Genomic DNA, 221,385 nt, shown 5'->3' on the forward strand with positions numbered 1-221,385 from the left:
GCAGACCGGCACCTTCGGCCAGGGCGACGCCGTCCTCGCGCCCGGCGAGATCCGGGTTTCGCAGGTCGCCGCGCAGCTCGGCGGCCCCGGCGGCGGTGACCTGCTGAAGTACACCGGCACCGAACGTCAGGTCGAGGTCAAACTCGACGCCGCCAAGCAGGCCATCGCCAAGACGGGGGACAAGGTCGGGATCGACATCACCGGCGGCAAGACCGCGACCGGCGTGATCACCGAGGTCGGCAAGGTCGCGGAAACCGGCAAGGACGCCGCAGGGCAGGACGACGGCAAACCGAAGATCAAGGTGAAGATCAAGCTGGACGATCCGGCCGCGGCGGGATCGCTCGATTCGACGCCGGTCTCGGTGCGGTTCACCAAGGAAGTCCACAGTGGAGTGCTGGCGGTCCCGGTCGGAGCGCTGCTCGCGCTAGCCGAGGGCGGGTACGCCGTCGAGGTCGACGAAGGCGGCAAGCGGCGGCTCATCGCGGTGAAGACCGGCCTGTTCTCCGGCGGCCGCGTCGAAGTCACCGGAACCGGCCTCACCGCCGGGATGCGGGTGGTGACGACGTCATGACCCCGGTGCTGGCCGTGCGCAACGCCTCGCGCACCTATCCCGGCGGCGTGCGCGCCCTGCACGAAGTCACCCTGTCCATTGAGGACAGGGAGATGGTCGCCATCCTCGGGCCGTCCGGTTCGGGAAAGTCGACACTGCTGCAGCTGATGGGCACGCTCGACCGGCCGACCAACGGCGTCATCGAACTGCGCGGACACGACGTCGCGAAGTTGCCGGACCGCAAGCTTTCCGCGTTGCGGTCGCGGTGGATCGGCTTCGTGTTCCAGCAGTTCTTCCTCAGCGAGGGGGTGAGCGCGGTCGACAACGTCGCGACGGGGCTGCTGTACGCGGGGGTGCCGCGGCGGAAACGGCACGAGCGGGCGCTGGCCGCGCTCGACAGGGTCGGCCTCGCGCACCGGGCCACCCATTTCCCGAACGAGCTCTCCGGCGGGGAACGGCAGCGGGTGGCGATCGCGCGGGCGGTCGTCAACTCGCCGTCGATCCTGCTGGCCGACGAGCCGACCGGGAACCTCGACACGGGCAACGGGGCGGCGATCCTCAACCTGCTCGCCACGTTGAGTTCGCAGGGGACGACGGTCGTGATCATCACGCACGACCGGGAGATCGCGGCGGGGATCCCGCGGCGGATCGAGCTGCGGGACGGCCGGATCCGGCTCGACACCGGGACGGGGGTGCTGGTGTGAGCGCACCCGTCCTCGACAAGGTGCCGACGCCGAATCCGGCCCGGCTCGGCCCGCGTGACGTGCTGACCCTCGGCGCGCACGGGATGCGGACGCGGCCGATGCGCGCGGTGCTGTCCGCGCTCGGCATCGGGATCGGGATCGCCGCGATGGTGGCGGTGCTCGCGATCCCGGCGTCGGGCGCGAAGGCGTTGCAAGATCAGCTGTCCGCGCTCGGCACCAACCTGCTCTCGGCGGGGCCTGGCAAGACGATGTTCGGCGGCGACGCGACCCTGCCGGACAGCGCGGTGCCGATGGCGAAGCGGATCGCCCCGGTCACGGCGGCGTCCGCGACCGGGAGCACCGGCGGGTCCGTGCGGCGCACGGACAAGATCCCCAAGGACGAGACGTCCGGCCTCGGCGTCTACGCGGCGACGCCGGACCTTCTCGACGTCATCGGGGGGGCCGTCCGCACCGGGCAGTTCCTCCGTGACGCGACTCGTGACTACCCGGTCGCCGTGCTGGGTTCGGTCGCGGCCGCGCGGCTCGGGATCGACCGCATCGACCCGGCCAAACCGCCGCAGGTGTTCATCGGCGGGCAGTGGTTCACCGTGGGCGGGATTCTCGGGCCGACGCCGCTGGCGCCCGAGATCGAGCGCTCGGTGCTGGTCGGCTGGGATGTCGCGAAGCGGCTTCTCGGCTTCAAGGGGCATCCGAGCACGGTGTACGTCCGGGCGAAGGACTCGCAGGTAGAGAACGTCCGATCGGTGCTCGCGCAGACGATGAACCCGGAGGCGCCGAACGAGGTCGAGGTGCGACGTCCGTCGGAGGCGTTGGAGGCGCAGAAGCTGACCGAGAACACCTACAGCGCCCTGTTCCTCGGGCTCGGCGGGGTGGCGTTGCTGGTCGGTGGCGTCGGGGTGGCCAACACGATGGTGATCTCGGTGCTGGAGCGGCGCCGGGAGATCGGCCTCCGCCGCGCGCTCGGCGCGACGAAACGGCAGGTGAGAGGCCAGTTCTTGGCCGAGTCGGTGCTGTTGTCCGGGCTCGGCGGGATCGCCGGGGTGCTGGTCGGCGTGCTCGTGACGTCCGGGTACGCGCTGAGCCAGGGCTGGCCGGCGGTGCTGCCCGTCGGCGCGCTGCTCGGCGGGGTCGGGGTCTCGGCACTGGTCGGTGCCGTCGCCGGTGCCTATCCGGCGATGCGCGCGGCCAGGCTCCCGCCGACCCAGGCCCTCGCCTGACCCGCGTTTCGTCCTCTGGTTGCGGTAGTCGGTACTCCCCACTACCGCAACCAGAGGACTACTTGCGTGGTGGCGGTGGGTAACCTCGCCGGGTGCTGGTGGGATTGTCGGGGCGGAAACTCGCGGGGGCGCTGATCGCGCTCGAAGTCGTCGTGGTCGCCGTGCTGTTCACCCTGAAGGTGTTCGACGGCCAGGACCTCGAGGTCTACATCGGCGGCGCGCGCCTGCTCGTCGACTCGGGCGACCCGTACGGCACCTGGGTGCAGACGCACGGGGGCTGGCTGCCCTTCACCTACACACCGTTCGCCGCGGCGGTGTTCCTGCCCGGCACCCTGGTTTCCGCCGCGCTCGCCACGAGACTGGTCGGGCTCGCGTCGATCATCGCGGGCGGGATCGTCGTCTACCTCTTCGTCGCGACGCTCAACGGCTCGCTCACCGACCGATCCGCGGTGCGGGGCCGCGCCATCGCCGTGTTGGCGGCGATCGGTGCGCAGGCGGCGGGCGGCGTCATGGAGCCTGTCCGCTCGACGCTGGGTTTCGGCCAGATCAACACCCTGCTGATGCTGATGGTCGTCCTCGACGCCCTGCTCCCGGGACGCGCCCGCACGAAGGGGCTGCTGATCGGCGTCGCCGCGGCGATCAAGCTCACCCCGGCCTTCTTCATCCTGTTCTTCTTGTTCCGCAAGGATTTCCGCTCCGCGGCCCGGGTCGTGGCCGGTTTCCTCGGCGCGGGCGCGCTGATGTGGCTGGCCGCGCCAGGCGCGTCGGCGAAGTTCTGGACGAACATCCTCTTCGACACCAGCCGCATCGGCGACAGCGGTTACGTCGGGAACCAGTCGTTGCGCGGGATGCTCGCGCGGTTCGGGCTCGGATCGGCGGAGTCCGTCGTCTGGGTGGCGGCCGCGATCGTGGTGGTCGCGCTGACCGGGTTCGTGATCGTGCGCCTCGCGGAACCGGTGTTCGCGCTGACCGCCTGCGCGATCGGCGGGCTGCTGGTCTCGCCGGTGTCCTGGACGCATCACTGGATCTGGTGCGTCCCGATCCTCGCGCTGCTCGTCTGGATGCGATCGATCGTTTCGTACGCGCTCGCGGTGGTGACGGTGGCGCTGTTCGTCGTCGCGCCGATGTGGCTGGCGCCGCGGCCCGCCGGGAGCTTCGGCTGGTGGCTGGCGACGGAATCCTTTGTGCTGTACGGCCTTCTGCTGCTGGTGCTGGCCGCGATCTTCCCCAAATACGTGAAGGCCTCCTTCCCTACGCTCAAGGTAGGGAAGGAGGCCTTCACGGAAAGCTAGCTCAGCCCAGGCGCTCGACGACGTACTCGATGCTCTGGGTCAGCTTCGTGATGTCGTCCGGGTCGATGGCCGGGAACAGGCCGACGCGCAGCTGGTTGCGGCCCAGCTTCCGGTACGGCTCGGTGTCGACGATCCCGTTGGCGCGCAGCACCTTCGCCACCGCGGCGGCGTCCACCTCGTCGGCGAAGTCGATGGTGCCGACGACCTGCGAGCGCAGCGACGGGTCGCTGACGAACGGCGTCGTGTACGAGGTCTTCTCGGCCCATTCGTACAGCCGGGTCGACGAGTCGAGGGTGCGCGCGGTGGTCCACTCGAGACCACCGTTGGAGTTCATCCACTCGATCTGGTCGGCCAGCAGGAACAGCGTCGACACCGCCGGGGTGTTGTACGTCTGGTCCTTGCGGGAGTTGTCGAGCGCCGTGGTCAGCGACAGGAACTCGGGGATCCAGCGGTCGCTCGCGCCGATCTCGCCGATGCGCTCGACCGCGGCGGGCGAGGCCAGCGCGATCCAGAGGCCACCGTCGGCGGCGAAGGACTTCTGGGGCGCGAAGTAGTAGACGTCGAAGTCCTCGGCCTTGACCGGCAGGCCGCCCGCGCCGGAGGTGGCGTCGATGGCGACGAGTGCGCCTTCACTGCCTTCTGGGCGGCGGACCGGCACGGCGACACCGGTCGAGGTCTCGTTGTGCGCCCAGCCGACCAGGTCGGCACCGGCCTGGTAGGCGATCTCGGGCGCGGTGCCCGGGTCGGACTTGACGACGATCGGGTCGGCGAGGAACGGGGCGCCCTTGGTCACCGTGGCGAACTTCGAGGAGAACTCGCCGTAGGTGAAGTGCTGCGAACGTTCCCGCACGAGGCCGAACGCGGCGGCGTCCCAGAATGCGGTCGTGCCGCCGTTGCCGAGGACCACTTCGTAGCCTTCGGGCAGGGAGAACAATTCGGACAGACCCGCACGCACGCGGCCGACGAGGGACTTCACCGGCTTCTGGCGGTGCGAGGTGCCGAGGTAGGTGGCACCGGATTTCGCCAGGTTGGCGAGCTGCTCGTCACGGACCTTGGACGGTCCGCAGCCGAAGCGGCCATCGGCAGGCTTCAGGTCCGCGGGGAGGGTCAACTCAGGTGCGTCGGTCATGTGCCCAGTCTCTCAGGTCGGGATGGGCCTGCTGACAGTTGGTGCCGCGTGTCCGGCATGTGAGATCGGTGAACTGGCTCCCGTCACGGCCGACCGCCGGGTAGCTTCTCGCCTCATGGCGACAGTGCACGAGCGATTCCCCCTGCCCCCCGAGGCGTTGTGGCAGGCCCTCCCGAACGGGGTCACCGCGGTCAAGGGACAGAACCCGTTCTACGACGCGGCCGCCGGCTACGTCACCTTCTCGACCAAGCTCGGCTTCTTCAGCTACGGGCAGACTGTCACCGTGAAGGTCGAGCGGACGTCGGAGGGTTCGGGCCTGGCGATCCAGACGAGCCTGAAGTTCGGCTTCGTCGACTGGGGCGAGGGAAAGCGCATCGCCCGCAAGTTCATCGCGGCCGTCGGCGACACCGTCGGGCACACTCCGGCCGCTTGACACTGTCGTGAGTGGCGATTCGGGTTAGTGCCGAAGGGGTCTTAGGTACCTGCTGATTGTGGCTGGAGGCCTTCACCCCTTTCCCGAGTACATGAAGGCCCCCTTCCTGTACCTAGGCGCAAGGAAGGGGGCCTTCATGTACTGCGGGGGCGAGCCAGGGCTGCGGTCGCCACTCACGACCCGCTGGACCGGTCAGCGCCAGCCGTCGGGGTCGACACCGCCCGGGATGGGCGCGGCCGGGTCGAACGGCGTCCGCGAGAAGATGAACGTCGCGAGGTCGAGGTGGTTCGGCTTGCCCGCCGCGTCCCGGCCGACCCGCAGCGTCTCGCCCGCGTAGTACGCGTCGAGGCCGATCCAGGTGTCGTCACCGAGCGGCGCGAACCGCGACGCGCGGCCGGGGCCGTCGGTCGGCGCGAGGGAGAACAGGCCGTCCGGGAGCAGTCGCAGGTGGTACGGCGTCGGGCCCCAGTGCCACAACCCGGTCAGCTCCAGCAGCTTCGGGTCCACAGTGGACGGCTGCCATTCCGTGGGCAGCGACGGCTCGTGGGTCTCGGTCAGCGTGATCAGGTCGAGGCACAGCTGCGTGATGCCGACGCCCGCCGTCGAGTTCGTCAGCACCAGCGCGCCGATGCCGGCGTTCGCGTCGATCAGGGAGCAGGCGAGGAAGCCCGGCATCGACCCGGTGTGCCCGGCCAGCCGCCTGCCCTGCGTGCGGACCAGCATGATCCCGAGGCCGAAGCCGGTGGTCCAGGTGTCGCCGTCGTCCACGGTGACCATTTCGCGCATCTCGGCGACGGTCTCCTCGCTCAGCACACCGCCGGTGTTGCCACCGAGGAACGCCGTCCAGCGGGCGAGGTCGGTGACCGTCGACCACAGCTGCCCGGCGGGCGCCATCGCGCCCGCGTCCGGCGACGGCTCCGGCATGAGGACGTCGGCGAAGGGGTGTACGGCGAAGCCGCTCGCGTGCGCGCCTTCCGGATGCGGCGAGGTCCGGGTCATGCCGAGCGGGCCGAGGATCTCGGCGCGGACGACGTCCAGCCACGACTGCCCGCGGTGCCGGGCGACCAGCTCGCCGAGCACGCCGTAACCGACGTTGCTGTAGTGGAACCGGCTGCCCGGCCGCAGCCGCGTCGCGCCGTCCTTGAGGCTTTCGACGAGCGCGGCCCAGTCGGCGCCCACCGTGCGCTCCCACCAGGAACCGGGCGATTCCGCGGTCAGGCCGGAGGTGTGCGAGAGCAGCTGAGCGATGGTGGCCGAGCCGAACGCGGTGCCCGGCAGGTGCTTTTCGAGCGGGTCGTTGAGGTCGAGCTTGCCTTCGTCGCGCAGGCGCAGGACGGCGGTCGCGACGAGGGTCTTGGTGATCGAGCCGAGCCGGTACTGCGTGTCGTCGTCCGGTGTCTCGCCATTGACGCGGCCACGCGCCCCTGACCAGGCGATTTCACCATCGCGGACGACAGCGGCGACGAGGGACGGGGCGCGGCACGAGGATTGCTCGTGCGCGAGGCGGCGAAGCAGCGCCAATTCGGTCGTGGCAAGCATGAGATGCATTGTGCCTACCCGAGCAGGCCCAGCCGCATAGCGGTGGTCACGGCGGCCGTCCGGTCCGAAACGTCCAGTTTGCCGAACACGCGCAGCAGGTGGGTCTTGACGGTCGCCTCGCTGATGTGGAGTGCCCGCCCGATGTCGGCGTTCGTGTTTCCCTGCGCCACCAGCCGCAGCACCTCGATCTCTCGCGCCGACAGCGGCGACGCCGTCGGGTTGCGTACCCGGTTCACCAGCTTCCCGGCGACCGAAGGCGCCAAGACCGTCTCGCCGCGTGACGCCGCTCGGATCGCTCCGGCCAGCTCTGTGCGTGAAGCGTCTTTCAGCAGGTAGCCGGAGGCGCCCGCCTCGACGGCGCGCAGGATGTCCGCGTCCGTCTCGTAGGTGGTGAGCACGACGACTCGCTGCCCCGGCCGGTCGGCGAGGATCTTGCGGGTCGCGCCGACGCCGTCGAGACCGGGCATCCGCAGATCCATCAGGATCACGTCCGGCTGCTTGACCCGGCTCAGCGCGACGGCCTCGTCGCCGGAACCAGCCTCCCCGATGACACTCAGATCCGGCTCGGCCTCCAGCATGCCGCGCAGGCCTTCCCGTACCACGGGGTGATCGTCGACCAGCATGATCGTGATCACGCGGGCACCTCCAGTTCCAGCGTCGTCCCCGCACCGGGTTCGCTCTTCAATGCCACGATGCCACCGACCTGATCGGCCCGTGCCCGCATCCCCGCCAGGCCGAAGCCGCCGGTGGGTTCGGCGGGGTCGAACCCCGCGCCGTCGTCGGTCACGCCGAGCCGGACCCTTCCCTCCACAACGGACAGCCGGAGGGAAACCCTGGTGGCGCGGGAGTGTTTGCGGATGTTGCTGAGTGCCTCCTGCGCCCCTCGCAGCAGGACGACCTCGGTGGCCATCGGCAGCGCGGGCAGCGGGCCGTCGATCTCGATCGCCGCCTCGATGCCCGCTTCTTCGGTCAGCCGTTCGACCTGCCGCCGCAGGGCCTCCTCCAGGGAGTCGGAGGCGAGCGCGGACGGCCCCTGCGCCGCGACCATCGCCCGCGCCTCGGTCAGGTTCTCCCGCGCCGTCCGCGCCGCCAGTTCCAGGTGGCGCCGGGCCGCTTTCGGATCGGTGTCCATTTCGGACTCGATGGCCTGGGTGAGCGTGACGATGCTGGTGAAGCCCTGCGCGAGCGTGTCGTGGATCTCGCGGGCCATCCGCTCGCGTTCGGCGGCCGTGCCCGCCTCTCGGGAGAGCCGGGAAACCTCCGCCTGACTGGCTTCCAGTTTTTCGATCAGCACGGCCCGGGCCTTGCTCTGTTCGATGATCTGCGTGGTGTAGCGGCCGGCCAGGAGGCTGAAGATGACCAGGATCGCCGTCATCGGCAGCAGGACCGGCTGTTCGTCGATCCCGCCCCGGACGAGCAAGGACAAGGGGGTCAGCAGCACCGCCGCCGTGGTGAGGATCGACGCGGTCTTCGTCGGCAACGTCATGTAGAGCAGCGGGCAGACCAGGAACAGGATGAAACTCGAATTGCCTGCGGCGAAGACGGCGCCCACCAGCAGGACCATCATGATCGTGACGAACAACCAAGGCGTGTACTCGTAGTCCGGCCCGGTGACGAGGCGGCGTCCGCGGACGAGGTAGACCACGCCGATGCCGCCGAGGCACAGTACGGCGATGACCTTGTTGACGGTTTCGCCGTCTTCGAAGAGCACCAGGCCCGTCGTCGCGACGTAGGTGATCGAGAAGAGGACTTCCCAGAGCCAGAAGGACCGCTCCCAGGCGTTCACTTGCCTTCGTTCGACCAGCGGAACGTCAGCTTCGCCAGCAGCAGCCCCGCGACGCACCACGCCGTCAGCACCAGTGCCACCATCGGAAGTTCCCATGTCCCCGCCATTTCCTGTGTCGCGGCTTCGGCCGGCAGGAACACCGAGCGGAAGCCCTGGCAGATCCACTTCACCGGGAAGAACGAAGCGATGTCGACCATAACCTTCGGCAGGTTGGTGATCGGCGTGACGAACACCCCGGAGACGAACTGCAGCGCGATGTAGATCAGGTTGGTCACCGCGACCGCGCCACTGACCGTCTTGGTCACCGAACTGAGCGCGATGCCCAGCAGTGTGCAGCTGGTGATGCCGAGCAGGAAGACCCAGACCGCGGTCAGCAGCTTCATCGGGTCGGTGGGCATTTCCAGGTCGAACAGCAGGCTGCCGACGATCGACATCAGCACCACCTGGGCGATGCTGGTGAAACCGACCAGGATGATCTTGCCGATGAAGTAGGACGCGGCGGGCATCGGCGTTCCGCGCAGCCGTTTCAGCGCCCCGAGCTCGCGATCGGACGCGAGGTTGATCCCGATGCTGTTGAACGACGTCGAGACGATGCCGGAGCCGATCATGCCCGCCGCCAGCACCTGGCCGGTGGTGATCGCCATGCCGGGCATCGAGGAGTTCAGCATCGAGCCGAGCAGGATCATCAGCAGGGACGGGAAGGCGAAGGTGAAGATCACCTGTTCCCGGATGCGGAAGAACTGACGGAGTTCGGCGGCGCCCCGGAGGAGGCCGAGGGACCAGGTGCCGGGGAGTTTGCCCTGGTGGGTCAGCGTCGTCATCGGGCTTCTCCGATCAGATCGAGGTAGGTCTCTTCGAGGGTGGGCCGGTGCACGGTCAGCTCCGACGGCTCGCGGCCGTTCGCGGACAGCTCGCGGACGAGCTTGGCCGGGTAGTGCGTGCGCTCCTGGTGGCTGCCGTTCTCGTCGGCCCAGCGGACTGTGGCCTCCGCGTTCGCGCGGCCGCCCAGCGTCTGCGGCGTCCCCTCGGCGACGATCGCGCCGCGCGTGATGACCGCGACGCGGTCGGCCAGCGCCTCGGCCTCGTCGAGATAGTGGGTGGTGAGCAGGATCGTGGTGCCTTCTTGGGCGAGACTCCTGATCAGCTCCCAGAACTGACGCCGGGCCGCCGGGTCGAAACCGGTGGTGGGCTCGTCCAGGAACACCAGCTCGGGCCGCCCGATGATCCCGAGCGCGACGTCGACACGGCGCCGTTGCCCGCCCGAAAGGCTCTTCACACGGGCGCCCGCCTTCTCGGTCAGGCCGACCTTCTCGATCACTTCGCCGGCGTCACGGGGATTCGGGTAGTAGCGGGCGTAGTGCCGGACGGTCTCGGCGACGGTGAGCTCGGCGGCGTCGTTGGCCGTCTGCAGCACGATCCCCAGCCGCGCCCGCCATGCCCGGCCCGCGGTGCCGGGATCCTCGCCGAGGACGTCGACCTCGCCGTCCGTCCGCTTGCGGTGCCCCTCCAGGATCTCGACCGTCGTCGTCTTGCCCGCGCCGTTGGGTCCCAGCAGGGCGAAGACCTCACCCTGCTCGATGTCGAGGTCGATACCCCCGACGGCCGTGTGGCCCGGATACTCCTTGCGCAGGCCGCGCACTTTCACTGCCGTTTTCATACGTCGATCGTGCTGTGCGGGACGGGTTGTACGGGACGTCCGCAGGACTGAACCCGGCTGTCAACCGTTCGGTGGACACCGGTGTCACCGCCCCCGCGTTTAGTCCTCTGGATGCGGTAGTTGCACACGCAAGTACCGCATCCAGAGGACTAAACGCGGGGGGGGGTCAGCAAGGTGCGCACTGCGGTTTCGAGGGAGGGGAGCAGGGCGGCCGGGTCGGCGGAGGTGAGCATCCGGTTCGCGAAGCCGTCCGAGAGGGCGAGCACGGCATCGGCCAGGTCTCGCGCCGCGAGGTCGTCTCGGACGTCGCCCGCGGTCTGGGCCTCCTCGAGATACCGCGTCGTGATCTCCTGTAGTTCGTCGTAGCCGGTGCGGATGAATTCGGCCCAGGACGGCAGGACGGCCGCGCGCGCGGTGAAGGCGTTGATGACGATCACTTCCGCTCGGCGTTGTTCGTCGAGCGGCATCGCCTCGATCAGCAGTCGTATCAGCAGGTCCAGCAGGTTTCCGGACTGATCGAGGGTCTTCCAGCGCTGCTCCAGGAATTCGCTCGTCATGTCGAGGGCGAAGCGGAACAGGTCCTCCTTGGTGGAGAAGTACTTCTGCACCGCGCCTGCGGAAACCCCGGCCTCTGTGGCGACAGAGCGCACGCTGACGGCTTCGACGCCTTCGCGCGCGACGATGCGCAAGAGGGCTCCGGCGATCTCTCGGCGGCGCTCGGTCCGGTCCACGATCTTCGGCACGGCCGTATCTTCCTCTTCGCTGACTCGATCGGCAGCCTTGCCCGTCCGTACTTTTTAGAATACATTCGTATCCGAAACGGGGGTACTGGGGTGGACGAAGTCACGCAGAAGAGGCGCGCGGAAGAGAATCAGTTCGCCGCCGCGCTGACCAAGGGGCCGGCGGAGGTCCTCGACTTCCTCCTGCCGTTGTGGGTGGGGAGCCAGCTCGGCGCGTCGGCCGCCGAGGTCGGGGCGCTGACCGCGTTGGAGACGCTGGTGTCGTTCGTGGTCCGGCCGATCGCGGGCTCGCTCGCGGACAGGTTCGACCGCGGCCGTGTCGCCGCCGTCGGAGCAGTCCTCTATGGACTGTCCTTTGTGGTCTACGCCGTGACGCCGGGCATCGGGGTCGCCTATCTGGCCGCGGTTCTCGGCGGCGCGGGCGGCGCGCTGTTCTGGGTCGCGCTACGGGCGCGCGTGGGGGAAGGGCTCGCGAGGGACGACGCTGCGTTCAGCAAGCTGTTCGCAGCCGAAGGTGGCGGCACGTGGATCGCGTTCGTCGTCGCGCTGACCGCGATCGCCTGGATCGACTACCGGGGCGTGTTCTGGCTCGGCGCGGCGGCCTGCGTGGTGGCCGCGGTGGTCCTGCTGAACGCGAGATCCGCGCCGGTCCAGGCGGAAGGTGCGCCACGGCTTCTGCAACTGGGCAAACGGATGCGCCCGATGCTGGCGCTCGTCGCGTTGACCGCGATGGCCGAGGCCGGGGTCGCTCTCCTGCTCCTGATGCATCTGCAACGCGGGCATCAGCTGCAGCTCGGGGAGATCGCGGCCGTCTTCATCCCCGGGTTCATCGTGTACAGCATCCTGCCGGACTACCTGCACGGCTTCGTCCGCAAGATCGGCCGGACGAGGGTGCTCGCGCTGGCGATGGTCGCGAGTGCGCTCTTCGCCGCCGGGCTGTCCTTCGCGCCGAGCCCGGCGGTGCTCACGGTCATGTGGATCCTGTCCGCGGCGGCGTTCGCGGCGGCCATCCCGGTGGAGCAGGCGGTGGTCGCCGAGGCAGCCGGGCTGAGCCTCGGCCGGGCGATGGGAATCTACGAGAGTGCGACGCTACTCGGAGCGACGATCGGGACGTTCCTGGCGGGTCAGCTCTACGGCTCGGACGCGGGCTGGCGCGTCGCCTGCTTCGGCGCGGCTGTGCTTCTGCTCTTCGGATCGTTCGTGGTTCGTGGCGCCGTCCGGCGTGTCGGAGTTGCAGAGTTTCCCGTGGAACCAGCGAAAACGGTGTCACAGAAGGAAGAACCGGCGCTCCGCATGATCGAGGAGGCATCGCAAGAGTCCGAACCGGTGAAGGCCGAGGCGAACAAGCGCGCGAATCCGATCCGGAACTGGGCGATCCACGCCGCCGTCTACGTCCTCGCGCAGGCGGCGCTGGCGATGGCCGGACACAGCTGGCCCGTCGAAGCGTTGTTCGGCGGTCCGCACGACGCCGGCTGGTTCTGGAACTCGAGTGGTCACTGGCTGTTGAACCTCGGCCGGATCTGGACCTTCGTCTTCGTGATCGACACCGTATGGACGGCGGGTCGCGCGCTCCTGAAAAAGCGGCCTTATTGACATGTTGTCTAACATGACACTATGTCTTACAAGCGGGTGTCTGATACGTGGGTGACGGCCAGCGACGGTGTCCGCCTCTCGGTCCGGGTGACCGGTGTCGACGACGCGCCCACGGTGGTGCTCGTTCACGGCTACCCGGACAACGGCTCCATGTGGGACGGCGTCGCCGCCCTGCTGGAACGCCGTTTCCGGGTCGTCGTCTACGACGTCCGCGGCGCGGGCCGCTCGGACAAGCCTTCGGGACGCAAGTCCTACAAGCTGGACCAGCTGTCCGATGACCTCGCCGCGGTCGTCGACGAGGTCCAGCCCGAGGGCAAGGTTCACCTGCTCGCCCACGACTGGGGCTCCATCCAGACCTGGCATTCCGTCACCGGCGACAGGCTGCGCGGACGGCTCGCGTCGTTCACGTCGATCTCCGGGCCGAGCCTCGACCACGCCGGCGCGTGGTTCCGCGCGCAGATGCGCCCGAATCCGAGGCGGCTCAAGAACGCGCTCGCGCAGGGCACGCACTCGACGTACATCCTCGGCTTCCAGCTCCCCTTGATCCCGCAGCTGCTGTGGCGCTCCGGCGCGATGGGCGCGCTCATCGGCCGCATGGACCCGGCGGCGGCCGCACCCTCCACTTCGGACGGTCTCTACGGGCTCAACCTGTACCGCGCCAACATGTTCACGCGTCTCTCCCGGCCGAAGCCGCGTAACGCCGAGATCCCGGTGCAGGTGCTAGCGCCCACCGGCGACAAGTTCGTCACCACGCCGCTGCAGACCGAGATCGAGCGCTGGGCGCCGGATCTGCGCGTCCGCCGGATCGTCGGCACGCACTGGGTGGTCCGCGAAAAGCCGCAGGTGATCGCGACCGCCACCGCCGAGCTGATCGACCACGTCGAAGGCGGCGAGGAAAGCCGCGCGCTCAAGCAAGCCCGAGAAGGCGGTTTCGCGCACAAGCTCGTCGTGGTCACCGGCGCGGGCAGTGGGATCGGCCGCGCGACGGCGCTCGCGTTCGCGGACAAGGGCGCCGACCTCGTCATCACCGACATCAACGGCTCGGCGGTCGCGGACACCGCGAAACTCCTGCGGGACAAGGGTGCCACCGTCGGCGAGTACACAGTGGACTCCTCCGACGCCGAAGCGGTCGAGAAGTTCGCCCAGCAGGTCAAGGAGGAGTTCGGCGTCCCGGACATCGTCGTGAACAACGCGGGGATCGGCCTGTCCGGCCCGTTCCTCGACACGACAGTCAAGGACTGGGAACGCCTCATCGACGTGAACCTGTGGGGCGTCATCCACGGTTGCCGCGTCTTCGCCGAGCAGATGCGGGACCGGGCCGAAGGCGGCCAGATCGTCAACGTCGCCTCGGCCGCCGCGTACCTGCCGTCGAAGATCCTTTCCGCCTACGCCACCACGAAATCCGCCGTGCTGACGCTGAGCGTGTGCCTGCGTGCCGAGCTCGCCGCCGAGAACATCGGCGTCACCGCGATCTGCCCCGGCATCGTGAACACCAACATCACCAGCACCACGCGGTTCGTCGGCGTCGACGACGTCGAACAGAAGCGGCGCCAGAAGTCGAGCAGCAAGCTGTACGCGAAACGCGGCTTCGGCCCGGAGAAGGTCGCGCGGGACATCCTGCGCGCCGTCGAGAAGGACAAGGCGATCCAGCCGTCGACCCCGGAGGCCAAGGCCGCGCTCGTCCTCTCCCGGCTCACCCCCGGACTGCTGCGGGCCGCGGCGAAGCTGGACATCACCCCGTGACATCCGCCAGACGGCCTCGCCGGATGTCGCCGCAGGCGCGCCGCGAGGACCTGATCCGCGCCGCGCTGGACCTGTTCGGCTCGCGCGCGCCCGAACTCGTCACGGTCGACGACATCATCGCCCGCGCCGAGGTCTCGAGGCCGTTGTTCTACCGGTACTTCTCGAGCCTGAGGGAACTGCAGGTCGAGGCGCTGAAGACGGTCACCGAAGGGCTCATCGACGGCCTGGCCGGACTCGAGGAAGGCCCGCCCGAAACGCGGCTGCGGGCCGCCGTCCGCGGGCTGATCGACGTCGCCGACCACTACCGGGCGGGCTACGTCGCCCTGTTGCGCAGCGGTTCGGTGATCGCGACCTCGGAGACGGACGCGGCGATCGACGAGGTCCGCAACCGTGCTGTCGAGCTCATCCTCGACGCGCTGGTGGTGCCGGAGCCTTCGCCCATGCTCATGCTGACTTTGCGGTGCTGGACCGCTGTCGTCGAGGGCGCCCTGCTGAGCTGGCTGCAGGAGCGCTCCGTGCCGCGCGAGGTGCTCGACGGCTGGCTGGTCGATCAGCTGACGGCCATGCTCGCCACTACCGCTCGGCACGATTCTTCGGTCCCGCAGACGCTATGAAAGGCCCGTTACTTGCAAAATTTGCAAGTAACGGGCCTTTCATTGCACGCGCTAGGCCTGCTTCGCGACCAGGTCCCAGCCTTCGACGTCTTCCGGCTTCCGCGGCTCCGGCCCGACGTACTTGGCCGACGGGCGCACGAGGCGGCCGGTCTTCTTCTGCTCCAGGATGTGCGCGGCCCAGCCGGCGGTGCGGGCCGAGCTGAACATCGCGGGCATCATGTGCGGCGGCACCTGGGCGAAGTCCAGGATCACGGCCGCCCAGAACTCGACGTTGGTCTCGATCGGGTGATCCGGGCGCCGCTCGCGCAGCTCCTTCAGCGCCACCTGCTCCAGTTCGGCGGCCGCCTCGTAGCGTGACGCGCCCAGTTCCTGGCAGGTGCGGCGCAGCACGCGCGCCCGCGGGTCCTCCGCGCGGTACACGCGGTGCCCGAAGCCCATCATCCGTTCCTTGCGGTCCAGGATGCCCTTGACCAGGCCGGAGGCGTCACCGGTCTTCTCGACCTCTTCGATCATCGGCAGCACCCGCGCCGGCGCGCCGCCGTGCAGCGGGCCGGACATGGCGCCGATCGCGCCGGACAGGGCCGCGGCGACGTCGGCGCCGGTCGAGGCGATGACGCGGGCGGTGAAGGTCGAGGCGTTGAGACCGTGCTCGGCGGCCGAGACCCAGTAGGCGTCGATGGCCTTGACGTGGGCCGGGTCGGGCTCACCGCGCCAGCGGACCATGAACCGCTCGGTGATCGACTTCGCCTCGTCGACCCGGGTCTGCGGGACGGCGGGCTGCCCGATGCCGCGAGCGGACTGGGCGACGTAGGAAAGCGCCATCACCGAAGCGCGGGCCAGCTGGTCGCGGGCCTCTTCGTCGGTGATGTCGAGCAGCGGCCGGTAGCCCCAGATGGGGGCGAGCATGGCCAGCGCGGCCTGGACGTCGACCCGGACGTCACCGGTGTGCACCGGCAGCGGGAACGGTTCGGCGGGCGGTAGCCCGTGGCCGAACCGGCTGTCGACGAGAAGACCCCAGACGTCACCGAAGGTCACCTTGCCGGCGAGATCCTCGATGTCGACACCGCGATAGCGCAGGGCGCCACCGTCACGGTCGGGCTCGGCGATTTCGGTCCGGAAGGCGACAACGCCTTCGAGGCCCGGTCGGAAACCGTCGTCGACCTGGTCGGACGGCTGATTGGTGCTGATCGTGGAGGCACTCACTGTGGTGAAACCTTTCGATGCGCATTCCCCGGCTTTGTGTTTCACGCGTGGACGGGATACACGCAGCGAAGGCGCGCCTCATCGCACGGATGGACAAACCTTGCTCCACGTCGGGGCCAGGGGCAATCGAAAGATGTGGTGGTTTCGGTCACGATTACGAGAACGATTCAGTGAAAACGGCCCCCGTACGCGAAGAGTTACGGCGACGTTCACTTTGCGTGTACCGGGCACCGAGGTAAATCCTGTGTTTCGAGAACCGGCGCAGGACGGTTTCCGGTGATAGACCTTTCTCATGCACCTGAGCCCCCAGGAGCGGGACAAACTGCTCATCCACGTCGCGGCGGACGTAGCGCGCAAACGCCTGGAGCGCGGGGTCATCCTGAACTACCCCGAGGCGGTGGCACTGATCACCGACCACGTTCTCGAAGGCGCCAGGGACGGCCGGACGGTGAGCGAACTCGTCGCCAGCGGCCGGTCGGTGCTCTCCCGGGCACAAGTGCTGGACGGCGTGCCGGAAATGGTCGATTCCGTCCAGGTCGAAGCCACTTTCCCGGACGGGACGAAGCTCGTCACCGTGCACGACCCGATCGTCTAGAAGGGGGACGGGTGCGCCCAGGAGAGATCATCGCCGGCGCGGAGCCGGTCGAACTGAATCCCGGCAGGCCGCGGGTCCGGCTGCTCGTGCGGAACCTCGGCGACCGGCCCGTCCAGGTCGGTTCGCACTACCATTTCGCGGCGGTCAATCCTGGACTCGAATTCGATCGCGAAGCCGCGCGCGGGCACCGTCTCGACGTGCCCGCGGGAACTTCGGTTCGTTTCGAACCGGGCGTCGAACGGGAAGTCGACCTCGTTCCGCTGGCCGGGAACCGGCGCGTGCCCGGCTTGCGGAAGGAATCCTGATGCCGTCGATCGACCGTGAGCGTTACGCCGAACTCTTCGGCCCGACGACCGGGGACCGGATCCGCCTCGCGGACACGGACCTGCTGATCGAGGTCACCGAAGACCGCAGCATGGGGCCGTCCGGCAGCGGGGACGAGGTGCTGTTCGGCGGCGGCAAGGTGATCCGCGAATCCATGGGCCAGGGGATGGCGACCAGGGCCGAAGGAGCGCCGGACCTGATCATCACCGGCGCGGTGATCCTGGACCACTGGGGGATCATCAAGGCCGACGTCGGGGTCCGCGACGGCCGGATCGTCGGCATCGGCAAGGCGGGCAACCCGGACACGATGGACGGTGTGGATCCCGCGCTGGTCGTCGGACCGTCGACGGAGGTGTTGTCCGGCAACGGGAAGATCCTCACCGCGGGCGGGATCGACTGCCACGTCCACTTCATCTGCCCCCAGCTGACCGATACCGCGCTGGCGTCCGGGCTGACGACCCTGGTCGGCGGCGGGACCGGGCCGGTCGAAGGCAGCAAGGCGACCACGGTCACGCCCGGCGCGTGGAACCTCGGCCGGATGCTGCAGGCGATGGACGGCCAGCCGGTCAACGTCCTGTTGCTGGGCAAGGGGAACACCGTCCGGCACGAGGCGCTGCGCGAGCAGCTCGCCGCCGGCGCGGGCGGGTTCAAACTGCACGAGGACTGGGGGAGCACCCCGGCCGCGATCGACGCCTGCCTCACCGTGGCCGACGAATCCGGCGTCCAGGTGGCGATCCACACCGACACCCTGAACGAGGCGGGTTTCCTGGAGTCCACTGTGGACGCCATCCGGGGCCGTTCGATCAACGCGTACCACACCGAAGGCGCGGGCGGCGGGCACGCGCCGGACATCATCCAGGTCGCCGGTCTGCCCAACATCCTGCCGTCGTCGACGAACCCGACGCGCCCGCACACCGCGAACACCCTCGACGAGCATCTCGACATGCTCGTCGTCTGCCACCACCTGAACCCGTCCGTGCCCGAGGATCTGGCGTTCGCCGAAAGCCGCATCCGGCCGACGACGATCGCGGCCGAGGACGTCCTGCACGACCTCGGCGCGATCTCCATGATGAGCTCGGATTCCCAGGCGATGGGCCGGATCGGCGAGGTGATCATCCGGACCTGGCAGACCGCGCACGTGATGAAGCGGCGGCGCGGCGCGCTGCCCGGAGACGGCGCCGCCGACAATCTGCGGGCTCGTCGCTATGTCGCCAAATACACGATCAACCCCGCGATCGCGCACGGGATGGAGCGCGAGATCGGTTCGGTGGAGATCGGGAAACTCGCGGATCTCGTGCTGTGGGAACCGAAGTTCTTCGGCGTCCGGCCGCATGTCGTGCTGAAAGGCGGATTCCCGGCATGGGCGGCGATGGGTGACGCGAACGCGTCCATCCCGACACCGCAGCCGGTGCTAGCCCGGCCGATGTTCGGCGCGGCCCCGAGGGTCGCGTCCGCGAGCAGTTTCCATTTCGTGGCGCAGGAAGCGATCGACAACGAAGTGGCCGAACGGTTCGGCATCTCGCGGACACTGGTGCCGGTCTCGAACACCCGCTCCCGAGGCAAGGCCGACATGGTGCTCAACGACGCCACGCCGGACATCCGGGTGGAGCCGGACAGTTTCGCCGTGCACGTCGACGGCGAGCTGATCGAGCCGCAGCCGGTGACGGAACTGCCCATGGCGCAAAGGTACTTCTTGTTTTGATGGACCTCGCCGCGCTCATTTTGGCCGACTCCCGGTTTCCCGGGGGTGGGCACGTCCATTCCGGCGGTCTCGAAGAGGCCGTCGCCCGGAAGCTGATCACGCACGAACGCGATTTGCCGGGCTTCCTCTCCGGGCGCTTGCGGACCGCGGGGTCGCTGGCAGCCGTGTTCGCCGCGGCCTCTGCGCACGCCGCCGCCCGGAATGTCCAGAGTGGGCATTGGCGGCGGCTCGACCTCGAACTCGACGCCCGGACGCCGTCGCTCGCGCAGCGGGAGGCGTCCCGGGCGCAAGGGCGAGGAACGGCGAGGGCGGGCAAGGCGGCGTGGCCGTCTCCGGTGCTTTCCCGGCTGCTGAAGGAACTCCGCGGCCGCATCATCCGGTGGTCGTCGGCGCGCTGGTCGGGGTGCCCTTCGACGCGGCGATGACGGTCGCGTACCTGGCGATCAGCGGTCCGGCGAGCGCGGCCGTCCGGCTGCTCGGGCTGGACCCGTTCGCCGTCAACGCCGTCGTGGCACTGCTCTCCGCCGAGGTCCGGGAGGTTTCCCTGCGTGCGGCCGAGGTCGCGGGGGACGATCCGGCCGAGCTTCCGGCGCCGGGGTCTCCGGCGCTCGATCTGTTCGCCGAGGCACACGCCCGGCATCACAAGGAAGAGGTGCGTCTCTTTGCCAGTTGAGCACGGTCATGGACACGGTCACGTCCACCCGGTCAACTTCGACCCGACGGCCGCCGAACCCGATCACTACGACCAGGCGCCGACCGCGGGCCGCGCCTACCGGATCGGCATCGGCGGGCCGGTGGGCAGCGGGAAGACCGCGCTCACCGCGGCGCTGTGCCGGGCGCTCGGCGACGAGGTGAACCTCGCCGTCGTCACCAACGACATCTACACCACCGAGGACGCCGACTTCCTGCGCAAGGCCGGAGTGCTCGACCCGGAACGGATCGAGGCCGTGCAGACCGGCGCCTGCCCGCATACTGCGATCCGCGACGACATCACCGCCAACCTCGACGCCGTCGAACTGCTGGAGGAGCGCTTCCCGGGGCTGGACCTGGTGATCATCGAAAGCGGCGGCGACAACCTCACCGCGGTGTTCAGCCGGGGGCTCGCGGACAGCCAGGTCTTCGTGGTCGACGTCGCGGGCGGCGACAAGGTGCCGCGCAAGGGTGGCCCTGGCGTCACCACCGCGGATCTGCTGGTGATCAACAAGATCGACATCGCGCATCTGGTCGGCGCGGACATGGACGTGATGACGTCGGACGCGCACCGGATGCGGGGTGAGCTGCCGGTCATCACGCAGTCCCTTGTGGACACTCCGAACGCGCCGGACGTCGCGGCCTGGGTCCGCTCGCTGCTCCCGGTCCGCGCGGGGTGAAGGCGCACGCGCGGCTGACCGCCTGCTTCGAGGGCGGCCGGACCGTACTGCGTGAGCTGCGCTCGATGGCGCCGCTCACACTCCTTCCCAAGCGGGGCACCGGCGCGACGGCGATCGTGCACCTGGTCAACTCGGCGACGTCGCCGCTCGGCGGCGATGAGCTGAAGCTGACCATCCGCGTCGGCCCCGGTGCCTCGCTGCGGCTCTCCGGAGTCGCGGCGACCATCGCGCTCCCCGGCCTGCACGGCGAGGGAAGCGTGTCCGAAGTGGACATCGAGGTGGATGACGGCGGGTCACTGGAGTACCTGCCGGAACCGACCGTGGTGACCGCCCGTGCCCGGCACCGCGCGGTGTTCAAGGCGTCTCTGGCGGCCGATGCCTACCTGCATACGCGGGAGGTGCTCGTGCTCGGTCGGGCAGGTGAGCGGCCTGGGTCTTTGGTGACCACTCAGCACGTGACGCGCGGGGAAGTCCCGGTGTTGCGGCAGACGCTGGAGATCGGGGACTCCACTTTGGACTCCAGTCTCGCGCATCTGGCCGGACGCAGGGTGCTGGCGACCGACCTGGTCGTCGGTGGCCCGGAGCTGCCCGAGGAGTCCGGCGAGTGGTGGTCGCGGACGCCGCTCGCAGCGGGTGGGACACTCACGACGTCACTGGCGCACGATGCCGTGACCGCGCTCAAAGCGCTGAGCTGAAGGGGACTTTCCCCGCGTCTAACGCGACGAAAGGGCCCTTCGCCGCATCGCATGCGGCGAAGGGCCCCTTCAGCCCGACTCCCCGTCAGAACTTGGTGCCCAGCCAGGTCATCGCGACCGGCCCGCCCACCGAGACGCCGCCGATGTGTTCCAGCAGCGGGAACTCCTGCCAGGTGACGTCGGCGCCGAGGGCGCGGTAGCGGTCGCGCAGGCCCTTGCCGATCGAAAGCGGGATCAGCTCGTCCAGCGACGCGTGGTACAGGTAGACCGGCGCGCCCGGCTTGGTCTTGCCTGCCAGGTTCTCACCGAGCCGGGCCTGCCAGCGCGGGTCGGACGAAACGTTCGGCACGGTCGTGAAGTCGTTGAGCCGCGCGAAGGGCGCCGCCGCGCCGAGTTCGACGGTGCACGCTTCCTTGACCTTCGCGACGGTCCTCTCGCCCTTCGCGTTGAGCACGTCGTTGAAGGGCAGCTCCGGGTACGCCGTCGAGTAGCCGACAGCGGCGCCGAGGACCAGCCCGAACGCCGGGCCGCCGTCGTTGAACTTCAGGACCGCGTTCAGATCCGCCGGGACACCGCCTTCCGCGACGCCGACCAGGTTGACGTCGGGCGCGTAGGACGGCTGCAGTTCGCCGGCGAACGCTGCGGCCTGACCTCCTTGCGAGTAACCGAAAACGCCGACCGGTCCGGTCTTGGACAGGCCCGCTTCGGGGACGCGGGAGGCGGCGCGGGCGGCGTCGAGGACGGCCCGGCCTTCGGACTGGCCGACGGCGTACGTGTGCGTCCCCGGGGTGCCGAGGCCCTCGTAGTCGGTCACGACGACCGCCCAGCCGCGCGAAAGCGCTTGGCTCATCAGGAGGACTTCGTTCTCGGACCCGTTCGTCAGCCGGGTCGACGGCGCGCAGCGGTCGCCGAGGCCGTGGGTGCCGACGGCGTAGCTGACCAGCGGGCGCGGCCCCTTCGTCCACGGCGTGTGCGGGACCAGCAGGATGCCCGACACCGTGTTGGGCTGTCCGGTCGCCGAGGTGGAGCGGTAGTTGAGTTTCCAGGCCTTCGCCGGGGCGGTGGCGATCACCGGCCGGTAGTCGACCAGGTCCCCGGGCGCGTTCGGCGCGGCTTGCGCGGCGGGCGCGCCGATCAGGGCGGCTGCGAGGGCTGAGACCAGAACTGTCCGAAGCACCGTTGCCTCCAGTTTGGTAATTAAGATTTTCGCAATGTAGGCGGTGTTGGTAGCATCTGGCAATCCCTATTACCGAATCGGGGGAGGTCGAGTGGCCCGCACGTACGGCGGGGTCGCACCCGAGCAACGGCGCGCCGAACGGCGTGAACGCCTGCTCACCGCGGCCCTGGACCTGTTCACTTCGACGGGCTACCAGCAGGCGAAGATCACCGAGTTGTGCACGCGCGCCGGCGTCTCGACGCGGAACTTCTACGAGGAGTTCGAAAGCAAGGAGAAGGTGCTGCTGACCCTGCACGAGCGCATCAACGCCCTCGCGCTGGAGCACGTCACCGGGATTCTGGAACGGCTGGAGGACGCGGACGCGGTCACCAGGATCGGGACGCTGCTGGACGTCTTCGTCAGCACGGTGACCTCGGATCCCCGGATGCCGCGGCTGAACTACGTCGAAGCGGTCGGCGTCAGCGCCGCTTTGGAGGCCCAGCACCAGGAATGGGTCGACCGGTGGGCCGCGTTCATCGAGTCGGAGGCCCGGCACGCCGCCGTGGCCGGTGTCGCACCGGACCGCGACTATCACCTGACCGCGATCGCGCTCGTCGGCGCGGCGACCGGACTGCTGCGCGAGTGGCAGGCGCACACGCCGCCGTTACCGGTCGCCGACGTCGCCGCCGAACTCCGGGCCCTGATGCTCGCCGCCATCACCCGGCCCGTCTGACACCCCGGCGTTTCGTCCTCTAGTTGCGGTCTATGCCGTATGCAAGGACAGCAACTAGAGGACTAAACGCGTCAGGAGGCGGCGGACGCCCGGCGGAAGGTGTTGTGCAGGACGGCGAGCAGCGCGTCCCGGACCGACAGCCGTTGCCGTGCGTCGAAGGTGATCAGCGGGACGTCCTCGCTCACCGCGAGCGCCCAGCGCACGTCTTCGAGGTCGTGCTTGAGGGAGCCGTCGAAGACGTTCACCCCGACCACGAAAGGCAATCCGGCCTTCTCGAAGTAGTCGACCGCCGGATAGCAGTCGTCGAGCCGCCGGGTGTCGACGATGACGAGCGCGCCCAGCGCGCCCAGCACGAGGTCGTGCCACATGAAGCCGAACCGGTCCTGCCCCGGCGTGCCGAAGAGGTACAGCTTCACCTCGTCGTCGATGGTGAGGCAGCCGAAGTCCAGCGCCACCGTGGTGGTGGTCTTCGACGGCACCTCCCCGCTCGTGCCGTCGACGGCCGCGCCTGCCGAGGTCATGGCGGCCTCGGTGGTCAGCGGTTTGATCTCCGAGATCGCCCCGACGGTGGTCGTCTTGCCGACGCCGAACCCGCCCGCGATGACGATCTTGACCGGTGTCGGCGGCTTGACCGCCGCCGGTTCAGCGAATTGCTTCGAGTCCACGAATGACCCTTTCGATCATGCCGAGGTCCTGGGTGAGGGCTCCGGCCGGGCGCCGGAGCACCACGTAGCCGAGCGCGGCGAGATCCGCCACGAGCACCCTGGCCACGCCGATGTGCAGGCCGAGCATCGCCGCCACTTCGGCGACGGATTTCGTTTCCCGGCAAAGGGAAACGATCTCCCGTCGTTCGAAGGTCAGCCTCGACTGCGACGCCGCGCCGAGCCTGCTGGTGAGCACCTGCGCTTCGATTTCGAGCGTGCCGTCCACCGGCTGCGCACGGCCGGCGGTGAGCAGATACGGGCGCAGCGGCGAGATGCCCTGATCGCCGCCGCGGGGCCGAGGTACCTGATCGTCGCTCATTCCCTTATCCCCTCGTCATTTCAGCTGCCGACACTCTTCTTGAGTTCCTCGATCAGCGCGGGGGTGAGCACCTCGGTGGCCCGGTTGGCGAACATCGCCATCTCGTAGGCGATCGTGCCGAGACTGGCCTGCTTGGTGGCGAGCACGCCGAGCGAGCAGCCGATGCTGATCGTGCAGACCAGCAGGTAGCCCTGCTCCAGCTCGATGATGATCTTGTCGGGCGAACCGAGCGGGTGGCTCTCCGAGACACCGTGGGCCAAACCGAGCATCGCCGAGCAGATCGCGGCCAGCCGGTCGGCGTTGGCGCGTTCCAGCTCGGACGACATCGCGATCAGCAGGCCGTCGGCCGACACGGCGATCGCGCCCATCGCGCTCGCCGTGTTCTGTGCGAAGCGCGTCACCAACCAGTTGAAATTCCGGGCTTCGACGCTGACTCCGGTCGTCATCTCTTGCTCTTCTCTCTCTGTTCCATCTCCGGGTTGACGGCTTTCTCCAACCCGTCACTGAAGGCGTCGAACGCGGCACGTTCGGCCTCGGGGTCACGCATGCCCTTGGGCTTGGCGGTGTTCAGGGCGGCCCGCGCGGTCTGGTGCCGTGCGGCCGGTCCTTTCGACAGGCCCGGCGCCAGCTGGGCACCGGGGACCCGGCGGGTGAGACCGCCGCGGGAGGCGGCGGGAACGGGCGTCGGGGTCGGCATGGGCATGGGCATCGGGTTGCCCGCCGGTGGGCTCACCGGGGGCGGCGGGGCTTGCGGCGGTACCGATTCTGCTGGCCCCCCGGTGGCCTTCGCGAGTCCTGCCTCGAAACCGTCGAAGGCCGCTTTCGCCGCTTCTGGATCATGCCTTGACTTCTGCCGCGACGGTGCTTCGGGGGCACCGGGAAGCTGCGCGCCCTTGACCCGCCGCCGCAGCCCGCCGCGGGTCTCCCCGGAATCGGCGGTCAGCGTGGGTGCGGGAGCTTCGTAGGCGGGCAGGGGTTCGGGCAACGAGACGGGAACCGGCGCGGGTACTGGTTCCGGCATCGGCATCGGCTCCGGGGTTTCCCGGTCGGTCTTGCGGAACCACCGGAAGTCCTTGGGGGGCTGGCCGTCGCGCGGGATCATCCCGGCGATCGCCAGTGTGGGCAGTTCGCGCCCGGACGCCTTCTCCCGCGGCTGGGACTTGGGCTGGGACCGCGGCGGGGCGGGCTCGTCGCCCGGTTCCGTCGTCGGCCACGCCGGCGGCGGCACGGCCTTCTGCACGGGCTGCCGGTAGGTCAGCAGATTCGGCGGGACGGCGATGCGCGCGGTGATGCCCGCTCCCGGCTCGGTCTCGGTCAGCTCGACCTTGAGCCCGTGCCGCCGCGCGAGCCGTCCGACCACGAACAGCCCGAGCACACTGGTCGGCGCCAGTTCGAGCCGCTCGCGTTCGACCAGCCGCCGGTTCTCCTCGGCGAGCCGTTCGGCGGTCATGCCGATGCCCTGGTCCACGATCACGATCAGGCAGGAGCCGTCGGGCAGGATCTTCGTGCCGACGTCCACAAAGGACTCCGGCGGGGAGAACGAGGTCGCGTTCTCCAGCAGCTCGGCGAAGATCAGCACCAGATCCGAACCGAACGGCGACGACAGCAGGACGTCGCCCATCGAGCCCAGCCGGACCCGCTGGTAGTCCTCGATCTCCGCGAGCGCCGAACGCAACGCGGTCGACAGCTCGATCGGCCCGGAAATCCGTGCCTCGTCGCGGTTTCCCGAAACGACGAGGAGGTTGTCCGCGTTCCGGCGCAGACGGGTGGAGAGGTGGTCGAGCCGGTAGAGACTCGCCAGCAGCGCGACGTCCTGCTCGTTGCGCTCCAGTTCGTCGACCAGTGCCAGCTGCCTGCCCACCAGGTTCTGCGTCCGCTTCGCGACGTTGGCGAACATCAGGCCGACGTTGCGCCGCGTGACGGCCTGCCGTTCCACCAGTTCGGCCGCGGTGGCCTGCACCCGGTTGAACGCCTCGGCCAGTTTGCCGAGTTCGTCCTGCGAGGACACGTCGATGGTGGCGAGCCGCGGCGCGAGTTCTTCGGCCTGCTCGGTGTCGGTCACGCGGACCAGTTCGGTACTCGCGAGGTCCGCGACCGACGTCGCCGCCGTGGTCAGCTTCCGCAGCGGATCCGCGATCGACCGGCTGACCGCGATCGCGAGACCACCGACCAGCAGGAACAGCACACCGGCGCCGACACCGATCGTCCACGCCAGGTTCTGCGCGGCGTCCGCTCGCGCGGTCGCCGTGTCGGTGATGCCGGTGGTGACCGCGTCCTGGGCGAGCCGTCGCTGGTTCGACTGGGCTTCGACGGCGCCGAGGATGTCCGGCAGCAAGGCCTGCACGGCCTGTTGCCCGCGGGTGTCCGGAAGCCTGGCCTCCAGCGCGTCGACCCGGCGGCCCGTCTCGCCCTGCTCCACCGAGACGACCTGCGTCGCCTGGGTGACGTCGGCCTGCTGCACGAACCGTTCGAGGAACAGCGACGCCTGCTGCTTCGCGTCGTCCAGCACCGGCTCACCCGAATCCGGGGTGATCAGCACGATGATCAGCGCCATCCCGCGCAGCGAGTTCTCCTCGTTCGCGCGCAGCAGCGCGTCGAGCGCGGTCAGCTGCCGGGTGCCCTCCGCGTCACTGGTCTGCTGCGGGACGAGGCGGAGCGAGTTGATGACCGAGTCGATCACCGCGTGATACGTCCGCGCCACGCTGTCCAGCGAGGCACCGCGCCGGAGCGCGTTCTCCCTGATCTCGTTCAGCGACCCGATCCGCACGAGGGCGGCCGCGAGTTCTTCCGGCGCGTCGGCGCTCAGCTGCGAACGCACCCGGTTCACGGTGTCCGCGACGACGCCCTGCTGCTTCTGCATGGCCCCGCTGCCGGCCGTCGACGACGCGATGTAGTGCGCCGTCAGCAGCCGTTCCCGCTGCAGTTCCCACGCCAGCGTGCCGAGGGCGCGTGCCTGCGACGCGACGTCGGCGGTGGTGCGGGCGGACCGGGCGTCGTCGATCTCCCCGGCGACGTAAGGCACCGACACCAGGACCACGGCGGTCAGCGGCAACATCAGGAGCAGGTTGAGCTTGCCCCGGATGCCGAGTCTGCCGAGCAACCCGGAACGCGGGGTGCGTTCCGGCCGGGTCTTCCCGTGCCTCATGATCACCTTTCTTCTCAGCTTCGTCCGAGGTGCCCGCGGTGCTGCTCCCGGACGAGATCTTCGATGGACGCGCGCAACGCGAGGAACTCCGGCGCGCGTTTGACCGCGAGGTCGCGTTCACCGGGCAGGTCGACCACGATGTCCGCGGCCACCCGGCCCGGGTCCGAGGCGAGCACCACGACGCGTCTTCCGAGGAACACTGCCTCTTCGACATCGTGGGTCACCATCAGCACGGTGGTGCCGGTGTCGGTCCAGATCCGGCGGATCAGGACCTGCATGTCTTCTTTGGTCTGGACGTCCAGCGCGCCGAAAGGTTCGTCCAGCAGCAGGACGTCGGGTTCGCACGCCAGCGCCCGCGCGATCGCGACCCGCTGCTTCTGCCCGCCGGAAAGCTGTTTGGGCAACGACTTCCGCAACCCGTCGAGCCCGGTCTCCTCGAGATACCAGTCGACGCGGCGCGCTCGCTCGGCCTTGTCGAGGTTCAGCAGTTCGAGTCCGAACGCGACGTTGCTTTCCACCGAACGCCACGGATACAGCGCCCCGTGCTGGAACACCAGTCCGCGATCCGGGCCGGGCCCGGTCACCGCGTCGCCGTCGAGGGTGATCAGGCCCTCGGACGGTTCGGCCAGCCCGGCGATCAGCGAGAGCAGCGTCGACTTGCCGGACCCGCTCGCGCCGACCACGCACACGAAGTCGCCGCGCGCGATGTCGAGATCGATCCCGTCGAGAGCCCGGGTGGTCTTGCCGCGGACGGTGTAGTCCTTGGCCACGGCCTTCAGCTGGAGCGTCATACCGCCCACTTCCCGACGCGCGTCCGCAGCTGCCGCAACGCGATGTCGATGACCAGTCCGAGCAGGCCGATCACGATCAGCAGCGCGAAGATCCGGTCGGTCTGGGTGAACCGCTGCGCCCGCATGATCCGCAGGCCGAGACCGGCGGTGGCGTTGATCAGTTCGGCGACCACCACGAAGTTCCACGCGGCCGCGGCGTTGACGCGGGTCGCGTCGATCATGCCGGGCAGCGCGTGCGGGACGATCACCTTGCGCAGGACCTCGCCGCGGCGCGCGCCGAGCGTGTAGGACACGTCGATCAGCGAACGCGGCACCCCGCGGACGGCGTCGGCCGTCATCAGCGTGTTGAAGAAGACCGTGCCGAGGAACAGGACCGCGACCTTCGACGGCTCGCCGAGGCCGAGCCAGATCATCAGCAGCGGGATGAACGCGCTCGCCGGCAGATAGCGCAGCATCGCGATGACCGGCTCGAACAGCGCCAGTCCCGCGTTGAACGTCCCCATCACGATGCCGAGCGGGATCGAGACGAGCACCGCGAGCCCGAAGCCGAGCAGGACCCGCTGGGTGGTGGCCCAGAGGTCGCTGAACAGTTCGCCGGACTCGATCATCTTGAGCAGCGCGTCGAACACCGCGACCGGGGTCGGCAGGAACGTGGGCTTGATGGTGCCCAGCGCGTTCAGCGTCACCCAGATCAGCAGCGGGATCGCGAACGAGGCCACCGCCAGCGTCCACCGCCAGCGCGCGGGGATCGGTGTCCGGAGCGAGAACAGCGGTGAGGCGTTCGGCTTGAGGCCCGCCCGGCGGGGCAGCGGCGACCAGTCCGGTCGCTTGCCACCCCGGAGACGGCCTTCCTGCGCTTCGGCGAGCCGCTGCTCGTCGTCGAGACGGCGCGCCTCGGCCTCGTCAGCGGCGTCCGTCCGCTGAGCGGCCCGGCGGGCCGAATCCGTGGTGCTCACTTCACCGCCTTGACGTACTGGTCGTCGAACAGCCCGTCGAAGTTGGGCCGGTTCTGGGCGAGCCCGTTGGAGATGATGAAGTCGGCGATCTTGCCCGCCTGGAAGTTCAGGTGGGCGGGGGTGACGCCCGGGGTGAACGCGTCGAGGTTCTGCTGCTTGGTGAAGATCGTGGTGCCCGCGTCGTAGGTCTTGTACTCGTCGATCGACACCGCGCCGCGTTTGGCCATGATCTGCACGGCCTCGTCCCGGTTCTGCTTGATCCAGTCGATCGTCTGGAACCAGGTGGTCACCAGCGCCTGGACCTCCTTCTTGCGCTCCTTGGACATCTGCTCGGAGACGACGAGGTGGTCAGGGATGGCACCGGGGAACTCGGCGGACGTCGCGATCGCGCGGCTGCCGGGACGCTCGAGCGCCTTCGAGGTGAACGGGGCGAAGGCGGCGACCGCGTCGACCTGCTCGCCGACGAACGCGGCCGCGGCGGCGTCGGTCAGCAGCGGGACCAGCTGGACGTCCTTTTCGGTCAGTTTCGCTTCCTGCAGCGCGAGCAGCAGGAGGTAGTGGTCGACGGTGCCCTGCTCGACGGCGATCTTCTTGCCCTTGAGGTCGGCGACGCCGGTGATCCCCTGGCGGGCGATGATCTTGTCGTTGCCGGTCGAGTTGTCGTTGACCAGGACCACCGACAGCTTCGCGCCACCACTGACGGAGGCGAGGGTGTCGTTGAGGGTCTGGCTGTTCGCGTCGATCGCGCCCGAGGAGAGTGCGTTGATGCTTTCGGTGTAGCTGTCGAACCACTTCAGGTCGACGCTCACGCCGTTCTTCTCGAAGAGGCCCTTCTCCTGGGCGACCGCCCAAGGGAACCAGCCCGGCCAAGCGCTGTAGCCGATGGTGACCTTGGTGCCGGAAGCGGCCGTGCTGTCGGAACAGGCCGAAAGGGCCGTCACACCAGCCAGCGAAAGGGCACACAACAACGCCGTCATGACACGGCGGGAACGGGAAATCACAACGCACTCCTGGGGAAGGGGAGTAACAAGGTCGTAGAAAGTTCCGGCGGCTCGAGGGCAGGGGTGATCGACCGACGTCGAACTCCCTCGCGGAAGCCCGGCCGGCAATAGCGGACGGAGCGGCCGCACACCCGGCCGTCCCATCCAAACCTCTGAACACACTGGATAGAGGTGATCACCCCGTTGCTCTCGGCGGCGATCCTATCGAGTGGCGCAAGGTCTACCTAGTGTGATCATCAGCTCTTGCACGATTTGCTGTCACATTCTGCTAAATCAGGAGCGTTCGCCCCAACGGGCGGTGTCCCGGCCGGTGGGCAACCCGGTGCCGCCGGAGGCGCGTCCATCGGGTGACGGGTGAAATCTTCGCCCGTCTCCTGGAGGGAGCAGAAGATGAAATTTCGTTCGGCCGCGTTGTGCGTCGCGGGGGCGGCGATCGTGTCCACGATGGTCGGAGCGGGACAGGCGAACGCGACCAGACCGTCCAGTCTTGTCTTGAGTCCCAACGCCATCGTCGCAGGTGGGACGGTGACCGCGGACATCTATTGCCTGCGCCCGTCCGGGGCCGGCGAGCTCGCGAAGACCCTCGTCGCGGACGGGCTCGCCGCGCCGATTCCCTTGCGGGTGGTGGGGGACGGCGGCACCGGCGGCATCGGTGTCGCGTTGCGGGGCGACGGTCCGGTGGGGACGGTGCCGGGCCGGTACACGGCGTCGTACGACTGTTGGGGATGGATTGTTCGCGCGGAGTTCACTGTCACGAACTGACAGGGCGGGACAGAAGAAGCGAAGGCCGGTTTCGGGATTTCGACCCTCCCGAGGGCGGCCTTCGCCGCGTCTCGCGATCGAGAGGCTTGGCACAACTCGTGAGTATGTGTCGCGAGGGTAATTTCTATCGTTTGACAGAATTAGACGCGCCCTAGGGGCGATGAGGCGGGCGATGGGCCGAATGTCGTAATCAATTGTTCGAAATCAGGGAAAAGGGCGGCGGGAGAATTGTCGAAGGGTCGCCGATTTTCGAATAATAAGTTTTCGTGAATTCAAGGGCTCGTGAGTGGCAAGGACGGTTCTAACCGTCCTTGCCACTCACGAGCCCTTGATCGATCAGGGACCGGCAGGTAACCGGGAGGTAACGGCTTGCGGTCCGGCGGTTACGCACAGATGATCAACCGGGGGTGGCGGGTGTCACCGTTCAGTGGGTTTCGCCGCCGCCTTCTAGGCAATACCGTCGGCGGCAAAGCCGAAGTCACAGATGCCCTGACCGGGTGCGGAGGTTTGGCGGATGATGCCGGAGATCAAGGATGGCGTGGACGGTGACGCCGTCGTGCGCCTGCCCGGAATGCGCGTGGCCTACGAAGGGGCCGCGTTCGACGAGTCCGCGCTGGCGGAGACCTGGACCGCTCAGCTGCAGGACTGGCTGAACCAGGCCGTCTCCGCCGGGGTCGCCGAACCGAACGCGATGGTGCTCGCCACGGCCGATCCGGAGGGCAGGCCGTCCTCGCGGACCGTCCTGTGCAAGGGCCTCGACGAACGCGGCGTCGTGTTCTACACGAACTACACGTCGACGAAGAGCCACGACCTCACCGCGACGCGCTACGCGTCGATCACCTTCCCGTGGTACGCCCTGCAACGTCAGGTCCACGTGCGCGGCGAGGTCGAGAAGGTCAACGTCGCCGAGACCGCCGAGTACTGGGCTTCCCGCCCGCGAGGCTCGCAGCTCGGGGCCTGGGCTTCGCCCCAGTCCCGCGTCGTCGACGGCCGCCGCGCCCTCGAGACCGCGCTTCACGGCATCGAGCGCCGCTTCGCCGACGTCGAGAAGATCCCGTTCCCGCCGCACTGGGGCGGCTGGCGCATCCGGCCCGACGTCGTCGAGTTCTGGCAGGGCCGCGAGGACCGCATGCACGACCGGCTCCGCTACGTCCGCACCGACGACGGCTGGCAGATCGAGCGCGTCGCGCCGTGATGTTGGCCAGCGCGCTGACGAAAAGCGCGCCGAAGGGGCGCCGAGCCGCTTGCAACTCGCGTTGGGAGCGGAGGGCGCCCCTTCATCGCGTTTTCGTGGGCCTGCGGCCCAAAAGAGGGCGCGCGGCGGTGAAGTCTCCCCGTCGCGCTGGCGCGCTCCCGGGAGACGCGTGGGGTCACCGGGCCTCGGTCGCCTGAGCCTGGGCTGAAGGGGACTTTCCCCGCATCTCACGTGGTGAAAGCGCCCTTCGCCGCGTCTGACGTGGTGAAGGGGGCCTTCGGGTGCGGGTGACATAAATCGCGCGCATTTGGTTAGTTAGCGCGGCTAAGCTGTCGGGTTGTGAGTGACGACGTGGGGGTTGAACAACGCAAGGGTGTCCGCAAGCTGTTCGGCTCGATCGTCGTGGACACCCGGCCGCTCAAGATCCCCGCGTTCCGCCGCCTCTGGCTGTCCACCGCGGTCACGGCCGTCGGCAGCCAGCTCACTGCCGTCGCGGTCCCCAAACAGGTCTTCGACCTCACCGGTTCGTCGGCCTACGTCGGCCTGACCGGCCTGGTCGCCCTGGTCCCGCTGCTCGTCTTCGGTCTCTGGGGCGGCGCCATCGCGGACGCCGTCGACCGCCGCAAACTCCTGCTCGTCACCAACGTCGGGGTCACCGTCACTTCGGCGGTCTTGTGGCTCCAGGCGTTCCTGAACCTCGGCTCCGTCTGGCTCGTCCTCGCGCTGCTGGCGGTCAACCAGGCGTTCTTCGCGATCAACATGCCGACCCGCGGCGCCGTCGTCGCCCGGCTGGTGCCGGACAACCTGATCGCGCCCGCGACCGCGCTGAGCAGCACGATGTCCACCTTCGGCGCGGTCTTCGGACCGCTGCTCGCCGGTTCGCTGATCCCGATCCTCGGTCTCTCGACGCTCTACCTGATCGACGTCGTCGCGCTGACCCTGACCCTCATCGCGGTCTGGAAACTGCCCCCGATCCCGCCGCTCGGCGAGATCGCGCGCCGCGCCGGGATCCGCGACATCATCGACGGCTTCAAGTATCTGGCGACGCAGAAGATCCTGCTGGCCTCCTTCCTCGTCGACATCATCGCGATGGTCGCCGGCATGCCGCGCGCGCTGATCCCGGAGATGGCCGAGCGCACCTTCGGCGACCCGCCCGGCGGCGGCCCGGCACTGGGCTGGCTCTACGCCGCGCTCCCGGCGGGCGCGATGCTGATCGGTCTCTTCTCCGGCTGGCTGACGAGGATCCAGAAGCAGGGTGTCGGCGTGATCGTCTCGATCTGCGTCTGGGGCGGCGCGATCGTCGGCTTCGGTCTCGCGAATTCGCTGTGGCTCGCGGTCTTCTTCATGGCACTCGCCGGCGCCGCCGACATGGTCAGTGCGATCTACCGGATGTCGATCCTCCAGGTCGCCACCACCGACGAGATGCGCGGACGGCTGCAGGGCGTGTTCACAGTCGTCGTCGCGGGCGGCCCGCGCATCGCCGACCTCACCCACGGCTGGGCCGCCGCCGGTGTCGGCACCGCGGCCGCGGCCTCCGGCGGCGGCGTCCTGGTCATCGTGCTGGTCATCGCGGCGGCGTTCCTGATCCCGTCCTTCTGGCGGTACCGGGCCCCGGTGGACTGATTCGCCGGGGCTATCGTCGGATCCATGCGTATTTCACGGGCGATCGTCCTGTTCGCCGCTGTCATCGCGACCCTTTCCGCCTGTTCTTCCGGGGACGGGAAGCCGGACAACGCGGCCAAGCCGTCGAGTCAGGCTCCCGCTCCGTCCACCGCCCCGAGTTCCTCGGCCGCTCCCACCGGTGGCGCCGGTGCGAAGGAACCGTGCGCGCTGCTGCCCGCCGAAGCCGTCGGGAAGGCGACCTCCCTCCAGGGCGTGACGTCGGCGCCGGGCCCGGTTCAGGACAACGCCGCGAACGGCGGCAAGGCCAAGAGCTGTGTCTACTCGGCCGCCGGCAAACAGATCGGCGCGCTCGCGGTGACCCGCTTCGAGAAGAACCCGATCAAGCCCGCCGAGATGGTCGCCGCGCTGAAGAAGGCGAAGCCGGGCGCGAAGGACGTCGCCGGTGTCGGCGAGGGCGCCGTCTACTACACCGACGAGAACAAGACCGCGACGCTGGCGGCCGCCGAACTCGTGAACGACGTTCCGGTGCTGGTCAACTACACCGGGCCGACGAAGATGACGCAGGAGATGATGGCCCCGCTGGTGAAGACCGCGGTCGACGCCAACTGACCGGATTACCCAAAACCCCGGTTCGCCAACCCGTGACGAAGAACTGACCAAACCGGACTGTCGGCCACAGAGGTGATACGGCACACTCTTGCCGCATGGCGGACACGACGACGACAGAACAGACCGGGCCGACCGGTCAGCCGAGCCTCAAACGGGTCATGGGTTCCAAGCTCCTGCTGTTCTTCGTGGTGGGGGACATCATCGGGACGGGCGTCTACGCGCTCACCGGACAGGTCGCGGGCCGGGTCGGCGGCGCGCTGTGGCTGCCGTTCCTGATCGCGTTCGTGGTCGCGATCATGACCGCGTTCAGCTACCTGGAACTGGTCGGCAAGTATCCGCAGGCGGCGGGTGCGGCGCTCTACACGCACAAGGCGTTCAAGATCCGCTTCCTCACCTTCATGGTGGCGTTCGCGGTGATGTGTTCGGGGATCACGTCGGCTTCGTCCGCCGCGAAGGCGTTCGGGGACACCTATCTCGCCGAGTTCATCACCGCGCCGATGCCGCTGGTGGCGATCCTGTTCGTGATCGGGCTCGCGCTGATCAACTTCCGCGGGGTCTCCGAATCGGTGAAGACCAACGTGGTGCTGACCTGCATCGAGATCGGCGGTCTGCTGATCATCATCGGCGTCGGCGTGTGGGCGGTGCTGAACGGCAACGGGGACGCTTCGCGGCTGGTCGAGTTCGACACCGAGAACCAGACGATGCTGGTGGCGATCACCTCGGCGACGTCGCTGGCGTTCTTCGCGATGGTCGGCTTCGAGGACTCGGTGAACATGGCCGAGGAGTGCAAGGACCCGATCCGGATCTTCCCGAAGGCGATGCTGTGGGGCATGGTCATCGCCGCGACCATCTACATCCTGGTCTCCGTCACTTCTTCGCTGCTGGTGCCCGCCGACGAGCTGGAGGCCGCCAAGAGCAGTGCGCTGCTGAAGGTGCTCGACGTCGGCGCCCCGGGATTCCCGCGTGAGGTCTTCTCCGCGATCGGCCTGTTCGCGGTCATCAACTCGGCGCTGATCAACATGCTGATGGCCAGCCGTCTGCTCTACGGCATGGCGAACCAGCGGATCATCCCGAAGCAGCTGGGCACGGTGCACCCGTTCCGCCGCAGCCCGTGGGTGGCGATCGTGTTCACCAGCGTCATCGCCATCGGCCTGGTGTCCTTTGTGGACATCAGCGTGCTCGGTGGTACGACGGCCTTGCTGCTGCTGGCGGTGTTCGCCATCGTCAACGTCGCGGTCCTGGTGCTGCGCAAGGAGAAGTCGGCGCACAAGCATTTCCGCGCGCCGACCGTCATCCCGGTGCTGGCCGCGATCTTCTGTCTCTACCTGGTGACCCCGCTGTCCGGGCGGCCCGCCCGTGACTACAAGGTCGCCGCGATCCTGCTCGGCGTCGGCATCGTGCTGTGGGGGATCAACTGGCTGGTCATGCGGGCGACGCACAGCGAGGAAGACCGGCGGCCCATCGAGCCGCCGGTCGGCTGACCTCGTTACCCGCGGCTGAGCGACTGGTATTCGACCGGGCTGTGGGCCGAGAACACGGTGATCTCGTCGGCGTGTTCTCGGCCCAGCTCGCGCAGTCGTTCGACGTTCTCCAGTCGCGGTTTGCGCAGGGTCTGCACCATGTTCTGGAAGACGGTCATCCCCGGCGTGCAGTGCGGCTTCACCGGATCCATCTGACCGTGGAAGAAGTACGCGTCGCCCGCGTGCAGCAGCCAGCCGTCGCCGGTGTCGACCGCCACCCCGGTGTGGCCCTTGGTGTGCCCCGCGAGCGGTACCAGCAGGATCTCCGGCGGCAGGCCCTTGAGTTCGCGGACGGCCTGGAAACCGAACCATTCGTCCCCGGCCTCGTCGTACTTGCTCCACAGTGGACGGTGGGCGAACTGGTTGGCGCGGAACCGGAGCTTCTCGCTCTGGTTGGACGGTGACGTCGCCGCGTCGTGCTCCGCCGTGCGGACGTGCACGACGGCGTTCGGGAAGTCCGCGAGCCCGCCCGCGTGGTCGACGTCGAGGTGCGTGCAGACGATGTGCCGCACGTCCTCCAGCTTGTGGCCGAGCGCTTCGACGTGGTGGGCCGCCGTCTCCGTCTCGACCGGCTTCGCGCCGACCATCACCGTGAACGGCGTGCCGAGCCAGGCGCCCGGCCGGGCCACCCCCTGACGGCCGAAGCCCGTGTCCACCAGCACGAGCCCGTCGCCGGTCTCGATGAGCAGGCAGTGCGCCACCAGTTCGGCGCGGCGCAGCAGCCCGGGCTGGCCGTCGAGGAACTTGCCTCCCGCCGGGCGCATCGTGCCGCAGTTCAGGTGGTGGACCTTCATAGCCTGCTCCTCTGGCTGAGCCGTGCGAATGCGGTGGCGTCGTGCGCGGCGAAGACCGTCACCTCGTCACCGTTGTTACTGACAAGTTCGCGCAGCCGGCGCTGGTTGTCCAGTCGTGCCGTTTTCTCCGTCTGCATGTACGACTCGAAGAAGCCCAGCGCGAAGGGGAGGTGAGGCTTTCGCTCCAGCTCGCCGCCGTGGAAGACGGCGTCGCCCGCGTTGAGGAGCCAGCCGTCCCCGGTGTCGACCGCGATCCCGGCGTGCCCGCGGGTGTGCCCGGCGAGAGGGATGATCAGGACGTCCGGGACCCCTTCGAGCTCGCGGACGGCGTCGAAACCGAACCACGGCTCGCCGTCGGCGCGGTACGAGCGCCAGATCGGGCCGTGGTCGAACTGGACCTTCCGGTAGCGGCTCGCTTCCTTGCGGTCGATCGGCTTCTCCAGCGCCTGGAGCTCGCGAGCGTGGACGTGGACCCGCGCCCGCGGGAAGTCGACGAGCCCGCCCGCGTGATCGAGGTCGAGGTGGGTCAGCACGATGTCGCGTACGTCGGCGGGGTCGAAGCCGAGCTTGCGGATCTGCGTGGTGGCGCTGAGGTCGTCGTCGCTGTCGGGGTGTACCAGCCGGACGAACCCGGCGCCGAGCCATTCGACGGGCCGGGTGACGGTCGGGGTGCCGACGCCGGTCTCGATGAGCACGAGCCCGGTTTCGGTCTCCAGCAGAAGGCAATGGCAGATCAGTTCCGCTCGGCGGAACAGCCCCGGCCTGCCGTCGACGAGTTTGCCGCCGACCGGCCGCATGGTCCCGCAGTTGAGGTGGTGGACGCGCATCAGGACAGCTCCCGTTCGAGTGTGGTGCGAAGGTGAGGGGCGATCGCGCGCAGCGGCGCGGTGTCGTGCAACGTCTTGGCCAGCAGCAACCCGCCCTCGACGGCGGCGAGGACGACCGTCGCCAGCTGGTCCGCCTTGCCGGTGTCCAGCGTGTTCGGCCGGTTCAGCGCTTCGGCGATGAGGGTGTGCCAGGAGGTGTAGCCGTCGGCGCAGGCCTGGCGGATCGCCTCGCTGTCACCCGACGCGTCGAGCGCGACCGTCGCGAGTGGACACCCGCGCTGGAAGTCCGACTCCTCCAACGAGGTCGCCAGCGCCTCGACGACGTTCTCGACGCCGGTGATGATGTCGGGCGAGCTCGCGACGATCGCGCGCAACATGTCGCAGAGGCGCTCGGCGGACTGGCGGATGGCCTCGGCGGCCAGCTGCTCCTTGCCGCCGGGGAAGTGGAAGTAGAGCGATCCCTTGGGCGCGCCGACGGCGGCGACGAGCTGGTTGAGACCGGTGGCGTGGTAACCCTGCTGGTGGAAGAGCTCGGCGGCGGAATCGAGCATGCGCTGCCGGGTGTCGGTGCGGCGGACCATGCGGCCGACTGTAGCCAAAGTATGACGACCGGTCTAGTAAGTACTCTGAGGCTCGTGAGTGGTAAGGACGGTTCTAACCGTCCTTACCACTCACGAGGACGTAGCGTTGGCCATCGTGCACACGCCTTACGTGGAACTCGACGAAGTCCTCACCGGCCTCGTCGCCTCAGCCCGCGAGATCCTCGGCGACACTTACGTCGGCGCGTACGTTCAGGGCTCCTTCGCCCTCGGCGCCGGCGACCTCCACAGCGATTGCGACTTCATCATCGCGACCACCGAGCCCCCGAGTGGCAAGGCCGAAGCCGACCTCCGCGTGCTCCACGACGAACTCCCCACGCGCGAAGGCTTCTGGTGCAAGGAAATCGAGGGCTCGTACGCGGACGTGGGGTCCTTGAAAAGCGGCCAAGGGCTCGGCACACCGTGGCTGTACTGCGATCACGGCCATCGCGTCCTGATCTGGGACACCCACTGCAACAGCCTCCACACTCGCTGGATCCTGCGCCATCGCGGCATCGTGCTCGACGGCCCGCCGATCGCGAGCCTGGTCGACGACCCGGCACCGGAAGCGCTGCGCGCGGCGATGCGTGAGGAGTTGCACGGGCTCATCGACGGCGTCCGGACGTGGGCGCCCTTCGAGCTCGCTTGGACCCAGCGCTATATCGTGTCGACTTATTGCCGCGTGCTCTACACCCTGCGCACGGCCGAGGTCGAGTCGAAGCGCGGCGCGCTCGAATGGGCTCGCGAGAACCTCGATCCGCGGTGGCGGCCGCTGCTCACGCAGGTGTTGCGAGACCGCGAACTCGGCTGGGATCCGGAGGATCCGCCGCGTCCGGGCAGTCTCGAAGCGGCTCGCGAGTTCGCCGCGTACGCCGAGTCGCTAGACGCCGATCGCGGACGCTGACCCGCCGAACCGCTGCCGCAACTCGCGTTTCAGCAGTTTCCCGGACGCGTTCTTCGGCAACTCGTCGACGAAATGCACCGATTTCGGCACCTTGTGCGCCGCCAGCGACTTCTTGGCGAACTCGATCAGTTCCGCTTCGCCGACGGACTCCTTCACCACGACCACCGCGGCGATCGCCTCGATCCAGCGTTCGTGCGGCAGGCCGACGACGGCGGCCTCGGCGACGGCGGGATGCGCGTACAGCGCGTCTTCCACCTCGCGCGACGCGACGAGCACGCCGCCGGTGTTGACGACGTCCTTGATCCGGTCGACGACGAACAGATAGCCCTCTTCGTCCTGGCGCACCAGATCGCCGGAATGGAACCAGCCGCCCGCGAACGCTTCCACGGACTCTTCGGGTTTGCCCCAGTAGCCGGTGCACAGCTGCGGAGAGCGGTACACGACCTCGCCGAGTTCGCCCGGCGGGAGGTCGTTCATCTCCGCGTCCACCACGCGCGTCTCGACGAACAGGACCGGGCGGCCGACGGAATCCGGCCGCTCGTCGTGCTCTTCGGGCTGCAGCACTGTCGCGAGTGGACCGATCTCCGACTGGCCGAAGCAGTTGTAGAACCCGACTCCCGGCAGTCGCGCCCGCAACTTCTCCAGCACCGGGACGGGCATGATCGACGCGCCGTAGTAAGCCTTGGTGAGTCCGCTCAGATCCGCGTCGCCGAGGCCGGGATGGTTCGCGAGTCCCACCCAGACGGTCGGCGGGAAGAACAGGGAAGTGACGCCCTGACGCGGGATCCGCGCGAGGACGTCGCCGAGATCGGGTGCCTCGACGAGGTGGTTCGTCGCGCCGACGGCGAGGCCGGGCATGAGGAACACGTGCATCTGCGCCGAGTGGTACAGCGGCAGCGCGTGCAGCGGCACGTCGCGGTCGCTCAGGTCGAGCGCGGCGATGCAGGACGAGTACTCGTGCACCAGCGCGCGGTGGGTGAGCATCGCGCCCTTCGGCCGGGAGGTCGTCCCGGACGTGTAGAGCAGCTGGACGAGGTCATCGTCCGCGACACCGGATTCCTCGTGCGGGGCGACGGTTTCGTCCAGTGCCCAGTCGAGAATGTCCGAAGTGGACGCATGAGCGGACGTCACGTGCCCGGCCAGCGCGGGATCGACGAACGCGACAGCGGGTTCGGACTGCGTGAGCAGGTACTCGAGTTCTTCGCCGCGCGCGTTGAAGTTCACCGGTACGTGCACCAGCCCGGCCCGCGCGCAACCGAGGTACAGCAACAGGTACGCGTCGGAGTTCTTGCCGAAGGCCGCGACGCGGTCACCGTGGACGAGACCGCGGCCGAGCAGTTTCGCCGCGACCCGGCCCGCAGCGCGGTCGAGTTCCGCGTAGGTCCACACGCGATCGGCGAACGTGAGCGCGACCCGGGCCGGGACGCGCCGCGCGCTCCGCTCCAGGACACGGCCGACGGTGCTGGGATAGCCGGGAACGGTCATCGCGGCGGTCTCCTTCGTCCGGGCGTGGCATTCCCACAGTACTTTCCCGGCTGTGCTTCCCCGCACTTTTCCCGGTGACGCGTCCCCCTCGGCCGCCGGTAACCTCGTCCGCATGGCCAATCCCACCGGAGAGCAGTTCGAGATCACCCGCGGCAACGCGCGCGCCGTCATCACCGAGATCGGCGCCGGGTTGCGCGCGTTCGAGGTCGGCGGGGTGCCGTACGTCGAGGCTTTCGCCGAGGACGAGAAGCCGCCGAAGGGTGCCGGGCAGGTCCTGTTGCCCTGGCCGAACCGCACCAAGGGCGGCCAGTGGGTCCACCAGGGTGAAAAGCAGCAGCTCCCGATCACCGAGGAGGCGCGCGGCAACGCGATCCACGGTCTCACCCGGCACGAAGAGTGGGAACTGCTCGAACACGCGGAGTCGTCGATCACCCTGGCCGTCGACGTCCCGGCGCAGGAGGGCTGGCCGGTACCGCTGCGCGCGACGATCACCTACGAGATCTCGCCGCGCGAGCTGGTCGTGACGCACGAGATCCGCAACGAGGGCGAGAGCCCCATCGGCGTCGGGCTCGGCACGCACCCCTACTTCCGGATCGGTGACGTGCCCACCGACGAGCTGACCCTGACGCTGCCCGCGAGCCGCGTCCGGCCGTACCTCGGTGACGAGCAGATGCCGTACGCCGACGAGCAGGACGTCGAGGGGACCGAGTACGACTTCCGGCACGGCAAGGTGCTCGAAGGCGTCGACCTGGACACGGCGTTCGGCGGGCTGAGCGTCGCCGAGGACGGCAACCACCACCACGTCCTCTCGCACGGCGAGCAGGAGCTGGTGGTCTGGGCGGGGCCGGACTTCCACTGGGCGCAGGTGTTCACGCCGGACGACCTGGTCGGCCGCGGCCGGGCGGTGGCGATCGAGCCGATGACCTGCCCCGCCGACGCGCTCAACACCGGTACCGACCTGATCGACCTGGAGCCCGCCTCCTCGTGGACCGGGAGCTGGGGAATCCGGGTCCGCTGATGACGTCGCCGCTCCGGCTGGGCCCCGTGGACGCGGGCGAAACGCTCACACTGCAGCGCGCGGCCTACGTGCCGGAGGCGAGGACGCACCGGAACCTGGACCTCCCGCCGCTGCTGGAGACCTTCGAGCAAGCCGAGGAGGCCCTGGGCGATCCCGCGTGTTTCGCCTGGGGCACCAGGGAATCCGGACGGCTGGTGGCGAGCGTCCGGATCGTCGTGGACGGCGAGGCCGGTCTCGTCGGCAGGCTCATCGTGGCCCCGGACAGGCAGGGACACGGGCTCGGCAGCTCGTTGCTGCTCGCCGCCGAAGCGGCCATGCCGGAGTCGGTGACCGTGTTCCGCCTGTTCACGGGAGAGCGGAGCATCGGTCCGCTGCGGATGTACTCGAAGCTCGGCTACGTCGAAACGCACCGGACGCCCGAGGCGGACTACGAGCTGGTCCACTTTGAAAAGCCCCGTGTGGTTCCCGGCGGCCCAGTTCGTTAGCGTGTCAAAGTATGTCGAACAAAGCACTGGTCAAGGCCATCGTCGGTGGTTACGTCGTCCCGGTCGACGGTGATCCCCTCGACGGCGGCACGGTCCTCATCGAGAACGGGAAGATCGCCGCTGTCGGCACCGCCGCCGACGTCGAGGTCCCCGAAGACGCCGAACTGATCGACGCCGCGGGCACCTGGGTGCTGCCCGGGTTCATCGACGCGCACGCCCACCTCGGCGTCCACGAGGACGGCGAAGGCTGGTCGGGCAACGACACCAACGAGATGACCGACCCCAACGGCGCGCGGTTCCGGGCGATCGACGGGATCGACCCGTACGAGCCCGGTTTCGACGACGCGCTGGCAGGCGGCGTCACCAGCGTCGTGATCAAGCCCGGCTCCGGAAACCCCATCGGCGGGCAGACGATCGGCGTCAAGACCTGGGGCCGGACCGTGCTCGACATGATCTTCGCCGAGAGCGTCAGCGTGAAGAGCGCGCTCGGCGAGAACCCGAAGCGGGTCTACGGCGAGAAGAAGCAGACGCCGTCGACCAGGCTCGGCGTCGCGTCGACCATCCGCGACGCCTTCACCGCCGCGCGCAACTACGCCGCCAAGCGCGACCACGCCGCCGGTGAGGGCAAGCCGTTCGACGTCGACCTGACCAAGGAGACCTTGGCCAAGGTCCTGGACGGCGAGCTGTACTGGGACCAGCACGTCCACCGCGCCGACGACATGGTCACCGCGATCCGGCTGGCGGAAGAGTTCGGCTACAAACTGGTGATCAACCACGGCACCGAAGGGCATCTGATCGCGGACCTGCTCGCCGAGCGCGACGTGCCGGTGATCCTCGGCCCGCTGTTCACCACCAAGTCCAAAGTGGAGCTGCGCAACCGCACCCTGCGCGCGCCCGGCATCCTCGCCAGGGCGGGCGTGCGGATCGCGATCACCACGGACCACCCGGTCGTGCCGATCAACTTCCTGGTGTACCAGGCGGCGCTGTCGGTCAAGGACGGCCTCGACCCGGAGACCGCGCTGAAGGCGCTGACCGTCAACCCGGCCGCGATGCTGGACCTCGACGACCAGGTCGGTTCGCTGAAGCCGGGGCTCGACGCCGACGTGGTCCTCTGGTCGGGTGACCCGCTGGACGTGATGAACCGCGCCATGCGGGTGTTCGTGCGCGGACGCGAGGTCTACCACTTCGACGAGGAGGCCGGGGTCGGCGTCACCGAGGAGCGCCGGTACCGCGAAAGCTGACTTCGCCCTTGTCAGGGGTGAGTGACCTGTGCTCTCATGTGTTACATATGGGGAGGGCTTGTAACACATGAAGCGCTGGGTTTTCGTCCTGATCGTCGGTATCGGGTTCTTGGTCGTCACTTTGCTGTTCTCGCGCGAGAACCCGGATCTCATCAAATGCGGCGGCAAGATCATGTCGCCCGGTGACGTCTGCGAGACCACGAAGAACGGCCGCAGCACCGGCGAGGACACCTACGCCGAGATGAAGGCCGCGGCCGAATCCCGTGCGGAGACGTTCCGGAACCACGGGGTCTGGATGGCCGGGGTCGGGGTCGTGCTGACCGGCTTGGGCGCGACGATGGTCATCCGCGGGAAGCGGCGCAAGGCGCGCGACCTTGTCGCAGCCGCGGCTCAGCAGGGATTCCCGCAGCAGCAGGCATTCCAGCAGCCGCACGGCGCTCAGGCTGCCCCGGGATACCCGCCGGGGCAGCCCGGGCCTCAGTGGCAGCCGGGGCCGGGGCAGCAGCCATATCCGCCGCAGGCGGGGTGGCCACAGCAACCGCCGCAGGGCGGCCCGCCACAGCAGTTCGGCCCACCGCCACAGCAGTTCGGTCCGCGAGGGTACTGAAACTGGTCCGGCCTCGTGAGTGGTAAGGACGGTTCTAACCGTCCTTACCACTCACGAGGCTGTCAGGCCTTCCGCAGTTCCCGCGCGATCACCATGCGCTGGATCTGGTTCGTGCCCTCGAAGATCTGCGGCACCTTCGCCTCCCGCATGTACCGCTCCACCGGGAAGTCCTTCGTGTAGCCGGCGCCGCCGAGGACCTGCACCGCGTCGGTGGTCACCTTCATCGCGCCGTCGGTCGCGACGAGCTTCGCGATCGACGCCTGCCGCTGGAACGGCAGCCCGCAGTCGCGGCGGCGGGCCGCGTCGAGGTACATCGCGCGCGACGTCTCGACGGTCGCGGCCATGTCGGCCAGCAGGAACTCCAGGCCCTGGAACTCGATGATCGGCCGCCCGAACTGCGTGCGGCCCTTCGCGTACTCGAGGGCCTCGTCCAGCGCGGCCTGCGCGAGCCCGACGGCGCACGCGGCGATGCCCAGCCGTCCGGAGCTGAGCGACGACAGCGCGATCTTCAGCCCTTGGCCTTCCTCGCCGATCCGCCGCTCGGCGTCGACGACGGCGTCCTCGAACATCAGCTGCGCGGTGGTCGACCCGGTGAGGCCCATCTTCCGCTCGGGCGGCGCGGCCGAGAGACCCGGAGTCGACGCGTCGACGAGCAGGCAAGTGATGCCCTGACCGCCGTCGTCGCTCGTGCGCACCATGGTCGTGTAGAAGTCGGCCTCGCCCGCATGGGTGATCCACGCCTTCGTGCCGTTCACGACGTACTGATCGCCCTCGAGCCGAGCGCGGGTCGAAAGGGCCGCTGCGTCGGAGCCGGCGTGGGTCTCCGAAAGGGCGTACGCGCCGAGCAGATCACCCTCCAGCATGTCGGGCAGCCAGCGGTCGCGCTGCGCGTCGGTGCCTTCGTGCGCCAGCGCGAAGCAGGACATCGTGTGCACGGAGAGCCCGACGCCGACGGACATCCACGCGGCCGCGATCTCCTCGAGAACCTGCAGGTAGACCTCGTACGGCAGGTCGCCGCCGCCCCAGCGTTCCGCGTACGGGAGGCCGAGCAGGCCCGCCTGTCCGAGCAACCGGAACTGTTCACGCGGGAAGTGCGCGGTCTCTTCGTACTTGCTCGCGATCGGAGCGAGTTCCTCGCGTGCGATCTCCTTGGCCAGGTCGATCAGATCCTGGGCCTCGGTGCTGGGCAGCAGACGGTCCGCCGGCATGGCTCCTCCGAGCTGAGCTGTACTAAAAACAGTACTGTGGGCTGATTCAGCGTACAGTAGAAGGCGCTGAGGGGATACCGTCCGCGTAAGGGATAGTGATCCGATGACCGAGAGCAAGACCCGGCGCCGCCAGCCCACCGCGCGTCAGCGAGCGTTGCTTTCGGAACTCGAAGCCCTCTTCCTCGCCGAGGGGTTCTCCCAGTTCACGCTGGACGACCTCGCCGCCAGGCTCCACTGCTCGAAGTCGACCCTCTACGCGCTCGCCCCGAGCAAGGAGCAGCTCGCGGTCAAGGTCGTCGCCCACTTCTTCAAGGGCGCCGCCGAGCTGCTGGAGGAGCGGATCGCCGGTATCGACGACGCCCGCAAGATCCTCGGGGAGTACCTCGCCGGGATCTCCGAATACCTGAATCGCGCCTCGGCCGCTTTCATGACCGACATCGCCGAATTCGCCCCGGCGCGGGACGCGTATCAGCTCAACAGCCGCGCCGCGGCCCAGCGGATCCGGTCGTTCATCGATCGCGGCGTCACCGATGGTGTTTTCCGCGAGGTGCACGCGCGGCTGATCGCGGAAATGGCGGGGTTGATCATCGAGGGAATCCAGACCGGCGTGGTCGGCCAGCGCGCCGGGGTGACCGACGCGGAAGCCTTCACCGCGCTGTCGGAACTCTTGCTCGGCGGGCTCGCCCCGAAAATGTCTTGAAATGACAATTCTGGTGGGATTACCACCGCCTCGGCTAGCATCGCGCCCGTGATCGTCGTGGGTGGAGAGGCGCTGGTCGACCTCGTTCCTGGTGAACCGTTGGATTCCACTGTGGACGGTGGGTTGCGCGCGCTGCTGCCCCGGATGGGTGGTGGTCCGTACAACGTCGCGCTCGCCGCCGGGCGCCTCGGCGTCCCGACGGGCTTCTTCTCGCGTGTCTCCAATGACCGTTTCGGTGTCGCGCTGGTGGACCGGCTGTACGCCTCCGGGGTCGACACCGCCTTGCTGCAGCGGGGAAACGAGCCGACGACGCTCGCCGTCGTCGCGCTCGACGAGAAGGGCTCGGCGCAGTACACCTTCTACACCGAGGGCACCGCGGACAGGCTGGTCGGCGATCCCGGCGCGCTGCCGGAAAATGTGACGGCGCTCTCGCTCGGCACGCTCGGCATGGTCCTGGAACCGGGTGCGAGCACGTACGAAACCATGTTGCGCCGTGAAGCCGCCCGGGGTGTCCTGACCGTCCTCGACCCGAACATCAGGGCGGCGCTGATCACCGATCCGGCGGCGTACCGGGCGAGGTTCGAGTCCTGGCTGCCGCATGTCCGGCTGCTCAAGATCTCCGACGACGACACGGAATGGCTCGCCGAAGGCGCCGATCCGGTCGACGCCGCAAAGGTCTGGACCTCTGCCGGGGTCGACGCCGTGGTGCTCACCCGCGGCGCGCAAGGGTTGTCCGTCATCACACGGGCGGGCGAAATCGCTCGGGTCCCGTCACGCCGTGTCGCCGTTGTCGACACGATCGGCGCCGGTGACACCGTGCAAGGCGCGCTGCTGGCATGGCTGTACTCGAACGGGGTGCGCGACGTGTCCACTCTCGACGCCGACGGCTGGCGTTCGGCGCTCGAATTCGCGGCGAAAGCGGCGTCGATCACCGTCTCGCGGAGTGGGGCGGAACCGCCGACGGCCGAAGATATGGCATCCGCCGTGTGAACCTGGTCCCAAAGGGGCTGTTGTGAGCAACTCACCCGCTGCGCGTTGACCCCATTCTCGACTAGCGTGGTGGGGAATTCATACCCCAGCGGGGCGGTGTGCAGCGAGGCCATGGGTCACGCGCGTGAAAGAGGGCGTACCTGTGGAACCTACAGGCGCCGCCGGCCCGTGCTGAACGTGAGAGGGACTTACATGTCCGACGCGACGACGGCTGCGGGGCAGTCCGGCGAGACCGCGACGCTGCGCCTGCCCAATGGCGAGCACGAGTTCAAGGTGATCCACCCGGTCGAGGGCGCACCTGGGATCGAGCTGGGGAAGCTGCTGGCGACGACCGGGTACATCACCCACGACCCGGGGTTCGTGAACACCGGTGCCGCGTCTTCGGCCATCACCTACATCGACGGTGACGCCGGCATCCTGCGCTATCGCGGCTACCCGATCGAGCAGCTGGCCGGGAAGTCGACCTTCATCGAGGTCTCCTACCTGCTCATCTACGGCGAGCTGCCGACCCAGACGCAGCTGGCGGAGTTCACCGAGAAGATCCAGCGCCACACCCTGCTGCACGAAGACCTCAAGGCCTTCTTCAGCGGCTTCCCGCGCGACGCGCACCCGATGCCGGTGCTCTCCAGCGCGGTATCGGCGCTGTCGACCTTCTACCAGGACTCGCTCAACCCGTTCGACGAACCGAACGTGGAGCTGTCCACCATCCGCCTGCTGGCCAAGGTCCCGACCCTGGCCGCGTACGCGTACAAGAAGTCCGTCGGGCAGCCGCTGCTGTACCCGGACAACTCGCTCGGCCTGGTCGAGAACTTCCTGCGGATGACCTTCGGCTTCCCGGCCGAGCCCTACGAGGTCGACCCGGACGTCGCCAAGGCGCTCGACCTGCTGTTCATCCTGCACGCCGACCACGAGCAGAACTGCTCCACCTCGACCGTGCGCCTCGTCGGCTCCTCCGAGGCGAACCTGTTCGCCTCGATCTCGGCGGGCATCAACGCGCTCTTCGGCCCGCTGCACGGTGGCGCCAACAGCGCGGTGCTGGACATGCTCGAGGGCATCCAGGCCGAGGGCGGCGACGTCGCGAACTTCGTCACCCGCGTGAAGAACAAGGAAAAGGGTGTCCGCCTGATGGGCTTCGGGCACCGGGTCTACAAGAACTACGACCCGCGCGCGAAGATCATCAAGAACACCGCGGACGAGATCCTCTCCAAGCTCAAGGGCGGCGACGAGCTGCTCGACATCGCGAAGAAGCTGGAAGAGACCGCGCTCTCGGACGACTACTTCATCGAGCGGAAGCTGTACCCGAACGTCGACTTCTACACCGGCCTGATCTACCGGGCGCTCGGCTTCCCGACGAAGTACTTCACCGTGCTGTTCGCGCTCGGCCGCCTGCCGGGCTGGATCGCGCACTGGCGCGAGATGATCCAGGACCCGGCCACCAAGATCGGTCGCCCGCGGCAGATCTACACCGGCTCCGCGGAGCGTGACTACACGCCGATCTCGGAGCGCTGATCCCGGCTCCGTCAAGCGCTATGAAAGGCCCGTTACTTGCAAAATTTGCAAGTAACGGGCCTTTCATAGCATCCGGGACTGCACACACCGACGGCACCGCTTAGGGTTTCCCGGGTGACCAGAGAAGCCCCCGTAGTGCTGTGGTTCCGCCGCGACCTCCGCCTAGGCGACCACGCCGCCCTGCTGGAAGCCTCGAAGCACAGCAAGCACGTTCTCGCGCTGTACGTCCTCGACGACGCGCTCCTCAAACCTTCCGGCGCCCCGCGCGTCGCGTTCCTGCACGGCTGTCTCGAGGCGCTGGACGACCAGCTCGGCGGGCGGCTCATGCTCGTCAAGGGCGATCCGGTCAAGGAGGTCGTCAAGGCGGCCCGCGAGATCGGCGCCTCGGCCGTGCACGTCAGCGCGGACACCGGGCCGTACGGCCGCCGCCGCGACGACGAGGTCAAGAAAGTCTTGGCGGAGCACGACATCGCGTGGACCGAGACGGGATCCTCGTACGCGATCACACCCGGCCGGGTCACCAAGCCGGACGGCGACCCCTATCGCGTGTTCACCCCGTTCTACCGCGCGTGGGTGCGCCACGGCTGGCCGCGCCCCGCGGACACCGGGAAGGACATGGTGGACTGGGTGGAGCCGCCGTGTTCGGTCAAGCTCCCGAAATCCCCTTCGCTCAAGGGAATGGAGCTGCCGGAGCCCGGCGAGAAGGCGGCGCTGGAGCGCTGGCACGAGTTCCTGGACGACGGCCTCGAGACCTACGACGAAGACCGCGACCGTCCGGATCGCCCCGGGACGACCAAAATTTCGCCTTATCTGCGATGGGGTTGTGTTCACCCTCGTACCTTGCTGGCGGACCTCGCCGGGAACGAGGGGTCCGGCGCGCAGTCTTTGCGCGGCGAGTTCGCGTGGCGCGAGTTCCACGCCGACGTCCTGTTCCATCGCCCCGAAACGGCGCGGAAGAATTACGATTCCCGCTTCGACGCCATGGAACATGAGAGCGACGACGAGGCTTTCAAACGGTGGTGCGAAGGGCGCACCGGATTCCCGATCGTCGACGCCGGGATGCGGCAGCTGCTCGCCGAGGGCTGGATGCACAACCGCGTCCGGATGATCGTGGCGAGCTTCCTGGTCAAGGACCTGCATCTGCCGTGGTGGCTCGGCGCGCGGTATTTCATGCGGCATCTGGTCGACGGCGATCTCGCGTCGAACCAGCTGAACTGGCAGTGGGTCGCGGGCAGCGGCACCGACGCCGCGCCGTACTTCCGGATCTTCAACCCGACCACGCAGGGCGAGAAGTTCGACCCGTCCGGCGAGTACGTCCGCCGCTACGTCCCCGAACTCCGTTCCGTGCAAGGGAAAGCCGTGCACAAACCGAAGGACGTCAAGGGCTACCCCGCGCCCATGGTCGACCACGCCCACGAACGCCAAGTCGCCCTGGAGCGCTACGGCGCCATCAAAGGCACCTGAACGCAGTGAAGGCCCCCTTCCCTCGGTCAGCCGAGGGAAGGGGGCCTTCACGCGCGAAGCGGTTCAGCCCTTCAGGGCGTCGGTCAGCTTGATCCGGCTGCCGACCCGCAGGACGCTGTTCTGGTAGATCCGCGCGCCCAGCCAGGTGAACAGGGCGATCGCGCCCACGGTCAACCCGAGCGACAGCGCGATCTCCCACCCCTCGACGGTCCCGGCCGCGATCCGGGCGGGCATCAGCACCGGCGACAGCAGTGGCACCAGGGAAAGGATCTTCGTGCCCGTGCCTTCCGGCGACTGCGCCAGCAGGTTGAACCCGACGACGAAGCCCAGGATCAGCACGATGTTGACCGGGCCGATCACCGACTGGGTGTCCTCCTGCCGGGAGACCAGCGAACCCATCGCGCCGTAAAGGATGGCGTACAACAGGAACCCGAGCAGGTACCACACCACGCCCCACAGCAGCGCGCTCGTCGCGACCCCGGACAGCGTCAGCACGTTGGTCGCCGACGCGACTATCAACCCGGCGCCGCCGATGATCACCAGCTGCGTCAGGCCGACCAGGCCGAGCCCGATCACCTTGCCCAGCAACAGATGCCATGGCCGGACGGTGGACAGCAGGATCTCCACGACCCGGCTGGACTTCTCTTCGACCACGCCCTGGGCGACCAGCGTCCCGTAGGTCACGATGCTCATGTACAGCAGCACCGCCACGATCAGCCCGATCACCATCCGCTGGGCCTTCTCCGGATCCGGCGGTTTGATCGAGTCGACCTCGACCTGGGTGTCGGTGACCGTGCGCATCACCTGCTCCGGGTTCTCCACGGCTTCGGAAAGCTTGCCGTTGAGCACTTCCTGCTGTGAGACGCCGGTCAGCAGGGCACGCAGCTTGTTGTCCAATTCGGACTTGACGAGCACCTTCAGCTCGGTGGCGTTGCCGGAAAGCAGCGCGTCGAGGTCGCCGTTCTCGACCTGCGACCGGCCATCCGCCGGATCGGCGACGGTGACGGTCTCGATCTTCTCGCCGACCGCCGTGCCCGCGGTCTGGAGCTGCTGCGCGATCCCGGCGGTCTGGCCGGTGAGCCCGATCTTGCTCTTGTCCTCGTTGCTGATCAGCGTCGACTGCAGCAGGACGTAGCCCATCAGCATGACCAGCAGCACGGCGGTGCCGATCACGAAGGACCGGGTGCGCAGCCGCGTGTTCAGCTCACGTTTGGCGATGAGCCAGACAGCGCGCCAGGGTGAGACGGTGTTCATGCGGAAACTCCTTGTGCGGCCGGCTTCTCGGCGACGGCGTCGCGGAACAGCTCGGTCAGCGAACGCCTGCGTTTGCTGAATTCGGTGACCGGACCGGTGGCCAGTGCCGCGGCGAGCACGGCCTGATCGTCGGCGTGGGCTTCGAGTTCGAGGATCGTCGTCGGGCCGTTCTGCTCGGCCGACCGGACACCGGGAACGGCCGAAGCCCAGCCGGGCGAGGAGTGGGGCGCGGTGACGACGAGGCCGTTGCCCGCGTCGGCGGTCAGTTCGCCGACGGTGCCGGAGGCGACCATCCGTCCACTTCGGATGATGCCGACCCGGTCGCAGAGCCGCTCGACCAGATCGAGCTGGTGGCTGGAGAACACCACCGGCACCCCGGTCGCGGCCTTCTCGCGCAGCACCCCGCTCATCACGTCCACGGCCAGCGGGTCGAGGCCGGAGAACGGCTCGTCCAGCACCAGCACCGTCGGATCGTGCACCAGCGCGGCCGCGAGCTGCACCCGCTGCTGGTTGCCGAGGCTCAGTTTCTGGACCTCGTCCTTGCGGCGTTCGGTCAGCCCCAGCCGGGAGATCCAGTTCTCGGCGCTGCGGTGGGCGTCGTTGGCCGACATCCCGTGCAGCTCCGCGAGGTAGACCAGCTGCTCCAGCACCTTCATCTTCGGGTACAGCCCGCGTTCCTCCGGCATGTACCCGATATGCGTGCGGGTCTCGTGCGTGATCGGCGCGCCGCCGAGCCGCACCTCGCCGCCGTCGGCCGCCAGCACGCCGAGGACGATCCGCATCGTGGTGGTCTTGCCCGCCCCGTTGCTGCCGACGAACCCGAACAGCTCACCGGGCTGGACCTCGAAGCTCACCTCGTCCAGCGCGACCTTCGCGCCGTAACTCTTGGAGATCCGGTCGATCTCCAGCTTCCCCTCGCTCATTTCCACTTCCCCTCCTCGAAATACCGCACCAGCGCCGTGAAACCCCGGTGGACGCCGGAGACCGTGCGGTTTCGCTGGACCAGTCCGTCCAGCTTGACGTTGCTCACCACCGAAGTGGCCCGGTACACCAGGATCGCCCGCCCCGCCCCGGCGAGGACCCCACCGGCCACCAGCACGACGGCGACCATCCCGATGGACACCTTGTAGCGCTTCTTGTCCCCGGTCATGCCGGAGTCACCCCCTCGTAGTCTTCGGGGTCGTCGTCCGGCAGTTTCCACGCGAGCCAAAGTGCCGGCAGCGACGTCCCGAAGACGAGTAACGCCGCTGTCATCGCGGCCAGCAGGGAACCGGAATCCGGTCGGCCGGCCGCGTAAAGCCCATATCCGAGATCCACCACCATCAGCAGGCAGATCCCCTGGAAGGCGCTGTAGTGCGCCCTTCCGCGCAAGTGCAGTTCACGTTCGTCGAGATCGCTCGCCGCGGACCCGGGTCTGCCGACGGCCTTGCGCAGCACCGCCGCGGTGCCGACGCAGAGACACAGTCCGGGCCCCATCAGGCCGACGGCGAACCACAGCGTCGGCTCACGGAGCAGGGCCGCTCCGACGATCACGACGAGATGGCCGATCACGGCCGCGACGGCGAGGCGACGGCGGTCCGACCTGGTCCGGGTGACGGTCACGTGGGGCTCACCTCTTCGAAGTCCTGGAAATCCTCGGGATCGTCGTCCGGCAGCGACCAGCCGAGGATGACGGCGGCCAGCGTGGTGCCGGTGACCAGCAGCGCGGCGCCCATCATCGCGCCGCGTCCGCCGCCGTCTTCGGTGCCGGAGACGATCAGGGCGTAGAACACGGCGACGACCATGAGCGCGACCAGCACCTGATAGCTGACGAAGGTGGCGCGATGGCGCCATTCCCGCTCACGCTCGTCGAGCCGGGTCGAGAACCCGCCGCTCATCTTGCCGGTGAGGATCCGCAGCAGGTAGTGGGCGCCGCCGGCGAGTAAGGAACCGCCGAACCAGCCCACGAGGAAGACCAGGTCGGGCGCTGTCTTGAAGAAGACGGCGCCGGAGATCAGGAGCAGGTCACCCGCCACCACGAGCACGCTCAACGTCCTCCGCCGCTTCCGCGTGCGCCAGCCCGGCAGTCGCAGTGCCCGCTTGCGCTCCACTTCCTCCAGCCGTTCGAGCTGGCGTTCCCAGTACGCCGCCAGGCGTCCCCGCTTCTCGCTCATGTTCCCCCCTCCCGGTAGACCTGAGTGGACAGTGGCGTGAACGGTTCGCGGCTGAACACGGCCTCGACCGGCAGGTCGAACACCGCGCAGATGCGAAACGCCAGGTCCAGGCTCGGGTAGTGGTCCCCCCGTTCGAGCGCGCCGATGGTCTGCGGATTGACCTCGACCGCCGTCGCGAGGGCGGCCCTGCTCAGTCCGCGCTCCGCCCGGAGCACCGGAAGCCGGTTGTAGATCGGCAGCTCTTTGCCGCGTCTGACCGGGCTCATGGAACATACTGTTGCAAAAACCCAACGACTCGTCAAGTTTGGGGAGCTTCTCGCCGCATTTAGCGGACTAAATGCGGTGTCAGGCGGCGACGCACGCCGGTGCGCCGAGCGTCGGACAGGTAGAGAAGGTCCCCTTCGTTACCTTCAGGGTAGGCAAGGAGGCATTCACGGACCTTGGGAGATGCCGAGAGCCGAGCGTGTCGCGAAAGCCACTTTCGCGACGTCTGGTGTCCCGAAAGTGGCTTTCGCGACATCCGGGGACGGGTTCCGGCGGGCGCTTCTCGCCGCATTTAGCGGACTAAACGCGGTGTCAGACGAGTCCGGCGAGCGACTTGTCGACAAGCTCCTGGACGCGGGGACGGGCCGCTTCGGCCTCCGAAGCGACCAGGCCGAGCCGCGTGCGGCGCTCCAGGACGTCCTCGACGTCGAGCGCGCCTTCGTGCCGCACGGCCCACACGACCTCGGCCGCGCTGATCTCGGTGCCCGCGAACAGGGGAAGGCCCAGTTCCGGATCGACCTCGCCGAGCGCCGCGATCCGGGGCGCTTCGGTGCCGTACTTCGCGACCAGCCGGGCGGGCGCGTCCACAGTGGACAGCCGATGCCGCGGGGTCGCGCCGAGCAGGGGAAGCCGGGACGTGGTCGACGGCCCGGCGCGGAGCCCGGACCGCTTCAAAGCGGCGTCGACGGCGTCCTCGGCCATCTTCCGGTACGTCGTCAGCTTGCCGCCGACGACGGTGAGCACGCCGTCGGCGCCGGTCACCACCGCGTGCTTGCGCGAGAGATCCGCGCTGCGCCCGCCGCCGCCTTCGACCAGGGGCCGCAGCCCGGCGAACGAGCCGTCGACGTCGGCGCGGGTCAGCGGCCGGGTGAACGCCGTCGACGCCACCTCCAACAGGAAGTCCACATCGGACTCCGGCACGGACGGCACGCGCGGGACCGGGCCGTCGGTCGGCTCGTCGGTGACCCCGACGAACACGCGGCCGTCGGGTTGCGGCAGCAGGAAGACGAACCGGTTGTTCTCGCCGGGAACGGGCACGTTGACCGACGTCGCGCCGATCGGCGCCGACCCCGGAGCCAGGATCAGGTGTGAGCCGCGGGACGGCCGCAGCCGCACCGACTCCGCCAGTTCGCCCGCCCAGACGCCCGTCGCGTTGATCACCTGACCGGCGCGGATCTCCACTTCCTGCCCGGTGAGCCGGTCCCTGGCCAGTACCGAATCCGCGGCGAGCCGGAGCGCTTCGACCCTCGTCAGGATCTTCGCGCCGCGTGACGCCGCCGTGCGCGCGAGGTTCACCACGAGCCGGGCGTCGTCGGTCAGCGCGCCGTCGTAGGCCAGCAGCGCGCCGCGCAGACCTTGGGGAGACAGGCCGGGGGCGAGCGCGAGCGCTTCCGCGGCCGGGATCGACCTCGGCCGCGGCAGTACCGACGCCGGGGTGCCCGCCGCGCGCCGGAGGCCGTCACCGGCGACGAGGCCGGTCATGATGAACGCCTGCTGGCCGCGGGAGGTCTTGCGGTACATGGGGAACAGCTGCGGGATCGCCCTGGTGAGATGCGGCGCGGTGCGCGTCATGAGGATCCCGCGTTCGACGGCGCTCTCGTGCGCCAGCGCCAGATCGCCCTTGGCGAGGTAGCGGAGCCCGCCGTGGACCAGCTTGCTGGACCAGCGCGAAGTCCCGTATGCCAGGTCGTACGCCTCGATCAGGGCCACCGAGAGCCCGCGCGCGGCCGCGTCCAGCGCGATCCCGGCGCCGGTGACCCCGCCGCCGACGACCGCCAGATCGACCCGCTCACCGCCGTCGAGCGCCGCGAGTTCCCGCTCGCGCCGCAAAGCGTTGAGCGAGCCCGGCGTCACGGCCGCAGCGCCGCGTCGAGCACCTGGGCGAATTCCGCCATCAGGTCGTCTTCGTTCACGTCCGCCGTCGCGGGACGGAAGGAGAACGCGAAGGACTGGATGAGCATCAACAGGGTGCGCGCCTGCGAAGGCAGGTCGCCCTTGCGGATCGAGCCGTCCTCCTGGCCCGACCGCAGCAGGTGCAGGATCACGCCTTCGGCGAACCGCTGGGTCTTCCCGAGCCGCTCGACGATGTAGGGCAGGACGAGTTCGGGGTCGAGGTCCAGCAGGGTGCGGAAAAGCGGGTCACCCGACAGCGCGGTGACGGCGGTGGTCGAGCTCCGCACGAGCCGCTCGCGGAAGTGGGCCGGTTCGTTCTCCGGTTCCGCGGCGCCTTGCAGCAGGCCGCCGAACTCGCGCGTCATGAGGGTCGCGAGCACGCTGCGCACGTCCGGGAAGCGGCGGTAGACGGTCATCCGGCTGACCTTCGCGGTGCGCGCGATCTCCGCGAGCGTGGTCCGCCTCACGCCGACGGCGAGCACGCACTTCTTCGCCGCGTCGAGCAGAACGTCGTCGGACACGCGTGTCGAGGCCTGGCGGGATCGGGTGTCCGCCAGCGCCGAGACGCCTGTTTCCGCAGGTGAGTGACGTTGTACGTCCATATGTAACACTGTAGTCGTGACGGAGCTTATTGACCACCGGTTAAGACGGTCCTGGACGCCGGAATCCGGTGACGCGGCCCACCTTCCGGCGAAGGCGTTGCGGTGGCTCGTCCAGCGTATCGGTCCGCTGGGTTCGGCGGCGCCTTTCGCGCCCGATTCGGCGCTTCCCGTTCCCGATTCGGCGCTCGGCGAACAGCCGAAACGTGACCTCGAGGAACTCGTCGGCGCGGAGAACGTCCTGGTGGCACCGGGGGAGCGGCTCGCGCGGGCGAGCGGTTTGTCCTATCTGGACCTGCTGCGGCGCCGGGGGTTCGGTGATTTTCCGGTGCCGGACGCCGTCGTCCTGCCGGAGAATCCCGGCGAAGTCCAGGCGGTACTGGAAATCTGCGCACGGCACGACGTCGGCGTCGTCCCGTTCGGCGGCGGGACGTCAGTGGTCGGCGGGGTTTCGGCGCTGCGCGGGGACAAGAGCGCGGTGATCGCGCTCGACCTCACCAGGCTCGGCGAACTGGTCTCCGTCGACCCGGTGTCCCGGATCGCGGTCCTCCAGGCCGGGGTCACTGGCCCGGAGGCCGATCGGCTGCTCGCCGCGCACGGCTTCACCCTCGGGCACGTGCCCCAGTCCTACGAACGGGCCACCATCGGCGGCTACGCAGCGACCCGGTCCGCCGGGCAGGCCTCGTCGGGTTACGGCCGGTTCGAGGACATGGTTTCGGGTGTCCGGCTCGCGACCCCGCGCGGCGAATGGAAACTCGGTGTCGCGCCGGCGTCGGCGGCGGGACCCGATCTGCGGCACCTCGCCGTCGGCAGCGAAGGCGCGCTCGGCGTGATCACCGAGGTCGCCCTCCGCGTCCGTCCCGTGCCGGAAGTGCGCCGCTACGAGGGCTACGTCCTCGACGGCTGGGAGAACGGCACCGCGGCGGTCCGCGAACTCGCCCAGCGGCACGTGCTGGCGGACGTCACCCGGCTGTCCGATGTGGACGAAAGCGAAGTTTCGCTGGCACTCAACGACAGCTGGAAGACCAATGCGCTGCGCCGGTATCTCAAGGCGCGGGGGATCGCCCATCCCTGTCTGCTGATCGTCGGCTGGGAAGGCGCGTCGAAACGCGAGGTGGCCCGGCGCCGTCAGGACACCACCCGCGTGCTGGAGCCGTTCGGCGCCGTCCGCATCGGCGCGGCCCTCGGCGAATCCTGGCGCCGCGGCCGGTTTTCCGGGCCCCGGCAGCGGGACGCCCTGATGGACAAGGGTGTCTGCGTCGAAACCCTGGAGACGGCCGCGTACTGGGCGGAATTGAGCGACCTGCGCGACGCCGTCCGTGCCGCGCTCACCGCCACGCTCGGCCGGGCGATCATCATGTGCCACGTCTCGCACGCCTACGAAACGGGCGCGTCGCTGTACTTCACCGTGCTCACCGCCCGCGACGAGGCCGATCCGATCGGCCAGTGGCAGCGGGCGAAGGCCGCGGCTTCGGAGGCGATCACCGGGATCGGCACCATCTCGCACCACCACGCCGTCGGCGTCGACCACGCGCGCTATCTGGCGCCGGAAATCGGCGACATCGGCGTCGAGGTGCTGCGGGCGGCGAAGAAGGCCGTCGACCCGGCGGGGATCCTCAATCCCGGGAAGCTTCTTTGACCAGCGCCCCGGTGTCGATCAGCGTGCAGTCCAGGCCGTGCGTCTCGGCGGGGATCCCTTCCAGCGCCGCGGCCCGGCGCTGTTCGAGGTCGGCGACGCGGATGTGCCTGCCGTCCACGAGGATCGGCAAGCGGATGTCGGCGGCGCCGACATAGGCGACCACGTCGTCGAGCACGGTGCCGTCGTCGAGGGTGATGGCCGGGGCGGTCAGCCGCACCAGCCGGTAGCGCTGGCCGTTGCCCTCACATCGGTCGAGTACGGCGAGCTGATCGGGGGAGGCGAACCAGACGGAGTGCTCCTCGACGACGCCCGGGGCGGCGGCGAGCGTGGCCGGCCGCTGCCCGTCCCGGAACCGCAGGCCGGACGCCCACACCGCGGCGAGGTCGGTGCAGCGCGCGTGGCAGACGACGACAGGGCCCTCCAGGCCCATGTTCTTCCGCAGCCAGGTGATCTTGGACGGGCACGCGTTCGACCCGTAGGCGAGGACGGCCTGGCGTTCGCGCCAGCCCTCCGGCGCGGTGTCGAGGCTGTGCCCGGCGCCGTCGAAGTGGACGAACGAGTGACCCGGCCGCGCCCCCGGATACGGGTCGGCGGGGAAATCGCTGTCGGCGAAGAGTTTCACCACGTCACCACACTACGGAGGACGTCCCCGTGGTGCATGCGCTCGAAGGCCTGCTCGACCCCGTCGAGGGCGATCCGCTCGGTGACGAACTTGTCGAGCGGGAGCCTGCCCTGCAGGTAGAGGTCGATCAGCATAGGGAAATCGCGTGAGGGCAGGCAATCGCCGTACCAAGACGACTTCAATGAGCCGCCGCGCGAGAAGAAGTCGATCAGCGGCAGGTCCAGCCGCATGTCCGGGGTCGGGACGCCGACGAGCACGACGGTGCCCGCCAGATCGCGGCCGTAGAACGCCTGACGCCAGGTTTCCGGCCTGCCGACCGCGTCGATCACGACGTCCGCGCCGAACGAATCGGTGAACTCCTGGATGGCTTCGACGACCTGGTCTTCGCTCAATCCCTTGCTGTTCAGCGTGTGCGTGGCGCCGAATCCCTTGGCCCAGTCCAGTTTCCGGTCGTCGGTGTCGACGGCGATGATGGTCTTCGCGCCGGCCAGGTTCGCCCCGGCGATGGCCGCGTCGCCGACGCCGCCGCAGCCGATGACCGCGACGGAATCGCCGCGGCTCACCGCTCCGGTGTTCAGCGCCGCGCCGAGACCGGCCATCACCCCGCAGCCGAGGAGCCCGGCGACCGCGGGCTCGGCGGCGGGGTCGACCTTCGTGCACTGTCCACTGTGGACGAGTGTCTTCTCGAGGAACGCCCCGACGCCGAGTGCGGGCGACAGGGCGGTGCCGTCGGCCAGTGTCATCGGCTGGGCGGCGTTGAACGTGGAGAAGCAGTACCAGGGCTTGCCCCGGCGGCAGGCGCGGCAGGTGCCGCAGACCGCGCGCCAGTTCAGGATCACGTAGTCACCCGGTTCGAGATCCGTGACGCCGTCGCCGACGGCCTCCACGAATCCCGCGGCCTCGTGGCCGAGCAGGAACGGGAACTCGTCGTTGATGCCGCCCTCGCGGTAGTGCAGGTCGGTGTGGCAGACGCCGCACGCCTTGACCGCGACGACGGCCTCACCGGGCCCGGGATCGGGCACCGTCACGGACTCCAGTGAGACCGGTTCACCTTTGGCTCGGGAAACGACGCCCTGGACCTCGTACGGCATGCTTACCTCCGAGTGAGTTCTCTAGGCAGCTTGCCACGGAACCAACTCGGATCGCGACATCCGCACGGGTGCGGTATCGTCCGTCCATGCCCCCGCCGCCACCCTCAAGGGATGCGCTGCGCGCGCGGAATCGTTTCAGTGCGCGCTAGCGCGGCGTGATGATGTAGGCGACGCCTCCCGGAGCGCCCGAGACCCCGCCCGTGGTGTTGTACCGCTTGGTGCGCTGCCAGATCGTCTCGAATTGGTGTCGCTTGTAGACATTTCGGACCCGGTCGTTGCTGTTGGCGGCCGGATCGTTCGCGATCACGTCACCGTCCTTCGTGAAACCGACGACGACCATGATGTGCCCGGCGGTGCCGTAGCCCGCGCCGTCGAGTTCCTCGGCCTTGAACGATTGTGAAGTGATCACCGGAATGCCGCGCGCGATGTAGCTTTCGAGTTCGGTCAAGGAGTGCAAACGGGTGATGTGCCCGCGCAGTCCGAGTGAAGCGGCGTACGCGGTGTTGAACGGCCAGTTGCCGGTTCCGTCGTAAGCGTGATCGAAGGTGTAGCGGGCGGCGTACGCGACGGTCGGATCCACGTAACCCTTCGGGATCCACGTCATGTCCTCGCGCTTGGGCCGTTTGCCCCAGTACTCGGCGACCATTTCGGTGGACGTCGGGCTGCACCAGCTTTCGCCGCCACCGCCGTACTCGGGGAACTGTCCTTTGTGGAGATTCTGGGCGTAGGCGGGGACCTTGAGTTCGATGCCAGTGGCGCGGCCCGGTTTCGTCGCCCGGACCTCGAACCGGTCCGGGACCAGCGACGTCATCGCGCCGAGCGAGGTCACCGACGGCGTGGCGCGGGAACCGGCCTCGCGGTAGAGGCTGATCCGCAGTTGATACGACCGGAGCGCGACGCCCGCCTTCATGACCAGCGTGTCGACGTCGACAGCGGCGTTGGCGTCGCTCTGGCCGTCGACGCTGGTGCGCTTGATGTCGGCGTCCCCGCTGGCCCACCGGCCCATGACGTACCAGGCCGTCTCGGTGCCCGACGAGGTGCGGCCCTTCGCCTCGATCTTGATCCAGGTCTTGGCCGGTGTCTTCGCGTTCCATGAGGCGACCAGCTGGGAGGCGTCGAAGCCGTGCTTGTGGCTCTTCGACGTCCACTGGCCGTATTCGTAGGTCTTCGTGGTGCCGAGCGCGGGTTCGGTGTGCTCGATGGTGCCGATCGGGCGATCGATGCGCAGTTCGCCGTGGTGGAGGTCGAGCCCCTCCAGCCTGCCGTCACGGAAACCGCGCTGACCGGACCATTCGTGGTAATCGATCGACTCGTCGTCCGGCTTGCCGGGGCTCGCCTCCACCGTCTGTGCCGTCACCGCGGACATCGTCGCGATCGTCAGCAGCGTGACCAGCCCTCGTATCCGCATCGCGGCTCCATCCCTCGGGTCCACCCAGTAGGGAAGGGATTTTCGCCGGTCGCGCGAGGTATGTAAACAGTTGTCTGCAAGACGGCCCGAGTCTGTGTCGCTTTCGCGACCAGCCCCCCGCGTTTGGTCCTCTAGTTGCGGTACTTGCACGCGCAAGTACCGCAACTAGAGGACGAAACGCGGGGGATCCAGACCGAGTGGGTCAGGCGAGGGGGTTCGGCAGCAGGAGTTCGGTGTTCTGGTCCTGAGCCGTCCCGACGGCGCCCAGCGAAGCGTGGATGTCGTTGTACGAGAACTCCCGGTACAGCGACGCAAGCGCTTGCGTCGAGGTGTCCGAGTACTCCGCCTCGTACGGTGCTTCGGCTTCGATCAGCGTCGTGAACAGCGACAGCGTGCCGTCGGCGTTGTCGGCGACCTCGATGATCCGCGCGTGCTGCGGGAAGTCGATGTGCGAAGCGGTGTTGATCTCCCAGAAGCCCTGCTTCGCCGTTTTGCCGGGGTGCGGGGTGATCTTGTTGTGGTGCGTGTGGCCGTTGACCCACGCCAGCACGTTCGGGAACCGGTTCAGCAGCGAGACGAACGTGTCGCCGTTGAGCCGCAACTCCAGCGGATGCCGCGCGTCGGGGAGCACGTTGCCCATGGTGTCGCTGGTGTGGTGGCTGAACAGGATGAACAGTTCGTCCGTCACGTTCTGCGTGACCTTGCGGCCGAAGAAGTCGTAGTACACCGAGCTGTTGCGCTTGAGCGTGTTCTCCACCCAGGTGAACTGCCCGAGCCCGATCGACCCGTCCGCGAGCCCGGCCATCGTCGTGGTGTCGAGGCTGATGCCGACGACGCCCGGCGCGATGCGGAAGGTGTAGTACACGTTGCGCCCGTCGGCGTTGTTGCCGCTGAACCCGTGGCCGACCGGGCCGGGGCCGGTGTTGGCGGTGTCGAGGTGGTGCCGCACGAACTCCGCGGTGCTGAACGGCCGCCGCCGCGCGTCCGGGGTGATCTCGCGGATCGTGCCCGAACCGCCGAACAGCTCCGTGATCGGGACGCCCGAGCCGGAGCCGATCGCCTTGGCGAGTTTCCGCGACGTCGTCTCGTCCTTGCCGATCACCTTGAAGCGGCCGGTGTACCAGGCGTCCATCCCCGGCAGATCCGGCAGCGTGCCGACGATGCTGTCGTCGTGGTTGCCGAAGGTGCAGAACCACGGGATGTCGAGACCGGGTGAGGTGAAGGTGTTCGAAGCCGCGCCGAGCAGACCGGGCAGCTGCGGGAAGCCCTTCTTCGTGTAGGCGTCGTCCAGCGCCTTGCCGGGGTTCCAGTAGTGCGAGGACCCGGACGTCTGGACGCCTTCGTGCGCGTTCGGGTCACCGGACGTCGGGTTCACCGTGCCGCCGTTGAGCACCTTGAGGAACCACTCGAGCTCGACCAGCTCGTGGTTGTCGGTGTTGTCGCCGGTGGTGACCATGAAATCGATCGCCCGCCCGGTGAACGGGCCCGTCTTCAGGCTGTTCACCCGCTCCACCAGCGCCGTCGTCGCGACCGGGCCGAGCGTCTCCTGCGGCCGGTGCGCCGAGCCGATGAACGGGTGCAGGTATTCGAACCGCGCCGGGCTCTCGGCGTCGGTGAAGTGCAGATCGGTGAACTGCGCGAACGACGCCACCGCGCGGCGCCGGTCGTCGCGGCCGGACTTCGGCGCGGCGAGATCGCCCCGGACGACGAGCGGCCAGCCGGGACCCGCCGTCAGCCGCGTGTAGCCCGGACCGCTCTTCAGCGGAGCCGCGGCGGATTCCAGCGTGGTACCCGCGGTGCGCACCGCGCGGGACGTCGTGCGTGCGAGCGCCCGGTCAAGCGCGTTGGCGGTCGGGGTGCACAGCAGCAGGCCGACGCCGGCGGCGCCCGCCGCGGTGAAGGTTCGCCTGGAGATGTCGGACATGGCGGTGCCCCTACTCGTCGCGGGTGGGTGTCGCGGAAGGACGATGCCGGACGACGTTAGCCGTGGGGTGAACGCCAGAAAAGGGTAATGCGAAGATTTGTCACGTTCGGCCGAATGCTTTCGTCGCCATGGTGGTTAAGCTGGTCGCTCGGGTGGTGAGGAGGTGGCCCCGGTGGGTGCTTCGGCATGGTCTGTCCGCGGCCGGTTCGAGGGAGATCCGGAAGCGGCGCTGGACGCGATGAAGACGCGCGTCTTCGCGGAGGGCGACTACCTCTGGGAAGAGGACGAACTCGGCCGCCCGGATTCGGTCGAGGAGCTGTACGAGATCGAGAGTGTCCAGGAGTCCGGGACCCATTCGGTGCTCGACGTGCACGAGTTCATCAGCGCCACGGGCGAGGACGACTTCGGCACGATCCGGCCCTTGACCGACGCCGAACTCCTCACCGCCTTCGGGACCGAGGAGCCGTCTGTCGCCGGCTTCGACGAACTCGACAAGGCGGGGCAGCTGCCGTACGAACGCCGCCCGCGCTGGAGCGCGAACTGCGCGCTGCTCTACGAAGACGACGTCGCCGTCGAGCTCGCGATCTGGGGCGTCTCCGGCGACTAGAGCCGGGCTTTCGCGACACCCGGGATGGCGACCAGGGTGCCGGTGCCGAGCGGGTCGGGTTGGTCGTGAGTGGGGATTCGGGTCAGGGTCACGGGTGTCCTGGTTACCTGTCGGCCTCTGGCTGCGGTCGTTCGACCCGGCCCCTCACGCCTTGAACCTCCGGCGACTAGAGCCGGGCTTCGAGCCCGTCGAGAATGACCTCGACGCCCAAATCGAAGACGTCCTCCCCGCTCTGGCGGGCGAAAGCCGGGCCGAGCCTGCTCACGTGGGGATAATCCGCGAGCCGTTCGAGGAACCCTTCGTCCGGCTTCCGCGCGGAGAGGGTTTCCACCGAGGCCAGCACGTGTGCCGTGAGCAGCCGCGAAATCCCCGCCGTGTCCTCCTCGGAGAAACCCGCCTCCAGCAGGATCCGCGCGGTCGTCTCGACATGGCCCAGCCGGTGCGGCCCGGTCGGCGGCCGTTCCCGCAGCAGCGCGGCCGCGTCCCGGTGGCGCATCAGCAAAGCCCTGAACTGACGGAGTCCGCTCGCGAGCTGTTCGCGCCACGGCAGGTCCTGGTCGATCTCGAAGGCGTCGGCGCAGATCGCTTCGGCGACCAGGTCCAGCAGTTCGGCCTTGTCCTTCACGTGCCAGTAGAGCGTCGGTGAGCTGACACCGAGCTTCGCCGCCAGGCGCCGGGTGCTCAGCTCCGCGAGACCCGTTTCGTCGAGCAGGTCGACGGCCGCGTCGGTGATCTTGGCGAGGTCCAGCGAGCCTTTGCGTGCCACCCGCGAACTCTATCAGTGATAGATTTGTCCCTATCACTGATAGAGAACGGGGGAAGTGATGCTCTGGACACCGAAGATCCGCCTGGTCACGGTGCTGTGCTCGATCGTTTTCGCGGCCGGGACGGCGCTGCAGAACTACGTGATCATCGATCTGGACCTGATCGAGGCGAGCATGCGGCTCAAAGGGGTGGAAACCGGCGACGCGCCCGCCTACCTCGGCGCGTTGCGGCTGGTGGGGAACGTCTTCATCGTGGGCAACCTGCTCGGCGTGCTCGTCTGGTTCCGGTGGCGTTGGCTGCTCTGGCCGGTGCTCGCGGTCAACGTCGGCCAGGCGTTGGGCGTGTACGTCGTGCCGTTCGAGGTGCACCGGGCCGCGATCGACGAACACGGCTGGCCGGGCGTGCTGCCGTCCCTGGTCACCGACGGCGGCGCGGTGATCCTGTCGATCCTGCTGATAGTCGCTTATGTCCGCTCGCGCCGCCTCACGCGGACAGGCGACCCAGTTCGGCTTTGACCGCTTCGACCGCGGCCTTCGTCTCGGCGACCGGATCGGCGCCGTCACGGGCGATCTTGCCCAGCGCGTCGACGAGCGCGGTGTTCGCCGTCGGCGTCCACAGTGGACCGGCGGCGCGGCCGTTCTCCCGGATCAGCTTCGCGGCGTCGGTCCCCGGGGTGGCCTTGTCGAGCACGCTCAGCCGTGCGGGCAGGTGGAAGCCGAACCTGGTGGCGAACTCCTGCTGGAAGTCGGTGCGCTCCAGCCACAGCCATTTGACGAAGTCCTTGGCGGCGTTGGGATTCAGGCTCTTGGAATGCACCATCGCGCTCAGCCCGCTGACCGGGACGGACGGGGCGCCCGCCGCGTCGAGCCGGGGGAAGGCCAGGACACCGAAGTCGTCCTTCATGGTGTCCTGGATCTTCGGCAGGTTCCACAGCCAGGTCCACTGCATGGCGGCGAGCCCGTCGATGAACGGGATCGGATCTGCCCAGTCCGTCGAAGCGCCCAGCAGCAGCGAACCGTTGAGGTCATGGAGTTTCGCGAACGCGGTCGCGGCGCGGGGATCGTCGAAGCCGACGGTCTTGCCGTCCTTGAGGTAGTCGAGTCCGGCGGCCCACAGCAGGGGTCCGGCGAGTGCCGCCGCGCCCGCGTCGTTGCCGGCGAACAGCCCTTTGACGCCGTCCTTGGAGAGTTTCCTCGCCGCGTCGACGAGCTCATCGAGCGTCTGCGGCGGCTGGACCCCGGCTTCTTGAAGAAAACTCTTGCGATAGAAGAGAACCTGGGTGTCGAGTGACTGCGGGATGCCGTAGAGCTTGCCGTCGACGGTCTGCGCCGCGAGCACGGACTGGTTGAAGTCGTTGCGCACGGGCCCGATGACGTCGTCGAGCGGGACTAGGAGGTTCTGCCGGACGCGGTCGACGGTGACCCGGCCTTCGAAAACGTCCGGAACCGGCCCCGCCTGCAGTGCGGCGTTCAGCTTCGTTTCGTAGTCATCGGGATTCCACTGCACCGCGACCTTGGACTTCTGGTACGCGGCCGCGTAGCGCGTGACGGCTTCCTGGACACCGGCTTCGGGGTACGGGTGGTACCACTGCGCGAGGTCGACCGGCTTCGGCTTCGGCCGGGTGACCCCGGCGGAATAGGCCGTCGAAGGAGGGGGGCTTCCTGATTGGACGGTGTTCGACCCGCAGGCGGACAGCACTGTCGTCCCCGCCAGTGCCAGGAACGCGCGCCTGCTTGTCTTACGCACCAACAAAACCCTTCGTCGAACGCCGTGAAGGCCATCTTGTGGGAACTAGCGTCCCTCAAGATGGCCTTCACGGAAGGGCAGGCGCGCGGGAGATTAACCCGTTAGAGCTGGCTGATGTCGAGCTTTCCCTCGGAGTGGAACGCCCGCAGCCGCTTCTTGTCGAACTTGCCGACACTCGTCTTGGGGACTTCGTCCACAAAGGTCCAATTCTCCGGAAGCTGCCACTTCGCGACCTTGTCGGACAGGAACTCGCGCAGTTCCTCGGCCGTCACGGTCTGGCCCTCCTTGACCACGACGGCGACCAGCGGGCGCTCGTCCCACTTCTCGTCGGGGATGCCGACCACGGCCGCCTCGGCCACCGCGGGGTGGGCCATCACCTGGTTCTCCAGGTCCACCGAGGAGATCCACTCGCCGCCGGACTTGATGACGTCCTTCGCGCGGTCGGTCAGCGTGAGGTAGCCGTCCGGGCTGATCTTGCCGACGTCGCCGGTGCGCAGCCAGCCGTCGTGGAACTTCTCCGGGTCGGGCTCGTCACCGGTCGTGCCGCTGTAGTACGACGCCGCGATCCACGGGCCCTGCACTTCGAGCTCGCCGACGCTTTCGTTGTCCCACGGCAGTTCCTCGCCGTTGTCGCCGATCAGCCGGGCGCTGACGGAGGCGGGGAACCGGCCCTGGGTGTAGCGGTACTCCCAGGCCTTCTCGCCGGTCGCGGCGGCGGGCGGACGCGCGACGCTGCCCAGCGGCGACGTCTCGGTCATGCCCCAGGCGTGCAGGATCGGCACGTTGTAGCGGTCTTCGAACGCGTGCATCAGCGACGGCGGCGCGGCCGAGCCGCCGACGACGACCTCGCGCAGATGCGAGATGTCCTGCGGGTTCGCGTCGAGGTGCGAGAGCAGGCCCTGCCAGATCGTCGGGACGGCGCCGGCGAAGGTCGGCTTCTCGGCGTCGAGCATCTGGGCGATGGGCGCGGGCTGGAGGAAGCGGTCCGGCATCAGCAGCGAGGCGCCGACCATCAGCGCGGCGTACGGCATGCCCCAGGCCATCGCGTGGAACATCGGGACGATCGCGAGCGCCTTGTCGTGCTGGGCCAGCCGCATGCTGTCGGTCATGGTGACCTGCATCGAGTGCAGCCAGATCGACCGGTGGGAGTACGCGACGCCCTTGGGGTCACCCGTGGTGCCCGAGGTGTAACACATCGCGGCGGCCGAGCGCTCGTCCACGTCGGGCCAGTCGAAGGTGTCCGGCTGGTCCGCCAGCAGCTCGCTGTACGAGTGCACCTGGACGCCGTCGGGCGCCGGGAGGGTGGAGGCGTCGCCGTTGGCCACGATGACGTGCCGCACGGTCTTCAGCTCGGGCAGCTGCTTGGCCAGCAGCGGGACCAGCGTGCCGTCGACGATGACGACCTGGTCCTCGGCGTGGTTGGCGACGAAGACCAGCTGCTCGGGGAAGAGCCGGATGTTCAGCGTGTGCAGCACCGCGCCCATGGCGGGAATCGCCAGGTAGGCGGCCATGTGCTCGGCGTTGTTCCACATGAAGGTGCCGACGCGCTGGTCGCCGGTGATGCCCAGGCTCCGGAGGGCGTTCGCCAGGCGCGCGGCGTGTTTGCCGAGCTCACCGTAGGTCTCACGACGGGCCTCTGAACCGGTCCAGGTGATGACTTCGCTCTCGGAGTGCACCGTGGTGCCGTGGCGGAGCAGCCTGCCCAGTGACAGCTGTCCGTCCTGCATCGTGCTCAACATCGTGTACTCCCGTGGTGCTCGTTCTCCGGTGAACTGGGGTGGGGCCGACTCTAATCCGGGTCGGGTGAACTGGTCAGTAACCTCGCAGGCAACCGTTCGGTCACAGTGTCGCGCTAACGGGTGTTCGCCGGTTCGGGTCAAGATCATCAATAATTCGTATTTTTCCTACCATGAAACGAAAAATGGCTAACAGTGCGAAGTGGTGGCATCGCTCATAAGGGTGATGAACGCCATCGAATCGCCGCCCGAATGGCGTGTTTCCGCAGGCTGGGGCGGGTTGCCCAGGTCGTGGTCGAGGGGTAATAAGTGCGTGTCGGTTTCACGGCCGAGGAACGGGTGGCGTTTACTGGAGCCGTGGTACAGAGACGGCTGGCCAGCGCTTGCTCTCGCAAGCATGGTTAAAGGCCGTCGGCCGCGAAAGCGGAGACCTGAGATGAAAGGACTACTACGTTGGCTCTGCCCACGTTGACTCCGGAGCAGCGCGCCGATGCCCTCGCCAAGGCGGCTGAGGCTCGCAAGGCGCGCTCCGAGCTGCTTGCGTCGATCAAGTCCGGCAAGGAGAGCATCGACAAGGTGCTCAAGCAGGCCAAGGAGAACAAGACCATCGGCAAGACGAAGGTCACGCAGCTGCTGAAGGCCGTGCCCGGCCTGGGCGCGGTCAAGGTCGCCGCTCTGCTGGAGCAGGCCGGGATCGACCCTGACCGGCGTGCAGCCGGTCTGGGTGAGCGGCAGCGCGAGGCCCTCCTCGAGGCGCTGAAGTAACGCTTCCGCCCAGGTCACGGGCTGTCCAGGGGAAGGTGCTGCCTGAGAGGCTGTTGCCCGGGCAACACTTTCCCCTGGTCTCAGCCGGAGCCTGGGACGCTGGTGGGGTGACGACCAGTACCGCACCGGCGACCCCGGCAGACCTGGCCGCCCGCTACGAGCGGGGCGACTTTCTCCTGGCCACGGCTCGGCACGCGCTCCTCGCGAGCGGGGCCGCGGCCACCGCGACCGACACCGATCCGGTGCGGCTGTCCCGGGCACTTCCGGGGTTGTTCGCCGGCACCGGCGCTCCGATCGCGGTCGGCGTGCTGCCCTTCGACACCAGCGAGGGCACGTCGACGCCTGGTCACCTGGTCTTGCCCCGCGCCGTGCACCGCGCGTCGTCCGATCGCGGGGCTGTACCGCCGCGCACCGCGCTCCCGCAGCCGGTCAAGGTCACCTCCGTGCCCGAACCGGAGGCGCATCTGGCCGCCGTCCGCGCGGCCGTCTCGGCGCTGAGCGACCGGGACCTGCGCAAGGTCGTCCTGGCCCGCGCGCTCGATCTCGACTTCTCCGAAGCCGTTCCGGTCGCCGACGTCGTCCGGAACCTGGCGAACGGCAACCCCCGGCACACCACCTACGCCGCGCAGCTGCCCGGCGGGCGCACACTCGTCGGCGCCACCCCCGAACTCCTGCTGTCCCGCACCGGCGGCGCCGTGCTGTCCCGGCCGCATGCCGGGTCGATGCCCCGGTCGGCGGACCCGGCGATCGACAAGGCCAATGGTGAGGCGCTGCAGGCGTCCGAAAAGGACCACCTCGAACACGCCGTGGTGGTGGAGTCCGTCGTCGAGATCCTGCGGCCCTTCTGCCGGTCCCTCGACGTCCGCGGCCCCGAGCTGGTCTCGACGCCGGCGATCTGGCACCTCTCGACGACCGTCACCGGTGAGCTGATCGACCAGGACGTCACCGCGCTGGACCTCGCCGCCGCGCTGCATCCGACGCCCGCGGTCTGCGGCACGCCGACCGGCGCCGCGCGCACGCTGGTCGGGGAACTCGAGCCGTTCGACCGCGCGTACTACGCGGGTGCCGTCGGCTGGGTCGACGCGGCCGGGGACGGCGAGTGGGCCGTCGGGATCCGGTGCGCGGAGATCGCCGACACCTCCATGCGGCTGTACGCCGGTGGCGGCATCGTCCCCGCTTCCGACCCTCAGACCGAACTGGACGAGACCTCGGCGAAGTTCCGCACCCTGCTGGCCGCCATGGGCCTGGAGATCTGACCCCCCTCGCGTTTCGTCCTCTAGTTGCGGTCCTTGCGCGTGCAAGGACCGCAACTAGAGGACGAAACGCGGGGTCAGAGGGTCACGAAGTCTTCGGTCACCGAGATCTCGTCGGACGTCAGCAGCGCGACGGCGGCCCGGTAGCCCTCGGTCGCCTTCAGGTCCGCGAGCCGCGTCCGTTCCGGGTCGAGGGCCGGGTGGCTCGAGCGAGTCAGCCGCGCCTGCTCGTCGTACCCGGAGAACGTGATGCTCTGCAGCGGGATCTTGAGGCCCTTCCCGGTGGCCTTCATGACGGCTTCCTTGCGCGTCCAGTACGTGAAGAACGCCGTCGCGCGCTGCTCGTCGGGCAGACCGGAGATCGCGGCCTGCTCGGTCGGGGTCAGCGCGTACTCCATGAGCGAGTCTTCGGCCCGCCGGGTGGCCGTCTCGACGTCGAGGCCGACCGGCGTCCCCTCGGTGGCCGCGACGCCGATGAGGTCGCCGGAATGCGAGATCGACAGCATCAGCGGCGCCCCGGGCACCCGGGGGCGGCCGTGCGGTTTGCCGCAGTCATCGCAGGTCGCGTCGAACTTCACGTCCTCCACGGCGAGGCCGAGGCGTTCGGCGGTGACGGTTTTCGCCAGCACCCGGCCGGTCAGGAACCGGCGTTTGTCGATGTCCTGACGGTAGCTGTCGTACCGGCCTTGCTCGAGTTCGTCGAGCAGGGCCAGGAACCGGGGTTCAGCGGGCAGGGGCGGGGACCAGCGGACCGCACATTCGATCACGTCTCCCTTTTTACCCGATCCGCACTGGCATTACTCGAATGTTCGTCGAGCAACGTCGCTTCGTCGAAGGGCGACCGGCCGTCCAGGGTCCGGTCCAGCTGCTCGCGGTCGATCTCCTTGGTCCAGGTGCCGATCAGCACGGTCGCGACGGCGTTGCCCGCGAAGTTCGTCAGCGCGCGGGCCTCGGACATGAACCGGTCGATGCCGACGATGAACCCGACGCCGTCCACCAGTTCCGGACGGTGCGACGACAGCCCGCCCGCCAGCGTCGCGAGCCCCGCGCCGGTCACCCCGGCGGCGCCCTTCGACGCGATGATCATGAACACCAGCAACGAGATCTGCTCGCCGATGGTCAGCGGTTTGTCGAGCGCGTCCGCGATGAAGATGGACGCCATCGTCAGGTAGATCGCGGTGCCGTCGAGGTTGAACGAGTACCCGGTCGGCACGGTGATGCCGACCACGGATTTGGAGACCCCGGCGTGCTCCATCTTCGCGATCAGCCGCGGCAGCGCCGATTCGGACGACGACGTCGACAGGATCAGCAGGAACTCGCGGCCGAGGTACTTCAGCAGCTTGAAGATGTTGACCTTGGCCAGCAGGCCGATGATCAGCCCGAGCACCACGAACACGAACAGCGCGCAGGTGATGTAGAAGCCGAGCATGATCACCGCGAGGCTCTGCAGCGCCTTCCAGCCGGTCTCGCCGACGACGGCGGCGATCGCGCCGAACGCGCCGACCGGGGCCGCCCACATGATCATCGCGAGGATCCGGAACACGAGCCGCTGGATGTGCTCGATGCCGCGGCGGATCGGCTCGCCCTTCGTGCCGAGCTTCTGCAGCGCGAACCCGGCGAGCAGCGCGACCAGCAGCGTCTGCAGCACCTCGCCCTCGGTGAACGCCGAGACCAGCGTCTTCGGGATGATCCCGAGCAGGAACTCGACGGTCCCCTCGCTCTTGGCGATCTGGTCCTGGCCCTTTTCGGCGATCTCGGGGGTCAGGTGCAGACCGGTGCCCGGCTGGAGGATGTTGCCCACGACCAGGCCGATGACCAGCGCGACCGTCGACATCACGAGGAAGTAGCCGATCGCGAGCCCGCCGACGCGGCCGACCTTCGCCGCCTTCGCCACGGAGCCGACGCCGAGCACGATCGTGCAGAAGATGATCGGCGAGATCATCATCTTGATCAGGTTCACGAACCCGGTCCCGAGCGGCTTCAGTTCCTTGCCCAGCGCCGGGAAGAGGATGCCGACCGCGATGCCGAGGACCACCGCGGCGATCACCGCCAGATAGAGGTAATGGGTCCGGTCCCGCTTCGCCGCGGGTGCTTCCGTGCTCATGGGTGCCCTTCGACGAGACGAGAACAGGTTGCGAAAACTTATGACAACTTCTCGGCGAACGACAACCGAAGCGGTACGCTGAGCTAAGCGAGCGCTTAGTCAATGCCGAACAGGAGCAGGCTGACCATGGATTTCTCTCTGAGCGTCGAGGAACGCGAGGTGCGCGACTGGGTCCGCACGTTCGTCCAGCGCGACCTGATGCCACGTGAGCAGGAGGTGCTGCGCCGTGAACGCGCCGGTCAGCCCGGCCTGACCTCCGATGAGCTGCGCGAACTGCAGCTGAAGGCCAAGGAGTCCGGCTTCTGGGGTGTGCAGACGCCCGAGGAGTACGGCGGCATGGGCCTGTCCGCGGTGATGACCGCGTTGCTGGAGGCCGAGCTCGGCCGCACGTTCGTGCCGTTCCGCTTCGGCGGCGCCGCGGACAACATCCTTTACTACGCCAACGACGAGCAGAAGGAGCGCTACCTGCTCCCGACGATCTCGGGCGAACGCAAGTCGTGCTTCGCGATCACCGAACCCGGCGCGGGCTCGGACGCCAAGGCCATCCGGACGTCCGCCCGCAAGGACGGCACCGACTGGGTCATCAACGGCGAGAAGACCTTCATCACCGGCGGCAACGAGGCCGACTTCGTGATGGTGTTCGCGATCACCGATCCCGAGAAGGGCGCGAACGGCGGCGTCACCTGCTTCCTCGTCGACCGCGACGCAGGCTGGAAGTCCGAATACATCGACACCATGGGCGAATGGGGCCCGGCGGCGCTCGTCTTCGAGGACGTCCGCGTGCCGGAAACCCAGATCCTCGGCGAACTCGGCCACGGCTTCGACCTGGCCATGCAGTGGATCGGCGCCGGGCGCTACCTGCTGCCCGCCCGCGCGATCGGCTCCTGCGAACGGCTGATCTCGATGGCCATCGAGCACGCCAACACCCGGGAGACGTTCGGGCAGAAGATCGCCGAGCGCCAGGCCATCCAGTGGATGATCGCGGACTCCGGCACCGAGCTGGAGGCGCTGCGCTGGCTGGTGCTGCACGCCGCCTGGCAGGTCGACCAGAAGCTGGACTCGCGGCACGCGCAGTCGATGGCGAAGCTGTACGGCGGGGTGAAGGCGAACGAGATCGTCGACCGCGTCCTGCAGATCCACGGCGGAATGGGCTACACGCGGGAACTGCCGGTCGAGCGGTGGTACCGCGAACTGCGGCTGCTGCGGATCTACGAGGGCACCGACGAGATCCAGCGCCGGACCATCGCGCGGAACCTGCTGAAGGGGCACGTCAAGGTCGGGGGCACCCTCGGCTGAGGCGTGCGGCACATGTAATGAACGGGACTTTCCTTGCAAAATTTGCAAGGAAAGTCCCGTTCATTACGTCAGCGGTCCTAGTCGTCGTCCTTCTGACCCCGCATCGCGATCGGGACCCCGGCCAGGTCCTCCTCGTTGCAGAGAAGCTTCACGTCGTAATACGGCGAACCCTTGCGGTCGTCATAGTCGAGATGGACGGCCAGCACATCGACCGGTTCCCCGAGCCACTCCTGAGCCTGGCGTAGCCATGTCGCGCACCGTTCGAGGGCCGTGGGCAGGTCGTCGTCGCGGAATCCCACCGGGCGGTAGGGGACGTCCTGCACCTGATCACGGGGGTTCGAAGGCACCGGCAACGCCGGCGAGAGACCCGAGTCGTCCAGTTCGAGTTGGATCGTTTGCTCAGTCACCCTTCGAGCGTCCCCCAGAGAAGCCGTCTGAGCAAGGCGTACCGTCCTAAAGTCGCCGCTAAACGGGCACTCGCCACACTCCCGAGACCACTTCACGGCAGTTTTGCAGTGCCGTGACATCCAGATGACGTTCACAGGCGAGCGCCCGCAGGGCCAGTTCCGCGTAATGCGAGGCCAGCTGGTCCAGGGTGAGCGGCCCGCGCGGCGAATACCAGCGAGCGACCCCGCTGCACATCTCCACCAGTGCGAGCCGGGTGACCGAAGGCTGATCCGTGTGGAAGACACCCGCCGCGACACCGTCTTCGATGGCGTCCGCCCACAGCCTTTCGTAGGCGTCGCGCAGCTCCACCACTTCGGCCCTGGCGCCGGGGGTGAGCGCGTGCACCTCGTTGTCCACCACGCGGGTGTCGTCCGGCTGGATGGCGTGCGCGAGGACGTGCAGCGCCACCAGGGATCCGAGCCGCGACACGGGATCGGCCAGCCCGGCGGTCGCCTGCTCGGCCGCGTCGAGCAGCCGCCGCAGCGACTCGTTCATGATGGCCACCAGCAGGTCTTCCTTGGTGCCCATGTAGTGGTACAGGCTGGCCGACGACAGCTCCGCCTCCTGGGCGAGGTCCCGGATGCCGGTACCGTGGAAACCCTTGGTGGCGAACAGTTTCACCGCAGCCTGGCGGACCCTCTCGCGGGTGTTGACGACCCGAGGTTCTTTTTCCCGCCGAGGGTCCATGTTCAGAGCCATGTCTCCGTGGTCCTGTCCCACGAACCGGCGCGGAGGTCTTCCGCCTTCTTCAGCTCGCCCTTGGCGACCCGCTCCGACGGCGTCATCGGCAGTTCCTCCGCGAAGGCCCAGAACCGGGGAACCTTGAAGTAGGCCAGTTTCGCCGAGCAGAACTCCGCCAGTTCGGCCGGTTCGCACTGGTGGCCCTCGTTTTCGTCGAGGACGAGGTACGCCTTGACCTCCTCGCCGCGGAGCTCGTCCGGCACCGCGATGACAGCGGCGAGCTTGACCGCCGGATGCAGCTGCAGTGCCCGTTCGACCTCGTCGGCGGAGATGTTCTCGCCGCTGCGGCGGATCATGTCCTTGGTGCGGCCCACGTAGTACACGCGGCCTTCTTCGTCCATTGTGGCCAGATCGCCGGTGTGGAACCAGCCGCCGTCGAACGCGCGCCTGGTCGCTTCGAGGTCGTCGTGGTAGCCGTGCATCAGGCCGACCCCGCGGATCAGCAGCTCCCCGGTTTCCCCGCGCGGCAGGGGTTTGCCGTCGGTGTCCGCGATCATCACCTCGCGCGTCGGCGCGGGCCTGCCGAGGCAGCCGGTGCCGATCGTCTCTTCGTGATCCGCCGGGTACATCCGGATGTCGCCGCCGGTTTCGGTCATGCCGAAGGCCTCGTACCAAGGCGTGTCCCAGCGCGCTTCGAGCGCCGCGTGCAGGTCTCGCGGGATGGCCGACGCGCAGATCGCGCGGACCTGGTGCGCCTTGTCCAGCTCGCTTTCCGGCTGGCGCAGCAGCAGCGTGGGCATCAGGCCGAGGCAATAGAACCAGGTGACGCCGTGTTCGCGGACCTTCTCCCAGAACGTGGACGGGTGGAAGCGGTCGAGCACCACCAGGGTCGCGCCGCCCGCGAGCCCCAGCGCGACGTTCCACTGTGGATCGATGTAGTGGAACGGTTGCGCGGTCAGGATGACGTCTTCCGCGCCGACCATGGGGAACTCCGTGGCCAGGCTGATCGCCAGGGTCGTCCAGTACCGGTTCGGCAGGACGCAGCCCTTGGGGGCGCCCGTGGTGCCGGAGGTGTACTGGATGTTGACCGGGCGTTCGCCCTCGCTGCTGAAGGTCCGGTCGCTGCCGGAACCGGTGAGTTCCCCGGGTGTCAGCACTCGCTTCAGCGAGGTTTCCGGTGCGATCTTGTGCAGCAATTCCAGGAATTCTTCGGCGGCGACGGCGAATTTGGCCCCCGAATGCCGGAGCACGTGGGCGCCGTCGAATTCGCGGTAGCCGGTGTTGACCGGCACGAGCACGCCGCCGATCTTGGCCAAGGCCAGCCACAACAACGGGAACTCGGGCTGGTTCCGCAGCATCACCGCGACCCTGTCACCCGGCTCCACGCCGAGGTCCAGCAGCGCGTGGGCGAACTCCGTGCTGCGCGCGTCGACGTCGGCGAAGGTGAAGCGCTCGCCGGTGGAGTCGAAGATCCACGCCGTTTTGCCCGGCCAGAGCGCGGCGGCCCGGCTGGTCAGCCCGAGGAGGGTGTCGATCCCGGCGAGCGAGGTCATGTCCGGCTCCGGAACGCTTCGGCCGACGCGAGGACGGCGGCGGAGTGCTCGGTGATCAGCGCGTGGCTGACTTCGAGTTCGAGCGCGGCGTCGAGCGAGCTGTCGATGCCGGAATCGAGGGCGCGTTTGGCCATCGTGGCCGCGGCGGCCGGATGGGCGGCGATCCGGGCCGCCCAGTCGAGCGCGGTGTCCATCAGGTCGTCGGCGGGCAGGACGGCGTTGACCAGGCCGAGTTCGTGCGCCTTGGCGCCGCTCACGCGTACGCCGAGCAGCAGGAGCTCCTTGGCCTTGAGCGGGCCGACCAGCAGCGGCAGCAGCCGCGACGCCGCACCCGTGACGCTCAGCCCGAGCGAGACCTCGGGGAAAGCGAACACCGCGTCTTCGGCGGCGAGGATCAGGTCGCAGCCCATCGCGAACTCGGCCCCCGCGCCGATCGCGTACCCGTGGACCGCGGCGATGACGGGCTGGCGGAGCCCGCGAAGGCGGCGTGTCACGTCCTGTAGCCGGTCGAGTCGCGCCCTGGAATCAACTGTATCCCCGGACGGGGTGGGCTCCTTGAGGTCATGACCGGCGCAGAACGCGCGACCCCGGCCGGCGAGCACGACCGCCCGCGCGTCTGAGTTCGCGGCCGCGTCGAGTGCTTCCAGCAGGTCGTCGACCAGTTCGGCGACGACCGCGTTGAGCCGTTCGGGGCGGTTCAGCCAGATCACGCAGATGCCGTCGTCGAGTGCGTAGTCCACGGTGCTCATGACACGGAGCCTAGACGACCGATCGATCGATCGATAGGGTCGGATTCATGCGGGTCGACACGGTCTACGAGAACGCCCGGTTCCTCATCGGTGTTGCGGAATCCGATGCTTTGGCGGTGCTGAACGGGCGAATTGTCGCTATCGGCGAGGATGCTTCTGCGCTTTCCGCAAAGCGCCGGGTCGACCTCGGCGGGTCGGTGGTGGTGCCCGGCTTCCACGACGCGCACAACCACATGGCGTGGTTCGGCATGGCGCTCGACGACGTCGCGCTCTCGGATTGCCGCAGCGTGGACGAGGTGTACGACGCCGTCGCGCGGCGTGCGGCCGAGACACCGCCGGGTGGCTGGATCATCGGCAGCGGCTACGACCAGAACAAGCTCGCGGGCGGTCATCCGACCAGGCAGGGGCTCGATCGGGCCGCCCCCGGGCATCTCGTGCGGCTCAAGCACACGTCCGGGCATATGACCGTGGTCAATTCGGCGGTGCTGGAGCAGCTGGACCTGGGGAACGTGCCGGTGGGCGGCGACGTCGTCCGCGACGGGGACGGTTCGCCGACCGGGCTGCTACGGGAACAGGCCCAGCTGATGCTGCGGCCGCTGACCTATCCGACGCCGATCGAAAGGGTCGTACGCGGCCTGGACCGGGCGAGCGCGCGATACCTCTCCGAGGGGATCACGAGTGTCCAGGAGGCCGGCATCGGCGGGGGCCTCGTGGGGGAGACCCCAGCCGAACTCGCCGCCTATCAGCTGGCGCGCGACCGCGGGGTGCTGCGGGTGCGGAGCACGGTGATGGTCGCGGCCAGTGTGCTGCACGACCTCGACGCGGGTGCCGGCTCCGAGGCACGCTTTCCCGCCGAGGAGCCATCAGCGCTGTACGGGCTCGACCTGGGGATGCGTACCGGCTTCGGCGACGAGTGGCTGCGGCTCGGCGCGATGAAGCTGTTCGCCGACGGTTCGCTGATCGGGCGGACCTGCGCGATGCACGAGCCGTTCGCCGGGGAACCGGACAACGTCGGCTACTTCCAGGTGCCCGAAGACGAGATCGCGCGGACGATCGCCGCCGCGCACCGGGCGGGCTGGCAGATCGCGACGCACGCCATCGGCGACCGCGCGATCACCGTCGTCCTCGACGCCTACGAAGCCGCGCTCAAGGCGGATCCACGTCCCGATCACCGGCACCGCATCGAGCACTGCGCGGTACTGCGGCCCGAGGAGCTGACGAGGCTGGCGTCGCTGGGGCTGATCGCCTCGCCGCAGGGCCGGTTCGTCAACGAGATCGGCGACGGGATGCGAGCCGCGCTCGGCCCCGAGCGCGAGGCCTGGTGCTACCGGCTCAAGAGCCTGCTCGACGCGGGATGCGTGCTCCCCGCCAGCTCGGACCGCCCGGTCGTCGAAGGCGCGCCGCTGCTCGCGCTGGCCGACATGGTGCGGCGGAAGACCGCCTCCGGCGTCCTTCTCGGTCCCGAAGAGCGGCTGACCCCGGCCGAGGCGCTGCACGCCTACACCTACGGCTCCGCGTACGCCGCTTTCGCCGAGAAGGACCTGGGCACGCTGCTGCCCGGCAAGCTCGCGGACTTCGCCGTCCTCTCGGCCGACCCGACCGACGAGTCCACTTTGGATTCGATCCAGGTCGTCGCCACCGCCGTCGGCGGCGACCTCGTCTACGAACGGAGCTGACACTGATGCCGGTACGGGACGCCGTCGCGGACGACATCGAGGAGATCTGCGCGCTCATCGAGGAGCACGCGGTCTACGAGGACAAACACGATCTGAAGCTCGACCGCCGGGAGATGGCCGGGTTCCTCTTCGGCCCCGAGCCGAAGGCGTGGGTGCTCCTCGCCACCCCGCCGGGTGAGCCGGACGAGGTCGCGGGCTTCGCCTTCTGCAGCTGGAACTTCTCCACGTGGGAGGCCAGGCCGGGGATCTGGCTCGACGACCTCTTCGTGCGTCCCGAGCACCGGCGGTTCGGCCTCGGGCGGGAGCTGCTCGACGAGCTGGCCGCCCGGACGCCGGGCCGGGTCGAGTGGGACATGCAGGAGGGCAACGAGAAGGGCGAGGCGTTCTACGCCCAGCTCGGCGCCGAAACCGTCCCCGGCTGGGTCCGCTATCGCTGGCGGCCGCACGCTGGGTGAGCCGCGACCAAGCGGCAAGCCGTAAACTCGCATGCATGGGTGAAGGGGCAAATCGCAGGTCGTCGTCCGTTGAGGACTACGTCCGGGTGATCTACGGGCTGGTGGAGCGCGGCGAGGCCGTCACCAACACGTCACTGGCCGGGCGGCTGGAGGTCAGCCCGTCGTCGGCGTCCGGCATGGTCACCAAGTTGTCCCAGCTCGGGCTGGTCGCGCACGTCCCGTACCGCGGGATCGAGCTGACCACCGAGGGCAGGCTGCTGGCCCGTTCGGTGCTCCGCCGCCACCGGCTGATCGAGACCTATCTGGTGTCCGAACTCGGCTACACCTGGGACGAGGTGCACGCCGAGGCCGACGCGCTGGAGCACGCGGTGTCGGACAGGCTCGTCGAACGGATCGCGGCGAAGCTCGGCAACCCCATGCGCGACCCGCACGGCGACCCCATCCCGGCCCCCGACGGCAGTGTCGAGGAGATGCCGATGCGCATCCTCGACGACCTCCCGCCCGGCGCGGTCGGCGAGATCGTGCGTGTCTGGGACACCGACCCGGAACTCCTGCGCTACCTCACCGAGCACTCCATCGGCCTCGGCGAGCGGATCGAGGTCGTCGAGCGCCAGCCGTTCGGCGGCCCGATGGTGGTCAAGGTCGGCTCGCCGCCGGACGCGGCGACGCACGCGATCGGCAAGGAGATCGCCCAGGCGCTGTCGGTCGCGCTCCGCTGACCCCGTGTCCACTGTGGACGCGTTTCGGCCGGGGCGCGCGGTGGGAATTTTCCCTACGTCCCTGCATAATTCGGCTCTTCGGCACGTCACCCACATGCCGGTCGGATAGGTGATCTAAGGCCCTTCCGATCATGTGTTCGCGCGCCTAGGCTGCGCTATTCCGGGTGGCTAGCGAGCGTGCGAAGGCGATGACAATGACCGGTCAGCGGACACACACCATCGACCGGGGGGTTGCGGAAGGACGGGAACTCAGGCGGCTGCTGGAGACCGGGCCGTTCGCGGACGCCCTCAGGGCGGCGATCAGGGCGAGGGGTCTCGGTCTCGACCGGATCCGGTACCGGCTGCGAGGGCGGGGGTGCTCGATCAGCCTCGCGACCCTGAGCCATTGGCAGTCCGGGCGCTGTCGTCCGGAACGGCCGGAATCCCTGCTGGTGCTCAAGAATCTCGAGGAGATCCTCGGGGTGCCGTCGGAGTCCCTGTCACGGCTTCTGGGACCACCGCGCGGGCGGGCGGCCCGGTGTACGGTGCCCGGCGAGGGCCTGGTGATGCAACGAGGCCGGGAGACGGGAACGTAGGGAGTACGGGTGCGGGCGGTCGTCTTCGAGGAGTTCGGGGTGCTGCCCGAGGTACGCGAGGTGCCGGATCCGGTCGTGCCGCCGGGCGGGGTGGTGATCGCCGTCGAGGCGACCGGGGTGTGCCGCAGCGACTGGCACTCCTGGCAAGGTCACGACGCTTCGGTGAACCTGCCGCACGTCGCCGGGCACGAGCTCGCCGGCCGGATCGCGTCGCTCGGCGAGGGCGTCCGCGGCTGGTCGGAGGGGGACCGGGTGACGGTGCCGTTCGTCTGCGCCTGCGGCACCTGCGCCCAGTGCGCGGCCGGTGACCAGCAGATCTGCGACCGCGAGTTCCAGCCGGGCGCGACCCACTGGGGCTCGTTCGCGGAGTACGTCGCCCTCGAAAACGCCGAGGTCAACCTCGTGGCGCTGCCGGACTCGCTGTCCTCGGCCGAGGCCGCGGCACTGGGCTGCCGCTTCGGGACGGCGTTCCGGGCGGTGCTGCGGCAGGGCGGCGTCCGGCCCGGCCAGTGGGTCGCGGTCTACGGCTGCGGAGGCGTCGGGATCTCGGCGATCCTGCTGGCCGTCGCGGCCGGTGCGTCGGTCGTCGCCGTCGATCCTTCCCCGCAGGCCAGGGCGCTGGCCACACGGATGGGGGCTGTCTCGGTCGTCGACCCCTCCGGCTACGAGGGCCACGAAGCCGTCGCTCTCCAGGTCCGCGAGCTGACCGGCGGCGGCGCGCACGTCTCCCTCGACTGCCTCGGCTCGCCGACCACCTGTGCGGCCTCGATCGCCAGCCTCCGGAAGCGGGGACGCCACGTCCAGGCCGGATTGATGCCGCCCGCGCAGGGCATCGCGCCGATCCCGATGCACCGCGTGATCGGCGGGGAACTGGAGATCGTCGGCATCCACGGACTGCAAGCGCACGAGTACCCCGAGATGCTGCGGGTGGTGGAGACCGCGGGAATCGACCTCGAAGCGATGATCGGCAAGCGGGTCGGCCTCGACGACGTCCCCGCGGTCCTGGCGGCGATGAACGACCCGGTGCCCGCCCAAGCCGGGGTGACGGTCGTCGAACTCGCGCTGTAATCGGGTGTTCGCACTGCGGTCAACCGGCCGATCGGAGTAGTCCGAAAGGTGGCTTCTCGCGGTTCGTTGTGGCACCTTCTCCGCCGTGACAGTCAAGGCCGCTCCGTCTCAGCCGCGTTTCGCCCACCGCGTGCTGCGCTGGTTCACCGCGGCCTGCGTCATGGTGCGGGGCCACCGGATCATCGGCGCGCGCCCTGGCAAACTCGAGGTGTGGACGCGCTGATCCCCCGACCCCGGGCCGAAGTCGCACCCGGTGCGGTGCACGTCCCGGACTGGCTCGATCTGGACGAACAACGCAAACTGGTCGAAGCCTGCCGCGGCTGGCGTGGCTACCGGCAGACACGGCTGCCGAACGGCGGCGTGATGTCCGTGCGGACCGTCTGTCTCGGCTGGCACTGGTACCCGTACCGGTACTCGAAGGTGACCGACGACGGTTCCCCGGTGCTCCCGTTTCCCTCGTGGCTGGGTGATCTCGGCCGGCGGGCGGTGACCGATGCCTACGGGGCCTCGGATTACGACCCGGACATCGCACTGGTGAACTTCTACGACGCCGCCGCGAAGATGGGGATGCACCAGGACAAGGACGAGACCTCGCTGGAGCCGGTCGTTTCGCTGAGTCTGGGGGACGCTTGCGTCTTCCGGTTCGGGAACACGTCGGATCGCGGGCGGCCCTATACGGATGTGGACCTGCGGTCGGGGGATCTGTTCGTGTCCGGCGGGGAGTCGCGGCTGGCTTTCCACGGGGTGCCGAAGGTGCTGCCGGGGACCGCCGATCCGGGGTTGGGGCTGGTGGGGCGGCTGAATCTCACTTTGCGGGTTTCGGGACTCTCGTGAGTGGCGGTTCACGGACACCGGAATCGCACGCGCTGCCCCGGCCGCACCTGAGCGGCCAGGTCCAAGTCGGCCTCGTCCACCACCGCGATCACCGGATAGCCCCCGGTCACCGGATGGTCGGCGAGGAACAGGATCGGTTGCCCCGAAGGAGGAATCTGCAACGCGCCGGGCACCGCCGCCTCGGGCGGCAACTCGTCGTCGCGCGCCCGCGAGAGCACCGCACCCGACAGCCGCACGCCCACCCGGTCGACGTCGGAGGTGGCGACGTAACCAGAAGAGACCAAAGTGGACAGTGCGCCGGGAACGAACCACGGGGCCCTGGGTCCCGGAGTGACCCGCAGAACCGGCTCGTCCGGTAATGGAGACTGAGGGGCGAGATCCACGCCAGGGTGGGCCAGCACCCGCTGTCCCACTGGCAGCGTCATCCCGGCCGAAAGTACCGGTGGGCCGAGTTTGCCGAGGGTGTCGGTCGCCCGGGCGCCCAGCACCGGCGGGACGTCGATGCCGCCGCGCACGGCGACATAGCACCGCAAACCCTGGGAGGCCGTGCCGAGCACGAGGTCTTCACCGGCACGCACAAGGATCGGTGAGCCGGGTCCGACAGCACGCCCTCCGGCGGTGATCGAGCAGGGCGCGCCGGTGACGGCGACGGTCGCCGGCGCCGAGAACCTCAGGACGAGGCCGCCCAGGACACTTTCCAGCGCCGCGTGACCTTCGGGGTTGCCGACCAGCCGGTTCGCCAGCCGCAGCGAACCGCGGTCGGCGGCACCGGACCGGCCGACGCCGATCGCGGCCAGGCCCGGGCGCCCGAGATCCTGCACGGTGGCGAAAACCCCGGGACGGACCACTTCGATCTTCGCGGTCATGAAGAGAACCGGATCCGCGTACCGGGCGCGAGCAGGTTCGGCGGCTCCCGTTCGACATCCCACACCGGCAGGGTGGTCCGTCCGATCAGCTGCCAGCCGCCGGGTGAGGCGTTCGGGTACACCGCCGTGTACTCGCCCGCGATCGCGACCGATCCGGCGGGCACCCGGGTGCGCGGGCTCGTCCGGCGCGGCAGGTGCAGGGCGGGGTCGAGTCCGGTCAGGTAGGCGAAACCCGGTGCGAAACCGCAGAAGGCCGAGACGTAGGTCCCGTCCTCGTGCCGCCGGACGACGGCTTCCGGCGACAGGCCCGCGGCCGCCGCGACGTCGGCGAGGTCCGGGCCGTCGTAGCGCACCGGCACGACGATCTCGGCGGCTTCGCGAGGTGCGACGTCCACTGTGGACCGATCGAGGACGTCGCCCGCGAGCCGGTCGTGATGGGTCCGGCCCGGGTCGAACCGGATGAGCAGGGACCGTGCGGCCGGGACCAGTTCGACGACGCCGTCCGGCGGGTCCTGCTCCAGTGACGCGTGCAGCCCGAGCACCTCCGACGGATCGTCGAAGTCGACCATGGCCGCACGCGCCCCATAAGGCAGAACTCGCATCACGCGGCCTCGAGGAACGATCCAATGTGGACACCAGACGCGTCGAGCCCGGCGCGGATCCGGCGCGCCAGGTCGACGGCGCCGGGAGTGTCGCCGTGCACGCAGAGCGAATGCGGCTGGAGCGTCAGCTCGGTCCCGTCGGCGGCGACGACCTTGCCGGTGGTCGCCATCGCGACCGCCCGGTCGGCCACCTCGTCGGCGTCGTGGAGCACGGCGCCCGGCAGTTTCCGGGAGACCAGAAGGCCTTCGGACGTGTACGCGCGGTCCGCGAACGCCTCGGCGTACGAGGGGAACCCGGCTTTTTCCGCTTGCACGGCCATTTCCGACCCCGGCGGGCACAACAGCGCGAGCGTGGGGTGGAACCGCCGGATCGCCTCGACCACCGCGGCCGCCTGCTCCGGATCCACGGAAGCGGTGTTGTACAAGGCCCCGTGCGGTTTGACGTACCGCACCCGGGTCCCCGCGGCCCTGGCGAACGCGTCGAGGGCGCCGATCTGGTAGAGCACGTCGTCAGTCAGGTCGTCCGGGGCGACGTCCATCGCCCGCCGCCCGAACCCGGCCAGATCGCGGTAGGCGACGTGCGCGCCGATGACAACGCCGCGCATCCCCGCGCGTTCGCAGACGCGCCGCATCACCGACGGATCACCGGCGTGGAATCCGCACGCGACGTTCGCGCTGGTGACGATGTCGAGCATGGCGTCGTCGTCGCCCATTTTCCAGGCGCCGAAACCCTCGCCCAGGTCACTGTTGAGATCCATCAGGCCACCCTGAACTCACTGTCGAGTTTGTCGGTCACGAACATGTAGCCCGGCGCGTGCGTGATCGCGAACGGCGGCCGCGAGGCCATCAGCGCCGCCTGCGGGGTCACACCGCACGCCCAGAACACCGGCACGTCACCGGGTTCCGCGTCGACCGGGTCCCCGAAATCGGGGTGGGCGAGATCGGCGATGCCGAGCGCGGACGGGTCGCCGATGTGCACGGGCGCACCGTGCACGGCGGGCATCCCGCGGGTGACGCGCACGGCGTCGTCGACGCGGTCCTCGGGGATCTGCCGCATCGAGACCACCATCGGCCCGTGCAGCCGCCCGGCCGGGACGCACTCCCGGTTCGTCACGTACATCGCCACGTTGCGGCCCTGGTCGACGTGCCGCAGCGGGATGCCCTCCGCGGCCAGTGCCGCTTCGAAGGTGAAGCTGCAGCCGATCGAGAACGCGACCATGTCGCTGCGCCACAGGCCGCTCGCGTCCGGGATCTCGCCGGAGAGCGCGCCGTTCTGCCAGACCCGGTAACGCGGCAGGTCGGTGCGCAGGTCCGCGCCGGGCGCCAGCCGTGTCGACGGGTCGCCGGGATCGCTGACGTCGAGCACCGGGCAGGGCTGCGGGTTCCGCTGGCAGAACAGCAGGACGTCGTAGGCCCAGTCCTCGGGGACGGCGATCAGGTTGGTCTGGGTGAAGCCGTTCGCCCAGCCGGTGGTCGGGCGGGCGGTGCCCGCGCGGAACAGGGCGCGGGCCTCGCCGGGGGACAGGGTCGCCGGTTCGTCGAAGGTGGTCATCGCGGTGCCTCCTCGTCCGATTGTCGTCACAGGAGTTCGCGACCGCGAGTCTCGGGCAGGCCGAGCAGCGCCAGAATGGCGATTCCGTAGCCGACGGCGCCGAACACCATCGCGCCGCCCGCGCCGAGGAAACCGACCACGGCGGGGAAGGTCGCGCCGATGGCCCGGCCGAGGTTGTAGGTGAAGCCCTGCCCGGTCCCGCGCAGCGCCGACGGGTACAGCTCGGCGAGGAACGCGCCGAATCCGCTGAAGATCGCGGACATCGAGAACCCGAGCGGGAAGCCGAGGAACAGCACGAGCGTGTTCGCGCCCGCCGGGATCTGGGTGTACGCGATGATCAGGCCCGCCGAAAGCACCGAGAAGAGCAGGAACGTTTTCTTACGTCCCAACAGATCCGTGAGGTAGCCGCCGGTGACGTAGCCGATGAAAGCGCCGGAGATCAGGAACGCGAGATAGCCGCCCGTCCCGATGACGGTGAGGCCCCGGGTGGTCTTCAGGTAGCTCGGCAGCCAGGTCGCGAGCGTGTAGTAACCGCCCTGGACACCGGTCGCGAGCAGCGCGGCGAAGAACGTCGTGCGCAGCAGGTCCGGCTTGAAGATGCCCTTGAACGAACCGCGTTCCTTCTTGGCCGCGCGGGCGGCCTCCGCGACGGGCGCGTCCTGGACGTTCCGCCGGACCCACAGCACCAGCAGCGCCGGGATGACCCCGGTCCAGAACATGACGCGCCAGGCGATGTCCGGGCTCCAGATACTGAAGACCACCGTGTAGACGACGACCGACAGCGCCCAGCCGACCGCCCAGGCACTCTGGACGAAGGCGACCGTGCGGCCGCGATATTTCGCCTGCGAGTACTCCGCCACCAGCGCGGCGCCGGCGGCCCACTCGCCGCCGAACCCGAGACCCTGCAGGGCGCGGAAGACCAGGAGCGTTTCGAAGTTCGGCGCGAACCCGCAGAGCACGGTGAAGATCGTGTACATCGCGATGGTGATCTGGAGGGTGCGCACGCGGCCGATACGGTCGGCCAGGATGCCCGCGCCGATGCCGCCGATCGCCGAAACCACCAGCGTCGTCGTGCCGAGCAGGCCCGCCTCACCACCGGAAAGCCCGTAGTAGGCGGTGATCGCGGCCAGGCCGAGCGGCAAGGTCTGGTAGTCGAACGAGTCGAGCCCGTACCCGCCGAACGCGCCGACGAAGGCCCGCCGGCCTCGCGAACCGAGCGTGCGGAACCAGGCGAAGGGGCGAGTGTCTTCGGTAGTGGCTGTCGCGGTCATCGGCACCTCCAGAGGTGACTGTTCATGGTGGCACGGGTCACATGGATAGCCACTGTAGGTATTGTTCAACAATTCCACAAGAGGATCCTTGGCTTGCCCTCTTGTCCGTAGGTAGGATCCGTTACGTGACGATCGCGGAGGGTGGTCCCGTCTCAGTGCAAGGACTCGAAGCCGACCGGGGCATGATCAGCCGCACCAGCACCGCCGAGCGGGTCGCGGGTGTCCTGCGCACGCGCATCGCCGAAGGCTTCTTCCTGCCTGGCGTGCGGCTCTCGGAACACGACATCGGCTCGGCGCTGGGCGTCTCCCGCAACACGCTGCGCGAGGCGTTCCGGCTGCTCACGCATGAACGGCTGCTGACCCACGAGCTCAACCGCGGTGTCTTCGTGCGGGTGCTGTCGGTCGAGGACGTCGTCGATCTCTACAAGGTGCGCAAGGTCGTCGAGTGCTCGGCGGTCCGCGCGGTGACGGAGAAGCCGCCGACGTTCGCGAAGCTCGCGCGCATGGTCGAGGACGGCAGGCTCGCCGAACGGAGCGAGCGCTGGCAGGACCTCGGCACCGCGAACATCCGGTTCCACTCGGCGATCGCGGAACTCGGTGGCAGCGAACGGATCGACGAGCTGATGCGCGGCATCTTCGCCGAACTCCGGCTGGTGTTCCACATGATGGCCGATCCGCGGCGCTTCCACGAGCCGTACCTCAAGCGCAACGCGGAGATCCTCGAGCGCATCGAGGCCGGTGACGGCGCCGGCGCCGAAGCGCTCCTCGCGCAGTACCTCACCGACGCCGAAAACCAGCTCGTCGAGGCCTACGCCGAACGCTCCCCCTGACGCAATTCGTCCTCTGGTCGCGGTGGTTCCGAGTACGAACGACCGCGACCAGAGGACGAAACGCGGTGGGTCAGGGGGTGGTCCACTTCTGGTTCGCGCCACCGCCACAGGTCCAGATCTGCAGCCTGGTCCCGTTCGCGGACGAGTTCCCGGTGGCGTCGAGACACTTGTTCGCCTGCGGGTTCACGATGTCACGCGCGCCGCTGACCGCCCAGCGCTGCGCGCCGGAACCGTTGCAGTCCCACAGTTGCACGGCGGTGCCGTCCGCGGTCCCGCCGCCGGAGACGTCCAGGCACTTGCCCAGTGCGCGGATCGTCCCGTCGCCGCCGACGGTCCAGTTCTGCGCCGCGTTGCCGTTGCAGTCGGTGATCTGGATCGGGGTGCCGTTGGCGCTGTTCGCGGCGGCGACGTCGACGCACTTCCCGCCGATCCCGGTGATCCGCCCGGTGTTCCCGGAAGTGTTGCTGGAGTTGACGTGCACGTAGTCGACGACGAGGCGCTGCGGGAACACGGTGCTGGAGTTCGGGTCGCCCGGCCAGTAACCGCCGACGGCGAGGTTCAGGATCAGGTAGAAGGGGTGGTCGAAGACCCAGCGGTTGCCGTTGAGATCGGCGGGCGTGCGGGTCTGGTAGAGGTTTCCGTCCACGTACCACCGGATCTGGTTCGGTGCCCAGTCGACGGCGTAGGTGTGGAAGTCGTCGGAGAAGTTCGGGCCGTTGTAACCCGCGCCGATCCCGCCCGCGCCGGAGTAACCGGGGCCGTGAAGCGTTCCGTGCACCGTGTTCGGCTCGAAGCCGACGTTCTCCATGATGTCGATCTCGCCGCTGTTGGGCCAGCCGACGTTGCCGATGTCGGCGCCGAGCATCCAGAACGCGGGCCACATCCCTTGTCCGCGCGGCAGTTTCATCCGTGCTTCGAACCGGCCGTAGGTCTGGGTGAACTGTCCCTGCGTGGACAACCGGGCCGAGGTGTACTCGCAGCGCCCGTACCAGCAGTTGTAGTTGCCCGGATTCTCCTTCTTCGCGGTGATGACGAGGTTGCCCTGGCCGTCGAGCGCCGCGTTGTTCGTCCCGGACGTGTACCACTGCCGTTCGTGGTTGTTCACGTTGTCACCGGTCTCGAAGTGCCACTTCGAGGTGTCGATGCCGGCGCCCGCGGGGCCGTTGAAGTCGTCGGTGAACGTCGCGGCCATGACCGCGGCTTCGGAAGCGGGGGCTTGGGCTGTCGCCGGGAGCGAGCCGAGCAGGACGGCGGCGGCGAGCACCGCGGTCCAGCGGAAACGTGCGGAGATGGACATCGTTGTCGCCTCTCTGACCGTTGGGGACACGAGGAGAAGGCGCACGGCGGAACCACTTTGTTGCGCCTGGCAACAAAGTATGCATGGTCTCTACCACTGCGACAAGATGTCCGGTGAGGTATTTTTTAACCTCGAATTAAGGCTCAGGCGGCCGTGCCCCGCTTGGACCCGGCCGTCCGAGGGTCCGCGCCCTGGTCCAGCAGGGCGGCGACCGGGAGGGTGGCGGCTCCTATGGCGACGGCGTCCGGCCCGAGCTGCCCGAGTTCGATCTCCGTCTGGTCGAACACGTGCGCGAGCGCGTGCTCGCCTGCCACGCGCCGGATCTCGGGCAGGTACTCCTCGCCGAGCGCCAGTCCGGCCCAGCCGCCCAGCACGATCCGCTCGGGGTTGAACAGGTTGATCAGGTTGCCGATCCCGGCGCCGAGATAGCCCGCCGTTTCTTCCAGCACCTTGGCCGCGGCCTTGGACTTGCCCGCCGACTCCAGCAGCGCGGCGAACTGCGTCTGCTCGTCCTCGTCCGAAGTGGTCTTCCCGCCGCGCGCCTTGCGATAGCGCGCGAGGACGCCTTCCGCGCCGACGTAGGACTCCAGGCAACCGCGTGATCCGCAACGGCAGTCCTGTCCGCCGTAGACGATCGTCGTATGACCCCATTCGCCCGCGCTGCTGGTGGAGCCCCGGTAGGTGGTGCCGTCGGTGACGACGGCGGCGCCGACCCCCGAGCCGATCAGGACGATCACCGCGTGCCGGGCGCCGCGACCGGCGCCGAACCACATTTCCCCCTGGCCCTGGGTTTTCGCGCCGTTGTCGACGAACAACGGCAGTTCGACGCCCTCCGCGCGCAGGAGATCGGTGAGCGGGACCTCTTTCCAGCCGATGGTGGGCGCGTGCACGCGGAGCGCCCCGCCCTTTTCGGCAGAGCCCTGTTCGACCGTGCCGGGAACGCCGACGCCGACACCGAGCACGGTCGCTTCGTCGATGCCCGATTCCGCGATCACTTCCCGGATTCCGGACGCCACCTGGGTGACGGCCGACGCCGCGTCCGGCCGCGGGGAGGCGAGGGGGTGTTCGACGGTGGCGAGCCGGTTCATGGTGAGGTCGAACAGTTCGACCTTCACCCCGGTCTCGCCGATGTCGACCCCGGCGACGTGGCCATACGCAGGATCGACGCGGAGCAGGACGCGGGGCCTGCCACCGTCGGATTCGACCAGCCCGGCTTCGGTGATGAGGCGTTCTTCGCCGAGTTCGGCGGTCACGTTGCTGACGGTCGCGGCGCTCAATCCGGTCAGACCGCTCAATTCGTGGCGGCTGAGCGGGCCGTCGAAGTAGAGTTTCGACAGCAGGAGGGAACGGTTGTGCCGCCGCAGGTCACGGACGGTGGTGCGCTTGGCAGGCATGCGGATACCCATCTTATGGCGGCGGACCTTTCCAGGATGCCCCACGACCTTAGCCTCCGCCATGTATTAACTGGTGAAATAAGGCAGGCTGGCCGGAAGGAGGGCGCCGTGACGGAGGAAAACGAGCTCATCGGCACCTTGCCGTCCGATTTCCGGTGGGGTGTCGGCAGCTCGGCCTACCAGATCGAAGGCGCGGTCGCCGAAGACGGACGAACACCGTCCATTTGGGACACCTACGGCCAGTCGCCCTGGGCGATCGACCACGGTGACACCGGCGAGGTCGCCTGCGACCACTACCACCGGATGCCCGCCGACGTCGCGCTGGTGAAGGAACTCGGCGTCGACACCTACCGGTTCTCCGTGTCCTGGCCGAGGGTGCAGCCGCGCGGGCGCGGCGGCGTCAACCCCGCCGGGATCGCCTTCTACGACCGGCTGGTCGACGAACTGCTCAACAACGGCATCGATCCGTGGCTGACGCTGTACCACTGGGATCTGCCGCAGCACCTCGAAGACGCGGGCGGCTGGCCTGCCCGCGACACCGCTGTCCGTTTCGCCGACTACGCGATGCTCGTGTTCGAGCGGCTGAGCGACCGCGTCCGCCACTGGACCACGCTGAGCGAGCCGTGGTGCACGGCCATGCACGGTTACGTCCACGGGGTGATGGCGCCCGGCCGCCGGGACGCGAAGGCGGGCATGGCGGCGGCGCATCACTTGCTGCTCGGCCACGGCCTCGCCGTGCGGCGGATGCGGGAACTCGCGCCGCCCGGGACGAAGTTCGGCATCACGCTCAACCTGAGCACCGCCGATCCGGCCACCCCCAGCGAAGCCGACCGCGAGGCCGCCCGGTTCGAGGACGGGCTCGGCACGCGGTTCTACCTCGACGCGCTCGTACACGGCCGCTATCCGGAGGACGTCCTCGAAGACCTCGCGCGCCAGGGCATCCGCCTGCCGTCCGAACCGTGGGATCCGTCGATCATCGCGGCGCCGCTCGACTTCCTCGGTGTCGACTACTACTTCGGGACGCGGTACTCCGGGGTGGAGGAGAACGGGAACGCGGTCGAGCACTTCGGGATGCCCGCGTTCCGCAAGGTCCCGTTCGGGGCGCCGTCGACGGTGCTGGGCTGGGAGATCCTGCCGGACAAGCTCACCGAACTCCTCGTCCGGATCACCCGTGACTATCCCGGCCTGCCGCTGTACGTCACCGAAAACGGCGCCGCCTTCACCGACGTCCCCGACGAGACAGGCTTCGTCCGCGACGACGACCGCGCCGCGTATCTGTCCGCGCACATCGCCGCCACGGCGGCCGCGCGGCAGGCGGGCGCGGACGTCCGCGGCTACTTCGCCTGGTCCTTTTTGGACAGTTTCGAATGGGCCTACGGCTACGCCAAACGGCTCGGCCTGGTGCGGGTCGATCGCGAGACGCAGGCGCGGACGATCAAGCAGAGCGGGCTGGCCTACCGCGACATCGTCGAGCGGGTCAAGAAGTCAGGGACCGGGCGATGATCGTCCGCTGCACCTCGGACGCGCCTTCGTAGATCCGCGGCGCCCGGACCTCGCGGTAGAGGTGTTCGAGCAGGTGACCGCGCCGCAGTGCCCGCGCGCCGTGGATCTGCACGGCCGAGTCGACGACGTACTGGGCCGTTTCGGTGGCGAACAGCTTCGCCATCGCGGCGCGGCCGGCGAGGTTCCGCTCGCCCGCGTCGTAGGCGGCGGCCGCGGCGTACACGAGCAGGCGCGACGCCTCGGTGCGGGTCGCCATTTCGGCAAGGGTGTGCGCCACGGTCTGCTGTTTCAGCAACGGCCCGCCGAACGCGATCCGGGTCTGGGCGTGGGCGACCGCGGCGTCGAGCGCGGCCTGCGCCATCCCGACGGCGAACGCGCCGACGCTCGGCCGGAACAGGTCCAGCGTCCGCATGGCGACCCCGAAACCGCGGTCCTGTTCGCCGAGCAGTTCGTCCCGCTCGACGCGGACCCCGTCGAACACGAGGGTGCCGATGGGATGCGGGCTGACCAGGTCGAGATGCTCACCGGAAAGCCCGGCGCGATCGGCGGGGACGACGAACGCGGAGACCCCGCGCGAGCCCGCTTCCGGGGTGGTGCGGGCGAAAACGCTGTAGAAGTCGGCCTCGGGGGCGTTGGAGATCCACATCTTCTCGCCGGTGAGACGCCAGCCGTCGCCGTCGGGCTCGGCGGAGAGCTCCAGCGCGGCCGCGTCCGAGCCCGCGTTCGGTTCGGTGAGCGCGAAAGCGGCGACGGCGTCCCCTGCGGCGACGGCCGGAACCCACTTCGAGACCTGCGAATCCTGTCCGGACTGCAGCACCGGATACGTGCCCAAGCCCTGTAGCGCCAACGCCGTTTCGGCTTCGGTGCTCTGGCTCGCGAGCGATTCCCGCAGGATGCAGAGATCCGTTGCCGCGGCCTCCCGGCTCGGGCTGCCTCCATCGACGCCGGGGAACAGCCGGGCAAGCAGGCCGAGCGCGCCCATTTCCTTGAGCAGCGGGCGGTTGACCGCGCCTTCGGTGCCGGATTCCGCCAGCGGCCGGAGTTTCCCGGCGCCCAGCCTGCGGACTTCCGTGGCGAAATCCTGCTGCTCCGGGCTCAAGGCGAAGGCTGTCATCGGTCGCTCCCAGGTCGCCAGCGGGCGTGCGCGGTGCCGGGTTCTCCCGAGCGCAACAGTTCCAGCCGCGGTTTCGGTCCGTCGGTGCGGCCGCCCTGCGGCTTCCGGCTGCCCGCCGCGTACTGCTTCGGCCACGGCATCGGGTAGTCCTGTTCGGCCGCGGCGTGCAGTGTCCACTGTGGATCGTAAAGATGAGTCCTGCCGAGGGCGCACAGATCCGCGCGGCCCGCCAGGATGAGCGAGTTGACGTCGTCGTAGGACGAGATCGCGCCGACGGCGATCACCGCGACGCCGTACTCGCGGCCGATCTCGTTGCGGATCCGGTCGGCGTACGGGGTCTGGTAACTGCGGCCGTACTGGGGTTTCTCGTCGCTGACGACCTGACCGGTCGAGACGTCGATGCCGTCGGTGCCGTGCTCGGCGAACGCGCGGGCGATCTCGACGGCCTCGTCGACGTCGATCCCGCCGTCGTACCAGTCGGTCGCGGAGATGCGGACCGTCATCGGCCGATCGGCTGGCCACGCCGCGCGGACGGCGTCGAAGACTTCCAGCGGGAAGCGCAGCCTGTTCTCGAGCGAGCCGCCGTACTCGTCGGTGCGGTGGTTGGTGAGCGGGGACAGGAAGGACGACAGGAGGTAGCCGTGCGCGCAGTGGAGTTCGAGGAGGTCGAACCCGGCGCGACCGGCGGCACGGGCGGATTCGGCGAACTGCTCGCGGATCTCGGCCAGCTCGGGGATCGTGAGCTCGCGCGGGGTCTGGTTCGCCTCGGCGTACGGGAGCGCGGACGGGGCGCAGATCTCCCAGTTGCCTTCGGGGAGCGGCTGGTCGATGCCGTCCCACATCAGTTTCGTCGAACCCTTGCGCCCGGAATGGCCGAGCTGGACACCGATCCGCGCGGGTGTGCCGCCATGGACGAAATCGGTGATCCTGGCCCAGGCCCGTTCCTGTTCCTCGGTGTACAGGCCGCCGCAGCCCGGGGTGATGCGGCCGGTCTCGGAGACGCAGACCATTTCCGTCATCACCAGGCCGGCGCCGCCGAGTGCCTTGCTTCCCAGGTGTACCAGGTGGAAATCGGTCGGGACGCCGTCCTCGGAGGAATACATGTCCATCGGCGAGACGACGACGCGGTTCGGCAGGTCCAGGTTCCCGATCCGGAAGGGCTGGAACATCGGCGGGCGGACTTCGTTGTCCAAAGTGGACGCGAACCAGGTGTCCAGTTCGGCGGCGAATCCGGGATCGCGCAGCCGGAGGTTGTCGTAGGTGACGCGGCGGCTGCGGGTGAGGATGTTGAACGCGAACTGCGCCGGATCCTGATGCGTGTACCGGCCCAGGTTCTCGAACCACTCCAGGCTCGCCTGCGCGGCACGCTGGGTCGAGGTGACGACGGGGCGGCGCTCGGCTTCGTACGCCTTCAGCGCGCTGTCCGTATCGGACTGTTCGTGCAGGCAGGCGGCGAGCGCGAGGGCGTCTTCCATGGCGAGTTTGGTGCCGGACCCGATGGAGAAGTGCGCCGTGTGGGCGGCGTCGCCGAGCAGGACGACGTTCTCGTGACGCCAGCTCGCGCAGCGCACGGTGGCGAACGCGGTCCACTTCGAGTTGTTGGCGAACGTCCGGTGGCCGCCGAGGACGTCCGCGCACAGTTCGCGGATGACCTCGATCGACTTCTCGTCGCTCTCGCCCGGCGCCAGCGAGGTCGCGGCGATCTGGCCGAACGCGCGCTCCCAGACGCCCTCGTGCAGCTCGAGGATGAAGGTGCTCGCGGTGTCGCTGTACGGGTAGCCGTGGATCTGCATGATCCCGTGCGGGGTCTCGAGCACGTGGAACTTGAAGGCGTCGAAGACCAGGTCGGTGCCGAGCCAGATGTACTTGCAGCGCCGGGTCTGGATGTCCGGCCTGAAGCTTTCGGCGAGCGCGGCGCGGGTCGGCGAGTTGACGCCGTCCGCCGCGACGACGAGGTCATACTCGGCGCTCGCCTCGGCCACGTCCGGCGCCTCGGTGCGGAAACGCACGTCCACGCCGAGTTCCGCGCAGCGTTCCTGGAGGATGCCGAGCAGCCGTTTGCGGCTCATCGCGGCGAACCCGTGCCCGCCGGAGGTGTGCACGGTGCCGCGGAAGTGGACGTCGATGTCGTCCCAGCGCGCGAACTCTTGCCGCATGGCGGCGTGGATCACCGGATCGGCGTGCTCGATGCCGCCGAGGGTCTCGTCGGAGAACACCACCCCGAACCCGAAGGTGTCGTCGGGCGCGTTGCGCTCCCAGACGGTGATCTCGTGATCGGGATGGAGCTGTTTCGCCAGCGTGGCGAAGTAGAGCCCCGCCGGGCCGCCGCCTAACACCGCGATACGCACGTCGCTCAGGGTATGTCGCGGTATGTACGACCGTCAACGATGCGGGATATGCTGACCCGCATGGAGCGCATCAACCCGCCCGGGCTTGGCCGTCCTTCCGGCTTCTCGCACGCTGTCGCGGCGAGTGGACGGTTCGTCTTCCTCGCCGGTCAGACGGCTTTGGACGAAGAGAACCGCATCGTCGGCGAGGGGGTGGTCGAGCAGTTCGAACGCGCGCTGTCCAATCTGCTCACCGCGTTGCGCGCGGCGGGCGGGGAGCCGTCCGACCTGTGCAGCGTGACCATCTACATCGTCGACATGGACGACTACCGCGCCCACGCGCGGGAGATCGGCGCGGTGTGGAAGCGGCTGGCCGGGAGCGAGTACCCCGCGATGGCGGGGATCGGCGTGAGCCGGCTTTGGGACGTCGAGGCGCTGGTGGAAGTGCAGGGCTTCGCTGTGGTCCAGGAGTAGCGGCGGCGGCTCTTGGCCCGAAGTCCGCCGGGGCTGCGAAGTCCGCCGGGGCTGCAACGTCCGCCAGGGCTGCAACGTCCGCCAGAGCTGCAATGAACGGGCCTTTCCTTGCAAAATTTGCAAGGAAAGGCCCGTTCATTGCGCGCTTGGGGGGAGGGTGAGGGGCAGGGGGGGAGCGGGGAGGGGGTTAGGGGAGGGTGCGCGAGACGTGGGCGGCCGCGGCCTCGCCCAAGCGCGAGTGCAGCGTGAAGAACAGGTCCGCGGCCCGGATCCCGGCCCAGGCGGGCGGCAGCAGTTCGGCGGGCAGGCCCGGGTCGAGGTAGGGCAGCCGCCGCCAGTCGGTCAGCACCCGGACGTAGTCGGCGAACGCCTCGGCCTCGTGCGTGTTCTTGCGCCGCTGCCAGCGCCGGAGCGCGGGCGTGTGCTCGTCGAGGAACGCGGTGTACAGCGTTTCGAGCTGGTCGAGATCCCACCAGTCGTGGATCTTCTCGCGCACGTCGCCGAACGCGAGGTGCTCGGCGTGGAAAAGATCCGCGTAGCCCTCCAGTTCGAGCCGCCGGAGCATGTCCGACGTCGCGTCGCGCAGATGCGCGGGAGCGATCCAGACGCCGGACGACGCGGTCCCGAAACCGAGTCGCGCGAGCTGGGTGCGAAGAATGTGCCGTTTGTGCCGTTCGGCCTCCGGGACCGAGAACACCGCGAGCAGCCAGCCGTCGCCGGGAGTGGCGCGTTCGCGGCGGAAGATGCGTTCGTCGCCTTCGCGCAGGATCGCCAGCGCCGTTTCGGAGAGTTCGTAGCCCGCGGCCCCGTCCCGGCGCACGGCGGAAAGGATCCCGCGCCGTTTCAACCGGGAGATCGACGACCGGACGGCGGGTTCTTCGACGTCGACAACCGCCAGCAGGTCGATCAAGGACCGGACGGAAAGCCAGCCGCCTTCGCCGCGTGAGTAGAGGCCGTACACGGTCACGATCAACTGGCGCGGTTGCGCCGTTCGCCCCGCGCCGTCGACTTCGGTTGTCTCCGACACGGCCGTCACCCGGTCACCATAACAACGACGGTGAGCTGACGTTTCGGTCGTGACCGAAGCGTTCCGCACTTAGCGTCACGGTATGGAGAATCCGCTGATCGAAGCCCCCGTCCCGCCGGTGCCCCAGGACGTCGAACCCGGTGGCGTCCGGTGGCTGCGGGCGAACGTCGCCCGATTCAGCCGCCCGGAGGACCACCCGCGGCGCCGCGCGCTCGTGCTCGCCGAACTCGCGCCGATGGGCTCCTTGCGGGACAAGGCCTTCGCGCTCACCCGGGAATTACGGGACCAGCCGGTGGACCGGATCCTGTGGACGGTCCCGGTCGCCGTCCTGGCCGCCGAACTCGGTCTGCCGGACGTTTCCCGCGACATCGCAACGGTTTCCGCGAGCTACCACCCGCATACCGAAACCGGTCCCGGCGCCGAAGCGGCCATGCGGCGGCTGATCGAGGTCTGTGGCGGTGACGTCGACGAGCGGACGGCCGCGCGGATCGGGCTCCTGGTGCAGGCTTGTGACGCGACGGCCAAGCTGCTCGGCAAGGCCCTGGCCGCCCGCCGGCCCGGTGAAGACGCCGAGAGCCTGCTCGACCGGGTTCTGCGCGAGGACCCGCCGGTCCGGATCACCCGGCGGTGGGTCGACGGCGCGGTGGTCGAAGTGGACCTGACGAAACGTCCGTTCGGAGCAGGGCCCAAGCAGTGCCCGGGACAGGCGCAGGCGCTTCAAGCGGCCGCGGGAATTCTCGACGCCCTCCTGTGCTAATACTTACCCCGGCAATCCGGAACTGGGGAGATTTTCGATGCTGTATTTCAATGGTTTCTTCGGCGTTCTCACGCTCGGTCTGTGGATCTTCTGCATCGTCGACGTGATCACCACGGACGAAGGATCGTGCCGCAACATGCCCAAGGGGATGTGGTTGCTGCTGGTGCTGATCGTCCCGCTGATCGGCTCGATCGTCTGGCTCGTCGCCGGTCGCCCGCAGCACGCCGCCCGGGCCCCGCGCGGCCGCTACGAACGCGAGAGCCCGGCGTTCCCGGAATACGACCGGCCGGGCCGTTTCGCCGCGACGAGTGCCGAGGACGACGAAGAATTCCTGCGCAAGTGCCGTGAGCGGGCCGAGGCGCAGCGCCGCAAGGCCCACGAAGACTGAGTAGCCTCGGCGACGGAGATCCACACAGGAGGATAGATGTCCGAAATGCTCGACTGGAACCAGAACATCATCAAGGAATTCCGCGAGAACGACGGGAAGGTGGGCGGCCCGTTCGAGGGCGGCTCCCTGCTTCTTCTCACCACCATCGGGGCGAAGAGCGGCGAGCCGCGCACCTCGCCGCTCGCGTACGCGGAGGATGACGGCAAGTACGTCATCGCCGCGTCGTACGCCGGTGCCGACAAGAACCCGGCCTGGTACCACAACATCGTGGCGAACCCGAAGGTCACCATCGAGGTCGGCACGGAGAAGTTCGAAGCGACCGCGACGGTCGTCCTCGAAGACCGCGCCGAGCGCGACCGTCTCTACGCGAAGATGGTCAGTCTCATGCCGGGCTTCGCCGACTACGAGAAGAAGACCGATCGGGTGATCCCGATCGTCACGATTTCCCGCTGACTACGCAACTAGTCCTCTGGTTGCGGTCCTTGCGGGGGTCAGCGTGCGCCGCTGGGAGCCTCGACGGCGTTCGGCCGCTGAAGTTCGGCTTCGGCCGCTCGCAGCGCCTTGCGCTCCTGGCGGCGCGCGATCAGCTTCTTGCCGGTGGTGATCATCGGCTGCTCCACCCAGCGGTGGATGAGGTCCGCGATCCCCAGCCCGACCGCGAACACGGTCAGCGCGCTGATCATCCGGTGCTCGCCCAGCGGCGGGATCGCCGCCACCACGGCGAAGTGCACCGGGCCCTGCAGCAGGTAGAGCGAGTACGAGCGCTCACCGACGAAGCGCATCACCTTCGTCGCCAGCAGCCAGCGCAGCGGCCCCGGCGAGACCAGCACGACCAGCAGCATCGCCGAGAGCAGTCCGTAGGCGATCAGCAGACCGAGGTTGCTGCCGGTCTCCCACCACAGGCTTTCCATGTTGACGTGCAGCACGGCGAACGCGCCGAACACCGGGATCGCCGCGAGCGGGTGGGTCAGCGGTTTGATCACCGCGTAGGACCGGCGGTAGTGCATCGCGATCGCCAGCACGCAGCCGATCAGCAGGATCGCGTAGTGCACCGTCGACCGGTAGATCGGCACCTGCGGCCCGTTGAGCACCCACCCGCTGGTGACCCCCACCAGCCCGGCCATCAGCGCGAACGCGGCGAACGCCAGCGCGAGCTTGCGCCAGGCCGCGGCGAGCCCGACGGCACCCGCGACCACCAGCAGGAACGGCCAGACCAGGTAGAACTTCTCCTCGATGCCCAGCGTCCACGAGCCGCTGAAGAAGTTGTCCGCGCCGTTGGGCTTGCTGCCGGGCAGGAACTCGTTGAAGAACGTCAGGTAGTACTTCAGCGCGTGCGGGAACTCGCGGGCGAAGAACTCGCCGCGCAGCCACACGAACACGACGATCCCGCCGAGGATCACCAGGTACGGCGGCAGGATCCGGAACACGCGGCGCAGGTAGAACGCCGAAAGCGAGATCCGGCCGGTCCGGTCCTGTTCACGCAGCAGCAGCGTCGTGATCAGGAAACCGGACAGCACGAAGAAGATGTAGACACCGACCCAGCCGGACAGCCAGCTCCACTTCGGCCCCGCGAAGTGGAAGAGGATCACGATGGTGGCCGCGATCGCGCGCAGCCCGTCGAGCGCGGGGAACCGACGCATGGCGAGGAACTCGTCATGGTCCAAAGTGCGCACAGTGCCCCCTAATGGCGGTATCGGCCCGGAAGTATACGGGGGCCGTGCACGGTGCCTTCGCCCCGGATCGGGGCCCTCCACCAGCGGATTCCGAAGATCACCCAGCGTCACGCGCGGGTTCGACGTTGTGCGTCAGCCGGAAACGGTTCGCCGGGTCGACGGCCGCCTTGATCCCGGCGAGCCGCCGCAGGTCCGCCGGGGAGTACACCTTGGACGCTTCCTCGTCCGCGCCGCTCTCGCCGTAGACGAAGGTCAGGAGTTTGCCGGTCGACCAGGGCTTCAGCGCGTCGAACAGCTTCCCGTGGGCGGCCCGGATCTCGGGGATCGCGGCGTGGTCCACCACGGACAGTGCCCGGACGGTGAAGCGGGCTTCGCGGTCCCAGCCGACGCCGGGATGCTCGGGCGCGTCGGACAGCGCGCCGCCGAGCAGGTCCAGCAGGACGACGGTCGGCACCGGGGCGTCCGGGCCGGCGTGCTCCAGGATCGCGTCGAGCATCGTGTCGTTGAGCTCGGACACGGTGGCGTTGTCGGCGCGGTAGCCGTGCGGGATCGGCGGCTCGTTCGCGATCTTGCCCGATTCGGTGAACGGGATCTCGGCGAGCGTGTCACCGAGCGTCTCGGCGGCGGCGCGCAGCGGGGCGACCAGGCGCTCACCCTCGGCGGCGTCGCCGAGGTAGGCGATCCGGATCTGCGCGACGTGCTGCCCGCGCAGCGGCTCGGGCACCATCGGCAGGTCCGGCATCGGGACCATGCCCAGCGACGACGTCATCTCGCGCGGCATCTCCGCCGCCCAGTCGCGCCAGGCACGGAGCACCGTGGCGAGTGACGCGGTGCCGAACTGCAGGCTGCCGCCGTACAACCGGGTGACCGGGACGAGCCGGAACTCGAGCGCGGTGACGATCCCGAAGTTGTCGCGGCCGCCGCGCAGCGCCCAGAACAGGTCCTGCTCGGTGTCCGGGGTGGCGCGACGGAGTTCGCCGTCGGCGGTCACGACCTCGATGGCGGTCACCTGGTCGGCGGCGAGCCCGTATTTGCGGCCGAGCAGGCTGAACCCGCCGCCGAGCGTGTAGCCGACGACGCCGACGCCGGGGAAGGAGCCGCTCAGCGGCGCCAGCCCGTGTTCGGCGGCCGCTTCGATGACCGCGCCCCAGCGCACCCCCGCGTCGACCCGGGCGATGCCCGCGTCGATCCGGATCCCGGTCATGCGCTGGGTGGTGACGAGGACGCCGCCCTCGAAGGGGACGCCCACGCCGTGGCCGGTGGAGTGGACGGCGACCGGGAGATCGTGCTCACCGGCGTAGCGGACGGCTTCGACGACGTCCGCGGCGGAAGTGGCGGCCACGATGACGTCGGGACGACGGGACACGGCGGTCTGGAAGCCGGCGAGTTCGGAGTCGTAATCGGAATCGCCAGGGCGGAGCATTGTGGTCATGGGACCAGGGTGGTCTCGATCCATTCAGAAGTCCAAGATCTAGTTTGTCTGGGAACTAGAATCATCGGTTATGGAACTGCGTCAGCTCGAATACTTCGTCGCGGTGGCCGAGGAGGCCAACTTCACGCGCGCCGCCGAGCGGCTGCACGTCGCGCAGCCCGGCGTCAGCGCCCAGATCCGCCGTCTCGAACGTGAGCTCGGGCAGCCGCTCCTCGACCGGTCGGCCCGCGCGGTGCGGCTGACCGAGGTCGGTGCCGCCGCGCTGCCGCACGCGCGGGCCGCGCTCGCCGCCGTCGCCGGGGTGCGGCAGGCGGTCGACGACCTCACCGGGCTGGTCCGCGGCCAGGTCGCGATGGGCATGGTGTCCTCGCGCGGCCCGGTCAACCTGCCGGATCTGCTCGCGCGGTTCCACGAGCGTCATCCCGCCGTGGACATCACGCTCGCCGAGGCGACCTCCGACGTCTTGCTCGCGGGGGTCGCCGACGGCCGGTTCGACATCGCGCTCATCGGGGTCTCCGGCGAACCGCCGCCCGGGATCGGTTTCGAGGTCGTCCTCGACGAGCCGCTCGTCGCCGTCTCCGGTCCGGACGATCCGCTCACCGCGCACGCCACGATCACGCTTTCGGAGCTGGAAAGCCGTTCGCTGGTGAGCCTGCCGAAGGGCACCGGCATGCGCGCGATCGTCGACGCGGCCTTCCTCGCCGACAGCGCGCAGCCCCGGGTGACGCTGGAGGCCGGTGACCCGAACGTCGTCGCCCAACTGGTCGGACGCGGGCTCGGCGTCGCCGTGGTGCCGATGTCGCTGGCGACGCACTACACGGAACTGCACGCCATGGAGATCACGCGGCCCGCCGGGCTGCGCGCGAAACTGGCGCTCGCCTGGCGGACGGAGGGGCCGGTCAGCCCCGCCGCCCGCGTGTTCATCAGTCAGGCGCGGGTGCTGCTCGGGCTGTGAGCCGCCACAGCGAGGTCACCTCCTTCGCGCGCGCGGCGTGCAGCGGATCGCGCGGGTCGGTGGCCCGTGGATGCCGCGGCCGGGTGTCCTCCCGGCCTTGGACTTCGAGCCCGGACCGTGCGAACGCTTCGAGAAGCCGCGCGCGCGTGCGCAGGCCCAGCAGTTCGGCGAGGTCGGAAAGGATCAGCCAGGCCTCCCCGCCGGGTTCGAGATGACGGGGCAGCCGATCGAGGAAGGCGTGAAGCATCCGGCTTCCCGGGTCGTAGACGGCGCGTTCGAGCGGGGTGTGCGCCCGGGCGGGGAGCCAGGGCGGGTTGCAGACGACCAGCGGCGCGCGGTCCGGCGGGAAGACGTCCGTCTCGAGCGTTTCGAGTCCGCTGAAACCGAGGCGTTCGAAGTTCTCCCGAGCGCAGGCGAGCGCGCGGGGCTCGTTGTCGGTCGCCACCACGCGCTCGACCCCGCGACGGGCGAGGACCGCGGCGAGCACGCCGGTCCCGGTGCCGATGTCGAACGCCAGGTTCTTGGCAGGCAAGGGAGTTCTCGCGACCAGGTCGACGTACTCGCCGCGGACGGGCGAGAAGACCCCGTGGTGCGGATGGATCTTCGCGCCGAGCGCCGGGATCTCGACGCCCTTCACACGCCATTCGTGCGCGCCGACGACGCCGAGAAGTTCCCGCAGAGACACCAGTGACGCGGTTTCCGAAGGCCCGTACACCTCGGCGCAGGCGGTGCGGACGTCCGGACCGCGACGCAGCGGCAGGACGTGCCCGGGATCGAGCGGAACCAGCAGCCTGCCGAGCAGCCGTGCCCGGCGGGCTTGCAGGTTCCGCTGGTCTTGGAAGGGTTTCCCGGCCGCCGGCGCGCAGCGGCGGGACATCGCGGCCAGGAGGTTCCGCGCGTTCGGGTAGTCGCCGCGCCAGACGAGGCCGGTGCCGGACTCGGCGAGCCGGAACGCCTCGTCGGCGGTGATCCCGTCGTCGACGTCGACGACGGTTCGAGGTGGTTTCGAGCCGACGGTGGTCAGCCAGCGCCGACCACCGTCCTTTATGGACAGCGGGTTCATGGTTTCCGTTCCTGGATTTCGCCCGTGGCGAAGAGACCCCACGGGCGTCGTACGTCGGGGGACGAGATCAGGAACGGCGGCTAGTGGACCGCCGAGGCATGAACCGGTGTCGACACGTACTCGATGCTACTGGAAATCGGCGGCGTGGTCGGCCGCCCAGACCTCGAAGTCCAGCGCCGGCCTGCCGGTGACGTCCTGGACGGTCGAGGTGATCTCGCTCGGTTCCGTCACCAGTGCCCGGAACCCGGTCAGGATCGTGTCGACGATGAAGTCCGGCATTTTGCCGAGCATGGCCGCGCGCGCCTCTTCCAGCGGGATCTCCTCCCAGCGTGCCGGGCGGCCCGCGGCCTCGCCGATGATCCGCACCTGTTCGATCTGCGTGATCGGCCGCGTGCCCGTGAGGGCGTACTTCGCGCCCGCGTGCCCGCCACCCGTCAGCGCTTCGACGGCCACCGCGGCTATGTCCTTCTCGTGGATCAGCGGCAGCGACGCCTCGCCGTACGCGCCGCGGACGACGCCGTCCGCGCGGATCGACGGTGCCCAGCCGAGGGTGTTGGCCGCGAACCCGTGTGGTCGCAGGAAGGTCCAGTCCACGCCCGCGGCTTCGATCGCCTCTTCGACGGTCCGGTGCCAGGTGCCGATGGGATTGTCCTGTTCCGCAAGGGAATCGTCGACGGCACGGGAGGAAAGGAACACCACGCGCTTCACCCGTTCGCCGAGCAGCGACACGGTCGGCACCAGTGCCTCGGCGGATCCGGCGAGCATCAGGAACACCGTGTCGACGCCGTCGAGCGCCGGTGCGATCGTTTCGGGTTTCGCCAGGTCGCCGCGGACACCGTCCGGCGGCGGGTTCCGGCTCAGCGGCCGGACCGGGACGTCCCGCGCCCGCAACTGGGCGACCACCTGCGCGCCGACGTTGCCCGTCGCCCCGGCGACCAGGATCGGCTTCATGCCGCCACCGCCGAGAGGATCGGGCGGTAGCGCTTGACCGATCCGCCCGCCGTCATACCGGGGTAGGTCTGCACCTTCTTCCACACGCCGGTCGTGCCGACGCCGTCCGAGCCCGGCGCGGCGAGTGCGGCGAGGTGTGCCTCGGCGCTGGTCCACTCCGCGTAGTTCAGCACGCGGGTCCCGTCGGTGCTCACGTGGAAGAACCCCGAGATCCCGCCTTCCGGTCGTACGGGTTCCGAGTCCAGCGCGGTGAAGACGAGGTCGATCCAGTCCCGTTGCCGTTGTTCGTCGGGGCCCTCGAACTCGACCGACACGACCACCAGGCAACCGGGCGCTCCTTCGCCCCGGTTCCCGCGATAGAGGCGGTACACGGGCGCGCCGTCCAGGTTCCGGATCGCGTCTTCGCTGGTCCACTGCTCGTAGGTGAAAGCGCCGTCGTGGTCGATGCCCTCGTAGGCGGTGAAAGAAACGAGGCCCTCTCCGGAGCGTGCCTCGAACGACGCTCGTGCCGCCCCGGCACTCGGCCACTCCCGCGCCACGGCCACCAGTTCCCCGTGCGGCGTCGGCCACTGTCCCTTGTGGATGGTCGTTTCGGAGATTTCCGGTTTCGTCATGCCTCCAGCATGAAACCTGAACAGGGGTTCAAGTCAAGCTAGGATGGCGCCCATGTCCGAGCCGCCATCCGAACTCACCATCGGAGAGTTGTCGCGGCGCAGTGGTGTCGCCACATCCGCTTGGTCGCGTTCATCCGGGCGTCGCACCATCTGGGCATCCCGCTGGAGGTGATCGGTGGCGTGCTCGATTTCCTGCCGGAAGGCGCCGCGCCGGACCACGCGTTCTGGCAGCGCGCCTCCCAATGCTGGAGCGCCGAACTCGACAAGCGCATCGAGCAGCTGGAGTGCATGCGCGACCGGTTCACCGAATGCAGCGTCTGATCAGCGACTGACCGCGGCCAGTTTCCGTTCCAGCAGCCGTCGTTCGGCACTGTTGCCCGCTCGCCGGATCGCCGCGTCGTACTCCCGCGCCGATTCCGCCCCGCGGCCGACGCGGTGCAGCAGATCGGCGCGAATGGCGTGGTAGAGGTGGTAATCCTCCAGATCGAGGCCGTCGATCGCGTCGAGTGCCGCTTCGGGACCGTCCACCTCGGCCACCGCGACCGCCCGGTTGAGCGCGACGATCGGCGTCGGGTTCGCCGCCAGCAGCAGGTCGTACAGCCGGACGATCTGCGACCAGTCCGTGCTCCCCGTGTCGGCGGCGTCGCTGTGGACGGCGTTGATCGCGGCCTGGAGCTGGTACGGGCCGGGCTGGTTCCGCCGCAGGCAGGCGCGGACCAGCGTCTGCCCTTCGGCGATCAGCTCCCGGTCCCACCGCGACCGGTCCTGATCCGGCAGCAGGACGACGTCGCCGTCCGCGCCGGTGCGGGCGGCGCGGCGGGACTCGGTGAGCAGCATCAGCGCCAGCAGCCCGGTGGCCTCCGGTTCGTCGGGCATGAGCCCGGTCAGCAACCTGCCGAGCAGGATCGCCTCGGCGCACAGGTCGTCCCGCACCAGCCGTTCACCCGAACTGGCCGTGTAGCCCTCGTTGAACACGAGGTAGATCACGGCGAGCACCGACCGCAGCCGGTCCGGCAGATCGGCGTCACCGGGGACGCGGTACGGGATCTTCGCGTCGCGGATCTTGCCCTTCGCCCGGACCAGCCGTTGCGCCATCGTCGTCTCGGGGACGAAGAACGCGTGCGCGATCTCGCCGGTGGTCAACCCGCCCAGCAGTTTGAGGGTCAGCGCGACCTGCGTGGTGAGGGCCAGCGCCGGGTGGCAGCAGGTGAAGATCAGCCGTAGGCGGTCGTCGCGCACCGGGCACACCTCCGCTGGTTCGTTGTCGGCGTTGAGCAGCGCGGCCTGGGCGTACTTGTCGTCGCGCGCGGCTTCCCGGCGCAACCGGTCGACGGCCTTGTTCCGGGCGGTCGTGATGATCCAGCCCGCCGGGCTCGGCGGTGGGCCGCTGGACGGCCAGCGGTCCACCGCCTCGGCGAAAGCGTCCTGGACCGCGTCTTCGGCTATGTCGATGCTGCCGAAGACGCAGACCAGCACGGATACCGCGCGGCCGTACTCTTCGGTGAAGACACGGCCGATGTCGTCGGTGGTCAGGGAACGCACGAAGGGTCTTCCACACCCTGGAACGGCCGGACCTCGACCGGGAGATAGGTGATCTCGGCGACCCGGGTGCCCCATTCGAGTGCGGCGTCCAGATCCGGCACCTCGACGATGGTGAAGCCTCCGAGGTGCTCCTTACCCTCGACGTAAGGACCATCCGTCATCGCGATCTCGCCGTTTTCCTTGGCCTTGAGCACGGTGGCCGTGGTCGGCGGGTGCAGCCCGGCGGCGAACACCCAGACGCCCGCGGTCTTCATCTCCTCGTTGAGTGCCTGGATCTTGCGCATCACCGGTTCGAGGACCTCCGGCGGCGGGACGGGGCCGTCGGGGTGGTAGAGGCTGATCAGGTACTGGGTCATGGCGTCCTCCTCAATCGAGCGGTTGTCACTGCCTATACGAAGGGCGCCCCGCCGATTCGACAGTCGCGGCGATCTTTCCTCGTTTCTTCTCGCCGCGCACATCGGCGCAGGTCAACCCTGGTCGGCCTCGGCGACTTCTCGCAGGAGCCGTCGTGTCTCGGCGTGAAGACGCTCGGCCTCGTCATGATCGACCTCGTCGAGGGGGAGTCGTTTGGCGCGCTGATACGCGCTCAAGGGTGCTTCGGGCCGGTTCCGGATGAGGTCGAGCATCGGCAGGATCGCTTTCTCGGGGGGTGTGCCCAGGAGTTTCGCGAGGACGCCGACCATCGCCCGCGAGGTCCTGCCGAGTGCGCCCTGGTGACTCGTACGGACGAATCCCGGGTTGTAGAGCACGTACCGCACCTTTTCGGAGGCGAGCAGGTGCGCGGACAACAGGCCCATCCGGCGGCTCTGCTGATTCGCCGACTTCCAGGTGAAGCCCCGGGAAAGCTGGAAATCGTCCCACCGGATGGCGTCCTTCGGCGCGCCGGGGACGGTGGTGTCGAGGATCAGCGGCCGCTCGGCGGCGCCGAGCACCTCCTGGAGCTCCGACGCGAAGACGTGCCTGCTCAGGTAGTACAGCGCGAACGTGTGCTCGAAGCCTTCACTGGTCAACTGCCGGTCTCGGTGGACGTACGCGGCGCCCAGCACCAGCGTGTCGACGACGGGGAAGCGTTCGGCGATCTCCCGGGTGGCGCGGAAGTTCTCGGACACCTCGCGCAGGTCGGCCCGGATGAAATGCGCGTCGCCCGGCAGTTCGCGGAATTTCGCCTCGCTGCGGCCGACCACGACGACAGTGTGGCCTTCGCGCAACCTGTCGGCGGCCAGCGCGCGGCCGAGGCCGTCGGTTCCCCCGGTGATCACGATCGTGGACATGGTCTCCTCCAGTTCCGGAACACGTGTTCCGGAACATCACCGTATCCGAAACAGGGGTTCCGGAACAGGTAGGATCCCGTCATGACCACTTCGCGGCGTCAACGCTGGGACGCGGCGCGAAACCGGGCGCAGCTGCTGGAGGCCGCGCGCGAGTGCTTCGCCGAACGCGGTCTCGCCACCGACGTCCGGGAGATCGCGCGCCGGGCCGACGTCGGCGTCGCCACCCTGTACCGGCACTTCCCCGCCAAGGACGACCTGGTCAGGGCGGTTTTGGAGGACGACGTCGCCGAATGGGAGGCCGTCTCCGAGAGCGCGAAAGCGGCCGAAGACGCCTGGGAGGGGATCAGCCTCGTCGTCGAGCGGACGCTGGCGATGATGGCCCGGCACCGGGCGTTCCTCGACGGGCTCACCGTCACCGAAGGCGCTCTCGACGCCTGTCGCGCGCACCTCGCCGAGAGTCTCGACGGCCTCGTCGAACGCGCGCGCCGTCAGGGGCGGCTGCGGGACGGCATCACTTCCGCGGACATCGGCCTGCAGATCCTCGCGCTCGGCCGGATCGTCGAACTGACCGCCGGGCAGGGCGACGACGTCTGGCGTAAGCACGCCGGGCTCGTCCTCGGTGCGCTCGAAGCCTGACTGGTACTGCCGGACCCAGGCTGAACAGACCGTGTCATCTCTCCTCGTGGGCCGGTTACCTGGTCTCAGAAAGAGTCCACAGAGGAGAGACAAGATGACGAACATCCAGGCGCGGCACGAGAACAGGGTCGCCGTCGTCACCGGTGCATCCAGCGGGATCGGCGAGGCGACCGCACGGCGGCTCGCCGCCTCCGGCGCGGCGGTCGCGCTCGTCGCCCGCCGCACGGACCGGCTGGAAACGCTCGCCAAGGAGATCGACCAGGACGGCGGCACCGCGCTCGTCCTCGCGGCCGACGTCGCCGACGCCGGGGCGATGCGGGCCGCGGCAGCCGAGGTCGAGGCGAAACTGGGGCGCGCGGACCTGCTGTTCAACAACGCCGGCGTGATGCTGGCCGCGCCGATCGACGAACTCGCGACCGGCGACTGGCAGCGCATGATCGACGTCAACATGACGGGCCTGATGAACGCGATCGGCGCGTTCGTCCCGCACTTGGTCGCTTCGGCGACCGAAAAGGGTGTCGCCGATCTGGTGAACACGTCGTCCATCGGCGCTCAGGGCGTCTTCCCGTCCTTCGCGGTCTACGCCGCCTCGAAGGCGTACGTGACGCACCTGTCGAGGAACCTCCGTGCCGACCTCGGCCCGAAGAGCGTGCGGGTCGCGGCGATCGAGCCCGGCCTGGTCGAGACGGAACTGCAGGGGCACGTCACCGACGCCGGCGCGCTGGAGTGGCTCGACGGCATGCGCGACACGCTGACCTGGCTGAAGGCGGACGACATCGCCGAGACCGTGGCGTTCCTGACCTCGCTCCCGGCGCGGGTGAACCTCCAGCAGGTCACCATCGTGCCCACGTCGCAGGCCTGAGCCGCGTTCAGGGGAACAGGATCCGGGCGATCGCGCGGGCGGCGGTGTCCGGATCCTCGAGGTGCTCGGCGCGCAGCGCGCCGGTGAGCCACAGGTTCGCGAAGCCGTGCATCAGCGACCACGCGGCGACTCCCGCCATCGCGTCGTCGCTGACCGACGACGCGCCGCCGGTCAGTAGGCCGCCCGCACGGTCACGGGCGGCGGCCAGCGCCGGATCGTCCTCACGATGGAGCTCGGGGCGGAACATGACCTCGAAATGCGCGCGATGCTCGATCGCGAAGCGTACGTAAGCCACCCCGACCTCGACGAAGCCGCGCTCGCTCTCGGCCGCGAGTGCGTCCGCGAGCAGCCCGAATCCCTCGGCGGCCAGCGCGGTGAGCACCCCGGCTTTGTCGCCGAAGTGGTGCACCGGCCCGGCGTGCGAAACCCCCGCGCGCCGGGCGAGGTCGCGGAGGCTGATCCCGGCCGGGCCGTGTTCGGTGATGGCCGCGACGGCGGCGTCGAGCACGGCCCGCCGGAGGTCGCCGTGGTGGTACGGACTCATGAGGATGAATCTAGTCATTGACAAGATAGCCCGCAACGGCGCATCTTGTCAGTGGAAAGTTTCGCTGTTCGGAAGGCATGCTCATGGATCCCGGTCTGGTACCCGTACTGATGCTGGTCGCCGTCACGGCGACGTTGTTCCTGCTGGGGGCCGTCGGTGTCCAGCGGCTGAAGCCCTGGCCGGTGGCCGTGCGCGGCGGCGTCGCGGCACTGTTCGTCACGACCGGGCTCGCGCATTTCATCGGCATGCGCGAGGAGCTCATCGCGATGGTGCCGCCCGCGTTGCCCGCGCCGGGGTTGCTGGTCACCGTCACCGGCGTCCTCGAACTGGTGGGAGCCGCGGGAGTGCTGTGGTCGCGCACGGCACCATGGGCCGCCGCCGGACTGACTCTCCTGCTGTTGGGGATGTTCCCGGCGAACGTCCACAAGGCGTTGAACGGTCCGGTGACGTCGGTGATGGACGAACTGGTGCCGAGGAGCCTGATGCAGGTGGTCTTCCTGGCCGCGACGGCGTCCCTGGTGGTGTATTACGCGCGTACGCCGAACAGACCCTTTGCTCAAAGGAGACCTTAAGTCTTTCCCAAGTCCGGGCTCCGGTCCTGAGAACGGCCCTACCATCTGAGAATGAAGATCTCATTGTGGATCGGATTCTGTGGGCTGTGCATCCTCGCCGGGCACATGCTTCTCGGCGCTGTCGGTCTCGTATTGCTGATGAGCTGCCTCCCGGCGGGGCGCGACCACGAATCCGGTGACAGGGCGGGAAAAGCGCCCGCGCGACTGGCCTGAGGGAAATCCTCAGCCCAAGGTGCTCGCGAAAGCGAGCGCGCCCAGAACCGGGACGGTGATCGCCGTGAGCAAAACCGTCTTCCGGCTCGGTTTGGGACTTTCCAGTAATACGCGGATACCGGCCGGGACCAACGCGACACAAAGCCCGGCGGTGCCGATGATCGACACGATTTCGGTACCCTTCAGCACGCCGAGCGGCAGAAGTCCCATCGTCGCCAACCCGATCGACTGGACGACGCCGAGCACTTTCGCGCGATAGGCGGCGAAAGCGAGCACGTACCAGCCGAACATGATGGTGAACGACAGGAAACTGAACAGATGCAGATCCTGGTACGACTCACTGACCACGCTTTCGGCGAAACCGGCGCCGCGCCGCTCGGCGAGCCCCAGCGCGGCCTGGTCGATCCCGGCGTGGAAAGTGCGCTCGAAGAGTCCTATTAGGACGAACAAGCCGCCCCAGGCGGCCAGCGCGGGCTTGGTCCGGCCGATCTTCGTGGCGAGCGCGAGGATCGCGGGCCACAGCAGGACGTTGCCCGCCAGGAAACACGTGTAGGCGGCGGTCATCAGCGCCGGATGGTCGCTCATCGCCCTGAGCTGGTCGGGGAAGAAGAAGTTGAAGCGTGACCGCAGTAGCGTTCCGGTGAGTAGCAGGACCGGGCCGAGGACCATCGAGATCGCGGTGACTCGGCGGCCGGGGAAGACGTAGTCGGTTTCCATGGTGGTGAGCCTGCCGCGTCGGGGTGCGTGCTCGGATCGGCTCGTGGTCTGTTGTTCGGGCTCAGACCGTGGGTGGACTCCTGGGTGGCCGTGGCCGGTTTTCGGCGATGGTGCTTGGGGTGGGGGCGGTTGCCGGTTTTCGGCAATGACGCGGGGCGGGTGGTGGTTCGGTAGGCGGGGCGGCTCGCTGGCTGTGCTGAGGACGGGAGCGGTGGCCGTTTTTCGGCGACGGGGCCTAGAACGGTGGTGGTTCTGTTGGGAGAGCGGCTTACGGTTGGGTGGCTCGCGGCTTTGGGGGCGGGAGCGGTTGCCACTTTTCGGCGATGACGTGGGTTCCGTAGGCATGGCGGCTCGCGACTGCCCAGTTGGCCGTGCTAGGGACGCGAGCGGTGGCCGTTTTTCGGCGACGGGGTTCAGAACGGTGGTGGTTCCTCGGTTTTTGGGCGGGGTTGGTGTAGTGGTGGTGGGGTGCTGTCGTGGCTTTGTCCGGTGGGGGTGGTGATGGTGAGGGTGCCGTCGGGTGTGAGGTGGTAGGTCCAGCCGGGTTCGTCTTTCAACCGATGATCACGGCGGCAGAGGTCGATGAGGTCGGCGGCGTCGGTATGCCCGCCGTGCTCCCAGGGCACGGAGTGGTCGAGGTCGCAGGCTTGGGCGGGGCGGTGACAGCCCGGTCTTCGGCACTCACGGTCGCGCACCCGGACGAACTCGCCCTGGCCCGCGGTGGGCCGATACCGGTCCCGGCCGAGGTCGAGCACTTGCCCGGACAACGGGTCGGTGATGATCCGCCGTAGGACGGTGTCCGCCCCGGTCGCGATCTCGCGGGCCAGTGACGCGGGGAGGTGCCCGTGTCCGGCCAGTTCCGCTGGATCGTCGTTCACTCCGAGGTAGGTGAACAGGTCCATGTAGAGGAACACCTCGGCGCGTTCGGTCTTGCCGCCTTGGCCGCCGAGTAGGAGGTCGAGGGCGATGTCGGCGCGGAGTTGGTCGAGGGTGCGGGTCTCGTCGCCGGTTTTGAGTGCTCGTGCTTCGCGGTCGATCCGGGTGTAGGCGGCGGTGACTTTTTCGGCGGGGCCGTCTTCGACTTCGATCGACGCGACGCCTGTCTCGCCGTGGCGGACCGTCAGCCGGCGGCCTTCGCGATGCCGCTCGGTACGGGTAGCGGCGCCTTCGCGGTCGACTGTGAGTGCCGCGTGGCTCGCCGCTTTCCGGATCTGTCCGGAGTTTTTGTCCGGTAGCCGGTCCTCCAGGAGGGCGTCGGCGGCGAGGGCGTTGTCGTCGGATAGCCACGCGGTGGCGGCGGCGACTTTCATCGCGCCGAAACCATCCACTTTTCCTTGGTCCATCAACCCTAGTGTGCGGGGCAGGCGGGTGGTCAACGCCTCAGCCGCGGCGACCATCGCACCCGCGTGATTGTCCACAAGAGACAACGCGAACGCGACCTCCTGGGTGACACTGCGGGCGCCGTCGCGATGCCGCGAAAGCTGCGCCAGTGCCCGGAACCGGACCGCTTCCAATCGTGCGATCCCCGCTGACGCGGCTTGGGCGACAGCGACGGAATCGGTGTCGTCCAGGGAATCGACAGCAGCATTGACCGACTCCAGCAGGCCGGGGTCGGTGAGTTTCTCGAGGAGTGCCACAGGTGTGGCTTTACGTGTGTCCACCTGATCAACATACGACCGACCACCGACAGTTTCCGATCATGCAGCCACCGTAAGGCGTTGCCGATTTTCGGCAATGAAGGCTCAGCGAACCGACCAGATCAGGGCCCGACACCGACCACAGCACCCATGGCCACCCGGAATCATTCGGCCACCGTGAAGCGTCGCCGAATCCCGACAACAAAGCCCCACCGAACCACCAGGCCATCCGAGCACAGCAACCCGTTGCCGAATTCCGGCAATGCGTTCCCGGCAGCCGAAACCCCGACCGCCGAGAACGCCACAATGCCCCTACATCACGTCCCGCACGACCATCCGTTCCGAAGCCCGCTCGATCGCCGCTTCCACGGCACCGACCCGGTCCGCCAGCAGGTCCATCGCGCCGACCGACGCCGCTTGGGTGTTGTCCAGCAAACCGACAAGAAGCGTTGGCGGAAAACGAAATTCCCGGATCAACCCGCCGACGGTTTCCGACCACAGCAACCCGTTGCCGGTTTCCGGCAACAGAACTTTCTCGGCAGCCGAAGCCCGGCTGCCGAGAAAGCGGATCATCGCCGAATTCCGGAAACAGCGCCGCTCGCTCAGTAAGTGTCGAGAGCGACCGCGATGTCACCGATCGGCAGCGGGAAGTCGCCGACCTTGGTCGCCGCTCCGGTGAGCAGGTTGACGGTGTAGAACGTCGACGGTGACGACGCGGCGGCCGGGTTGAGTACGGCGAACGCGCTCACCGAGGTCGTCTTGCCGTTGGTCAGCTCGCTGTAAATGTCGAAGCCCGCGATCGGGCCGGCGTCGACGCCGAGCGCCCCGGTGGGGCTGAGGAGCCCGTTGTTGGCCGGTGCCTGGATGAGCACCTGGTCGGTGGCCGTGCCGATGTCGAACAACGTGGTGGCGGTGTCGGGTTTCAGGTCGTTGTTCGTGTAGGCGGCGGCTGTGACGCCGGAGGTTCTCCCCGAGATGGGCGGTGTGGTCAGGGCGGTGTCTTCGACCGTGACGTGGCCCGTGAGGTTGTGCCGCAGGTTCTGGCCGTTGTCGCTGATCACCCGGAGCCGGTCGGCGGCCGGGTTGAAGTCGACGCCGAAGTCCTTGCCGTACAGTGGAATGCTCAGTTGCGAGACCTTCGTGAGAACGACGTCGGGTGTCTTCGGCGGGGTCGAGATCGTGTAGATGCAGCCCTTGTTCCCCACCCCGTAGAGCAAGCCGTCCTGTACCCGGAAGTCGATCCCGATCAGGTAGGTCTCGCCGCAGGTGAGTCCCTGCACGAGCCGGACCCAGCCGAGCACCTGGGGTGTGGCGGTGTCGAAGTAGGCCATCAGTTTGCCGTCCGACGAAATCGCGAACACCGGCAGCCCGGCCGCCTGTGCCGAACTCGCGCCCGCGGTGCCGGCGACGAGCGACGCCGCGACGGTCACCGTGGTGGCCGCCGCGATCAGAGCCTTCTTGAGTCGTGCCCTCATCCGTACTCCCCTCAACCGAAACAGTGCGCCCCAAGCTATTCGGCGGCACTGGACGGCCATTGGACGTCGATTGGACCCGGCGTCCGGCGGATTGCGGGTGCCGGGAACCGGGGGAACAGTAGGGGGACAACGGATTCAGGGGGAGCGATGACGCTCAAGAAGATGCTCGCCGGTTCGGTGGTCCTGTGCGCCGGGCTCACGTTCGTCGCCACCGGCGAGGCGGGCGCGGCCAGGCAATGCGCCTCCGGTGTCAAGGTCATCAAGCCGGTCGTGCTCGAGGATCCCGGGAGGTGGACCTACACGTTCGACCTTTCCTGGTGCGCGGACGGCGGGACGATCGTCTGGGCCGAGCCGTCGGTGGCGGCGCGGGTGCAGAGTCCGGCCTGCCGCTGGGTCGGCCGGATCGAGGAATCGCTGGGCAAGACACCGGGCAGCCCGGCCTGGAAGGCGTTCGACATGAGCGAGTTCTCCTGCCAGGACGGCAAGGGCAAGGAAAACGGTGTCAACCCGTGGGTCGTCGTCACCTTTGACCCGTCGGGCGGATACGACAGCCAAAGCGCCATCGCCGCGGCGTGATTCAGGCGCGGAGGATCGCTTCGACGGCGGCGGACGCCCGTCGTCGAAGCGCGCGGTAGCCGGCCCGCTCGGCGAGGGTGAGCGCCTGGCGGGCCTGGCCGAGGTCACCGGTGGCGACGGCGAGCCCGATGAGCGCGTCGACCTCGGGGTACCGGTCGCCGGTTTCCCGCAGCCGGGCCAACGCCTGCCGATAGTGGCGGACGGCGTCCCGCCGGTGCCCGACGCGGTGATGCACGCTCGCGAGCGCGACGAGCGCTTCGCCTTCGCCTCGCGGTTCGCCGGTCTCGTGCGCCAGCCGCAGTCCGTCGCGCGCGTGGGCGAGCGCGTCGGCCGGACGGCCGAGATCGCAGTACGCCGACGCGAGCCTGCCGAGCGTTTCCGCCTCCCCGGCGCGGTTCCCGGCCTCGCGGTGCAGCGCGAGGGCCTCGGAGAGCAGCCCGGCCGCCTCGCCCGCGTTGCCGCGAGCGTGCTGCACCTGCCCGAGATTGCTCAGGTTGATCGCTTCCCCGTAGCGCGAACCGATCCGGCGATACCGGCGCAAGGCCTGGGCGTAGTGCCCGGCCGCCCTGGGCAGGTCGCCCATCTCCCAGTGGACGAGTCCCAGATTGCCCAGCGCGACGGCTTCCCCGGCGGGCCTGCCCGCCCGCCTGCTCAGCTCCAGTCCCCGGGAGAACCGCACCGCGGCGGCCGGAAGCCGTCCGGCCTGCCAGTACGCACAACCGAGGTTGCCCAGCACCGCGGCCTGCGCCTCCATCCAGCCCGCCCGCCTGGCGAGCACGAGCGCGCCGGCGTAATGCCGGACGGCCTCCCGGTATCGCCCCTGTCGGAAGCTCAGGTCGGCCAGGCTGAACCGGGCGGACGCGCGGGCGCGGGGATCGCCGTCCTGTTCGGCGGCGGACGACGCGGCCGCGGCGGCCGCCCGCCATTCCACCTGGCGCAACGACATCCAGAAATAGCCGCGCAGGGCGTCGGCCAGCAGCCAGGCCACCGGGAGCGGCCCGATCCGCGCGGCGTCCTCGGCGACGGCGACGAGGTTGCCCAGCTCGGTCTCCAGCCATTCCGACGCGTTCTCCTTCGCGGCGGCGGGGATCGGGCCGTCGGGCACGGACAGCGGAAGGCGGAACATGTGCGGGTACACCAGCTTCGCCGCGTTGTCGACGGCACGCAGGTACCACTCGTGCAACCGGGCGCGGGCGGAGCCGATCTCGGCCGGGGACTCCCGCGACTCCAGGCGATCGGCGGCATAACGCCGGAGCAGGTCGTGGAAATGGTAGCGATCCGGCGCGTGCTGCTCGACCAGATGCGCGGCCGCGATCGCGTCCAGCATCGGGCCCGCCCGTTCCGCACCGGCGAGGACCTCCACCGCCTCGACGCCGATGTCGTTGCCCGGCACCAGGCTCAGCAGCCGGAACAACCTGCTGGTCTCCGCGGGCAAGGCCCGGTAGGAGAGGTCGAAGGCGGTCCGGACGGCGATCTGCTCGTCACCCGGCACCGTGAGCGCGGCGAGCAGATTGCCTTTGCGCAACTCGACGGCGTAATCCTCGATGCCGTTCCCCGGAGTGTCGGCGAGGTTGGCCGCGGCGATCCGCAGGGCCAGCGGCAGATACGCGCACGACTCGGCCACTTCGGCCGCGGCCGCGCGTTCGGCCCGGATCCAGTCGGCGCCGAGCACCCGCGAGAGCAGTTCCAGCGCCTCGGCGGGATCGAGCATGCCGAGGGTGAGCCGCCGGGCGCCGTGGAGGGCGACCAGACCGGCCATCCGGTCGCGGGCGGTCACCAGCACCAGGCAGCCGGGACCGGCGGGCAGCAGCGGCCGGACCTGGTCCACGCGATCGACGTTGTCCAGCAGTACCAAGGCTTTCCGGTCGGTCATCAGCGTCCGGTACAGCGCGGACGCGGTCTCCGTGTCCGCGGGCAGACGTTCGGCGGGGATCTCCAGCGCGGCCAGGAACCGGGTGAGCACTTCGAGCGCCGTCGCGGGCGGACCGGGCGAGTGGCCGCGCAGGTTCGCGTAGAACTGCCCGTCGGGGAACCGGTCCTTCACGCGATGCGCCCAGTGCACGGCGAGCGCGGTCTTCCCGGCGCCCGCGGTGCCGGTGATGGCCGCGAGCGCCACCGCGCCGCCGAAACCGCCCGCTCTCGGCACCAGCTCGTCCAAAATGGACAGTTCGGTCGCCCGGCCGGTGAACCCGGGTGGTTCGGCGGGCAGTTGCCGGGGGGCGCGGGCGGTAGGGCGCGGGCTTTCGGCCGGAAGCGGTTCCCCGTCGTCGAGCAGGGCAGCGTGCGCCGCGACGAGTTCGGGTCCCGGTTCGACACCCAGCTCCTCGACGAGCCGCTCGCGAACCTCCTGGTAGAGACCGAAAGCCGTCGCCCGCTGGCCGGCGCCGTGGTACGCGCGGATCAACCGGGCCTGGGCCGGTTCGTCCAGCGGCTGGTCCGCGGCGGCTTCGACCAGTTCGGTCAGCACCTCGTCGGCGGCACCGATGGCGAGCATGGCGTCGCCGTACCTGGCGAGCAGCGCGCGGCGTTCCGCGACCAGGGCCATGACCTTCGGATGTGGTGCGAGCAAAGGGACATCGGCCAGCGGTTTGCCCCGCCACCAGCGCAGGGCCTCGCCGAACAGGGCCGCGGCACGGCCCGTCTCGCCGTCGCGCTGGGCGTCGTTCGCCTCGGCGACGAGCCCGCGGACGTGCGGCAGATCGATCTCGACGGCGTCCCGGCGCAGCGCGTACCCGCCGCCGACATGCGGCAGGATCTCGCTCCCGGACCGGGAAGGACGGCCGGGTTCCAGCAACCGCCGCAGATGTTTCACGTGCGTCTGGAGGACGTTCACCGCACTGCGCGGCGGCCGTTCGCCCCAGAGCGCGTCCACGAGGTCCTGCTTGGACATCGCTTCGCCGCCGGCGAGCACGAGCAACCCCAGGACGGCGCGGCGGCCTGGCGGGCCGAGGTCGACTTCCGCCCCGTCGAGCCACACGCGCAGCGAACCCAGCACCTGGATCCGCACTGCCGTCGGCGCCATCGGCAGGAACGTAGCGAGCCCTCCCGCGCCGCACAAGGACGAACCGCGGAAAGGGCCCCGCTGCGCCCGGCTTTGGGGCCGCTCAGGCTAACGCGGTTCGGCGGGCAGGAGGTCGTGACCGTTCCAGGTGAACCGCGCCGTGGTGACCGCGTCGTCGCCGTCGCCGCCGGTGATGAGCTGGTGGATCCCGACACCGCCGAGTTCGGCGTAGGTGCACCACTCGTGGTCCGACGTCAGCATCAGATCGAGGTCGAGCGCGGACAGCAGGCCGAACACCTGCCCCCGGTTGGTGGTGTCGACGCCGACGAACACCTCGTCGAGCAGGATCACCCTCGGCGCCTCGGGCGCTGCCTGGTAGTGCGCGGCGACGGCGGCGAACAGCGGCAGGTGCAGCGCGATCGCCTTCTCCCCACCGGAAAGCGCGCCGTGCAGCTTCTTGGTCAGCAGCTGCCAGCCCGTTCCGTTGGCGCGGTCCACCTTGACCACGAACCGGTGCCAGGACGTGTAGTCGAAGACCTGCGCGAGCTGCTGTTCCCAGCTGGTCGCCGTGTCGTCCGCCTTCGCCTGTTCGACGCGCTCGCGGAAGAACTTGTGCAGTGACACGCGATCTTCGGCGGTCAGCTGGTCCGGATCCTTCAGCAGCAGGTCCCGTGCGGTCTTGGTGCCCGGCGGCAGATCGGGGGAGACCTGCCAGACCAGCCGGACGGCGACCCTCGACGCGGTCCGCACCCGTTCCAGTCGCGCGTTCATGCCGTCGACGAGGTCGTTGGCCTGCCGGATGCGGGCCGCGAGATGGCGCCGGGTGTCACCGGTCAGCGTCTTGTCGAACAGGTCGCTCTCGCGGCCGGTGATCTCGTGCCTGCTCTGTTCCGCTTCCGCGTAAAGGATCTTCAGCAGTTCGGCCGCGCCGACCCGCAGCCCGTCGACGACGGCGGTGAAGATCTGGACGTCCTCGTCGGTCTCCAGATCGAGTTCCGCCCGCGTGCTGAGCGTGTTCCGGCAGGTGTGCACGGCCTCGGAAAGCCGGTGCAGCGCCTCGCCGAGATTGCTCGGCGCGTGCGGCACGGACGGCCACGCCGCGGCCACCAGCCGGGCCGTGTCGAGTGCCGCCCGCACCCCTTCGGACGCGGACAGGGTGGCCTGGAACTTCGGCAGGTCCTCGATCCCGCCGTCCGCGGGGAAGACCCCGGTGGCGAGCTTCCGGAACCGGAGCGCGGCGGCGTCCTGCTTCTTGGCGGCGTCCTCGCGGGCCCTCGCGTCGGTCGTGCGCCGGACGCCGAGCGCGCCCAAGGACACGGCCAGATCCTTGGCGTCGGCGTTCGCGGCGCGGAGTTCGTCGGCGAGTCCGCGCAGTTTCGTGCGCAGGCCGTCGATTTCGGCGAGCACCTCGCGCTGGCCGGTGCCGACGGATCCCTCGATCGCTTCGAGCATCGCGGTGAGCTTGGTGCGTTCGGCCTCCGCCTCGACAGCCTCGTCCTCACGCCGGGCGGCGTTCGCCTCCGAACGGGCCGCCTGGTCGGCGAACGTTTCGGCCCGCTGGGTCGCCGCGAGCAGGTTCCCGTGCTCGTACAGCCAGTTCTCGCCCTGGTCGGAGTAGGTGCGCAGGGCCGTGGCGAGCGCTGTCAGTGGTGCGCGTTCGGTCGGCAGCCCGCCGTCGGAAGCCTGGCCGGTCAGCTCGTGCAGCGCGGTCTTGGCCTCGATCTCCAGCGCGGAAACGGTCGTTTCCCGGTGCCGGACGGCGGAGTCGGCGGCGGTCAGGTCGGCCTCGGCCGTGGTCGCTTCCCCGGTCGCGGCAAGGAGGTCTTCGTGACCGGGGCGGGCGGCGCGTTCGATCTTGATCAGCTCGCGCCTGCCCCGCAGCGCGGCCAGTTCGCCTTCCAGCTCGGCGATGATCTTCTCGCGGCCGGAAATCTCGTCCCGCAGCCCGGCGATCCGGCGTTCCCTGGCGCGCAGGCGGGCGGAAGAACCGATGTAGGCCGGGGCTTCCTTCGTCCAGCTGCCCGACAGGCTGCCCATCCGCCAGCTGCCGTCCGCGCCGATCGCGGCGGGACCCGCGGGCAGCGTGTCGTCGAAGGCGATCACTTCCAGCACCCGCCGGATCTTCGCCGGGGCGACCCCGGCGTCGGGTTCCGGTACGAAGACGTCGGCGAGCGAACGGGCAGCCACCGGCAGTGTCCCGGTTTCCGCGAGCACGTCGTGGCCGTCGACGACACCGTGGGAGTTCACCCAGGCGTCCAGCAGCCCGGCGCCTTCGAGCGCGGCTTCGATCCCGGCGTGCGTGTCCGCCGGGACGGAGCCGGCGAAATCGACCAGCCGCCACAGCGGGGCGCCGCTCATCTCGGTCCGGTCCGCCGTCCGGGTGCGCGGCGACTCGGGGGTGAGGACGTCCTCCGATTCGAGCACGCCCGCCTCGACGAGCAGTTCGTCGTGCTCGGTACGCGCGGTCGCCAGCGCGGCACCGGTCGCCGCCTCCTGCCGGACGATGTCCTCCAGCACGGTCTCGGCGACCGTGCTGATCCTGCCCAGCAGCGCGACTTCCGCTTCGGCCTCCCGCACGAGCGCTTCGACGTCGGGGAAGCGCAGCTCACGGCAGCCGATCGCCCATTCGGCGAGCCGGGTGCGCAGATCGCTCAGCGCGAGTTCGCGGGTCGCCGTCGTGAGGTCCAGTTTCTCCTGCGCGGCCGAGAAATCCGACCTCGCCCGGTCCAGCTCCGCTTCGGCCTGGTGACGGCGGCCGACGGCGCGTTCGTGTTTGTCCATCGCCCGGCCGACGGTCTCGACCTGGTCGCGTTTGCCGCGGACGGCGGCCTGCAACAGCGGACGGAGCCGGACCGGTTCGCCCTGCTTGCCGGAGTCGTCCAGCCCGGCGACGAGTTCGTCGTGCACCCCGGCCAGGTTCGCGCGGGTCGCGGCGGCACGGACCTCGGCCTCCTGCGAGCGGACGAGGTCGGCCTGCCGCTTCGCGACCTGTCGTGCCCCTCGCGCTCGCTCCTCGTCGGCGTCCGCCTCGGCACGGAGCCGGTCGGCGTCCGCGCGGAGCGTTCCCGCCTGGTCCCGCGCGGAAAACGCGCGCTGCCGCAGCTTGTCGAGCTCCTGGCCCTTTTGGTACGACTCGGAATCGGTCAGCCCGGAGACGCGGGCTTCGGTCTCTTCGACGTCCTTTTCGAGCTTCGCCGCCCGCTCCTCGGCCGCCGCCTTGCTCGCGGCGACCTCGTCGTACTCCTCGGCCGAACGGCGGGCGGCCGCGGCGAGCCCGTCGAGTTCGGCGGTCGCGGCGATGAGGTTCGCGGCGCCCGCGCGCAGGACACGCTGCGCGTAGGTCTTCTGCCGCGCGGCGAGCGCGCGGGTCGCGTCGACCTCGGTCTCCAGCGAGCCCAGCTTTTCGCGCTGCGCGTCGAGCCGCTCGAAACCCTCGGCGAGGTCCGCGATCTCCTGCTGTCCCAACGGCGGGAGCGCGCGGGAAAGCAGGTTGGACAGCAGGCTCGGGTCGAGCCGCTGCGAGAGTTTGGGCATCCGCAGCTGGAGGAGCGCGGTGATCAGCGCGTCGTACCGCTGCTCGCTCAAGGTGGGGAACAGCTTCGCGCGGATCTCGGTGCGGTACTCGGCCGCGCCGGGGTGCACGGTCCCGTGGTCGCCGAGGGCCTCCTCCAGCGCGTTCTTGGTGAGCGGCTGGCCCGCCTCGTTGACCAGCGGCAGCCCGTCGCCGACGCGCCGGCCGGTGGTGAAGAAGTCGGCGTGCACCGTGCTGGTGTGGGTGCTCGCCTGCAGCCGCGCGCCGCAGGTGAACCACTGGTCCTCGCCCATGCGGAATTCGAGCCACACGTACCCGACGCGGGTGGCGCCGGAAGCGCCCTCGCCCATCAGGTTCCAGTGCATGCTGCGCTCGCTGGTGCCGAAGGTCGACAGCCGGTTGGCGCGCAGGCTCGCGTCGAACAGGAACGGCAGCAGCAGCTCCAGCGCCTTGGACTTCCCGCTCCCGTTGGGGCCGCGCAGCAGCAGGCGCCCGTCGTGGAACTCGAAGATCTCGTCGTAGTAGCGCCAGATGTTGAGGATGCCCGCGCGGGACGGGATCCACCTCGTCACGGTCACGTCGCCTCCTCGTTCCGTCCGGTGTACCTCGCGGCGGCCGGGAGTGGCCGGACGAGTTCGGCTTCGGTACGGACGAGCCCGAAGCCGGTCAGCACCGCGAGCGCGTCCACGGTCAGCCGCCGCACGCCGTCCTTGCCCCGGTAGGTCTTGGCCCAGCGCGGGAACCGTTTCAGCAGCTTGGCGGTGGCGTTGCGCAGGTAGTCGGTCGTCCGCGGCTCGTCCAGCGCGTCGAGCAGCAGGAGCGCGGCGACCTTGGCGTTGCTGCCGTCGTCCGGGAACCGTTCGTCGGTGGCCAGCCCGTCGACGTCGACGAGCAGCACGCCCTCCGCGCGCTCTTCGAGGACGAATCCGCCCTGTTCCGCGGCGCGGCGCAGCAGTTGGCGCCCGGTCGGGGACCCGAGATACGCGCGCTCCTCCCCGGTCAGTTCGGCGAAGTACAGCACCGGATCGTCGACGAGACGGCGGAAGACGGCGTGGCGGAGCCACAGGTTCCGCTGGACGTCGGAAGCGTTGGGCGTGTCCTCGTGGCGTCCCGACGAGAGCCCGTAGCGCTGCTCGTAGGACACCGCGTCCAGCAGTTCCTCGAACCGCAGCGCGACGTCGTCGGCGGGCACCGCCAGCTGCGACGGCCCGACCGGGGCGGCGAGCAGCCGCAGCAGCAGGGTCGCGTCGACCCGGAACAGCACCTTCGCCGTCGTTTCGTCCACAAAGGACTCGGCGTCGCCGTCGGCCGTTTCGAGGACGCCGAAGGAATCCAGCTGCTTCAGGACGTCCACGAACGCGAGACGTTCGGCCCGGGAGGCGACGTCGAAGGTGGTGACGAGGTCGTCGGCGGCACTCGCCCGGCCGACGCGGTCGGCGAGCAGGCCGATCGTGGTCACCGGCACCGTGAGCAGTTCGGCCGCCACCACGCACAGCAGGACGTAGCGGCGCCGGTCGAAAGCCGCGCGCCCGGACCGCAGCCGTCGCGCCGGGCGGGTCGGGTCGGCGGAGGCGCGGACCTTGACCAGCCGGGCGTACCCGAGCCGGGGTTCGACGGTGAGCGTCCAGCCGCAGTAGTAGTCGAACCACTGCCGGATGGGCTCGCGACGGCGCCGGATGAGGTCGAAGGTCTCGGGGGAGCCGCGTTCGCCGATCAGCGGCTTGGCCAGCAGCGCCCGGATCCCGCGCGCGACCTCCTCGCGTTCCGCGATGACCAGTTGGTTCGTCAGGCTCACGCACTGCCTCCGGCCGTGCTGATCTCGATTTCGTAGTCGGGGCCGCGGAAGACGCCGCTCGTGGTGGTCAGGCGGGCCACGGCGCCGTTGCGCGCCTGCCGCAGGATGATCTCGATCTGGCCGTCGGACGTCGTGCACCGCCGGGCGCCGGTCGCGTCGGGGCCGCTGCCGAGTGCCTGGCCCAGCAGGTCCAGCAGCCGCTCGAAAACGGTGTGGTCCAGCTTCTCGAACGCGGAAAGCCGCACGACCCCGCCGGTGTCGAGCATGTTCCACGCCGCCTCGAGCTCGGCGCGTTCGGCGATCGCCTGCTGGACCCTTGCCGCCCGGATCGCGGTGACGTCGCGGACCCGCCCGGTCTTGGTGAACCGCTCAGTGCGGCCCGCCGACCGGAGCAGCTCCGACACCTCGACCGGTGGCGCGTCGAGCCACGACGCCGTCGTGCTGACCACTTCCGGGTCCGCGTGGGCCAGATGCGCGTGCCGCGCGGAACTGAGCCCGAACATCGTGGACCACAGGCGGTGCAGGTCCTCCTGCGCGGGGACGACGGTGAACCACCGCGCCAGCTCGCGGAAATCGGCGACCGCGCTGCTCGCGCGCCGTCGCGACTCGGTGATGCGGTCCAGGACCTGCAGGAGGGTGATGATCGCCCGCCGCGCGACCTGGTGGAGGTCCTCGACCCGCGGTGAGGACCCGTTTTCGGGCAGGAACCACGCGCGGAGCCCGTCCCAGCGAGCCTGACGGAGCTCCAGCCAGCGCGGATCCGGGTTCTGCAGGGACGCGCCGTTGAGCGCCCGCCGGTGCATCCGCTCGACGCCGTGGTCGTCGATCTCCTTGATGCGGGTGGCGATGGTGTGGGTGTGGTGTTCGAGGTCGTTCAGGAACTCCTGCAGGTACGCGACCGTGGCCGCCTTGACCTCGTGGAACGTCGCGAGATCGGCCTCGGCGCGCAGGAGGCGCTGGAGCTCGCCGTTGAACCGCTTCGTGGTGTCGCGGAACGTCTCAAGATGGCCCTCGACCTCGGCGAGCGTGCTGAACACGCGCCTGTCGGTGCCGTCTTCCAGCTGCCTGACGAGCTCACCGAGCCGATCGCCCAGCGCTTCGAGCGTGGCCGTCTGCAGCGCGCCCGTCGCGTTGAGCACTTCGTTCGCGCGGAGGAGCCCCGCGTACGCCGCTTCGCCCTGTCGGGTGAGCGCGTACTGAAGATTGCGCCGCTCGTACTCGGACGCCGTCCGGTAGTCGCCGGCGTGGTTCTGGACGGTGTCGAGCTGACCCTGGGTCCGGAGCTGATCCAGTGCTTTGACCAGGTCGTCGTCGTCCAGCGTCTCGAGCCAGCCGACCTCCCGCAGCCTGGTGCGGAGATCGTCGATGCCGAGGGCCGTCTCGAGCCGCTCGTTCGCCTCTCCGAAGGCATGCAGGATCGCCAGGGGGAGCCCGGACCTGCTGCCGTCGGTGAAACGGAACATTTCGGGCGGTACACGGATCGGATCCATGTGTCCTCCGGCGGATGGTGCGTGGGGCTACACGTTAGGGGGTCACCCAGGCGAGTCCGAACGGCCCATCTTTTTCACGCTGAGTACTCACATTGTGCAAAGCCACTTGCAGGCTTCACGCAGGGTGAGACGCACGGAGGACGTAAGCGTTCCGTCACACTTGGACGGGGATGACAGGGAGGGTGCGGCACGTTGTACTGGGTGTCAACGACCAGAGGAGATCAACAGTGACGGAAAAGGCTGTTCTCGCGGGCGGCTGCTTCTGGGGTATGCAGGATCTGTTCCGCCGGCACCCCGGAGTCGTCTCCACCAGGGTCGGCTACACCGGCGGCGACGTGCCGAACGCGACCTACCGCAACCACGGCTCGCACGCCGAAGGCATCGAGATCGTCTTCGACCCGGCGCAGCTCTCGTATCGTCAGGTCCTGGAGTTCTTCTTCCAGATCCACGACCCGACGACGCGCGACCGTCAGGGCAACGACCTCGGCGCCAGCTACCGATCGGCGATCTACTACACCGACGACACGCAGAAGCAGGTCGCCGAGGCGACGATCGCGGACGTCGACGCCTCCGGCAAGTGGCCGGGCAAGGTCGTCACCGAGGTGACCCAGGCCGGCGACTTCTGGGAAGCCGAGCCCGAACACCAGGACTACCTGGAGCGCATCCCGAACGGCTACACCTGCCACTACGTGCGGCCGGAATGGCAGCTGGGCGAGCGCTGATCGTCGCGCTGCACGTGTCCGGCGTGCACGCCTACGAGGGCCGTCCTTCCGACGGCCCTCGTCCCGATCCAGAGCCGGTCTCGCGCGACCACGTCGTGGTGCGCGCGGGACTGGGACTGGTCGGTGACCGGTACTTCAACCATCCCGCGCATCGTGCGGCCGCGGTGACGCTCTTCTCTTCGTCCGTCCCCGGGGACCCGCTTCCGGCCCGGCGGAACGTGGTGCTGTCGGGCTTCGACGTGGACGCCTTGCCGCGGGGGTCCGTGGTCACGCTGGACTCCGGTGACGGACCCGTGCGGTTCGAGATCCACCGGCCCGCGAACCCCTGCGCCTGGATGGACGTCGTCTATCCACCCGGCACCTTCCGTGCGCTCCGGGGCCTTGGTAGGAAACGCTGCGTGCCGCTGGACGACGGCGTGCTGCGGCTCGGCCCGGTGGAGACCCACGTGACCGCGGCCCCTCTCTAGTCACAGCCATTCGGCGTCGGTGGCGATGCGGATCGCGTGGACCCGGTTGCGGGCGTTGAGTTTGGTGACGATCGCGGCGAGATAGTTCCGGACCGTGCCGGGGGACAGGAAGAGTTCGGCCGCGATGTCGGCGACGGTGCGGCCGCGCGCGGTCACCCGCAGGATCTCGATCTCGCGGACGGTCAGCGGGCAGTCGTCGGTTTCCCAGGCGGCCAGCGCCAGTTCGCTGTCGATCACCCGCCGCCCGACCGCGACCGACCGCACCGCGTTGGCCAGTTTGTCCGACGGCGCGTCCTTGAGCAGGAAGCCGTTGACCTTCGCGTCCAGCGCCCGCCGGACCGTGCCGGGACGGCCGAGACTGGTGAGGATCAGCGTATGGCAGCCGGGCAGGCTTTCGTGGATCTCGACGGCCGCCGTCAAGCCGTCCTTGCCCGGCAGGTCGATGTCGATGACCGCGACATCGGGTTGGACCGATTTCGCGGTCGGCAGGATCTGGTCACCCGAAGCGACTTCGGCGACCACTTCTATATCGGGTTCCAAGTTCAGCAGGGCCACGAGAGCCCCGCGGACCATATGCATATCTTCAGCGAGCAGCACTTTGATCACCACGAAGCACCTCGCACCCCAGTTCAGTGGCTTCGTGGTCAGTCTACGTTATTTTGATCACCCGGTGACGGGATCGAGGGAATGCGCTTTCCTTCGTGAGTTTTGCCTAGGCCGGTCGTGTTCTGTCCGCACCCGGATGCCGTGGCGCCTCACAACGCGTCCAGCTCACGCGGCCAGCCGAAGGCCCGCCGGGTGAACCCGAGCAGTTCGAACTCCGAACGGGCCCAGTCGATCCGGATCCGGACCGCCAGTTCGGGTGCCACGGTCAGCAGGAATCGGTCGCGACCGCCGCCGACCTTGAATACGCCGTAGGTCAAGAACGCGGATCCGTCGCAGATGGCGAACAACGCCGTGAAAACCGTCGCGCGTTCGCTTTCCGGAATCGAATCCAGCCACTCCAGCCCCCCGGCCAGCGCCAGTCGCACCGCCATCGAGCCTCCTCACCGACGAACCTGCCTTCAGCATGGCGATCCGCGGTGGCGTGGGGCGTCTCGAATCCTGCTCGGTGACGCGTGAAGGCCCCCTTCCCTCGGTTCGATCGAGGGAAGGGGGCCTTCACGTGGTCGCTCAGTCGGCCTGTTGGTAGCGCCTGAGGTACTCGCCGGTCAGCGAGTTCTCCGCTGCCAGGAGCTTCTCGGGCGTGCCGGTGAAGACGATCTCACCGCCGTTCTTGCCGCCGCCCGGACCGAGGTCGATGACCCAGTCCGCCTGCTCGATCACCGCGAGGTTGTGCTCGATGACCACGACCGTGTTACCCGCGTCGACCATGCCGTTGAGCAGGCCGAGCAGCATGTCGATGTCGGTCATGTGCAGGCCGGTGGTCGGCTCGTCGAGGATGTAGACGTTCCCGCCGCCGGAAAGCCTGTCCGCCAGCTTGATCCGCTGGCGTTCACCGCCGGAGAGCGTGCTCAGCGCCTGCCCGAGCCCGAGGTAGCCGAGCCCGGTCTCGATCAGCGCGTTCACCTTCGCCAGCACCGGTGCCTCGGTGAAGTACTCCGCGGCCTGCTCCGCCGACAGTTCCAGCACGTCGGCGATCGACTTGCCCCGCAGTTTGTGCGCGAGCACCTCGTCCTTGAAACGGCGCCCGTCGCAGCTTTCGCAATGCGTCGTGATCGGGTCCATATAGGACACTTCGGTGATCAGCACGCCGCGGCCCTGGCACTCCTCGCAGGCGCCCTGGGAGTTGAAGCTGAACAACGCGGCGTTCGCGCCGCTCGCCTTCGCGAAGAGCTTGCGCACCGGGTCCATCAGGCCGAGGTACGTCGCCGGCGTCGAGCGGGAGGACGCCGCGATCGGCGTCTGGTCCACGAAGATCGCGTCCGGATGCGCCTCGCGGAAGACGCCGGAGATCAGCGAGCTCTTGCCCGAGCCCGCGACGCCGGTGACCGCGGTGAGCACCCCGGTCGGGATGTCGACCGTGACGTTCTTCAGGTTGTGCAGCGAGGCCCGCCGGATCGGCAGCTTTCCCTTGGCGCTCCGCGGATCCGCCTTGACGACGCCCGAGCGGGCCAGCCCGGCCCCGGTGAGGGTCTTGCCGGCGCGCAGCTGCTTGTACGTCCCCTCGAACACGACCTCGCCGCCGTGCACGCCCGCGCGCGGCCCGATCTCGACCACGTGGTCGGCGATCTCGATGACGTCCGGGTCGTGTTCGACCACCAGAATGGTGTTCCCCTTGTCCCGCAACGCCCGCAGCAGGTCGTTGAGCCGACCGACGTCGCGGGGGTGCAGGCCGACGCTGGGCTCGTCGAAGACGTAGGTCAGCCCGGTCAGATCGCTGCCCAGGTGCTTGACCAGCTTGAGCCGCTGACCCTCACCGCCGGACAGCGACGTCGTCGCACGGTCCAGCGAAAGATAGCCGAGGCCGATCGCCTCGATGCGTTCGAGCGCTGCCAGCACGCCTTGCGCCATCGCGGAGGTCTGCTTGTCCTTGATGGACCGGATGAGCTCGATCAGATCGGTGATCTGCAGCTCGCACCACTGCGCGATGTTCTTGCCCGCCAGCTTGGTCGCCAGCGCCGCCGTGCTCAGCCGCCCGCCGCGGCAGGCCGGGCAGGTGCCCTCGGAGATGAACTTCTCCGCCTGGGCGCGGGTCTTCTCGCTCATCGAGCCGGTGTCGCGTTTGAGGTGGCGCCGGGTGAAGTTCGCGACCAGGCCCTCGAACGTCAGCGTTTGCGTCTTGCCGTTCTTGAAGGTGAGCTGGACCTTGCCCTCGTTGCCGTGCAGGAGGGTGTCCATCTCCTTCGCGGTGTACTTGTTGAGCTTCTTGGCCGGGTTGATGGCGTCATGGTTGGCGTAGAACTGCCAGCCGGGGCTGCCGACCGGGTAACCCGGCACCAGGATCGCGCCCTCGTCGAGCGACTTCGTCATGTCGAGCATCAGCTCGGGATCCGGGCGCACCGCCCGCCCGATGCCTTCGCAGTCGGGGCACATCCCGTTGGGGTCGTTGAACGAGTACAACGACGGATTGCCCGCGCTGGGCTTTCCCTGACGCGAGAACAGCACCCGCAGCAGCGGGTGGATGTCGGCGACCGTGCCGACCGTCGAGCGGGCGTTCCCGCCGAGCGGGCGCTGGTCGACGATGACCGGGGTGGACAGGTTCTCGATGCTGTCCACGTGCGGGCGTTCGTGTTTGGGCAGTTGGTTGCGGATGAACCAGGGGAACGTGGCGTTCAGCTGACGCTGCGCCTCGACGGCGATCGTGTCGAACACGACGGAGGACTTCCCGGAGCCCGACACCCCGACGAAAACCGTGATCTGGTTCTTCGGGAGTTCGAGTGAGACGTCCTTCAGGTTGTTCTCGTGAGCGCCGGTGACGCGGATTCCCTCACCCGCCGGTTTTTGCCTGGTCTTGCGGGCTGCGGCAGTCACAGAAGGTTCCTTTCTTCGCCGATGCGCGAGAATGGTCGCGCCTGCTCGCCATTATCGCAGCGCCGATGGTTCTCCGGTAGCCCGTTCGCGCTATGTCGGGTTATGTGATCGTCACGACGGAGAAATGAAAATTTCACGGCTCCTGATTCAGGAGGCGCGGGTGTAGACGGTGCCGACGACGCCGGTTTTCAGCGATTTCGCACTCGTCAGCGTCAGCGGGATCTCCTTGCCGACGTCTTCGAACAGCCGCATTCCCTCGCCCGCCACCAACGGCATGACGTTGAGCGCGAGCTCGTCCAGCAGGTCCTCGGCCAGCAGCCAGCGAACCAGCTTCGGGGATCCGGGCACCCGGATCGCCTTGCCGGATTCCTCCTTCAGCCGGGTGATCGCGCCCGCGATGTCGCCGGTGATCAGGCTCGTGTCCGGCCAGGTCAAGGTCGCTTCGTCGAGGGTCGAAGAAACGACGTATTTGTGCGTGCCGTTGAGGAACGCCGCCATCGGGTTGCTGTCGCCCTGCGGCTTCCACAACTGTTCGAAGGCGAGGTAGGTGTCCTTGCCCATCAGAACGGCGTCCGAGGCGTCGAGGCTCTCGTTGATGCCCTCGGTCATCTCGTCGGACCAGTAGAGATCCATCCAGCGGTCGGGCCGTTCCACCACACCGTCGAGTGTGACGAACAGTCCTGCGGCGATCTCGCGCATGACGAATTCCTTTCGTTGACCGGAAGCCTGGGTTCAGGCCGCTCGGCGATCCTCCCACCACGGTGCGCGACGGTCCAAAGGATCGAGCACACCGGAAGAAGTCCAGCGGACCGGCAGCGCCGATAATGTCCGCATCGTCGGAGAGACCGTCCAGGTCAGCGAAGATTCGGGCACGGCGAGGGAAAGCAGCGGCGCACGACGGGAAAGCGCGCGCAGCGCCGATTGGATCTCGACCCTGGCGAGGTGGGCGCCGATGCAGTGGTGCGTGCCGTGCCCGAAGGACAGGTGCCGGGGTTGCCGGTCCACGTCGAACCGGTCGGGCTCGGTGAAGACGTCCTCGTCGCGGTTGACCACCGACAGCAGCGCCGTCACCAGGTCGCCCGGTTCGATCCGGGTGTCCGCGAGGGTGACCTCCTCCGTCGCGACCCGGGTCATGCTGAAGTTCACCGCGGGGCTGTACCGCAACGCCTCCTCGACGGCGGCCTCCACCAGTTCCGGATTCGAGTCCAGCGAGCCCAGTAGACCCGGCCGGGAGATCAGGCACAGCACCGAGTTGGCGATCTGCGCGGCCGCCAGCGCGTGCCCGTCGAAGAAGAGTGACGACGCCAGTCCGGTCAGCTCGCTTTCCTCGAGCACCCCCGAGCGGTGTGCTTCGACGAGTTCCGCCATCAGCCCGGACGGCGGGTCCTCGGTGTCGGCGAGCATCGCCGTCACCTCGTCGTGCAGCAGCAGTTCGCCTTGGTAGACGGCGGATCGCGACGAGCCGGGCTCGCCGAGCCGCCCGTTCGCGCGTTTGCGGACGGCCTCACGGCGAGACGGCGGCACACCCAGCAGTTCGGCCTGCGACGTGAAGGTCAGCGGGGCGCAGAAATCGGCGATCAGATCCGCGGTGGGACCGTCGTCGATCAGCTTGTCGAGCAGGTCCGAGGCGGAGGTTTCGACGTACTCGCGCAACTGCTCCGCGCGGCGAGCGGAGAACGCGCCGCCGATCAGCTTCCGGATCCGCGTGTGCCGCGGCGGGTCGAGCTCGGTCACCGACATCCGGGTGGCCGGGCCGCGCGGATGGGCCGTCTCGGCCAGTACCGCCCGGCTGAATCGCTTGTCGCGCAGGAAATCGCGGGCTTCGGAATAGCCGCTCACCAGCCATTCGCGCTGTCCGTCGCGGTGGCGGGAACCGATGGGGCACCCGTCGGGGACGCCGTCCCCGACGAGCAGCCGCCGGTGCCGCCCTTCGGCGAAATCAGCGCCTCCGCTGCCTCCCGTGACGTCGGCCATGGGGATCATCCTCCGTTCATTGATTCCGGGCGGGTATGCGCAACGCGAGCAGGCAGACCGCGACCGAGGCCACGGACAGTGCCGCGATGGCGAACCGCAGGTCGGTGTGGCCGGCGATCTGGCCGACCACGGCCGGACCGAGCAGCAGGCCGACGCTGGCCAGCGACGCGGCCGAGCCGATCACCGCGCCGCGGTCCTCCGGGGTCGTCCCGCGTCCGATCAGGCCGTAGACCGTGGGCGTCGACACCGAGATCGCGCCGCCGACCACGGCGGTGCCGAGCAGGCCGTGCACCGGCGCGTCGGCCATCGAAAGCAGCAGCACGCCCACCCCGGAGAGCGCGCCGGAGGCGAGCAGCACCCAGCGGTCCGACGCGCGGCCCGCCATCCAGTGCCCGCCGAGCCTGCCCAGCGCCATCCCCGCGGCGAAGATGCCGGGCGCGGCCGCGGAGATCCCGACCGGCGCCCGGGTGACGTCGGCCAGGAACACCGCGCTCCATTGCTGGACCCCGCTTTCCACGACCATGGCCAGCCCGGCCAGCAGGCACAGGAGCAGGATCGCCGGGGCGAGCTTCAGCCGCCGTCCCGGTTCCTTGCCCTGCCGCACCAGGCGTCCCGGTACGGACTTCCTCGCCGCGAAGGCGCCGATGACGACCAGCGTCGAAAGCGTCAGCGCGATCACTTCGGCGGGTACGCCCGCCGTCCGGGCCGCCCCGGTGCCGAGGCTGCACGTCAACAGGCCGACGCTGAACAACGCGTGCGCGCGGTTCATCACGCGGGGCCCGTCGCCCGCTTCGGCGGACGCGGCCAGCGCGACCACGACGACATTGCAGGCGCCGGATCCGAATCCGAACAATCCCAATGTCAGGAACAACGCCGGAACAGATCCGGCGAGTGCGGGCATCGGCGCGATGAGCGCGAATCCGGCGAAGGTCGCGACCGCGACCGGGCGGCCGAATCGGTCGAGCAGCCTGCCGATGGCGAACATCGCGGGCATCGCCGCGAGCGCACCGATCAGCAATGCGGCACCCAGTTGCGCTTCACCCGCGCCGGTGGCGTGCCGGACGTCCGGCAGCATCGAAAGATAAGGCCCCCACAAGGCGCCGTACGCGGTGAATCCGGCGAAGACCGTGCTGGTCCGCGGGGCGGCGGTGATGACGGCGACCATGACCGTGACGATCCTTCCCGGTTTGGGTAATGCGTTTCCCGAAGTGGTTGACTTTCGCAGGTTAGCAGCGGAATTCGGTAAGGGACCACGGTTATTGACCGCATTTATGGAGAAGATCGACCGCGCGAGATTCGGGTACTCTCGGCGCCGGTACGACGATCGGCAAACTGGGATATTCATCCCGAAAATGAAGAATTCATACTCAAAAGATTAATCATTCACTGCTCCTGTGCGGCGCTCGGTCGCATGATGTAACCGCACGAGAACGTCTCGGTGAGGAACAGGAAGGTAGTGCGTCATGTTGCAGAACGTCGAACCCGCGACCGCGTCGAGGGCCGGCCCGGGACAGCGGGGGAACGAGACGGAATTCGCGATCCACGCCGAAGGGCTGGTGAAACGGTTCGGCGAGACGACCGCGCTCGACGGGGTCGACCTGGCTGTTCGCACGGGCACGGTGCTCGGTGTCCTCGGCCCGAACGGGGCCGGGAAGACCACCACGGTCCGGATCCTGTCCACACTGGTGACGCCGGACGAGGGCCACGCCACCGTCGCCGGATACGACATCCAGAAGGACGCCCACCAGGTACGGCAGCTGATCGGCCTGACCGGGCAGTACGCCTCGGTCGACGAAAGCCTGACCGGGGTGGAGAACCTGCTGCTGATCGGGCGGCTGCTCGGCTTTTCGCGGCGGGCGGCCAAGGCCCGCGCGCACGAGCTCTTGGAGCGGTTCTCCCTCACCGAGGCGGGCGACCGGGCGGCCAAGGGCTACTCGGGCGGTATGCGCCGTCGGCTCGACCTGGCCGCCAGCCTGGTCGGGGACGCGCGGCTGCTGTTCCTGGACGAGCCCACCACCGGGCTCGACCCGCGCAGCAGGCTCGAGCTGTGGGAGGTCGTGCGCGGCCTGGTCGCTGACGGCGTCACGGTGCTGCTGACCACGCAGTACCTGGAAGAGGCCGACGCCCTCGCCGACGAGATCGTGGTCGTCGACCACGGCAAGGTGATCGCCAAGGGCACTCCTGACGAGCTCAAGGCCAGCACCGGCGCCCAGCGCCTGACGGTGCGCGGCACCCAGGCCGCCGACCTCGAGAAGGTCGTGCGGCTGGTCGGCGAGATCGCCGGCGTGACCCCGGACGTCTCGGGCCAGGTCGTCAGCGTCCCGGTCACCGACCCGGCGGCGTTGCCCGGCGCGGTCCGGCGGCTGGAGGAGGCGGGCATCGTCATCGGCGAACTGTCCCTGCGCAGTTCCAGCCTGGACGAGGTGTTCCTGAGCCTGACCGGGCGCCCCGCCGAGGAGACGGCCGAAGAGCCCGAGGAGGAGATCCGATGACCACCGCCACCACGGCGCTGCCGCGGCAGCTCTCGTCCCGGGTCGGGTTCTTCCAGGGCATCTCGCAGATGTTCACCCTCGCCTGGCGCAGCACGGTTTCGGTCAAGCACGAACCGAAGCAGCTCGCCGACATCAGTTTCCAGCCGATCATCTTCACGCTGCTGTTCACGTTCGTCTTCGGTGGCGCGATCTCCGGCGACCGGCACGCGTACCTGCAGTTCATGATCCCCGGCATGCTGGTGATGAGCATGCTGTTCGCGACCATCAACGTCGGCATCGGCCTCAACACCGACCTTTCCCAGGGCGTGTTCGACCGGTTCCGTTCGCTGCCGATCGCGCGCTGGGCGCCGCTGGCGGGCCGGATCGTCGGCGACCAGTTCAAGCAGGTCTGGTCCGTGCTGCTCGTGGTCGGAGTCGGGCTGCTGCTCGGCTTCAGGCCGGAAAAGGGCTTCCTCGGCGTGCTGGCGGCCGGGCTGCTCCTGCTGGTGTTCGCGATCGCGTTCTCCTGGGTGCCCACGCTGGTGGGCGTCGCCGCCGACCAGGCGGAGAAGGTCCAGGTGTTCGCGTTCGCGGTGATCCTGCCGCTGAACTTCGTCAGCGGGGTTTTCGCGCCGGTCGAGTCGATGCCGTCCTGGCTGCAGGCGTTCGCTGAGGTCAGCCCGGTGGCGATCCTGCTCAAGGCGTGCCGCGGGCTGATGAACGGTGGCGCCGGAGTCACCTCGGCGGTGATCTGGTCGCTCGTCTGGGCTGCCGTGATCGCGATCGTTTTCGGGGCACTTTCGGTACGTGCCCTGAAGAAGCGGATCTGAGTATTCGTCGCTCGACTGCCGAAGCCGTGGCGCGTGTGCGCCACGGCTTCGGTGTTTCGGGGGCCTGACCAGGGAGCGCTGATGGACGAACTGGACTACAACACCTGCAATGCCACCTTCCGGAGCCTGACCGATCAGCAGCGGCTGATGGCCGAGGAGACGTCGAGACAGATCGGCGCGGGCGCCGATCTCGAGCTGACGTCCTACGGCTGCGGGTTCGGCATGTTCGAACTGGAGCTGATCGCGCGGGTACCGCGGAGAACGGTGTGGTTCCAGGGCGTCGACACCAACGGCGAGGCGGTGGCACGCCTGCGCGCGGAGCTGGCCGGGCTGCCGAAGGTGCGGGGCCACCGCGTGTTCACGGCGAGCATGGCCGACGTCGCCGACAGCCGGATCACGGCGACCGAGTACGGCCTGTTCGTCCAGTCGCTGTGCTACCTTGGCGCCGACGACGGCATGGCGGCGCTGAAGGAGGCCCGCAACCGGCACCGGCGGCTCTTCGTCGCGGTGACCCCGCTGAACCGGCTGAACGGTCCCTTCGCGGATTCCCTCGCGCGGCAGGGCGTGGTGCGTCCGCTGTTCGCGCAGACACTCGCGGAGGAGCTGACGCGGTTCGGCGTCGAGTTCCGGTCCGTCACGGTGGGCGCGGAGATCGTGGTGCCGGTTTCCGAGCCGTCACACCGGCTTCTCGAGTTCCTGACCTTCGCCCGGCATCAGCCGTGGTGTGGCGGGACGAGTCGCGCGGAGCTGCTGGACGCCGTGAGCGAGCTCGGCACGTTCGCCGCGGGGGAGATCCGCATTCCGCACCCCGTCGAGGTCTTCACCATCGGATAGACAGCTGTCCGTGAAGGCCTCCTTCCCTACCTTGAGCGTAGGGAAGGAGGCCTTCACGGACAGCGGACAGCGCGGAACCCGGGCCCTGCGGCCCGGGTTCCGGTGGGGAGAGGTCAGGCGGCCGTGCCCGGCTTGGGCAGCTGCTGCTTGGCCGGGGTGTTCTGATAGGACGCCAGGTGCCAGGCGCCGTCCCGCTTGACGACCGTCCACGAGGCACGGATCGACTGGGAGTCCGCGACCTCGGTCTCGCCGGGGCCGAGCACGCCGCCCTGGGTGATCAGGACACCGGAGTCCGGGGTGAAGAAGCGGATCTCCAGCGGACGCCCGGTGACCTGGGTGCCCTTGTAGTTGCCCGCGAAGGATTCCACGAGGAACGACCGGATCTCCTCGCGGCCCTTCTTGTAGACGCCGGGCAGGATCATCGTGCCGTCGTCGGTGAAGACGCCGGCGAACGCGTCGGCGTCGTGGTAGGCCCACGCGGCGATCACCTTCTGGGTCAGCGCCGCGATCGCCGCCTGGTCGGCGGCGGTGCCGGTGCCGGTTTCGGTCGTGGTCATCGGGGAATCCTCCTAGATGTAGAGGGTGTTGGGCTCGAGCCCGCAGAGCACGCGGCCGTACAGCTCGGTGTTGGTGTTCGGGTGCATCAGCGCGTGGAGGTTGACCGCGGCGACGTCGCGGGCGATGCGCTGGATCGGGATGCCCTGGTAGATCGACGAGCCACCGGAAGCCGAGGCGAGGATGTCGATCCCCTCCTTGGCGAGGCGGACCACGGCGCCGAGGTCGGCCCGCGCGATCGCGCGTTCCTCGAGTTTCCACGGGGTGCCGTCCGCCGTCTTCGTGTCGACCAAAGTGGACAGACGGTGGGCGTGGAACTCGGCCTCGTCGATCTTCAGCGCCGACTCGGCCACCTGGTGGTGCGTGATCGGGGCTTCGCGCTGCGAATCGTAGGCGGTGTAAGTGATCTTGCGGTCCGGCAGGCGCTTGAGGAAGGTGTCCTGCGCGCCCTTCGCCATCCCCACCAGCGTTCCCACCGAGGACGCCGAGGCGACCGGAAGCAACGGCGCCCGGTAGATCGACGCCGAAGCGGTGCCCTGGCCTTCCAGCACCGCCGGCAGCGGGAGCACCCGCTCCGCCGGGATGAAGACGTCCTGGGCCACCGTCGAAACGCTGCCGGTGCCGCGCAGGCCCGAGGTGTCCCAGTCGTCCACGATCAGCAGATCCGAGATCGGCACCAGCGCCATGATCGGGTACGGCTCGCCCTCCGGCGGCACGAGGATCGCGATGATCTCCTGCCACTGCGCGTGCAGCGCCCCGCTGATGAAGCCCCACTTGCCGTTCACCACGACCCCGCCGTCGACCGGTGCGGCCATCGCGGACGGGCTCAACGTGCCGCAGACGCGGACGTCCGGGGTGGAGAACACCTCGTCCTGCACCGCCTCCGGGAACTGGCAGGCCATCCAGGTCGGGATCCAGTACACCGAGGCCACCCAGGAGGTGGAGCCGTCGGCGCGGCCGATCTCGGTGGCGACGTCGACCAGGGTGCGGGTGTCGGCTTCGTAACCGCCGTACCGCTTGGGGCGGCGCAGCTTGAAGACACCGGCGTCGGCCAGCGCTTCGATGGACTCCTCGTGCACCCGCCGGTTCTGCTCGGACCAGTTCGAGTGCTTCTTCAGTGCGGGAGCCAGTTCGGCCACGCGGCGGACCAGCTCCTCCCGCGTCGGAACATCGGTGCTCGACACCTTGACCTCCTAGATTGTCGACGGTCCCAGCTTCGCAGTGGGCGGACGATGCGGCGTCTTCCTGCTTGCCGGTGGATCAGGCCGCCGCACGTTCGGAGGTGCGGCCGGGGAAATCCACCACGTTCCGGCCGTCGCGCCGGGCGAACCAGGTCGCCATCGGCGCCGCCATCGCGGTCGAGACCAGCGCCATGATCACCAGCATGGTGAACAGCGTCGGGGAGAGCACGCCGAGGTCGAGACCGATGTTGAGGACCACCAGTTCGGTCAGGCCACGGCAGTTCATCAGCGTGCCCACCTGCAGCGAGCGGTTCCAGCTCTCGCCCACCGCGCGTGCGGCCAGCGCCGAGCCGCCGAGCTTGCCCGCCACGGCCACGAGCAGGATCAGGCCGCACCAGAGCCACGCGCCGCCACCGGAAAGCAGGCCGATGTCGGTGCGCAGCCCGCTGTAGGCGAAGAACAACGGCAGCATCAACGCCGTCGTCAGCCCGCCGGCCTTGTCGTGCAACCAGGTCGCGACCGGGTTGTCCCGCGGGAAGACCACGCCGAACACGAACGCGCCGAACATCGCGTGCACCCCGATCCATTCGGTCGTCATCGCGCAGAGCAGCACGCCGACCACCGCGAGCGGCGCGGCCTTCTGCAGGCTCGCCGCCGGAGTCCGGGTGACCACCTTGCGCAGCAGCGGCCGCACGACCAGCCCGAGCAGCGCGACGAACGCCGCCGTCAGCACGACCGTCAGCACGACACCGACGAGCGAGGACGCCGTGGTCAGCGCGATCACCAGCGCCAGCAGGCTCCACGCGGTCACGTCGTCGACCACCGCGCAGGTGAGCGCCACGACGCCGACCTCGCTGCGGAAGAGCCCGATCTCGTGCAGGATCCGCACCAGCACCGGCAGCGCCGTGATGCTCATCGACACCCCGAAGAAGAGCGCGAACGGCAGGAATCCGACGCCGCCGGGCGCGAACCGGGTGTAGGCGAAGATGGCGAGCCCGACGCCGAGCAGGAACGGCAGCGCGATGCTGACATGGCTGACGACCACCGCGAGCCGCCCGCGTCCGCGCAACAGCTCGGTGTTCAGCTCGAGCCCGGCGAGGAACACGAAGAAGATCACGCCGAGCTGCGCCACGACGTTCAGCTGCGGCACCGTCGCCTTCGGGATCAACGTGGCCGCGCCCGAAGGCCAGAGCGCGCCGAGCACCGACGGGCCGAGCAGGATGCCCGCGGTGATCTCGCCGATCACCGCGGGCTGCCCGATCCGCTGGGCCAGCCAGCCCACCACCTTGCACGCGCCGACCACCACGGTGATCGCCAGCAGCAGCTGTGCCAGCGAAGGCCCGGCCGCCGCCTTGGTGCCGGAGACGCTGCCGCCGTCGTCGCCCTGTGACAGCAGGATGATCGCGACCACGACCGGGACGACGACCAGTCCTATGTAGACCCACAGGGTTCGGAAACCGGTGCGGGGTTTGATCTCCACCAGTGCCGCTCCTCGGTCAGGGTTCGACGACGTTCGCGATCAGGTCGTCGAGACTGATGTTCAGCAGCGGGTGCTTGCCCGACAGGCCGGAGATCAGCGTGACGAAGTCGGTGCTCGGCGCGTTGAGCTGCTCCGGGTCGACGATTTCCTGCGCCAGGTCGTAGTAGTACTCCTTGTACTTCGTCCGGTCGTAGAACCGCTCGACGAAGGTCCGGATCTCGTCGAAGAACGCGCGGTAGTTGCCGGCGTACCGGTCGAGCGCCTTCTCCTCGATGGCCGGGTGTTCCAGGACCTGGTGGACCACTTTGGACAGTGAGCTGCCCGCCAGCGTGGCCAGCGCGACACCGGTGGAGAACAGCGGGTCGACGAACGCGGCCGCGTCGCCGACGAGCACCCAGCCGTCGCCGTAGAAGGTTTCGTTGGTGTAGGACCAGTCCCGTGCCGTCCGGTACCCCGCGTGCTGACGGGCGTTGGCCAGCAGCCCCTTGAGCCGGGTGGTCTTGTCCCGTTCGGTCAGGAAGATCTGTTCCAGCGACTGGTCGTCCGCGTTGGCGACGTCCGACTTGGTCACGTAGCCGACGCTCATCGTGCCCTTGTCGATCGGGATGCCCCAGAACCAGCCCTCGTCGGTGCCCTCGATGAGGATGTTGGTCCATTCGTCGCCGGGCAGCCGCTCGCAGTTGTCGTAGTAGGTCCAGACGGCGACGTTGCGGAGCTCGTTGTGCCAGGTGATGTCGCTGAACTTCCGGCCGATCACCCGGGACTGGCCGGACGCGTCGACGACCAGCGAGGCGGTGGCCTCGTACTCGCCCGCCGAGCCGCGCAGGGTGAACCGGACACCGGTGACCCGGCCGGTGTCGGACTGGAGCACGTCCTTGACCGTCGTCTCCTCCACGACGTACGCGCCGAGTTCACGGGCACGGTCGAGGATCAGCGAGTCCAGGTCGGCGCGGCGGGTGTGGTAGGCGTAGGTGCCTTCCGCGGCCTTCATGAACGAGAAGTTCCAGGGCACGTCCCGGTTTCCCCACACCAGGCTGCCGCCGTACTTGCGCTCGAAGCCGCGGGCCTCCATGCGCTCGAGCAGGCCGAGCTCCTTGAGCGGGCGCATGCCGACCGGGATCAGGGATTCGCCGATGTGGTAGCGGGGGAAGCGTTCGCGTTCGAGGACCAGGACCGTATGCCCCTCCTGGGCGAGGAGCCCGGCACAGGTCGCGCCTGCCGGGCCGCCACCGATGACGATGACGTCGAACCGCTCGGGCATACCGTGGAGCGTGGCTGACATGAGGAACCTTTCCCTAGGCCGGTGGAGGTGCGGAGGCGCTCACGCGCGCCGGATGCCGATCTGCGGCTCGTAGCTCAGGTACAACCCGTTGATCGCCTTTTCGGGCTTCTCCGGTGCCTGCTTGTGCTCGTGGACGCGGTTGAGGTTGTCGAGCGGGTTGTGCTTGCCGCTCTCGTCGCCGAGCAGGTGACCCTGGATCCGGCGGTAGACCTCTTCGGTGTCCTCGAGGTCGGCGATGCCGGTGACGAACCGGTCGAAGGCGGCCTGCACGTCCATCCCGCCCCAGTCCTTTTCGGACAGTTGCTGCGCGCGGAAGAAGTGGTGCTCCTTGCCGCGGTAGCTCTCGTAGAAGGTGGACACCAGCACCAGCAGCCGTTCGTAGGCGCGGCGATAGACGACCTCGTAGAAGTCCCAGGCCTCGGTCTCGCTGATCTCCCCGCGGATGACGCTGCTGATCGCGGCGGTGCCGATCAGCGCGCTGTAGGTGCCCAGGTGCACACCGGTCGACAGCAGGGGGTCGAGGAAGCAGGCGGCGTCGCCCGCGAGCAGGTAGCCGGGGCCCTGGAACTGCTCGGCCGCGTACGAATAGTCCTGTTCGACCTTGACCTCGGTGACCTGCTCGGCCTCGATCAGCAGCTGCTGTATCGCCGGGCAGTCGCCGATCGCCTTGTGGTAGACCGGATCCACGCCGCCGAGTTCGTTGCGCGCGGCGTTGAAGGAGTCCTTCCCGGTGACCAGGCCGACGCTCATCGTGCCGTCGGGAAGCGGGATGCCCCAGAACCAGCCGTCGCCGACGGAGGCGACGGTGATCGCGCCACGCGGCCCGCGGTCCAGCTCCTTCGCGTCCTTCCAGTACGACCAGGCGGCGACATTGCGGAAGACGTTGTGGAACTTGCGGTTCTTCAGGTACTTGGTGGCCATCACGCCGCCGCGGCCGGAGGCGTCGACGAGGTAGTCGAACTCGATCCGGCCGGAGTTGGCCGGGTTCTTCGCCTCGGCCCAGTGCGCCGCGACCGGACGGTCGCCGTCGAAGTCGAGCTTCTTCACCGCGATGCCCTCGGTGACGTCGACGCCGACCTCGCGCGCGTGGTCGAGCAGGATCTTGTCGAAATCGGCGCGGATGACCTGCCACGCGCTGGTGCTGCCGTCACGGCCGTGCTGCCGGAAGCGCACCTCCCACTCCTCGGGTCCCCAGAAGTAGTAGGCGCCACCCTTGGGCTGGAAGCCGGCCGACGCGATCTTGTCCCAGACGCCGAGGCGCTCGAGAATCGGGCGGCACGAGGGCAGCAGCGATTCGCCGATGTGGTAGCGCGGGAAGTGTTCCCGCTCGAGAAGAGTGACTTCGAAGCCCTCCTTGGCCAGAAGCCCGGCAGCGGTGGAACCCGCCGGGCCACCGCCGATCACGAGGATCTGGGTCGTTGTGCGCATGACACCTCTCCAACTACGCCGACGGCCGGAATTACTTGACCGACGCTAACAACGGGGAATTGAGATCCACTCGAGAACCGACCGGCCCTGTTCTGCCGAACCCGTTGCCTCACAACGCATTCGGCGAGACGGTGGTGTGGGGTGCGCGGGAAACCGCAGTCGAAGAGACGCTCCAGGGAACCGGGCGGACGACGATTCTTCACGTGTCGGACTCCGACGGCCCGGCCGACTACCTATTGGAGGCATCCCGCGATGGGCGAATACCTTGGCGAACGCGCCGTCGTGCTCGGCGGCGGCATGGCCGGCCTGCTGACCGCTCGCGTACTTTCGGAGCGCTACCGCGCCGTCGTGATCGTCGAGCGTGACACGATCGTCGACGTCACCGGTACCCGTCGCGGCGTACCGCAGGCGCACCACGCGCACGCGCTGCTCGCACGCGGCCAGCAGATCCTCGAAGACCTTTTTCCCGGCCTGCAGGCGGAACTGACCGCCGACGGGATCCCCAGCGGCGACCTCTCCGGCAGCCTGCGCTGGTACTTCAACGGGAAACGCCTGCAGCAGAAGAACTCCGGCCTGCTCAGCGTTTCCGCGACCCGCCCGGAGCTCGAAGAGCACGTCCGGGCCAGGGTTCTCTCGCTGCCGAACGTCGAGGTCCGCGAGCGCACGGTGATCCAATCGCTGGTCGCGACCGGGGACCAGACCCGGATCACCGGCGTCCTGGTGGCAGGCGACGACGCCGAACCCGAAACGATCCACGCGGACCTGATCGTCGACGCCACCGGCCGCGGCAGCCGTTCGTCGGTGTGGCTGGAAGAGCTCGGCTACGAGCGCCCGGCCGAAGAGAAGATCAAGATCGACCTCGCCTACACCTCGCGGATCTTCGAGCTGGACACCGACCCGTTCGGTGACGACCTCGCGATCAACCCGGTCGCCTCGCCCGCCAATCCGCGTGGCGCCTTCTTCGTGAACCTGCCGGGGAACGTCGCCCTGCTGTCGCAGACCGGCCTGCTCGGCGACCACCCGCCGCGTGACGCCCAGGGTTTCCTCGAGTTCGCCAAGACACTGGACGCGCCCGAGATCCACCAGGCGGTGCGCACCGCGAAGCCGATCAGCGAGATCACCAGCTTCAAGGTGCCCGCCAGTGTCCGCCGCCGGTTCGACAAGCTGCGCCGCTTCCCCGAAGGCATGCTGGTGATCGGGGACGGCGTCTGCGCGTTCAACCCGGTTTACGGCCAGGGCATGACGGTCGCGGCGATGGAGGCCGACCAGCTCGGCAAGCACCTCGACGAGGGCGGGGTGCGCCCGCTGCGGTTCTTCAAGGAGATCAGCCCGATCATCGACGTGCCGTGGGACATCTCGGCCGGCGGCGACCTCGCCTTCCCCGGTGTCGAGGGTCCGCGTCCGTTGAAGGTCAAGATGGGCAACGCCTACATGGCGAAGCTGCATTCCGCGGCGACCGTCGACGGCCGGTTCACCGAAGCGTTCTTCCGGGCCGCCGGCCTGGTCGACCCGCCGACCGCGTTGATGCGGCCCAGCCTGGTGGTCGGCGTGCTGCGCACCGCGCGGCGCGTCAAGACGGCCGCCCCCGCTGTCCCCACCGCCACGATCGGTCAGGCCCCGCCCGCCTCCGACGACCTCGCGGCCTGAGCGTCAAGGAGCCATGGTCATGAACGAACCCGTCGGCAAACGCGCGGTGGTGATCGGCGGCAGTGTCGCCGGCACCCTGGCGGCGAGAGTGCTTTCCGAGTTCTACCGTGAGGTCGTGGTCGTCGATCGCGACGAGGTGCTCGGCGTGGACAAGCCGCGGCGCGGCACTCCGCACACCTGGCACGCGCACGGACTGCACGCGCGCGGCTATTTCATCCTTGAAGAGCTCTTCCCCGGCCTGCTGGACGACTTGCGGGACTCCGGCATCCCGGTCGGCGACCTCGCGCGGATGAAGTGGTTCTTCAACGGGACGCAGGTCATGCCCGCCGACAGCGGGCTGCCGTCGATCACGGCGTTGCGCCCGGTACTGGAGCACCACCTGCGGCTGCGCACCGCGGCGCTGCCGAACGTCACCTACCGCGAACGCACCGACGTCCACGGCCTGCTCGCCACGCGTGAGGGCAAGCGGATCATCGGGGTCCGCGTGCAGGCACGGGACGGCGCGTCGGAAGAAGAGCGCCTCGGCGCGGACCTGGTCGTCGACGCCTCCGGACGTGGCTCGCGGACGCCGGCTTGGCTGGAGGAACTGGGTTTCGAACGGCCCGCCGAGGAGCGCGTGAAGATCGGGCTGGCCTACACCACCCGGATGTTCCGCAAACGGCCGGAGATGTTCGGCGGCTGGCAGTCGATCAACCCGGTCGCCTCGCCCGCGCATCCGAGGGGCGCGTTCTTCGGGCAGGTCAACGAAACCGAGTGCATCCTTTCGCTGACCGGGATCCTCGGCGACCATCCGCCGACCGACGCGCGCGGCTATCTCGAGTACGTGAAGTCCTTGCCCGTCCCGGAGATCTACGAAGCGGTGAAGGACGCCCAGCCGCTGATCGAGCCGGTGACGTTCAAGTTCCCGGCGAGCCTGCGACGGCGGTACGAACGGCTCAAGCGGTTCCCGGAGCGGCTGTTCGTGCTCGGCGACGCGTTCTGCAGCTTCAACCCGGTGTACGGCCAGGGCATGACGGTCGCGTCGATGGAGGCGATCGCGCTGCGCGAGCACCTCGCCCGGCGGTCCGAGCCGGACTCGCGGAAGTTCCTGCGCGAGATCGGCAAGGTCATCAACGACCCGTGGGCGATCTCGACCAGCGGTGACCTCGACTTCCCGGGTGCGGAAGGAAAACGGACGCTCCAGGTCAAGATGGGCAACGCCTACATGGCGAAGGTCCAGTACGCGGCGACGGTCGATCCCGAGATCACGGCGGCGTTCATGCGGGTGGCCGGGCTGGTCGATCCGCCGACCGCGCTGATGAAGCCGGGCATCATGCGCAAGGTGCTGCGGGCCAACCGGCGGCGTCCCGCCACCGGGGCGACCGTGACGGAGATTCCCCGTCCGGGCAGCGAGTCGCGCGCGGCGTGAGCGGTCTCGTGGACGGTCGTGAGTGGCGATTCGGGCCGGAATCCGCATCGCCACTCACGACTTCGGCCGTGAAGACATTCGGCCGCCACGAATTCCTTTTTTTCTCCTCCGCAACAAGCGAGATGCGTTTCACGGTCCCCTCGGCTGATTATTGAGGTGTCGAGTAACCATTCCCTCGCGGTGGGAGCGAATTTCATGCGTAAGTCCAAAAAGGTGATGACGGCGCTGGCCGCGGCCGCGGCGGTGGTACTGGTGGGGGGAGCGGGGGCGGGGGCCTCGGCGAACACGGGGTGGAGACAGTCCGACGCGGCGCTCGCGCGCTCGCTGCCGGGTAAATTCGAGAGCTCTCACGCCGACGTCAACGGCGTCCGGCTGCACTACGTCGCCGGTGGTTCCGGCAGCCCGGTGGTGCTGCTGCCCGGCTGGCCGCAGACGTGGTGGACGTTCCACAAGGTGATGCCGGCGCTGGCCGCGCACCATCGCGTGATCGCCGTCGACCTGCGGGGGATGGGCGGATCGTCGAAGCCTGAGTCGGGCTACGACAAGGAGACGCTGGCGGCCGACGTCCACGCGCTGGTCGCCAAACTCGGGTACGCCAAGGCGGACGTGGTCGGCCACGACATCGGCGCGATGGTCGCGCACAGCTACGGGATCAAGTACCCGCAGTCGGTCGGGAAGCTGGCGCTGATGGACGTGGTCGCGCCCGACAAGAGCCTCTATCAGCTGCCGCTGCTGCCTTCGGGCCCCGGCCAGTTCTCGCCGTGGTGGTGGACGTTCAACCAGCTGCAGGGCCTGCCCGAGCAACTCGTCTCCGGCCGCTCGCGGTACCTCGTGGACGCGATGATCAACCAGCTTTCGGTGGTACCGGGGGCGGTGAGCGACTTCGACCGGAGTGTCTACGCGCGCGCCTACGAGTCGCGTGAGGCCGTCCGTGCCGGGAACGGCTGGTACCGGACGCTCAACCAGGACATCGCGGCCGGGTCGGCGTACGGGAAGCTGACCATGCCGGTGCTGGGCCTCGCCGGCGAGTTCAACCACCAGTACTTCCTCCAGGTGATGCCGTCGAAGGCGGCCGACCCTCAGGTCGTCAAGATCGCCGGGGCCGGGCATTACCTTTCCGAGGAACAGCCTGCCCAGGTCATCGACGCGCTCAAGAAGTTCCTGGGCTGAATTCGCCCGCCATTACCGCCCTTCGCGGCAGTATTGGAGGCGTCCGGGCCGAGCCGCCGATGGGATTCTGCGAAAAGGAAAAGTCCTGAAATTCCCAGCCTATCGGGAAAAGGTGGCAAAAATGAAGGTTGGTGTTACCGGTGGCACCGGGTTCATCGGGCAGTACGTCTGCGAGGAGCTCGCCGCGCGAGGGCATACGCCGGTCGTGTTCGACCATCGTGGCGAGGGGGACGGCGGCCCGTGGGAGGTCATGCTGGGCGACATCCGTGACGCGACGGCGCTGACCGAGCTCGCGGCGCATTGCGACGGGATCATCCATCTGGCGGCCGTACTGGGCACCCAGGAGACGATCACCAATCCGCGGCCCGCGGTGGAGACCAACGTCATGGGCGGCCTGAACTTCCTCGAGGCCGTCGCCCAGTACGACCTGCCCGGCGTCTACATCTGCGTCGGCAACCACTGGATGAACAACAGTTACTCGATCTCGAAGACCACGGTCGAACGGTTCGTCCGCATGTTCAACGCGGACCGCGGGACGCGGGTGAACTGCGTCCGCGCGGTGAACGCCTACGGTCCGCGCCAGAAGGCCGCGCCGCCGTTCGCCGCGGGCAAGGTCCGCAAGATCACCCCGGCGCTGGTCTGCCGGGCGCTGTCCGGCATCCCCGTGGAGCTCTACGGCGGTGGACGGCAGGTCTCGGACATGGTGTGGGTCGGCGACGTGGCCCGCACGCTGGTGTCCTCTTTGGAGGCCGCCGCCGAGGGACGGGTACTGGAGCAGACGGTGGAGATCGGGCCCGCCGAATCGGTCACCATCCGCGAGGTGGCGGAGCTGGTGATCGACATCTGCGAGCAGCGCGGCTACCCGCGGGTGGGCATCACCGACCTGCCGATGCGGCCGGGTGAGACACCGAACACCCCGGTCACGGCCGACGTTTCGACGCTGCTGTCGGTCGGCATCGAGCCGGAGTCCCTCGTCACGCTGGAGGAGGGCATGACGAAGACGGTGGACTGGTACCTCGAGCACCGCGGCACCGCCTGGGACGTCCCTCCGGCCGGGCTTCGCGCGGCTTAGGTCCGACGGGGAAGGGCCGTTCACGACAGGTTTCTGTGGTGAACGGCCCTTCTTCGCGTTCGGGGTCCGGTCTGCCGCGTGACCGGACTTGACCCAAGTACGTGAAGGCCCCCTTCCCTACCCTCAAGGTAGGCAAGGGGGCCTTCACGTACTTCCAGCAGCTAAGGCTTGTGCGCCTTCAGGATCAGCGAGACGCCGCGCCGCGAACGGGTCGGGAGGTAGCGCTCGGCCGTGACGATCGCGGTCAGGGCGCGGTTGACCAGCCAGGGCGTGTGCTCGTTGAGTTCGTTGCCGCGAGCCGAACGCCGCCGTAGCGCCACGACCGGCCGGAGCAGCACGTTCCAGCTCCACAGTTCGTCGACGACGAAGCCGGCGTCTTCGATGACCTTCCGCAGCGAGGCCCGGTCGTAGCGGCGCACGTGGCTGACCGCGACGTCGTGCGCCGACCACAGGTCCATTCCGGACGGGACGCTGATCAGCGCGGAACCGCCGGGCCGCAGCACCCGGAACAGTTCCGCGGCGGCCTGGTCGTCTTCCTGGATGTGCTCGAGGATCTCGAACGCCACCACCAGATCGAACGACGAAGACGGCAGCGGGAGGTCACGGGCGTCGGCGTGGATCGCGTCGAGACCGCGCGAGCGCGCGATCTCGACGGCGTTCTCGTCGTAGTCCGTGGCGACGACGTCCCAGCCTCGCTCGCGCAGCACCCGCGTGTTGCCACCGCCCGCCGCGCCGATGTCGAGCGCGCGGCCGGGCGGGCCGAGTCGCTTCAGCTCGTCGGCGAGCAGGTGCCGCTTCTCCCGGAACCACCAGTGGCGGTCCTCCATCTCGGTGATCCGGGTGATGTCCGCCGTCTTCACTGGGATTCCTTCCGGTGCTGGGCGAAGACCCAGCGGTCGAGGGCCACGAACCGCAGCAGCGTCATCAGCCCGTAGGCGACGATGAGCACGAGCAGTTCGACGACCGGCCCGGAGCCCGGGGCGATCAGGTGGAGCCCGGTCACGGCCAGTGTGGTCAGCAGATACGTGGTGGCGAACAGGATCGCGGCCCGGGTGTGCAAGCCGAGCCGGTGCCCGCCGCCGCGGTTGAACGTCCAGCGCCGGTTCGCCTCGGTGTTGGCCACCCCGACGAGCACCAGCGCGACCAGGTTCGCCCCCGCCGGGGTCAGCGGGACACGCAAGGGGAGGTACAAGAGCGTGTAGAGCACTGTCGAGATGGCGCCGATCACCGCGAACCCGAGGAACTTCGCCAGTGTCGCGGCCCGGGGCTGGGCCAGCACGGCGTCCGGATGGGTGGCGCGCAACTGCGGGATCTCCGGCACGTCCACACGCCCTTTCCCGGCGGCGATCGCCCGGCCCACGCGGACCAGGCCCTTGAGGTTCCCCATCGCGGTCTGGGTGACCTTGACCCGCGAATCGACGTCCTCCACCCAGTCCAGCGGCACCTCGTGCACCCGCAGGCCGTTGTGCTCGGCCAGCATCAGCATCTCGGTGTCGAAGAACCAGTGGTCGTCCTCGACCGCGTCCAGCAGCCCGGCCACGGCTTCGCGCCGGGCCGCCTTGAAGCCCGCGGACGTGTCGGTGCTGCGCAGCCCGAACACATGCCGGGTGATCGCGTTGTAGGTGCGGGAGACGATCTCGCGTTTGAGGCTGCGGCGGATCCGCGAGCCGTTCCCGAGCCGGGTCCCGATGGTGATCTCGCAGTGCCCGCTGACCAGCGGCGCGATCAGGGGGAGCAGGCCCTCCAGACCGGTCGAGAGGTCGACGTCCATGTAGGCGACGATGTCGGCGGTGCTGGACCCCCACGTCGCCTTGATCGCCGCGCCCCGGCCGCGGACCGGCACCCGCCGCGCGGAGATGCGCGGGTTCCGCTCGGCCAGCTCGGTGGCGATCTCCCAGGTCCGGTCGGTGCTGCCGTTGTCGGCGATGGTGATCGACCAGGGGAACGGGAAGTCGTCGCCGAGGTACGCGCTCAGCGTGGTGATGCAGCCGAGCAGGGCGCGTTCCTCGTTGAGCACCGGGATGACGATCTCGACGCTCGCCGTCGTGCGGCTGCCCGGTGCGAGGCGGGGTGCCGCGGTGAGTTCAGCCGTCATGGGGCCATCACGCTCCCGGCTTGCAGTCGAACAGGGCGGAGGTGAAGCCCATCCACGGGTTCGCGGTGTAGGCGGGCGGCGGGACCCGGGTGCAGTTGCGCACCACCCAGTCCTTGCGGGCCAGCGCGGTCGGGCTGTCGTAGGCGAACCCGCCGAACAGGACGTACCTCAACTGTCCACTTCGGACATTGTCGGCGAGACCGTCCGCGGTCGGCATCGGCATGGTGCCGACGAAACCGCCCATCGGCATCACGGACAGACCGGCCCGGATGTAGGGCGAGGCACCGGTACCGCCGAAGGTCGCCAGATCGAAGCGCTCACCGCGCTTGTTGGCCTTGAGGAAGCCGAGGAGTTTCTGGTCGGCGTCGGACGGCATCATCTGGAACATGATCGGCGGCGGCAACGGCATCCCCTGCGCACCGGCCGCACCGGGCTTCGGGCCACCGGCCATGAGCTTGGTCAGGTCGATGCCGGTGGAGAGCGCGTTCGGGTTCGGCCCCGCGAGCGGGTTGAAGTTCTGGAACATCGCCGTCCGCGGATCCGTCGGCGGGTGGAAGGCGGGCGCCGCCCAGGCGACCGGCCCGGCCAGCAGCGCGACCCCGGCGACGGCGCCGGTCACCACGGCGAACTTCCCGGTGCGGCGCACGAGGAACAGCACCACGGCGAGGACGGCGGCGACGGCGACCACCGGCCGCAGCCAGGGCACGTAGTCACTGGAACGGCTCAGCAGCACGAAAGCCCAGGCGCCGGTGACGAGCAGGCCGGCCGGTACCACCCACACGTGCCGGCGGGACGTCCAGGCGAGATGCAGGCCCACGCCGCCGATCGCGGCGATGGCCGGTGCCAGGATGCTCGTGTAGTACGGGTGGATGCTCTGCGAGAAGCTGAGCGCGCCGGCGTAGAGGACGAGCCAGCCGCCCCACAACAGCCAGCCCGCACGCGTCTTGTCGGTGCGCGGCGCGCGGCCCGCGGCGACCAGGCCGAAGACGAGCAGCAGCAGCGCCAGCGGCAACAGCCACGAGATCTGGCCGCCGATCAGGTCGTTGAACAGGCGGAACACCCCGGTCTCGCCACCCTGGTCGACCGGCGTGACCTTGCCGTCGGGCAGCACCGGAAGTTCGGCCGAGTTCCCGCTCTTCGGGGCGTCGGTGCGGTCGAAGAGGTTGTAGGACCAGACCATCTGCCACACCGAGTTCGAGGTGCTGCCGTCCATGTACGGACGGGAGCCCGCGGGGGTCAGCGCGACGATGAGCATCCAGACCGAGGACACCGCGGCGGTGACCGCGCCGGCGCCCAGCAGGTGCAGCACCCGGCGCCCCGGCGAGGTCGGCGCGGCGACGAGGTAGACGATCCCGAGTACCGGCAGGACGGCCAGTGCCATGGCGAGCTTGATGTGGAAGCCGACGCCGACGAGCGCGGCGGTCAGCAGCAGCCAGCGCGGCGACGCGTTTTCCAGCGCTCGCCAGAAGGCGTAGGTCGCGACGAGCAGCGTCAGGATCAGCGTCGAGTCGGGCAGGTTGACCCGGGTGCCCGCGATCGTGATCGGTGTCGCGGCGAGCAGGACCGCGGCCAGTGCCGCGGGCGCGTGCCCGGCCCAGCGGCGGACCAGCACGAACAGGACGAACACCGAGAAGGCGCCAGCGATGACACCGGGCAACAACAGCGCCCAGGTCTCATAACCGAAGATGCGCACCGAAAGCGCTTGCAGCCAGAGCGACCCTGGCGCCTTGTCGACACTCATGAATCCGGCGGGATCGTAGGCGCCGTAAAGGAAGTTGTGCCAGTTCGCGGACATGCTGCGGACCGCGGCGGCGTAGGCGTAGTGTGCGGCGTTCCCGCCGATACCCCACCCGTAGGCGACGCCGGCGACGAGCGAGCTCAGGACGGCGATGCGCTTGGCGGCCAGTGCGGACAGCCCCGTTTTGGTCTTCTTCTTCGGCGTCCGCACGGGCGGGGCAGAGCCTCGCGGCGCGGTGCTCGTGACCGGGGTGCCTAGGTCTTGGGACACGTTCTACTCCCTTCCCAGGAATAGGAGGTGACGCGGCTCGCGGACGTGAGATACGCACCGCGAATTCGTGATCGTCTACGAAAAGTGTCGCACCGCGGTTTCGAGCGCGTCTTATCCCAGCCTGCTGGTTTGGTGGCGGTCGAGCTAAAGCGTCCTTTAAGGACACTCGTCAGCGAAGCCGGACGGGAAGGGCTTCGAGGCCGTGCATCACCATGCTGACGCGCCAGCGGAGACTTTCCGCGGGGACGGCCTCGCGCAGGTCCGGGAACCGGGTGAGCAGGGCGGCGATCGCGATCCCGCCTTCGAGCCGGGCCATCGGCGCGCCGAGACAGTGGTGGATGCCGTGCCCGAAGGCGAGCTGGGGGTTGTCCCCGCGGTCGAGTTCCAGCGCGTCCGCGCCGGGGAAGCGGGCGGGGTCGCGGTTGGCGGCCAGCAGCGACACGATCACCAGCGAGCCCGCCGGGATCGTCACGCCGCCGAGTTCCACTTCCTGGTTGGAGTAGCGCATCGCCGCGTGCACCGGACTCTCGTAGCGCAGGAACTCCTCCACCGCGGCGGGCATTCCCTCCGGATTCGCGCGTAACGCGGCGAGCTGCGCCGGGTTCTCGAGCAACGCGAGAGTGGCGTTGCCGATGAGGTGGACGGTGGTCTCGTGCCCGGCGATGAGCAGGAGGAAGACCATCGAGGTCAGCTCGTGCTCGGTCAGCCGGTCGTCGCCGTCGTGCACCGTGACGAGTGCGGAAAGCAGGTCCGTGCCGGGGTTCGCGCGTTTCTCCGCGAGGAGTTTCCTGACATAGCGCAACATTTCGGCGGCGGCCGCGTCGAGCTCGTCGACGGGGAGCGCGCTGGCGGTGAGGATCTCGGTCCAGCCGTGGAAGGCGCCCGCCTCGTCCTCGGGCACGCCCAGCATCTCGGTGAGGATGCGGATCGGCAGTGGCAGGGCGAGCGCCTTGATCAGGTCGACCTCGTCGAAATCGGCGACGGCGTCGAGGAGTTCGGCCGTGATGGCCTCGATCCTGGGGCGCAACTGGGCGATCCGGCGCACAGTGAAGGCGGCGGACACCAGCCTTCTGAGCCGGGTGTGGTCCGGCGGGTCGAGGTTCAGCATGTGCGTGTTCATGCCGAGCCGGACGTCCTCGGACAAGCCGCGCCGGTCGCCGACGACACCGGTGCGCCCGCTCAGCCCAGGATGCGCGAGTGCCTGGCGGACCTCGGCGTAGCCGCTCACCAGCCAGCCGCTCGTACCCGAGGAGAGGGTGATCCTTCGGACAGGGCCGCTTTCGCGCAGCGCGGCGTAGGCGGCGTGCCTTTCTGGCGCGCCACCGAACAGGAATTCGGAGCTGGAAGAGGTCACTGAATCAGGTTCCCGCGCGCGCCCTCGAACCCTCTTCTCCTGACTGGCTTTCCACCCGTGAATTACGCATGAAGCGCGCGAGTTTATTGCACGTTTTTTCTTGCGGCCTACTCGAAAACTGCTCGAAGAAAGAGTTGACGATCTAGGTCCGTGATCGTAACGTTGTTACCAGGACGCCGGGGGGCAACGGAACCCGCGCCTGGTAAGTCGGAAAATCCCCAGCAATGAATCGGAGTGATTACTGTGTCCGCAAAGCTTGTCGCCAAGTTCGCCGGTTCCGCCATCGCCGCTCTCGGCCTGCTGGCTGTCGTCGCACCGGGCGCTTCCGCCGCGGCGGCCGTCACGGTCACGCCGTCCTCGGGGCTCTCGAACGGTACGGTGGTCCAGGTGACCGGAACCGGACTGACGCCGGGAGCCACTTATCGTGTGGGCGAGTGTGCCCAGGACGCGACGGGGCAGTTCCCTTGCAGCCCTTCGCAGCTTTCGCTGGTCGCTGACGCGTCCGGGAAGATCTCGAGCCCGGTCACCGTGCAGAAGAACTTCACCGGCGTCCTGCCCGACGGCAGCAGCTACGGCGCGGTGGACTGCAAGGTCATCACCTGCGTCGTCGGCCTCGGTGACGCCGCCGGCAACGGCGGCGGCGTGATCATCAGCTTCAGCTGACGCTCACGGTCGGAATGAACGGCGATGGAGGAATTGGGACGTCGCGTGTCCCAATTCCTCCACCGTCGAGTAAGAGGATAAGGGTACGAAGGCCTCAACGCACGTTGGTCGTGAGTGGCGTTTCGGTTTCTAACCCGAAACGCCACCGATGCCGCGCGACCGTGTCGCGAAAGCCACTTTCGGGACATCAGGTGTCCCGAAAGTGGCTTTCGCGACACCTATTGAGGGAGGGCAAATGTGGCACCGAAACTCACGTGATCCGACCCGGACCTCGTGTGTTTGAAGGCGTGACTCGCGTGATCAGACACCGCACACGTGAGTTCCGCCTTCAAGCACGTGAGTCACGCTCCTGATCACGTGAGTCACGCCTCCGGCATCGCCGCGAACCGCGGTTCCCGGTCCGCGTCACCTCTCACGACCAACCCGGCCAAGCTGATTCAGAAGGTTTCCGCGAGCAGGCCGCGTTTGCGCAGCAGCGGCATCACGCCTTCGCCGAACGTATAGGCCTCTTCGAGATGCGGCTGAGCGGAAAGGATCAGATGATCGAGACCGAGGGCATGGTATTCCTCGATCCGCTCGGCCACTTCTTCGTGACTGCCCACCAGCGCCGTGCCGACACCGGGACGGACCAGGCCATAGCCCGCCCAGACGTTCGGGTGGATCTCCAGGGAGTCGGTATTGCCGGAGTGCAACGCCGCCATCCGCCGCTGGCCCTCGGATTCGGTGGCGGCGAACCGTTCCTGTGCCTGCCGGATCCGGGCCGGGTCCATCCCGGCGAGCAGCTGGTCGGCCACCTTCCACGCCTCGGCCGAGGTGTCGCGGCTGATCACGTGGAATCGCGTGCCGAAGCGCAGCGAACGTCCCAGTGACTCCGCGCGTGCCTGCGACCGCTCGAGATGCGAGGCCATCGCGGCGGGCGTTTCGCCCCACATCAGCAGCACGTCCGCCTGCGCGGCCGCGACTTCCAGCGCCGCCGACGACGAACCGCCGAGGAACAGGGTCGGGCGCACCGGATGCGGCCGGGCGATCAGCCCGGCCTTCAAGGTGTAGTGCGTGCCGGTGAAGTCGAACCGCGAACCCGGCCAAGCCTGGCGGAAGACGTCCATGAACTCGCCGGTGCGCGCGTACCGCTGGTCGTGGTCGAGCCAGTCGCCGTAGCGGCGCTGCTCGTCCGGGTCTCCGCCGGTCACGATGTTCAGCAGCAGCCTCGAATCGGAGACGCGCTGGAACGTCGCCGCGGTCTGCGCGGCCAGCAGCGGCGAGACGAATCCCGGCCGCATCGCGATCATGAACTTGACCGACCGCGTCGCGCCCACCAGTGCCGAAGCCACGACCCACGGGTCCTCGCAGAACAACCCGAACGGCGTGAGCATCCCGGTGAACCCGAAGCGGTCCGCGGCGAGCGCGACCTGGGTCAGGTACTCGAGGTCCGGCTCGCGCCGGGCGCCGGGCGCCGCGACCCCGTCGGCGGTCTTGGCGATCTCCCGCCCGTCGCCGTGCGACGGCAGGAACCAGTGCAGTTGCAGGCTCATGAGTGCTCTCCGAACAGTGAGTGCGCGATCGCTTCCAACGGTCCCGGGGCGAGTTCCGCCTCCAGCCACAAAGCGCGCCGGAACCAGCGGTGCAGCGGGAATTCCCAGGTGACGCCCATACCTCCGCAGACCTGGATCGCCGTCTCGCAGACGGAGATCGCCGCGCGGCTCGCGGCGTGCGCGGCGCACGAGACCGCTTCCACGGCGGCGGGCCCGCCGTCCTGCGGCACGACCGCGGCGCGATAGGCCAGTGAACGCGCGAGCTCGACCTCGGCGTAACCGTCGGCGAGCTGCTGGCTCACCGCCTGGAACGAACCGATGGGACGGTCGAACTGGGTCCGCGTCTTCGCGTGCCCGACGGCGATCTCCAGCGCCCGGTCCGCGACGCCGATGGCCTCGCCCGCGAGCAAGGTCGTGGTCCGGCCGCGGATCGCGGCGAGCAGTGGCGCGGCGGACGGCGGCCCGGCCAGCAGCCGTCCTTCGGCCCCGGCCAGTGCGAGGTCCGACGTCGCCCGAAGCGGGTCGACGCCGACACGGGGGGACACGGAGACGGCATCCGGATCGACGCCGAACAGCGCCACCCCGGCCGGGGTGCGGGCCGCGACCACGATCTCCGTGGCGACCTCGGCGTGCAGGACCGCTTGCACCGCGCCGTCCAGCCGCCAAACACCGTCACGGCGTGCCGCGCGACAGGTGGTGGAGCCGTCGGCCAGCGTCGCCGGTCCGGGCAGGTCGACGCCCGCGGCCAGGTACACCGGCAGCGCCGGCCCCGCGGTGGCGAACCACGGCACCGGGTGCAGCGCGCGTCCGCCCTCTTCGGCCAGCAGAACGAACTCCGCCAGGTCGAGATCCGGGTCGAGCCAGCCCTGCCGGACCAGCTCGGGCCAGGCGGCGAGGTCCTGCCCGCCTTCGTCGGCCAGTGCCGCTATCCGTTCGAGGTCGTACGTGTCCTCGAGGTAGGTGCGGGCGGCGGCCTTGAGCCCGGCTTGGTCCTCGGTCAGCGCGAAGTCCATCGATACCCCCCGTGTTTGTTGGTGAACCCGCGTCCGCGATCGACGTCGGCAGGGCGCGACCTGGTAAAACTCGTTCCTATGGGCGATCGGGGCACCCTGCCACCGCGATAGCGGGGCCTCCGGCCGGGCGGGTTCACGCGTTTCGTCGCTTCCAGACACATCTTCAGCTCCGCCTACTGGTCCTAACGTGATTTCGGCAGGCCGAGGACCCGCTCCGCGACGATGCCGCGCAGGATCTCCGACGTCCCGCCCTCGATGCTGTTGGCCCGGCTGCGCAACCGCTGGTGTTGCCAGTAGCCGTCCCAGAAGGCGTCGGTCCCGTCGGCCGCCGCACCCGCGCCGAGCAGCCGCAGCGCGAGCGCGCTCACCCGCTGGTTCGCCTGCGACCAGCGCAGTTTCAGGATCGAACTCTCCGGTCCCGGTTCGCCGGTCCGTTCCATCGCGGCCAGCGCGCGGTATCCGGTGAAACGCAGGCCCTGCAGGTCGACGTACAGCTCGGCGATCTCGGCGCGGACCCGCAGGTCGGTGTCGCCGCCGCACGCCTTGGCGGTCTTGACCAGCCTGTCGAGCTGGACGGCCAGCCGCGCGGTGAGCGTGATGCCGAAAGTGCCGCGCTCGTGCGCGAGGGTGGTCAGCGCGACCCGCCAGCCCTGCCCCGGTTCGCCGAGCACGCAGTCGTCGGGGATCTCGACGCCGGTCAGCAGGATCTGGTTGAAGTCGGTGTCGCCGGACAGCTGACGCAGCGGCCGCACCTCGACACCGGGCGCGCGCATGTCGAGCAGGAAACAGGTCAGCCCGCGGTGTTTGGCCGCGTCCGGGTCGGTACGGGCGAGCAGCAGGCAGTGGTCGGCCAAATGGGCGTAGGAGGACCAGACCTTTTCGCCGTCGATGACGTAGCCACCGTCGATGCGGCGCGCCCGGGTGCGCACCGAGGCGAGGTCCGATCCGGCGTCCGGCTCGGAGAAGCCCTGGCAGAAGATCGTTTCCCCGGAAAGGATCCTGGGGAGATGAGTGGCCTTCTGCCCGTCCGTTCCATAGTGGACGATCGCGGGGCCGACCATGCCCAGCCCGATCACCCCGGCGTGGTCCGGTGCCTCGGCCAGCGCGCTCTCTTCCGCGTAGATCGCTTGGTACGCGGGGGAAAGCCCCCGGCCGCCGTGGTCGGCGGGCCAGGTCAGGCCGGCGTATCCGGCCGCGTGCAGCGCCTTGCTCCAGGCACGCAACTCGTCGGCGGACCACGCGCGAGGCGCGCTCGGCGTGGTTTCGGGTAACTGCTCGGCGAGCCAGGCCTTGAGGCCCGCCCGGAATGCCGCTTGATCTTCGCTGTCGTCCAGCCGCATAGAGGCACCATAACCAGCCTCGGTGATCGTGAGGGGGTGCGCGAACCATTCCCGCAACTACGGAGAAACCCCAGCTGGGTCCGCAATCCGAGAGACGTTCGCCTGCCGGGGCCGCACCACGATGGGGGAGCCGGGCACCGCGTCCGGTGGAGAGGCAGGTACCCGCCCGTGGCCGCGCTGAACGACCGCACCCCGGTCATCGTCTCCGCCGTCCGCACCCCGCTCGGCAAGCGCGGCGGGGTGCTCGCCGAACTGAAGGCCGTCGAACTGATGCGGCATGTCCAGCTGGAGGTCATCGCCCGCGCCGGCATCGAGCCCGGCGACGTCGACCAGATCATCGGCGGCTGCGTGACCCAGTCCGGCGAGCAGAGCCTCAACGTCACCCGCAACGCCTGGCTCAACTCCGGTCACGACCCCGGCGTCGGTTGCTCCACAGTGGACGTTTCTTGTGGCTCGGCACAGCAGGCGAACCACCTGATCTCCGCGTTGATCGCCGCGGACGCCATCGACACCGGGATCGCCTGCGGCGTCGAGTCGATGAGCCGGGTGCCGATCGGGACGAACCTCTACCAGGGCCCCGGGCACTACAAGACGCGCGACTACCCGTGGGACGACCCGCCCAAGGCGCAGTTCGGCGGCGCGGAGCGGATCGCCGAGCGCGAAGGCATCGGGCGCGCGGACGCCGACGACTACGGCCTGCTCTCCCAGCAGCGCGCGGCCCGGGCGTGGGAAGAGGGCCGGTTCGACCGTGAAGTCTCCCCGGTCGGCGCGGTCACTCGCGACGAAGGCATCCGTGACACCACTTTGGAAGGTCTTGCCGCGCTGCGGCCCAACATCGAAGGCGCGGTGCACACCGCGGGGTCGACGTCGCAGATCTCCGACGGCGCCGCCGCCATCCTCTGGATGTCGTACGGCAAGGCACGCGCGCTGGGCCTGACCCCGCGGGCACGGCTGGTCGGCCAGGTCGTCACCGGCGCCGATCCGTACTACCTGCTCGACGGGCCCGTGGTCGCCACCGAGCGGGTGTTGCGCCGGACCGGCCGCCGACTGTCCGATGTGGACATCTGCGAGGTGAACGAGGCCTTCGCCGGGGTGGTGCTCAACTGGGCCAAGGCGCACGGCGCGGACATCGACCGCGTGAACGTCAACGGCGGCGCCATCGCGCTCGGTCATCCGCTGGGCGCGACCGGGACCAGGCTGCTGGTGACGGCACTGCACGAACTCGAGCGCACCGGCACGTCGACCGCGCTGATCACCATGTGCTGCGGCGGTTCGCTCGGCACCGCTTCCCTGCTGGAAAGGCTTTGACCATGCGCGAAGAGGAGTTCTTCCGCCGTGCGCGGACCGGCTCGGACGGTCCGCTGGAGGGTGTGCGCGTCCTGGACGTGACCAAGGTCTGGTCCGGTCCGCTCGCCACCTGCGTCATGGCGGACCTGGGGGCCGACGTGGTCCGGATCGAGCTCGCCGACGGCCACGACGGCGAGGTGCCGCCGAACATCCCCGGCACCGGGCTGTCCTGGTTCCGGGAAACCGTGCACCGCAACAAACGCAGTGCCGGGCTGGACCTGCGTGCCGACCTCGATCGCGCGCGGTTCCTGGAGCTGGTGGCCCACGCGGACATCGTGGTCGAGAACTACAAGCCCGGCACCCTGGACGGCTGGGGCGCCGGGTACGAGGCATGCCGGGCGGCGCGCGAGGACATCGTTTTCGTTTCGGTGTCCGGCTTCGGGCAGTACGGACCGAAATCGCATCTGCCCGCCTACGATCCCGCGATCCAGGCCGCGGCGGGCTGGATGTCGCTCAACGGTCTCCCGGAGGGGCCGCCGGTCCGCGCTCCGACGTTCCTCGCCGACGAGCTCGCGGGCCTGCACGCGGCGATCGGCGCGCTCGCCGCGCTGGCGCACCGGAACCGGACCGGCGAAGGGCAGCACGTCGACGTGGCCATGGTGGACTGCCTGCTCGCCAGCAGCAGCGGCCTGCCGACCCTCGCCGCGACCGGCGCCCCGCCGCCGAGGCTGGGCAACGAGACCGATTTCGTCGTTCCGGCGAACGTCTACGAATGCGCCGACGGCCATTTGTATCTCGCGGTCGCGATCAACCGGCACTGGCGCGTGCTCACCGAAATCATCGGCAGACCGGAACTCGGCCGCGCGGAGGGATTCCGCACGAACGTCGAAAGACTGGCCAATCGAGAACCGATCAACGCGATGATCTCGGGCTGGTGCGCGGGACGCCCGCTCGCCGATGCTCTCGAGGAGCTCAACGGCAACGGGCTCGTCGCCGCGCCGGTGCGCACGCTCACCGAAGCCGTCGCCGACGAGCACGTCCAGGCCCGGGCGATGTTGCAGGAAACGGTGCTGAGCAACGGAACCACGGCGCCGATCGTCGGGCCGGCGGTGAAGTTCTCCCGTACTCCGACGAAGGTTCGTCACGGTGCTCCCCTGCCGGGCGCGGACACCGTCGAAGTGTTCGCGGAACTCGCGGCAAACGATGAGAAGAATAGTTTGCGCCGCGCTTCTTAAAATAGAAACAAATTGTGCTGGAAACCGAGGAGGCGGCGTGGCAGAGCACCACCGGGCCCTGGTCACCGGGGCTTCACGAGGGATCGGCCGGGCCGTCGCGCTGCGGCTGGCCCAGGAGGGCTACGCCGTCGCGGGTTGTTTCTCGAAACCGAGCGCGGCGTCGGCGGAAATCGAAGAGGACATCGCGGCGATCGGCGTACCCGGCTATTTCGCGGAATGCGACGTCGCCGATTCCGAGGCCGTCGAGCAATTCGTCAAGGACGCCGAGGAGAAGCTCGGCCCGATCGACCTGCTGATCAACAACGCGGGGATCACCAAGGACAGCCCGCTGGTCCTCGCCAGCGCCGAGGACTGGAACGCGGTGCTCGCCACGAACCTCACCGGTACGTGGAACTTCTGCCGCGCCATGGCCTTCCGGTTCATGAAGAACCGCGGCGGCGTCGTGGTCAACATGTCCTCGGTCGCCGGCGTCTACGGCCACGCGGGCCAGACCGCCTATTCCGCCAGCAAGGCTGGCATCATCGGCTTCAGCAAGTCGCTGGCCAAGGAGGTCGCCGGGCACGGTGTCCGGGTCAACGTCGTCGCGCCCGGGTTCATCGAGACCGACATGACCGGTTCCCTCGGCGAGAAGCAGCGCGCCAAGGCGCTCACGCAGATCCCGGCCAAACGGTTCGGCACCGGCGAGGACGTCGCCGAACTGGTCGCGTTCCTGGTCTCCGACCGTGCCTCCTACATCACCGGACAGGTGCTGCAGATCGACGGGGGGATCACGCTGTGACCCCGATTCCTGCCTTCGCCGCGCCGCTGCGGGCGGTCGACACGCTGGACGTCCGTGCCTCGGGGGACGACCTCGAGCTCGTCGCCCAGATCACCGTGGACGGCAAGGAACCCAATCTGCGCGGGCATTTCCCCGGTCAGGCGGTGTACCCCGGCGTTTTCGTCATCGAGACGCTGGAGCAGGCGATGCGCGAGGCCGCGGGTGCGCGGTTGAGCACCGTCCGGTCGGTCCGTTTCCTCGCGCCGCTGCTCGACGGCGACCGGATGGTGCTGACCGCCACCGCGAAGCGCACCCCGGACGGCTGGGACGTGACCGGCAAGGCCACCCTCGGTGAGACGACGACGGCCAAGATCCGCGCCTCCTTCGAGGAGGTCGCGGGATGACCGAGCACCACGACATCCGCGCTCAGCTCCCACAGCGGTACCCGCTGCTGCTGGTGGACCGTGTGCTGGAACTGGTCCCGGGCGAGTCGATCGTCACGATCAAGGCGGTCACCGGTACGGAGCCCTGCTACGAGGGGATTCCGGACGGCGCCCCGGCGGACCGGTACGACTACCCGAAGTCGCTGATGATCGAGTCGTTCGGGCAGAGTGCCGCGCTCCTCTGGCTCGACGGGCGTGAGCCGGTCGAGGACGACGACTCGACGTTGATGTTCATCGGTGCCCGTGACTACCGCTTCACGGGCGCCGCCCGTCCTGGTGACGTGCTGCGCCACGAGGTCCGCCTGGAGTCGGTGTTGGCCGACACGGCCTTCGCCACCGGGCAGACCTGGGTCGGCGATCGCCTGATCGCCACCGTCACCACCCTGACCGCGACGCGACGCCCCGTGCGGCCCGCGGCGTGAGAACCGGACAACGAAATCGGAGGATCGTCATGACGCAGACCGACACCCAGCTCGAGGAACTTCGCGAGCTGGTCGCCGAGGTGCTCGAACTCGAGCCCGAGGAGCTGGAGGACAACGGGGACTTCATCGACGACTACGAGGCCGATTCCCTGCGTGCCATCGAAATCCTCGCCCGTATCGACAAGCAGTACAAGGTCGAGATCCCGCAGGCGGAACTGCCCGAGCTGCGCACGCTCAAGGCGGTCAACGACGCCCTGATCCGGCACTCCGTCAAGAAGGGATGAACCGTGGCCCGCGTTGTCGTGACCGGGGTCGGCCCGGTGTCGAGCATCGGGATCGGGATAGCCGCGTTCGCCGAGGCGCTGCGCACCGGCCGATCCGGGATCTCGCCCATCACCAGCTTCGACCCGGCCGGGTTCCCGCACCGGAACGCGGGCGAGGTCCAGACCTTCGATCCGGGCGCCCATCTCCGCCGGGTGGACCCGGCGCGGTGGGGGCGGTCCAGCCAGTTCGCGGCCAGCGCCGCGCAGCTGGCGGTCGCCGACGCCCGGCTCGACCTCACTTCGGTGGAGCCGGGGCGTGCGCACGCGATCATGGGCACCACCAGCGGTGAGTCCGCGGTCGCGGAGGCGCTCACCGCGCAGATCATCGCCGACGGTTTCGCCGCGCAGGACCCGGCGCTGCTGACCCAGCTGCCCGCCAACCGGCTGGCGAACGCGGTCAGCGAGGAGCTCGGGTTGGCCGGCGAGTCGCTGACCATCGCGACCGCCTGCTCGGCGAGCAACTACGCGATCGGCTACGCCTACGACCTGCTCGCGGGCGGCGAGGCCGACGTCGTCTTCGCCGGCGGCGCCGATTCGGTGTGCCGCTGGGCACACGCCGGTTTCTACCGGCTCGGCGCGCTGGCGAAGGACGCCTGTACTCCGTTCGACAAGGGCCGCGCGGGAATCCTCACCGGCGAGGGTGGCGCCGTGCTGGCCTTGGAAACCCTCGACCACGCCCGGAAAAGGGGCGCCACGATCTACGCGGAACTGCTCGGGTACGGCGTCAACTGCGACGCCATCCACCCGGTCACGCCGGACGCGCCGACGGTCGCGGAATGCATGCGCATCGCGCATCGCAACTCCGGGATCTCACCGTCCGATGTGGACTACATCTCCGCGCACGGCACCGGCACGCAGGTGAACGACCTGGTCGAGAGCAAGGCGGTCATCGAGGTCTTCGGTGAGCGCCCGCCGCCGATCAGCTCGATCAAATCGATGCTCGGTCACACCATGGGCGCGGCCTGCGGGTTCGGGGCGATCGCCTCGACCATCGCGATCGACCGGGGTTTCCTGCCGCCCACGGTCAACTGGACCACCGCCGATCCGGAGCTGGGCGGTGTCGACCCGGTGCCGAACGCGGCCCGTCCGGCGAACGTCCGGGTGGTCCAGAACGACGGTTTCGCCTTCGGTGGCAACAACGCCATCGTGATGTTGGGAGCGCCAGAATGAGCGGTGTGGTGGTGACCGGCTGGAGCGCGCTGACCTCCGCGGGCGTCGGCGTGGACGCGCTGGCGAAGAAGCTCGCACTGGCCGAGGCGGGCCAGGTCGAGAAGGGCCACGAGATCGGCGACCTCTACGAAGAGCCGCTGCCCGTGACGAGCGGGCACTTCCTCAACAGCTTCAGTCCCCGGGAACACCTGGGACGCAAGGGGACCAGCACCTACGACCGGGCCACCGGGCTGGCCGTGGTGTGCTGCCAGGAGGCGCTGCGCGAAGCCGGGGTGTCCCTCGACGACGAGGTCCGGCCGCGGATCGGCGTGGTGCTCGGGACTTCGCTGGGCAGCTTCAAGTCCACCAGCGACTACACCCGTGAGACCCTGGTGCAGGACAAGCCGTATCTGGTCAACCCGATGCTGTTCCCGAACACGGTGATGAACTGTGCCGCGGGCCAGGTCGCCATCCGGTTCGGCCTCCGCGGGGCGAACACCACGATCGCGGGCGGCACCCTCGGTTTCCTCAACGTGCTGCGGTACGCGGGCAACGCCATCGAGCGCGGTCACGTCGACGTCGTCGTCGCGGGCGCGGTGGAGGAGTTCACCCCGCACCGCGCGTGGGCGACTCACCTGACCGGGGCGACCGACGTCGTCGCCCCCGGCGAGGCGGCCGGGATGTTCGTGCTGGCCAAGGAGAACACGCCGGAGTGGGCGGGTACGCGGCAGCGTGCCGGTGTCCTAGCGGTCGCCACGGCCTATGGGCCCGGCGGCGGTGAAGCGGCCGAAACCGCGCTCGCCGGATGTGTGCGCCGAGTGCTGGCGAAGGCGGGTGCCGACGCGTCCGAAGTGTCCACTGTGTACACCGGCGAGGTCGACGACGACGATCGCCGCGAGTACGGCCCGATCGTCCGCGCGCTCGGCCACGGCCCGGAACGGGTCATGGTCAAGCGGCTGTTCGGCGAATGCGACGCGGCCTCCGGCGCGGTGGCGCTGGGTGTCCTGCTGGCCGAAGAGCGCGATGCCGGGCCCGGCGGGCTGAGCCTGCTCACCGCTCGGGGCGCGGACGGTGCCGTCGGCGCCGCCATCGTGAGGAGGTACGCCGATGGCGGTCCTGATCGCGGGTAGCGCGGTGCGCACCTGCCTCGGTTCGGGCGCGGAGACGTTCGACGGCCTGCTCCGCGGCGCTTGTGGCGTCTCACCGCTCCGGTACGGCGAACCCGGGCAGCTGAACGTCGCCTACGGCTACCACGCAGACCTCGACGACGAGCTGTTCCGCGCGGGACGGCTCCTGGCCGAATGCCTCAAGGAAGCCGTCGCGCAGTCCGGTGTGGACACCGCGACGACGCGGGTCGCCGTGCTGATCGGCACGGGGCTGCGTGAGCTGTCCGCGGTGGAACGGCTCGCGCTCACCGGCGAGACCGTTTCGGCCGGACGGCTGGACTTCGCCGACGTCGTGGCCGAAACCCTGCCCGGCGTCACGGACGTGACCACGGTCGTCAACGCGTGCAGCGCGGGCGGCCACGTTCTCGCGCTCGCACAGGACCTTCTGGAACTGGGCGAATGCGACGCCGTCGTGGTCGCCGCCGCCGACGCGATGACGCGGTCGATGCTCGCCATGATCGGCCGTGTCGCCGAGGAACCGACAGAGCGCGTGCGGCCGTTCGACCGCGAGCGCACCGGCGTGCTCCTCGGTGAGGGCGCGGCGGCACTCGTCGTCGTTCCCGAGACCTGGGAAGGCCCGGCGCTCGGCAAGGTCGCCGCGACCGGTCTTTCCTGCGACGCCTACCACGCCACGGCACCGGACATCGAGGGCATCGCCCGCGCGATGTCCGACGCCTACACGCGTGCGGGCCGCGTCCCGTCCGATGTGGACGTCGTGGTGGCGCACGCGACCGGCACCGCGCTCAACGACCCGGTCGAATGCGACGCGTTGCGCAAGGTCGTCCTCGGTGGCGGCGGGAACCCGCTCGTCACCGCGGTCAAGGGCTCGACGGGTCACACGTCCGGCAGCGCCGCACTGGTCAACGTGGACGTCGCGCTGCGGATCTTCGCTTCCGGCGAAGTGCCCGCCGTCGCCGGCCTGACCGACCCTCTCGACGAAGGCACCGGATTGCGGCTCGTCATCGGTGACGCCGTCACCGCGCGGCCGGATCTGGTGCAGGTCAACGCGTTCGGCTTCGGCGGGGTCAACGCCGTCACCCTGCTGGAGCGGGCATGACCGCGCGCGAGCCCGGGGTACGGGCGAGGGAGACCCGCTTGCTGCTCACCGGCTGGAGCCTGCACCTGCCAGGGGTCGCGGGGTTCGACGGCGCGCCGCCGGAGAAGGCCGCCACCGTCCTGGGGCGAAAAGGTCTGCTGTACAAGGAACCTTCGACCCGTCTCGCGTTGTGCGCGGTGCATCGCGCACTCGGTTTCGAGCCGGGGCAACGGGCCACCGGGCCGATCGAAACCGGTACCGCGGTGGTCGCGTGCAGCAATCTCGGCAACGTCGAGACGGTCGCGAAGGTCGCGCGTGCGGTCGAGGCGGAAGGCGGTCGCGCGGTGAGCGTGCTCGACGCGCCCAACGTGTCGCCGAACGTCGTGGCCAGCACGGTCGCGCTGTGGTTCGGTTTCGGCGGTCCCAACCTGATGCTGTGTTCCGGCAGTACCGCCGGGCTCGCCGGCCTGCGGATGGCGAGTCTGCTGCTGCGTTCCGGCCGGGCCACCCGGGTGGTGCTCGTCGGGGCCGAGCCGGAGGACGAGATCGCCTCGATCCTGCACGACGGACCACTGCGCGCGGGGAGCGCGTGCGTGATCCTCGAGCCCTGGCGCGAGAACTCCGGACACGCCGTCGTCGACGTCGAGCCATGGGAGGCCGCGCCGCTGCCCCGGCGCACGGTCGGGCCCGGCGGTTTCGACGTCAAGGAACAGTGGGGCGACTTCTACGGCGCGCACGGGGTCGTGGAGCTCGCGCTCGCCGCCCACCTCGCCGTCGCGGAAGGCGAAGGCCGCGTGGGCATCGGCCCGCGACGGCCCGACGACGGACCGGCGGTTTCGGTCGCCGTCACTGATCACAGCGATGAGATGGGGTCCCGGTGAACGGTTCAGCGGTGAAGGCGCACACGATCTCGCCCGGCAGGCCCGGCGCGCCGCTGGTGCTGTTCGTCCACGGGATGGAAGGCCATTGGAAGAGCTGGACGCCGCTGGCGGCCCATCTCGACCAGGGGTACCGGGTGGTCTCGCTGGAGCTGCCGTGGAAGGCGGGCAACGACTTCCGCTGGCGCAATCGCTCCTTCGGGCACTGGCTCGGTGACGGCCTCGACCTGCTCGGCACCACCCCGGACGTCCTCGTGGCGCACTCGTTCGGCGCCAACGCCGCGCTGGAGCTGATGTGCGCGCTCGATCCGCGTGTCGGTTCGTCGGTGGCGTTGTTCTGCCCGTTCTACCGGCTGCCCCGGTACGAGGTGACCTGGCGGATGTTCGAGCGCTCGCGCGAGACGTTCACCGCGCACGTCGGCGAGGGTGTCCGCGCCCGGCTCGGCAAACGAGCGGCCACGTTGGACCCCGAGGTCATCGACGGCATGGTCAAGATCGCGCTGAACCGCGCCGGGCCGCTCGGTTTCGCATCGGTGTTCGACCGTTACGCCGCGAGCGCCGACCTCCAGCTCGGCAACGTCGAGATCCCGACGAAGGTGCTCGTCGGCGGCCAAGACCCGACGCTGCCCGCCGAGTCCGCCGTCGCGCTCGCCGCGGGCATGCCGGGCGCGACGCTGCACACGCACGAACGCGGCGACCACTTCTTCCACGTCCGCTACGCCCGGTACGCCGCGGCCGAGGTGACCGGCCTCGTCGAGGACGTCCGGACCATCCCGAAGGTAGGTGAACTCCGATGACCGCAGTCCTGCGGCCAAGCCGGACCGTCACGCACGGCCGCCCCGCGTTCGAGGGCGCCAACATCCGCACCTGGATCGGTTTCAAGCACTTCATGTACCTGGTCGAGCAGGGTGTCCTGCAGTGGCTGCGCGACCAGGGCACGAGTGCGCGCGACCTCTTCCTCGAGCACGGCCTCGGCGCGGAGATCGTGGACTGCTCGGTGCAGTTGCCCGCGGTGCTGGAACTCGACGACGAGGTCGAAGTCGAGGTCACCCCCGGCCGCGGCGACAAGCTGAACGTCCTGCTCTCGGTGGTCCGCGACGGCGCGAAGGTCACCGTGCTGCGCGGCAAGGTCACCGTCGCGCTGGTCCGCGAGCGGGCGGCGGACACCACGGCGGCCGCCCCCGAAGCGCTGGCGCACCTGGAAGTCCCGGCGCTGACGTCGACTACGGCGCGGATCGCGATCCCCGCCGGGGAGACCGCCGAGTCGGTGCTGACCGCGGAACCGGGCGCGTTCCTGTGGTCCTGGCGGGCGCCGTACTTCTACTGCCACTACTCCGACCGCGTCCAGCACTCCGGTTTCGTCCGGACGCTGGAGGAGGTCGTCGACCGCTACCTCGCCGACCGCGGCATCTCAGTCGGCCGCATGCTGTCCGAACGCGCGTGGATCCCGGTCGTCTCCCGCGCCCGCGTCCGGCTGCTCGAGGACGCGCGGATGGAGGAGACGGTGCACACCGTGTTCACCGTGACCGACATCCTGCGCGGGGTCATGTTCGACGGCCGCATGGACTGCTACGTGCAGCGTGGCTCGGAACTGGTCCCGGTGGCCACCGCCCAGATCCTGCACGGCTACGCCATCGCGGCCGGTCCGGGCGCGGGCGGGATGGCCCAGCTGGACGACGGTGTCGTGCACGCGCTGCTCGGGGACCGGGCGTGAGCCGGCCCGCCAAGCTGTACTTCTCGCTCCGCAGCCCGTACAGCTGGCTCGCGATCAACCGCCTGCGCGACGAGGTGCCCGGCGCGCTCGAACAGCTGGTGTGCCTTCCGTACTGGGATCCGGACACGGTGACCGGGGCCGGCCTCGACGAGCGCGGCGGCGAGTTCCACTACGTGCAGATGAGCCGCGCGAAGCATCTGTACATGCTGATGGACACCAAGCGCATCGCCGAGGGACAGGGCCGCAAGATGGCCTGGCCGATCGACATCGAGCCGTGGTGGGAACTGCCGCATCTGGCCTGGCTGCGCGCACGCCGCGAGGGTGTCGAGTGGCCGTTCTACGACGCGCTCAACGAGGCGCGCTGGGGTCGCGGCGACAACATCTGCGAGCCCGACGTCGTCCGCGCCGCGGCGGAGCGGGCCGGTTTCGACCCGGAGCTGGCCGTCGGCGCTGTCGACGACCCGGAGATCCGCGCCGAAGGGGTCGACTGTCTCTACCAGGCGTATCTCGACGACATCTTCGGCATCCCCTACTTCAAATGGGGCCGTCACCGCTTCTGGGGATTCGACCGGCTGGACGCGTTCCTGGAGGTCTGGCGGCCCGCGGTGCGAGAGGAGCGTGCGGCATGAGCGAGGACCAGGATGCCACGGTCATCGAGCTGCCCCAGTCCGAGTGGTACGGCGTGCCCGCCGAACTGCTGGACGAGGGCGCCGTCTACGACTGGGACAGCCCGGGCGGCTGCGGATGAGGACCGTCGGAGAGGAACGGCTCTACCGCAAGCAACGCCTGGCGGCGACCATGCGGCTGTTCGCGGTGCGGGGTTTCGACGAGGGCGCGGGCGGCCACGTGACCGCCCGGGATCCCGGCGACTCGGAGAAGTTCTGGATCAACCCGTTCGGTGTCCACTTCGGACACGTCCGGGTCAGCGATCTCCTGCTGGTCGACAGCCGGGGCGAAGTCGTCGAAGGCGACGGGAGGATCAACCCGGCCGGGTTCGTCATCCACTCGCACGTCCACGCGGCGCGGCCCGACGTCGTCGCGGTCGCCCACGCGCATTCGACCTACGGGCGCGCGTGGGCGGCGCTGGGCCGCAAACTCGACCCGATCACGCAGGACGCCTGCGCGTTCTACGAGGACCACGAGGTCTTCGACGAGTTCGGCGGCGTGGTGCTGGATTCCGACGAGGGCAAGCGGATCGCGGTCCGCCTCGGCACGGGCAAGGCGGTGATCCTGCGCAACCACGGGCTGCTCACGGTCGGCGGCACCGTGCAGGAGGCGGCCTGGTGGTTCACCACCATGGACAGCTCGTGTCACGTGCAACTGCTCGCGGAGGCGGCCGGGACACCGGTGCCGATCGAGCCCGGGGTCGCGCGGCACACCGCGTCGACCATCGGCACACCGGGGATGGGGCGGCTCAACTTCCGCCCGCTGTACGCCGATCTCGTGCGCGTGCAGCCGGATCTGCTGGACTGAGGGGTAAAGGTCATGCCGACGCTACTGAACGACCACATCGCGGCCGACGGGGCCGGGATCGCGATCGTCGACGAGGCCGGAGCTGTCGGCTGGCGGCTGCTGGGGGAGCGGGTGAACCGCTGGATCACCCTGCTGCGCGACCGGGGGCTCGGCGAGGGCGACCGGCTGGCCTGTGTGCTCGGCAACCGCCGGGAGACCTACGAGGTACTCCTGGCGTGCCTGCACTCCGGGATCACCGTGGTACCGGTCAACTGGCACCTCACCGATCCGGAGATCGCCTACATCGTCTCGGATTCCGGGAGCAAGGCGCTGGTCGTCGAGCCCTCGTACGCCGAGACCGCCGGTCGCGCGGTGGCCCAGTCCACCGGCGGGTGCACGACGCTGTTCGTCACCGGCTCCTCGGACGAGCACGGATTCGAAGCGGTGGAACCGTTGCTGGCCGGGGTGTCCGCGGCCGAGCCCGAGGGACAGACCTGCGGCGCCACGATGTTGTACACGTCGGGGACCACCGGCGTGCCCAAGGGCGTGGTGAACGGCCTCTTCGTCGTCGGCGCGCCGTTCTCCCGGGTGTCGAAACTGACCAGGTACGCGCATGTCGTCCTGGACGTCCCTTCGCGTGAGCGGTGCCTGCTCGACGGCCCTTGGTACCACTCGTCGCAGCTGTTCTTCTCGCTGCTCGGGCTGTTGCTCGGCTCGACGCTGGTGATCCGCCGGTCGTTCGATCCGGAGTCCACTTTGGACATCATCGACCGCGAGCGGATCACCGCCGCACATCTCGTGCCGACCCAGTTCATCCGCCTGCTGCGGCTTCCGCCGGAGGTCCGCGCGCGGTTCTCGGGGGCGAGCCTCGGCCGCGTGTGGCACGGCGGCGGGCCGTGCTCGCCGGAGGTCAAGCGCCGGATGATCGACTGGTGGGGCCCCGTCCTGACGGAGTACTACGGTGCCACCGAGGGCGGAGCGGTCACGCTCACCGACTCGCGCGACTGGCTGGAGCACCCCGGTAGCGTCGGCAAGGCCGTGCCTCCCAACGAGATCGTGATCCTCGGCGAGGACGGCACGCCGCAACCGGTGGGCGAGTCCGGGCGCGTGTTCATCCGGCGGGTCAAAGGCCAGAGCTTTTCGTATCACAACGCCCCGGAGAAGACGCGGTCCGCGCATCTGGAGCCGGGCACCTTCACCTTCGGCGATGTCGGCCGGCTCGACGAGGACGGGTTCCTCTATCTGACGGGGCGTGCGCAGGACATGATCGTCTCCGGCGGGGTCAACGTGTACCCGGCCGAGATCGAGGCCGTGCTGCTCAACCATCCGGTGGTCCGCGACGTCGCGGTGATCGGCGTCCCCGACGACGAGTTCGGCGAGCGGGTGGCCGCCGTCGTCGAGGTCGCCGAAGACGCCCCCGCCGACCTGTTCGCGCTGCTGGACCCGTTCTGCCGCAAGTCTTTGGCGGGCTTCAAGACACCGAGGTCGTACCACGTCATCCCCCGGCTCCCCCGGGAGGCGACCGGCAAGCTCCGCAAGGACGTGCTGCGCAAGAGTTTCTCCGCGATCGGGATCGAACGGCCCGACATCGCGCATCCGGTGACGTTCGCCGCCGGGGTACCGCACGCGGAGTTCGCCCGCCGCCGCGAGACCGAACCGGTGGCCTGGACCCCGGAACCGTTGCTGACCCGGCATTCCAGCGCGGGCCGCACCGTCCTGCGCGGCTCCGGCTACTGGGCGGTGACCCGCTACGACGACGTCTACTCGGTGTCGCGGCGGCCGGAGGAGTTCTCGTCGGCGGCCAAGGGCGCCTTCCTGCCCGACCCGCGGACGCCGGGCGACCTCAAGCAGACCCGGCAGCTGCTGGTCAGCATGGACGGCCCGGAGCACGTCCGGATCCGCCGCCTGGTCGCGACCGTGTTCACGCCCAAGTCGGTCCGCGGGCTCAGCGAGAGCATCGCCGGGCACGCCCGGCGGCTGGTGGAGAAGGTCACCGCGGCGGGGGAGTTCGACGCCGTCGCCGACTTCGCCGCCGAGCTGCCGCTCCTGGTCCTGTGCGATCTGCTCGGGTTCCCGCCGGAGGACCGGCACCTGCTCTACCGCTGGAGCAACGCGCTGGTCGGCTTCGACGACCCGGAGTTCGGCGGCGGCGACGTCGACGCCTACCGGCAGACCTTCGCCGAAGCGTTCGCCTACGCGATGAAGCTCGGCATGTCCCGTCGCGAGAACCCGACCGACGACCTGATCAGCAGGCTGGTCAACGCCGAGGTCGACGGGAAACACCTGAGCGACCGGGAGTTCTGCAGCTTCTGGCTGCTGCTGGTGGTCGCCGGCAACGAAACCACCCGCCACCTGATCTCCGGTTCGATGGAGGCGCTGGTGGCCAACCCGGCCGAACGCGACCGGCTGGTGTCCGGTGAGGTGACGATCGCCACCGCGGTCGACGAGCTGATCCGCTGGGTCACCCCGATCATGCAGTTCCGCCGCACGGCACTGCGGGACACGGAGATCGCCGGACAGCCCATCGCCGAGGGCGACAAGGTCGTCGTCTACTACACCTCCGCCAACCGTGACCCCGCCGTGTTCACCGACCCGGACCGGCTCGACCTCGGCCGCGACCCCAACCCGCACCTGTCCTTCGGTATCGGCCCGCATTTCTGCCTCGGCGCACACCTGGCCCGGCTGGAGATGTCGACGCTGCTGACCGAGCTGCTGCCGCATCTGTCCCGGCTGCGCCTGACCGGACCGGTGACCCGGCTCGAGTCGAACTTCGTCTCCGGCGCCAAGACCATGCCCGCGCGCTTCGGATGATCACACGAGAAAGGGAGGCCGTCGTGCCCTCGAAACCTGTCCAGCCGAGCCATGCGGGAACGGTCCCCTGGCCCGCAGACCTCGTCGCGCGGTACGTCGCCGAAGGCCACTGGAAGGGCCAGGCACTCGCCTCGCGATTCGTCGACGCCGCGGCCGCGACCCCGGACGACGAAGCCCTGACCGACGGTGACTTCCGGCTGACCTACGCCGAGCTGCTGTCCCGTGTGGACGGTGCGGCCCAGCGGTTGCGCGCCCTGGGACTCCGGCCGGACGACCGGCTGCTCTTCCAGCTGCCCAACGGCTGGGAGTTCGTCGTGCTGACGCTGGCGTGCTTCCGGCTCGGCGTGATCCCGGTGATGGCGCTGATCCAGCACCGCAGGCACGAGCTGTCCTATCTGGCCGAACTGTCCGAGGCGCGCGCGATCGCCGTGCCGGACCGCGTGAAGGACTTCGACCACCAGGAACTGGCGGCCGGGATCGCCGCCGGGGCCGAGACCATCGAGCACGTCATCGTCGCCGGGGACGTCCGTGACGGCCACGTCGACCTGCGCGCGCTGTGCTTCCCGGCTCCGGACCCCGCGGCGGCGCGCGCCGAACTGGACGCGTCGGCACCCGACCCGCGCTCGGTCGCGCTGCTGATCCTTTCCGGCGGTACCACGGGTTTGCCGAAGCTCATCGCGCGCACCCACGACGACTACGCCTGCTACGTCGACGGATCCGCCGACGCTTTCGGCTTCGACGCTTCGTCGGTGTATCTCGCGGTGCTGCCGTTCGGGCACAACTACCCGCTCAGCGCGATCCTCGGCGTACTGTGGGCAGGCGGCCGGGTGGTCGTCTCGCCGTCGCCGTCCGCTCGTGACTCGCTGGGCGCGATCGAAGCCGAACGGGCCACGGTGACGTCGGTGGTACCGGCGATCGTGGTGCGCTGGCTCGAGTACCGCGAGGCCGACCAGCATCACGACCTGTCCTCGTTCGAGGTGCTGACCCTGGGCGCCGCGCGGCTGCAGGACCAGCTGGTGCGCCAGATCAGCTCGGTGTTCGGCTGCACGCTGCAACAGGGCTACGGCATGGCGGAGGGGCTGACCAACCTCACCCGGCTGGACGACCCGTTCGACGTCACCTGCGACACCCAGGGCCGCCCGATCAACCCGGCCGACGAACTGCGGGTGGTCGACCCTGACGGGAATCCCGTCCCATCGGACGAGCAGGGCGAGCTGATCACGCGCGGCCCGTACACGATCCGCGGGTACTACCGCGCGCCCGAGCACAACGAGCGCGCCTTCACCCCGGACGGGTGGTACCGCACCGGTGACGTCGTGCGGCTGCGCCCGGACGGTTACGTCGTCGTCGAAGGACGCACCAAGGACGTGATCAACCGCGGTGGCGAGAAGATCGCGGCCGAGGAGGTCGAATCCTTCGCCTACCAACTGGATTCGGTGGAGATGGCGGCTTCGGTCGCGATGCCGGATCCGGTACTCGGTGAGCGCGGCTGTCTCTACGTCGTGCCGACGCCCGGCGCTTCGGTCGAACTGCGGGACGTCATCGACGTCATGGAGACGGCCGGGGTCGCCCGGTTCAAACTGCCGGAGCGGCTGGTGATCGTCGACGCGATGCCGCGCACCCCGATCGGGAAGATCGACAAGAAGATCCTGCGGGCGGACATCGCGCGACGGCTGGAGGAAGAAGCCGCCTGAGGCGCGCGACAGCCACGGTAAGTACATGAAGGCCCCCTTCCTTGCGCTGGACGCAAGGAAGGGGGCCTTCATGTACTTACAAAGCCGAAAAAGGGTCGCAGAATGGGATAAGACGGGGGCCATACGGCGGTGCGAAGCTAGCAGGGCAGACGGATATCGGTCTGGGTTCCGCCGCGTGGCGTGGAAAGGCTCGAGCGCGGTTCACCCCATAGCTTTTGGGAGAAAGGACGCACACATGAGCGTTACCACAACGCGGAAAGGCGGGCCGCCCGCAGCCGCGGCAAAGCCCGCCAAACAACGCTATCTCGCCGTCGATGGCCTGCGCGGGGTCTGCGCGCTGGCACTGCTCTTCACGCACGTCGCGATGATCGCGGGGGTGCTGGGCACCAAGGAACTCGGCGGCACGATCGCTTCGACCAGCGCGGTCGGCGGATTCTTCACCGGCGGCTTGCAGATCTTCGCGGGCGTCTTCTTCGTGCTGACGGGGATGTTCGTCTACCAGGGCTTCGCGAAGTCGATCATCAACGGCACCCCGCGCAAACGCGAAGGCACGGTGATCCGGCGTGTGCTGCGCCTGCTCCCCGCGTACTACGTGATGTACCTCGTGGTGCTGGTCGCGCTGAACCTCCAGCAGGTCGAAAACCTGTGGGACGTCCTCCGTCCGATGCTGCTGCTGCACATCTACGACTGGGACGGCTGGAGCAACGGCATGGAGATCACCTGGACGGTGCCGGACATGGCGCAGTTCTATCTCCTGCTGCCGCTGCTGGCCTGGGCCACCTTCAAGTTCGCCTCCCGTGGCAAGACCGCGCGGGCGCGGGCGTACCGGATGATGCTCCCGGTGCCGCTCCTGTTCGCGGCCGGTATCGCCTGGCTGCTGTACTCGCAGATGAACGGCCTCGGCACCCGCGCGCTGTTCTGGTACCCGATGGGCCTGATGCCGGAGGTCGCGATCGGCATGGTCATCGCGATCTGGCTGGAGCTGCAGAAGGCGTCGCCGAACGAGGCGCCCAAACTGCTCACCTTCGCCGGCCGTCACCGTGTCCTGTTCCTGGGTATCGCGCTGACCTGCCTGCTCATCAACTGCGCCCGCCCCGGCAGTGAAATCGGTATGGACGACTACTACAGTCTCACCGCGCTCGGGATCTTCTACGGACTCCTGGCCATTCTTTCGGCGACGCTGTTGCTGTCGATGGTCGCGCCCGGACCGGAGTCGCGCCTCATCCGCGCGGTGTTCACCAACCGGGTGATCCTGTTCATCGGCAAGATCTCCTACGGGATCTACCTGTGGCAGTTCGCGGTGATGCATTTCTACCTGCAGAAGCCGGACGCCTATTTCAACGGGGAGCCGATGCCGTTGATGATGATCCGGGCGGGTACCGGGTTCTGGGAGCTGCAACTGGTCGCCCTGGTCGGCACGATCATCGTTTCGACGATCTCGTACTACCTGATCGAACGGCCGCTGATGAACTGGGGTGAGCGGGTCATCAAGCGACGCGCCGCCCGGAAGGCGGCCACCCTGCCGCGACCGCGTGAGGAATCGGTCCCGGTGTAGTCCGTCGCCATCGGACCCTCCGGCCTGGCGTCCGCGACCCGCGGACGCCAGGCCGTTTCCGTAGCAGTACCCGGAGGTACGCCGTGTCCTTTTCCTCTCCCCTGAACGGTTTCCGCGTCCTGAGCGCCGGATCCGGCCCAGCCGTCGGGACAGCCCTCGACAGGCTGCGGATGCTGGACGCCGACGTCGGTACCGCGCGCCCCGGCGTGCTGAGCCTGAGCGGGCCGGGTGCTTCGGTCGAGGCCGGTCTGCTCGGCCCGTTCCCGGAAAACCTCCTGCAGGCCGACTTCGGGATCATGGCACTGCACGGCCGGTCCGAAGCACAACCGCGACCGCTGGGCGTCGACTACGTTTCGGTGCTCACGGGGATGGCCGCCGTCCAGGGCGTTCTGGCCGCGACTTTGGCCCAGCTGCGCGGAAACCCCGTGTCGCGGATCGAGATGAGCGCGGACCGCGTCGCGATGATGGCGGTCGCGCAGTACATCGCCGCCGCCACCGCGGACGAAGATCCCGAGGGACCCGAGGGCGTCCCATCGACGGCGCGACCGCCGTTCGTTTCCGCCGACGGGGTCGCCTTCGAGATCGAAGCCTTCAGCAGCGATGCCTGGCAAGGGTTCTGGGCTTCTCTGGGAGCACCGGAACGCGCGGTCGGACAGGGCTGGCGGCCGTTCCTTCTTCGCTACGAACGGGCGTCGGTGTCGCTTCCGCGCGAGCTGCACGAAGCGGCCGAGGCTTCCTCGTTCGAAGAGATCCGCGCGATCGCCGCGTCGACCGGGATGCACATCTGTCCGGTTAGGACAGTGGAGGACCGGCGGGCCGATCCCGACGCGGGCTCGCCTCCGTGGTCGTTCCGTGCAGGCCGGGCGGCGCCGCCCGGATCCGGCGCCGATACCGGACCGCCGCTCGCCGGGATCCACATCGTCGAGTCGACCCGGCGCGTGCAGGGTCCGATGGCCACCCGGCTGCTGTCGCTGCTCGGCGCGACCGTCACCAGGATCGAGCCGCCAGGCGGTGATCCCCTGCGGGGCATGCCGCCGATGGCTGGTGACTGCTCGGCGAAGTTCCGGGTGCTCAACGACGGCAAGCGGATCGCCGAGATCGACTTCAAACAGCCGTCCGGACGGGCCGAGGTGCTGGACCTGGTCCGTGACGCCGATGTCTTCCTGCACAACTGGGCGCCGGGCAAGGACGTCGAGCTCGGCCTGGACGCGGCCACGATGCACGCGGTGAACCCCGGGCTCGTGTACGCGACCGCGTCCGGCTGGGGCGACGCGCTGGGGGAGAACCCGCCCGCGGGAACGGACTACATGGTCCAGGCGTATTCCGGGCTGGCGGACGCACTGGCCCCGGCAGGCGCGCCGCCGCGGCCGACGTTGATGATCATGGTGGACATCGCGGGCGGATTCGTTTCGGCGGAAGGGATCCTGGCCGCGCTGGTGGCACGTCAGCGCTTCGGCCGGGGCGGCGAGGTCGCGACGTCCTTGCTCGGCGCAGCCGACGCACTGCTGCGCGAGCCATCGCCCGCCGCCGTCGACGGTGTTTTCGCGGCGGCCGACGGCCTGCTCGCGATCGTGACCGAGGACGTCGTGGCACTGTGCTCGGTCCTGGAGATTCCCGTTCCGTCACCAGAAGAACTGCCGGACGCGATCACCAAGGCACTGAGCGCGCGGCCGGTGGCGGAATGGGAACGAAGGCTGGGCCCGGTCGCGATGCCCGTCCGGCGCGATCTGCGCACGCTCGTCTCGCGCCGTCCCACGCGGTTCGAGCAGAACGGCTGCGCGATCGCTACTTCACCATGGACTTTTTCGTAGTCCGTGGCAGCGCAGGAGATGTTCACCCCGTGAGAGTGCTGCGATCATGGGACGCGACAGATGGTCCGGTCGGCGGAGGAGCTTCGTGATGGGTGGGAACACGCTGGGCGTGCTGGGCTCCGACGTCAAGGTGGGATTGTCCGACGGCACGAAGATCGCCTATGCCAACCTGGACTACGCGGCGAGCGCGCCGTGCCTGCGCGAGGTGGCCGATGTGGTGGGGGAACTGCTCCCGTACTACGCGAGCGTGCACCGGGGCGCGGGTGCGCTTTCCCAGCTGTGCACGGAAAAGTACGAACGCGCCCGCGAATCGGTCACCACGTTCCTCGGCTGTCGCCCGGACGACGAGGTGGTGTTCACCCGCAACACCACCGACGCCCTGAACCTGCTCGCGCATGTCGTGCCGCCGGGTACCGTGGCCGTCACGTTCGAAGGCGAACACCACGCGAACCTCTTGCCCTGGAACGAAGTCATCCGGCTCCCGGCGCCGTCATCACCCGAGGGGGCGGTTTCGGCAGTCGCGGAGGTACTCACCGGGCTGGGCTCCGGGCGTCCGATACTGCTAGCCGTCACCGGCGCGTCCAATGTGACCGGTGAGGTCTGGCCGCTGGCCGAACTCGCCGCCACCGCCCACCACTTCGGCGCCCGCATCGCGGTGGACGCCGCCCAACTCGCGCCACACCGGCGGATCGACATCACCGCCCTCGGCCTCGACTACGTGGCTTTCTCCGGCCACAAGCTGTACGCCCCGTTCGGAACCGGCGTGCTCGCGGGCAGGACCGACTGGCTGGACAGCGCGCGGCCGTACCTCGCGGGTGGCGGAGCCACCGCGCACGTTGGGGACGCACCCGGTCAGGTCGACTGGGCGACCGGTGCCGCGCGACACGAAGCTGGCTCCCCGAACGTCATCGGCGCGGTGGCCCTTGCCGCCGCGTGCGACACCCTCGCGGCGGCGGACCTGGACAAAGTCCAGTCCGAAGAGGACACCCTGATGACCCGGTTGCACGACGCCTTAGCGGAAATCCCCGCGGTCCGGGTGCTGGGTGCGGGCGGCCGCTGGCCGGACAGGCTGGGCATCGTCTCCTTCACCGTCGACGGTGTCGAGACGCGCACGGTGTCCACGAGACTTGCCGCGGAGTTCGGCATCGGCGTCCGCGACGGCCTGTTCTGCGCCCACCCGTTCACCCGACGGCTGCTGGAACAGGCGGGCACGACCGCGCCGACCGCGGTGCGCGCGAGTATCGGGATCGGCACGACCACGGACCACGTCGACCGCTTGATCACCGGAATCCGGACCATCGCCGGATCCTGAACGCGTGGTGCCGCAGGAATCGTGCGAGAGCTGGATCTGGAACGGGTGGCGGCGCTTTCCAGCGCCCTGACCGGCTCAGAGTTCGCGAAGACGGCGTATGGGCGGGGGCGTGGATTCCTGCGCGGCATCGCTGACCACCGCCGCGTCCGCGTACCGGGCTCAAGATGGCGTGGGCGAGCAGGGATTCGACGGCGCGGGTGGCCGCTGATGGTCACCTGGGTCGATGTCAGCCAATGGAAAGCCGACGGGATAGGGCAGATCGGTGATCACCTGGCCGCGCAGAACCGGCAGGTGCTCGGCCTGCAGGACGAGCTCGACGGTGCCAAGCCGGCCGGGTGGGCAGGGGAAGCGGCGGAGGCGGCGGCCGGGAACCTTCGCGCCCGATGCCAGGAACTCGAGGACCTCGCCGCGCGGTTGTCCGCGGCCGTGAAGATCATCGATGACACGGAGCGGGCTGTGCGCGATTTGGTGCGCAGTCTCGAAACGACGGAGGATTTCGCGGCCAAGAACGGCTTCCGGATAGACAATGGCAAGGTCGTCGAGACGGAGAACTCCACAGGGTTTCTCTCCAGCGTGCTCTTGCAAGTCGAAGTGGAAGCCATCTTGGCCCCTGCCGGCGAGATCGGAGACGCCGGTGCGACGACGCTGCCTGCGGCTGCCGCCGCAGGCGAAGACCGCATCGCCGACGGACAGCGGCACCGCGATCTCCTGGCAAATACCAGGTCAAAACGGACGGCACGACAGTGTGGCCGAGCGGCCTGACCGGCTGGATCGCAGAACAGGCGGGTTTCAAGAAGGAGAAGGTCACCGAAGCCGAGGCGAAGTTGCTCGACGATCTGCAGATGCGCAAGGGATTACTCGGACTCAAAGAGCTCGCCGACATCCGACAGGAAGCCTTGCATATCGCCGAAGGCAAGTTCGAGGGCAAGGGCGGGACCGACGGGCACGCCGACGCTTTCCGCCATGCTTACTGGAACGCGATGATGACGCAGCGGTACGGAGAGGAATGGGCCCGCGACTTCGCGACCGCGCACGAGCGGAACCCGACCAGGCACCATGTCCCGGTGGCCATGGACCTGCACAACAACGAAGTCGGTCGCTCGATCGCCAAAGCCAACCCGGACGCCAGCCCCGAACAGTTGGCGAACCTGGTCGAACAAGCGGTCAAGGACGGCAAAATGGTGGTCATCGATAAAAACGACACACTGGTATCGTCCAGCGAATCGACTCCTGGCGAGACCCGCGAAACCAAGAACAAGCCTTGGCCCACGGACAATCCAGGGCGCGATGACGACCACGACCCCGGTCAACCCTCGGCGACTCCGGACCAATACTGACCATGCGCTTGATAGTGACTCTGCTCGCCCTTCTCGCTCTCGTGGCGGGCTGCGGCACGAGCGCCCCAGGAGTGACAGTGGAATTCGACGACAGCCTGGAGAAATCGATCGGCGACCTCGCCAGGTCTGGCGGCTCGCGGCCCCTCAAGGAACTGGCGCCCGGTGATTGGACGTCAGTGCAGGTCTTCACCGGCCCCGCCTCCGGTGCGCGAATCGAACGCGAATTCGGCAGGCCCGTCACGGTCGAGGGCGACGGCACGCACAGCGGCGACTACGTCCAGGACGGCAATCTGCTGGTTTTCGACCGCGACGGTGCCACCACGCGGATGGTCAGCCTCGGTACTCTCGCCGCCCTGGGCGACGGGAAGTACCGCGCGGACGTCGTGCTGAAGGCGCAGGGCGGGGCCATCACGATGACCGACCCCGACGGCCGCCCCGCGGGTCGTTGATCGAGCCAGGTCAGATCGGCTATCGGGTCATCTCCTCCAGGAATTCCTGGGTTTCGGGGTCTTCCGAGAAGATGGCTGTCCCGCGCATCCCGCGAGTGAGTAAGACCTTGTACGTGTTCTTGATCAGGGCGCCGAAGTGCAGTTCGTCGGCCTTCCTGACTTCCGAGTCCTTGGAGTGCTCGCGCACCGCGTGCCACATTCCGTCGCGGCGTACGAGATCCTTGCCGAAGATCACGCCCGACCAGTCGTACTCGAATCCCTGGGCGGTGTAGATGCAGCCCACCTGGTCGAAGCCGCGCTCGTCCGTGGCCCAGTAGCTGGATTCCGGAACGCCGGGTACTGCCTTCTTGCCGTCGCCCTTCGCGTTCCAAGGGCGTTTCCAGGTGCCGACCTGGACGTCGTCCACCAGGCGTGCGCCGTCCGGAGTGTCGACCGGGTCGCTCCACGGCCAGCAGAAGCCGGCTGACAGACGCGCCACTCCGCCGTGCTCCGACCGTTGCCGCAGTATCCAGGACTCGAGCGCCTCGGGAGAGGCCGCGGCACTCAGAGTGACGCCCTCGTCGAGCGGGCCCGCGAGCTTGCTCCACGGAATCGGTCGCTCGCTGGTGCCGAGGCCGAGAAGCCGCGCTACCCAAGTGTCATACGAGACTGAGCCACCGCAACGCAGCTGGTCGTGAAGGCGGACGATCTCGACCCGGCAGCCGAGCGACTCAGCCGCGGTGGCGATCTCCTTGAGTGAGCCCATCTCGCCAGGGCGCACCACTTGGTGTTCGTCGAGCAGGAAGACTGGAACGGTCGCGACGTTGATGAGTTCGTTGACCTGCCGGTCCGCGCGGTCGCGTTTCTCCTTCTTCGTATACCTGTCAGTGCCCTTTTCTCGGATGCGGTGGGCTTCGTCGCAGATCAGGACGTCCAGTTCGCGCGGCTCGCAACCGACGTAGGTGTTGAAATACTTGAACAAGCCCTGAACCCGCTTGCTGCCACGGCCCGCGTACTTGCGCATGGTCATGGTGAACGATCGCGAGCCGGTCGCGTGGTGGACTCCGAGTCCCCGGCGGGCCAGTTCGCCGAGCAGGCTCAGCGCGATCACGCTTTTGCCCGAACCCGGGCCGCCTTCGACGATCACGACCGTGCGAGTCTGCGCGGCCCGGGAACGCTCCACCGCGCGGAGGACGAGTTCGTACGCGACCTTCTGTTCGTCCAAAAGAACGAACTGTTCGCGATCCTTGATCTCGGCCGCGGCCAGATCGAGCAACGGCTTGGTAGGGCGATGCGCGAACCCGCTCAATTCATCGCCCGCTGCGACATTCGACTGCCGGGCGGCGTCGGCATCGAGCACGGCGTTGAGGTGCTCTCCCAGCGCCGCCTTGTCGTCCATGGTGAACAGTCGGCTGGTAGGGCGGGGATTGTCCTGGAGAAGGCCGGACACGTCCGTGCGCCGTGCGTTGTGCAGGTACGCCACCGCGTGGACGGCCTGAGGCCGCTCGACCAGCGCGGGGGTGTGGTCCACGAAGTACTCCCGGTATCCGTGCACCTGCTCGGCGGGATGGAGGTGTCTCCCCCCGAGTCCGGGAATGTTGATCACCTCGGACAGATAGGACTCGGCCTTGGACCACTGCTTGAGTTCGAGGAAGACGAAGGAACTGTCCCCGGAACGAGGGTGAACGCCGCAGAGCACGACATCGATGCGCTGCTTGCTGTGCGGTAGCTGATGTTCGAAGAGCACCTCGACGTCGCCGAGACCGGCGTCCACGAGATCCGTCAACACGATAGGCAGGCTCTTCTGCCAGGAAGCCACCTCGCTGGTCCCGACTCTGCCGCCGAGCACGAACCCGGCTTGTTCCTGCAATCGGTTGTGCAGCCGTCCCGCGCGGGCTTCGATCAAGAGATCGGCCGCGCCGCCGCGTGCAAGAGCCACTCGTCCCTCCCCGGGGCGCAGGGGCGCCCGAGTGCTCCCCAGCAGTCGATCATAACCCGCTAGAGTGATTCTTGCCTTCACGCAATAGTGCGAGAGGCCCAAACGACGGGAACGGCCCTGGGGAGGGTGGCTTGCCGGTCATCAAGACCGCGCATGACCTGCGCGGAGAACTTCGGCACGAGCGCATTTTCATGGATCTCGCCAAGCATGTGGGCATCCCCTACAAAGCGTCCGAACGAGGCGGTGAGCTCGGCTCCTGGAGGAACAGCCTCCCGGTGCTCGCCGATACCTTGTGTGCTGCGGGCCTCGGGCACGTGCAGGTGTTGGTCGAGTACCGGCTTCCGTACAGCCCGAAGAGGGTGGATGCCATTCTCTGCGGAGTCCATCCGGAGACCGGGAAGCCCTCCTATGTACTCGTCGAGCTGAAGCAGTGGAAGAAGGCGGAGTCGCTGGGCACCGACCTGGTGTGGACTTCCCATGGCAAAAAACAACCTGACCTCCATCCCGCGGAACAGGTCAGGCGGTACTGCCGTCAGCTACTCGACTTCGTCCCCGCGTTCGCGCGGATCCCCGGTCAAATCAAGGGGATCGCGTACATGCACGACGCCGTTCGCGGTGTCGACTGGACTTTGGACCAGTTCGAGTACGACGACTTCGGTCAGCTCTACACGTCGGACCTGCAGGGGGATCTGGTCGCGGATCTGTGGTCGCTGCTCGACAAGGATCCGGCCACGGCGGGAGCGGCGGTGGCCGCCGCTCATGAATTGATTTCCGCTTCCCCGGCCCCCGCGCGGAATCTGCTGAAGACCGCCTCGGACGCGTTGGCCGCCAGAGACGAATTCGTGCTACTGGACGAACAACAGGTTGCCTACAAGACAGTGCTCGACGCCGTGGCCGAAGCGGACTCTGATGGGACGAAGCGGAAGAAGGTCGTCGTCGTCAACGGTGGCCCGGGTTCCGGGAAGAGCGCCATCGCGGTGACACTCCTCGCCGCTCTCGCGAGGCAGAAGCGAAAAGCGCTGCACGCGACCGGCTCGAAGGCGTTCACCGAGACCTTGCGGGAGAAGGTGACCGGTGACGACGATCGATACGGCAAGATCTTCAAGTACTTCAACGAGTTCGGCTCCGCGCCGGAGGACGCGCTGGATGTCCTGATCTGCGACGAAGCGCACCGTGTCCGTGGCATGCCCGCCCGGTTGCACGGGAAGGTGCGCAGCCAGATCGACCAGCTCATCGATGTCGCCAAGGTGCCGCTCTTCCTGCTCGACGAACACCAGGTCGTGCGTCCCGGCGAGATCGGAACGAAGGCGGACATCCTCGCCATCGCCGACATCAAGGACTGCGATGTCATCGAGATCGACCTGGATGGCCAGTACCGGTGCGGAGGCTCGGCGAGCTTCGACGAATGGGTCGTGCGCTTGCTGGGGCTCGGTTCCGAACCGCCGGTGTCCTGGTCGGAACTGGTCGACGGAAGTGAAGACGAGTACGTGGTCGACTCGGTCGGATCCCCGCACGAACTGGAGAACTGGCTTCTCCGGCAGGCGAAGACCTTTTCCGGCACCGCGAGAATGGCGGCCGGCTTCTGCTGGGACTGGAGTGATCCGGTCAAAGTCGAGGGCCGGCTGCGACTCGTCGACGATGTGGAGATCGGTGGTTGGCGTCGACCCTGGAACACGAAGCAGGGGTTCGAAGTCCCAGGATTTCCTTCGGCTTCCTTGTGGGCATCCGAGCCGGAGGGCTTCGGGCAAGTCGGCTGCATCTACACGGCGCAGGGTTTCGAGTACGACTGGGCGGGCACGATCTTCGGTGACGACCTTGTGATCCGGGATGGCAAGTGGGTCGCCCGCAGCGGTTTCTCCTACGACCGCACAGTAAAAGGCGCTGAAGCCCCGGAGTTCGATCGCTTGGTCCGGAACACCTACAAGGTGCTCTTGACGCGCGGTATGCAGGGAGTCTGCGTCTACTCCAACGACGTCGAGACGAACGACTTCCTGCGGAAGTATGCGAGGTAGCCATCGTGACGCGAGCCCAAGGCGGCTGAGCCGCGTTTCGGTGATGGCTGTCCTGCGGCTTCCGCTCACCGACACGTGGCGAGTGGCTCGTGCTGCCGCAGGTCAGGCATTTGTCCGCCGGGTCGACCGGCGTGTGACTCGGGCCGGTTTCGATCATGCACTGTGCCCCCGGCAGGATTCGAACCTGCGACACCCGCTTTAGGAGAGCGGTGCTCTATCCCCTGAGCTACGAGGGCATGTACTGCCGGGCACAGCCTACCGGGTGACCAGCCCCGGCAGGGCACGAGGGCACCTCACGTCGCGAGAGCGTGCGGCCGCTCCGGTGAACACCGCGAAACCCCCGAACGGCGGTAGCGCTCAAACGAGCGCCTGGCACACGCCCGAACAGCGGGCCCAAGCCCGCCAGTGGCCGCCTAGTGACACTCGACCTGCGGATCCGTCCCGGAGGACGCACACTCAACCCAGGCAAACAGGGTCTGAATCGAAAGCTAGATCGACACAGATGACCCGCACGGGTCACTCGTACGTGTCTGGTTTCGAAACCCTGAACAACAGTAGGTAATCTTCGTTAACGGGACGCGAGACGCCGCTCCCCCGGCTGCCGGAGGGCTTCGTTGATCAAGCTCATGTTCGCCGACGACGAGGAACTGGTCCGTTCGGGCCTGCGTGCCATGATGTCCGGCGCTGCCGACATCGAGATCGTGGGCGAGGCGAGCGACGGGAGATCAGCGGTCGAGGTCGCCCGGCGGTACCACCCTGACGTCGCCCTGCTCGACATCAAGATGAGGGCGCCTGACGACGGTATTCGCGCGCTCAGGGCCATCCTCGCGCTGCCGGATCCACCGACGGTGGCCATGTTGACCACGTTCGACATCGACGACTATGTCAGTCTCGCGCTCAGGCTCGGGGCCAACGGCTTCCTGCTCAAGGACATCGACCCGGCGGCGCTGCTCAGGGCCGTCCGGGACCTCGCCAGGGGTGGCGCGGTGCTGGACCCCGGGGTCGCGGCGCGCATGGTGCAGTCGCACCGGGACGAGCAGCGGGCCGCGCAGCCGGCGCGCAAGCTGCTCGCGTCGCTGTCCGAGCGGGAGCGTGAGGTCGTCGGGCTGATCGGCCAGGGGTTGTCCAACGCGGAGATCGGCGGACGCCTCCACCTGTCCGAGGCGACGGTCAAGGGCTACGTCTCGGCCGTCCTGTCCAAGATCGGCGCGGCGAACCGGGTGCAGGCCGCGCTGCTGGCCTACCGCGGTGGCCTGCTCGACCAGTAATGATCCTCACCGCGCTCGAGTTCCTCGGCTTGATCGCGTTCGCCGCTTCGGGGGCGCTCGCGGCGGTGCGGTCCAGGTTGGACGTTTTCGGAGTGGTCGTCGTCGGGCTCACCACGGCGCTCGGCGGCGGGATCATCCGTGACGTCCTCCTCGGGATCACGCCACCCACGACCCTGCGGACCTGGCCTTATCTCGCGGTCTGCGGGGCGACGGCATTGGTCGTGTTCGTGTTCCATCCGCAGATCGCGAAGCTGCGGCGCGGCGTGCTGCTCGCCGACGCGCTCGGGCTCGGGGTGTTCGCGACGGCGGGTACCACCATCGCGTTGAACGCGGGCGCCACTCCCTACGCGGCGTGCCTGATCGGGATGACGACGGGTATCGGCGGCGGTGCGGTGCGTGATCTTCTGCTCCGGGAAATCCCGCTCGTGCTGCGGAAGGAGATCTACGCGGTCGCGGCGCTCGCAGGGGCCGTGCTCGTCGTGATCGGTCACTCTCTGCGACTGCCGCCGGGGCCGGTGACGGTCGTAGCAGCTGCCGCCGTCGTGGGGGTTCGGATGCTCGCTTTGTGGCGCAGATGGAACGCACCTGTTGCAAAAGGGCCCGAGACCGGCTGAAACGTCTTGTGGACTGCTCGATTTCCTTTGTTTGTTCTGTGTGTGTTCTTAGGCGAGTCTCAGCACGCTGCGTAAGACTGTGGCCATGCGCATCCTCGTAGTGGACGACGACAGGGCCGTCCGTGAATCACTCAGGCGATCCCTTGAGTTCAACGGGTACCAGGTGGAACTGGCCGGGGACGGCGCGCAGGCCCTGGAAGCGATCATCGCCAACAGACCCGACGCGATGGTCCTCGACGTGATGATGCCGCGGCTCGACGGCCTGGAGGTCGCCCGACGCCTGCGAAGCACCGGTGACGACCTGCCGATTCTCGTGCTCACGGCACGGGACACCGTGTCCGATCGAGTGTCCGGTCTCGACGCCGGCGCCGACGACTACCTCCCGAAGCCCTTCGCGCTCGAAGAGCTTCTCGCTCGCCTTCGCGCGCTTCTGCGCCGGGCGATCCCGGACCCGCAGGCCGGGCAGAACGCCGAGATCCTGGCGTTCGCGGACCTCACTTTGGACCCGGGGACGCGCGAGGTGCGCCGGGCGGGACGGGAGATCAGTCTCACGAGGACCGAATTCGCGCTTCTCGAACTGTTCCTCTCCTACCCGAAGCACGTCCTGACCCGTAGCCGGATCCTGGAGGAAGTATGGGGATACGACTTCCCGACGTCGGGCAACGCGCTGGAGGTCTACGTCGGCTATTTGCGCCGAAAGACCGAGGCTGGGAGCGAACCGAGGCTGATCCACACGGTGCGGGGAGTGGGCTACGTGCTGAGGGAAACCCCGCCGTGACCGAGCCGGTCCGGGGCGTCGGCGAGTCCGAAAAGGATCCGCGCGGCGACCGCTGGAGCACGCGGCGCTTCTCGCTCCGCGGCCGGGTGACGCTGCTCGCCGCCGTTTCGGTGGCGGGCGCGGTGGCGTTGGTGTCGCTCGGCGCGTATCTCGTCGTGAAGGAGAACCTCTACCAGCAGGTGGACGACAACCTGCGTGCCCGCGCGCAGGCCGCGGTCGACTCGCCGCAGGTGCAGACCGAGTTGCAGCAGGTGCCCGGCGCCTTCCTCGCCAGTGCGGACCTGCAGATCGGCCAGCTGACGGTCGGGGAGAAGATCCGGCTGACCTATCCGCAGTCCGGAAGCCGCCCGCCGTACGGCGAGGACGAGATCGCGGTCGCCACCGGCGACAAGGCGTTCTCGCTGCGCACCGACCCGAAGACCGACAGCCGGGTCGTCGCCCTCCCGCAGGGGCCGGGGCAGGCGATGGTGCTCGCGCAGTCGCTCGGCCCGACCAAGCGCACCCTGAACGAGCTTTCGGTGGTCCTGTTCCTGATCGGCGGCGCCGGAATCCTGGTCGCCGCGGCCGCGGGAACGGCCGTCGCGAGAGCGGGTCTGCGGCCGGTCGACAGACTGACCTCGGCGGCGGAACGTGTCGCCACCACCGGTGACCTGCGGCCGATCCCGGTCAGCGGCGACGACGAACTCGCCCGCCTCACGCAGAGTTTCAACACGATGCTCGGCACGGTCGCCGAATCGCAGGAACGGCAACGGCAGCTCGTCGCGGACGCCGGCCACGAACTCCGGACGCCGCTGACGTCGCTCCGCACGAACCTCGAACTGCTCCTGTCCGCGAGCAGACCGGGCGCGCGCACGCTGTCCGACGAGGACCGCAGCGACATCGAGGCCGACATCCGCGGCCAGCTCGACGAGCTGACCCAGCTGATCGGCGACCTCGTCGAACTCGCGCGCCAGGACGAGCCGCGGATCGAGCACGAGCGGGTCGAGATGGTCGACGTCGTCGAGCGCGCGCTCGACAGGGCACGCCGCCGCGCGGGCGAGATCGAGTTCGACGTCTCGCTCCAGCCGTGGGTGCTGACCGGCGACACCAGCGCGCTGGAACGCGCGGTGCTGAACCTCCTGGACAACGCGGTGAAGTTCTCGCCCGAGGGCTCGACGGTCGGGGTCCGGCTGTACCCGGTCGGCGACGGCACCGCGGTGCTCGAAGTCGAGGACGCAGGGCCGGGGATCGCCGACGAGGACCTTCCGAAGGTCTTCGACCGGTTCTACCGCTCTTCCGAAGCGCGGACGCTGCCCGGTTCGGGGCTCGGCCTCGCCATCGTCCAGCACGCGGCGCAGCGGCACGGCGGCGGCGTCTACGCGGGACGCGCTCCCGCGGGCGGCGCGCTGATGACCCTGCGGCTCCCGGGAGCCCCTGCTTGATGAGTGATTACGACAAGGGCCTCGAACTGCTCCGGCTTCTCGGCGGCGTCGAGGATCCCGCCGTGCTGAACCTGTTCGACGCGGTCCAGGCGGCGGACTACGGCAGAGAAGCGGTCGCCTTCGTCTACGGCGGGGTCTACCAGCGGCCGGGGCTTTCGCTGGCACAGCGGCAATGGGTGACGGTCGCCGCGCTGGAGACCTTGGGCTACGCGCAGGCGCAGCTCGAGTTCCACAGGACCGCCGTGGCGAAGGTCGGCGGCGACCTGGAGCAGGACGACGACACGACCCGGCGGCTCAAGTCGATCGCGGAGCACACCGCGAACGGCGGAGTGGCGCCGGAACTGGCCGAAGTCCTCCGGGAAGCGCGCGACGCGGGGGAGTTCGGGGCCGCCGTCGAGGCGATCCTGCATCTCGCCGTCTACGTGGGTTTCCCCGCCGCGCTCAACGCGCTCGGCGTCGCCCGTACTCTGACGGGTGATGAGCACCGAGAACGCGCCTGAGATGCCGCCCCGCCGTCTGCTGTGGACACTGCTGGTGGCCGCGGTGCTGCTGGCGGCCGACCAGCTGACCAAATGGTGGGCCGTCGACGCCCTCACCGGCCGCGCGCCGATCCCGGTGATCGGCGACTTCATCCGCTTCCGGCTGCTCTACAACCCGGGCGCGGCGTTCTCGCTGGGCTCCGGCTCCACCTGGATCTTCGCGATCCTGGCAGCGGTCGCGGTGGTCGCGCTGCTGTGGATCTCGCGCAAGGTCCGTTCGGCGGGCTGGGCTATCTCGCTCGGGCTGCTGCTCGGCGGCGCGACGACGCACCTGGGCGACAGGCTGTTCCGCGAGCCCGGATTCGCACGCGGTCACGTCGTCGACTTCATCGACTACAACGGCTGGTTCGTCGGGAACGTCGCCGACATCGCGTTGTTCTTCGGCGCGGTCTCCCTTTTCGTGCTCAGTTTCCGCGGCGTCCCGATCGAGGGCGTCAAAGAGACTGAGGCGGAGTAACGAGACAGAACTCGTTTCCCTCGGGGTCGGCGAGAACGACGACACCGTCTTCGGGGCTCGCGAGCACCTTCGCGCCCAGGGCGACGAGCCGTTCGACGTCGTCGTCCGCCAGGTCCAGGTGCATCCGGTTCTTGACGACCTTGGATTCCGGGACCAGGTTGAAGAACAGCCGCGGTCCCGCCGTGGTTTCGACGAGTACCGAAGGATCGTCTTCGGGTCCGGAGAACCCCAGCGCACGAAGGCGCTCGAGCTCGTCTTCGTCATAGGGCGCGACCTCGTAGCCGTCGAGCGCGGCAGCCCAGAAACGGGCGAGCGAAGCCGGATGGTGGCAGTCGATGACGACGTCGCGAAGCCTGGCCATGGACACATGCTGGCAGGTGGATCCGCTCGTCGCGCCATGTTTGATCGTGTAGGATTTTGTGTAGTTAATCCAGGGGAGGCTTCGTGCTCGCGCGGCAACGACAGGCGGTGATCCTCGAGGAGGCGCGCCGGACCGGGGCGGTCCGGGTCAGCGACCTCGTCGCGAGGCTCGGCGTTTCCGACATGACGGTGCGCCGCGACCTCGACGTGCTCGCCGGGCGAGGCCTGGTCGAGAAGGTCTACGGCGGCGCCACCTCCATCGTCGGCAAAAGCACCGACGAGCCCGGTTTCGAGGCCAAGTCCGTGCGTCAGCGCGCACAGAAGGAGGCCATCGCCGCCGTCGCGGCCGGGCTGGTCCGGCCGGGCACCGCGATCGGCATCTCCGCGGGCACCACCACCTGGACGCTGGCGAGGGCCCTCGACGAGGTCCCCGGCCTGACGATCGTCACGAACTCCATCCAGGTCGCCGACGTGCTGCGCGGCGCGAACCAGCCGGATCGCACGGTGGTCCTCACCGGGGGCGTCCGCACCCCGTCGGACGCGCTGGTCGGGCCGGTCGCCGTGCAGAGCCTGCGTTCGCTGCACCTGGACGTCGTCTTCCTCGGCGTGCACGGGATGGCCGACGGCCCCGGTTTCACCACGCCGAACCTCACCGAATCCGAAACCGATCGCGCGCTGGTCGAAGCGGGCCGCAAGCTGGTCGTGCTGGCCGATCACACCAAGTGGGGCATCGTCGGCATCTCCACCATCGCCGGGCTCGAAGAGGCCGACGTCGTCGTCTCGGACGACGGCCTGACCGACAACGCAAGGGAAACGCTCACCGAGCAGGCGGGTGAGCTGATGATCGCCGAAACGGCGGAGACGGCTGAGGCTGAAGAAGCGTGAAGCGCACGGTAAGGCACCTGGCCGACGGCCGGGAGATCATCTATTTCGACTCGCCGGGCGCGCCCGAACGTACCGCCGAGGACACCCGTGACCTCCCTCAGGTCGCGGCGGCGTCGGAGATCCGGCGCGATCCGCTGACCGGGGAATGGGTGGCGATGGCCGCGCACCGGCAGACGCGGACGTACAAGCCGCCCGCCGACCTGTGCCCGCTGTGCCCCACCAAACCCGGGAAGCCCAGCGAGATCCCGGAGCCGGACTACGACGTCGCGGTCTTCGAGAACCGCTTCCCTTCCTTCGCACGCAATGTCCTCGGCGATGCGTCCACAGTGGACGGCGCGGGGCTGGTGCCGGTCGCGCCGGGTGTCGGCCGGTGTGAGGTCGTCTGCTTCACCAGCGACCACGATGGCTCCTTCGCCGGGCTGACGGCGAAGCAGGTCCGCGCGGTCGTCGACGCCTGGGCCGACCGCACCGCCGAACTGTCCGCGATGGACGGTGTCGAGCAGGTCTTCCCGTTCGAGAACCGCGGTGAAGAGATCGGCGTGACGCTGCATCATCCGCACGGCCAGATCTACGGCTACCCGTTTGTCACGCCGAAGACCGAGCGGATGCTGGAGGTCGCGCGCGCCTACGAGGCCGAGCACGGTCGTCCGGTGATGGGCGACGTCCTGGCCGCCGAGCGCGATTCCGGGGCGAGGGTCGTCGTCGCGGGCGAGCACTGGACGGCGTTCGTGCCGCCCGCCGCGCGCTGGCCGGTGCAGGTCCAGATCGTGCCGCATCGTCAGGTGCCCGACATCCCCGCGCTGTCGGACGCCGAGCGTGACGAGTTCGCCGACGTCTACCTCAAGGTCCTTCGCCGGTGCGACGGGCTCTACGACCGGCCACTGCCCTACATCGCGGCCTGGAACCAGGCGCCGGCCAAACGCGATCGCGAGCTCGGCTGGCTGTATTTGGAGGTGTTCTCGGTCCTGCGGTCCAAGGACAAGCTGAAGTATCTGGCCGGGTCGGAGTCCGGGATGGCGGTGTGGATCAACGACGCCACGCCCGAGCAGATCGCCGAAAGGCTGCGAGCCACCCGCTGACGGGGCCATACTCATGTGCGATGCACAGCTTTGGCTCAGGAACTTCTCAGGACCATCCCGCAAGGTAGAGACATGACCGAGAACGACCCCAGCGGCCAGAACGCCGAGCAGGCGCGGCCGGCCGGCGCTCAGCCGGACGCGGAGCAGAGCGCGAGCTGGGCCGCACAGCCTGCCCAGCAGCAGCCTGACGCGACCGGCCTCGGCGGCCACGCCGCTCCGCACACCGGAGCGCAGCAGGCCTACACCCCGGAACAGCAGTACAACCCGTGGTCGCCTCAGGCACAGGCGCAGCCTCAGCAGACACCCTCCCAGCAGATACCGTCCCAGCACGCGCAGTCTCACCAAGCCCAGTCCCACCAGACCCAGGGGCACCAGATCCCGGGGCAGCAGGCGCCGTACGGGCAGCAGCCTGGCCCGTCGGTCTACGCGGTCCCGCAGCAGCGCCAGGGCTCGAAGTCCACGTCGGGCAAGCTGCTCGCCGGTGTCGCGGCGATCGCGCTGGTGGTCGGCGGTGTCGCGGGCGGCACGGTCGGCTTCCTGACCGCGGATTCCTCCGGTGGCTCCTCCGTGAACGCGCTCGACGCGCCGAAGCCCGCCCAGCAGACGGGCAACCTGCCCGCCGGTTCGGTCGAGTCGGTGGCGCAGAAACTGTCGCCGAGCGTGGTCGAACTGCAGGTCTCCGGCCGGTCGGGAGCGGGCGAGGGCTCCGGCTTCGTGCTCAGCACCGACGGCTACGTGCTGACCAACAACCACGTCGTCGAGGTCGCCGCCGGTGGCGGGCAGATCCAGGCGGTGTTCCAGGACGGCAAGAAGGGCACGGCGACCGTCGTCGGCCGCGACCCCACGACGGACATCGCCGTGGTGAAGGTCAGCGGCGTCAGCGGCCTGACCCCGGTGGAGCTCGGCCGGTCCGACGACCTGCGGGTCGGGCAGCCGGTGGTCGCCATCGGTTCGCCGTTCGAACTGGCGGGCACGGTCACCTCGGGCATCGTCAGCGCCCTGAACCGGCCGGTGAGCGCCGGCGGCAACGGTGACCAGACCACCGTGATGTCGGCGGTGCAGACCGACGCGGCGATCAACCCCGGCAACTCCGGCGGCCCGCTCGCGAACATGGCGGGCCAGGTCATCGGCATCAACTCGGCGATCTACAGCCCGAAGTCCAGCCAGGGCCAGGGCGGCGAGAGCGGCGGCAACGTCGGCATCGGCTTCGCGATCCCGATCGACCAGGCACGTCGCACGGCCGACGACATCATCAACACCGGCCAGGCGACGCAGACCTTCATCGGCGCGCGAGTGCAGACGGCGCCGACGGGCGGAGCGCAGCTCGGTGAGATCTCGCCGGGCAGCCCCGCGGAGAAGGCGGGCCTCAAATCCGGCGACGTCGTGACGAAGCTGGACGACCGGTCGATCCCCAACGCGGACGCGCTCGTCGCCGAGATCCGCACCCGGGCGCCGAACGACAAGGTCAAGTTCACCCTCGGCGGTGACAAGGTGGTCGAGGTGACCCTAGGCGGCCAGCCCGTCACCCCGAACTAGACGCTCGGCCGCAGTGCGCGGCCGAGACCAAACCCCGGCTCGAACCCCCAGCGGGCCGGACCCAGAGGCCACGCGCGACCGGCTGCCAATCCCGGTCGCGCGTGGCCCTTTTTCGGGGGTAAGCAAAGGGTGTCGTGTTCGCGAGCGGGTCGCGCTCGCGCTGAAGGCTCCCGTCGCCTGGATGCTTTCGCGACACCCCGGAAAGGCTGGTGCGGCCCTCACGGTGGCCGAGGATCAGCGGCTTTCAGTCGTGAGTGGCGTTTCGGGCTGGAACCCGAATCGCCACTCACGACCAACCCGACCCACACGGCCTGAACCTTCAACCCGGCCAGGAACGGCTTCACCCAGGACAACGGTGTTGCGAAAGCCACGTTCCCAACCTTCACCGTTGCGAACGTGGCTCTCGCAACACCCGCCCCGCGACCCAAATCGAAACGGCCCGAGCACGCCACGTTTGCCCTTCCCCCTCTACCGCGTTTTCCGGAACAGCGCGGCCACGAGGACACCGAGCCACACGACGGCGAGGGTGAGCAACAGGCCGGTGAGGGTGTCGGCATCGTGCAGCCCCGGGTTCCGGGCGCCGCCGAAAGGCCGCCACAGCAACGGAACCGCGAGCAGCGTCAGCACCCCCGTGAGGACCGCGCCCGTCTTGACCGGGGTCTTCCAGCGTTCCGGGAGGAACCTGCTCAGCGCGAGTCCGACGGCACCGACCAGCGGTGCGACCAGCAGGTCGTGCACCAGCGGTCCGCCGGCGAGCCAGCCGAGCGTCCCGAAGACGTCCGGGCGCAGCGGGAACGCGTATTCGGCGAACAGCACCGCGCCCCAGGCGAGCGCGCCGAGGCCGGGCAGGAACAGCAGCAGCCGCAACGTTTTCACAGCGTCTCCAACCGGGTGACCCATTTCGTCTGCAGGACACCGGGCCGGTTCGGGGCGATGATCCGGCACGGGAAGCCGTGGTCGGCGTCGAGGATCTCGCCGTTGAGTTCGAGCGCCAGCAGGGTGAGCCCGTCCCCGGTGTGCTCGCCGGGCAGTTCGCTGATCCCGTAGATCCCGCCCTTCTCCAGCGAGAACACGCGAACCGGCGTGCCCGGCGCGCTTCCGGCGTCCCGCAACAACTCCGGCAGTGAGACGCCGCTCCAGTGCGCGGATTCGCTCCAGCCCTCGACACACGCGATCGGGAGTTCGGCGGAAGTCCGGGGAAGTGCGCGGAGTTCGGCGAGCGAATAGGCTTTCGTGCCTTTCGGGGTGATCACCGAAAGGCGCCAATCCGGGTCGTTCGCCGCTTCCAGGACACCGGCCGCCGCGGCCGTCCGGTTGACCGGCAGGCCTTGCGGCCCCTTGCCGCTTCGCCACGACAGTCCGGAAACGTTACGCAGCAACGGAACCGTCGCGCCCGCCGTCGCGACGACGGCGACTCCCGCGGCCAGCCAGGTCGTGCGGAGAAAGGCGCGCCGCGAGGGTTCCGGTCGCTGGGTGAGCGAGCGGCGGACTATCGGCAGTTTCACCGCGACGTGCACCAGGATCGAGCCGATCGCCACCCACGCGACCGCGTAGTGCAGCTGCGGGAAGTAGAAGTTCCACGGATAGTTCTGCGCGATGTTGAACAGGCCGGTGACGAGTTCGAAGAAGGCGGCCGCAGACAGGACCAGGATCGACAGCCGTTCGAGTGCGTGCGGCAGGGAGCGGATCACCGGCCGTTCGAACAGTTTCGGGTAGACGCTCCAGAGTTTGGCCAGCAGCAGGGGAATCGACGCGATCCCGGAGACGACATGCGTGCCCTGCGTGACCCGGTACAGCCACACCGGGCGGCTCGGCCAGCCGAACCACGACGGCGGATGCTGGATGAGATGGCTGATCAGGCCGGTGACGAAGCACAGGGTGAACGTGACGGCGAGGGCGAGCCCGATCCGGGACGTCACCCGTTGCGAGGGCGAGTTCATGCTTTCTCCAGGCAGGCGAACCAGCGGTGGCCGCGGCGGGTGGCCCAGGCGACCCGGAACGCGCTCCGGGCGGCGAGTCCGGCGATCGCTTCGACGCCGACCCACGCCCAGGTGAACCAGTTCCCGCCGTCGGGCCCCAGTCGGACCTGGTCCTGACGGACGCCGCAGCCGGGCGGGTCGAGCTCGACGAGCACCGTCCCGCCGTCCGCGATCAGTTCCGCCATGCGGGTCAGCAAGCGCAGGGGATCGCCGCCGATGCCGATGTTCCCGTCGGCGAGCAGGACATGCCGCCAGCGTCCCTCGCCGGGGACGGGCTCGAAGACGTCCCTGTGCAGAGCCGCGGCGCCCCGGGCGTGGGTGAGGCGGACGGCGGTGGCCGAGATGTCGACGCCGAGCGAGGCGACACCGCGTTCGGACAACGCGGCCGTGAGCCTGCCGGGGCCGCAACCGACGTCGAGGGTCGGGCCGGCACAAGCGTCGAGGAGGACGTCGTCGCCGTCGCAGGGAATGGCCGTCCAGCGGTCCACCGGCAGGTCGACACGCTCGCCGGTCGCCAGTTCCAGCCAGCAGCGGTGGCCGAGCAGGCCGCGGTCGAAGGCGGTCATCGGACTTCAGCGACCGCTCGGGCGAACCTGCCGCCAGGGATCTCCGCCGCGACGAGACGCGCGTCGGCGATGGTGTCCACATCGGACAGTGTGGGCAGGATGCCCGGGCTCAGGCCGATGCCCGCCAGCGCGCGCAAGGTTTGGAGTCCGGTGTCTTCGCGGGACATCGGGACACCCGCGAGAGCCTTGGCGTGCAGGGGATCCTGGAGTCCCAGTGCCCACCAACCGCCGTCCTGCGCGAGCCCGAGGACGGAATCCTCGGTTTCCAGGGGTTGCACGGCCTCGGCCAGGAGCGCGGGGGTGACCTGCGGGGTGTCCATCCCGATTTGCAGCACCGGTTCCCCAGGACGGCGGACATCGGCGTGGGCGTTGACGAGACGGATGTCGAAACCGTCGCCGCGCTGGGGGATCACCTCCGTTTTCCGGAGTGCGGTGGCGATTTCCGTGCCGCGAGTGGCCTTCCCGAGATCGCCGGTCATGGCGACGACCACGCGCGCTCCCGGGGTCAGCAGCGCGGCGTCGAGGGTGTCGAGCAGCGAGGCGGCCGCGATCTCGGCGGCCTGTTCCGGCGTCGCGGGCGGGCAGAGGCGCGTCTTCGCGAAACCAGGCACGGGCGTTTTGGCGACGATCAGCAGGCAGAAGGTCATCGGCTCAGCACCCGCCCGAAATCCCTCGCGGCGCGGAGGGTTCCGCGCAGCGAGCCGGAGACCTTCGACTTCGTGCCCTTGGCGCGTTCGCCGTAGGAGACGTCGAACTCGGCGACCCGCCACCCCGCGCGCTGGGCCTTGATGAGCAGTTCGAGCGGGTAGCCGAAGGCGCGATCGGTGACGCCGAGATCCAGCAGCGCCCGCCGCCGGACGGCTCGCAGCGGGGCGATGTCGCGAACCGGCAATCCCTTGCGCCGTAAGAGGGACGAGACCAGCGCGTTGCCCGCTCTCGCGTGCCATGGCCAGACGCCGGGACCGCTCGGCACCCGCCGCCCGACGGCCAGCTCGGCGCCGGCGAGGCCGTCGACCAGCATCGGCAGTTCGGCGAGGTCCAGGGAACCGTCGGCGTCGGCGAAACAGACGATGTCCGCCGTGGCCGCCTCCAGCCCGGTGTGGACCGCGGCGCCGTAGCCGCGCCGGGGTTCGTGGACGACCTTCGCCCCGAGCCCGGCCGCGATCCCGGCGGAACCGTCGCTCGATCCGTTGTCGACCACGATCGCCCGGTAGCGTGCGGGCAGGGCCGCCAGTACCCCCGGGAGGGCACCGGCCTCGTCGAGACAGGGAAGTACGACGTCAACCTGGTCATCGTTCACGCATCGCACGTTAGGTCCGTAATGGACGGACGAGAACCCTTGTGATGCTTACCGAATCCTGACATCCGCGAAGTTCTTACCGAGTTCTGACGGACCTTGTTCCAAGGCTGCCACGGAGCGGGAACGCGGTTATGGTGCCGGTGATGTCCACTGTCACCGCCCCTGTCCGCACGGGTCGCCGCGCCGACCTGATCGCCGTCGCGCTGGCCATGCTCGGCGTCGCCGCGGCGATCGCCGTCGGCCTCTACTACAACCGCCCGGGTTCCGGCGTGGTGATCTACGCCTTCGCGCCGCCGCTGTTCGGGCTGTGGCTGCCTCACGTCGGCCCAGGCTCGGTCGCCGCCGTCGTGCTCGCGATCCTCGTCGTCACCAAAGGTCCCTCGCTCGCCGCACGGCTGCGCTGGCGGCCGTTGCTCGCGCTCGGTTACGTGGCCGCGCTGGCGTGGACGTTCTCGCTGGCGATGATCGACGGCTGGACCCGCGGCTTCACCGGCAGGCTCACCACGGAACACGAGTACCTGCACGAGGTCCCGGGGATCACCGACATCCCGAAGATGCTGAGTGAGTTCTCCTCGCGCATCCTGGACTACCAGCCGGACTCGTGGACGACGCACGTCTCCGGGCATCCGCCGGGCGCGACCCTGGTCTTCGTCTGGCTCGACAGGCTCGGCCTGCACGGCGGCGCCTGGGCTTCGACGCTCGTCGTGCTGGTCGGCTGCCTGGCCGTGGTCGCGGTGCCGGTGACGCTCTCCGCGCTGGGCAGGCAGGACGCCGCGAGGACGGTCCTGCCGTTCGCCGTCCTGACCCCGGGCGCGATCTGGATCGGGGTCTCCGCGGACGGACTGTTCGCCGGGGTGACGGCGACCGGGATCGCGCTGCTGGCGCTCGCCACGCGGCGGCGGATCCTCGCGCTCCCCGGCGGTCTGCTGCTCGGGTTCGGGCTCTTTCTCTCGTACGGCCTCGTGCTGCTGGGGGTGATCGTCCTGGCCGTCGTCGTGCTGACGCGCCAGTGGCGGATCCTGCTCCTCGCCCTGGCCGGGGTAGCCGCGGTCGTGGTGGCGTTCGCGCTGACCGGGTTCTGGTGGCTCGACGGCTATCACCTGGTGGTCGAGCGCTACTACCAGGGGATCGCGACCCTGCGCCCGTACTCCTATTGGGTGTGGGCGGATCTCGCGGCGGTGCTGATCGCGCTCGGCCCGGCCGTGATCGCCGGGACGCGGCGCGCCGGGGCGGCGTTCCTCGGCGAGCCGAAACGGTCGTTCCGCGACCCGGTCGTCCTGATCGTGCTGGCCGCGGCGCTGACGATCGCGTTCGCCGATCTGTCCGGCCTGTCGAAGGCGGAGGTCGAACGCATCTGGTTACCGTTCGAGGTGTGGCTGCTGCCCGCGGTGGCGCTGCTGCCGTCGCCCGGACGGCGGTGGTGGCTCGCCGCGTCGGCGGCCACGGCGCTGGTGGTGAACCATCTGGTGCTGACGAGCTGGTGAGGTGGGCTTCATGACAGAGCAGGGCCGGGTGCTCGTGGTCGACGACGACGAGACCGTCCGGGACGTCGTCCGGCGGTATCTGGAGGTCGCGGGCTTCGATGTCGACGTCGCCGGGGACGGCACCGAGGGGCTGCGGCTGTTCTCCGAGACCGGCCCGGACCTCGTGGTGCTCGACGTCATGATGCCCGGGCTCAACGGGCTCGAGGTGTGCCGGCGGCTGCGGCAGGTGAGCCAGGTGCCGGTGGTGATGCTGACCGCGCTCGGCGAGGAGGAGAACCGGATCGCCGGACTCCAGCTCGGCGCCGACGACTACGTCACGAAACCCTTCAGCCCCAAGGAACTCGCGTTGCGGGTGGCGTCGGTCCTGCGGCGGGCCCGGATGCCGCGGCCGGAACCGGCGGCCCGTCAGGTCACCGACGGGGACCTTTCGCTGCAGATGACCGCGCGGCAGGCGACCCTCGGGGGCACCGAACTTCCGTTGACCAGCCGGGAATTCGACCTCCTCGCGTTCTTCCTCGCCCATCCCGGCGTGGCGTTCTCGCGTGCCGATCTGCTGGAGAAGGTCTGGGGCTGGGACTTCGGCGACCAGTCCACCGTGACCGTCCACGTGAGACGGTTGCGGGAGAAGATCGAGCGGAATCCGGCGAAACCCGTCCGCGTCGCCACCGTCTGGGGCGTCGGCTACCGGTACGACCCGGTGCGGCCGTGATCGGCTCCGGCGAGTCGTTCGGCGAGATGCTGGCGCACGCCTGGCACATCCTGCCGTTCGCGCTGATGTTCGCGGTGCCGGTGGTGCTGCTCGGCGGGCTGGCGCTGTACCTGCTCAGGCGCGGTTCCCTGGCCAGCACGATGACGATCCTCGTGCTGATCCCGGTGCTCGCGACGCTGATCGCGGTGCTCGGGATCAGCGGGTTCATGTTCACCCCCGCGCTGACCACGATGACGCTCGTCTGCCTGCTGGTCGCGCTGGTGACGGTGCCCGCGGCACTCGTGCTCGGCCGCGCGATCGCGCGCCGCAGCGTGTGGGAGCGGGAGGCGCGGGAACGGGAGCGCGCGGCCGAGGCGTCGCGGCGTGAACTGGTCGCGTGGATCAGCCACGACCTGCGAAGCCCGCTGGCCGGGATCCAGGCGATGGCCGAGGCCGTCGCGGACGGCGTCGTCGCCGAACCGATCGAGGTCACCGGGTACGCGCGGCGGATCAGCGGCGAGACCACGCGGCTGTCCGGCATGGTCGGGGATCTGTTCGAGCTGTCCCGGATCACCGCGGGCGCCCTGCGACTGACCATGGCCTCCGTGCCGCTACGGGATGTCGTGAGCGACGCCGTCGCCGCGCAAGCGCCGCTCGCCGAGCAGAAACGCGTGCGGATGGTCGAGAACGCCGACGTCTGGCCGGTCGTCTCCGGCAGCGATCCGGAACTGGCGCGGATCGTGCGCAACCTGGTGTCCAACGCCGTGCGGCACACCCCGCCGGACGGGACGGTCGCGGTCCAGATCGGTATCGAAGGCGGCGAGGCGCTGCTGGCGGTCTCCGACGGTTGCGGCGGGATCCCCGACGACGAGATCGGCCGGGTCTTCGACGTCGCGTTCCGCGGGACGACGGCGCGGACCCCCGAACGCGGCGGATTGGCGAGCGGCGGCGGACTCGGGCTGGCGATCGCGAAGGGGCTCGTCGAGGCGCATCGCGGCCGGATCGGCGTCCGCAATCACGGTCCGGGATGCCGGTTCGAGGTCCGGCTGCCGTTGGCCATGCCCTAGAACCGCAGGAAACCCATGTCCGGGAAGTGGGCAGGCGCGATGATCGCGCCGGTCTCTTCCGCCTCGGCGAGGAACCGCTGCCGGGTGCGGAGCGCGAGGTCCGGGTCGACGTCGCCGAGGAAGCTCACGCGCGTGTCCGCCAGCTGCGCGGGCGTGTGCAGGACGTCGCCGAGCAGCAGCAGGCGCTCGTCGTCCGCGGTGATGTCGAGGACGTAGTGGCCCGGCGTGTGGCCGGGGGCGTGCCGCGCCACGATCCCGGGCGCGATCTCGACGTCGTCGCCGCTGATCGCCTCGGTCAGGCCCGCGGCGCGGGCGGTCTCCATGCCGGCGCGACTCCATTCGCCGGTCCCGGTGGGCTCGATCAGAGCTTCCCAGTCGAGCTGCCCGAAGACGACCCGAGCGCCGGGAAAGGTCAGGTCGCCTTCGGGGGCGATCCAGCCGATGTGGTCGTTGTGCAGGTGGGTGAGGAAGACGGTGTCGATCTCGTCGATCGGGCAGCCCGCCTTGTCCAGCGCGGCGGCGAGGTCGCCACCGGTGCCCATCGGCGGGGTGGGGTCGCCCTTGGCGGGCGTCATTCCCTTGGGGAAGGCGAACTCGCGCGGGCCGAGGCCGGTGTCGACGAGGATCGTGCGGCCGCCGCCGCGGATCAGGTACGCGCCGGTCGGGACGTGCACGGTGCCGTCCTCGTCGAAGACGTCCGGGTGGGCGTCCGGGTCGAGACCGGGGAAGAACGCGAGCGGCAGCCGGAGCAGGCCGTCCCCGAGCGCTTCGATCTCGATGTCTCCGACGGTGATGCCCACCAAAACCCCCAAAAAAAGCCGATTCCGTTGCCGGGAACGACAACCGGCCGGGGGTGCGGTCTGTTCCCGGTTTCAGAGACCGACCGGTTCCCGCAGCTCAGCGGTGGCGAACCCGGCGATGCCCTCGGCGAAACCGGTTCGCGCGGTGAAGCCGAGCAGCCGCCGGGCGCGGGCCGGATCGGCGACGACGTGCCGGACGTCGGCGGGCCTCGCGCCACCGGCGATCTTCGGAGCCGGTCCCTCGCAGGCCTTCGCGAGCTCTTCGGCGAGTTCGCCGACGGAGTGCGGCTGCCCGGAACAGATGTTCAGCGGCGTCAGGTCGCCTTCGGGGCCGTCGGTTTCCAGCGCGAGGACGTTCGCCCTCGCGACGTCGTGGACGTGCACGAAGTCTCGCTGCTGCTTGCCGTCTTCCAGCACTGTCGGTGCCTCGCCACGCAGGAGCGAGGACCGGAACAGCGACGCGACACCGGCGTACGGGGTGTTCTGCGGCATCCGGGGCCCGTAGACGTTGTGGTAGCGCATGGCCCAGACCGTTCCGCCGGTCTGCCGGGCCCACGCCGCCGCCAGATGTTCCTGCGCGAGCTTGGTGGCCGCGTAGGTGCTTCGCGGCCGCAACGGCGCGTCCTCGGGAACCAGCCGCCAGTCGAGTTCGGCGCCGCAATCCGCGCACGCGGGCTCGAAGCAGCCGGCGTCCACATCGGACTGTTTCCGCGGCGACGGTGGGACGATCCCGTGGATGGGGCATTCGTAGCGGCCTTCGCCGTAGACGACCATCGACGAGGCGAGCACCAGTTTCCGGACCTTGGCGCGGTGCATCGCGGCGAGCAGTACGGCCGTCCCGTAGTCGTTGTTCAGCGCGTACGACGGCGCGTCGGACGGATCGACGCCGTGCCCGACGACGGCCGCCTGATGGCAGACCGTGTCGACGCCGTCCAGCAGCTCGGCGACCAGCTCCGTGTCGGTGACGTCGCCGCGCAGGAACCGGTGCCGTCCGGTGTACCCGGGCGGCCGCGACGAACCGTGGGCGGTGCGCAGGAGGTTGTCGAGGACGACGACCTCGTGGCCCTGATCGGACAGCAGATCGGCGATATGGGAGCCGATGAACCCGGCCCCGCCGGTTACGAGTGTTCGCACCTTCCCGACGCTAAGGGGGATCTACGGCGACGGCCCCGGATCCGCGGCTCACGTCAGGGAATCGTCACAACTCATGGCCTGCGACACCGCGGGAGCGAAGATCAGCCGAAACCGGATACGGTGTGCCTATGGAACGGAGCGCACAACGGCTGGGCCGCGCACTGGTGGTCATCGTGGACGACCGTGTCGCCCACGGCGAACACGAGGACAACACGGGACCGCTGGTCACGGAGTTGCTCGAAGAGGCGGGGTTCATCGTCGACGGCGTCGTGGTGGTCGAGGCCGAGACGGCCGCGATCCGCAACGCGCTCAACACCGCCGTGATCGGTGGCGCCGATCTGGTGATCACCGTCGGCGGCACCGGGGTCTCCCCGCGCGATCGCACGCCCGACGCGACGGCCGGTGTGCTCGACCGTCCGATCCCGGGCATCGGCGAGGCACTGCGCGCGTCCGGTCTGGCCGCGGGCGCGGTGGACGCGGGTATCTCCCGCGGGCTCGTCGGGGTCTCCGGCAGCACGCTGGTGGTCAACCTCGCAGGCTCGCGCGCGGCCGTCCGCGACGGCATGGCGACGCTCTCGTCGCTGGTGCCGTACGTGATCGACGAGCTTTCCGGACTCGAAGAGGCCTGACCTTTGGCGGACGACGAAGACAAGCGCCCTGCCGCGGCCGCCCAACGCCGGGTCGACGAGATCTTCGGCGACGTCCTGCCGGACACGACTTCCGACGAGCGAGAGCCGGGGCAGCGCGCCCCGGACTCCGACTCGTGGTACCTGGAGAACCGGCCGCCTCATCACGACCGGTGATCCGGGTCAGCCCTGGCGGTTCTGCTGCGCGCGCAGCAGGTCGCGGATCTCGGTGAGCAGCTCGACGTCGGTCGGCTCCGCCGGGCCAGCCTCTTCGCCGCGCTTACGCCGCTCCTGGACGTGCTTGACCGGCAGCACGATCACGAAGTAGACGACGGCGGCGACCAGCACGAAGTTGATCGCCGCGTTGATCACGCCACCGAAGTCGAGGAACGTGGCGTCGTTCGCGCTGAGGATGTTGAACCCCAGCCCCTTGGCGGCGTCCGAACCGCCGATGGTGTTGATCAGCGGTTTGATCAGGCCGGTCGTGAAGGCCGTGACGATCGATGTGAACGCGGCGCCGATGACCACCGCGACCGCGAGATCGACGACGTTCCCGCGCATCAGGAAGTCCTTGAAACCCTTGAGCAAGTCGCACTCCTCTTCACCTGGGACGGTTCGCCGACCGTCCCTTTTTCCGTACCGGGGGGACGCAGGCGCCCGCCGCCACCGGTGGCAGGCGCGAGCTAGCGGAGGGTAACCGTTATGGACCGTTCCAGCGAAGTGGCGGCGACCCGTGTCGCGATCGCGGAGGGCAGGGAGAGCAGCACCAAAGGTCCCTTGCTCCCGGCGCCGGGAGCTCTCGGCTCACCGGTTCCCTGCGCGCCGACAGCCGCCACGATGGCCATGCTGGCCAGCACAGACGCCTCTCGTCCGGCCTCGGCGGCCGCGACGACATCGACCCGTTGACCCGGCCTGAGCAACTCGGCGACACCGGCGTCGCCGAGCCTCACCGGGACAGTTGAATTCTCTGGATCACCCGTTCCGGGGATGGCTGTGTCCACCAGCCGGACGTCGGTCAGCGGCTCACCGGCCCGCGCCGCCCCGACGAGCATCCGCCCCTCGGCCGACGCGGGACTGGCGGTGGCGCCCTGTGGACGGATGTCGTCCGGAAGGTCGACGAGCTTGAGGTCCCCGGCGCGTAGCAGGGTCCCGGCGGGGAGGTCACGGGCGGAGACCACGGTCGCGGTGCCGGGCGTGCCCCGGGCGGAGTCGGGCAGGAAGAGGACGACCAGGCCGCTGAGCAGCAGGGACAGGGCCAGCCAGCGGCGGAGCAGGCGCGCCGGCCTGCCCTGAAGTCTTCGCAGGACGGGCAGATCGTGGAGCACGGGATTCCCCCTCGTCGATCGGTGATGATCTCGACGCTAGGGGCCGGTGCGGTACCCGGGAAGAACGAAAACCCCCGGCTGTGGATAACCGGGGGCCTGTGGACAACTCGGGACGTCAGGAAGCGGCGGCGGCCGTTTTCGTCGTACCCGTGGAGGAGGATGCCGAGCTCTTCGTCTCCGACTTGGACTCGGTCTTCGACTCGGTCTTGCTCTCCGACTTGGACTCGGTCTTGGCCGAGGTCGAGGTCGTGTTGGCCTTCGAGTCGCGCGAATCGTTGCGGTAGAACCCGCTGCCCTTGAAGACCACGCCGACCGAGCTGAAGACCTTGCGAAGCGGCCCTGAGCACTGCGGGCACACGGTCAAGCTCGCGTCGGAGAACGACTGCACGGCCTCGAAAGCGTGGTCGCATTCCTTGCAGGCGTATTGGTAGGTGGGCACTGCTGCTCCTTCGTGCATTGGCACTCAGCCGACATGAGTGCTAACACAACACGGTACCGGCGCATTCCGGCGCTGGTCAAACAAGGTTTCCCAAGGTCACATGATGCCCTGGTCACGCCACTTGTGCCGTGCTGGATCTGGATCGGCTTTGCCTGGTTGATCGTCACCTGACCGGGTCAATAAATCTAGGCCCCCTGGATCTTGCTCATCTAGGGGGCCTAGATTATTCTGCGTGGTGAAGGCGATGAAGTATCGAGACGTGCGGCGGGCGCTTCTCGATGAAGACTGTGGTCACAAATCGACTCGGGGAAGTCTGAGAAGTGGGCTTGTCCGTGCGGTCGGCACCAAGCGATCGTGCCCAATCACAAGAACGTCTCCCCCGGAGTCGTGGACGACGTCATGAAGAAGCTCGCGTGTCTACCGAAGGGGTGGCTGCAATGACCGACACTTACGTCGTCTTGGCCAAGCGCTGGAAGCGCGGGTGGGAACTTCATGTCGACGGCGTCGGCGTCACGCAGGCGAGCACCTTGTCCAAGGCGGAGGCTGTCGCCCGCGAGTACATCGCGTTCGCTCTCGACATCGAAGACGAAAACTCCTTCGATGTGGATGTCGTGCCTCAGCTCGACGCCAAGCTCGCGGAGCAGGTCAGGTCCGCTCGCGCCGATGTGCGGGACGCGGAGCGCAGGCAACGCGAGGCCGCGGCGAAACAGCGTGAGGTGGCAAAGAAACTCGGAACATCCGGTCTGTCGGGGCGGGAGATCGCCGCGGTGCTGGGTTTGACCCCTCAGCGGGTGAGTCAGCTGATCGGAGGCAAAGGGAAGGGCGCGACCGCGGGCGGTTGAGTCCTGAGTGAAGGAGACCACCATGCCGGAGCGAACCGAAGATCCGTTCGGCGGCAGGAACCCGACCAGTCACGAGCGTATGACGGGCCGGCCCTGGGACGCCTCCTACCACGAGGGCCCCGCCCCCTGGGACTTCGGCGGACCCCAGCCCGCCGTCGTCCGGGCGGCGCCACGGTTCACCGGCAAGGTGCTCGACGCGGGCTGCGGGTCCGGCGAGAACGCGCTTCACCTCGCGTCACGGGGGCTTCCCGTGCTGGGCGTCGACGTCGCCGAGACCGCGTTGAGCAGAGCACGCCGGAAGGCGGTCGAGCGTGGGCTCGAGGCCGAGTTCACGACGGCGGACGCGCTTCACCTGGAGCGACTCGGACAGCGGTTCGACACGGTGCTCGATTGCGGGCTTTTCCACGCCTTCGACGCCGATGAGCGCCTGGCCTACGTCAAGAGCCTCGAAGCGGTCACCAAGGGGACGCTGTACATCCTGTGTTTCAGCGAGGGCGAGAACGCCGGACCTCATCCCGTAAAACGTGAGGCGCTGACAAAGCCCTTCGGTGAAGGATGGCGCGTGAAGACCATCGAGAAGGAGCGCGTCCGGACCGGGTTCCACGACGAGAACGGCGCTCCTGCCTGGTTCGCGACGATCGAAAGAGAGCCGTCGGATGAGTGAGCTGCGAGATCTCCTGGCCGACGTCGCTGCCCGCGTGGCCGACTACCGCGAAAGTGTGGCCGACGCTCCGGTCTTCCCGGACGACACGTCGGGCGTCCGGGGAAAGCTCGGCGAGCTGCCCGAAAAGCCCACCCCGCCCGCCGACGTGATCCGGCGGCTCGCCGACGCCGTCGAGCCCGCGCTGGTGGCGACCACCGGGCCGAGGTACTTCGGATTCGTCACCGGCGGCGCGCTCGAAGCCGCGACGGCCGCCGACATGCTGACGGCCGGTTGGGACCAGGGTGCTTTCAACCAGGTCACCTCGCCTGCCGCCGCGATCGTCGAGGAGGTGGCGGGCGAGTGGCTCAAGGACGTCCTCGGCCTGCCGTCCGGCGCCTCCTTCGGATTCGTGACCGGTGGCCAGGGCGCCAACACGGTCTGCCTGGCCGCCGCCCGTCATCACGTGCTGGCGCGGGCAGGATGGGACGTCGAGCGTCGCGGACTGCACGGGGCGCCGCCGCTCACGGTGGTGGCCGGCGAGGAACGCCACGCGACGATCGACCGCTCCCTGCGGCTACTCGGCCTGGGGACCGACTCCGTCAGGCCGGTACGCACGAACGGCCAAGGCGCCATCGACGTCGCCGACCTCGAGCGCACCCTCGACGGTCCCGCAATCGTTTGCCTTCAGGCCGGGAACGTGAACACCGGTGCCTTCGACGACTTCGCCGCAGCGACGGAAATCGCCCACGAGCGGGGCGCGTGGGTCCATGTCGACGGCGCGTTCGGGCTCTGGGCGGCCGCCACTCCCTCACTCGAGCACCTGACCGCCGGGGTGAAAGCGGCCGACTCCTGGGCGGTCGACGGGCACAAGTGGCTCAACGTCCCTTACGACAGCGGTTATGCCTTCTGCGCCCATCCCGAGTCCCACGTCGCCGCGATGTCGCTCACGGCCGCTTACCTGACCGGCCAGGGAAACGGCGGAGTGAGAGCGCCGGGCGACTTCGTGCCGGAGTCCTCCCGCCGGGCGCGCGGGTTCGCGACGTGGGCGGCACTCAGCGAGCTGGGCCGCTCGGGGGTCGCCGAACTGGTCGAGCGTTGCTGCGCGCTGGCACGCAGGTTCGCCGGGCAACTCGCGAAGAGCGAAGGCGTCACCATCGTCAACGACGTCGTGCTGAACCAGGTCCTCGTCAGCTTCGGCGAAGACACGGACAAGGTGATCGAGGCCGTCCAGCGCTCCGGCGAGTGCTGGATGGGCGCGACCACCTGGCGCGGCCGACGGCTGATGCGCATCTCCGTGTCCAATTGGACTACCACCGAAGCCGACGTCGATCGCGGTGTCGCCGCGATTCAGGCGGCCCTGGGCAGAGTCGCGGGAAACACGACAAGGAAGAACTGAAAAGTATGGCTGACAAGACACCGCAGGACATCGACGTGACTTTCACGGCCGAGGTCGTTCCCGACTCGAACAGCGGCTGGCCGTGTGTGAACATGCCGGACTCCGCGGAGTTCTTCGGCACCGGCAAAGCCGTCAAGGTCAGCGGCACCGTCGACGGCCACGACTACGAGGTGAGCATGCTGCCGATCGGCGGCGGCGTCCACATGATGCCGCTGCGCAAACCCTTCCGGAAGGTGATCCGGAAGGAGATCGGAGACCAGGTCACCGTGCATCTCACCAAGCGGATTTCCTAGCTCTCGCGACAGAAGGACCGCTCACTCGTCACGGTGACCCGACCGATCAGGAATCGAGAAGCGCCGGATACCGGCCTCACCTAGCGTGATCGCCATGGACATCAGCATTCACGGAAGCTTCCTCCCGCAGACCGACCCCGAAGCCGCACTGGCGTTCTACCGCGATCTCCTGGGCTTCGAGGTGCGCAACGACGTCGGCTACGACGGGATGCGCTGGCTCACCGTCGGCCCGCCGGGACAGCCCGTGTCGATCGTGCTGCACCCGCCGGCCGTCGACCCCGGTATCACCGACGACGAGCGCCGGGTCATCAGCGAGATGATGGCCAAGGGCACCTACGCGGGCATCCTGTTCTCCTCGGACGACCTCGACGGCCTCTTCAAGCAGCTTGCGGAGGCGGGCGCCGAGGTCATCCAGGAGCCGACCGACCAGCCGTACGGCCTGCGCGACGGCGCCGTCCGCGACCCGTCCGGGAACCTGATCCGTATCCAGCAGCGCGTCTGACGTCACCGGGTGCGGGCGCGGACATGGATCTGCTCACCTTGTTTGCCGAAGAGGCTGAGCACCTCCACCCGCCCGCGGCCGGTGGCGCCGAACCAATGCGGCGTCCGGCAGTCGAACTCGGCCGCCTCGCCGGGGCCGAGCACGACGTCCTGGTCGCCGAGCACCAGCCGAAGCCTGCCGCGCAGCACGTAGAGCCACTCTCGGCCAGGGTGCGTCCGCGTCCGGGGTTCGTCGTCGCCGGGCGGGATCGTCATCTTGTAGGCGCGGGGCCCGTCCTCGTGCCGGGTGAGCGGGATGAGAACCCGGCCGTCCTCGGGCGGTTCGAGCACCCTCGGTGAGGGCACGATCTCGTCGACGCGCAGGCCCAGCGCGGCGATGACCGGCAGGAGCAGTTCGAGGCTCGGCTTGCGCTGCCCTGATTCGAGCCGGGACAGGGTGCTGGTGGAGATGCCGGTGGCGCGGCTGAGCTCCACCAGCGTCGTCCCCTTCTTCGAGCGTGCGCGCCGCAGCCGGGGTGCGATCAGCTCGATCGCCGCGGCGACGGCGGGTTGGTTCTCCATGCCGCCAGCACAGCAGCTCGTCCCGATTCCGGCAAAGTTCTTTGCCGAAACAGCCAGACGCTGCCGATGCTGGCGCCATGACCGAAACCCAGCGACTCCCTACCGGCGTCTACCTGCTCGCTTTCAGCCTGTTCGCCATGGGGAGCGCCGAATTCCTGATGGCAGGCGTCCTGCCCTCGGCCGCCGCCGACCTCGGCGTCTCCCTGTCGTCCGCGGGAGCGCTCATCACCGCGTTCGCCCTCGGCGTCGTCCTTGGCGGCCCGCCCTTCGCCGTGCTCAGCCTGAAGTGGCCACGGCGAACGGCGCTGATGACCACGCAACTCGTCTTCGCCGCGTCGATCGCGTCAGGCTTGCTCGCCGACGACTACCTCGTCCTGCTGATCACCCGGTTCGTCGCCGGTCTCGCCTACGCGGGCTTCTTCGCGGTCGCCGCCGTGACCGCGATCAGCCTGGTGACCCCCGACCGCAACGCGCGCGCTTCGGGCGTCGTCGTCGCCGGGCTCAGCGTCGCCATGGTGGCCGGGGGACCGGCGGGCACCCTGCTCAGCAACCTCACCGACTGGACCGGCGGCTTCTGGGGCGTCGTGGCGCTTACGGCTTTGGGTGTGGTCGCCTGCGCCGTGGGCCTGCCTGCCACCGCGTCCGCGGCCCCGAACCTTTCGGGCGAAGTGCGCGCGATGCGCTCTTGGCGGCTGTGGGGCGTCTACGCCGTCACGATCCTGAGCACCGCTTCGTACATGGTTTCCTTCAACTACCTGGCGGCGATGCTGGAGGACGTCCTTCCCGCGGTCTGGATCCCCGCCGTCCTGGCACTGTTCGGCATCGGCGCCTTCGCGGGATTGTCGGTCGGCGGCCGGATCTCCGACAAACGGCCGCACCACGCGCTTCTCGGCGGTGTCCTCGGCATCGCGGTCTTCTCGGTGCTGCTCGCCGTATTCACCACTTCGGTCTGGGTTGTCGTGCCCGTGGTTTTCCTGCTCGGGGTCGCAGCCTTCGTACTCAACCCGGCGCTCTACGGGCGGGTGTTCGCCATCGCCGGTTCCGCCCCGACCCTCGCCGGCGCCACCACGGTCTCGGCCTTCCAACTGGGCATCAGCCTCACCCCGGGCTTCGCCGCCGGGGCACTGAACCTGGGCGCCTCGCTGACCGCCATCCCGTGGATCGGCGCGGCCCTGGCGCTGGTCACGGTGCCCCTTGTGCTCGTTTGCTAGCATGCGAGCATGGCTCAGGTCGAGAAACGGCAATTCAACGTCTATCTGCCGCCCGACCTCATCAAGCGGGTGAAGCACGCGTCCGTCGACGCCGACGAGTCGCTCTCGTCGTTCGTCGAACGGGTGCTGGAGGACTACCTGCGGACCAGTGAGGAACGCGAACGATGAAGGTCATGCCGATCCGCTACAGCTCGGACGTCGCGGCGATGACGCGGTTCTACGAAGCGCTCGGCCTGCGGACCGGCTCAGTGTCACGGCCCGGTGGCTGGGTCGAGATGCCCGCCGAGGGCGGGATGCTGGCCATCCACGAATCGACGGGTGAGGACGCGGGCCGCTGCGAACTGGCCTTCGAGGTCGCGGAACCGCTGGAGGACGTCGCGGAACGCCTGCGGGCGGCCGGATTCGAGCCGGGTCCGTCGATGGACGAAGGTTTCGGGTACTCGATGCGCGTCCAGGATCCCGACGGCGTCTGGGTGCAGCTCAACCTGTACGAGCGAGATCTCTACACGTGACAGGGCTCCGGCTGGCGGTCGGCATCGTCGCGCTCGAGTTCGCGGCGGCGGTGACCGGTTTCGTCGCCTCCACGCTGCTGCCCGTCGTCGCGGCCGATCTCGACGCCAGGGACAGCCTCGGACTCCTGATCGCCGGCTCGACGCTGGGCCTGTTCGTCGCGCTTCCCCTGGCAAGCCGGGTCCTTCACCGGCTGGGTCCCCGCGGCACCCTCGCAACCGGGATGATCGCCTACCTCGGCGGGCTCCTCCTGGCCGCAACGTCGCGGACGGCGTGGATGTTCGCTCTGGGCCAGTTCTCCGCCGGGCTCGCCAGCGGCCTCCTCGCGGTTTTCGGTATCAGCTCGGCGATCCGGCATCTCGACGACCGGCTGCGGATCCGCGTGGTCGCGGCGTCCTCGGCGATGTGGATCGTTCCCGCCCTGGTCGGCCCGGCCGCGACGCTGGGCTTGGAACATCTCGTGGGCTGGCGCTGGACCTTGCTGCTGCCGGTGCCGTTCGTCCTTTTCGGACGGTTGCTGGTCGTGCGCGCCGCCCGAGGCTCCGGGGATTCCACCGAGGTGCCACGCCCGCTGCTGCGGACCCTGACAGTGCCGCTCGGCGCGGCGTGTGTCGTGTTCAGCAAGGGGTTCTGGCCGATCGCGCTCGCCGGGGCGGCGATCACCGTCGTCGGGATGATCGCGATCCTGCCGGCCGGAACCGCACGCCTACGCCCAGGAACCCCCGCCGCGCTCGGCGCGATGGTGCTGTTCGCGATCGGCTACTTCGGCGCGGACAGCCTGATCACCGTGCTCCTGACGAGCGTGGTGCAAGTGAGCCTCGGCCAGGCCGCGATCGTCCTGAGCGCAGCACCCCTGGGTTGGGCGGTGACCAGCCTCGTCGCGACCCGATTCACCTCGGCGCATTTTCCCGTCGTGGGCTTGAGTCTGACCGCCCTCGGCACCGCTTGCGTCGCTTTCGGCGGTTCGTTCCCCGTGGTCCTCGCCGCTTGGACCGTCGCCGGAATCGGCGTCGGGCTGGCCTATCCGGGCCTGTACATCAGAGCCACGACCGCGGGCTCCAGCGGTTTCTCCGCCGCGGAACTCGCCACCGCCGTCATCACGGCGGAATGCGTCGGGCAGCTACTGGGCCGGGCCGTCGGCGGCGCCCTGAGTTCCACGGGCACCGGCCTGCTCGCCTCGTACGTGCTGTTCGCCGTTGCCTTGGCCGCTGCCGCGATCGCTACGCTTTGCTCCTTGGCCCGCGAGGCGTAACTACTTGTTGGCTTGAGGCGACTTAGCCGCTAGACGCTTCAGGGGGTGCTCGATGCTGCGACCAGGACTCGCGGGCCTTTGTGGCAGTTTCGCGAGAACTCCTGGGCGGATTACGGAAGGACGGCTACCGAAAGTCATACGGCAATCCACACGCCGTAGCTTCGGAACGGTGTTCAAGGGGGGACTACCTGCTCAGGCGCGGCGATCGACAGACGGAAGTCGGCATTGTCCATGCTCACGCCGCGACACGCTGTGTGTTCACTGTGGACAGTGGAGGCTCACTGCGATAACGTCCCCGCGTGCTGCGAACCGGGCTTTCCTCCCCGTGGCACGTCGAGAATCTGATCGTATGCCTCCCGGTATTCGCTACTTACGTGAATGCCAGATCAATGCAGGAGAGAGTCTAATGGGTGGTTCCGAAGGCGACAACTAGTTCCCTGGAGCTGGAGTGGCTTACGGCCGACCCGAGTCACTCCAGCTCCAACTGCATTCCGACTTCGGCATAGGACGTGAGGTCTCGCACCTTGAGGATGTAATTCTTTCTTCCATCCCGGTCGGTCTCTTCCTCGATGCCGCACTCTGCGGTCTCTTCTTCGTCGAACCCCAGCGGCCAATATACCGCGCTGAAGCCCTTCGGGAGGATGACGCGGTAGCATACCTTCTGGATCTGGATCAGCTTGGTGGTGCTGAACACGAAGTTGTCAACTGTCGAATCGCACATCAGCGGCTTACACTTCGCCGGCCAGAGTCGCTCCATTTCGAGTCGTATCTCTTGGCCTTGTCGGACAGGCGAGTGCAAGTGCACGAGAACCCGCATCTTCCTGTCGGACGGCCAGGACCGGGTGACGTTCCAATGCGGACCGGCTGAACCGTTGACCTTGAGGCTTCGCGCTCGAATCTTAACTTTATTCCGGTACCGCTCTGGCTGGTTCCATTCGCATCCTGCCTTGAAGCGCAGGAAGTGAATATCCTCGCGCAGTACGGTGGCCTTGATGGTTATCAATTCTCGTACGTCACCGTTGCGTTTGAGGTGTACGTCCTGGCTCCAGTCGCTGACCAGGATGAGTGGCTCTGGGCGATGGTCTGTGATGAAGTCACAGTACTTGGTCAGCAGATCGCGGTGTATGTCGTACTCTCGTTGCAACCGCCGCCGGTCGGCCAGCATGAGCAAGATTCCCGTTACGATCAAAAGTCCGACCGCGGTGAAGCCTCCGGCGCGAACCACCTGACTGCCGAATACAGTTCCGAGTAAGCCGGCAAACGCCATTATGCCCACCAAGCCCGCGATGACGGCCGATGCTCCACGCTGCGCGATGTACGAATCGAGCCAGATAACGAAGCTCCTGAGCATTCGTCTCGCCTCCCTCCTGGTACCAGAACCAACGGGCGGCGGCCGGCGTGCAGCCTGGCCAGTCACATCGATCATCAGGGTAAGGCCAGGTCAGAGCCGGGCAGCTAGTGCAACCGGGTGAAGTTCTCACCTGATTCCCCGGTTTCTCGTAACGCTTCGCACCGCGTTCAGCGCGTTATCTTTCCGTGCCAGCCGAATGAAAGCAGTTCATTTATACTGGAAAATTCCTGTTTCAGCTCAAGCAACGGATAGGTCACGGAAGTGAAACTTCCTGCCCTGTGGCGTTTCAGCTGCGCCGCCTCATTCTTCGATGCTGGGGCGGATGGTCATCTCGGCCTCTCGTCGGCTTGGGCGGCAGGGAGCCGACGCTCGCGCTTGAAGGGGTGACGCCGAAACGGCACTAGGGTCGCAGTTCCGGAGAACCACGACCCTAGTGCCGGTATGACCTGTGTTGTGGAGCTGAGGGGAATCGAACCCCTGACCTTCTCGATGCGAACGAGACGCGCTACCAACTGCGCTACAGCCCCTGGTAAAACTTGCCCCTCATTCAGGGCTCCATGAGCTTATCAGTGGCTCACGGAGCCCCGAACGCGGGGGTCACTCTCCGGCGGCCCGGCGGAAAGGCCTGGTCCCGGGCTCGTCGAGCTCGTGGAAGGCCGGGTCCTCGTCGTCGAGGTCGACGACGACGGCCTGGCGCCGGAGGCGGGACATCGGGGACGGCTTGCGCTCCACGACGTCCCGGCGTTCGGCGGCGACGACTTCGACGTCCTCGTGGGAGTCGTGGGACTCGTCGTCGGCCGCCGTCCGGCGTGGGGCGCGGGTGTTGTTGAAGCGGGCGAGGCGACGCTGCCGGATCTCGTTCTCGATGCGGACCTGGCGGCGCAGGTACGCGAGGTAGCCGATGAGAACAGCGTCGACGACACCGTTGGCCCACCAGACCGTCGGGGTCAGGAAGCCGGCGACGACCGCCGTGGTCACCACGAGTACCAGGAGCGCGATGACGATCCGCTGCCGGAACGCGTACTTGGCGCGGGCGGCGATGTCCGCCGCCTCGGGGTCGAAACCGCCTCGGCCCGGCCGGTAGCCGGCGCCTTGGCGTTCCCTTTCGGTGCGGGGCCCGCGCGAGGGCTGGGGAAGCGGTTCGGCTTCCAGCTCCTCTTCTTCGAGGTCGGCGTCGAGTTCCGCCTCGAGCTCGGCCAGGTCGTCTTCTACCGACGGTTCCGTGTTCTCCGCCATGGCGAACTCCTCCGGTCCCTCTTGGCGTGTGCTCCCGCTCCGCACGACTCGCGCCGCCAAGGCCGAGTCCGTCGTCCGCGCGACCTGTTGGCGCTTGCGAGCGACCATGGGCACGAGAACGACGAGCCATGCCGCTGCGAGCGCGACGATGATCACCGAACTGGGCATCTCCCGTCACCTCCCCCCGATCCACTGCTGTAGTCACGCTAGCCACAACAGTCACACACGCCGCGCAGACTCGCCGGTTTCGATCACGGAAAATGCATCACCAAATTAGGTGAATCTCACAGTTTGTGGTAACGCGGTCACTGGAACGACTCGGTGATGGGGTCAAACGCGCTCTGCGAGGCCCTTCGCGACGAGCCGGGATACCAGTCCGTCACCGGTCTCTTCCTTGGTGACGGCGTAGCAAAAGTGGTCGCGCCAGCCGCCCGCGACATCGAGATAGCGCTCGAAAAGTCCCTCTTGCCGGTACCCGACTTTGTTGAGAACCCGCAGGCTGGGGGTGTTTTCGGGGCGAACGGTCGCTTCGAGTCGGTGCAGTCCGCCGAAGTCGAAGACGTGGTCGGTGACGAGGGCGACGGCGCCGGTCGCGACGCCGCCTCGGACGATGTCCGATGACACCCAGTAACCGATCCAGGCGGACCGGAGCGAAGCGCGGATGACGTTACCCACAGTGATCTGTCCGGCGAAGCGTCCATCCACCGTGATGGTGAACGGGAGGCACTGTCCGCGCCGGGCGAGGCCCCGCAGGGCCATCCACTGCGACGGCCACGACCAGAACGCGTTGCGGTCCGGCCACGGTCCGACGCCGGTCGGTTCCCACATTTCCAGGTGCTCGCGGTCCCTCAGTCGGACGCGGCTCCACTCGCCGGCGTCCCGCAGCCTGACCGGCCGGACGGAGAGTACGCCGGCGGGCACCCGGAGCGGCCCCAGTTTGGCGGGCCAGCCCGGATGCCTGCTCTCGATCGGATACGCGACGCCGGAAATCGGTGCGCCCATTACGCCCGCTGGGCCAGGAAGGTCACCTTGACCTGCTCGCCCGCGGCGACCTCGGTGAGGTCTTCGTCGATGTTGATCAGGCAGTTCGCCTCGGCCAGCGACGCGAGCAGGTGCGCGCCGGAGGTGCCGAGCGGCTGCACCAGGTACTCGCCGTTTCCCTCGTCGCGCAGCAGTTGCCCGCGCAGGAAGCCTTTGCGTCCCTTGGTCGAGGTGATCGGGGAGAGCAGCCGCGCGCCGACGATCCGGCGGTGCGGGTTGCGGGTGCCGCGCGCGGCGCGGATGAGCGGGCGGACCAGGACCTCGAACACGACCAGCGCGCTCATCGGGTTGCCGGGGATCAGGAACGTCGGCACCGAATCGGGGCCGAGCCTGCCGAAGCCCTGCACCGAACCGGGGTGCATGCCGACGCGGGTCATGTCGATGTGGCCGAGGTCGGACAGTGCCGCGTGCACCTCGTCGCCCGCGCTTCCGCCGGCGCCGCCCGCGACGACGACGATCTCCGACATCAGCAGTCGGCCTTCGACGATCTCGCGCAGCCGTTTCGGGTCGCCGGGGACGATGCCGACGCGGCTCACCTCGGCGCCCGCGTCCCGCGCGGCCGCGGACAGCGCGTAGGAGTTGACGTCGTAGACCTGCCCGACCGACGGGGTGCGGTCGATGTCGACCAGCTCGTCGCCGACGGACACGATCGAAACCCGCGGCCGCGGGTAGACCAGGACCTTCGCCCTGCCGACTGCGGCGAGCAGGCCGACCTGGGCCGAGCCGATGGTGTCGCCCTTGCGGACGGCGACGTCGCCGATCTGCACGTCCTCGCCGGTCCGTCGCACGTAGCCCGCGGACGGGACCGACTTGTGCACGGTGACCTTGGCCTGGTGGCCGTCGGTGTACGCGGTCGGGACGACGGCGTCGGCGAGCGTGGGCAATGGCGCGCCGGTGTCGACGCGGACGGCCTGGCCCGGTTGCAGCCGTCGCGGCTGACGTGAACCGGCGGCGATCTCGCCGACCACCGGCAGTTGCACCGGTTCCTGGCCCGCTGTGCGGACGTCGACGCTTCGTACCGCGTAGCCGTCGATGGCGGCCTGGTCGAAACCGGGCAGCGCGTGTTCGGCGACGACCTCTTCGGCGCACAGGAGGCCTTGGGCCTCGGAGATGGCGACCCGGACCGGGCGCGGGCGGACCGCGGCGTCCAGGGTCAGCGCGATCTGATCCTCGACGGAACGGAACTGTCCCGCGTCTTCGGTCTCTGCCGCTTCTGCGATGGGCTCCGTCATGACTGGGGGATCTCGATCCGTTCGTTCGACCAGGCACGCGATGAAGGCCCGTCGGTGAACTGAAGTTCACCACCGTTACCAGGAGTGATGCGGTCCGAAGCCGTGGAAATCGCCCGATCGGGCAAGCTCCTCGTGGTCCGTGCCGCCGGGGTGGTCGCTGCGCCTGTCATAGGCGTGAAGCCTAACCTGGCCACGTGGTCAAGCCCGGCAATGAACACCTGAGCAAAGCGGAGTGGCGTTCCCGGATAACCGCCGAACGGCGTTCACTGGTGTCGGAAAAGCGGGCCAGGGAGGCGGCGGCGCTGGCCGTCGCGGCCGCTCGGATCCCGGGTGAGGTCGTCTGCGCGTATGTCCCGTTCGGCACCGAACCGGGCTCCCCGCAGCTCCTTGATCAACTTCTCGACCAGGGCAAACGTGTGCTGCTGCCGATCGTCCCCGCGGAGCCGGGGCCGCTGGAGTGGGCCGCCTACGAAGGTCCTCGGAGTCTCGGACCCGGCCGGCTGCGCGGGCTGCTCGAACCGACCGGTCGCCGGCTCGATCCCGACACGCTGGGGACGGCCGATCTGGTGCTGATCCCCGCGCTCGCCGTCGACGACGAAGGCGTCCGGCTCGGCAGGGGCGCCGGGTATTACGACCGGTCGCTCTCCTTCGCCGCGCCGGGTGCCGCGCTGGTCGCCGTCGTCCGGGACGCCGAACTCGTGCGCGCCCTGCCCGCGGAACCGCACGACGTCCGGATGACCGGAGTGCTGACCCCGGACCAGGGGGCTGTCCCGCGGCCGGTAATGCCCGGACAGTCGGAGTGCTGACCCCGGACCAAAGTGCTGCTCCGCGGCCGGTAATACACTGACGCCCCGACGCAGTGGTTCAGAAAGGGCACAATGAGCTCTGACGCGCACCTGTCCGATCGTTTCGCCGGAACGCTGTCGAAAATGCGCTCCGCGGGGGCCCACGCCATGGAACTGGCGGCCCTGCGAAGGCGTCTCGAGCAGCTGTCCGAACCCGGTGCTGGTGAATTGCCGGGAAACGAACTCGAACCTCTGGATGACATCTCCCGGCTCGTGGATCTCCCCGAGCCGGACGCCGAGGAAGCGCGCCGGGTCCTGGACCGCACGGCCGTTCTCAAGCTCAACGGCGGGCTCGGCACGAGCATGGGGCTCACCGGCCCGAAATCACTGCTGGAGATCAAACCGGGGAAGACGTTCCTCGACGTCATCGCGATGCAGGTGCTCTCGACCCGCGAAAAGTACAACGCGCGCCTTCCGCTGATCCTGATGAATTCTGCGGGCACCCGTGAGCCTTCGCTGGAGTTGTTGAAGAGGTATCCCGAGCTCGCGGACGAGGTCATCCCGGCCGACTTCCTGCAGGGGCGCGAACCGAAGATCACGGCCGACGGGCAGCCCGCCGAGTGGCCGGCGAACCCCGAACTCGAGTGGTGCCCGCCGGGGCACGGCGACATCTTCATCGCGCTCGCCGTGAGCGGGATGCTCGACCTGCTGCTGGCGCAGGGCATCCGCTGGTGTTTCGTGTCCAACGCCGACAACCTCGGCGCGCTCCCGGACTCCAGGATCGCCGCCTGGCTCGCGGAGGAGAACATCCCGTTCGCGATGGAGACCGTGCTCGGCACCGCGGCCGACCGCAAGGGCGGGCATCTCGCGCGGCGCGCGGGCCGGATCGTCCTGCGTGAATCCGCGCAGGTGCCCGACGGTGACGACTCGTTCGGCGACGTCGCCAAGTGGCGTTTCTTCAACACCAACAACATCTGGTTCGACCTCGAACGGCTGAAGACCCTGCAGGACGCCGACCCGGCCGCCCCGCTGCTGCCGCTGATCGTGAACCGGAAGACCGTCGATCCGGCCGATTCGGCCAGCACGCCGGTGATCCAGCTCGAAACCGCGATGGGCGCGGCGATCGGCTCGGTCGAGGGCGCGCGGGCGATCGAGATCCCGCGGACCCGGTTCGCGCCGGTCAAGACCACGGACGACCTGCTCGTCGTCCGCTCCGACGCGTACGTGCTCGACGACGGCGGGGAGATGATCCCGGAGTTCACCACCACCCCGCCGGTCGTCTCGCTGAGCAAGGAGTTCTACAAGCTCCTGCCGGACTTCGACGCGCGGATCCCTTCCGCTCCTTCGCTCAAGGAGTGCACGAGCCTCGAAGTGGACGGTGACGTCACCTTCGGGAAGAACGTCGTCATCCGGGGCGACGTGAAGATCGCCGGGCCGAAAACCGTTCCGGACGGCGAAACCCTCTAGTCCCGCTGGGCGATGAACACGTACTCGCGTCCTGGACGGTCGGGGGCGTCCCGCACGTCCAGGACGCGAAAACCGTGTTCCGCCAGCAGGGATTCCAGGTCTTCGCGTTCGCGGAACCACAGTTTCGAGTCCGAGGTGACGATCTCCCCGTCGGGGAACCGGTAGCTGTACCGGAACGAGACGAACGGGAGGTCCACCTCGGTGACCTCGCGCCATTGCTCGACCTCGCCGACGCCCGGGACGTCGATGGTCTCGTGCGCGGTGTCGGCGGCCCAGTCCTCCCACACCCGGCGATCGGGGCGCCGGATCTCGAACACCAGGTGACCACCAGGCGTGAGCGCGGTGTGGACGCCTTCGAGGGTCCGGCTCCATTCGTCGTCGGTCAGGAAGACCTGGGCCACGTTCCCGGTCATCACCGCCAGATCGGCGCCGGCCTCGCCCGCGGCCTTCGCGTCACCGTGGATCCAGGTGATCTTCCCTTCCGGTTTCTTGGCCTTCGCGACCTCCAGCGACGCCTCGGCGGGATCAACCCCCACGACCTCGATCCCGCGTTCGGCGAGGAGCACGGCCAGGCAGCCGGTACCGCAGCCGACGTCGAGCACTCTCTTCGCCCCGAGTTCGCCGATGAGGGCGAGGTAATGGTCCAGATCGTCGCGAGAGCCGTCGAAGGCGTCGTAGATCGGTGCGAGCCGGGCGTGGGCGAAGAGCGCGTCAGGCATGCGGTGACGATAGTTCCGGGACCCGTTCGGGGGCGACGGATTTACGGCCGGTCCGCCAAGCCCGTTCTCCCAGCAGTGCGAGGAAGGCGGGCAGCAGCACCCCGCGGACCAGCGTGGCGTCGATCAGCACGGCGACCGCCATCCCGACGCCCATCATCTTGTACTCGATCGCGCTCAGCGTGATGAAGACGCTGAACACGCCGACCATGATCACCGCCGCGCCGCTGACCACTCCCGCGCTGGTGCCGGTACCGCGGACGATCGCGGAGACGGCGCCGCCCGCCCGGTGTTCACGGATCCGGCTGAGGATGAAGATGTGGTAGTCCATGCTCAGGCCGAGCAGCAGGACGAACATGAACATCGGCAGCCAGCCGACCACCCCGCCGTACGGGGTGAATCCCAGCAGGGAAGCGAAATGGCCGTCCTGGAAGATGCAGGTGAGCACGCCGTAGGCCGCGCCGATCGACAGCAGGTTGAGCACGATCGACACGATCGCCACCGCCACGGACCGGAAAGCCAGCAACAGCAACACGAACGCCGCCAGCAGCACGAAACCGAGGACCAGGGGCATCCGGTCGATGACCCGGTCGGCGAAGTCGCGGGCGTTCGCCGTACGGCCGGACACGGCGTACTCGACGCCGTCCACCTTGCCGATGGTTTCGGGCAGCACCTCGGTGCGCAGTTTCGCCAGTGCCGAATCGGCTCGCGGGTCGCGGCCCGCGCCGGACAGCGGAACCCGGACGACCACCGCTTCGTCGACGTTCGCGACCGCGATGGGTTTGTTCAGGACGCCCTCGGTTTCCCCGATTCGCCGTTCGAGGTCGGTGATCGCCGACCGCAGTGCCGGGCTGTCGACCGGGCCGCCGTTCTCGGCGGTCAGCACCACCGTGGCGGGGTACACCACGCCGGGGAACGCTTCCTGGGTGCGGACGGCGGCGTCGATCGTCGCCATCGACCGGGGCAGGCTCTCCGCCGGTGTCGGATCCTGCAGGCGCATGCCGAGCGCGGGCAGCGTGAGCAGGACCATCAGCGCCGTCGCGAGCCCGCCCCACAGCCAAGGCCGCCGGGTGACCGCGCGGGCCGTCGCGGACCAGAACCGCGAGTTCTCCGCGGCGGTGCGCCGCTTGCCCAGCCAGGGAATCCGGCCGCGATCGACCTTGTCGCCCAGCAGGGAGAGCAAGGCGGGCAGCACGGTGACCGCGCCGAGCACGGCCAAGCCGACCACGAACGCCGAGCTGATCGCGAGGCCGGTGAAGTTGTCGAGGCTGGTGAACACCAGCCCGCTCACGCACAGGACGACCGTGACCCCGGAGACGACCACGACGTGCCCGGACGTCCTGGCCGAGATTCGGATCGCGTCGTCAACGGAGTGGCCTCGTGCGCGTTCTTCTCGTTGCCGCCTGAGGAAGAACAGCGAGTAGTCGACGCCGACCGCCATCCCGATGAGCAGGGTGATCACCGTCGTCGCGCTGTTGATCGGGGTGAAGTCGTCGACGACGGAGAGGAACCCGAACGTCGCCGCGACGCTCGTGCCCGCCAGCAGCAGTGGAACCGACGCCGCGACGAGCGCCCCGAAGACGATCAGCAGGATCACCAGCGTCATCGGCAGGGATAGGAATTCCGAGCGTTTGACGTCCTCCCGGATGCCCTTGTCGACCACGGTCGACAAGCTGAGATCCCCGGACAGGCCCAGCCGGACCGACGGATGCCGGGCGGCGACCACGTCGATCCGCGCGGCCGCCGTCTCGAAGTTCGGGCGAAGGTCGTTCTCCCCGCCGGCGATCGAGAAACCGACGAGACCGGCCGCACCGTCGGCCGAGATCCGCTCGGCGCCGTCGGCGGCCAGCGGCGAGCGGACCTCGGTGACGGCGCCGGATCGGGTGAGCGTGGCGACCAGGTCGTCGGTCGCCCGCCGGAGTTCGTCGTTCGCGGCGAACGGTGGAGAGCCGGGATCCTTCGCCTGGACGAGGACGTTCTCGCGTAAAGGGTCGAAGGTGTTCTGGGCGTTCAAGGCGGTTTGCGCGCGGCCGGATTCGCCGGGATCGGTGCTCCGGCGGCTTTCGCCGTCCAGGAGCAGGCCCGAAAGCAGGGCGATGAGGACGAGGGCGACCCAGCCGACGAGGGTGAGCGCGCGGTGCCGCACGGACCAGGCGGCGATCTTTTCGGGCAGCATGAACTACAGTCCTTTGCGTGAAGGAGTGAGATGCCTCGGGCGAGGTTTTTGCTTCTTCTTTCCTGGGCCGTCGAGTTGCCGCTCGGCGGCCCAGGGTCTTCACCGGCCGATCAGCCGACCTCCTTGAGGATCCGCTCGACCGAGCCCACGCTCTTCTGGAGATCCGCGAGGCGCCCGTCGAGTTCGGTGAGTTTGCGTTCGGTCTCTTCCTGCGCCTGGACGGCTTTCTCGGCGAGCCTGCGGTATTCCTGCTCGCGCGCGAGCGCGCCCCTGGCCCGGACGGTCGCGCCGAACTGCCAGACGACCACCGTGATCACCACGGTGAGGAACACGAAGATGCCGATCACCCCGGCGACCTCCTGCCATTGATGCCACTTCACGGTCGTTCCCCCTCATCGCCCGGTGCCGGTGTGCTCAGCGTCGGCGCCGCGGCGGCGATGGTGTCCGGGCTCAGCTCGACCAGGAACGGTGTCACCTCGTAGAACTTCATCGCTTTCCCGTCCTCCGAAAGCTCCAGGGTGGCCGACACGAGCCCGGCCGCCTCCAGTTTGCGCAGGTGGAGCTGCAGGAGTGCCCGGCTGATGCCGAGCTCCCGCGCCAGTTGGCTCACGTACGCGCGCTCCGCGCGGAGCGCCGCGACGATCCGCAACCGGTGCGGATTCGACAGTGCCCCCAGCAGCCGCAGCAGCTCGTCGCCGGAGGGTCCGGTGGCGGTCATGCCGAGCTCCTGCACATGCCAAAGAAATCTAGCAGGTGCTGGTTCGATCTACCAGGTGTTCCATCCAGACGTTCGGCTCCACGTAGACGCCGACGTCCTGTGCCGAGGAGGCGAGCACCGGTGCGATACCGCCCGGCACGGCCGTGAGACCGTCGCGGAGTTCGACACCGGTCCACGCCTTCCACTGCGCGAAGGTGCCCGTGACCGTCATCGCGAACGGTGCCACTTTCACGAATCGGGCGCCGAGCCGTTCGTGCGTGCGCAGCCACGGATCTTCGGGCAGCCCGTCCCGGCGACGGCGAGCCACATAGTCCTCAAAGGACAGTTCGGGTTCATTCTCCTTCCCCGCCGGGCGAACCGGCACCACGAGGTTGCGCATCCCGGTTTCCGAGGCACGTGTTTTCAGTGCTTTCAAAGCTTTTGTGGCCAGGCCGCCACCACGGCGGCCTGGCTCGACCATCACTTCGAGGGCGATCAGAGTGTTCGTCTCACGGGCGCTCATCAGGTCTTCCGCGGCCCAGATCAGGGCGGCGTCCCAGCCGTGGTCCGGCAGTTCCGGACGGTCGGCCGTCGGGAAACCGACCGGGACGGCGGCTGTTCTCGCCACCGGGACGCCGTCTTCCAGCAGCACGAGGAAGTATTCCGGCCAGCGCGCGGCCAAGTGGGACGATTTCGCCAGCAGGCCCGTCAGGTCGTGCTGGAGGAACTCGCCTCCGACGCCGCCGAGGCCGAGCGCGGGCTCGCGCAGCTCAGGCCGGGTGGCCAGGTCTTCGATCACGATCATGTCCTCAGTAGACCCGAGGACACGCGTTTCTCACGAGGTGGTTTTCGGTACCGGCTAGCGCACGGGCAGCGCGCGGCGCCGTCCGGTGATCCCGGTGGTGTTGAGGTTGGCGCGCTCTCCGGCGGAATGACCGTCGAGGTAGCCGCTGCCGGACAGCCGCCTCGGCGGTGCCGAGCGCAGATCGCCGTACTGCTCGTCGTATGCCTGCTTGACCATCGCCGTCCGGTCCTGGATCACCAGTTCGGCGGAGCGGTGGCCGGCGGCGGTGGTGTGGGTGCGGGCCGCGGTGTCTTCACTGTTGCGGAGTCGTTCGTAGACCGCGCCGGAGAACCCGTGCAGCCAAGTCCGCCGGTACGCGGCCAGTGATTCGCCCATGAACACCCGGTTCTCCGGGCGGACCCTGGTCAGTTGCGTGGTCGCCTGCAACAGCAGGCTCGTGTACAGCAGTTCGGTCCGTTCCAGATCGGAGCGGAAGCCGAACACGGTCACCGCGGTGACCGACTGGCCGAGCCGGTGCAGCAGGGC

At 68.9% G+C, this 221,385-nt stretch carries 223 protein-coding genes, 2 tRNA genes and 1 pseudogene (2 of these 226 cut by a window edge); 114 read left to right on the plus strand and 112 right to left on the minus strand.

The window, feature by feature from the left end; translation table 11 throughout:
- The 4 genes from ACLJPX_RS12470 to ACLJPX_RS12485 all read left to right on the plus strand — a co-directional run.
- A protein-coding gene (locus ACLJPX_RS12470; RefSeq protein ID WP_410600210.1) for a peptidoglycan-binding protein crosses the window boundary here: on the plus strand, window positions 1–571 show its 3' portion. The gene continues 530 nt to the left of window position 1, outside the view; the window shows 571 of its 1,101 coding nt (coding positions 531–1,101); its start codon lies beyond the left edge, outside the window; the stop codon is at window positions 569–571.
- The gene (locus ACLJPX_RS12475; protein ID WP_101610843.1) at window positions 568–1,254 is read left to right on the plus strand and encodes an ABC transporter ATP-binding protein; all 687 of its coding nucleotides are present in this window, start codon (window positions 568–570) and stop codon (window positions 1,252–1,254) included. Before ACLJPX_RS12470 ends, ACLJPX_RS12475 begins: the two co-directional genes overlap by 4 nt.
- Window positions 1,251–2,471 (plus strand): ABC transporter permease, encoded by a 1,221-nt coding sequence (locus ACLJPX_RS12480; protein WP_410600211.1) that lies wholly within the window; start codon window positions 1,251–1,253, stop codon window positions 2,469–2,471. The genes ACLJPX_RS12475 and ACLJPX_RS12480 overlap by 4 nt, the downstream gene beginning before the upstream one ends.
- Window positions 2,472–2,563: 92 nt before the next feature.
- Window positions 2,564–3,763: a glycosyltransferase 87 family protein gene (locus ACLJPX_RS12485; RefSeq protein ID WP_410600212.1), complete on the plus strand. Its 1,200-nt coding sequence runs from the start codon at window positions 2,564–2,566 to the stop codon at window positions 3,761–3,763.
- Window position 3,764: 1 nt separating this feature from the next.
- Here ACLJPX_RS12485 and serC read toward each other — a convergent pair whose 3' ends face one another.
- Window positions 3,765–4,892: a phosphoserine transaminase gene (gene serC, locus ACLJPX_RS12490; protein WP_410600213.1), complete on the minus strand. Its 1,128-nt coding sequence runs from the start codon at window positions 4,890–4,892 to the stop codon at window positions 3,765–3,767.
- A 115-nt stretch (window positions 4,893–5,007) separates the two neighbouring features.
- Between serC and ACLJPX_RS12495 the strand changes: the two genes are divergently transcribed.
- On the plus strand, window positions 5,008–5,325 hold the full coding sequence (locus tag ACLJPX_RS12495) for a hypothetical protein (protein WP_101610839.1): 318 nt from the start codon (window positions 5,008–5,010) through the stop codon (window positions 5,323–5,325).
- A 192-nt stretch (window positions 5,326–5,517) separates the two neighbouring features.
- Here ACLJPX_RS12495 and ACLJPX_RS12500 read toward each other — a convergent pair whose 3' ends face one another.
- From ACLJPX_RS12500 to ACLJPX_RS12525, 6 genes are all read right to left on the minus strand, one after another.
- Window positions 5,518–6,864, minus strand: coding sequence for a serine hydrolase domain-containing protein (locus ACLJPX_RS12500; RefSeq protein ID WP_410600214.1), 1,347 nt, complete (start codon window positions 6,862–6,864; stop codon window positions 5,518–5,520).
- A 14-nt stretch (window positions 6,865–6,878) separates the two neighbouring features.
- Complete coding sequence (locus ACLJPX_RS12505) at window positions 6,879–7,499, minus strand: response regulator (protein ID WP_101610838.1); 621 nt, start codon at window positions 7,497–7,499, stop codon at window positions 6,879–6,881.
- Window positions 7,496–8,650, minus strand: a complete 1,155-nt coding sequence (locus ACLJPX_RS12510) for a sensor histidine kinase (protein WP_410600215.1) — start codon at window positions 8,648–8,650, stop codon at window positions 7,496–7,498. The genes ACLJPX_RS12505 and ACLJPX_RS12510 overlap by 4 nt, the downstream gene beginning before the upstream one ends.
- Window positions 8,647–9,471 carry an ABC transporter permease gene (locus ACLJPX_RS12515; protein ID WP_410600216.1) on the minus strand — a complete coding sequence of 275 codons (825 nt, stop codon included), beginning with the start codon at window positions 9,469–9,471 and terminating at the stop codon, window positions 8,647–8,649. The genes ACLJPX_RS12510 and ACLJPX_RS12515 overlap by 4 nt, the downstream gene beginning before the upstream one ends.
- Complete coding sequence (locus tag ACLJPX_RS12520; protein ID WP_410600217.1) at window positions 9,468–10,307, minus strand: ABC transporter ATP-binding protein; 840 nt, start codon at window positions 10,305–10,307, stop codon at window positions 9,468–9,470. Before ACLJPX_RS12520 ends, ACLJPX_RS12515 begins: the two co-directional genes overlap by 4 nt.
- 149 nt (window positions 10,308–10,456) lie before the next feature.
- Window positions 10,457–11,050, minus strand: coding sequence for a TetR/AcrR family transcriptional regulator (locus ACLJPX_RS12525; protein ID WP_410600218.1), 594 nt, complete (start codon window positions 11,048–11,050; stop codon window positions 10,457–10,459).
- Window positions 11,051–11,140: 90 nt separating this feature from the next.
- On the opposite strand from ACLJPX_RS12525, the gene ACLJPX_RS12530 reads away from it, so the two are divergent.
- From ACLJPX_RS12530 to ACLJPX_RS12540, 3 genes are read left to right on the plus strand one after another with little or no spacing between them, the layout of a single operon-like run.
- On the plus strand, window positions 11,141–12,640 hold the full coding sequence (locus ACLJPX_RS12530; protein WP_410600219.1) for an MFS transporter: 1,500 nt from the start codon (window positions 11,141–11,143) through the stop codon (window positions 12,638–12,640).
- A 51-nt stretch (window positions 12,641–12,691) separates the two neighbouring features.
- Window positions 12,692–14,383, plus strand: a complete 1,692-nt coding sequence (locus ACLJPX_RS12535; RefSeq protein ID WP_410600736.1) for an SDR family oxidoreductase — start codon at window positions 12,692–12,694, stop codon at window positions 14,381–14,383.
- A gap of 23 nt (window positions 14,384–14,406) precedes the next feature.
- Window positions 14,407–14,997 (plus strand): TetR/AcrR family transcriptional regulator, encoded by a 591-nt coding sequence (locus tag ACLJPX_RS12540; RefSeq protein WP_101610829.1) that lies wholly within the window; start codon window positions 14,407–14,409, stop codon window positions 14,995–14,997.
- 51 nt (window positions 14,998–15,048) lie between these two features.
- On the opposite strand, the gene ACLJPX_RS12545 is transcribed toward ACLJPX_RS12540, so the two are convergent.
- The gene (locus ACLJPX_RS12545; RefSeq protein ID WP_410600220.1) at window positions 15,049–16,200 is read right to left on the minus strand and encodes a citrate synthase 2; all 1,152 of its coding nucleotides are present in this window, start codon (window positions 16,198–16,200) and stop codon (window positions 15,049–15,051) included.
- Between the two features lie 292 nt (window positions 16,201–16,492).
- Between ACLJPX_RS12545 and ACLJPX_RS12550 the strand changes: the two genes are divergently transcribed.
- From ACLJPX_RS12550 to ACLJPX_RS12575, 6 genes and pseudogenes are all read left to right on the plus strand, one after another.
- Window positions 16,493–16,795 (plus strand): urease subunit gamma, encoded by a 303-nt coding sequence (locus tag ACLJPX_RS12550; protein WP_410600221.1) that lies wholly within the window; start codon window positions 16,493–16,495, stop codon window positions 16,793–16,795.
- A gap of 11 nt (window positions 16,796–16,806) precedes the next feature.
- Window positions 16,807–17,100 (plus strand): urease subunit beta, encoded by a 294-nt coding sequence (locus ACLJPX_RS12555; protein WP_410600222.1) that lies wholly within the window; start codon window positions 16,807–16,809, stop codon window positions 17,098–17,100.
- Complete coding sequence (locus ACLJPX_RS12560; protein WP_101610825.1) at window positions 17,100–18,821, plus strand: urease subunit alpha; 1,722 nt, start codon at window positions 17,100–17,102, stop codon at window positions 18,819–18,821. Before ACLJPX_RS12555 ends, ACLJPX_RS12560 begins: the two co-directional genes overlap by 1 nt.
- A pseudogene (locus tag ACLJPX_RS12565) lies at window positions 18,821–19,494 on the plus strand (urease accessory protein UreF). Before ACLJPX_RS12560 ends, ACLJPX_RS12565 begins: the two are co-directional and overlap by 1 nt.
- Window positions 19,484–20,191 carry an urease accessory protein UreG gene (gene ureG, locus ACLJPX_RS12570; RefSeq protein ID WP_101610823.1) on the plus strand — a complete coding sequence of 236 codons (708 nt, stop codon included), beginning with the start codon at window positions 19,484–19,486 and terminating at the stop codon, window positions 20,189–20,191. Before ACLJPX_RS12565 ends, ureG begins: the two are co-directional and overlap by 11 nt.
- Window positions 20,188–20,886 (plus strand): urease accessory protein UreD, encoded by a 699-nt coding sequence (locus ACLJPX_RS12575; protein ID WP_410600223.1) that lies wholly within the window; start codon window positions 20,188–20,190, stop codon window positions 20,884–20,886. The genes ureG and ACLJPX_RS12575 overlap by 4 nt, the downstream gene beginning before the upstream one ends.
- Before the next feature lie 85 nt (window positions 20,887–20,971).
- Here the strand turns inward: ACLJPX_RS12575 and ACLJPX_RS12580 are convergent, their stop codons facing one another.
- Window positions 20,972–22,063, minus strand: coding sequence for a lipase family protein (locus tag ACLJPX_RS12580; protein WP_410600224.1), 1,092 nt, complete (start codon window positions 22,061–22,063; stop codon window positions 20,972–20,974).
- A 91-nt stretch (window positions 22,064–22,154) separates the two neighbouring features.
- Between ACLJPX_RS12580 and ACLJPX_RS12585 the strand changes: the two genes are divergently transcribed.
- The gene (locus tag ACLJPX_RS12585; RefSeq protein ID WP_410600225.1) at window positions 22,155–22,775 is read left to right on the plus strand and encodes a TetR/AcrR family transcriptional regulator; all 621 of its coding nucleotides are present in this window, start codon (window positions 22,155–22,157) and stop codon (window positions 22,773–22,775) included.
- A 71-nt stretch (window positions 22,776–22,846) separates the two neighbouring features.
- Here the strand turns inward: ACLJPX_RS12585 and ACLJPX_RS12590 are convergent, their stop codons facing one another.
- From ACLJPX_RS12590 to ACLJPX_RS12620, 7 genes are read right to left on the minus strand one after another with little or no spacing between them, the layout of a single operon-like run.
- On the minus strand, window positions 22,847–23,440 hold the full coding sequence (locus tag ACLJPX_RS12590) for a GTP-binding protein (protein ID WP_410600226.1): 594 nt from the start codon (window positions 23,438–23,440) through the stop codon (window positions 22,847–22,849).
- On the minus strand, window positions 23,418–23,798 hold the full coding sequence (locus ACLJPX_RS12595; protein WP_410600227.1) for a DUF742 domain-containing protein: 381 nt from the start codon (window positions 23,796–23,798) through the stop codon (window positions 23,418–23,420). The genes ACLJPX_RS12590 and ACLJPX_RS12595 overlap by 23 nt, the downstream gene beginning before the upstream one ends.
- Before the next feature lie 20 nt (window positions 23,799–23,818).
- Entirely contained in the window at window positions 23,819–24,244 is a 426-nt protein-coding gene (locus tag ACLJPX_RS12600; protein ID WP_005156032.1) for a roadblock/LC7 domain-containing protein, read from the minus strand.
- On the minus strand, window positions 24,241–26,943 hold the full coding sequence (locus tag ACLJPX_RS12605) for a nitrate- and nitrite sensing domain-containing protein (RefSeq protein ID WP_410600228.1): 2,703 nt from the start codon (window positions 26,941–26,943) through the stop codon (window positions 24,241–24,243). Before ACLJPX_RS12605 ends, ACLJPX_RS12600 begins: the two co-directional genes overlap by 4 nt.
- 14 nt (window positions 26,944–26,957) lie before the next feature.
- Entirely contained in the window at window positions 26,958–27,734 is a 777-nt protein-coding gene (locus ACLJPX_RS12610) for an ABC transporter ATP-binding protein (protein ID WP_410600229.1), read from the minus strand.
- On the minus strand, window positions 27,731–28,690 hold the full coding sequence (locus tag ACLJPX_RS12615; RefSeq protein WP_410600230.1) for an ABC transporter permease: 960 nt from the start codon (window positions 28,688–28,690) through the stop codon (window positions 27,731–27,733). The genes ACLJPX_RS12610 and ACLJPX_RS12615 overlap by 4 nt, the downstream gene beginning before the upstream one ends.
- A complete protein-coding gene (locus ACLJPX_RS12620) occupies window positions 28,687–29,691 on the minus strand; it encodes an ABC transporter substrate-binding protein (RefSeq protein ID WP_410600231.1) in 1,005 nt (334 codons plus the stop codon). Before ACLJPX_RS12620 ends, ACLJPX_RS12615 begins: the two co-directional genes overlap by 4 nt.
- Before the next feature lie 390 nt (window positions 29,692–30,081).
- Here ACLJPX_RS12620 and ACLJPX_RS12625 point away from each other — a divergent pair, with 390 nt between their 5' ends.
- From ACLJPX_RS12625 to ACLJPX_RS12645, 5 genes are all read left to right on the plus strand, one after another.
- Window positions 30,082–30,453, plus strand: coding sequence for a hypothetical protein (locus tag ACLJPX_RS12625; RefSeq protein WP_410600232.1), 372 nt, complete (start codon window positions 30,082–30,084; stop codon window positions 30,451–30,453).
- Between the two features lie 514 nt (window positions 30,454–30,967).
- The gene (gene pdxH / locus ACLJPX_RS12630; protein WP_101610812.1) at window positions 30,968–31,648 is read left to right on the plus strand and encodes a pyridoxamine 5'-phosphate oxidase; all 681 of its coding nucleotides are present in this window, start codon (window positions 30,968–30,970) and stop codon (window positions 31,646–31,648) included.
- A 339-nt stretch (window positions 31,649–31,987) separates the two neighbouring features.
- The gene (locus tag ACLJPX_RS12635; protein ID WP_410600233.1) at window positions 31,988–33,271 is read left to right on the plus strand and encodes an MFS transporter; all 1,284 of its coding nucleotides are present in this window, start codon (window positions 31,988–31,990) and stop codon (window positions 33,269–33,271) included.
- Between the two features lie 24 nt (window positions 33,272–33,295).
- Window positions 33,296–33,880 carry a DUF3558 domain-containing protein gene (locus tag ACLJPX_RS12640; protein ID WP_410600234.1) on the plus strand — a complete coding sequence of 195 codons (585 nt, stop codon included), beginning with the start codon at window positions 33,296–33,298 and terminating at the stop codon, window positions 33,878–33,880.
- 95 nt (window positions 33,881–33,975) lie between these two features.
- Complete coding sequence (locus ACLJPX_RS12645) at window positions 33,976–35,361, plus strand: APC family permease (RefSeq protein WP_410600235.1); 1,386 nt, start codon at window positions 33,976–33,978, stop codon at window positions 35,359–35,361.
- Window positions 35,362–35,366: 5 nt separating this feature from the next.
- On the opposite strand, the gene ACLJPX_RS12650 is transcribed toward ACLJPX_RS12645, so the two are convergent.
- Genes ACLJPX_RS12650 through ACLJPX_RS12660 form a run of 3 tightly spaced genes read right to left on the minus strand, consistent with a single transcriptional unit; the run spans window position 35,367 to window position 37,602 of the window.
- Window positions 35,367–36,194, minus strand: coding sequence for an MBL fold metallo-hydrolase (locus ACLJPX_RS12650; RefSeq protein ID WP_410600236.1), 828 nt, complete (start codon window positions 36,192–36,194; stop codon window positions 35,367–35,369).
- Window positions 36,191–37,021 (minus strand): MBL fold metallo-hydrolase, encoded by an 831-nt coding sequence (locus tag ACLJPX_RS12655; RefSeq protein WP_410600237.1) that lies wholly within the window; start codon window positions 37,019–37,021, stop codon window positions 36,191–36,193. Before ACLJPX_RS12655 ends, ACLJPX_RS12650 begins: the two co-directional genes overlap by 4 nt.
- Window positions 37,021–37,602: a TetR/AcrR family transcriptional regulator gene (locus tag ACLJPX_RS12660; RefSeq protein WP_410600238.1), complete on the minus strand. Its 582-nt coding sequence runs from the start codon at window positions 37,600–37,602 to the stop codon at window positions 37,021–37,023. The genes ACLJPX_RS12655 and ACLJPX_RS12660 overlap by 1 nt, the downstream gene beginning before the upstream one ends.
- A 115-nt stretch (window positions 37,603–37,717) precedes the next feature.
- Here ACLJPX_RS12660 and ACLJPX_RS12665 point away from each other — a divergent pair, with 115 nt between their 5' ends.
- Window positions 37,718–38,503, plus strand: a complete 786-nt coding sequence (locus ACLJPX_RS12665; protein WP_410600239.1) for an aminoglycoside adenylyltransferase domain-containing protein — start codon at window positions 37,718–37,720, stop codon at window positions 38,501–38,503.
- Here ACLJPX_RS12665 and ACLJPX_RS12670 read toward each other — a convergent pair.
- On the minus strand, window positions 38,480–39,988 hold the full coding sequence (locus ACLJPX_RS12670; protein ID WP_410600240.1) for a fatty acyl-CoA synthetase: 1,509 nt from the start codon (window positions 39,986–39,988) through the stop codon (window positions 38,480–38,482). The two genes, ACLJPX_RS12665 and ACLJPX_RS12670, sit on opposite strands and share 24 nt — an antisense overlap.
- A gap of 112 nt (window positions 39,989–40,100) precedes the next feature.
- Between ACLJPX_RS12670 and ACLJPX_RS12675 the strand changes: the two genes are divergently transcribed.
- The 4 genes from ACLJPX_RS12675 (at window position 40,101) to ACLJPX_RS12690 (ending at window position 43,339) form a co-directional block, all read left to right on the plus strand.
- Window positions 40,101–41,006, plus strand: a complete 906-nt coding sequence (locus ACLJPX_RS12675) for an aldose 1-epimerase family protein (RefSeq protein WP_410600241.1) — start codon at window positions 40,101–40,103, stop codon at window positions 41,004–41,006.
- Window positions 41,006–41,491 (plus strand): GNAT family N-acetyltransferase, encoded by a 486-nt coding sequence (locus ACLJPX_RS12680; RefSeq protein WP_233222942.1) that lies wholly within the window; start codon window positions 41,006–41,008, stop codon window positions 41,489–41,491. The genes ACLJPX_RS12675 and ACLJPX_RS12680 overlap by 1 nt, the downstream gene beginning before the upstream one ends.
- An 11-nt stretch (window positions 41,492–41,502) precedes the next feature.
- A complete protein-coding gene (locus ACLJPX_RS12685; protein WP_410600242.1) occupies window positions 41,503–42,732 on the plus strand; it encodes an amidohydrolase in 1,230 nt (409 codons plus the stop codon).
- A gap of 67 nt (window positions 42,733–42,799) precedes the next feature.
- Entirely contained in the window at window positions 42,800–43,339 is a 540-nt protein-coding gene (locus ACLJPX_RS12690) for a hypothetical protein (protein WP_410600243.1), read from the plus strand.
- Window positions 43,340–43,401: 62 nt separating this feature from the next.
- Here ACLJPX_RS12690 and ACLJPX_RS12695 read toward each other — a convergent pair whose 3' ends face one another.
- The gene (locus ACLJPX_RS12695; protein WP_410600244.1) at window positions 43,402–44,547 is read right to left on the minus strand and encodes an acyl-CoA dehydrogenase family protein; all 1,146 of its coding nucleotides are present in this window, start codon (window positions 44,545–44,547) and stop codon (window positions 43,402–43,404) included.
- Between the two features lie 103 nt (window positions 44,548–44,650).
- Here ACLJPX_RS12695 and ACLJPX_RS12700 point away from each other — a divergent pair, with 103 nt between their 5' ends.
- The 4 genes from ACLJPX_RS12700 to ACLJPX_RS12715 all read left to right on the plus strand — a co-directional run bounded on the left by ACLJPX_RS12700 (window position 44,651) and on the right by ACLJPX_RS12715 (window position 49,210).
- Entirely contained in the window at window positions 44,651–45,247 is a 597-nt protein-coding gene (locus ACLJPX_RS12700; protein WP_101610797.1) for a TetR/AcrR family transcriptional regulator, read from the plus strand.
- Window positions 45,248–45,295: 48 nt separating this feature from the next.
- Window positions 45,296–46,237, plus strand: a complete 942-nt coding sequence (locus tag ACLJPX_RS12705; RefSeq protein ID WP_410600245.1) for a carbohydrate kinase family protein — start codon at window positions 45,296–45,298, stop codon at window positions 46,235–46,237.
- A gap of 192 nt (window positions 46,238–46,429) precedes the next feature.
- Window positions 46,430–47,746 carry a citrate synthase gene (locus ACLJPX_RS12710; RefSeq protein WP_101610795.1) on the plus strand — a complete coding sequence of 439 codons (1,317 nt, stop codon included), beginning with the start codon at window positions 46,430–46,432 and terminating at the stop codon, window positions 47,744–47,746.
- A gap of 114 nt (window positions 47,747–47,860) precedes the next feature.
- Window positions 47,861–49,210: a cryptochrome/photolyase family protein gene (locus tag ACLJPX_RS12715; protein WP_410600246.1), complete on the plus strand. Its 1,350-nt coding sequence runs from the start codon at window positions 47,861–47,863 to the stop codon at window positions 49,208–49,210.
- Window positions 49,211–49,273: 63 nt separating this feature from the next.
- On the opposite strand, the gene ACLJPX_RS12720 is transcribed toward ACLJPX_RS12715, so the two are convergent.
- From ACLJPX_RS12720 to ACLJPX_RS12755, 8 genes are all read right to left on the minus strand, one after another.
- Window positions 49,274–50,464, minus strand: a complete 1,191-nt coding sequence (locus tag ACLJPX_RS12720) for an ABC transporter permease (protein WP_410600247.1) — start codon at window positions 50,462–50,464, stop codon at window positions 49,274–49,276.
- Entirely contained in the window at window positions 50,461–51,387 is a 927-nt protein-coding gene (locus ACLJPX_RS12725; protein ID WP_410600248.1) for an ABC transporter ATP-binding protein, read from the minus strand. The genes ACLJPX_RS12720 and ACLJPX_RS12725 overlap by 4 nt, the downstream gene beginning before the upstream one ends.
- A complete protein-coding gene (locus ACLJPX_RS12730; RefSeq protein WP_076158848.1) occupies window positions 51,384–51,614 on the minus strand; it encodes a hypothetical protein in 231 nt (76 codons plus the stop codon). The genes ACLJPX_RS12725 and ACLJPX_RS12730 overlap by 4 nt, the downstream gene beginning before the upstream one ends.
- Entirely contained in the window at window positions 51,611–52,066 is a 456-nt protein-coding gene (locus tag ACLJPX_RS12735; RefSeq protein ID WP_410600249.1) for a hypothetical protein, read from the minus strand. The genes ACLJPX_RS12730 and ACLJPX_RS12735 overlap by 4 nt, the downstream gene beginning before the upstream one ends.
- Window positions 52,063–52,617 (minus strand): hypothetical protein, encoded by a 555-nt coding sequence (locus ACLJPX_RS12740; RefSeq protein WP_410600250.1) that lies wholly within the window; start codon window positions 52,615–52,617, stop codon window positions 52,063–52,065. The genes ACLJPX_RS12735 and ACLJPX_RS12740 overlap by 4 nt, the downstream gene beginning before the upstream one ends.
- Window positions 52,614–52,883 (minus strand): helix-turn-helix transcriptional regulator, encoded by a 270-nt coding sequence (locus tag ACLJPX_RS12745; RefSeq protein ID WP_005155992.1) that lies wholly within the window; start codon window positions 52,881–52,883, stop codon window positions 52,614–52,616. Before ACLJPX_RS12745 ends, ACLJPX_RS12740 begins: the two co-directional genes overlap by 4 nt.
- Window positions 52,884–53,193: 310 nt before the next feature.
- Complete coding sequence (locus ACLJPX_RS12750; protein ID WP_410600251.1) at window positions 53,194–54,735, minus strand: glycerol-3-phosphate dehydrogenase/oxidase; 1,542 nt, start codon at window positions 54,733–54,735, stop codon at window positions 53,194–53,196.
- Entirely contained in the window at window positions 54,732–55,295 is a 564-nt protein-coding gene (locus ACLJPX_RS12755) for a TetR/AcrR family transcriptional regulator (protein WP_101610787.1), read from the minus strand. Before ACLJPX_RS12755 ends, ACLJPX_RS12750 begins: the two co-directional genes overlap by 4 nt.
- A 97-nt stretch (window positions 55,296–55,392) precedes the next feature.
- On the opposite strand from ACLJPX_RS12755, the gene ACLJPX_RS12760 reads away from it, so the two are divergent.
- On the plus strand, window positions 55,393–57,012 hold the full coding sequence (locus ACLJPX_RS12760) for an FAD-binding oxidoreductase (RefSeq protein WP_410600252.1): 1,620 nt from the start codon (window positions 55,393–55,395) through the stop codon (window positions 57,010–57,012).
- Here ACLJPX_RS12760 and ACLJPX_RS12765 read toward each other — a convergent pair.
- The 4 genes from ACLJPX_RS12765 to ACLJPX_RS12780 all read right to left on the minus strand — a co-directional run bounded on the left by ACLJPX_RS12765 (window position 56,990) and on the right by ACLJPX_RS12780 (window position 62,057).
- Complete coding sequence (locus ACLJPX_RS12765; protein WP_410600253.1) at window positions 56,990–57,637, minus strand: gamma-glutamylcyclotransferase family protein; 648 nt, start codon at window positions 57,635–57,637, stop codon at window positions 56,990–56,992. The two genes, ACLJPX_RS12760 and ACLJPX_RS12765, sit on opposite strands and share 23 nt — an antisense overlap.
- The gene (locus ACLJPX_RS12770; RefSeq protein ID WP_410600254.1) at window positions 57,631–58,725 is read right to left on the minus strand and encodes an S-(hydroxymethyl)mycothiol dehydrogenase; all 1,095 of its coding nucleotides are present in this window, start codon (window positions 58,723–58,725) and stop codon (window positions 57,631–57,633) included. Before ACLJPX_RS12770 ends, ACLJPX_RS12765 begins: the two co-directional genes overlap by 7 nt.
- Window positions 58,726–58,870: 145 nt before the next feature.
- On the minus strand, window positions 58,871–60,133 hold the full coding sequence (locus tag ACLJPX_RS12775; RefSeq protein WP_410600255.1) for a C39 family peptidase: 1,263 nt from the start codon (window positions 60,131–60,133) through the stop codon (window positions 58,871–58,873).
- A 202-nt stretch (window positions 60,134–60,335) separates the two neighbouring features.
- Entirely contained in the window at window positions 60,336–62,057 is a 1,722-nt protein-coding gene (locus ACLJPX_RS12780; RefSeq protein ID WP_410600256.1) for a TIGR03767 family metallophosphoesterase, read from the minus strand.
- 172 nt (window positions 62,058–62,229) lie between these two features.
- Here ACLJPX_RS12780 and ACLJPX_RS12785 point away from each other — a divergent pair, with 172 nt between their 5' ends.
- Entirely contained in the window at window positions 62,230–62,664 is a 435-nt protein-coding gene (locus ACLJPX_RS12785) for a hypothetical protein (RefSeq protein WP_101610783.1), read from the plus strand.
- 166 nt (window positions 62,665–62,830) lie between these two features.
- Here the strand turns inward: ACLJPX_RS12785 and ACLJPX_RS12790 are convergent, their stop codons facing one another.
- Window positions 62,831–63,430: a TetR/AcrR family transcriptional regulator C-terminal domain-containing protein gene (locus ACLJPX_RS12790; RefSeq protein WP_410600257.1), complete on the minus strand. Its 600-nt coding sequence runs from the start codon at window positions 63,428–63,430 to the stop codon at window positions 62,831–62,833.
- Between the two features lie 58 nt (window positions 63,431–63,488).
- Here ACLJPX_RS12790 and ACLJPX_RS12795 point away from each other — a divergent pair, with 58 nt between their 5' ends.
- A complete protein-coding gene (locus ACLJPX_RS12795) occupies window positions 63,489–63,944 on the plus strand; it encodes a hypothetical protein (RefSeq protein WP_410600258.1) in 456 nt (151 codons plus the stop codon).
- On the opposite strand, the gene ACLJPX_RS12800 is transcribed toward ACLJPX_RS12795, so the two are convergent.
- The gene (locus ACLJPX_RS12800) at window positions 63,913–65,175 is read right to left on the minus strand and encodes an ABC transporter substrate-binding protein (protein ID WP_410600259.1); all 1,263 of its coding nucleotides are present in this window, start codon (window positions 65,173–65,175) and stop codon (window positions 63,913–63,915) included. The genes ACLJPX_RS12795 and ACLJPX_RS12800 overlap by 32 nt on opposite strands.
- 101 nt (window positions 65,176–65,276) lie before the next feature.
- Complete coding sequence (locus ACLJPX_RS12805) at window positions 65,277–66,914, minus strand: long-chain fatty acid--CoA ligase (RefSeq protein ID WP_410600260.1); 1,638 nt, start codon at window positions 66,912–66,914, stop codon at window positions 65,277–65,279.
- A gap of 450 nt (window positions 66,915–67,364) precedes the next feature.
- On the opposite strand from ACLJPX_RS12805, the gene mihF reads away from it, so the two are divergent.
- Window positions 67,365–67,676: an integration host factor, actinobacterial type gene (gene mihF / locus ACLJPX_RS12810; protein ID WP_005155963.1), complete on the plus strand. Its 312-nt coding sequence runs from the start codon at window positions 67,365–67,367 to the stop codon at window positions 67,674–67,676.
- A 107-nt stretch (window positions 67,677–67,783) separates the two neighbouring features.
- The gene (locus tag ACLJPX_RS12815; protein WP_410600261.1) at window positions 67,784–68,932 is read left to right on the plus strand and encodes an isochorismate synthase; all 1,149 of its coding nucleotides are present in this window, start codon (window positions 67,784–67,786) and stop codon (window positions 68,930–68,932) included.
- A 74-nt stretch (window positions 68,933–69,006) separates the two neighbouring features.
- On the opposite strand, the gene ACLJPX_RS12820 is transcribed toward ACLJPX_RS12815, so the two are convergent.
- Window positions 69,007–69,696, minus strand: coding sequence for a 4'-phosphopantetheinyl transferase family protein (locus ACLJPX_RS12820; protein ID WP_410600262.1), 690 nt, complete (start codon window positions 69,694–69,696; stop codon window positions 69,007–69,009).
- Window positions 69,693–71,033 carry a cation:dicarboxylate symporter family transporter gene (locus ACLJPX_RS12825; RefSeq protein WP_410600263.1) on the minus strand — a complete coding sequence of 447 codons (1,341 nt, stop codon included), beginning with the start codon at window positions 71,031–71,033 and terminating at the stop codon, window positions 69,693–69,695. Before ACLJPX_RS12825 ends, ACLJPX_RS12820 begins: the two co-directional genes overlap by 4 nt.
- A 126-nt stretch (window positions 71,034–71,159) precedes the next feature.
- Here ACLJPX_RS12825 and ACLJPX_RS12830 point away from each other — a divergent pair, with 126 nt between their 5' ends.
- Window positions 71,160–72,329, plus strand: coding sequence for an acyl-CoA dehydrogenase family protein (locus ACLJPX_RS12830; RefSeq protein WP_101610775.1), 1,170 nt, complete (start codon window positions 71,160–71,162; stop codon window positions 72,327–72,329).
- 77 nt (window positions 72,330–72,406) lie between these two features.
- Here ACLJPX_RS12830 and ACLJPX_RS12835 read toward each other — a convergent pair whose 3' ends face one another.
- From ACLJPX_RS12835 to ACLJPX_RS12850, 4 genes are read right to left on the minus strand one after another with little or no spacing between them, the layout of a single operon-like run.
- The gene (locus tag ACLJPX_RS12835) at window positions 72,407–72,736 is read right to left on the minus strand and encodes a hypothetical protein (protein ID WP_410600264.1); all 330 of its coding nucleotides are present in this window, start codon (window positions 72,734–72,736) and stop codon (window positions 72,407–72,409) included.
- A gap of 58 nt (window positions 72,737–72,794) precedes the next feature.
- Window positions 72,795–73,475, minus strand: coding sequence for a TetR/AcrR family transcriptional regulator (locus ACLJPX_RS12840; protein WP_410600265.1), 681 nt, complete (start codon window positions 73,473–73,475; stop codon window positions 72,795–72,797).
- On the minus strand, window positions 73,466–75,010 hold the full coding sequence (locus ACLJPX_RS12845) for an ATP-dependent acyl-CoA ligase (RefSeq protein WP_410600266.1): 1,545 nt from the start codon (window positions 75,008–75,010) through the stop codon (window positions 73,466–73,468). Before ACLJPX_RS12845 ends, ACLJPX_RS12840 begins: the two co-directional genes overlap by 10 nt.
- On the minus strand, window positions 75,007–75,759 hold the full coding sequence (locus tag ACLJPX_RS12850; protein WP_410600267.1) for an enoyl-CoA hydratase/isomerase family protein: 753 nt from the start codon (window positions 75,757–75,759) through the stop codon (window positions 75,007–75,009). The genes ACLJPX_RS12845 and ACLJPX_RS12850 overlap by 4 nt, the downstream gene beginning before the upstream one ends.
- 47 nt (window positions 75,760–75,806) lie before the next feature.
- Between ACLJPX_RS12850 and ACLJPX_RS12855 the strand changes: the two genes are divergently transcribed.
- The 7 genes from ACLJPX_RS12855 (at window position 75,807) to ACLJPX_RS12885 (ending at window position 81,086) form a co-directional block, all read left to right on the plus strand.
- On the plus strand, window positions 75,807–77,435 hold the full coding sequence (locus ACLJPX_RS12855) for an amidohydrolase (protein WP_410600268.1): 1,629 nt from the start codon (window positions 75,807–75,809) through the stop codon (window positions 77,433–77,435).
- A 5-nt stretch (window positions 77,436–77,440) separates the two neighbouring features.
- Complete coding sequence (locus ACLJPX_RS12860; RefSeq protein ID WP_410600269.1) at window positions 77,441–77,890, plus strand: GNAT family N-acetyltransferase; 450 nt, start codon at window positions 77,441–77,443, stop codon at window positions 77,888–77,890.
- A 35-nt stretch (window positions 77,891–77,925) separates the two neighbouring features.
- Complete coding sequence (locus tag ACLJPX_RS12865; RefSeq protein ID WP_410600270.1) at window positions 77,926–78,609, plus strand: metal-dependent transcriptional regulator; 684 nt, start codon at window positions 77,926–77,928, stop codon at window positions 78,607–78,609.
- Window positions 78,610–78,797: 188 nt separating this feature from the next.
- Window positions 78,798–79,184, plus strand: coding sequence for a transcriptional regulator (locus ACLJPX_RS12870; protein ID WP_410600737.1), 387 nt, complete (start codon window positions 78,798–78,800; stop codon window positions 79,182–79,184).
- A 9-nt stretch (window positions 79,185–79,193) separates the two neighbouring features.
- Window positions 79,194–80,252, plus strand: coding sequence for a zinc-dependent alcohol dehydrogenase family protein (locus ACLJPX_RS12875; protein ID WP_410600271.1), 1,059 nt, complete (start codon window positions 79,194–79,196; stop codon window positions 80,250–80,252).
- An 85-nt stretch (window positions 80,253–80,337) separates the two neighbouring features.
- Window positions 80,338–80,475: a hypothetical protein gene (locus tag ACLJPX_RS12880; protein WP_410600272.1), complete on the plus strand. Its 138-nt coding sequence runs from the start codon at window positions 80,338–80,340 to the stop codon at window positions 80,473–80,475.
- Entirely contained in the window at window positions 80,463–81,086 is a 624-nt protein-coding gene (locus ACLJPX_RS12885; RefSeq protein ID WP_410600273.1) for an alpha-ketoglutarate-dependent dioxygenase AlkB family protein, read from the plus strand. Before ACLJPX_RS12880 ends, ACLJPX_RS12885 begins: the two co-directional genes overlap by 13 nt.
- Before the next feature lie 8 nt (window positions 81,087–81,094).
- On the opposite strand, the gene ACLJPX_RS12890 is transcribed toward ACLJPX_RS12885, so the two are convergent.
- The 5 genes from ACLJPX_RS12890 to ACLJPX_RS12910 are packed head-to-tail and all read right to left on the minus strand — an operon-like array spanning window position 81,095 to window position 85,377.
- A complete protein-coding gene (locus ACLJPX_RS12890) occupies window positions 81,095–81,952 on the minus strand; it encodes a biotin-dependent carboxyltransferase family protein (protein WP_410600274.1) in 858 nt (285 codons plus the stop codon).
- Complete coding sequence (gene pxpB / locus ACLJPX_RS12895) at window positions 81,949–82,554, minus strand: 5-oxoprolinase subunit PxpB (RefSeq protein ID WP_410600275.1); 606 nt, start codon at window positions 82,552–82,554, stop codon at window positions 81,949–81,951. Before pxpB ends, ACLJPX_RS12890 begins: the two co-directional genes overlap by 4 nt.
- Complete coding sequence (locus tag ACLJPX_RS12900) at window positions 82,554–83,312, minus strand: LamB/YcsF family protein (RefSeq protein WP_410600276.1); 759 nt, start codon at window positions 83,310–83,312, stop codon at window positions 82,554–82,556. The genes pxpB and ACLJPX_RS12900 overlap by 1 nt, the downstream gene beginning before the upstream one ends.
- A complete protein-coding gene (locus ACLJPX_RS12905) occupies window positions 83,312–84,106 on the minus strand; it encodes a putative hydro-lyase (protein WP_410600277.1) in 795 nt (264 codons plus the stop codon). Before ACLJPX_RS12905 ends, ACLJPX_RS12900 begins: the two co-directional genes overlap by 1 nt.
- A gap of 26 nt (window positions 84,107–84,132) precedes the next feature.
- A complete protein-coding gene (locus ACLJPX_RS12910) occupies window positions 84,133–85,377 on the minus strand; it encodes an MFS transporter (protein ID WP_101610760.1) in 1,245 nt (414 codons plus the stop codon).
- Between the two features lie 182 nt (window positions 85,378–85,559).
- Between ACLJPX_RS12910 and ACLJPX_RS12915 the strand changes: the two genes are divergently transcribed.
- Window positions 85,560–86,207 carry a GntR family transcriptional regulator gene (locus ACLJPX_RS12915; RefSeq protein ID WP_410600738.1) on the plus strand — a complete coding sequence of 216 codons (648 nt, stop codon included), beginning with the start codon at window positions 85,560–85,562 and terminating at the stop codon, window positions 86,205–86,207.
- Window positions 86,208–86,277: 70 nt separating this feature from the next.
- On the opposite strand, the gene ACLJPX_RS12920 is transcribed toward ACLJPX_RS12915, so the two are convergent.
- Both ACLJPX_RS12920 and ACLJPX_RS12925 read right to left on the minus strand, forming a co-directional pair.
- Window positions 86,278–87,504, minus strand: coding sequence for a family 16 glycosylhydrolase (locus tag ACLJPX_RS12920; RefSeq protein ID WP_410600278.1), 1,227 nt, complete (start codon window positions 87,502–87,504; stop codon window positions 86,278–86,280).
- A 143-nt stretch (window positions 87,505–87,647) separates the two neighbouring features.
- Window positions 87,648–88,910 carry an ROK family protein gene (locus ACLJPX_RS12925; protein WP_174720463.1) on the minus strand — a complete coding sequence of 421 codons (1,263 nt, stop codon included), beginning with the start codon at window positions 88,908–88,910 and terminating at the stop codon, window positions 87,648–87,650.
- 96 nt (window positions 88,911–89,006) lie between these two features.
- Here ACLJPX_RS12925 and ACLJPX_RS12930 point away from each other — a divergent pair, with 96 nt between their 5' ends.
- A complete protein-coding gene (locus ACLJPX_RS12930) occupies window positions 89,007–90,401 on the plus strand; it encodes a GH1 family beta-glucosidase (protein ID WP_410600279.1) in 1,395 nt (464 codons plus the stop codon).
- On the opposite strand, the gene ACLJPX_RS12935 is transcribed toward ACLJPX_RS12930, so the two are convergent.
- Together ACLJPX_RS12935 and ACLJPX_RS12940 are read right to left on the minus strand one after the other, a co-directional pair.
- A complete protein-coding gene (locus tag ACLJPX_RS12935; protein WP_410600280.1) occupies window positions 90,376–91,515 on the minus strand; it encodes an acyl-CoA dehydrogenase family protein in 1,140 nt (379 codons plus the stop codon). The two genes, ACLJPX_RS12930 and ACLJPX_RS12935, sit on opposite strands and share 26 nt — an antisense overlap.
- Window positions 91,512–93,863 (minus strand): bifunctional salicylyl-CoA 5-hydroxylase/oxidoreductase, encoded by a 2,352-nt coding sequence (locus ACLJPX_RS12940; RefSeq protein ID WP_410600281.1) that lies wholly within the window; start codon window positions 93,861–93,863, stop codon window positions 91,512–91,514. The genes ACLJPX_RS12935 and ACLJPX_RS12940 overlap by 4 nt, the downstream gene beginning before the upstream one ends.
- Before the next feature lie 48 nt (window positions 93,864–93,911).
- Here ACLJPX_RS12940 and ACLJPX_RS12945 point away from each other — a divergent pair, with 48 nt between their 5' ends.
- Window positions 93,912–94,316 carry a RidA family protein gene (locus ACLJPX_RS12945; RefSeq protein WP_410600282.1) on the plus strand — a complete coding sequence of 135 codons (405 nt, stop codon included), beginning with the start codon at window positions 93,912–93,914 and terminating at the stop codon, window positions 94,314–94,316.
- Between the two features lie 187 nt (window positions 94,317–94,503).
- On the opposite strand, the gene ACLJPX_RS12950 is transcribed toward ACLJPX_RS12945, so the two are convergent.
- A complete protein-coding gene (locus ACLJPX_RS12950; RefSeq protein ID WP_410600283.1) occupies window positions 94,504–95,352 on the minus strand; it encodes a PaaX family transcriptional regulator C-terminal domain-containing protein in 849 nt (282 codons plus the stop codon).
- A 73-nt stretch (window positions 95,353–95,425) separates the two neighbouring features.
- Here ACLJPX_RS12950 and ACLJPX_RS12955 point away from each other — a divergent pair, with 73 nt between their 5' ends.
- From ACLJPX_RS12955 to ACLJPX_RS12965, 3 genes are read left to right on the plus strand one after another with little or no spacing between them, the layout of a single operon-like run.
- Complete coding sequence (locus ACLJPX_RS12955; RefSeq protein WP_410600284.1) at window positions 95,426–96,100, plus strand: oxidoreductase; 675 nt, start codon at window positions 95,426–95,428, stop codon at window positions 96,098–96,100.
- Window positions 96,101–96,137: 37 nt separating this feature from the next.
- Window positions 96,138–96,488, plus strand: a complete 351-nt coding sequence (locus tag ACLJPX_RS12960) for a PLDc N-terminal domain-containing protein (RefSeq protein WP_101610752.1) — start codon at window positions 96,138–96,140, stop codon at window positions 96,486–96,488.
- A gap of 36 nt (window positions 96,489–96,524) precedes the next feature.
- Window positions 96,525–96,941 (plus strand): nitroreductase family deazaflavin-dependent oxidoreductase, encoded by a 417-nt coding sequence (locus ACLJPX_RS12965; RefSeq protein ID WP_410600285.1) that lies wholly within the window; start codon window positions 96,525–96,527, stop codon window positions 96,939–96,941.
- Between the two features lie 38 nt (window positions 96,942–96,979).
- Here the strand turns inward: ACLJPX_RS12965 and ACLJPX_RS12970 are convergent, their stop codons facing one another.
- Both ACLJPX_RS12970 and ACLJPX_RS12975 read right to left on the minus strand, forming a co-directional pair.
- Window positions 96,980–98,161: an acyltransferase family protein gene (locus ACLJPX_RS12970; RefSeq protein WP_410600286.1), complete on the minus strand. Its 1,182-nt coding sequence runs from the start codon at window positions 98,159–98,161 to the stop codon at window positions 96,980–96,982.
- 97 nt (window positions 98,162–98,258) lie between these two features.
- The gene (locus tag ACLJPX_RS12975; protein WP_410600287.1) at window positions 98,259–99,593 is read right to left on the minus strand and encodes an FAD-binding oxidoreductase; all 1,335 of its coding nucleotides are present in this window, start codon (window positions 99,591–99,593) and stop codon (window positions 98,259–98,261) included.
- Between the two features lie 70 nt (window positions 99,594–99,663).
- On the opposite strand from ACLJPX_RS12975, the gene ACLJPX_RS12980 reads away from it, so the two are divergent.
- The gene (locus ACLJPX_RS12980; protein WP_410600288.1) at window positions 99,664–100,548 is read left to right on the plus strand and encodes a LysR family transcriptional regulator; all 885 of its coding nucleotides are present in this window, start codon (window positions 99,664–99,666) and stop codon (window positions 100,546–100,548) included.
- Here ACLJPX_RS12980 and ACLJPX_RS12985 read toward each other — a convergent pair.
- The 3 genes from ACLJPX_RS12985 to ACLJPX_RS12995 form a co-directional block, all read right to left on the minus strand.
- Window positions 100,517–101,611, minus strand: a complete 1,095-nt coding sequence (locus tag ACLJPX_RS12985; RefSeq protein ID WP_410600289.1) for a methyltransferase — start codon at window positions 101,609–101,611, stop codon at window positions 100,517–100,519. The two genes, ACLJPX_RS12980 and ACLJPX_RS12985, sit on opposite strands and share 32 nt — an antisense overlap.
- 126 nt (window positions 101,612–101,737) lie before the next feature.
- Window positions 101,738–102,562 carry an NAD(P)H-binding protein gene (locus ACLJPX_RS12990; RefSeq protein WP_410600290.1) on the minus strand — a complete coding sequence of 275 codons (825 nt, stop codon included), beginning with the start codon at window positions 102,560–102,562 and terminating at the stop codon, window positions 101,738–101,740.
- Window positions 102,559–103,176, minus strand: a complete 618-nt coding sequence (locus tag ACLJPX_RS12995; protein WP_410600291.1) for a hypothetical protein — start codon at window positions 103,174–103,176, stop codon at window positions 102,559–102,561. The genes ACLJPX_RS12990 and ACLJPX_RS12995 overlap by 4 nt, the downstream gene beginning before the upstream one ends.
- Window positions 103,177–103,296: 120 nt before the next feature.
- On the opposite strand from ACLJPX_RS12995, the gene ACLJPX_RS13000 reads away from it, so the two are divergent.
- Complete coding sequence (locus tag ACLJPX_RS13000) at window positions 103,297–103,497, plus strand: MerR family DNA-binding protein (RefSeq protein ID WP_410600292.1); 201 nt, start codon at window positions 103,297–103,299, stop codon at window positions 103,495–103,497.
- On the opposite strand, the gene ACLJPX_RS13005 is transcribed toward ACLJPX_RS13000, so the two are convergent.
- From ACLJPX_RS13005 to ACLJPX_RS13015, 3 genes are all read right to left on the minus strand, one after another.
- Window positions 103,498–104,718 carry an RNA polymerase sigma factor gene (locus ACLJPX_RS13005; protein WP_410600293.1) on the minus strand — a complete coding sequence of 407 codons (1,221 nt, stop codon included), beginning with the start codon at window positions 104,716–104,718 and terminating at the stop codon, window positions 103,498–103,500. It lies immediately after the preceding gene.
- Entirely contained in the window at window positions 104,706–105,074 is a 369-nt protein-coding gene (locus tag ACLJPX_RS13010; RefSeq protein ID WP_410600294.1) for a YciI family protein, read from the minus strand. The genes ACLJPX_RS13005 and ACLJPX_RS13010 overlap by 13 nt, the downstream gene beginning before the upstream one ends.
- Window positions 105,075–105,185: 111 nt before the next feature.
- Complete coding sequence (locus ACLJPX_RS13015) at window positions 105,186–105,989, minus strand: SDR family NAD(P)-dependent oxidoreductase (protein WP_410600295.1); 804 nt, start codon at window positions 105,987–105,989, stop codon at window positions 105,186–105,188.
- An 81-nt stretch (window positions 105,990–106,070) separates the two neighbouring features.
- Here ACLJPX_RS13015 and ACLJPX_RS13020 point away from each other — a divergent pair, with 81 nt between their 5' ends.
- Both ACLJPX_RS13020 and ACLJPX_RS13025 read left to right on the plus strand, forming a co-directional pair.
- Window positions 106,071–106,625, plus strand: a complete 555-nt coding sequence (locus ACLJPX_RS13020; RefSeq protein WP_410600296.1) for a TetR/AcrR family transcriptional regulator — start codon at window positions 106,071–106,073, stop codon at window positions 106,623–106,625.
- Window positions 106,626–106,719: 94 nt separating this feature from the next.
- Complete coding sequence (locus ACLJPX_RS13025; RefSeq protein WP_410600297.1) at window positions 106,720–107,487, plus strand: SDR family oxidoreductase; 768 nt, start codon at window positions 106,720–106,722, stop codon at window positions 107,485–107,487.
- A 7-nt stretch (window positions 107,488–107,494) separates the two neighbouring features.
- On the opposite strand, the gene ACLJPX_RS13030 is transcribed toward ACLJPX_RS13025, so the two are convergent.
- On the minus strand, window positions 107,495–108,031 hold the full coding sequence (locus ACLJPX_RS13030; RefSeq protein WP_410600298.1) for a TetR/AcrR family transcriptional regulator: 537 nt from the start codon (window positions 108,029–108,031) through the stop codon (window positions 107,495–107,497).
- Window positions 108,032–108,108: 77 nt separating this feature from the next.
- On the opposite strand from ACLJPX_RS13030, the gene ACLJPX_RS13035 reads away from it, so the two are divergent.
- Both ACLJPX_RS13035 and ACLJPX_RS13040 read left to right on the plus strand, forming a co-directional pair.
- Window positions 108,109–108,603 carry a hypothetical protein gene (locus ACLJPX_RS13035; protein WP_410600299.1) on the plus strand — a complete coding sequence of 165 codons (495 nt, stop codon included), beginning with the start codon at window positions 108,109–108,111 and terminating at the stop codon, window positions 108,601–108,603.
- Between the two features lie 51 nt (window positions 108,604–108,654).
- Window positions 108,655–108,816, plus strand: coding sequence for a hypothetical protein (locus ACLJPX_RS13040; protein ID WP_158255717.1), 162 nt, complete (start codon window positions 108,655–108,657; stop codon window positions 108,814–108,816).
- A 9-nt stretch (window positions 108,817–108,825) separates the two neighbouring features.
- On the opposite strand, the gene ACLJPX_RS13045 is transcribed toward ACLJPX_RS13040, so the two are convergent.
- The 4 genes from ACLJPX_RS13045 to ACLJPX_RS13060 all read right to left on the minus strand — a co-directional run bounded on the left by ACLJPX_RS13045 (window position 108,826) and on the right by ACLJPX_RS13060 (window position 112,645).
- Complete coding sequence (locus ACLJPX_RS13045; protein WP_410600300.1) at window positions 108,826–109,533, minus strand: hypothetical protein; 708 nt, start codon at window positions 109,531–109,533, stop codon at window positions 108,826–108,828.
- A 413-nt stretch (window positions 109,534–109,946) separates the two neighbouring features.
- Complete coding sequence (locus ACLJPX_RS13050; RefSeq protein WP_410600739.1) at window positions 109,947–111,170, minus strand: DUF222 domain-containing protein; 1,224 nt, start codon at window positions 111,168–111,170, stop codon at window positions 109,947–109,949.
- A gap of 312 nt (window positions 111,171–111,482) precedes the next feature.
- The gene (locus tag ACLJPX_RS13055; protein ID WP_410600301.1) at window positions 111,483–111,743 is read right to left on the minus strand and encodes a hypothetical protein; all 261 of its coding nucleotides are present in this window, start codon (window positions 111,741–111,743) and stop codon (window positions 111,483–111,485) included.
- 29 nt (window positions 111,744–111,772) lie between these two features.
- Window positions 111,773–112,645 carry a DUF4394 domain-containing protein gene (locus ACLJPX_RS13060; protein ID WP_410600302.1) on the minus strand — a complete coding sequence of 291 codons (873 nt, stop codon included), beginning with the start codon at window positions 112,643–112,645 and terminating at the stop codon, window positions 111,773–111,775.
- A gap of 147 nt (window positions 112,646–112,792) precedes the next feature.
- Between ACLJPX_RS13060 and ACLJPX_RS13065 the strand changes: the two genes are divergently transcribed.
- The gene (locus ACLJPX_RS13065) at window positions 112,793–113,221 is read left to right on the plus strand and encodes a hypothetical protein (protein ID WP_410600303.1); all 429 of its coding nucleotides are present in this window, start codon (window positions 112,793–112,795) and stop codon (window positions 113,219–113,221) included.
- A 1-nt stretch (window position 113,222) separates the two neighbouring features.
- On the opposite strand, the gene ACLJPX_RS13070 is transcribed toward ACLJPX_RS13065, so the two are convergent.
- From ACLJPX_RS13070 to ACLJPX_RS13085, 4 genes are all read right to left on the minus strand, one after another.
- A complete protein-coding gene (locus ACLJPX_RS13070; RefSeq protein WP_410600304.1) occupies window positions 113,223–116,243 on the minus strand; it encodes a tetratricopeptide repeat protein in 3,021 nt (1,006 codons plus the stop codon).
- Window positions 116,244–116,330: 87 nt separating this feature from the next.
- Window positions 116,331–120,332: a TIGR02680 family protein gene (locus tag ACLJPX_RS13075; protein ID WP_410600305.1), complete on the minus strand. Its 4,002-nt coding sequence runs from the start codon at window positions 120,330–120,332 to the stop codon at window positions 116,331–116,333.
- On the minus strand, window positions 120,329–121,549 hold the full coding sequence (locus ACLJPX_RS13080) for a TIGR02678 family protein (protein WP_410600306.1): 1,221 nt from the start codon (window positions 121,547–121,549) through the stop codon (window positions 120,329–120,331). The genes ACLJPX_RS13075 and ACLJPX_RS13080 overlap by 4 nt, the downstream gene beginning before the upstream one ends.
- Window positions 121,546–123,039: a TIGR02677 family protein gene (locus ACLJPX_RS13085; protein WP_410600307.1), complete on the minus strand. Its 1,494-nt coding sequence runs from the start codon at window positions 123,037–123,039 to the stop codon at window positions 121,546–121,548. The genes ACLJPX_RS13080 and ACLJPX_RS13085 overlap by 4 nt, the downstream gene beginning before the upstream one ends.
- A gap of 227 nt (window positions 123,040–123,266) precedes the next feature.
- On the opposite strand from ACLJPX_RS13085, the gene msrA reads away from it, so the two are divergent.
- Complete coding sequence (msrA, locus tag ACLJPX_RS13090; RefSeq protein WP_101610731.1) at window positions 123,267–123,761, plus strand: peptide-methionine (S)-S-oxide reductase MsrA; 495 nt, start codon at window positions 123,267–123,269, stop codon at window positions 123,759–123,761.
- Complete coding sequence (locus tag ACLJPX_RS13095; RefSeq protein ID WP_410600308.1) at window positions 123,740–124,228, plus strand: molybdenum cofactor biosysynthesis protein; 489 nt, start codon at window positions 123,740–123,742, stop codon at window positions 124,226–124,228. Before msrA ends, ACLJPX_RS13095 begins: the two co-directional genes overlap by 22 nt.
- On the opposite strand, the gene ACLJPX_RS13100 is transcribed toward ACLJPX_RS13095, so the two are convergent.
- The 6 genes from ACLJPX_RS13100 to ACLJPX_RS13125 all read right to left on the minus strand — a co-directional run bounded on the left by ACLJPX_RS13100 (window position 124,229) and on the right by ACLJPX_RS13125 (window position 130,841).
- The gene (locus ACLJPX_RS13100) at window positions 124,229–124,837 is read right to left on the minus strand and encodes a DNA-binding response regulator (protein WP_410600309.1); all 609 of its coding nucleotides are present in this window, start codon (window positions 124,835–124,837) and stop codon (window positions 124,229–124,231) included.
- Between the two features lie 146 nt (window positions 124,838–124,983).
- Window positions 124,984–125,265, minus strand: coding sequence for a DUF6235 family protein (locus tag ACLJPX_RS13105; protein WP_410600310.1), 282 nt, complete (start codon window positions 125,263–125,265; stop codon window positions 124,984–124,986).
- A 136-nt stretch (window positions 125,266–125,401) separates the two neighbouring features.
- Window positions 125,402–127,702: an ATP-binding cassette domain-containing protein gene (locus ACLJPX_RS13110; protein WP_410600311.1), complete on the minus strand. Its 2,301-nt coding sequence runs from the start codon at window positions 127,700–127,702 to the stop codon at window positions 125,402–125,404.
- A 147-nt stretch (window positions 127,703–127,849) separates the two neighbouring features.
- Entirely contained in the window at window positions 127,850–128,401 is a 552-nt protein-coding gene (locus ACLJPX_RS13115) for a dihydrofolate reductase family protein (protein WP_410600312.1), read from the minus strand.
- 33 nt (window positions 128,402–128,434) lie between these two features.
- Window positions 128,435–129,676, minus strand: coding sequence for a cytochrome P450 (locus ACLJPX_RS13120; RefSeq protein WP_410600313.1), 1,242 nt, complete (start codon window positions 129,674–129,676; stop codon window positions 128,435–128,437).
- Window positions 129,677–129,692: 16 nt separating this feature from the next.
- Window positions 129,693–130,841 carry an MFS transporter gene (locus tag ACLJPX_RS13125; RefSeq protein ID WP_410600314.1) on the minus strand — a complete coding sequence of 383 codons (1,149 nt, stop codon included), beginning with the start codon at window positions 130,839–130,841 and terminating at the stop codon, window positions 129,693–129,695.
- 298 nt (window positions 130,842–131,139) lie between these two features.
- Between ACLJPX_RS13125 and ACLJPX_RS13130 the strand changes: the two genes are divergently transcribed.
- The 3 genes from ACLJPX_RS13130 (at window position 131,140) to ACLJPX_RS13140 (ending at window position 133,811) form a co-directional block, all read left to right on the plus strand.
- The gene (locus ACLJPX_RS13130; protein ID WP_410600315.1) at window positions 131,140–132,168 is read left to right on the plus strand and encodes an ATP-binding cassette domain-containing protein; all 1,029 of its coding nucleotides are present in this window, start codon (window positions 131,140–131,142) and stop codon (window positions 132,166–132,168) included.
- Complete coding sequence (locus ACLJPX_RS13135; RefSeq protein WP_410600316.1) at window positions 132,165–132,977, plus strand: ABC transporter permease; 813 nt, start codon at window positions 132,165–132,167, stop codon at window positions 132,975–132,977. The genes ACLJPX_RS13130 and ACLJPX_RS13135 overlap by 4 nt, the downstream gene beginning before the upstream one ends.
- An 81-nt stretch (window positions 132,978–133,058) precedes the next feature.
- Entirely contained in the window at window positions 133,059–133,811 is a 753-nt protein-coding gene (locus ACLJPX_RS13140) for a hypothetical protein (RefSeq protein ID WP_410600317.1), read from the plus strand.
- A 113-nt stretch (window positions 133,812–133,924) separates the two neighbouring features.
- Here the strand turns inward: ACLJPX_RS13140 and ACLJPX_RS13145 are convergent, their stop codons facing one another.
- From ACLJPX_RS13145 to ACLJPX_RS13165, 5 genes are all read right to left on the minus strand, one after another.
- Window positions 133,925–134,368: an SgcJ/EcaC family oxidoreductase gene (locus tag ACLJPX_RS13145; RefSeq protein WP_005165897.1), complete on the minus strand. Its 444-nt coding sequence runs from the start codon at window positions 134,366–134,368 to the stop codon at window positions 133,925–133,927.
- Between the two features lie 12 nt (window positions 134,369–134,380).
- Complete coding sequence (locus tag ACLJPX_RS13150; RefSeq protein WP_410600318.1) at window positions 134,381–135,550, minus strand: acyl-CoA dehydrogenase family protein; 1,170 nt, start codon at window positions 135,548–135,550, stop codon at window positions 134,381–134,383.
- A gap of 76 nt (window positions 135,551–135,626) precedes the next feature.
- Window positions 135,627–137,027 (minus strand): cation:proton antiporter, encoded by a 1,401-nt coding sequence (locus ACLJPX_RS13155; protein WP_410600319.1) that lies wholly within the window; start codon window positions 137,025–137,027, stop codon window positions 135,627–135,629.
- A 16-nt stretch (window positions 137,028–137,043) separates the two neighbouring features.
- Entirely contained in the window at window positions 137,044–138,309 is a 1,266-nt protein-coding gene (locus tag ACLJPX_RS13160; protein WP_410600320.1) for an NAD(P)/FAD-dependent oxidoreductase, read from the minus strand.
- Between the two features lie 39 nt (window positions 138,310–138,348).
- On the minus strand, window positions 138,349–139,737 hold the full coding sequence (locus tag ACLJPX_RS13165) for an NAD(P)/FAD-dependent oxidoreductase (RefSeq protein ID WP_410600321.1): 1,389 nt from the start codon (window positions 139,735–139,737) through the stop codon (window positions 138,349–138,351).
- A gap of 252 nt (window positions 139,738–139,989) precedes the next feature.
- Here ACLJPX_RS13165 and ACLJPX_RS13170 point away from each other — a divergent pair, with 252 nt between their 5' ends.
- The 4 genes from ACLJPX_RS13170 to ACLJPX_RS13185 all read left to right on the plus strand — a co-directional run bounded on the left by ACLJPX_RS13170 (window position 139,990) and on the right by ACLJPX_RS13185 (window position 145,034).
- Window positions 139,990–141,384 carry an NAD(P)/FAD-dependent oxidoreductase gene (locus ACLJPX_RS13170; protein WP_410600322.1) on the plus strand — a complete coding sequence of 465 codons (1,395 nt, stop codon included), beginning with the start codon at window positions 139,990–139,992 and terminating at the stop codon, window positions 141,382–141,384.
- Between the two features lie 19 nt (window positions 141,385–141,403).
- Window positions 141,404–142,792, plus strand: coding sequence for an FAD-dependent oxidoreductase (locus tag ACLJPX_RS13175; protein ID WP_410600323.1), 1,389 nt, complete (start codon window positions 141,404–141,406; stop codon window positions 142,790–142,792).
- Between the two features lie 195 nt (window positions 142,793–142,987).
- The gene (locus ACLJPX_RS13180) at window positions 142,988–143,962 is read left to right on the plus strand and encodes an alpha/beta fold hydrolase (RefSeq protein WP_410600324.1); all 975 of its coding nucleotides are present in this window, start codon (window positions 142,988–142,990) and stop codon (window positions 143,960–143,962) included.
- A 121-nt stretch (window positions 143,963–144,083) separates the two neighbouring features.
- Window positions 144,084–145,034 carry an NAD-dependent epimerase/dehydratase family protein gene (locus tag ACLJPX_RS13185; protein ID WP_410600325.1) on the plus strand — a complete coding sequence of 317 codons (951 nt, stop codon included), beginning with the start codon at window positions 144,084–144,086 and terminating at the stop codon, window positions 145,032–145,034.
- Window positions 145,035–145,195: 161 nt separating this feature from the next.
- Here ACLJPX_RS13185 and ACLJPX_RS13190 read toward each other — a convergent pair whose 3' ends face one another.
- The 4 genes from ACLJPX_RS13190 to ACLJPX_RS13205 all read right to left on the minus strand — a co-directional run bounded on the left by ACLJPX_RS13190 (window position 145,196) and on the right by ACLJPX_RS13205 (window position 150,491).
- Complete coding sequence (locus tag ACLJPX_RS13190) at window positions 145,196–145,894, minus strand: class I SAM-dependent methyltransferase (RefSeq protein ID WP_410600326.1); 699 nt, start codon at window positions 145,892–145,894, stop codon at window positions 145,196–145,198.
- Window positions 145,891–147,129: a glycosyltransferase gene (locus ACLJPX_RS13195; protein WP_410600327.1), complete on the minus strand. Its 1,239-nt coding sequence runs from the start codon at window positions 147,127–147,129 to the stop codon at window positions 145,891–145,893. The genes ACLJPX_RS13190 and ACLJPX_RS13195 overlap by 4 nt, the downstream gene beginning before the upstream one ends.
- A gap of 7 nt (window positions 147,130–147,136) precedes the next feature.
- A complete protein-coding gene (locus ACLJPX_RS13200; protein WP_410600328.1) occupies window positions 147,137–149,137 on the minus strand; it encodes an ArnT family glycosyltransferase in 2,001 nt (666 codons plus the stop codon).
- A gap of 169 nt (window positions 149,138–149,306) precedes the next feature.
- On the minus strand, window positions 149,307–150,491 hold the full coding sequence (locus ACLJPX_RS13205; RefSeq protein WP_410600329.1) for a cytochrome P450 family protein: 1,185 nt from the start codon (window positions 150,489–150,491) through the stop codon (window positions 149,307–149,309).
- 243 nt (window positions 150,492–150,734) lie between these two features.
- Here ACLJPX_RS13205 and ACLJPX_RS13210 point away from each other — a divergent pair, with 243 nt between their 5' ends.
- Window positions 150,735–151,154 (plus strand): enediyne antibiotic chromoprotein, encoded by a 420-nt coding sequence (locus ACLJPX_RS13210; RefSeq protein ID WP_410600330.1) that lies wholly within the window; start codon window positions 150,735–150,737, stop codon window positions 151,152–151,154.
- A gap of 437 nt (window positions 151,155–151,591) precedes the next feature.
- Here ACLJPX_RS13210 and ACLJPX_RS13215 read toward each other — a convergent pair whose 3' ends face one another.
- The 3 genes from ACLJPX_RS13215 to ACLJPX_RS13225 form a co-directional block, all read right to left on the minus strand.
- Window positions 151,592–152,686: an LLM class flavin-dependent oxidoreductase gene (locus tag ACLJPX_RS13215; RefSeq protein ID WP_410600331.1), complete on the minus strand. Its 1,095-nt coding sequence runs from the start codon at window positions 152,684–152,686 to the stop codon at window positions 151,592–151,594.
- Window positions 152,683–153,699, minus strand: a complete 1,017-nt coding sequence (locus ACLJPX_RS13220; RefSeq protein ID WP_410600332.1) for an acyl-CoA dehydrogenase family protein — start codon at window positions 153,697–153,699, stop codon at window positions 152,683–152,685. Before ACLJPX_RS13220 ends, ACLJPX_RS13215 begins: the two co-directional genes overlap by 4 nt.
- A 182-nt stretch (window positions 153,700–153,881) precedes the next feature.
- Entirely contained in the window at window positions 153,882–155,039 is a 1,158-nt protein-coding gene (locus tag ACLJPX_RS13225) for an acyl-CoA dehydrogenase family protein (protein ID WP_410600333.1), read from the minus strand.
- Between the two features lie 168 nt (window positions 155,040–155,207).
- Between ACLJPX_RS13225 and ACLJPX_RS13230 the strand changes: the two genes are divergently transcribed.
- From ACLJPX_RS13230 to ACLJPX_RS13340, 23 genes are all read left to right on the plus strand, one after another.
- Window positions 155,208–156,347 (plus strand): steroid 3-ketoacyl-CoA thiolase, encoded by a 1,140-nt coding sequence (locus ACLJPX_RS13230; protein WP_410600334.1) that lies wholly within the window; start codon window positions 155,208–155,210, stop codon window positions 156,345–156,347.
- A gap of 2 nt (window positions 156,348–156,349) precedes the next feature.
- Entirely contained in the window at window positions 156,350–157,561 is a 1,212-nt protein-coding gene (locus ACLJPX_RS13235) for a CaiB/BaiF CoA transferase family protein (protein WP_410600335.1), read from the plus strand.
- Window positions 157,562–157,598: 37 nt separating this feature from the next.
- The gene (fabG, locus tag ACLJPX_RS13240) at window positions 157,599–158,339 is read left to right on the plus strand and encodes a 3-oxoacyl-[acyl-carrier-protein] reductase (RefSeq protein WP_410600336.1); all 741 of its coding nucleotides are present in this window, start codon (window positions 157,599–157,601) and stop codon (window positions 158,337–158,339) included.
- Window positions 158,336–158,722 carry a 3-hydroxyacyl-ACP dehydratase gene (locus ACLJPX_RS13245; protein WP_410600337.1) on the plus strand — a complete coding sequence of 129 codons (387 nt, stop codon included), beginning with the start codon at window positions 158,336–158,338 and terminating at the stop codon, window positions 158,720–158,722. The genes fabG and ACLJPX_RS13245 overlap by 4 nt, the downstream gene beginning before the upstream one ends.
- Window positions 158,719–159,183: a 3-hydroxyacyl-ACP dehydratase FabZ family protein gene (locus ACLJPX_RS13250; protein ID WP_410600338.1), complete on the plus strand. Its 465-nt coding sequence runs from the start codon at window positions 158,719–158,721 to the stop codon at window positions 159,181–159,183. Before ACLJPX_RS13245 ends, ACLJPX_RS13250 begins: the two co-directional genes overlap by 4 nt.
- A 29-nt stretch (window positions 159,184–159,212) precedes the next feature.
- Window positions 159,213–159,467: an acyl carrier protein gene (locus tag ACLJPX_RS13255; RefSeq protein WP_184895904.1), complete on the plus strand. Its 255-nt coding sequence runs from the start codon at window positions 159,213–159,215 to the stop codon at window positions 159,465–159,467.
- A 3-nt stretch (window positions 159,468–159,470) separates the two neighbouring features.
- Complete coding sequence (locus tag ACLJPX_RS13260; protein ID WP_410600339.1) at window positions 159,471–160,676, plus strand: beta-ketoacyl-[acyl-carrier-protein] synthase family protein; 1,206 nt, start codon at window positions 159,471–159,473, stop codon at window positions 160,674–160,676.
- On the plus strand, window positions 160,673–161,785 hold the full coding sequence (locus tag ACLJPX_RS13265; RefSeq protein WP_410600340.1) for a beta-ketoacyl synthase N-terminal-like domain-containing protein: 1,113 nt from the start codon (window positions 160,673–160,675) through the stop codon (window positions 161,783–161,785). The genes ACLJPX_RS13260 and ACLJPX_RS13265 overlap by 4 nt, the downstream gene beginning before the upstream one ends.
- The gene (locus ACLJPX_RS13270; protein WP_410600341.1) at window positions 161,763–162,878 is read left to right on the plus strand and encodes a beta-ketoacyl synthase N-terminal-like domain-containing protein; all 1,116 of its coding nucleotides are present in this window, start codon (window positions 161,763–161,765) and stop codon (window positions 162,876–162,878) included. Before ACLJPX_RS13265 ends, ACLJPX_RS13270 begins: the two co-directional genes overlap by 23 nt.
- Window positions 162,875–163,738 carry a beta-ketoacyl synthase N-terminal-like domain-containing protein gene (locus ACLJPX_RS13275; protein ID WP_410600342.1) on the plus strand — a complete coding sequence of 288 codons (864 nt, stop codon included), beginning with the start codon at window positions 162,875–162,877 and terminating at the stop codon, window positions 163,736–163,738. Before ACLJPX_RS13270 ends, ACLJPX_RS13275 begins: the two co-directional genes overlap by 4 nt.
- A complete protein-coding gene (locus ACLJPX_RS13280; protein ID WP_410600343.1) occupies window positions 163,735–164,532 on the plus strand; it encodes an alpha/beta fold hydrolase in 798 nt (265 codons plus the stop codon). The genes ACLJPX_RS13275 and ACLJPX_RS13280 overlap by 4 nt, the downstream gene beginning before the upstream one ends.
- Complete coding sequence (locus ACLJPX_RS13285) at window positions 164,529–165,449, plus strand: thioesterase (protein WP_410600344.1); 921 nt, start codon at window positions 164,529–164,531, stop codon at window positions 165,447–165,449. The genes ACLJPX_RS13280 and ACLJPX_RS13285 overlap by 4 nt, the downstream gene beginning before the upstream one ends.
- Complete coding sequence (locus ACLJPX_RS13290) at window positions 165,446–166,078, plus strand: 2-hydroxychromene-2-carboxylate isomerase (protein WP_410600345.1); 633 nt, start codon at window positions 165,446–165,448, stop codon at window positions 166,076–166,078. The genes ACLJPX_RS13285 and ACLJPX_RS13290 overlap by 4 nt, the downstream gene beginning before the upstream one ends.
- Entirely contained in the window at window positions 166,075–166,197 is a 123-nt protein-coding gene (locus ACLJPX_RS13295) for a hypothetical protein (protein WP_410600346.1), read from the plus strand. The genes ACLJPX_RS13290 and ACLJPX_RS13295 overlap by 4 nt, the downstream gene beginning before the upstream one ends.
- Window positions 166,194–166,922, plus strand: a complete 729-nt coding sequence (locus ACLJPX_RS13300; protein ID WP_410600347.1) for a class II aldolase/adducin family protein — start codon at window positions 166,194–166,196, stop codon at window positions 166,920–166,922. Before ACLJPX_RS13295 ends, ACLJPX_RS13300 begins: the two co-directional genes overlap by 4 nt.
- A gap of 12 nt (window positions 166,923–166,934) precedes the next feature.
- Window positions 166,935–169,712 (plus strand): cytochrome P450, encoded by a 2,778-nt coding sequence (locus ACLJPX_RS13305; protein WP_410600348.1) that lies wholly within the window; start codon window positions 166,935–166,937, stop codon window positions 169,710–169,712.
- A gap of 23 nt (window positions 169,713–169,735) precedes the next feature.
- The gene (locus tag ACLJPX_RS13310) at window positions 169,736–171,406 is read left to right on the plus strand and encodes a (2,3-dihydroxybenzoyl)adenylate synthase (protein WP_410600349.1); all 1,671 of its coding nucleotides are present in this window, start codon (window positions 169,736–169,738) and stop codon (window positions 171,404–171,406) included.
- Window positions 171,407–171,641: 235 nt separating this feature from the next.
- A complete protein-coding gene (locus ACLJPX_RS13315) occupies window positions 171,642–172,961 on the plus strand; it encodes an acyltransferase family protein (protein WP_410600350.1) in 1,320 nt (439 codons plus the stop codon).
- Between the two features lie 83 nt (window positions 172,962–173,044).
- Entirely contained in the window at window positions 173,045–174,772 is a 1,728-nt protein-coding gene (locus tag ACLJPX_RS13320; protein ID WP_410600351.1) for a CoA transferase, read from the plus strand.
- Window positions 174,773–174,860: 88 nt separating this feature from the next.
- Complete coding sequence (locus ACLJPX_RS13325) at window positions 174,861–176,084, plus strand: aminotransferase class V-fold PLP-dependent enzyme (protein WP_410600352.1); 1,224 nt, start codon at window positions 174,861–174,863, stop codon at window positions 176,082–176,084.
- A 207-nt stretch (window positions 176,085–176,291) separates the two neighbouring features.
- Window positions 176,292–176,846: a hypothetical protein gene (locus ACLJPX_RS13330; protein WP_410600353.1), complete on the plus strand. Its 555-nt coding sequence runs from the start codon at window positions 176,292–176,294 to the stop codon at window positions 176,844–176,846.
- Window positions 176,828–177,421 carry a DUF6973 domain-containing protein gene (locus ACLJPX_RS13335; protein WP_410600354.1) on the plus strand — a complete coding sequence of 198 codons (594 nt, stop codon included), beginning with the start codon at window positions 176,828–176,830 and terminating at the stop codon, window positions 177,419–177,421. Before ACLJPX_RS13330 ends, ACLJPX_RS13335 begins: the two co-directional genes overlap by 19 nt.
- Window positions 177,422–177,498: 77 nt before the next feature.
- Complete coding sequence (locus ACLJPX_RS13340) at window positions 177,499–177,870, plus strand: hypothetical protein (RefSeq protein WP_410600355.1); 372 nt, start codon at window positions 177,499–177,501, stop codon at window positions 177,868–177,870.
- A gap of 19 nt (window positions 177,871–177,889) precedes the next feature.
- Here the strand turns inward: ACLJPX_RS13340 and ACLJPX_RS13345 are convergent, their stop codons facing one another.
- On the minus strand, window positions 177,890–179,788 hold the full coding sequence (locus ACLJPX_RS13345; RefSeq protein ID WP_410600356.1) for a DNA/RNA helicase domain-containing protein: 1,899 nt from the start codon (window positions 179,786–179,788) through the stop codon (window positions 177,890–177,892).
- A 131-nt stretch (window positions 179,789–179,919) separates the two neighbouring features.
- Here ACLJPX_RS13345 and ACLJPX_RS13350 point away from each other — a divergent pair, with 131 nt between their 5' ends.
- A complete protein-coding gene (locus ACLJPX_RS13350) occupies window positions 179,920–181,800 on the plus strand; it encodes a DNA/RNA helicase domain-containing protein (RefSeq protein ID WP_410600357.1) in 1,881 nt (626 codons plus the stop codon).
- Between the two features lie 163 nt (window positions 181,801–181,963).
- On the opposite strand, the gene ACLJPX_RS13355 is transcribed toward ACLJPX_RS13350, so the two are convergent.
- Window positions 181,964–182,036: transfer RNA gene (locus ACLJPX_RS13355), tRNA-Arg, on the minus strand.
- A 378-nt stretch (window positions 182,037–182,414) separates the two neighbouring features.
- Here ACLJPX_RS13355 and ACLJPX_RS13360 point away from each other — a divergent pair.
- From ACLJPX_RS13360 to lspA, 6 genes are all read left to right on the plus strand, one after another.
- A complete protein-coding gene (locus ACLJPX_RS13360; protein WP_005155565.1) occupies window positions 182,415–183,068 on the plus strand; it encodes a response regulator in 654 nt (217 codons plus the stop codon).
- The gene (locus ACLJPX_RS13365; protein ID WP_410600358.1) at window positions 183,068–183,682 is read left to right on the plus strand and encodes a trimeric intracellular cation channel family protein; all 615 of its coding nucleotides are present in this window, start codon (window positions 183,068–183,070) and stop codon (window positions 183,680–183,682) included. Before ACLJPX_RS13360 ends, ACLJPX_RS13365 begins: the two co-directional genes overlap by 1 nt.
- 85 nt (window positions 183,683–183,767) lie before the next feature.
- Window positions 183,768–184,460, plus strand: a complete 693-nt coding sequence (locus ACLJPX_RS13370) for a response regulator transcription factor (RefSeq protein ID WP_101610701.1) — start codon at window positions 183,768–183,770, stop codon at window positions 184,458–184,460.
- On the plus strand, window positions 184,457–185,881 hold the full coding sequence (locus ACLJPX_RS13375; protein ID WP_410600359.1) for an ATP-binding protein: 1,425 nt from the start codon (window positions 184,457–184,459) through the stop codon (window positions 185,879–185,881). The genes ACLJPX_RS13370 and ACLJPX_RS13375 overlap by 4 nt, the downstream gene beginning before the upstream one ends.
- Window positions 185,881–186,381, plus strand: a complete 501-nt coding sequence (locus ACLJPX_RS13380) for a carboxymuconolactone decarboxylase family protein (protein ID WP_410600360.1) — start codon at window positions 185,881–185,883, stop codon at window positions 186,379–186,381. The genes ACLJPX_RS13375 and ACLJPX_RS13380 overlap by 1 nt, the downstream gene beginning before the upstream one ends.
- Entirely contained in the window at window positions 186,359–186,877 is a 519-nt protein-coding gene (gene lspA, locus ACLJPX_RS13385) for a signal peptidase II (protein WP_410600361.1), read from the plus strand. Before ACLJPX_RS13380 ends, lspA begins: the two co-directional genes overlap by 23 nt.
- Here the strand turns inward: lspA and ACLJPX_RS13390 are convergent.
- Window positions 186,855–187,238 carry a VOC family protein gene (locus ACLJPX_RS13390; RefSeq protein WP_410600362.1) on the minus strand — a complete coding sequence of 128 codons (384 nt, stop codon included), beginning with the start codon at window positions 187,236–187,238 and terminating at the stop codon, window positions 186,855–186,857. The two genes, lspA and ACLJPX_RS13390, sit on opposite strands and share 23 nt — an antisense overlap.
- An 83-nt stretch (window positions 187,239–187,321) precedes the next feature.
- On the opposite strand from ACLJPX_RS13390, the gene ACLJPX_RS13395 reads away from it, so the two are divergent.
- The 3 genes from ACLJPX_RS13395 to ACLJPX_RS13405 all read left to right on the plus strand — a co-directional run bounded on the left by ACLJPX_RS13395 (window position 187,322) and on the right by ACLJPX_RS13405 (window position 190,737).
- Window positions 187,322–188,122: a DeoR/GlpR family DNA-binding transcription regulator gene (locus ACLJPX_RS13395; RefSeq protein ID WP_101610696.1), complete on the plus strand. Its 801-nt coding sequence runs from the start codon at window positions 187,322–187,324 to the stop codon at window positions 188,120–188,122.
- Window positions 188,119–189,201, plus strand: coding sequence for a galactose-1-phosphate uridylyltransferase (galT, locus tag ACLJPX_RS13400; protein WP_410600363.1), 1,083 nt, complete (start codon window positions 188,119–188,121; stop codon window positions 189,199–189,201). Before ACLJPX_RS13395 ends, galT begins: the two co-directional genes overlap by 4 nt.
- Window positions 189,202–189,273: 72 nt before the next feature.
- Window positions 189,274–190,737, plus strand: coding sequence for a trypsin-like peptidase domain-containing protein (locus tag ACLJPX_RS13405; RefSeq protein ID WP_410600364.1), 1,464 nt, complete (start codon window positions 189,274–189,276; stop codon window positions 190,735–190,737).
- A 468-nt stretch (window positions 190,738–191,205) separates the two neighbouring features.
- Here ACLJPX_RS13405 and ACLJPX_RS13410 read toward each other — a convergent pair whose 3' ends face one another.
- From ACLJPX_RS13410 to ACLJPX_RS13430, 5 genes are read right to left on the minus strand one after another with little or no spacing between them, the layout of a single operon-like run.
- Window positions 191,206–191,613, minus strand: a complete 408-nt coding sequence (locus tag ACLJPX_RS13410) for a hypothetical protein (protein ID WP_410600365.1) — start codon at window positions 191,611–191,613, stop codon at window positions 191,206–191,208.
- Window positions 191,610–192,677 (minus strand): molybdopterin-dependent oxidoreductase, encoded by a 1,068-nt coding sequence (locus tag ACLJPX_RS13415; protein WP_410600366.1) that lies wholly within the window; start codon window positions 192,675–192,677, stop codon window positions 191,610–191,612. The genes ACLJPX_RS13410 and ACLJPX_RS13415 overlap by 4 nt, the downstream gene beginning before the upstream one ends.
- Window positions 192,674–193,282, minus strand: a complete 609-nt coding sequence (locus ACLJPX_RS13420; protein ID WP_101610691.1) for a methyltransferase domain-containing protein — start codon at window positions 193,280–193,282, stop codon at window positions 192,674–192,676. The genes ACLJPX_RS13415 and ACLJPX_RS13420 overlap by 4 nt, the downstream gene beginning before the upstream one ends.
- Entirely contained in the window at window positions 193,279–193,929 is a 651-nt protein-coding gene (locus tag ACLJPX_RS13425) for a DUF2064 domain-containing protein (protein ID WP_410600367.1), read from the minus strand. Before ACLJPX_RS13425 ends, ACLJPX_RS13420 begins: the two co-directional genes overlap by 4 nt.
- On the minus strand, window positions 193,926–194,582 hold the full coding sequence (locus tag ACLJPX_RS13430; protein ID WP_410600368.1) for a glycosyltransferase family 2 protein: 657 nt from the start codon (window positions 194,580–194,582) through the stop codon (window positions 193,926–193,928). Before ACLJPX_RS13430 ends, ACLJPX_RS13425 begins: the two co-directional genes overlap by 4 nt.
- 131 nt (window positions 194,583–194,713) lie before the next feature.
- On the opposite strand from ACLJPX_RS13430, the gene ACLJPX_RS13435 reads away from it, so the two are divergent.
- The 3 genes from ACLJPX_RS13435 to ACLJPX_RS13445 are packed head-to-tail and all read left to right on the plus strand — an operon-like array spanning window position 194,714 to window position 197,821.
- Window positions 194,714–196,066 (plus strand): hypothetical protein, encoded by a 1,353-nt coding sequence (locus ACLJPX_RS13435; protein ID WP_410600369.1) that lies wholly within the window; start codon window positions 194,714–194,716, stop codon window positions 196,064–196,066.
- Between the two features lie 10 nt (window positions 196,067–196,076).
- Entirely contained in the window at window positions 196,077–196,775 is a 699-nt protein-coding gene (locus ACLJPX_RS13440) for a response regulator transcription factor (RefSeq protein WP_101613523.1), read from the plus strand.
- The gene (locus ACLJPX_RS13445) at window positions 196,772–197,821 is read left to right on the plus strand and encodes a sensor histidine kinase (protein ID WP_101610687.1); all 1,050 of its coding nucleotides are present in this window, start codon (window positions 196,772–196,774) and stop codon (window positions 197,819–197,821) included. Before ACLJPX_RS13440 ends, ACLJPX_RS13445 begins: the two co-directional genes overlap by 4 nt.
- Here the strand turns inward: ACLJPX_RS13445 and ACLJPX_RS13450 are convergent.
- A complete protein-coding gene (locus ACLJPX_RS13450; protein WP_410600370.1) occupies window positions 197,818–198,621 on the minus strand; it encodes an MBL fold metallo-hydrolase in 804 nt (267 codons plus the stop codon). The genes ACLJPX_RS13445 and ACLJPX_RS13450 overlap by 4 nt on opposite strands.
- Window positions 198,622–198,693: 72 nt before the next feature.
- Window positions 198,694–199,755 (minus strand): NAD-dependent epimerase/dehydratase family protein, encoded by a 1,062-nt coding sequence (locus ACLJPX_RS13455; protein WP_410600371.1) that lies wholly within the window; start codon window positions 199,753–199,755, stop codon window positions 198,694–198,696.
- Between the two features lie 128 nt (window positions 199,756–199,883).
- Between ACLJPX_RS13455 and ACLJPX_RS13460 the strand changes: the two genes are divergently transcribed.
- Entirely contained in the window at window positions 199,884–200,384 is a 501-nt protein-coding gene (locus tag ACLJPX_RS13460; RefSeq protein WP_005155592.1) for a molybdenum cofactor biosynthesis protein B, read from the plus strand.
- Window positions 200,385–200,387: 3 nt separating this feature from the next.
- Entirely contained in the window at window positions 200,388–200,558 is a 171-nt protein-coding gene (locus ACLJPX_RS13465) for a hypothetical protein (protein ID WP_168214414.1), read from the plus strand.
- Window positions 200,559–200,564: 6 nt separating this feature from the next.
- Here the strand turns inward: ACLJPX_RS13465 and mscL are convergent, their stop codons facing one another.
- From mscL to ACLJPX_RS13480, 3 genes are all read right to left on the minus strand, one after another.
- Window positions 200,565–200,969, minus strand: coding sequence for a large-conductance mechanosensitive channel protein MscL (gene mscL / locus ACLJPX_RS13470; protein ID WP_101610684.1), 405 nt, complete (start codon window positions 200,967–200,969; stop codon window positions 200,565–200,567).
- Between the two features lie 95 nt (window positions 200,970–201,064).
- Window positions 201,065–201,706: an SAF domain-containing protein gene (locus ACLJPX_RS13475; RefSeq protein WP_410600372.1), complete on the minus strand. Its 642-nt coding sequence runs from the start codon at window positions 201,704–201,706 to the stop codon at window positions 201,065–201,067.
- Window positions 201,707–201,821: 115 nt separating this feature from the next.
- The gene (locus tag ACLJPX_RS13480; protein ID WP_410600373.1) at window positions 201,822–202,145 is read right to left on the minus strand and encodes an FmdB family zinc ribbon protein; all 324 of its coding nucleotides are present in this window, start codon (window positions 202,143–202,145) and stop codon (window positions 201,822–201,824) included.
- Between the two features lie 437 nt (window positions 202,146–202,582).
- Between ACLJPX_RS13480 and ACLJPX_RS13485 the strand changes: the two genes are divergently transcribed.
- The 5 genes from ACLJPX_RS13485 to ACLJPX_RS13505 all read left to right on the plus strand — a co-directional run bounded on the left by ACLJPX_RS13485 (window position 202,583) and on the right by ACLJPX_RS13505 (window position 205,821).
- Window positions 202,583–202,987, plus strand: a complete 405-nt coding sequence (locus tag ACLJPX_RS13485; RefSeq protein ID WP_410600374.1) for a hypothetical protein — start codon at window positions 202,583–202,585, stop codon at window positions 202,985–202,987.
- Window positions 202,988–203,009: 22 nt separating this feature from the next.
- Window positions 203,010–203,651 (plus strand): class I SAM-dependent methyltransferase, encoded by a 642-nt coding sequence (locus ACLJPX_RS13490; protein WP_410600375.1) that lies wholly within the window; start codon window positions 203,010–203,012, stop codon window positions 203,649–203,651.
- On the plus strand, window positions 203,644–205,026 hold the full coding sequence (locus tag ACLJPX_RS13495) for a pyridoxal phosphate-dependent decarboxylase family protein (protein WP_410600376.1): 1,383 nt from the start codon (window positions 203,644–203,646) through the stop codon (window positions 205,024–205,026). Before ACLJPX_RS13490 ends, ACLJPX_RS13495 begins: the two co-directional genes overlap by 8 nt.
- A 5-nt stretch (window positions 205,027–205,031) precedes the next feature.
- Entirely contained in the window at window positions 205,032–205,319 is a 288-nt protein-coding gene (locus tag ACLJPX_RS13500; protein WP_410600377.1) for a DUF1905 domain-containing protein, read from the plus strand.
- Window positions 205,320–205,413: 94 nt separating this feature from the next.
- The gene (locus ACLJPX_RS13505) at window positions 205,414–205,821 is read left to right on the plus strand and encodes a VOC family protein (RefSeq protein ID WP_101613522.1); all 408 of its coding nucleotides are present in this window, start codon (window positions 205,414–205,416) and stop codon (window positions 205,819–205,821) included.
- A 2-nt stretch (window positions 205,822–205,823) separates the two neighbouring features.
- Here ACLJPX_RS13505 and ACLJPX_RS13510 read toward each other — a convergent pair whose 3' ends face one another.
- Complete coding sequence (locus ACLJPX_RS13510; protein WP_410600378.1) at window positions 205,824–206,381, minus strand: helix-turn-helix domain-containing protein; 558 nt, start codon at window positions 206,379–206,381, stop codon at window positions 205,824–205,826.
- A gap of 77 nt (window positions 206,382–206,458) precedes the next feature.
- Between ACLJPX_RS13510 and ACLJPX_RS13515 the strand changes: the two genes are divergently transcribed.
- Genes ACLJPX_RS13515 through ACLJPX_RS13530 form a run of 4 tightly spaced genes read left to right on the plus strand, consistent with a single transcriptional unit; the run spans window position 206,459 to window position 209,354 of the window.
- The gene (locus ACLJPX_RS13515; protein WP_410600379.1) at window positions 206,459–207,592 is read left to right on the plus strand and encodes an MFS transporter; all 1,134 of its coding nucleotides are present in this window, start codon (window positions 206,459–206,461) and stop codon (window positions 207,590–207,592) included.
- A 9-nt stretch (window positions 207,593–207,601) separates the two neighbouring features.
- Window positions 207,602–207,760, plus strand: coding sequence for a hypothetical protein (locus tag ACLJPX_RS13520; protein WP_005163639.1), 159 nt, complete (start codon window positions 207,602–207,604; stop codon window positions 207,758–207,760).
- A complete protein-coding gene (locus ACLJPX_RS13525) occupies window positions 207,757–208,104 on the plus strand; it encodes a VOC family protein (RefSeq protein WP_410600380.1) in 348 nt (115 codons plus the stop codon). The genes ACLJPX_RS13520 and ACLJPX_RS13525 overlap by 4 nt, the downstream gene beginning before the upstream one ends.
- Complete coding sequence (locus ACLJPX_RS13530) at window positions 208,101–209,354, plus strand: MFS transporter (RefSeq protein WP_410600381.1); 1,254 nt, start codon at window positions 208,101–208,103, stop codon at window positions 209,352–209,354. Before ACLJPX_RS13525 ends, ACLJPX_RS13530 begins: the two co-directional genes overlap by 4 nt.
- A 469-nt stretch (window positions 209,355–209,823) precedes the next feature.
- Here ACLJPX_RS13530 and ACLJPX_RS13535 read toward each other — a convergent pair whose 3' ends face one another.
- The 5 genes from ACLJPX_RS13535 to glp all read right to left on the minus strand — a co-directional run bounded on the left by ACLJPX_RS13535 (window position 209,824) and on the right by glp (window position 214,214).
- Window positions 209,824–210,780 carry a hypothetical protein gene (locus tag ACLJPX_RS13535; protein ID WP_410600382.1) on the minus strand — a complete coding sequence of 319 codons (957 nt, stop codon included), beginning with the start codon at window positions 210,778–210,780 and terminating at the stop codon, window positions 209,824–209,826.
- A 379-nt stretch (window positions 210,781–211,159) separates the two neighbouring features.
- Window positions 211,160–211,232, minus strand: a tRNA-Ala gene (locus tag ACLJPX_RS13540).
- 70 nt (window positions 211,233–211,302) lie between these two features.
- Window positions 211,303–212,109 carry a gephyrin-like molybdotransferase receptor GlpR gene (gene glpR / locus ACLJPX_RS13545; RefSeq protein WP_410600383.1) on the minus strand — a complete coding sequence of 269 codons (807 nt, stop codon included), beginning with the start codon at window positions 212,107–212,109 and terminating at the stop codon, window positions 211,303–211,305.
- 162 nt (window positions 212,110–212,271) lie between these two features.
- Entirely contained in the window at window positions 212,272–212,943 is a 672-nt protein-coding gene (locus ACLJPX_RS13550) for a GNAT family N-acetyltransferase (RefSeq protein WP_410600384.1), read from the minus strand.
- Complete coding sequence (gene glp / locus ACLJPX_RS13555; RefSeq protein ID WP_101610663.1) at window positions 212,943–214,214, minus strand: gephyrin-like molybdotransferase Glp; 1,272 nt, start codon at window positions 214,212–214,214, stop codon at window positions 212,943–212,945. The genes ACLJPX_RS13550 and glp overlap by 1 nt, the downstream gene beginning before the upstream one ends.
- Before the next feature lie 218 nt (window positions 214,215–214,432).
- On the opposite strand from glp, the gene ACLJPX_RS13560 reads away from it, so the two are divergent.
- Both ACLJPX_RS13560 and ACLJPX_RS13565 read left to right on the plus strand, forming a co-directional pair.
- Window positions 214,433–215,020 (plus strand): 5-formyltetrahydrofolate cyclo-ligase, encoded by a 588-nt coding sequence (locus ACLJPX_RS13560; RefSeq protein ID WP_410600740.1) that lies wholly within the window; start codon window positions 214,433–214,435, stop codon window positions 215,018–215,020.
- Between the two features lie 72 nt (window positions 215,021–215,092).
- A complete protein-coding gene (locus tag ACLJPX_RS13565) occupies window positions 215,093–216,466 on the plus strand; it encodes a UTP--glucose-1-phosphate uridylyltransferase (RefSeq protein ID WP_410600385.1) in 1,374 nt (457 codons plus the stop codon).
- Here the strand turns inward: ACLJPX_RS13565 and ACLJPX_RS13570 are convergent.
- The 6 genes from ACLJPX_RS13570 to ACLJPX_RS13595 all read right to left on the minus strand — a co-directional run.
- Complete coding sequence (locus ACLJPX_RS13570) at window positions 216,463–217,185, minus strand: class I SAM-dependent methyltransferase (RefSeq protein WP_410600386.1); 723 nt, start codon at window positions 217,183–217,185, stop codon at window positions 216,463–216,465. The genes ACLJPX_RS13565 and ACLJPX_RS13570 overlap by 4 nt on opposite strands.
- Entirely contained in the window at window positions 217,178–219,358 is a 2,181-nt protein-coding gene (locus ACLJPX_RS13575; RefSeq protein ID WP_410600387.1) for an MMPL family transporter, read from the minus strand. Before ACLJPX_RS13575 ends, ACLJPX_RS13570 begins: the two co-directional genes overlap by 8 nt.
- A gap of 110 nt (window positions 219,359–219,468) precedes the next feature.
- Window positions 219,469–219,738, minus strand: coding sequence for a hypothetical protein (locus tag ACLJPX_RS13580; protein ID WP_101610659.1), 270 nt, complete (start codon window positions 219,736–219,738; stop codon window positions 219,469–219,471).
- Window positions 219,735–220,076 (minus strand): ArsR/SmtB family transcription factor, encoded by a 342-nt coding sequence (locus tag ACLJPX_RS13585; protein ID WP_410600388.1) that lies wholly within the window; start codon window positions 220,074–220,076, stop codon window positions 219,735–219,737. The genes ACLJPX_RS13580 and ACLJPX_RS13585 overlap by 4 nt, the downstream gene beginning before the upstream one ends.
- Window positions 220,077–220,104: 28 nt before the next feature.
- The gene (locus ACLJPX_RS13590; protein WP_410600389.1) at window positions 220,105–220,860 is read right to left on the minus strand and encodes a GNAT family N-acetyltransferase; all 756 of its coding nucleotides are present in this window, start codon (window positions 220,858–220,860) and stop codon (window positions 220,105–220,107) included.
- 54 nt (window positions 220,861–220,914) lie between these two features.
- On the minus strand, window positions 220,915–221,385 hold the 3' portion of the coding sequence (locus ACLJPX_RS13595) for a DUF2786 domain-containing protein (protein ID WP_101610657.1). 264 nt of this gene lie beyond the right edge of the window; 471 of the gene's 735 nt are visible here — the last part of the coding sequence; its start codon lies beyond the right edge, outside the window; its stop codon occupies window positions 220,915–220,917.

The organism is Amycolatopsis sp. lyj-90 (assembly GCF_046549035.1).
Lineage (GTDB): Bacteria > Actinomycetota > Actinomycetes > Mycobacteriales > Pseudonocardiaceae > Amycolatopsis.

Bases quoted from the DNA above. Each gene is read 5' to 3' on its own strand.
- ACLJPX_RS12910 (WP_101610760.1), bottom strand. From the start codon at position 85,377: ATGACCGCGACAGCCACTACCGAAGACACTCGCCCCTTCGCCTGGTTC.
- glpR (WP_410600383.1), bottom strand. From the start codon at position 212,109: ATGCCCAGTTCGGTGATCATCGTCGCGCTCGCAGCGGCATGGCTCGTC.
- ACLJPX_RS13495 (WP_410600376.1), top strand. From the start codon at position 203,644: ATGAGTGAGCTGCGAGATCTCCTGGCCGACGTCGCTGCCCGCGTGGCC.
- ACLJPX_RS13270 (WP_410600341.1), top strand. From the start codon at position 161,763: ATGGCGGTCCTGATCGCGGGTAGCGCGGTGCGCACCTGCCTCGGTTCG.
- ACLJPX_RS13275 (WP_410600342.1), top strand. From the start codon at position 162,875: ATGACCGCGCGCGAGCCCGGGGTACGGGCGAGGGAGACCCGCTTGCTG.
- ACLJPX_RS12605 (WP_410600228.1), bottom strand. From the start codon at position 26,943: ATGAGGCACGGGAAGACCCGGCCGGAACGCACCCCGCGTTCCGGGTTG.
- ACLJPX_RS12645 (WP_410600235.1), top strand. From the start codon at position 33,976: ATGGCGGACACGACGACGACAGAACAGACCGGGCCGACCGGTCAGCCG.
- ACLJPX_RS13225 (WP_410600333.1), bottom strand. From the start codon at position 155,039: ATGCGGCTGGACGACAGCGAAGATCAAGCGGCATTCCGGGCGGGCCTC.
- ACLJPX_RS12965 (WP_410600285.1), top strand. From the start codon at position 96,525: ATGTCCGAAATGCTCGACTGGAACCAGAACATCATCAAGGAATTCCGC.
- ACLJPX_RS13370 (WP_101610701.1), top strand. From the start codon at position 183,768: ATGCGCATCCTCGTAGTGGACGACGACAGGGCCGTCCGTGAATCACTC.
- ACLJPX_RS13265 (WP_410600340.1), top strand. From the start codon at position 160,673: ATGAGCGGTGTGGTGGTGACCGGCTGGAGCGCGCTGACCTCCGCGGGC.
- ACLJPX_RS12845 (WP_410600266.1), bottom strand. From the start codon at position 75,010: ATGACCTCGCTCGCCGGGATCGACACCCTCCTCGGGCTGACCAGCCGG.
- ACLJPX_RS13565 (WP_410600385.1), top strand. From the start codon at position 215,093: ATGAGCTCTGACGCGCACCTGTCCGATCGTTTCGCCGGAACGCTGTCG.
- ACLJPX_RS12650 (WP_410600236.1), bottom strand. From the start codon at position 36,194: ATGAAGGTCCACCACCTGAACTGCGGCACGATGCGCCCGGCGGGAGGC.
- ACLJPX_RS12710 (WP_101610795.1), top strand. From the start codon at position 46,430: ATGTCCGACGCGACGACGGCTGCGGGGCAGTCCGGCGAGACCGCGACG.
- ACLJPX_RS12560 (WP_101610825.1), top strand. From the start codon at position 17,100: ATGCCGTCGATCGACCGTGAGCGTTACGCCGAACTCTTCGGCCCGACG.
- ACLJPX_RS12850 (WP_410600267.1), bottom strand. From the start codon at position 75,759: ATGAGCACCGTGGACTACGCACTCGACGACGGCATCTGCGTGATCTGG.
- ACLJPX_RS13365 (WP_410600358.1), top strand. From the start codon at position 183,068: ATGATCCTCACCGCGCTCGAGTTCCTCGGCTTGATCGCGTTCGCCGCT.
- ACLJPX_RS12830 (WP_101610775.1), top strand. From the start codon at position 71,160: ATGGATTTCTCTCTGAGCGTCGAGGAACGCGAGGTGCGCGACTGGGTC.
- ACLJPX_RS12685 (WP_410600242.1), top strand. From the start codon at position 41,503: ATGTCGAACAAAGCACTGGTCAAGGCCATCGTCGGTGGTTACGTCGTC.
- ACLJPX_RS12770 (WP_410600254.1), bottom strand. From the start codon at position 58,725: ATGCCGTACGAGGTCCAGGGCGTCGTTTCCCGAGCCAAAGGTGAACCG.
- ACLJPX_RS13250 (WP_410600338.1), top strand. From the start codon at position 158,719: ATGACCGAGCACCACGACATCCGCGCTCAGCTCCCACAGCGGTACCCG.
- ACLJPX_RS13015 (WP_410600295.1), bottom strand. From the start codon at position 105,989: ATGTCCACGATCGTGATCACCGGGGGAACCGACGGCCTCGGCCGCGCG.
- ACLJPX_RS12655 (WP_410600237.1), bottom strand. From the start codon at position 37,021: ATGCGCGTCCACCACCTCAACTGCGGGACCATGCGGCCGGTCGGCGGC.
- ACLJPX_RS13575 (WP_410600387.1), bottom strand. From the start codon at position 219,358: ATGCTGCCCGAAAAGATCGCCGCCTGGTCCGTGCGGCACCGCGCGCTC.
- ACLJPX_RS12990 (WP_410600290.1), bottom strand. From the start codon at position 102,562: ATGAAGCCGATCCTGGTCGCCGGGGCGACGGGCAACGTCGGCGCGCAG.
- ACLJPX_RS12610 (WP_410600229.1), bottom strand. From the start codon at position 27,734: ATGACGCTCCAGCTGAAGGCCGTGGCCAAGGACTACACCGTCCGCGGC.
- ACLJPX_RS12550 (WP_410600221.1), top strand. From the start codon at position 16,493: ATGCACCTGAGCCCCCAGGAGCGGGACAAACTGCTCATCCACGTCGCG.
- ACLJPX_RS13135 (WP_410600316.1), top strand. From the start codon at position 132,165: ATGACCACCGCCACCACGGCGCTGCCGCGGCAGCTCTCGTCCCGGGTC.
- ACLJPX_RS13535 (WP_410600382.1), bottom strand. From the start codon at position 210,780: ATGATCGATGTGACTGGCCAGGCTGCACGCCGGCCGCCGCCCGTTGGT.
- ACLJPX_RS12795 (WP_410600258.1), top strand. From the start codon at position 63,489: ATGCTCTGGACACCGAAGATCCGCCTGGTCACGGTGCTGTGCTCGATC.
- ACLJPX_RS13035 (WP_410600299.1), top strand. From the start codon at position 108,109: ATGCTCATGGATCCCGGTCTGGTACCCGTACTGATGCTGGTCGCCGTC.
- ACLJPX_RS13285 (WP_410600344.1), top strand. From the start codon at position 164,529: ATGACCGCAGTCCTGCGGCCAAGCCGGACCGTCACGCACGGCCGCCCC.
- ACLJPX_RS12925 (WP_174720463.1), bottom strand. From the start codon at position 88,910: ATGGGTATCCGCATGCCTGCCAAGCGCACCACCGTCCGTGACCTGCGG.
- ACLJPX_RS13065 (WP_410600303.1), top strand. From the start codon at position 112,793: ATGACGCTCAAGAAGATGCTCGCCGGTTCGGTGGTCCTGTGCGCCGGG.
- ACLJPX_RS13305 (WP_410600348.1), top strand. From the start codon at position 166,935: ATGCCGACGCTACTGAACGACCACATCGCGGCCGACGGGGCCGGGATC.
- ACLJPX_RS12475 (WP_101610843.1), top strand. From the start codon at position 568: ATGACCCCGGTGCTGGCCGTGCGCAACGCCTCGCGCACCTATCCCGGC.
- ACLJPX_RS13145 (WP_005165897.1), bottom strand. From the start codon at position 134,368: ATGACCACGACCGAAACCGGCACCGGCACCGCCGCCGACCAGGCGGCG.
- ACLJPX_RS13255 (WP_184895904.1), top strand. From the start codon at position 159,213: ATGACGCAGACCGACACCCAGCTCGAGGAACTTCGCGAGCTGGTCGCC.
- ACLJPX_RS12690 (WP_410600243.1), top strand. From the start codon at position 42,800: ATGAAGCGCTGGGTTTTCGTCCTGATCGTCGGTATCGGGTTCTTGGTC.
- ACLJPX_RS12600 (WP_005156032.1), bottom strand. From the start codon at position 24,244: ATGACGACCGGAGTCAGCGTCGAAGCCCGGAATTTCAACTGGTTGGTG.
- ACLJPX_RS13550 (WP_410600384.1), bottom strand. From the start codon at position 212,943: ATGGGCGCACCGATTTCCGGCGTCGCGTATCCGATCGAGAGCAGGCAT.
- ACLJPX_RS12725 (WP_410600248.1), bottom strand. From the start codon at position 51,387: ATGAGCGAGGGGAAGCTGGAGATCGACCGGATCTCCAAGAGTTACGGC.
- ACLJPX_RS13440 (WP_101613523.1), top strand. From the start codon at position 196,077: ATGACAGAGCAGGGCCGGGTGCTCGTGGTCGACGACGACGAGACCGTC.
- ACLJPX_RS13520 (WP_005163639.1), top strand. From the start codon at position 207,602: ATGGCTCAGGTCGAGAAACGGCAATTCAACGTCTATCTGCCGCCCGAC.
- ACLJPX_RS13220 (WP_410600332.1), bottom strand. From the start codon at position 153,699: ATGGACTTCGCGCTGACCGAGGACCAAGCCGGGCTCAAGGCCGCCGCC.
- ACLJPX_RS12870 (WP_410600737.1), top strand. From the start codon at position 78,798: ATGACAATGACCGGTCAGCGGACACACACCATCGACCGGGGGGTTGCG.
- ACLJPX_RS12745 (WP_005155992.1), bottom strand. From the start codon at position 52,883: ATGAGCCCGGTCAGACGCGGCAAAGAGCTGCCGATCTACAACCGGCTT.
- ACLJPX_RS13215 (WP_410600331.1), bottom strand. From the start codon at position 152,686: ATGAGCCTGCAACTGCACTGGTTCCTGCCGTCGCACGGCGACGGGCGG.
- ACLJPX_RS13020 (WP_410600296.1), top strand. From the start codon at position 106,071: ATGACCACTTCGCGGCGTCAACGCTGGGACGCGGCGCGAAACCGGGCG.
- ACLJPX_RS12775 (WP_410600255.1), bottom strand. From the start codon at position 60,133: ATGCGGATACGAGGGCTGGTCACGCTGCTGACGATCGCGACGATGTCC.
- ACLJPX_RS12640 (WP_410600234.1), top strand. From the start codon at position 33,296: ATGCGTATTTCACGGGCGATCGTCCTGTTCGCCGCTGTCATCGCGACC.
- ACLJPX_RS13330 (WP_410600353.1), top strand. From the start codon at position 176,292: ATGGTCACCTGGGTCGATGTCAGCCAATGGAAAGCCGACGGGATAGGG.
- ACLJPX_RS13055 (WP_410600301.1), bottom strand. From the start codon at position 111,743: ATGATCCGCTTTCTCGGCAGCCGGGCTTCGGCTGCCGAGAAAGTTCTG.
- ACLJPX_RS12805 (WP_410600260.1), bottom strand. From the start codon at position 66,914: ATGTTGAGCACGATGCAGGACGGACAGCTGTCACTGGGCAGGCTGCTC.
- ACLJPX_RS13415 (WP_410600366.1), bottom strand. From the start codon at position 192,677: ATGAACTCGCCCTCGCAACGGGTGACGTCCCGGATCGGGCTCGCCCTC.
- ACLJPX_RS13120 (WP_410600313.1), bottom strand. From the start codon at position 129,676: ATGGCCGACGTCACGGGAGGCAGCGGAGGCGCTGATTTCGCCGAAGGG.
- ACLJPX_RS12890 (WP_410600274.1), bottom strand. From the start codon at position 81,952: ATGACCGCGAAGATCGAAGTGGTCCGTCCCGGGGTTTTCGCCACCGTG.
- ACLJPX_RS13180 (WP_410600324.1), top strand. From the start codon at position 142,988: ATGCGTAAGTCCAAAAAGGTGATGACGGCGCTGGCCGCGGCCGCGGCG.
- ACLJPX_RS12660 (WP_410600238.1), bottom strand. From the start codon at position 37,602: ATGGTCCGCCGCACCGACACCCGGCAGCGCATGCTCGATTCCGCCGCC.
- ACLJPX_RS13125 (WP_410600314.1), bottom strand. From the start codon at position 130,841: ATGGTCGCCGTCATCACCGCCGCCCCGCGGACCAGCACGGTCTTCGCC.
- ACLJPX_RS13425 (WP_410600367.1), bottom strand. From the start codon at position 193,929: ATGACCTTCTGCCTGCTGATCGTCGCCAAAACGCCCGTGCCTGGTTTC.
- ACLJPX_RS12670 (WP_410600240.1), bottom strand. From the start codon at position 39,988: ATGACCGTTCCCGGCTATCCCAGCACCGTCGGCCGTGTCCTGGAGCGG.
- ACLJPX_RS13140 (WP_410600317.1), top strand. From the start codon at position 133,059: ATGGACGAACTGGACTACAACACCTGCAATGCCACCTTCCGGAGCCTG.
- ACLJPX_RS13515 (WP_410600379.1), top strand. From the start codon at position 206,459: ATGACCGAAACCCAGCGACTCCCTACCGGCGTCTACCTGCTCGCTTTC.
- ACLJPX_RS12730 (WP_076158848.1), bottom strand. From the start codon at position 51,614: ATGACCGGGGACAAGAAGCGCTACAAGGTGTCCATCGGGATGGTCGCC.
- ACLJPX_RS13160 (WP_410600320.1), bottom strand. From the start codon at position 138,309: ATGTCAGCCACGCTCCACGGTATGCCCGAGCGGTTCGACGTCATCGTC.
- serC (WP_410600213.1), bottom strand. From the start codon at position 4,892: ATGACCGACGCACCTGAGTTGACCCTCCCCGCGGACCTGAAGCCTGCC.
- ACLJPX_RS13295 (WP_410600346.1), top strand. From the start codon at position 166,075: ATGAGCGAGGACCAGGATGCCACGGTCATCGAGCTGCCCCAGTCCGAG.
- ACLJPX_RS12515 (WP_410600216.1), bottom strand. From the start codon at position 9,471: ATGACGACGCTGACCCACCAGGGCAAACTCCCCGGCACCTGGTCCCTC.
- ACLJPX_RS12720 (WP_410600247.1), bottom strand. From the start codon at position 50,464: ATGAACACCGTCTCACCCTGGCGCGCTGTCTGGCTCATCGCCAAACGT.
- ACLJPX_RS13165 (WP_410600321.1), bottom strand. From the start codon at position 139,737: ATGCGCACAACGACCCAGATCCTCGTGATCGGCGGTGGCCCGGCGGGT.
- ACLJPX_RS13315 (WP_410600350.1), top strand. From the start codon at position 171,642: ATGAGCGTTACCACAACGCGGAAAGGCGGGCCGCCCGCAGCCGCGGCA.
- ACLJPX_RS13105 (WP_410600310.1), bottom strand. From the start codon at position 125,265: ATGGCGGTGCGACTGGCGCTGGCCGGGGGGCTGGAGTGGCTGGATTCG.
- ACLJPX_RS13525 (WP_410600380.1), top strand. From the start codon at position 207,757: ATGAAGGTCATGCCGATCCGCTACAGCTCGGACGTCGCGGCGATGACG.
- ACLJPX_RS12680 (WP_233222942.1), top strand. From the start codon at position 41,006: ATGACGTCGCCGCTCCGGCTGGGCCCCGTGGACGCGGGCGAAACGCTC.
- ACLJPX_RS12740 (WP_410600250.1), bottom strand. From the start codon at position 52,617: ATGAGCGAGAAGCGGGGACGCCTGGCGGCGTACTGGGAACGCCAGCTC.
- ACLJPX_RS13195 (WP_410600327.1), bottom strand. From the start codon at position 147,129: ATGACGGCTGAACTCACCGCGGCACCCCGCCTCGCACCGGGCAGCCGC.
- ACLJPX_RS13485 (WP_410600374.1), top strand. From the start codon at position 202,583: ATGACCGACACTTACGTCGTCTTGGCCAAGCGCTGGAAGCGCGGGTGG.
- ACLJPX_RS12955 (WP_410600284.1), top strand. From the start codon at position 95,426: ATGGAGAATCCGCTGATCGAAGCCCCCGTCCCGCCGGTGCCCCAGGAC.
- ACLJPX_RS13570 (WP_410600386.1), bottom strand. From the start codon at position 217,185: ATGCCTGACGCGCTCTTCGCCCACGCCCGGCTCGCACCGATCTACGAC.
- ACLJPX_RS12860 (WP_410600269.1), top strand. From the start codon at position 77,441: ATGCCGGTACGGGACGCCGTCGCGGACGACATCGAGGAGATCTGCGCG.
- ACLJPX_RS13380 (WP_410600360.1), top strand. From the start codon at position 185,881: ATGAGTGATTACGACAAGGGCCTCGAACTGCTCCGGCTTCTCGGCGGC.
- ACLJPX_RS13170 (WP_410600322.1), top strand. From the start codon at position 139,990: ATGGGCGAATACCTTGGCGAACGCGCCGTCGTGCTCGGCGGCGGCATG.
- ACLJPX_RS12540 (WP_101610829.1), top strand. From the start codon at position 14,407: ATGTCGCCGCAGGCGCGCCGCGAGGACCTGATCCGCGCCGCGCTGGAC.
- ACLJPX_RS13435 (WP_410600369.1), top strand. From the start codon at position 194,714: ATGGTGCCGGTGATGTCCACTGTCACCGCCCCTGTCCGCACGGGTCGC.
- ACLJPX_RS13095 (WP_410600308.1), top strand. From the start codon at position 123,740: ATGGCAGCTGGGCGAGCGCTGATCGTCGCGCTGCACGTGTCCGGCGTG.
- ACLJPX_RS13490 (WP_410600375.1), top strand. From the start codon at position 203,010: ATGCCGGAGCGAACCGAAGATCCGTTCGGCGGCAGGAACCCGACCAGT.
- ACLJPX_RS13585 (WP_410600388.1), bottom strand. From the start codon at position 220,076: ATGACCGCCACCGGACCCTCCGGCGACGAGCTGCTGCGGCTGCTGGGG.
- ACLJPX_RS13130 (WP_410600315.1), top strand. From the start codon at position 131,140: ATGTTGCAGAACGTCGAACCCGCGACCGCGTCGAGGGCCGGCCCGGGA.
- pxpB (WP_410600275.1), bottom strand. From the start codon at position 82,554: ATGCGAGTTCTGCCTTATGGGGCGCGTGCGGCCATGGTCGACTTCGAC.
- ACLJPX_RS12980 (WP_410600288.1), top strand. From the start codon at position 99,664: ATGGAACTGCGTCAGCTCGAATACTTCGTCGCGGTGGCCGAGGAGGCC.
- ACLJPX_RS13070 (WP_410600304.1), bottom strand. From the start codon at position 116,243: ATGGCGCCGACGGCAGTGCGGATCCAGGTGCTGGGTTCGCTGCGCGTG.
- ACLJPX_RS13500 (WP_410600377.1), top strand. From the start codon at position 205,032: ATGGCTGACAAGACACCGCAGGACATCGACGTGACTTTCACGGCCGAG.
- ACLJPX_RS12700 (WP_101610797.1), top strand. From the start codon at position 44,651: ATGACCGAGAGCAAGACCCGGCGCCGCCAGCCCACCGCGCGTCAGCGA.
- ACLJPX_RS12825 (WP_410600263.1), bottom strand. From the start codon at position 71,033: ATGAGCACGGAAGCACCCGCGGCGAAGCGGGACCGGACCCATTACCTC.
- ACLJPX_RS12625 (WP_410600232.1), top strand. From the start codon at position 30,082: ATGAAATTTCGTTCGGCCGCGTTGTGCGTCGCGGGGGCGGCGATCGTG.
- ACLJPX_RS13115 (WP_410600312.1), bottom strand. From the start codon at position 128,401: ATGCGCGAGATCGCCGCAGGACTGTTCGTCACACTCGACGGTGTGGTG.
- ACLJPX_RS13185 (WP_410600325.1), top strand. From the start codon at position 144,084: ATGAAGGTTGGTGTTACCGGTGGCACCGGGTTCATCGGGCAGTACGTC.
- ACLJPX_RS13390 (WP_410600362.1), bottom strand. From the start codon at position 187,238: ATGGCCAGGCTTCGCGACGTCGTCATCGACTGCCACCATCCGGCTTCG.
- glp (WP_101610663.1), bottom strand. From the start codon at position 214,214: ATGACGGAGCCCATCGCAGAAGCGGCAGAGACCGAAGACGCGGGACAG.
- ACLJPX_RS13590 (WP_410600389.1), bottom strand. From the start codon at position 220,860: ATGATCGTGATCGAAGACCTGGCCACCCGGCCTGAGCTGCGCGAGCCC.
- ACLJPX_RS13045 (WP_410600300.1), bottom strand. From the start codon at position 109,533: ATGGAAACCGACTACGTCTTCCCCGGCCGCCGAGTCACCGCGATCTCG.
- pdxH (WP_101610812.1), top strand. From the start codon at position 30,968: ATGATGCCGGAGATCAAGGATGGCGTGGACGGTGACGCCGTCGTGCGC.
- ACLJPX_RS13420 (WP_101610691.1), bottom strand. From the start codon at position 193,282: ATGACCGCCTTCGACCGCGGCCTGCTCGGCCACCGCTGCTGGCTGGAA.
- ACLJPX_RS12695 (WP_410600244.1), bottom strand. From the start codon at position 44,547: ATGCCGGCGGACCGTCTGCTGCCCAGCACCGAGGCCCAGGATCTGATC.
- ACLJPX_RS12595 (WP_410600227.1), bottom strand. From the start codon at position 23,798: ATGAGCGACGATCAGGTACCTCGGCCCCGCGGCGGCGATCAGGGCATC.
- lspA (WP_410600361.1), top strand. From the start codon at position 186,359: ATGAGCACCGAGAACGCGCCTGAGATGCCGCCCCGCCGTCTGCTGTGG.
- ACLJPX_RS12995 (WP_410600291.1), bottom strand. From the start codon at position 103,176: ATGACGAAACCGGAAATCTCCGAAACGACCATCCACAAGGGACAGTGG.
- ACLJPX_RS12840 (WP_410600265.1), bottom strand. From the start codon at position 73,475: ATGGCTCTGAACATGGACCCTCGGCGGGAAAAAGAACCTCGGGTCGTC.
- ACLJPX_RS13235 (WP_410600335.1), top strand. From the start codon at position 156,350: ATGCGCGAAGAGGAGTTCTTCCGCCGTGCGCGGACCGGCTCGGACGGT.
- ACLJPX_RS13325 (WP_410600352.1), top strand. From the start codon at position 174,861: ATGGGTGGGAACACGCTGGGCGTGCTGGGCTCCGACGTCAAGGTGGGA.
- ACLJPX_RS13300 (WP_410600347.1), top strand. From the start codon at position 166,194: ATGAGGACCGTCGGAGAGGAACGGCTCTACCGCAAGCAACGCCTGGCG.
- ACLJPX_RS12500 (WP_410600214.1), bottom strand. From the start codon at position 6,864: ATGCTTGCCACGACCGAATTGGCGCTGCTTCGCCGCCTCGCGCACGAG.
- ACLJPX_RS13405 (WP_410600364.1), top strand. From the start codon at position 189,274: ATGACCGAGAACGACCCCAGCGGCCAGAACGCCGAGCAGGCGCGGCCG.
- ACLJPX_RS13030 (WP_410600298.1), bottom strand. From the start codon at position 108,031: ATGAGTCCGTACCACCACGGCGACCTCCGGCGGGCCGTGCTCGACGCC.
- ACLJPX_RS12985 (WP_410600289.1), bottom strand. From the start codon at position 101,611: ATGAACCCGCTGTCCATAAAGGACGGTGGTCGGCGCTGGCTGACCACC.
- ACLJPX_RS12900 (WP_410600276.1), bottom strand. From the start codon at position 83,312: ATGGATCTCAACAGTGACCTGGGCGAGGGTTTCGGCGCCTGGAAAATG.
- ACLJPX_RS12520 (WP_410600217.1), bottom strand. From the start codon at position 10,307: ATGAAAACGGCAGTGAAAGTGCGCGGCCTGCGCAAGGAGTATCCGGGC.
- ACLJPX_RS13025 (WP_410600297.1), top strand. From the start codon at position 106,720: ATGACGAACATCCAGGCGCGGCACGAGAACAGGGTCGCCGTCGTCACC.
- ACLJPX_RS12945 (WP_410600282.1), top strand. From the start codon at position 93,912: ATGCTGACCCGCATGGAGCGCATCAACCCGCCCGGGCTTGGCCGTCCT.
- ACLJPX_RS13460 (WP_005155592.1), top strand. From the start codon at position 199,884: ATGGAACGGAGCGCACAACGGCTGGGCCGCGCACTGGTGGTCATCGTG.
- ACLJPX_RS12935 (WP_410600280.1), bottom strand. From the start codon at position 91,515: ATGACAGCCTTCGCCTTGAGCCCGGAGCAGCAGGATTTCGCCACGGAA.
- ACLJPX_RS13085 (WP_410600307.1), bottom strand. From the start codon at position 123,039: ATGGATCCGATCCGTGTACCGCCCGAAATGTTCCGTTTCACCGACGGC.
- ACLJPX_RS12975 (WP_410600287.1), bottom strand. From the start codon at position 99,593: ATGACCACAATGCTCCGCCCTGGCGATTCCGATTACGACTCCGAACTC.
- ACLJPX_RS13040 (WP_158255717.1), top strand. From the start codon at position 108,655: ATGAAGATCTCATTGTGGATCGGATTCTGTGGGCTGTGCATCCTCGCC.
- ACLJPX_RS12780 (WP_410600256.1), bottom strand. From the start codon at position 62,057: ATGTCCGACATCTCCAGGCGAACCTTCACCGCGGCGGGCGCCGCCGGC.
- ACLJPX_RS12855 (WP_410600268.1), top strand. From the start codon at position 75,807: ATGCGGGTCGACACGGTCTACGAGAACGCCCGGTTCCTCATCGGTGTT.
- ACLJPX_RS13010 (WP_410600294.1), bottom strand. From the start codon at position 105,074: ATGACCCAGTACCTGATCAGCCTCTACCACCCCGACGGCCCCGTCCCG.
- ACLJPX_RS12920 (WP_410600278.1), bottom strand. From the start codon at position 87,504: ATGTCCATCTCCGCACGTTTCCGCTGGACCGCGGTGCTCGCCGCCGCC.
- ACLJPX_RS12675 (WP_410600241.1), top strand. From the start codon at position 40,101: ATGGCCAATCCCACCGGAGAGCAGTTCGAGATCACCCGCGGCAACGCG.
- ACLJPX_RS13175 (WP_410600323.1), top strand. From the start codon at position 141,404: ATGAACGAACCCGTCGGCAAACGCGCGGTGGTGATCGGCGGCAGTGTC.
- ACLJPX_RS13505 (WP_101613522.1), top strand. From the start codon at position 205,414: ATGGACATCAGCATTCACGGAAGCTTCCTCCCGCAGACCGACCCCGAA.
- ACLJPX_RS13510 (WP_410600378.1), bottom strand. From the start codon at position 206,381: ATGGAGAACCAACCCGCCGTCGCCGCGGCGATCGAGCTGATCGCACCC.
- ACLJPX_RS13060 (WP_410600302.1), bottom strand. From the start codon at position 112,645: ATGAGGGCACGACTCAAGAAGGCTCTGATCGCGGCGGCCACCACGGTG.
- ACLJPX_RS12865 (WP_410600270.1), top strand. From the start codon at position 77,926: ATGGGTGAAGGGGCAAATCGCAGGTCGTCGTCCGTTGAGGACTACGTC.
- ACLJPX_RS12960 (WP_101610752.1), top strand. From the start codon at position 96,138: ATGCTGTATTTCAATGGTTTCTTCGGCGTTCTCACGCTCGGTCTGTGG.
- ACLJPX_RS12905 (WP_410600277.1), bottom strand. From the start codon at position 84,106: ATGACCACCTTCGACGAACCGGCGACCCTGTCCCCCGGCGAGGCCCGC.
- ACLJPX_RS12915 (WP_410600738.1), top strand. From the start codon at position 85,560: ATGATCAGCCGCACCAGCACCGCCGAGCGGGTCGCGGGTGTCCTGCGC.
- ACLJPX_RS12495 (WP_101610839.1), top strand. From the start codon at position 5,008: ATGGCGACAGTGCACGAGCGATTCCCCCTGCCCCCCGAGGCGTTGTGG.